This window comes from Vineibacter terrae, from assembly GCF_008039615.1.
In the GTDB taxonomy this organism is placed as follows: Bacteria; Pseudomonadota; Alphaproteobacteria; order Reyranellales; family Reyranellaceae; genus Vineibacter; species Vineibacter terrae.
Genome location: NZ_VDUZ01000004.1, coordinates 1 through 224,296, shown reverse-complemented (window position 1 = coordinate 224,296; position 224,296 = coordinate 1). Strand labels below are relative to the sequence as shown.

The window sequence follows — 224,296 nt, the reverse complement described above, 5'->3', positions numbered from 1 at the left end:
AGGTGTTCACCGTGATCACCAGGTCGAGGTTGGCGAGGAAGCCGGCCGTCTCCTCGTAGTCGGCGATCATGTCGCCCCAGTGGTGGACCGGGACGCCCAGCGCGGCGCCGACCTGGGCCGTCTCGTCAGGCGCCTGCGGATGGTACTGCAGCGAGTACCAGTCGATGCCGGGCAGCTGCAGAATCGCCGACCAGGCCTTCAACTCCATGCTGCGCTGATCGAAGCGCGTCTTCTTCAGGCCACCGGCCCACGAGATGCCGACGCGCAGGTTGCGCCGCGGCCCCAGAATGGCGCGCCACTTCGCGATCTTGGCCGGGTCGGCCGACAGGTACGGCGTGCGCGGGAAGGCCGCGAGGTCCGGCCGGTAGTAGCGCCCGAGGCTGCCCATCGGCACCCAGGCGTCCACCCGGTGGTCCTTGAGCCAGTCGAACGGCGCATCCCAGGCCGAGGTGGGATAGACCGCCTCGGCCTGCGGGAAGCTGCGGCGGAACATGGCCTCGAGCCGGTGGTCGCAGTCGATGATGACGCGGCAATCGCGCATCAGGTCGGGCAGCATCGAGGCGAACATGATCTCGTCGCCCACGCCCTGCTCGCCGTAGCAGATCACGGTTTTGCCAGGTGCTCCGTCCCAGCGTGGCAGGCCGCCATAGGTCTTCACCTTGCGCTCGGGCGGCTTGACCCCGCCGGTCATGAACCCGGCCTCGTCGTAGAGCCGGAAGCCCTCGGCGAACCGGCCGCTCTCCAGCAGGCCCAGCGCCTTGTTCCAGAGCGCGAAGCGGTCGTGCGGGTTCACCGCCAGGGCCTTGTCGGCCCAGGCGATGACCTCGGCGGGCTGGCCCGCGTTCACGTACAGCGAGGCCATGCCGTGCAGCGCATTGCACCGGTTGGCGATCAGCAGCGCCGGATCGACCGGCGCCGCCTTGCCCTGGCGCCGCGCCTTGTCGTTGCGCCGCTGCAGGCGCTCGCAGATCTGCAGCGCTTGCGCGTAGCACTCGGCCGCGCTGGCGTCCTTGTGCTCGTTCTTGTAGGCGCCGGCCATGTTCAGCCAGGGCTCGGGGCCGTGCGAGCCGCGGTCGATCGATTGGCGCAGCAGCGCGATCGCCGCTCCGCTGCGGTCGGTCTGGGCGTAGATCGTGCCCAGCCCGAAGAGCAGCGCCGGATGCTCCGGATGCAGGCTCAGCAGGCGGTGGTAGTCGAGCTCAAGCGCCTGCATCTGCTGCGGCGTGCTGGCGACGCTGACGCCGATCGCCTCGTGACGCTGCTGCAGCGTGCCGATGGCCTGCGCGAGTTCCATGTGGCCCCTGTCGAATGGAGGGACCGGCGGCAGGATCTCGTTCCCGTCCTGCCGCCGGCTACGCTACGCCACGCTCAGCGGGTCTTGTTCATCGTCCAGGTGACGCGCACGCCCAGCGACATGCTGGCCGTGCCCGAGGTCGCCGCGCCGTCCTGCGTCAGCGTCGGATAGACGTAGCGCACGGCCGCGTCGTCCGAGACCGACACGACGTAGGGCAGAGCCAGCGTCTGGTCCTTCACCGCCGGCGTGGCCGAGACCGTGGCCGAGCCGAACAGCGCCGCCGACGTGATGCCGCCGGCGATGCCGACCTGGAAGATGGAGCTGCCATCGGCCGTGTCGCCGTGCAGCCGCACCGCCAGGATGGTGGCGCCGTGCGGCACCTTGAGGTTGGTGAAGTGGATGACGTCGCCGGCGCTCAGCGTCGCCGACGTCACGTAGGTCTGGAAGGCGTCGACGGTCTCGACGCCGTTGGGGATGCGCGGCTGATTGGCCGCGGCGAAGGAAGCAGAGATGATGGCCATGGTGTGCTCCTCCTTACGGCGCCACGGCCCAGGTGCTGATCACGATCGTGCCGAAGTCGACACCGTTGAAGACCAGCTTCTTCATGCCCGCGATCGTCTGGACCGATTGGCCGAACTGGCGGCCATAGTCGAAGGACTGCTCCTCGTAGAGCGGCTCCTCGGAGTAGCCCTTGCCGAAGCACATGGCCGCGGACTGGGCGCCGCAGAACGCGGCCCGCCGGGTGCTGGCGTTGGTCGGCGCCGCCGGCAGGCGCGTCCACTCGTGCAGCACGACGCCGTTGTAGACGCCCAGCGCACCGGTGAAGATCGGGTTGTCCTCGACCTCGCCGCCGGCCATGGCCGCCTTCTGGATGTCGAGCCACTGCCCGGCATTGGTGTTCTGCCGCATGCTGCGGACCTGGTAGGGATGCAGGAACGCCACGTAGTATTCCTGGCTCCCCACCTTCACCGGCCGGATCAGCGGCGTCGCGGTCTTGGCGATCGTGACGGCCGCGTCCAGGTAGGTGAGGTTGAAGGTCTGCGAGGCCGACAGCGAGGCCTCGCTGGTCGAGGCGCCATCGGCATAGATGATGCGCGTGTTGCCGGCCGTCGTGGTCGGCGCGCTGGTGGCCTGGTTGCCGGTGTAGAGCACGTCGGCCAGCCCGGTGTTGCCCGCCAGCACGTTGGCGGCCCAGGTGTCGATGCGCTCGGCGAACCAGTCGCGCAGCCCCGCCGCGCTCTCCTCGCGCATGCTCCAGGGCACGCGCTGCTGGTCGATGCGGGTCTTGTTGCGGACGGCGTGCGCCAGGTCGTTGATCAGCACGTCGTCGTAGAAGGTGAGCAGCGATTCCTCGTTGCCCTCCAGCGCCTCGGTCTCGCCGACGCCACGGCCGGCGAGCTGCATGCGAAGCGGCACCCGGATGCGGTCGCCGGCGCCCTTGCTGGTCTCGTCGAGGATCTGGATGAGGCTGTTGGTCGACGTGCCCATGAACTTCATGGCCATCGTTTCCTTCAGCGCCTCACGCCAGATCCTCTTCTGCCACAGCTTGACGACGAGCGGATGGCCGACGGGAAAGTCGGTAGCAGCCATGTCGATAGATCCTGAAAACGGAGAAATCCGGCGTCGCTTGACGGCAGCGACCAGCGAAAGCGCCCGTACTGTGACCCCGGCGGCGGGGTGCCTCTTGCGACGAGGCCCACGAAAGCGCCCGTTGTCCCCGGCGGCAGGCACGCATCGACTACGCTGATGTGGCGTATATACGTGATCGCTGCCTGAGGCGCAATCGGTACAAAACCAGACGAAGCAGTTTATTTCGATGAGCGGCGCCGCAACCGGCTTTTCTTAGGTTTTACTTAGACGATCCTGCGGATCGCCTTGCGCCGCCACACCAGGTGATAGTAGGCGGCCTGCATCAGCAGCATCGCCGTGAACGCGGCGGGATAAGCCATCCAGACTCCGGTGACGCCGATCCAGGCGCTGAGCCCGAGCGCCACCGGCACCTCGACCGCGACGATGGCCAGGATCGACAGCGCGGTGGGCGCGACCACGGTGCCGCTGGCACGCATCATGCCGGAGAACACCCCTGCCATGCCGAAGGCGATGCCGCTCCACAGCACGATGTGCAGCAGCTGCTGCGCCAGCTCGACCACCACGGCGCTGGTGATGAAGAGCCCGATGATCGTGCGCGACAGCGCATAGGCGATCAGCACCAGGCCACCGGTGAGCACGACGTTCAGGATCAGGCCCATGCGGGTGATGGCGCCGAGCCGCTCCAGCTGCCCTGCCCCGATCGCCTGCGCCCCCAGCACCGACACCGCGATGGCGATCGACATGGCCGGAAACTGGACATAGGCCATCACCTGGTTGACCGCGCCGTAGGCGGCCGTCGCGCCGGAGCCGAACTGGTTCACCAGGCCCAGCAGCACCATCTCGGCCAGCGCCATGATCACCATCTGCACGCCGCTGGGCAGTCCGATGCGCATCACCAGGCGCAGGATCGCGCCGTCGATGCGCAGGCTGCGCAGCAGCACGGCATCCGGCGCCAGCGGATGGCGCTTGCGCCGCAGGTGGACGGCCAGCATGGTCAACGCCACCATGAACGCCACCACCATGGCATAGGCGGCGCTCGGCGCGCCCAGCGGCGGCAGGCCGAGCCAGCCGCGGATCAGCGCCGGCGTGACGGCCAGCCCCACCAGGGTCGACAGGCTGAGCGCCCATAGCGGCGTGACCGTGTCGCCGACGCCGCGCAGCAGCGCGGTCGAGACGAAGAACACGAACAGGATCGGCATCGAGACCAGCATCACGCGGGCATAGGCCGTCGCCTCGGCCAGCACATTGGCCGGCGTGCCCAGCAAGGACATGATCTGGTGGGCGAAGATGCCGCCCAGCAGCGCGATGACGATGCCGGCGCCGGCCGTCGCCGCCAGGGTGGTGCCGACGACAGCCTTGGCGCGCCCGCCATCGCCCGCGCCCCAGGCCTGCCCGACCAGCACCACAGCCCCGCTGCTCATCCCCATGATGAAGGAGATGAAGAAGAACGAGACCGGAAAGACGGCGGATGCGGCGGCCAGCGCGTCGACGCCGGCCATCTGGCCGAGATAGATGTTGTTGAGCGTGCCGGACAGCGCCTGCAGAATGTTGCTGGCCATCATCGGCAGGAGAAAGACCACGAACGTCTTCCACAGCGGCGGCTTCGCGGTCATCGGCGCCTTTCCTGGACCAAGGGGATATCGGCGCGGGCACGGCATCCGCACGTCAGCGACGCCGGATGCGCGCGGCCTCGGCCGAGGCGTGGCTATATGTTGTCGGGCGATGCGTCGCGGAAGGCGGGCGCAGCCAGCTGCCGCGCATGATCGCGGATGTCGGGCGGCCAGGGCTGCGTCAGGGCGTCAAACCGGCGCCGCTCGCCGGCGAACAGCGCGCGCGTCGCCTCCTCGTAGCCGGGCATATCGCCGGCCATCGCCGACATGAAGCGATACGCCGCCTCCTGGGCCTGGCGCTTCTGGTCCCGCGCACCGGATGTGCGGCGCGCCTCGTCCACCAGCCGACGCAAGGCGACCGAGGCGCCGCCGGGCTGGCTGCCCAGCCAATCCCAGTGCCGCGGCAGCAGCGTGACCTCACGCGCGACGACGCCCAATCGCGGGCGCCCCGGTCCTCGCCGCTCCGGCGATGCCGGCGACAGACGCTCCAGGACCGCTTCCGTCGATCCACGAAAATCGACGTCAATCGGCTTGCTTGTCACATCGTCAAATATGAGAATCTGTTGTTTTTCAACATCTTTTAGCAAATTCTTAACTTCAAGTATCACCTGAAGAAGATTGCCGGAAGCGATGCGCTGATGGCCCCGGAAAGCCGTGCAGCGTTGATCGGGTGTGGTCGACATACGGATCTTTTATCCGGGTATAAATAGGTTGTCAATATTATCCGGGTATAAAAATAGCGCATGGCGCGTTTCCTGTGGTGGCGCCTGACCGAAAACGCGATTACACTGGAATGAAATAAACCATGCGTTGTCACCTTCACGATGGAGAAAACCGTGAAGCGAGCAGCACTCGCCATCGCTCTTCTCGTGGGCGTGCTCGTCACCCTGCCTGCCCGCGCCGAATCGATTGCCGGCAGCACCTTCGCTTCCGGCAACTGGCGCGGCGCCGCTTTTGAAGCCAACGGGCGCTTCACGCATTGCGGGATGAGTGCCCGTTACCGCAGCGGCATATCGATGTTCTTCTCCGTGTCGGGTGACTGGACCTGGCGCATTGCCTGGCAGCACGACGATTGGCGGTTGACGGTCGGCCAGGCCGTGCCCGTGACCTTCTGGATCGACTCGTTCCAGCCCCGGCAGGTGAACGCCAAGGCCACGCAGGCGAGCTTCGCCATCGCGGAGCTGCCCGCCGAGGCGAACATGTTCGACCTCTTCCGCCGCGGCTACATGCTCTACGTGACGGCCGAGGGGCGCCGCTTTCAGTTCAGCCTCGATGGCACCTACGCGGCGTTGACCTCGCTGGGCATGTGCGTGAAGCAGCAGCGGCAGATCGCCGGCCTCGATCCCGCGCCGACACCGCCTCAGCTCCGGGGCCCGGCGCCGCACGAGCCGCAGCCGACCCCACGACCGCAAGCCGACTTGCCGCAACCGACGATGGAGCAGCGGCTGCAGGCGATGACGGTTGTCGCCAACATGCTGGCCCAGAGCGACATGGGCGGCTTCCGAATCCTCAGCGACAGCGAGCTCCGGACGCTCGACAACAGCTTCCTCAACATCGGCCACATCGTCTGGCAGGGGCCGCGCGTCCTGGGCATGCTGCGGATCATCCCCAGAGGCGCCGCCGCCAGTGTCGACGAGGTCGCCGCGAACATCCTGGCCGGCGACAGCCGCAGCTGCAAAGGCACGTTCGCCTCGGGCTTCACGTCCGACGAGCTGGGCGCGGCCAAACGCATGTTCTCCGCCTGCGACAGCGCCGTGCTGCGCGTGCTGCTGCGCTACACGGTCGTCGCGGCTGACGACGGCGTGTTCTACATCTTCCTCACCACCGGCCGGCACGGCGACCTGGCGAACCGCGATACCATCGACCAGGCCGAGGCCACGCTGCGCAAGGCGGTGTACGAGGTGATGCGCCGATAGGCTGCCGCGAGCCGGCGGCACCGGCGCCGTCAATGCGCTTCGGCCGCCAGCACCGCCTCGGCCCTGATCTCCTCGGTGAGGCGCGCCTTCAGGGCCGAGAATTCCGGCGTCGTCTTCAAGGTGTAGTGCCGCGGATGCGGCAGGTCGATGGCGATGTCGGCCTTGATGCGCCCCGGCCGTGCGGTCATCACCACGACGCGCGAGGCGATGAAGATCGCCTCCTCGATGTCGTGGGTCACGAACAGCACCGTCTTGCGCTCACGCTCCCAGATACCCAGCAGCAGCTCCTGCATCAAGGCGCGCGTCTGGGTGTCGAGCGCGCCGAACGGCTCGTCCAGCAGCATGATCTGCGGGTCGTTGGCCAGCGCGCGGGCGATGGCGGTGCGCTGCTGCATGCCGCCGGAGAGCTGCTTGGGCCAATGCCGCTCGAAGCCGCGCAGCCCCACCCGCTCGACGTAGTCGGCGACGATCCTGTCCTGCTCGGCCGGCGGCAGGCGCCGCTCGCGCAGGCCGAAGGCGATGTTCTGCGCCACCGACAGCCACGGGAAGAGCGTGTAGGACTGGAACACCATGCCGCGATCGGCGCCCGGCCCCCTCACCTCGCGCGCATCGAGCAGCACGCGGCCGCTGGTCGGCCGGTCGAGGCCGGCCACGATGCGCAGCAATGTCGACTTGCCGCAGCCCGAGGGCCCCAGGATGGCGATGAAATCGTTGGCCTCGACGGCCAGCGTCGTCGGCTCCAGCGCGCGCGTCGGCGCGCCGCCATGCACGCCGGGAAAGACCCGCGCGACGCCGTCGATCAGCAGCTTGCTCACGCCAGCCTCCAGGGGAAGAGCGCGCGATTGGCCGCCTTGAACAGGAAATCGGAGATCAGCCCGATCAGGCCGATCACGATGATGCCGAAGATCATCTGGCCGGTGGCCAGCAGCGCCTGGCTGTCGATGATCATGTGGCCGATGCCGGACGACGAGCCGATCAGCTCGGCGACGATGACATAGGTCCAGGCCCAGCCCAGCACCAGCCGCAGGATCTCGGCGATGTCCGGCGCATTGGCCGGGATCAGCACGCGGCGGACCACCGAGCGGTCGCCGCAGCCCAGCGTGTAGGCCGCCTCGACCAGGTCGCGCCGAGTCTGACCGACGGCGACGGCTACCATCAGGATGATCTGGAACACCGAGCCGATGAAGATCACGAGCAGCTTCTGGGTCTCGCCGATGCCGGCCCACAGGATCAGCAGCGGCACGAAGGCCGACGCCGGCAGGTAGCGCGCGAACGACACGAACGGCTCGAGGAAGGCCTCGACCGGCTTGTAGGCGCCCATCAGGATGCCCAGCGGCACGGCGACCAGGGATGCCAGGATGAAGCCGCCGACCACGCGCCAGACCGTGACCGCGATGTCGGCGGCGAAGCCGAACCGGGTCAGCAGCGTCCAGCCGTCCATCACCATGGTGATCGGATCGGCCAGGAAGGTCCGGGAGACGAAGCCGCCCAGGGTCGCCGCCGCCCAGACGGCGACGAACACCACGAAGAACGCGATCCCCAGCCCGATGCGGCTGGCCCGGCCGACGGGCTCGAGTGGACGCGGCATGGTCAGGCGTGGCGCAATCGCGCGCAACGCACCTCCGTCATCCCGAGCGCAGCGAGGGATCTCGTGCGGCCGGATGCACGGTGCGTCATTCGCGGGAGATCCTCGCTGCGCTCGGGATGACAGCTGGCACGAACGCCGTCATTGCAGGAAGCGCGTGTCGACGATGGCGGCGATGTCCGGGGCCTGCTTGATGATGCCGATCTCCTGCAGCAGCGCCGCCGCCTCGCGCGAGAAGGCCTGGAACTCGCCGGTGAAGAACTTCTGGTTGGCCGCGCGGTCCTGCCAGCGCAGATACTTGGCCGAGCCGGCGAACTGCTCGCCGGTCTGCCTCACGTCGGCCCCCATCACCTCGTAGGCCTTGGCGGGCTCCTTGGCGATCATCGCCACGGCCTCGAAATAGCTGTCGGCCAGCGCCTTGGCGGCCTTGGGGTTGTCGTCGAGGAACTTGGGCGTGCAGCCGAACGTGTCCATGATCATCGGATAGTCCAGGGTCGTGGCGATGATCTTGCCGGCCTGCGGCGCGGCGCGGACCGACGACAGGTAGGGCTCGTAGGTCATCGCCGCGTCGTTCTGTCCGGCGATGAAGGCCTGCGCCGCGGGCCCCGGCTCCATGTTCACGACAGTGACGTCCTTCACGCTCAGCCCGTTCTTCTTGAGGAACCATGCCAGCGTGAAGTAGGGCGCCGTGCCGGGCGCCGACGCGGCCACCTTCTTGCCTTTCAGGTCGGCGATCTTCTGCACGTCGTTGCGCACCACCATGCCGTCGGCGCCATAGGACTTGTCGAGTTGGAAGATCTGCTTGGTGGCGATCCCGTTGGCGTTCCACACCACCCAGGTCTCGACCGTCGTCGCCGCGCACTGGATGTCGCCGGAGCCGATCGCCAGGTGCCGGCTTGCCTGCGGGACCTTCTTGATCGTCACGTCGAGGCCGTTCTTCTTGAAGATGCCGGTCTCCTTGGCAAGGGTCAGCGGCGCGAACCCGGTCCAGCCGCTGATGCCGATGGCAACCTTCGTCTCCTGCGCCATCGCGACCGGCGCCGCCGCCAGGGCCGCGACGGCCATCGCTCCCACGACCCAACCTGCCTTCATGATCCTCTCCCCCGCTCGAGCCCAGCCCTGGCGCTCGAAGCAAGGATCGCACCACGTCGTTCGTGGACTGTCAATCAGCCGGCCCGGCGATCCCCCGAGCCGACCCCGCTCGGAGCGCGGGCAGCGCTCTAACCTGGAATCGCTGGTCACTGATCCACCTGTCATCCCGAGCGCAGCGAGGGATCTCCTGCGGCAAGGCGCATGGTGCGCCATTCGCGGGAGATCCCTCGCTGCGCTCGGGATGACAGTCATGACTCACCTTCTGCCGATAGCCGGTGCTAGTCGCTGCGGAACAGGCTCGAGCGCTTGCCCTGCGCCCGTGTGTAGCGTTCGAAGGCGGTATCGAACGCCGGCCCGCTGAGCCGGCCGATCTCCTCCAGCGACAGGTCGCCACGCGGCGGCATCCCGCCTTCGCTGATCGAGGCGGCGGCGCGGGCCTTGAGCGCCGCCAGAGTCGGATCCCCCGCCGACGGCGTGCGCGCCGTGCCCTTCACATAGCCGCGTGCCCTGGCAAGCTCATACGCCTGCTGCGCCGGGCTGCGGCCGGCGCGCAGCGCGCCAAACGCGATGGTGAGCTCCTCGCGCTGGACCTGGGCGCGGATGGCATCGTCATGCCAGCCCTGGGCGCGCAGCTCCGCGACCCGGCCGGCGAGAAGATGGTTGTAGGCCTGCGGGAAGTCGGGCGTCTGGGCCGCGAAGCGCTGGGCGTCAGCCACGTAGTCGCTGGCCACGCGCTGCTCCAGGGCCTGCGCCTGCAGGTAGTGCTGCATGTGCTCGCGCTGCTGGCGCTCGTAGCGCAAGGCGCCGATCGGGTCCTGCTGCGGATCGGGCGGCATGTCCTGGGGCTGCATCTGCGCCTGCTCGTGCTGGCGCTGCTGCATCATCGCGTCGACCTGCTCGCTGAACGCCGCCAGCCGGGTTTCCAGGGCGCGCCGCTTGCCGCGTTCCTCCTTCAGGACCTGATACGGCACGTAGCGCGAGTCCTCGCCGGACCGGCCGTCGCCATCGCCGTCACCGTGGTCGTCGGCCGGCGGCAACGATGGATCGGCGAGGTCCGCTGCCGTGGATGCCTCGTGCAGCTGCGAATCCGGTGCCGGCTGCTGTCCGGCGTCGCTCTGCAGGCTCGCCAGCTCGGCTTCGGCGCTGGGCTCGCTGCCTGGCTTCTGATCAAAGATGCTCATGGTCCTCCTATGCTGCCAGCAACAGCAGCTCTTCATCGTCCTCCTCGCGCGCCCGCGCGATGGCGGCATCGACGTCGGCGCGGATGGCGGCCAGGGCCGCCTCGATGCGCGCCAGCGCCTCGAGGCTGGCGGCATCGTCGATCTGCGCGATCAAGGGCTGGAGCGCCGGCTCGACCAGCGCCGGCGCCGACGCCGACGCCGTCCCGGTGATCCCGGTGGCGAGCCGGCGCAGGCGCCGCTTGCCACGCCGCAGCTGGCGTCGCAGCCGCGCGAAGCCTTCCACCGTCCAGGCGCCGCCGCCCAGCGTGCCGGGTGCCGGCAGCAGCACAGGCACCGCGGCCGCCACCAGGCCCTGGGCCGACAACATCACCGCCGCCAGCGGCAGCGACGCCGTGCCATGGCGCGCGAACGTGCCGGCAGCGGCGAGGCCGGTGTTGCCTAGCGTGGCCGCCGCCACGCCGCGCAGCGCCAGCGCACCGGCGGCGACGGCTGTTGTCGGCGCCAGCCCGGTCGATGACGCGGCCCGCAGCGCGACCGCGCCGGCGGCAGCAACCGTGACGGCGCCGAGCGACACGCCAGCCACGCCACTGATGGCGGCGCCGGCCTGGTCCTCGAGCAGCAGGCCATCGCCCGTCTCGAGCAGGAGCCGGTCGCCTGTCTCGAGGTCCAGATAATTGGCCATCAGCGTGCCGACGCGAGATGCTTCATGTAGGACACGAAGTCGACGACGAGGCCACGCTCGTTCGTGCCGCTGGTCTTCCTGAAGCCTACGTTGAGAGTGGCGTCCTGGTCATACATGTTCGTGTTGACCGTGACGGGCGAGCTGCCGTTGACGATGCAGCTGGCGGAGGACGCATCGGCGGCGATATCGATCTGGATGCGATACCACGTGTCCACCTGCACCGTGACACCCGTGTCGGCGGTGCTTTCGACGCCGCCGCTGCGGGTGACCAGCTGCCATCTGCCGCCGTTCACGTTGTCCGAGTATTTGACGTAGATGCCGTCCTGATTGAGCTGGCTGTCGCCCTCGGCCGGCAATCCCATCTGCACGATGTACCGGTCGCCCGATATCGAGAGATTGCCTTCGGTCTTCACGATGAAGAGCGTCCGGACCGCGCCGCCCTGCATGCTGACGCCGCGATACGTGCCCCAGAAGCCGCCGTTGTCGTCGGTGTTGGCGCCGAAGATGCGGGCCACGCCCTGGTGGTTCTGGTCGACCTGGTTGGAGCTGCCGGCATTGCCGTAGGTCGGCATGTCCATGGTGATCAGGTCGGTCTTGAACCAGGCCATCTTGCGCGCCGAGCCGATGAGAATATCCCACGGCGTCGTCTTGCGCTGCTTGTCGGCGTCCGTCGCGCCGGCCGCCACGACGTAGTACAGCAGGTCATTGAAAGGGTCGCCGACATTGGCCTCGCGGGCGGTCAGCGCGGAGAGCTTCTGGTCGGCCATCAGGCGTTCCCCGCCGTCAGCGTGAAGCCCGTGATCGTGAAGGCCTGTCCGGCCGCGAACGACGTGTTGTCCACGGTCATGTCGCCGCCGCCGCCGGTGGCCGTCACGCTGCCCTGCAGATGGCACGTCGTGCCGTCGCTGGCATAGAGCCGGAAATGACCGGCGGTGCCGCTGCTGTCGGCGCTGGCGTCCTCCCAGGTGCCGTTCTTGGCCTTGCTGCCGCCGGATGCCGCCAGCATCCAATCGCTGGGCAGGGCGCAGGTCGCCAGCACGGTGCCGCTGTCGGCGGTGGCGCAGCTGGCGGGCTGCGCGCCGGTCCGGATCTTCAGCACCGCCGAGACGCCTGTCGCGGTCTCGATGGCGTCGAGCTGGGCATTGCGTGCGGCGGTGGAAAGCTGGACGGTCATGGCGCTGAACCTCTCGAGCATCGGATATCGGAAGCGGACGCAGACCCGGCCTATACGCCGTCAGGCTTTCTGACCTTCCGGGTCCCGACCGCACGTCCGGTGCGGGGATCCCGCACCAGCTCGTTGTCGGCCATCAGGGCATTGGCGAGCTCGGCCAGGCCGGCGGCCAGGGCCGCCGCGCTGCGCTGGCTGCTCTCCGTCAGCGCGGCCAGCGTCCGCTCCTGGCGTTCCGACAGGCCGTCGAACAGGCGTGAGATCGGCCCCCTGCCGTCGGCCGCGCCTCCCGCCAGCTCGACCTTCAGGCCATGCGCCTCGATGTCGAGCGCCGCGCGGGACTGGGCGCGCTCGCGGTCGATATCGGTCTCGGCCTGCGCCTTGAAGCGCTGGATCTCCATGTCGTGCTTGGCGCGCGCCATCTCCATCTGCATGCGGGCCTCGGCCTTCTGGCGCTCCAGGTCGGCGTTCAAGGCCGCTTCCTGCTGCCGCATCTGCAGCTCCGCCTTGCGGGCCTCGAGCTGGGCCTGCATCCTGATCATGTCCGGATTGGGCGGCGGCCCCTGCGCTTCGAGCTGCTGCTGCACCTCCTTGAGCTTGGCGACGAAGGATTCGGGCAAGGGCGAGTATTCCATCGCCAGCATCATCATCTTCGGCGGCAGCACGTTGCGCAGCATCGGAAACAGCTGGGTCAGCACGGCCCAGGTCTGCTCCTTCTGGTTCGGCGCCGTCGGCGCCTGGTCGACGATGACGTCGTACTGGGCCGTCTCCGGCAGCTTCCATTGCGGATGCTGCAGCCCGGCCGGGCCGCCGAAGGGCACGTTCTGGCTGCCCTGGTCCGACGTGATGCGGATGATGCGGCCGTCGCTGACGTAGCGCTGCATCATGTACAGCCAGCAGCGGCCCTGCATCTTGCGGAAGCGGCGCAGCGAGTCGAACAGCGGCGCCAGCAGGGTCACCGCGCTCTGCTTGCGCTGCCATTCCAGCACGCCGGCCTGCTGGCGGTCGGCCAGGCCCAGCAGCTCCTGGTTCACGCCCGAGACGTCGGTGAAGCTGGCGTTGGCATACTGCAGCAGCCGCTCGACGCCGGCTGGCCAGGTCGGCGGCGGCTTGGGCTGCACGGCGTTGCTCTTCAGCGCGCCGTCGGAGAACCAGGTCACGGCCGCAGGATCGGCCCATGACGCCTCGAACTCATGGCGGTCGGCGACGGCGCCCTCCTCGGCCATCAGCCCGCCTTTGGCGTTGCTGTTGAGGATGTGCATGATCTGCGCCAGCCATTTGTTGGACCAGCGCTGCGGATCGCGCAGCATGCGCACGATGCCGAACCAGTGGTGATGCTCCCGATCACGGAAGCCGGTGATGCAGTGGTAGGTGAAATCGTGCGGGCACACGACGTCAGGGCCCTGCACGATGCTCTGGCCGATCACGAAGCAGCGCCGCGTCATGCTGCGGCGCTTCATGACGAAGGGAACGCCGCGCTCCTTCAGCTTGTCGCGCAGCTCGTCGGTCAACTCGCCGGCCGGCACCTCGATGGTCTCGGCGACGCCGGGATGGCTGATGACATAATAGACCTCGCGCTCCTTGTATTGGTACTCCAGCACCAGGATGTCCTGGCCGACATCCCGGTCATCGCCGCCGGCGCCGCCGCGATAGGCTGTTCTTGGACTGCGATCGACGGGATCACCGGTGTTGTCCGCGTCGTCGTCGAAGGCGCTGGTGAACGGCCCCGTGAAATCGGGCCAGATCGCCTTGATCTCCTTCTCGGTGTAGCGCTTGCGCCGGAAGACATAGCGGGCATCGGCGAGGTTGGGCTTCTGGCTGGAGGGATCCCACAGCATCTCCAGCGGGTCGACGCGCTCCTCGATCAGGTCGTACTCCGGATTATGCGCATCGCTGAGGCGGTCGTTGGTCCAGCCCATGCCCGTGATGATCATGTCGCGGAAGGCGTCGCTCTCCTCGAACTCGGCATCGCAGGCGTCGCGGAAATAGCGGCTGGCGGCGGTCAGCAGCTCGTTCACCCGCGCATCGCCCAGCGTGCGCGGGATGTAGCGCACCTCGGAACGGTTGTTGGCCTCGTGGCCGATGACGGCGTTCACCAGCCGCATGACGCGGTTGAAGGTGACGATCGGACGCTGCTGCTCCGCCATCTTGTCGATGTCGGCATCATCCCATTGCTCACCGGCATAGAAGCGGAACGCCTCGCGCGCCTCCTCGCGCCAGCGCGACGCATGATCGCGCGCCGCCTCGTAGCGCGCCTGGATCTCGGTCAGCAGCGATGCGTCGTCAGCCAAGGGGATGTCTCCGTTATAGCCTTCTTCCTGCGAAGGCGGGGAGAAGGTGCCCGAAGGACGGATGTTGCTGCAGGCCTCCGCTGCAGCTGATGACGGGGTCGGACCGCGTCGCTCCAGCGACGCACCGGCGCGGAGCGCCGGCTTGCAGCCATGAGCGCCGCTGGAGCGGCGCGGTCCCAGCCGTCGCCAGCGACGCACTTCCTTGGCCGAGCCACCGCAAGATCCTTCCCGGCTACGCGCTCATCCAGGAGCCGGAGTCGCGACGGCGCGGCGCGTAGCGCTGCGGCCTGGACAGCGGCGCGCGCCGATGCTCGCCGGCGGCCAGCGTCAGCAGGAAGGCGTCGGCGAGGTCGGGGCTGCGCAGGCCGCGCCGCCGCATCTCCTCCTTGGACTCGACCTTGATCTTGCCGGTTGGTGTCATGCCGTAGGTGACCGACACCAGCTCGGCCTTCAGCGCATTGTCGCGCGGCATGATCGCCGCGCCGTCCTGCAGCCAGGCGCGGCCGCGGAACCACAGCTCGTCGCGTAGCCGCATGTAGCGGTCGCTGGCCGCGGCGCCCTCCCCGACATTGATCTGCCGCGCCGGCAGGCCCAGCTCGCGCAGCTTCAGGTAGGTCGCGGCGCCCATGCCGATGGCGTCGACCATGATGGCGGCGGGCCGCATCTGGGCCTCGGTCGCCTGCCACTGGTCGAAGATGCGCAGCGCCGTCTGGTGCGGGTCGTTGCCCGACCACCAGCGCACCGGCTCCAGCAGCTCGTTGCCGCAGCGCTTGGCGAGCGCGCTGCGGTCGCTGCCCATCCAGGCGACATCGACGCCCCAGACCGGCGCCAGGCCCTCGACGCGCGCCACCGTGCCGGCGCGCCGCATCGCGGCGTCGATCAGGTGCAGCGGCATGACCGAATCGTCGCCCTCGAGCGGGAACTCGCCCAGCACGCGCACGCGGTACTGGTTGCTGTCCCTGCCGTAGTGCCGGATGACGTCGTCGACATGGCCCTGGGCGTTGGGCACATCCAGCGACGACACGACCAGCGTCTTCCAGCGGTCGGCCTGCTCGTGATGGGTGCGGTGGAAGTAGCCCGCGTTGCGCGTCGGATTGCTGAAGATCGCCTGGATGGCGCCCTCGGTCGACAGCGCGCCGATATTGGCCTCGTACATGCGCTCGTCGATGCCGCTGGCCTCGTCGATCAGGATCAGCACGTTGCCGGCGTGCAGGCCCTGCAGCGCCTCAGGCTGATCGGGCCGGGCCGTGCGGGCGCGCACCAGGTTCTCGTTCACGAACGCGATCTCCAGGTCATTGATCTGCATCCGTCCCGCCAGCCAGGCCCCGACCGGGGTCCTGTCGCGCAGGCGCGGCGCCCATTTGCGGATCTCCGGCCAGAGATTGACCTCGATCTGCGGGCCGGCCGGCGCCGTGATGCCGACCTTGGCATCGGCCCGCGTCAGCGGGAACCACAGCGCCAGCCAGGCTTCGAGCGCCGTCTTGCCGACACCGTGGCCGGAGCGCACCGAGATCCGCTTCTCGCCGGCCCCCAGCCATTGCAGCACCTCGCGCTGCCAGGGATAGGGCTCGGCGCCCAGCGCCTCACTGACGAAGAGAAGCGGCTGGGTCGCCCAATCCGCCATCAGCCGGCGCAGCGCATCCGGCGGCATGTCCGGCGGCGGCGCCGGACCGGGCGGCGCGGATGGCGGCGGCGGCGGTGAGGACGTCGGCAAAGTCATCCGGCATGCTCGCGGTTGCGACCGATCCCGGCCGGCCACAGGCGCGATTGAGGATCGACTCGGCGGCCGAGATGCGGGCCCCGGCCGGCGAGTCGGGATTGGCCATCACGTCGACCAGCGCCGCGATGGCGGCTTCGACATGGCGCAAGGCCAGCGCCCGCACGTCACCGCCGGCATCGGGGCTGCGGCAAGCGGCGCGGCCGGTGCGGGGCGCCCCGCCTGGCTTCGATCTCATTTGCCGGTGCCGGCCGATGTGGCGGTCTTGTCGCCGGTGCGCCGCAGGCCCGACTTGCCCCCGGTGCTGGCGCGGGGATGCGGTCCGCAGCCCTTGGTGACACGGGGTGGCTTGGCGCCGGCCGAGAAGCCCGGCCCCGTGCGCGGTGCGTGCAGAGGACCTTTCATGTCCGCTCCTTCGCAAGGCTGATCGTGTGGGGATGGGCGTAGTTTTGTTCTATTCTCTTGAATTAGTCAAGTAAAAAATGAACATATCAGGAACATAGAACAAACAGAGTCGGCCGACGATTGATCACTCCGGTACGAATACAGGACAAGCGGCCGCCAGCCTCGTCACTGCCTGGGCATCGCGTGCGATGGCATCGGTATGGCGGCTCGTCCGGCCGCTGGAACGAACCCTGCCATAGTCCGCGTCCTTCGCTGCGGGCTTCGGCCTCTTCCACCGCGTAATCCGGTGTCGGCAGCGCCACGGCCCAGCCGGCGCGCACCAGCTCGCGGCCGATATCAGTCTCGCCGGCTTGGCAGGTGACGAGCGGGCGCCGGTACTGGTCGCGGCGCTCGCCGCTGCAGCGCAAGGCGCGGCCGGCGATGATCACGGCCAGGGCACGGCGCGCCTAGGCCCCGCAGGCATAGGCGGCGCCGTCCGCATCACGGCAGATCTGCGCATTGTCGGGCGCATCCAGCCCCGCCAGCCGCAGCCGATGCCCGGCGATCGCGACCGTGCCGCCATCCATGACTCCCTCTGGCCGCCATCACGACGATAGCGATCGCCGGGGAGACTACCTCAGGCCGAGGCGGCAACGAACGGGCATGGCAGCCCCACCTGCGCCGCTCGGGACAGTGGATCTGCTTGCCCTGGGAGGACGGCCGATCACTGCCAAGGCGAGCTCATCAGCCGATAATCGGCCGCGCGCTGGCGGGCTTCCTGGACCTGCGCCGGCGTCAGACGGGCAGCGATGGCGTTGCGCTCCCGGATCGCGGCATCGCGCCAGGCAGTGTCGTCCGTGCCGAAGCCCGTCGCCGCAAGGTCGAACCACACCCAGGCCTGCACATCATCGCGTGTCACACCCCGGCCGTTGCCATGCAGCACGCCCAGGCCATATTGCGCCGTGGCGTTGCCCTGATCGGCGGCGCGGCGATACCACTTGGCCGCTTCCTCATAGCTCAGCGCCAAGCCATGGCTGTGGCCGTACATCGTCGCAAGCTCGAGCTGGGCGTCAGCGTCGCCCTGCTCCGCGGCCTTGCGGAACCAGGTGGCGGCTTGCGCCGGATCCTTCACCACGCCGACGCCCGCGGCGTAGGCGCGGGCAAGCGCCAGCTGCGCCTCGGCGCGGCCCTGCGCCGCCGCCAAGCGATAGAGCCGCACCGCAGCCGCCTCGTCCTTCGGCACGCCCTTGCCGAGGAAAACCAGCTGCGCCAGGACGAACTGGCCCTGGGCGTCCTCCTGGTCAGCCGCTTTGCGGAACCAGGATGCCGCCTCGGCGAAGTCTTGAGGCAGGCCACCAGCGCCGTCACGATAGAATGCACCAAGATCGACCTGTGCCCTGGCGTAGCCTTGCTCCGCTGCCTTGCGGCACCATTGGACGGCCTCGACATCGTCACGCGACCCGCCGACCCCGAGAGCAAGGGCGCGGCAGAGCCTGTGCTGACCGTAGGCATCGCCCAAGGCAGCCGCGCGGCGATAGTACCTCGCCGCCTCGGCCTCGTCCTTCGCGATGCCACGCCCCTCTTCGTACATCATGCCGATAGCGGTGATCGCCTGCCCGTGATCCTGCTCGGCGGCATGGCGAAACCACCGCAAGGCTTCGCGGTCATCCCGCGGCAAGCCTTCGCCCTGCGCGTAAGCCCGGCCGAGTGCGTACTGCGCGTCGGCATCGCCCTGCTCAGCAGCCTTGCGGAACCACGAGGCCGCTTCGGCATCGTCCTGCGCCAAGCCACCTCGGCCGTCGCGGTAGAAGACGCCAAGGTTGACCTGCGCGTAGACGTGGCCCTGCTCTGCCGCCTTGCGGCACCATTGGACGGCCTCGACCTCGTCGCGCGGCACCCCGGCCTCGACCATGAGGGCGCCGCAGAGCGCATGCTGCGCATCGGCCAGCCCTTGGTCGGCAGCGAGCCGGAAAAGCCTTGCCGCCTCGGCCTTGTCTCGCGTGACACCGTGGCCATAGGCATGCATGCGGCCAAGGTTGTAGCGGGCCAAGGCGTAGCCTTGCTCCGCTGCCTTGCGATACCACGACGCCGCCTCCGGCGCGCTCTCCTCGACGCCAAGGCCCCGCTCGTACATCATGCCAAGCTCATCTTGAGCCTCGGCATCGCCCTGGTCGGCGGCGAGACGAAAGAGCCGCACGGCCTCGGCGGCGTTCTTTTCGACATCGCCGCCGTCTCGGTGCAGTCGTCCGAGCACAAGGCAGGCTTGCGGATGCCGTTGCACCACTGCCTTGCGCAGCCAGAGGACGGCTTCGACGCGATTCGGCGTGACGCCGATGCCGTCCATGTAGACATGACTGAGCTGATACTGCGCTTCGGCATTGCCTTGCTCGGCGGCCTTGCGCAACCACGTCACAGCCTCTGCTCGATTCTCTGCCGTTCCGTGCCCCATCAGATACAGGGCTGCGAGGCTGTACTGGGCTTCCGGAAATCCCTGCTCGGCGGCCTTGCGTTCCCATTCCAATGCAACCGCGGCATCCTTGGGCACGCCCTGGCCGAAAAAGTAGCTTCGCGCCAGGTCGTGCTGGGCACCGGCATGCCCTTGCTCGGCGGCAGCGCGAAACAGGCGCGCGGCTTCGGCATGATCCGCCGTCACGCCCTCTCCGTTGCGGTACAGCCAGCCAAGCCTGTACTGTGCATCGGCGTTGCCCTGCTCGGCGGCCAGGCGATACCACTTGGCCGCCTCGGCCATGTCCCGGGCGACGCCAAGACCTTCGCGGTAGGCATCGCCGATGGCCACCTCAGCCTCGGCCTCCCCCTGCGCCGCCGCCCGGTGGTGCCATTTCAGAGCTTCGGCGTGATCGCGTGGAACGCCAAGCCCGACTCGGTATAGATGGCCGAGCGTGATCTGAGCCCCGGGATCGCCAGCTTCGGCCAGCGGCCGCAGCAGGCGCACGGCCGTGGCGTAGTCCTCGCGCATGACGGCAGCCATCGCGTCGTCGATCGGCGCCGTTGCCGCCGGCCCGACGATGCCTGTCGCCAGGCCGGCGGCAACCACTGTCACCAGCAACCGGTGACGCATCTTCCCCCGGCGCCGCGGCGCCGGGCCTTGGTCGGTCATCGTTTCCCCCAGGGGCAGCTTCTGGATCGGCCGCCTCGGATATGATTTGCTGGACAGCACACCACGCATCGAGGACCGCTCACGGCGCCTCACCTCGGGCAGCGTGACAATGAGATTATAGATAGAAAAACTGTGCGCGTCCACAACTTATTGCATACAGATGCAGTCTTGACGGTCAGCCACAGACGCACCGGCCCGACGCCGGACGCCAGCGCAATGTGGCGGCGATGACCGGACCGCAGGAGCGGCAGCGGGCGACCGCGCTGGGGGCGATCTCGATCCTGATGTGGTCGGCTCTGGCGTTGCTCACGGTGCTGACCGGCAAGATCCCGCCCTTCCAGCTCGCGGCGATGACCTTCGCCATCGGCGCCATCGTGGGCGGCGCCTGGATCATCGCCCAGGGCCGCGCGCTGCGCGCCGCCATGGCCTGGCCGCCGCGCGTCTGGCTGCTGGGCGTCGGCGGCCTGTTCGGCTACCACCTGCTCTACTTCGTGGCGCTGCGCCAGGCGCCGCCGGCCGAGGCGAACCTGATCAACTACCTCTGGCCGCTGCTGATCGTGCTGCTGTCGGCCCCGATCGGCGGCGAGCGGCTGCGGGCCTGGCACCTGGGCGGCGCCGTGCTGGGCCTGGCCGGCATCGTGGTGCTGACCCTGGGCCGCGGCGAGGTCGGCTTCGCCGGCGCCCATTGGCCGGGCTATCTCGCGGCCCTGGGCTGCGCCGTGGTGTGGGCGGTCTACTCCGTCACCAGCCGGCGCTTCGGCGAGGTGCCGACGGACGCCGTCGCCGCCTTCTGCGCCGCCGCCGCCGTGCTGGCTGCGCTCTGCCATCTGGCGGTGGAGACGACGGTATGGCCGGCCACCACGGGCGCCTGGGCGGCGGTCGCGGCGCTCGGCGTGGCCCCGGTCGGCGCCGCGTTCTATCTCTGGGACATCGGCATGAAGCGCGGCGACATCCGCGCCCTGGGCGCGCTCAGCTACGCCACGCCGATCCTCTCGACCGCCCTGCTGGTCGCCGCCGGCCGCGCCGCCGCGACGCCGACGCTGCTGCTGGCGGCCGCCCTGGTGGTCGGCGGCGCCGTGCTGGCGTCGCGCGACCTGTGGCGGCGCGCAGCCTGAGATCTCGCCTCGCGGCATATCCGATCGAATGGTATGCTTGCGTCAGTACCGTGGTCTCGCTGCCCGAGCCGACACGGGGATCGCATGAAGTGGCTCCCCTGCCTCGCTTGGCTGTCCCTGCTGCTGCTGGCTGCCGCGCCGGGCTTCGCGCAGACCGGCGATCGGATCTACCGCCTCGGCATCCTTTCGCCGGTGGAACCAGAGACCGCGCGCCGCGTGATGTTTCCCGAGCTGGCGCGGCTCGGCTACGCGGAGGGACGCAACCTGGAGGTCCATGTGCGTGTGGCCCCGCCGGATGGACTGCGGGACGCCGTCCGCGATATCATTGCCCGCCGCCCCGACGTCATCCTTGCCATCTCCGAAGCCGTGGTGCGGGCCGCTCACAACGAGACGAAGACCATCCCGATCGTCATGGTTGGCGATGACCCCGTGCGCCTCGGCCTCGCACGCAGCCACGCGCGTCCTGGCGGCAACGTCACTGGTGTCTCACTTCTCCCCGGCGAACTGGACGCCAAGCGGCTGCACCTGCTGGTCGAGGACACCGAAGACAACCGCCAGATCGTGCGCGACCTGCTGACCAGCGTCGGCTACGAGATGATAGAGGCGGCCGACGGCGCCGAGGGCGTCGCGGCGGCGGCGCGCGAGAAGCCCGACCTGATCCTGATGGACATCCAGCTGCCGGTGCTCGACGGCTACGAGGCGACGCGCCGCATCAAGGCCAACGAGGCGACGCGGCATATCCCGGTGATCGCCGTCACGTCCTACGCCCTGAGCGGCGACGAGGGCAAGGCGCGCGCCGCCGGCTGCGACGACTATCTCGCCAAGCCCTTCAGCCCGCGCCAGCTGCTGGCGATGGTGCGGGCCAGGCTGGGGTAGCGCGCCCCATGACCGGCGCGCGCATCCTGGTGGTCGACGACGTCCCGGAGAATCGCGAGATCCTGCAGCTGCGGCTGCAGAGCCAGGGCTACGCGGTGACGACCGCGGTCGACGGCCAGGACGGCCTCGCCAAGATCGCGTCGATGGCACCTGATGTCGTGCTGCTCGACGTCATGATGCCCAAGCTCGACGGCTTCGAGGTCTGCCGCCGGCTGCGCGCCGATCCAGCGATCCCGTTCGTGCCCATCATCCTGCTGACGGCGCGCGCCGAGACCCGGGATCTCGTCGCCGGGCTGGGTGCCGGTGCCGACGACTACCTCTTCAAGCCCATTGACCACGCCACGCTGGTGGCGCGCGTGCGCGCCATGCTGCGCATCAAGCGTTTGCACGACCAGGTGCAGCAGCAGGCGCGCGAGCTTGCCGACTGGAACACCAGGCTCGAGGCGCGCGTGGCGACGCAGCTCGAGGAGATCGTGCGCGTCGGCAAGCTCAAGCGCTTCCTGGCGCCGCAGCTCGCCGAGGTGATCCTGGCCCAGGGCGACGACAGCATCCTGCGCAACCACCGCCGCGACATCGCCGTGCTGTTCTGCGACCTGCGTGGCTTCACCGCGTTCGCCGAGCATGCCGAGCCCGAGGAAGTGATGGCGCTGCTGGCCGACTTCCACGCCGCGGTCGGGCCGCCGATCCACGCCTACGAAGGCACGCTCGACCGTTTCATGGGCGACGGCCTGATGGTCTTCTTCAACGATCCCCTGCCCTGCCCCGATCCGGCCCACCGCGCCGTGCGGCTGGCGGTGGCCATGCGCGAGGCCGTGCACGCCATCAGCACCAAGTGGCAGCGCCGCGGCCAGCCGATCGGCTTCGGCGTCGGCATCGCCCAGGGCTACGCCACCCTGGGCCAGATCGGCCTCGAGGGCCGCAACGACTACAGCGCCATCGGCTCCACGCCCAACCTCGCGGCGCGCCTGTGCGGCGAGGCCGCCGACGGCGAGATCCTGATCAGCTCACGCGTCGCGGACGCCGTCGGCGACATCGCCGAGCTGCAGGCCACCGACGCCAGGATCCTGAAGGGCTTCACCCGAGCGGTGCCGGCCTGGAATGTGATTGGCATGCGGTAGGTCACGTCCCCGCCGCGCTGGTGCCCCCCGCGCTGGTGAACGTCAGCCGATTGCCGAACGGATCGGTGATCGACATGTCGCGGCCCCACGGCATGTCCTCGATCCCCGGCCGCGTGTTCTTGTGCTTCTGCGCCAGCAGCTGGGTATGGAAGGCGTCGAGCTCGTCGGTCTCGATCCGGATGGCGGCGCCGGGACAGGCATCGCCGTGATGCTCCGAGAGGTGGATGATGCAGCCGTCCTTGGAGACCTGCATGTAGAGCGGCAGGTCCGGCTCGAAGCGGTGCTCCCAGTCGACCTTGAAGCCCAGGAACGAAACATAGAACTCCTTCGCCTTGGTCTCGTCGAAGATCCGCAGGATCGGTGTCGTCTTGCCGAAGCTCATGTCAGGCCGCTCCCTTCCAGCGTCGCGTGGTGGCCTCGAGCGGACGGCCGGGCGCATCATGCAACTATATGATTGCAGGTCAAAGTCGATACGCAGTCAGCGCCCGGCCAGATCGTAGCTGGTGTTCTTGCTGCCGCCAGGATTGCGCCGCAGGATGCCGCGCTCGAGCAGATCGTTGATGTCGCGCTGCGCCGTGGGCACCGAGCATTTGCCGATCGCCGCCCATTTCTTGGCGGTCAGCTTGCCTTCGAATCCGTCCAGATACCGGTTCAGCACCACCTTCTGCCGTGCCGTGAACAGCTCACGCGCATAGCGCTGCCAGAAGTCGGCCTTGCTCAGCACATTGTCACGAGCCGATTCGGCGCCGTCGAGCGCGCGGGAGAAGCAGTCGAGGAACCAGACCAGCCACTGCGTGACGTCAAGACCGCCCTTCTGCGTGCGTTCCAGCATGGCGTAGTAGCCGGTACGCTCCTTCTGGATCTGGTTCGACATGCTGTAGAAGCGCTGCCCTGAGCCTTCCGACTGCGCCAGCGCCTGGTTAGCGATCGCACGCGCCACGCGTCCATTGCCGTCGTCGAACGGATGGATGGTCACGAACCAGAGATGCGCGAGGCCGGCGCGCAGCAGCCCCTCCGGTCCGCTTTTGCGATTGAACCATTCCAGGAAGCGCCGCATCTCGGTGTCGAGCCTCGCAGCCGGAGGCGCCTGGTAGTGAACGCGCTGGCGTCCGATCGGGCCAGAGACGACCTGCATCGGCCCCTGCGCATCGTCACGCCAGCGACCCGTCTTTACTCGATGCAGGCCTGAATAGCCGGTCGGGAACAGCGCGGCCTGCCAGCCGCACAGCCGCCGTGCCGTCAAAGGCTTATCGTGATTTTCCGTGGCATCGAGAAGCATGTCGACGACACCTTCTGTCCGACGATCGACAGCAGCGGCAGCCGCATCCGGCAGGCCAAGACGTCGCGCGAGTGAGGAACGCACGCTGTTGCGATCGAGCATATCACCCTCGATCGCGGAGCTCTTGAGGACATCTTCGGTCAGCGCATTGAACTGCGCCTCACGCCGGAGGTCAAAGCCCAGACGCGCCATGCCGCCCAGCAGCTGCCCCTGCTTTAGCCGCGCGGCTGCGAGCGGCTCGAGCAGCCGTGCATCCTGCCACCGAAAATCCGGCCATGATGGCCTTTCCCAGATGTACATATTCTCCTCAAAACGTGATGAGAATGTAGGGCCTTTCGCCTCAAGATTCAACTTATTCTCATCATAAAATGAGGAGAATGAGACGCTTTCTCCTCACGGAAACGCATCACCCCGCCGGGCGGCCCTCTGCCCTTCATTCGCTTCGGGGCGAGCGTCAGCTCTGTCTGCGCTATCGGCGGCGGCACGCGACGTGCCGTGAGCGACTGCTAAGTTGCCGCTCACTTGGCCTGTTCCCGAGGCAGCCAGTTCCCGCGGGGGCCGCCTTGCGCCCGCCACGCGTTCCGTGTCACGATTCTTGCACGAGCGATAGCAGTCAACGTCGAACAATCTCGCTGGCCCGTCGAGCGCCAGGCCACAATAAAGACGTTTGGGAGAATGCCATGCCGATTGCTCCCGCGCACAAGCGTGTCCGGCCCGACACCTCCAGGAAAGACGGGCGAGCCGTGGCGTGGCGGCGTGCTCTTCTCGCACTCCGGCTTCATGTCGGTGATCGAGGAGACCCAGCTGAACGGCACCCTGCTGGCGATCGAGGAGATCAACGGCAGCGGCGGCGTCAACGGCCGCGAGCTCGTCCCTGTCGTCTACGATCCGGCCTCCGAGTCGGCCGCTTTCGGCCACTACGCCAAGCGCCTGATGATCGAGGACCGCATCACGACCATCCCATCTTCGGGTGCTACACGTCGTCGAGCCGCAAGGCGGTGCTGCCCGTCGTCGAGCGCCTGAACGGCCTGCTGTGGTACCCGACCCTCTACGGCACGACTGGACCACCTGCTGGCCATGGTCGATATCGATGGCCTCGAGGCCTGGATGGTGAGCGGCCTGCGCGCGACCGCCGACGATCGTGGCCGGCGGCGCGCCTATTTCGCGCTCGATGACCCGCTGGCGCAGCGCCTCCTGGCGCGCGGTGGCGCCGCATCCGACTTCCGTCGTGCCGAATCGCGGCTTGCGGCGCAACTCACGGCGTTATGGGGCCTGCGTCCGCCGCTGCGCCCTGCCCTGGCGCCGGCCGACGCTCCCGCCCCGCGCCGTACATCCTTCACGGGAACCCTGCTGCGCTTCCCGGAGCGTTTCCCGGGCCTCTCGGGCGATGCGGCGATGGCGCTCTACCGCGCCGCCGCGGCGCATCTGGGCGCCCATCTCACCTACACGCCCCAGCGCTTGGCGATCGGCACGTTGAAGCCGCTGCAGGTCACGTTGGTTTCGCTGATCGAGGATGCCCGCGTCGAGGCGCTGGCGCTGCGGGCCATGCCCGGCCTGCGTCATTTCTGGTCGCCGTTCCACGTGGCGCTGCCACACGGCGGCACGGCGCCGGCATTGCTGGCCCGCCTGGCGCGTGCCCTGCTCGACCCCGCCTATCGCGACGACGATGCCTGGGTCGCCAAGGGCCGCACCCTGTTCGCGCAGGCGACGCTCACGGATCCGCGGATCAGCCGCCCCTTGGGCGGCTTGCTGGGCAACGACCTGGGCCAGATGCGTGTGCAGTTCAATCCCCACACCTATGTCGTCGAGCCGGCCTATCGTGACGACAACGCCGGCCTCTGGGATTTCCCCGACGCGCCGGACGCCGTCATGGACGATATCGCGCTCACGATCGACACGGCCCGCATCGAGCGTTGTGACGAGCCGCAGGCGCCGGCATCCGACGACGCACCGCCGCGTGATGACGTCGGGCGTGCGCGCCCGGCGGCGCCGGCCGCCGCGGAAGGCGATCGCGACCTACCCCGAGTGGGATCACGTGCTGGCACGCGAGCGCTCCGACTGGACGACGATCGTGGAGACGGCGCCTTCGCCAGCACCGGCGGCGTGGTCCCTGTCGACGCCCTTGGCAAGCGACGATGTCACCCGCCGCGTCCAGGCCCTGGCGAAGACGGCGACGATCGGCCGGCGCCTGCGGCAGAAGCGGCGCAGCGAGGGCGAGACCCTCGATATCGATGCCTGCATCGCCGCCCATGTCGCCCTGCGGACGTGCCAGCCGCCGGATCACAGGGTCTATGTGCGCCATGTCCCCGGCCCGCGCGACCTGGCCCTGCTGCTGCTGGACCTGTCGGAATCGACCAATGACGCCGACGGCGATGGCCGCACCGTGCTGGCGGCCGAAAGAGCCGCCGCCGCGGCCATCGACGGCGCCGGCGACGCGCTTGCGGTCCACGGCTTCTGCTCGGACGGCCGCCACAAGGTATTCTACACCCAGCTCAAGGATTTCGACGAGCCGTTCGACCTGCCTGTGCGCGGCCGGCTGGCCGGACTGCGCGCCGGCTTCTCCACCCGGCTGGGGACGGCGATGCGCCATGCCGGCGCAGGCCTCGAGGCGCGCCGCGCCTTCCGGCGCGTGCTGCTGCTGCTCACCGACGGCGAGCCGGCCGACATCGACGTCTTCGATCCGCTCTATCTCGTGGCGGATGCCCGTCACGTGGCGCAGCGCTTGCGCCAGCGGGGCGTCGACGTGTTCGCGCTCGGGATCGGCGCCGGTGTGCATCTGGCGCGGATCGTCGGGCCGCATGCGGTCCTGCAGATGCCCGATATCGCCGCCTTGCCGGCCAGGCTCCTGCAGCTTTACACCCGGCTCAAGCGCTGACCGCCACAATCCCATCCGTTGCCGGCGGGGGTCTATCGAGGCTGCCTTGCCCGAAGTGATCGGTCCATTCCGGAGCGACCGTCAATCGCCTTGTTGACTGCGAAACCGATCTCCATTGAATATATCGATCAGCTGTTTTTGCTCCTGCATAGAATCAACAAACATATTTCCCCGCCTCTGTCCCAGCGGGAATCTCTTCAGCAAGGCTTACTATGAGGCTGTCCGGACTGCCCTCGGGGCTGTGGCACGCATTTGGCCGTTTGTGCCGCCGCCATGACCAAGGTGGCGCGCTCGTGATAACGGCGTTGGCGATGCCCGCAATCATCGGCGGGTTGGCGCTGGCGATCGACACCGGCTATCTCTACATGATGCAGCGGCGCGTTCAGCAGCAGGCTGACGCCGCGGCTCTCGGTGCAGCGCTGGCGAAAAGCAAGGGCGGCGACAGCGCGCTCGAGACGCTGACCGCCGTGGCCACCCGCGACGCCCAGCGCAATGGCTATGCCGCGGTCGCCCCCAACACGATCACGATAAACGTGCCGCCGCGCGCCGGATCACATACCGGCGACACGACGGCCGTCGAGGTCATTGTCCAGGTCAAGGCCAACACCTTCTTCAGCGCCTTGTTCGGCCTGGGCTCGACAAGCCTTTCCGGCCGCTCCGTGGCGGGCTTCGGCGGCGAGGGCAGCCACGGCGGCGGGGGCTGCGTGCTGGCGCTGTCTGCAACCTCATCCCAAGCACTGCGCTTTCAGGGATCGGGCACCATCCAGGCCCCGAATTGCACGGTGCTGTCCAATTCCAACGCAGCCGATGCCGTCTATGTCGGCGGCAGCGAGACCCTCAAGGCGCTGAGCGTCTACACCGCCGGCCAGATGCAGCTGGGGCCCTCCGCCCGGGTCGAGCTGACCAATGGTGCCGACGTCAGCCAGCCGCCTGCCACGGACCCCTACCGCGACCTGACTGTGCCGGCGACGAGCGGATGCACGTACAGCAACTACTCGGTCAGCACAAACAAGAACGACAGCGCGCCGCCCGCGGCTTACCCCGGCACCTACTGCAATGGCCTGTCGGTCGGCGGGTCGGGAACGCTGAAGCTGAACAAGGGCACCTATGTCATCAAGGGCGGTGATTTCAAGGTCAGCGGCTCGGCCCAGATCCGCTGCGGCAACTGCACAGCCACGACGGACGGCATCACCATCATTCTGACCGCTGGTGCGGATGGCAGTATCGGCAGCGTATCGATCGGGGGCAGCACCGACGTGCAGTTCCCCGCCCCGTCCGGTGCCGAGGCCGGCATCTGGCGCGGCGTCGCGATCTACCAGGACCGCGATGCGGTGCTGGGCAATGCGGCCTCCCTGGCCGGCTCCGCCGCGTTGAAGATCAGCGGCGCGATCTATCTGCCGTCGGCCCTGATCAACTACGCCGGAACCACCGACCTGCCCGCCGGCAAGTCGTGCGTGCAGATCATCGGCCATGTCGTCGAGGTCCAGGGCAATTCGCGCCTCTCGCTGCTCGATTGTCCAACGATGGGCGTGCGGGCGATCGAAGCGACCGGCGGCACCCTGGTGATGCTGGAGTAGGACCGGCCGTCGGCCGGTCGACGGCGCCGCTCGTATCGAGGTCCGCGATCGTGTAAGGACCACCGGCATGCGGTCGCGCCTTGCCATCCCCCTCGTCGCCTGCGCCGGACTGGCGCTGGCGCGCGCCCCGGTGCCGGCCACGGCACAAGACTCGAGCCCCTCATCCTGGGCCGTGACCGGCGTCAGCGCCGGCCGGACGCTGAACCTGCGCGCGCAGCCCTCGCCGTCGAGCGAGTCGGTGGGCGCCGTGCCGCGCGATGCCCGCGGGCTGGCCAACCTCGGCTGCCGCGAGCTGCCCGATCAGCCGGCGGCGCTGAAGCGCTGGTGCCGCGTGCGCTACAAGAACGCCGAGGGCTGGGTGGCACGCCGGTTTCTGAAGGAGGATGTCGACCCGTCGACCACGGCCGCACCGAAATCCGCCGCGCCTGAAGCCGCCACGCCGCCCGCTCCGGCCCCTGACGCCGGCGCCATGGCCTTCACCTGCGCCGCCGCCGGCGCCGTCGCCGTGATGGTCGACAAGGACGGCACCGTCACGCACCAGGCCTATCCGGCCCGCGCGGCGATGCAGCTGACGATCAGCGTCAAGCCGGCGGCGGCGCAATCTGCCGGCCCGGTCGCCCCGGCCACGATCTGGCAGATGCTCGACCAGCAGGGCGAGCGCTTCGAGGGCACCATCGCCTGGGGCAAGACGGTGGATGCCCGCGAAGGCCACTGGCGGCTGGACCTCCAGAGCAAGACCTTGCGCATGGTCCAGCCGCAGGACGGGGTCGCCGCCCGCTTCTTCCGCTTCGACTGCGAGTGACCCAGATCCGAAGGACCTCATGGTCGGGCCGCGGCGCACCAGCGCCGCATCCGGCGCGCGGCGCCGGACTCATGAGCGGCGCTGGAGCGCCGCGGCCCGACCACGTGTCAGCCCGGCCAGCATCTCGCGAAAGCCGGTGCGGCAGGTGAAGCCCAGCCGCCGCGCCGCGTGCGACGGATCATAGACCCGGTCGATGCTGTCGAACATCGTCCAGCCCAGCCGGGCGTAGATCGCCGGGTAGTCGGGGAAATAGCGCGCGACCACGCGCGGCGCGTCGTTGATCAGCGCCTCGCAGTCATCCGGCACGAAGGGCGGCGGCGCGGAGATGATGAAGACGTCGAAGCCGATCGCCGGCGCGCGGTCCAGCGCCATGACATGCGCCCGGGCGGCGTCATCGACCGTGAGCCGCCGGTAGAGCAGCTCGTTGGCCTTGGTGTTGGCGTCCGACTGGCGGATGACATGCGCCATGTCATCGGCCTCCGGGAAGAACCGCCCGGTGCGCAGCACCACCATCGGCAGGCCGTGCTGCTCGTGGTACAGCCGGCAGAGATGCTCGGCCGAGAGCTTGCTGACACCGTAGATGTTGCGCGGCGCCGGCTGCATGGCCTCGGTGAGCCATTCGGCCCGGCGCGCGCCGCCCTCGCGGCCGGCCCGGATGCGGCGCGAGATCATCAGCGACGTCGTCGATGTGAAGACGAAGCGCTCGACACCCTGCGCCACCGCCTCCGCCAGCAGGTTCAGCGTGCCGCTGACATTGACGGCGATGAAGTCGTCGGGCGCATGGCGCTCGACATGCGGCTTGTGCAGGGCGCCGCCATGGATGATGGCCTGGACGCGGCCATCGGCGATCACGGCGCGCACGAGAGCCCGATCGGCGACCGAGCCGACAATCGTCGTATGCGCCGACGGCACCGGATCGAAGCCGATCACCTCATGCCCCTGCGCCTGCAGAAGCGGCGCCAGCGCCCGGCCCAGCCACCCCGAAGACCCTGTCAACAACACACGCATGCCGCACACCCGCTCGCCGGTGGGCCGGCATTGTGGCCAACCGGTTCCACGATGCGAACGTATAAATTATACGCGCCGGGAGCGCGCCGCCGGTATCAGGTCCGGATCTGATGCTTCATCAGCTCCCGGCCGAGCTGGCCGGTGAGGAACATGAAGCACATCTTGTAGTCGCTGATCAGCGACCAGAACGGATAGGTGAAGGTCGCCGGCCGGTTCTTCTCGATGAAGAAGTGCCCGATCCAGGCCGCGCCATAGCCGGCCAGCGGCACCGCGACCAGCCACCACCAGCTCTGGGTGGCGATGGCCCACACAAGCACGACCATCGACAGGATCGTGCCGACATAATGCACCGCCCGCGTCGCCGGCTTGGCATGCTCACGCAGATAGAACGGCCAGAATTCGGTATAGGTCGTGCAGGTCTTTGCCATCTCAGCGGCCTCCAGCGGCCGCACGATAGCACAAGGTGGGCGTCGGGGCCGATGTGGCTCAGTGCGGCGTGGTCCCCAGGGTCTGCAGCGCGGCAGTCACGCAGAACATGGCCATCACCGAAAGCGAGATCTGCCAGAAGCGCCAGCGCCGCGGCGACTGCTGGACGGCCATGCCCATGATCAGCGCCGGCACGAAGCCGGCCACGGTGAACTGCGCCAGCGCCCGCGCCGTGGCGTAGCCGAGCTCGTAGGACGTCGCATCCACCGGCAGCGCACGCAGGGCCAGCAGCAGCATGACCGACGTCGCGACGATATAGACCAGGCCGCCCGAGGCGAACGCCTTGGCGAAGGGATGGGCGGTGGCCACGGCGCTGGACGGGTACGACGCTTGCTGAGGTTGGGATACGACGCTCATGGCAGGTTCCGAAATGAGTATGTGCTCTTTTTATATGAGCGAATACTCACTGTCAACAGCCAATCCACTCTTGAATCAGGCCCGGCGGGCGCTATGTTGCGGCAGCGAGGTTGACGCATCCGGTCCGCGGGAAGGGCAGCGCCCACAACCAGCAGCGACGATTACGTCTTAATCCCTTTTGGTCTGTCATGCGGACACAGGCACCAGCAAAGGGGATCGCCATGACCGACGCAGCTTTGCGCGGCGACGACCAGCGTTTCAATCTCCAGCAGCAGAAGACCCGCGCCAAGGAGCTGCGGCAGGCAATAGCGCGGTGCGCGCCCGAGGCCGTCGAGCGTGTCAGGCGGCACCACCCCGCCGCGCGCGACGTCATGCCGGCCGACATGCCGCACGCAGCACCTGGGCAGGCTCAGCGACGCGCAGCTGGTCATCGCCCGCGAGCTGGGGCTGGCGAGCTGGCCGCAGCTCAAGGTCCATGTCGAGCGCCTGGAGCGTGCCCGACGCGACATTGCCGGCCGGGCGCCCGCCCCTGACGCCGGACAGCCGACGATGCATCTGCGCTGCGGCTCGGATATCGGCGAAGGCCTGGCGCAGGCCGGCTTCACCGGCCGCTTCGTCGAGTTCAGCGATCCCTATTGCCAGGGGCCCGTGCCCCGCGACGGTGACCTGGCCGCCATCCGCAGCCGCTTCATCGCGGCGGCCTACGACACGACGCCGGAGGCGGCCGCGGCCAGGCTGGCGGCCCAGGACGCGGCGCTGTCACGGCTGGCCGCGGGCACGCAGCGCATCGTGCTGTGGTTCGAGCACGACAGCTACGACCAGCTCGTGCTGGCCCGCGTGCTGGCCGCGCTCCAGGCGGCGACGCGCCCGCCGCCGCTGGACCTGATCTGCGCCGACCGCTTCCCGATGACGCATCGCTATGTCGGGCTGGGGCAGCTGTCACCGGCGGCCTTGCGCTCGCTGTGGGAGACCCGCCGCCCGGTGACCGCGGCGCAGCTGCGGCTGGGCCATGCCGTCTGGACGGCCCTGCGCGAGCCCGCCCCCATGGCGCTGCATGCCGTCGCCGCCTCGGGCACGCCCGAGCTGCCGGCCATGGCCGGGGCGCTGACGCGGCACCTGCAGGAGCTGCCCTGGACGCAGGACGGGTTGAGCCTGACGCAGCGCCTGATCCTGGCCCAGCTCCAGGATGGTCCGGGCACGGTGTCGGCGCTGTTCCACGCCACCCAGGCGCGCGAGCCCCTGCCCTTCCTCGGCGATCTGATGTTCCGCGCCATCCTGCGCGACATGGCCGAAGCCGGCGCGCCGCCTGTGGCGCTCGATGACGCCACGGCCCGGCAACCCTGGCCGCAGCAGGCCTACCGGCTGACGGAGATCGGCGCCGCCCTGCTGGCGGGCCGATCCGACGGCACGCAGCTGCGCCTGCCCGGGCGCTGGGTCGGCGGCGTGCGCATCGCCGCCGATGCGCCGGGATGGCGCTGGTCGGCCGGACAGGGCCGGCCGGTGCGCTCAGAACGCCGCCAGGCGCGCGACGGCGGCGCCGAAGAAGGCCTGGGGGTGTGAGGGTGGATCGCCGCTGCGGCGCTCGATCCCGGACACGCACTGGCTGACCCTGGCGGCGATCGCCTGCCAGGGCGCGCCCTGCTGCAGCACATCGAGAAAGCAGCGATCATAGTAGGTGTAGCGTTCGCTGGCGCTGCAGCCGAAGGACGGCAGGTCGGCGCGCGCGGCGGCGAGCACGATGCGGTTGGGCCGGCGCAGGGTGGCATCGTCGGTGTAGACGCCGGAGAAGCAGCCCGAGGCGATGGCCACGGTCGGCAGCGCGCCGCAGGCGCGCTCGAGCAGGCGGTCGAGGTCGCCGGGCCGGATCACGATGCGCGAGCGCGCCAGCACCAGCCCGCCCCGCGGATAGCCATGGGCGGTGATGAAGACGAAGCAGCCGGTGGCCGCCGTCCCGGCCAGGCGGTGCACCTGCCGCTCGACATTGGCGCGGTTGGCCACGCCCTCTCCCGGCGGCGCGTCGCTCTTGAGCACGGCGATGTCCTGCGCCGCCACGCCGAACGCCGCCAGGCGCTGCTGCAGGGTGTCGACGGCGTTGCTGAACACCGGCTGCGCATCGTCGCCGCCGATCAGCAGCGCCTTCCAGGAGAGGACCGGCGCCGCCGCCGGGGACGCCGATGGCGCCTGCTGCTGCACGCAGGCCGAGGTGAGCACCAGCAGCGCCCCGGCAAGGCAGCGTGCGACGAGCGATGGCATCATGATCCGGCCCTTGCGGCAATCCTTGCCGCCGACTTTAGAGCGCGGTGCGATGAAATACGATCACGTTGGCCGCGCCGCGATCGCGGGCGCTCGCGCCAGCGCGCCGCCGCCGGCCGAGACGGCCAGCCGCACCAGGTTGGCCTGGGTGGTGGTTTCGGTCTTGGCCATGGCGCGCGCCAGCAGCGTGCGCACGGTGTTATAGCTGACGTTCATGGCCGGACCGATATCGGGCGCGCGCACGCCCGAGGCCAGCAAGGTGACGACGCGCGCCTCGGCGCCCGTCAGCTCGAGAAGCTTCGCGACGGTTTCGGCCTTGATCGTCCGCTCGCCATCCGAAGCCATGATGAGCACGATCGCCATCGTGCCGGCGGCGTCGGGCATCATCGACGATGGCCGCAGGCCGGCGACGAGAAGGCCATAGGGCCGCTTCGCGGAGCGGCGGCGCACCGCCAGGACGTCACCGGCGCCCGATGGCATGGCATCGCCGACAAGGATCGACTGCAGGGCGGCCTGCACGAGGCGGTCGTCGGTGCCGGAAGCGGCGCGCAGATGGCCGTCGCGGTCCTGGCTCAACCCGTCGCCTTCGCGCAGGATCCGCTGCGCCTGGGCGTTGGCGAGACGGATCCGCCGGTCGCTTCCCACCAGCACCACGCCCGTATCCAGACGATCGAAGCAGGCTTGCGCCGCCTGCCACTGCATGTCGGCACCGGCAAGCTGGCGATTGACCTGCAGCGCCCGCTGCAGATGTGGCGCAAGACGCTGCAGGAAGGCCACGGAAGCCTTGTGCTCGGCTTCATCGCGCTCGGGAACCAGCACGCCGGCGGTGATGTAGCGTGTGCGGTCCTGCAACAGGGTCACGCCGATGGCGCTGCCAAGCCCCTGCGGCCGCAGGAAATCGTTGTACCACTCGGTCTTGCGGAGGTCGGCGCGGGCCAGGAAGAACTCGGCCGGCTCGGCCCGGCCTGCCGGCCGCCGCGCCACCCGCGCCAGCCAGGGGTTTCGGCTGGCGTAGTGCCGATCGTAGGCCGCGACCCAACGCGGGTCCCAGTTGGCATGCCAGGAGCAGGTCCCGACACCCTGGACCGGGTCGTGCACCACCATGAAGCTCTGGCCGCCGATCGACGCTGCCAGCCGGCTCAGCGCCCGGCTCCACTGCGACGGATCGGCTGCCGCCTCATAGATGCTCTCGACGATCAAGAAGTGGGATGTATCGGACATAGGTGATGCTACCGCGCAAGGGCGAGAGCGTGACGCGCTCCGTTCCGGTCGCGTATCCGGTCACGGCTGTCCTCCCGCAGGCGACGGCCACCTTAGGGGGGCAAAACCAGCTCGAATGTGACGAGTATCACATTGCGTAGTTTTCTTATGGCGTGCCGGAATTTCTTTGCGGTTATAATAATGGTCGGGGATGGGCATCCGCGCAAAATATGATCTGAGTCGCCGAAGCGTGCCGCCGATGTCCCACTCGACACGGACTCGGAGAGATTCAATGCCATCAGATTCCAAATGGAGTGAGGAAAAGATCATCGATGCCCAACGCATGGTTGAGAATGCTCGCGACATCGGAGATTTGCTTCCGCCAAGTCTCGCTCATGCTGCCGACGCGTTTCGGGGGAGCGCACCCGCCCTCGACGCTGCCGGACCTCTCAACCTGCCTGACCTCGATCAACAGCGGGATGTCGTCCGGTCGGCCGATGTGATCCGGGTCACCGGCAAGGAACGGGTGATGGAGGTCTTCGAGGATGCGGCTCAACACTATTCCGTCAGCGGCTATGCTGAGCGCATGGAAGACAGCCTGGGCCTGATCTATCTCGGCCTTGACGGAAGCGACAAGCGGTATGGCGAGCAGGCGTGGAAATCCAATGCGGCCATCTCGGCCGTCGCGGCCGAGGAGGCGTTCCGCCTTGCATTCGACAAGACAAGAAATGCGATAGATCAGCAGGGCATCGCGCCAGGCGACGCGGAGAAATTGTCTGTGAGGGTGCTGGCAGCGCTTTGCACACACTGGTTCGGCCTGCCGGATGGCGTGCACATGATGGAAGGTGGGTTCGGCCTCGACACCGCACATCCGCCGAAATGTCCGGGAGATTTCGCCTTCCTGTCGCACTCCATAACGGAGCTTTCGCCGGATGCGAAGCGAGCCTGGTCAGGCATGGTGAAGGGCCATCTTCTGCGGCTGTCCGTGCGGCAGTTCGTGACCGGGCATCACCGAGACGGGACGACGCCGGACGGCACCTTGACACGAGCCCTCTTCAAGGCCTTCCCGGGCCAGGCCGACCTGCTCGCCCGCACCATCGTTGGCGTGATGATGGGCATGCTGCCCACGGTGCAGCTCAATCTACTTGCCGTCTTGGAGATTTGGAAACGGACCAACAGGTACGACGCCCTTGCCGCCGCGTTCGCGGCGCATCCGTCGGAAGATCTGTACAAGAAAGCGTGTGCCGTTCTTGAGGAGCCGCTGATGCAGGCGATGCAGATGCGGCCTACGCCCGGAAGCGTCTGGCGCACGGCCGCGGCGGATCACCTGCTCAACGGGGAGAAGGTGTCCAAGGGCGACAGGATCCATGTCAGCATCGAGTCGGCCACCCAGGAAGATCTGCGCAAAGGTGTCACCGACGTCACGCCGATCTTTGGCGGCAGCCGCGGAAGAGAGCCTCATCCGACGCACGCATGTCCCGGCTACCGGATGGGCATGGGCATTCTGCTCGGGATCATCGCTGGCGCAATGACTTCCCCAGCGCCGGTGACGTCCGCGGCCCCGGTCGCCCCCGGCACAGCCTGAGCCTGACAGAGGCGGTGCAGCCGGGCCGTCTCGGCCAGATGCCAGGCCATGCCCATCCCCCGGAACGCGTGTCCCGCCTGCTCGAGCAGCACGATGGCCGCGGTGAGGTCACCCTGGCCGAGCTTGATCTCGGCATCGCAGAGCTGAGTGGCAGCCATCTCGTGGGAGGAGTCCCGCGCCGATGCCGCCCTCCTTGCGAGCTCGATATAGTACGCCGGTGGCCGACGGGCCTGACCGGCTGCCGAGGCGCGTGCCATGGCGCGATATGCCATGGCTTCGCCCAATCTATCGTGCCCACGGCTGCGCATCAGCGTCCGGGCCACATATGCTCGCCCTTCCGCCCATCGTCCGCTCGCGGCCATGCCGTCGGCCAGCCAGCCATAGTTGAGCGAGATGAACAGGCTGCGGCCACGCGCCCGGTGCCAGGACGTCGCGTCCACGATGGTCTGCAGCGCCGCTGCCGAGCGCTGCATCATCCATGATGCATATCCACCCAGCGACAGGCTTTGCGCATACAGGTAGCGACTCCTGACACGCTCGGCGACCCGCAGCGCATCCACGGCGGTTCGCCAGGCCTCGTCCCAGCAGCCCTGCCAAAGGTATACACCGCTGCGCCAGCACAGCACCGAGCCCTCGACTTCATGACCGGTGCCGCGCACCGCTGCAAGCGCGTCGTCGAAGCAGACTTGCGCCTGCTCGAACTCGCCGCGGTCGCCATGAACCGCCGCCTTGCAGGCCAATGCATAGGCGAAGCCCACTGCTGGCCGGCTCCCTTTCTGGCGCTGGCTCTTCGCCCTGATCGAGCTGTCAAGCAGCGCAAGCGACTTGCCGTAGTCACAGGTGGCCGCGCACGCTTCTCCCAGCGTGGCCTCGACCTGCGCCACCAGCCGCGCGTCGTTGGCCCGCCGCGCATAGGCGAGCGCTGACGCCAGATAGCGCGTCGCGACACGGCCTTCACCGAGAGCATAAGTCAGATATCCGAGCCAGTATTCGGTGCGAGCGATCGCCGGCGCATCGCCACGGCTCGTGGCCAGCGTAACCGCACGCCGCAGGATTTCAACCTGCTCCCGCGACGGGTCGAACACGGCGGCGAAAGCCAGGCGCTGCACGATCCCGATCCAGCGCTCATATGTCTCATGCGAAGACTCGAGCAGGTCAAGCGCGGCCAGCGCCGCCTGATACTGGACCTGAGCGCGGTCCAGGGCGGACGTGGCCACTGCCTTGTCGCCCGCCAGCTCCGCGTACCTGGCTGCTTCACGCGCCTGACGTGCCGCGCCGTAGTGGCAGGCAAGCGCCTCGTAGAACTCCTCCTCGCCACCCGATGCGCCCTGTTCCCGCAGCACCTCGGCGATCTGCCGATGCAGCGCCATGCGCTGGCTGAGCCCGACGGCGTCATAGATCACGTCGCGCGCGATGCCGTGCTTGAAGCGCAGTGTTCCGGCGCTCTCCCCCATGAAGAGCAGATCCTGCTTCATCAGCGCCAGGACGAGCGGATGATGCACGTTGCAGCCACTGAGCCTCTCCAGCAGCCAAACCGGGATCACGTTGCCGATGACGGCCGCCATGCGAACCAGCTGGGCCTGGTCCGCTGGCAGCCGTTCGACACGCGCCTCAATGAGCTTGTCGAGCCAGGCGGCGCCAGCCTGGGCATGGCCGATGCGGCGCGCCGTGCTCTGGTGCGCCACCGAGTGGCATAGCTCCTCCAGGAACAGCGGGTTGCCGCCCGAGTAGTCGCGGATATCCTGGACCACGAAGGGATCCATGCCCGGCAGGAGCTGGCTGATGGTTTGTTCCGCCTCCGTCTCCGTGAGCGGCCTTAGTCCCAGGACATCCAGATCGCTCATCGCCAGATCGCCGGGCGCGAAGTCGCGGCTTGCGATCAGGACCAGGATCGGCCCGCGCCCGATGTTCCGGATTCGCCCGAGCGTCTGGCGTGTCGCATCGTCGGCCCATTGCCAGTCATCGATGAAGATCACCAGCGGCTTCACGGCAGCCAGGGCGCCGAAGATGGCGCACGTGGCTTCGATGACGGTTTCCGGCGCGGTCTGCCTGGCCGCCCCGTCGAGCGGCACGGCCGAGCCCAGCGACAGGGCCCGGAGCAGAACCGGGCGATACGCGAGCAGATCAGGATCGATGTCCGACAGCGTGCGATCGAGCCGCTCGGCGGCCGTCGCGGCGCTGATGCCATGGTGCATCTGGCAGAGCGACCACAGCATCTGGATGAAGGGCTGCAGCGGTTCGGCGCTCAGGTAGCTCTCGCAATAGCCTCGCAGGATCTGGCATCTGGCGTCGGCGGCGCGGTGCAGGAACTCCTCTGCCAGGCGGGTCTTCCCTAAGCCAGCCGCTCCAGCGATTGCGATGTAGCCGGACCTGCCTGCAATCGCATCCGCCAGGCCGCGCTCGAGCGAGCGTAGTTCCGTCTCACGCCCGACGAACGACGTGAGACCCCGCTTGGCCCGGGCTTCGAAGCGCGTGCTGACGGAAGCGCGCGCGAGCACCGGGTAGACCGCCACCGGCTCAGCAACGCCCCGCAGCGTCAGGATGCGGCGGACGCCAGCCTCGAAGAAATGGGCATCCGCGCTCAGGGTTTCCTCGCCGACAATGATCTCGTCATGCGTCGCGACGGCGGACAGCCGTGCGGCAACGTTGATGGCGCTGCCGGTCAGGTCCAGACGGCCGCGAACGGTGTCGCCCTCCTCGACGAGCACGAGGCCCGCGTGCACGCCCGTATGCAGGCCGAGGGACGTCGACGGCACCGATGATTGGAAGCGCCGAACCGTGTCATGCAGATCGAGCGCCGCTTCCGTGGCGCGCCGGCCGTCATCCTCGTGGGCATCCGGATAGCCGAAGATCGCCAGCACGCCATCGCCCTGCACGCGGGCAATGACGCCGCCGTGCTTCGAGATGACATCCTGATAGGCCCACCTGAGCCTGCCGAGGAGATCGGAATACTCCTCCGCCTCCATGGCAGCGGCGAGCCTGGTGGAGTCCGAAAGGTCGGCGAAGAGCATTGCAATGTAGCGTCGCAACGGCTTGCCACGCTGCACCGTTCCATGTGGGGACAGGCGGTTCATCGCCTCTTCCGTCGCCCGCCTAGAGCTTCTTGAGATACTCGAGCAGCTGCCGCTTCTTGTGGTCCGGCAGGTCGGTTCCGTAGTCGTGGCCGCACCGGCTGTTCCCGGAGCTCGGCTCACGGCAATCGGTCGTCGTCAATACTGCATCGGATTGCCTCTGCTCCCGGGCAAGTCCGATCCGCTCGATATCGTAGGCCGGGCCGACCTTGAACGATGCGGGCCGATCCTCCGGCCTTTTCAGGAGGTCGTCCAAGGTCGGCACTGACCCGTTGTGCAGGTAGGGTGCCGCCGCCCAGATACCCTCGAGGACTCGCGCCTCGTAGCCTGGCTTCGCATTCCGGGGCACATGCCCTTCCGCCCGGGCCGCATCGCCACCGGAAGGTGGGCCGGACGGCGCCCCCTGCGCTTGGCGCTGAAACGCGGTCAGCGTACCTGCCATGGAGACCGAGAGAATCCCTAGCGCCAGGTCCTCGTGCTTCAAAGGCCCCTTGAAGACCTGGAGCGTTGGCACCGTCGCACCCTCGAGCACGCCGGCAAATGCCGTTCGCTGGAGGGTGTGAAGCTGCCGGGCGTCTGTCCTGATCTCCGCCGCCGGGATGATGCGCGTCTTCCAGGTGTCGAGGCCGCCGCGCGGCGTGCCCGTCTCCTTGCCGTGGCAGCTCTGACAATGGTCGGCGAACACCCGCTTGCCCTGCTCTGCGAGCGCCTCATCGAGGCTCCACGGCCAGCGCGGCGCGCCGATCGATCGCGTGAGCTCCTCGAGCCTGAGAAGCCCCTTGAAGTTCGCCGAGTTCTTCCTGAGGTAGTCGAACCCGAGCAGATCGTCGGCAGGGTCCTTCTCCGGATGGAAGCGCGCGAAGACTCCAAAGACCTGCCCAAGATTGCGCGCCAATGCCGTCATCGGATCGCCGTTGTCGGCGAATCCGGCCCATTGCGTGAAATCCTGCCTGGCGGCATTCCACAGGAACGGTGAACGCACGGGCGCATCGGCCCTCCGTATGTTCCTGGCGATCACATGGTGCGGCGGCGGCCCCAGACCGAGCCCGGTGAGGCGATTGAAGATCATTGCGACCGCATCCAGGCGACCCGGCCCCCAGGGCGCATCGCTCGGCACCCCGCTCATCCAGAGCGCGTAGCGATGATGCCAGGCCTCCAGCGCCTGGCGCAGCGCCGCTTCTTCGTCCGCCTTGGGGGCGCCCCCCAGCACGCTCGCCGCGAAGTCGGCGAACACCGTGGCGTCAACCAGGACAGCGTTCACCGCGAACTGAAGATCCACCAGCAAGCTCTGGAAATCGGCGAGGGCCGGCCCCCCGTCGATGCGGTACGACCTGCCGCCGACCTCGATCTGGCGCGTGTGGCAGGCGGCGCACGTCATGCCGAAGGTTTCCGCGCCAGGCTTGCCGGCCACCGTAAAGCCTATCGGCAATCCGGCCTTGCTCGCGGGATTGGGCAGGTAGCCGTGGCGCGCCAGGCCGTCGGACAGGAATGGCTCGCCGTTCAGCCGCTTCAGCGCCCTGATCCAGGCCAGCGGCATGATCTCCGATCCCTGATCCAGGCTGTAGAACTCGTCGCGGTTGGCGGCGGTCCACGAATCTTCCTGAAAGACGGCGATCGGCTGCTGCTGTGCGTTTGCTCCCCCGGTCGCCGGCGCGACCAATCCCACTGACGCTGCGAGCGCAATGCCAATGCGCATCACCCCCAGGCTACCCATCCTTGAAAGCTCCCCCAAGCTCTCAGTGAGATGGAAGACGTATCATACAACCTACGGACGATCCATGCATTCTTTGTGAAATTTTAGCCTCGATTGCAGCTGATAATTGTGTGATCTAGGCTTTGATCCAACACGCTTGGGGACCAGCCGTCACATGGAGACGCATGCTCGCCTGCTTCGGGTCATTGCGCTGTTCGAAGACCTGTCCAAAGAGGAGCTCGCGCATCTCGCCAGGCTGTGCTCCATCAGTCGTTACGACAAGCATGTCCAGATCATCGGCCAGGAAGACCGCACGGATGATGTGTTCTTCGTTCTGGAGGGTTCCGTCAGGATCAGCAGCTATTCGCCGTCGGGCCGGGAGATCACCTACAACGACGTCGGCCTTGGCGGCCTCTTCGGAGAGTTCGCCGCGGTCGATGGGCTGCCGCGCTCTTCTTCCGTCGTGACGCTGTCGACCTGCGTGGTGGCGCGGATGACGGCGCCGGAGTTCACAGCGCTGCTCCAGAGCAATGGCCGCGTGGCTTTCCGCCTCCTGGAGGTCCTGGTGGCCAAGCTGCGGGCCATGTCCGAACGGGTGTTCGACGTCAGCGCGCTGGGCTTGCGCGAGCGGGTGCGAAAGGAGCTCCTGCAGCTGGCCACCGGCGGTGCGTCGACGCGCGGCGGCCTCCTGATCAAGCCGGCGCCGACGCACTATGAGATCGCCTCCCGCATCGGCTCGCACCGGGAAGCAGTCAGCCGCGAGTTCAGCAGGCTGGAGAGTGAAGGCATCGTCGAGGTCCGGCGGCGGGAGATCCGGATCCTCGACCTGGTGCGGCTCGAGCGCCTCGGCGACTGACAAAAAGGCGGGCCCCGAAGGGCCCGCGAGCGACGCCGAGAGAGAGAACATGAAAGAAAATCAGCGTCGATCCGGCGAAGCGGCGGCACCGTTACCGGAGCATACTGATGGACCGCCGCTTTCGGATTGCGTCAGAACGTGAGCGCGGTCCCGAAGACAATGCCCCATGTATCGGCCTTCTCGCTCTTCGACTGGCCCGAGCCCATGTAATAGAAGGCGCCGCCGGTGAGCTTGATACCCTGGGAGAGCGCGTAGTTGGCCCCGACCTCCAAATAGTCCAGCTTGTCCTTGCCGCTCACGTTCTGGCTGCTGGGCGTGAGCGTGCGGTCATCGTTTCGGCCGCCCCACCACCCGGCCGAAAGCTGCCACGGCCCGGTCTCGTACATCAGCGAGGCGGTGTACCAGCGCACCGCGTTGGCGCCCTTCATGCCCATGTTGTCGCGGCCCAGGCCGCCGCCGAGCGTGAAGCCGGCGAAGCCGAGCTGGGCGCCCGCTGCCCAGGTCTTGTAGCGGCCGAAGATGGACGGCGCCGGGGCGTTGCCAGCGCCGGCAGGCCCCCGGTCGAAGCCGGCCGTGGCGTAGCCGCCATAAAGCGCCACGGAGACATCGCCGAACTTGTTGAGGTAGTTGGCGCCGATATCGATTCCGTTGTGCCATAGATTGTTGTTTCGTGGGCAATTGTTGAAATTCCCGCCGCCGAACCGGAACTGGCATGTCGCTGTCGATCCGGTCGCCGAAAAGGCCGGTGTATAGGAGACGCCGACCTGGAGACCGGCCATCCTCGGCGTGAAATACGTGAGCTTGTTCGCGTCGGCACTGAAGCCGACGTTCTGGGACGCCCCGGTGCCGAGGATCGTGAAGCCGCGTCCGGCGCCGTTGCTGGCCTGGAAGTTGTTGCCCCAGAGCCAGAAGTTGTGATCGTTGAATCCCCACCCGATCAGAGCGGATGGGGACGAGTACACCATCTTGAATGAGGCTGCGTCCGTGCTGCCGAATTCGACGCGTCCCCAGTCGCCGAACGCAAAGAGGTAGCCCTCGTCGATCTGTTGCGACGTGCCGGTGGGGTTTGTCGCCGAGACGCCAGTGCTTTGCGACCAGGCTTCCAGCTCGACACGAATCCCCATCGACGTGCCGTTGTCGAGCTTCGTCGTGCCGGTGAACCAGATCTCGCCTTCGTACTTGAAGTTCTCGGGGCGGTAGCTCTGGCCCACGCCCGTGGGAGAGACATCGCGACCGACCTGGCCAATGATGATCATCGCCTGGAAATAGCCGCGTACCTCGAGCTTGATCGGATCTGCGGCCTGGACGGGTGCCGTCAACAGGCCGCACGCCGCGAGCGCGGTTGTTCCCAGCAGTGCACGTTTCATGCTTCTCCCCCGACTCTTGTGTCGACGCGGGGAGCCTAGCGACACGGCGTGTCCCAAGTGTTTCCCGGTCGTAACGAAACATTTCGTTACAAACGCGACACGCGGCGGTTACCGCCGATGTCCATCTCCGGAAGCGTTCGATGAGTACGAAGGAGATGACAATGAGAACCCGTGTCGCGATCGTCGTCGCTGCCGTGATGGGCGCGCTGCTGACGGCCCCGGCCCAGGCGCAAACCCAGGCGCGGACCTCCCCCGGGCCTGCCGCTTCGTTGCCGGCATGCCAGCACCACGAGACAAAGTCGACGGACTGCCACATCCACGACCGCAAGACTTACCTCGACATGTCGGCGGACCGGCCGGATCCGCGCACCCAGCCGCATGCCGCCGAGGAGTTCCGCGAGCACGATCGCCGCGAGTTCCTCGAGCAGACTCAGTGAGGCAGCACGAGCTCGGCTCGTAGCCCGCCCTCGGGGCGATTGCGCAGGAGCACGTCCCCGCCATGGGCGCGCGCCGCCGTGCGGGCCACCGTCAGGCCGAGCCCGACCCCGCTCCCCTCCTGGGCCGGCGCATTGCCGAGCCGCCTGAACGGCTCGAACACGTCGTCCAGGTGGGCGGGCGGGATGCCGGGGCCGTCATCGTCGATGATGACGGCCACCTGCCCGCCGCGGTCCTCGATGGACACGCGCACGCGCCCGCCGTGCTTCACGCCGTTGGCCACCAGGTTGCCGATGGCCCGTTTCAGCATCAGGCGCCGCACCGACACGACCATCGGATCGGCGCGCGCCAGGCTCACGTCGTGGCCGCGATCCGCCAGGTCATCGCAGATCGTGGCGCACAAGCTGGTGAGGTCGGTCGACCGCAGCCCCTCGGTCTCGGCCTCGCCGCGCAGGAAGGCGAGCACCGCATCGACCATCGCGTCCATTTCCGTGAGGTCGGCGGTGATGCTGGCCCGCGCGTCCTGGTCATCGAGCATTTCGGCGCGGAAGCGCAGACGCGTGAGCGGTGTGCGCAGGTCGTGCGACACCGCCGCCAGGGTCCGCGCCCGGTCCTCCACCAGGCGCGTGATGCGCCGGCGCATGTCGTTGAATGCCACGGCCGCATCGCGCACCTCCCTGGGCCCACGCTCGAGAATGGGAGGGCCGGCGGGATCGGTGCCCAGCCGCCGGGCTGCTTGCGCCACCACGCGCAGCGGCGCCGTCACGCTGCGGACGACGATCACCGACCCGACGAGAACCGCAAACGCCATGACGGTCGTTGACAGCAGGATCCCGTACCACGCTGCCGATGGGCCGTCCGGATCGGCCACGGAGAAGTTTATCCAGGACGCGTCCGCCAGCCGGACCGACACGCCGATCGCGTGCTTGGTAGGACCAATATCGCGCTCGTGCGAGATCGAGATCCGCAGGCCGTCGGCCGCGATCTCCGGAACAAGCTCGATCAGATGCGCCTTGAGCGCGATCGATGCCGGATCCCGCGGGTGCGTGTCGGCGATCAGGCTCATGGGTCCCCAATGCGTCTCGATGGCGCCGCCCGAGAGGCTGTGCGCCAGCCGGTCCCGCGCCGCGACCGGCTCGGCATGGATGGCGCGCTTGATCGCGATCAGCCGCTCCGCCAGCTGGCGCTCGTTGGTGTAGCCGATCTCGGCGCGCGACCCGGCGTCGTAGAGCCACAGGCTGAAGGCATGGAAGGCCCCGAGCGCGATCAGCAGGACCGCGATCGTCCGGCCAGCCAGGGTATCGGGCACCAGCGTCATAGCTTGTGCACCGCCGAGACGAACATGTAGCCAACGCCGCGCACCGTCTTGATCATGGGCTGGCCGCCCTCGCCCTCGATCTTGCGCCGCAGGCGGCTGACCTGAACGTCGACGCTGCGGTCGAAGCCAGCCGCCACCCGGTTGCGCGCCAGGTCCAGCAGCCGGTCGCGCGACAGCACCCGCTGCGGATGCTCGACGAACGCAACCAGCAGGTCGTGCTCGCCGCTCGTGAGGTCGACCACCGCGCCCGACGGTGACAGGAGCTCGCGCCGTGTCAGATCCAACGTCCAGCCACTGAAGCCCAGGCGCGACGTGAAGATGCCGGCCTGCGGCCGGGTGCCGTCACGCCGGCGCAGGACTGCCTTGGTCCGCGCCAGCAGCTCGCGCGGGCTGAACGGCTTGGACAGGTAGTCGTCGGCGCCGATCTCGAGGCCGACGATCCGATCGGTCTCGTCGCCCTTGGCCGTGAGCATGATGATCGGAATCGTGGATCGCTGGCGGATCTCGCGGCACAGATCGAGCCCCGAGACGCCCGGCAGCATGATGTCGAGCACGATCAGGTCGAACTCGGTTTCGGCCAGCGCCTCGCGCATCTCCCGCGCATCGCGCGCGCCACGCGACTGGATCCCGTTGCCGGTCAGGTAGCGCACGACCAGCTGCCGCGTCGGCGGGTCGTCGTCGACGACCAGCACGCGTGGCGCGGCGGGTTCCAGCCCGTCCGCGGCTGTAGTCGGCTTGTCCAGCATCTCGTCGTCACCAACCACGCGCTCTGGCTACCACCGGTCTGCCTTGCGACGGGCAGGGCCTTGCCCGCTGGCGGAGCGGCGAGCAGCGGTCCGTTGGATCGCGCCCGCCGCCGGCGTGGACGAGCTACTTCTTCTCGATCTTGGTGACCGTGATCGCGCCGTTGACGCGGTCGGCCTCGAACGTGACGTTGTCGCCGGCCTTCACGGCCTTGAGCATGGCCGGGTCCTTGACCCGGAACACCATGGTCATGGCGTCCATGTCGAGGTTCTTGATCGGCCCGTGCTTGATCGTGATCTTGCCGGCGCCCTCGTCGATCTTGACGACGTGGCCGTTGACCGGCGCTGCCTGGGCAAGAGCCGCCGCCATGCCGCCGAAGGTGATGGCCGCAGCCGCGATGAGCGTGGTGGTGAGCTTGCGCATGTGAGTCTCCTTTTGAGGTCAGCCCGTCATCCCGAGCGCCCCTTCGACAGGCTCAGGAGAGGGATCTCGCGAAAATGGCGCACCGTGCGTCTTCCGCAGGAGATCCCTCGCTGCGCTCGGGATGACATTCATTTCACGATCACCGTGCCGAACATGCCGGACTCGCGGTGACCGGGGATCAGGCACGAGAAGTCGAACGTGCCTGCCTTGGTGAACTTCCAGACGATCTCGCCCGTCTTCTTCGCCGCCAGGCGCTTCGAATTCGGATCGTCGTGCTCCATGTCCGGGTTCTTCTTCATCTCCTCGCCGTGCTTGAGGTTCTCCTCCAGCGTGCCGAGAACGAACTCGTGGTCCTGGCCGCCGGCATTGCGCAGCATGAAGCGGATCTGCTCGCCGCGGCGCACCTCGATCTTGTCCGGGATGAACAGCATCTTGCCGTCGGACTCGTTCATCGCGATCTGGACGATGCGGGCCGGCTTCTTGGGATCGCCCGGCTCGCCGTAGGCGGTGTCGGCATGGCTGTGGCCATGGCCGCCCGGCCCGGCGAGCGCCACACCCGGCATCGCCAGCGCGGCGATGACGGACAAGACAAGAGATGATGAACGCATTGCCATCCTCCGTGTCGATCAGTGATGGTTGTGGCCGCCGCCGGACGGCTTGACGGCGCGTGGCAGCGGCCCCGTGACCTTGGGCACCGGCTGCGGCGCCTGCGGCGCCCTGGGCGCCGGGTCGGCCGGCCCCTGCCATTCGTAGGCGACCGTGCCCCTGGGGTGCGTGTACCAGCCGGGGTCGCTGTAGTCGTTGGGCGCCAGGCCTTCGCGGATCTTCATCACCGTGAACATGCCGCCCATCTCGATCGGGCCGAACGGACCGAAGCCCGTCATCATCGGCAGCGTGTTGGCCGGCAGCGGCATCTCCATCTCGCCCATGTCGGCCATGCCGGCGCTGCCCATCGGCATGTAGTCGGGCACCAAGCGGCGGATCTTCTGCGTCACGGCACGCTTGTCGACGCCCACGAAGTTGCGCAGGTCATGGCCCATCGCGTTCATCGCATGGTGGCTCTTGTGGCAGTGGAACGCCCAGTCGCCCGGATTGTCGGCCAGCATGTCGAAGGCGCGGATGGCGCCCACCGGCACGTCGATCGTGGTCTCCGGCCATTGCGCGCTCTCGGGAACCCAGCCGCCGTCGGTGCAGCTCACGCGCACGTCGTGGCCGTGGACGTGGATGGGATGGTTGGTCATGGTGAGGTTGGCGATGCGCACCCGGATGCGGTCGTTGAGCCGGATGGGCAGCACGTCGATGCCCGGGAACACGCGGCTGTTCCAGGTCCACATGTTGAAGTCGGTCATCTCGGCGACCTTCGGCATGTAGCTGCCGGGCTCGATGTCGTAGGCACTCATGATGAAGACGAAATCGCGATCGACGCGCCGGAACTTTGGATCGCGCGGGTGCACGATGAGCATGCCCATCATGCCCATGGCCATCTGCACCATCTCGTCGGCGTGCGGGTGGTACATGAACGTGCCGCTCTTCTTGAGCTCGAACTCGTAGACGAAGGTCTTGCCCGGCCTGATGTGCGGCTGCGTCAACCCGCCGACGCCGTCCATGCCAGACGGCAGGATGATGCCGTGCCAGTGGATCGTGGTGTGCTCGGGCAGCCTGTTGGTGACGAAGATGCGCACCTTGTCGCCCTCGACCGCCTCGATCGTGGGGCCCGGCGCCTGGCCGTTGTAGCCCCACAGATGCGCCACCATGCCGGGCGCGAACTCGCGCACGACCGGCTCGGCCACGAGGTGGAACTCCTTCCAGCCGTTGTTCATGCGCCACGGCAGGGTCCAGCCGTTCAGCGTGACCACCGGCTGGTAGTCGACGCCGCTGGTGGGCACCAGCGGCGGCTGCGTCGCGGGCTTGTCCATGACCGGCGCCTCGGGGATCGATTGCGCCTGCACGCGGCCGCTGACCGCGGCCGCGCCCAGCAGCGCCAGGCCCGAGGCTTCCATCAGATTGCGTCGTGAGATGCTCATGGGATGGTCTCCGTCACTCAGTGGGCGGCGGCGGACACGGCAGCCGGCGCGGCGCTCTCGCCGCTGCCGCCACCGCTGCCGGCGCCGCCGCCGATGATCGCTGCCTGGAAGTCGACGTCGGCCAGCAGGAAGTCGCGCCGCGCCTCGATCGCGGCCATGCTGCTGGCGATGCTCTCGCGCACCGTGGTCAGGAGCTCGAAGACGTCGATGAGCATGCCGTTGTAGCGCAGCAGCGCCTCGTCCGAGACGATCTTGCGCAGCGGCAGCACGCTGGTCTGGTAGCGGCGCGCGATCTCGTAGGAGGCGCGGTACGCCTGCTGGGCGGCCCGGGCCTGCGAGCGCACGTTGACGGCCTTCTCCGCCAGCCGGTTCAACGACCGCAGATAGGCCTCGCGCGCCCGGCGCACGCCGGTCTCGCCGAAGTCGAAGATCGGGATCTCGAGCCCCAGCTCCGGCCCCAGCTTGTGCGACCGTTCGGTGCCTTCGGCGCCCTTGCTGCGCTCGAAGGTGCCGCCGCCGCCCAGCTCGAGCAGCGAGATGTAGCGCGTGGCCTGCGTCAGGCCCAGCGCCTTGGCCGTCGCATCGAGCTCGCGGCGGGCCATCAGCACGTCGACGCGCCGCTGGATCGCCTCGACCTCGACGTTGGTGGCCGGATCGAGATTGCGCGGCAGCGGCGGCAGGCTCGCCGGCAGCTTGAAGTCGATGTCCTTGCCCCAGGCGCCCAGCGCCCTGATCAGCGCCTCGCGGTCGGTGCGCGCCCGCAGGCGCGCCTGCGCCAGCTGCACCGCGATCTCGGCGTTGAAGGCGCCGGCGCGCGCCTGGTCGAGCTTGCTGGCGGCGCCCGTCTCGCCCAGCCTGGTCATGAGGTCGGCCGCGGCTTCGGCCGACAGGCGTGCCTGCACCAGGTAGTTGACCAGCTCCTGCGCGGCGACGGCGCGGATCCACGCCCGCCGCGTCTCGGCGGCGAGCCGGAAGGTGGTCTCCACCGTGCGATACTGCGCCTGGCTGAACTCGCGCGCGGCGATCTCGCTGCGGGCCGGCAGGGTGAACAGCGCCAGGATGTTCAGCACGATGCTGGCCTCGATCTCGACGCTGCCCTTGCCGGCCGTGCGCGCGATCGACACCACCGGGTTGGGCGGCAGGCTGGCGGCGACATAGTCGGCCTCGGAGACGCCCAGGTCGTTGTACGCGGCCTGCAGGCCGCGGTTGTTGAGCAGCGCCACCTGCACGGCGCTGTCGCTGGTCAGCGGCGCGGCCAGCAGCGCATCGACGCGCTCGCGCGCCCGGCGCGCGTCGTCCTCGCTGGTGATCTTGACCACGTCCTTGGCGATGGCGCCGCGCGCGGCGTCCTGCACGGCGGACATGCCGCCGTCGGGCGTGAACTGGGCGCAGCCCGAGAGCACGGCGGCGCTGGCGACGGCAATGGCGAATCGGCGCGCGATCACGGCGTCCTCCGGGGCGCGACGCGATCGTTCATGTCACGCCACGACCTGGGCTCGACCGGCCGGTAGTCGGTGGCGCCCGAGGTCACCGGCACGTAGCGCGGCGTGGCGACAGGCACGGCGCTGTCGGCCGGATCGGGGCCGATCGGATCGGCCGGCAGGGCGGCGGCGCACCCGCCCAAAGCCAGGGCAGCGGCGGCCAATACGGAGATCTTCATGCAGTCCTCGTGTCCCGGCGTTCCGCGGCAGGCGCGGTGCTGGACGTCAGCTGGAGTCAGGATGACGGTGCCGGCACGGCGCAGTGCACGCGCATGCGAGGCTCAGCGCTCGGCTGCGAGGACGCCCGACCGCCCCTTTCCCTGGGGAAAGGCGTGTCGGTTCTCCTGATGACGACGGGAAGAGAAGAAGACGTCAGGCGTCGTCAGCCGATGGGCGCGATGCCCGGCTTCGGTGGCCGGTCCAGGCGCGTGACGAAGGCCACGAAGATCCCGTCAGCAACACTGCTGTCGCTGGTGACATGCACCCGGGGCGACCAGGCGCTGATCAGCGGCGACGACGGCAAGGCCGGAGCGCACATCGCCACGCAGCACATCGCGGATGGGCCCGGCGTGGCGCCATGCGTATCATCGGTATCGACGGGCGCCACCTCGGGTGTCGCCGGCGCGTGTCCCGACACGGCGCGATCGCCCGCCTCGTCGTGACAGCTCGGCGCCTGGGTGTGCGCATGCGTGCTGGCGGCGCCGTGCGCCGCCACGGGCGCCACGTACGCGACGATCGCCAGCCACGCCAACAGGACGCGGAAGAGCCGCAGACAACCGAACATGACGCGCAACCTAATGAGCGATGATGGCGTTCGCAAGACGCTCCGTTCACCCTCCCACGTGGGAAGCTTCATTCTTTGCGGGATGGAGCCATCGCGCGTGGCGTGTGATCGTGCCGCCGCGCTCTCTGTCATCCCGAGCGTTCGTGATTTTAATCTTCCCCCGGAGGGCAGGGCGATCGCATATGAGCGGGAATGTCGGTTTCGACTACCTTCCCCCGCTTGCGGGGGAAGGTAGCGCGAAGCGCCGGATGGGGGACGCTTCAACGCAAATGGTGCATTCCATCGAGCATCCGCGCTGTTGCACCACCCCCCATCCGTCTCCGGCGTTTCGACGCTTCGCGTCGAAACGCCTCTATCGGGCACCTTCCCCCGCAAGCGGGGGAAGGTAGTCGAAACTAAAATCACAAACGCTCGGGATGACGGGAAGGCCCTTCCCTCGCCGAGGGAAAAATTGGCTACCGGATATACCGGGAATCGAATCCACCTTTGCTTGCAGGCGGTTGGCGGGTCGCCTCCCACTACCGGAAACTACCGCAAACCCTGCCTCACGCATCGCGCGCCTCGCAGAGCCTGGGATGGACCACCCAGCGGACCGGTGGCCTGCCCGGCGGCCTGTGCACGTTCTCGACCGGCCGCAGCCAGCCCTCCGCCACCAGCCGCGCGGCGATGACGTCGGTCTCGCCGGCGTCGCAGGTCCGGCACAGCGCACGGGCACGCAGGTCCTCGCGCGAGACCTGCGTCTTGGCATGCTGCCTGATCCACCGCAGCACCTTGATGTCAGGCTCCCGATCGATGCCGCCGGAACGGAGCACCGCCCGCGCGTGCGGCCACAGATAGCGTTGCCACAGGCCGGCACCGGCCTCCAGCGTGCCGAGCTCCAGCATCGGCGGTTCGGCCGTTCCCTCCGGCTGCGACGCCCAGGCGAGGAATGCCATCACACCGGCCAGGCGCAGCACGCTGGCCGGCCCCTTGCTCCACCACGCCGCCTCGGCGCCATCGAGCCGGCTGGCCGCGACCGCGTGCGCCTGCCGGAAATCCTCGAAGCGGAGGCGCGCCCCGGCAGACAGCGGCACCACGCGCGGCGGCTCCGGCAGGTCGCGCAACCGGGCCAGCGCCGCCAGCGCCGCGGGGCCCAGCGGCGCGGCGCGGTCGGACAGCGCCTGCGGCGGCCTGGGTTCCGGGCACGCAAACAGCAGCCGCGCCGCCAGCCCGTCGTCGCCGGCGACGGCCGCCGCGGTGCTGCCAGGCTCCATCGTGCCCAGAACGGACACGGCGGCCTCCGGCGGGATCGCCGACCACCATCTCAGCCAGGCGGATCGATTGCGATGGCGCCTGACGCGCCGCGCCGTGCTGTCGAGCCAGCCCGCGAGCGCGCCGGGCGCCATCAGGATGCCGCGCCGATGGCCGCGCAGCATGTCGGCCAGCGTCTCGACCGCGGGCTCGCCGGTGATCAGCTGACGCAGCGGCGGCGGCGCCACCGCGTCCGGCGGCAGCTCCGGCGGCTCGGCCCCGGCCATGGCCGTGTTGTGCACCTGCTGGCGCCACCAGCGCGCGACCTGGCGCGCCGACTCCAGCGCCGCGAGATGGCGGTGGCGCGCGGCGTCGCTGGTCGTGCCCAGGCTGTCCTCCAGCACGCGCAGCAGCCGCAGCACCGCCTCCTGGCCGCGCGTCTTGCCCGACGACCGGCCGCCCACCAGCGCTGCCCACAGCACGCAGGGCTCCGTCCACGCCGGCACCGGACTGATGCGCCGCGCCGTGCCGATCAGGCTGGCGCCAACGGCCAGCAGCGCCAGCGCGAGATAGTCGACCGGAGCGCCCGCATCCTGCGCTGCACGCCCGCACCCGTCGCGCCAGAACGCCGGCAGGACCCCGACCGGGAACGCCGGGAGGTGGCCGCGATGGCCGTCCAGCAACGACAGGTCAGGCTCGGGCCACGCGCTGTCGGGCGACGGCGCAGGACTGGATGAAACGGCGACGGGGCCGGCAGGGTCTTCGTCGCATGCTTGCTCGTCATTGCCGGGAGCGCGCCACTGCGGGCGGGCAAGCCCACCCTGAAGTGGCGCGCCGGCGCGCAGCGCCGGATCAGAAGCAGTGTCAGGCCATGAGCCGGCCCTTCGGGCCGGTGCGCCACTGGAGTGGCGCGCGCCGGGCGCATCGGGCGATGCCGCGCGATTCGTTTCGCCCCCTTCTTGACGTGGCTGAGCGCGAATGCCGCCGCCCGCGTCGCGCAGCATGGCCCGCAGCGTATCGGGCGTGGTGCCGGCCGGCGGGCTTTTGGCGACATCCCAGCCGTTGGGCCATGATCGCGGCACATCGACCTTGGCCACGGTGCGCGCGACACTCTGCAGCCGGGTCTGCAGGCGCGCCATCGCCGTCAGGCCCGCGCCGTCGTTGTCCGGCCAGAGAATGACGTCGCGCCCCTGCAGCGGCCCGAGATCGGCCTTGTTGACGGCGTTGCTGCCGCCCGGCCAGCTCGTGCACACATGGTCGGGGAACAACACGCCGGCGGCCTCGGCCGCCGTCTCGCTCTCGACCACCAGCACCGGCGCATCGGGCCGCGCCGCGAGCGCCGCCGCGCGATAGAGCGGCAACGGCGGCAGTGGCTCGTGCCAGTAGCAGCGCTCGCCGTTGCGCACCGCCGGCATGATGATGATCCGGCCGGTGCGGTCGACGAAGTTGGCGACGGCGAAGCCATCGGTGTAGCGCCACCACCGCAGCGGCGTGCCGTGGTCGGCATGGGTCAGGTCCGCGAAATCGCGTGCGCTCATGGGGCGCCACTCAATCATGGTGGAAGGGATGCCGGCCGTTGCGACGGCGGCGGCGGACATGCTGCTTGACGGCAGCAGCCGACGGAAACGCCCGTGCTACGGCCCGGCGGCGGCGTGCTCCGTGGCGTGGAGCGGACGAAGCGCCCGATATCGACCCGGCGGCGGCCTTGCCCCTTGCGACGGGGCCCACGAAAACGCCCGTTGGCCCCGGCGACGGGAACGCGAACTCAGATCGGACTCATATACCATTCTCGATGGGAGAACAAGGACTTTGTTCCAGGCGGGGTCAGGTCCGCCTTACCCGTTTCAGCCTGGCTTGACCCAAAGCTGACATTGACCACGATTGCCTGTGATGGGTCCGATCCCTAGAGTGCAAGGCATAGGGTGTGATTTGGGGGACCCGGGTGCCCCGCGAGCAGCGACGACTGGCGGCGATCGTGTCGGCCGATGTGTCGGGCTACTCCCGCCTCGTGGGCCGTGACGAAAGCGGCACGCTCGCGGCACTCAAGACGCTACGGCGTGAGCTGATTGACCCGAAGATCAGCGAGCATGGCGGCGGATCGTGAAGACGATCGGCGACGGCCTGCTGCTGGAGTTTGCCAGCGTGGTCGACGCGGTGCGCTGCGTCGTAGACATGCAGACGGCCCTCGCCGCGCACAATGCGGATGTGCCGGCGGAACGCCGCATCGAATTCCGCATTGGCGTGAACATCGGCGACACCATCATCGATGGCGACGACATCTTCGGCGACGGGGTGAACGTGGCGGCGCGGCTGCAGGAGCTGGCGGCGCCGGGCGGCATCTGCGTCTCGGGCCGGGTCCAGGAGGACGTGCGCGGCAAGCTCGACATCGCCTTCGAGGAATGCCGGCGAGCGGCCGCTCAAGAATATCGCCTGGCCTGTACGGGTCTACAGGCTGAAGGCGAGCGGTATGGCGCCGGCGGCACCGACGCCGCAGTTGTTTCTGGCGCTCCCCGACAACTACCGCGCGAGCGGTTTAGTCCCCTGACCCTAAGCTGCCGTCCTGAGCCCATTGCCGTGATTGCACTCGATTTCGGCTGCGTGAAATAGGTCATAGTCGTTGCTGAGTTGCCCATTTCTCGCGCAGACTTGGCACTGCCGTGAAAAATCTGTTCCGGTCTCACATCCTACCTTGCAGCATCTCCAACACGTCGGTGCATGCGACGCTCGCGCGAAGAAGTCGGTCGCGATCAACTTCGCGGACGTGAGCAATCTCATTGCGGACCGGCGCGATCTTGCCGATCGCAGCGAGGAGGCGTTGCTTCGGATCCTCCGCCCTGCTGAAGCGAGCACGGGCCTCCTGCTGGACGTCCTTCGAAAACAGGAGAAGCGGTAGCTGAGCGAGGTAGAGGTAGTCGACGATACTCAGCGGCGCCGATCCTGCGGGGCGCGCCCGGAGCGCACGCGCGAGGGCCTCGCGTTCGCGCTCAGGTATGCCCTCCTCAATCTTCCGAGCGGCCGCCTCTCCGAAACGTGCAGAGTAAACCTCACGAACAACGCCACGCAGTGCGCGCTCGGTCTCCACAATGCGTTGCCACACGGCTTCGGCGCCTGGCAGAAACCACGGCGGCGTGAGCGGCGGAGCGTCTGGCGCGGCCCCGAGTTGACGGAACGCGACACGAATGATGTCCGCCATCCTTCGCCGCCGCTCGCGGAGAAACTCCGCGTACTCCATCGACTCCCATCCCAGTGGAAGGGCGTGCTCGGCGCACATGCGGCCCCACTGATTGTCGTCCATGGCGAGCCTCTCGCGTAGACGTGGAACGTAATCCGCGGGACCCCGACTGCCGATTACACTGTTCTCGTGCCAGCCGATGTCCGCCAGATTGGCGACCTGGTTAACAAGGCGACGCTCCTGGATCCCACGCGAGTGGAGCCATGTTGTCGGAAACAGATGGTGAGCTTCGCTGGCGGTCCGGCCACCACCTGCGGGCGGGTCGAATAGGTTTCGAAGGAGCTGGTCCGAGAAAAGCGCCCGCGTTCCGAGAACGACCTGGGCGGCTCGGAAGGCAAGTGCCGCTGGTGCCCGCGCCTTCTGCGTTTCCAGCGCAGAGACGAGAGTGTGTGTCCAGTAGTCGCCTGTGAGGGTCTCGCCCATCGTGTCGTCGAGTGCGCGCACGAAGCCGTCAGCGTCATCAGCTCTTAGCCTGGTAACCCGAGCCAAGTCCTGCTCAAAGATGGTCTCCGACGAACCCGAATAGCGCGCCGTAAGCAACGACCCGAAAAGCCACCGCGCGATCATCTCGTCGAGCTTGCTCTTCGGGACACCAGCTTTTCGGCCACGGATGTAGAAGGCATAGGCGTTCACGATGGCGTTCTTGGAGGCAACGAGCGCCTGGCTGACGAACCCCGCATGCTTGACGCGAAGCAAGTAGTCGCGCCACGGCGTGGGTTCCATGCACTCCTTCGCTGCATCGTCGAGTTGGCCCAAGCGTTTCAAGCGTCCGGCGGCGTCTGCTTCGCCGGTCGCCGGATCGACGCCGCGAAGATAGCGATAGACGGCCGACATTCGTGCGCGACCAAAGGCGACGCCGCACACGGCCCGCAGAAGCTGTTGTGTATCGATCCCAACGACCGTTCCCAGGGACATCGCGCGCGAGCGCTCCTCGATTCGCTCGCGCAATTCGCCATGATAAACGGAAAGTAGCGTTAGGACAAAGTCAGCTTGGCCGAGGCGCGTTCCCTGATTGTTGATACGGACGAAGATCTCGGCGACGTCTTCCTCCGTAATGCTCTCGTCCGGCGTTGTCGCCGTCTTCCGCAGGTCCACCGTGGGGAACCGGTAATCGCTGATCGCATGCGCACGACCGAGATTGCGGTCCACGGCATCCTCGTATTTGTCGTCGACCGCACGACCCTTGTCCCGAAGCCCGCTGATGAGATCGCGCCGGAGCTGTGATGGAAGGCGTTTCCCGTCCCAGAGCTCGGTCACGTTCGGCAGGAATTCAGGGTCATTGCGGATCGCTGCGTCGGCAACCTCGAATCGTCCGTCGCGCGGCCGGAATGCGATCATGATCTTTCGCATTGCACCGTCTTTGCCGACGACTTCGACCCCCCGCATCACGGCGTAGAGGGACGTGAGACGCTGCTGACCATCAATGACCAAAGTCGTGGCTCGGAGGCCTGGTCTTTCCGCTCCGAGGGCACGAGCGTCCCTATCGCTGGATGCATGCCAGAAGACGAGCGTCCCCACAGGAAAGCCCAGGAGAAGCGAGTCAAGCAGATCACGCACCTTAGTGTCTTCCCAGACGAAGGGTCGCTGCAGGTCAGGCAGAGCGATCACCTCACGCTCGATGTCGCTCATCAGCGACGCAATGGAGCGCTGACCATGCTCAAAGATCGGCGCACGCCCGCGCACCCGAGGCTCGCGCGAAGCGCCAATATCGTCCTCGTCCGTGGCATCGTCGAGTTGTTCGGACTCCTGGGCCCCGGCTACCGGCTCTGGCTGCGGCAACTCGCGGCCGACGACACTGCCGATGTATGTTACCGCTTCAGGGGCATGATCTTCGAGACTCACCGAACGCCGCACGCGCGCCATCGCCAAGTCAACGAAGCTATCGAGCCCATCCTTGAGCGAGGCGAGAGCTTTCGGCGCGTGCTCCACGGGCAACGTCAGGATCAGGCCTCCAGGAACTTGCTTGAACTCCGAGTCTTCCTCGGTCTCGGCTCCGAGAGCGCCGCGAACATCGTCACCAACAGGTCCGATGACGCTGACGCGCATTTTCGACCGCCCGACTTCGCATGCTAGCAAACGGCCCGTCATGAGCCGAAGGCCGTGCTCGGTCTCGCGTATGTACCATGCGTTGCTGCGCTCCTCATCGGCGCTCTCGATCGCTGACGCGAGAAAGTTCAAGGCCGCACGGCGCATCGGCTCATTCGGAATTGATCGTTCTATCGTCTCGCGGACCCTCTCCTCGACGCTTGCGCGCTGATTCCATGTGCCATCGGCGGTGTTGAATGTCGCGGGCGGATCCTCGCCCGCGACTTCGCCCCCGGAACGGCCCTTTCGGAAGTCCAACATCTCGGGGAACCGAGTCTCCAGGAAAGCAACATCAATGACCGTAGGTTCGCTAGCGAGTACGTCACGCCCACGATCCGTCAGTTGGAAGCGTCCCGGCCCAACGGCCTGGAGCAGGCCAGCCTTCTTGAGGTAGGTCAATGTCCAGCCGACTCGATTGTACAGCCGCGTCCCTCCGCTCTTGAGAAGTTGCGCTCGGTCATCGTCGGAAAGCTGAAACTCTTGGGCCAGCCGCTCGACTGCTTCGGCCATGGTATGCTGCTCACCGTCGCGTGCCAGCTTCAACAACGGAAGCATCAAGGTCTGGAAGTCGGGAACAGCCATGTTGTACCTCTATTCGCAAGAACTACGCGATTGTGTAGTGCCTGACAGTAGGCATGGCCGCTGATCCATTGCCCCCGAGCAAGCGGCACATTCCGCGGCCAGCTGGCAACGAAACCTATCTTGATTTCTGGTTCTTCCGGAAGAGGCCGCAGTTTTCCGACAATGTTAAAGGGTTCTCGGACGCCCGCCGCGTGAGGGACGATGCCGCAGACTCGAGCGGCAGGCGTCCGAGAAGCCTCAAAGGAGGAAGCCGCGGGGCGAGTTCGCCCGGTGCTGCCGCGCGCTATGGGCATAGTGAGGTTGGCAATTGTGCGCGGTCGGCTGGACCGAGCGAGTTGGGGCGAGATGAGGTTGTCGCCGGTGGGGACGAAGTGGCAAGGCGAGCCACTTGAGAGAGCACCGATATCGGACTGATATGCAAGAGGGTGGGCCGAGGCGACGCTGAGGCGAGCCTGCGCGTCGCCGGTCGATGACCGCCGGTGAGAGCGGGCTGCCATGGGGGTCGTACTCCAATGAGCGGCGTCATGATGTGTCGATCCTGATCGGGCTGGGCGGACGGGTTCTGGGTGCGGAGCCGTGTTCGAACGTCTCGATGATGATCATGCGGCCACCGCAGCACGAGCATGGAGGGCGTGCGCCGGTAGCTCGTCGGCGTTGGTGTCGGCGTTGCGGAGCTCATGCTGCGGTGTCGGAACAGCCAGCAGATAGCGGACGCCGGCGAGGTTCTCGGCGCGCTCCCCATTGGCGAACAGACCGTAGTGGCGGATGCGGTGGAAGCCGCTGCACCGTGCGGGCGATCTTCGTGACACCATGTGCTGATGACGTATGAGGCCAAGCGGAACCTCGAGGACATCCATCGGGCTTGCACGTCCATGCGCAAGCTCGCCTGATGCTGTCACGCTGCCGTCTTGTTCTGCCAGCCTCTGTTGTCGGCCTCGAAGACGGCGCGACAGGCATCACCGTGGTCGCGCTCGTCAGCTTCCTGCAGTTCCTTGATCACGCTCAACACGAAGCTCGCGCCGTCGATCCTGGATGCATATGTCGTCCGAACGGCGATGTCCTGCATGACATTGAGCGTCTTGTCGCGCGCCTTCTCCCATCGGATGACAGTCGCGCGGTCGATTCCCAGGAGTTTCGCCATGTGCTCCTGTGACAGGTGAAGCATCACACGCAGGAACCGGACCTCCTGGCCGCGTAGCGGTCGGTTGTCATTCACGATGGAACGTGCGATCGCCCGGTGCAGGTCGTCGGCGCGGTCGATCTTGAAGCCTGGACCGTATTCGGTTTCCTCGGCCTCATAGCCGTTCCGCAGCCATACGTTATCGAGGCCGCACTGCGTGTAATGGAACAGGTCATCCCGCTTCATGACCCAAAATCCTTCCACATGACCGTCCGGACGATCAGCCTTCTGTCGTCCCGAATTATGACTGTTACCGCGCAAGCATGGCGACCGCCGGGCATCCGAGAGGCCATGACGGCTTGCCAGTGGCCTTTCTCGTTTCTTACGGGATCGCCGAACACCTGCCCTGTCTGCAAAATCCGATAGATGGTTGGCGTATCGATGATCTCGATTTCCGACCGCTCATCGAGCCTCTCAAATGCATGGTTCGTGATGACGACTCAGCCGGTGTCTGCTGCCCATTCCCGGATGATGCGTTCCGCCTCGTCGGACCGCAGGTTGTCCCATCTGGGTGGGCGGCGGATCGGTATCGGGTCCGTCACGATGTTGCATCATGTCACATCACGATTGATGTTGCAATATGCAACATCAATCAGCCTATGAAAAGCGCGTCAGGCCAACGCGGACATCCTGAAGAAGATCAAGCCGGCTCTGGAGACGGCCTGCCCCATGACGAAGGCCGTTCGACCGCGCCGACCAGGACCGGGTCGTGCGCACGGCCCTGCAGGCATTCGGCACGATGGCTGAGTCGGGCGCGGTCGTCAGGCTCGCGGCGCGCTGGGACGACAACGGCTGGCGCGCCGCCGCGGCGTCGACGCGCGGCGCCGACACGCGCATGCCGCGCGCTGCCACGCCGCCCATCCAGGCCGCTCCAGTCCTATTCAATTGTCGCGCCGATCCAAGACCGCCCGGGCCGAGGAAGCTAAGACGGTCGCGAAATTGGTTGAGTACACACTTTCTTTCTTGCCATTTTCTTGGACGCGGACCGGCGCGAGCGTCGCCCGCGGAGGAGGTTTACATGTCGCTCGCAGTCTGGGCCAACGCAGAAGATGTTCCAACGAAAGTATGCACCAATGCGCGCCTCGGCGGCGCGCCGTTGCCGCACCCGACCGATCCCGACGCCAAGACCCACGGACAGGGCGGCTGGGATGTCGGCCTTCGTTTTGCAAACATCGACCATCTCGCGGGTCAACTCGACAAGCTTCGGATCAGCCTTCCGCCGCACATGTGCCCCACGCCGCCATCGGCCGGTCTCTGGTCCCTGCCCGGCTGCACGTCCGCGCCATGCAGGCCCGGTGAGTTTGTGACGCGATTGGCCATCGTTGCTCATGGGCTGCCCGGCAGGATCTATCTCGGTGGCCAGCCCATCTCGGAGGAAAGGGAACTCATGGCGTTGTCGGTAAAGAACCTCGGCAACCTCTCCTCCAGCCTGATGCGCATCTACTGGGGGACAGAGCAGCGTGCGACAATCCTGTTCATGGGCTGCCTGGCCGGCCAGGGAAAAAAAGGCGACGACCTGCTGATGGCGCTGTCGGGGCTTTGGCCAAACCGAACGATCGTTGCCTTCACGACCGTAGGATACATGCTGGGGCATAAGATGCTTCGCCCCAACGAGACCTGCATGGAACCCGGCATGCGGGATACGGAGTATCTTTACAGCGGGTCGCTGGAGGGTCAGCAGGACGAGCCGAAAAGCCGCTGGAGAGATTTGGAATGGATGCCTTGGGCCTCTGAAAGCTCGCCGGACGCCAAGGTCATTTTGAATGGGCAGTTTCTGCGGAGGCCGATACGCGACAATCCGTAGGACGCGCGAACCAGGTCGCAGCGAGCATGCCCGCTCGATCACGACGACTGTCTGCCAGTTCCGCACCCGCCCTGCTTCCTCAAGCGAGGCTTGAGGGCTACAACCGCGCGAACGCGAGAAGCGGTCCGATATCGTGGTTGTCTGCCGCGCGCAGCGCCTCCACATAGCGCCTGCGCAGCTCGCCGGTATCGGCAAGGCTGCCGCCTCCCCAACTGAACGGCGTTCCGCCAAGCCGCTCGATGAGAAGATCGGCCATCAACCGCGAGTGCCGCCCGTTGCCATTGGGAAAGGGTGGATCGCCACCAGCCGGTGATGAAAGCGCATGGCGAATCAGGCTACAGCTTGATTTATGACGTATAGATTCAGGTTGAAACCTGGTTTTTTGGAGCGAGAGAATCGCCAAGCTGGAATTTCCTCCAAGGCCCTTCAAGCGATCGCGCTTGCGTTGGCCCGCTGCAGATCGAAGGGATCTTCAGGCAGCAGGCGGTGGACGTCGCGCTCCTCGTGCCCATCTGACCCGTCTGCCACCAGACCGTGAGTCTGGCCGCCCGACACCTCGAAGCGCTGGGCATCCCGATGCTCTGCCTCGGCAGCGCGCTCGACATCCTCGAGGCGGGCGCACCGCCGCGCGCGGTCTTCGTCGACTATCCGCTGGGCCACAGCGCGGGCAGGCCGTTCGACCGCGCCGACCAGGACCGGGTCGTGCGTGCGGCGCTGCTGGCATTCAGCACGATGGCTGAGCCGGGCGCGATCGTCAGGCTCGCGGCGCACTGGGACGACGACGGCTGGCGCGCCGCCGCGGCATCGACGCGCGGCGCCGACACCCGCATGCCGCGCGCTACCACGCCGCAATATCAGACCGAGGATGACCGACGGCTGGCCGAGGCACCGGCGCGACGGTGATGGTGACAATCGAACCGCAGCAGCAGAAGGGCGTCCGGCCTCTCCTGGCCACCGCAGGCGGTGGCCAACTCATAGGTGCCCACGCTTCCTGTCACGTCCGGGGATTGACGCTCTGCACCGTGCGGGCGATCCTCATGACCTTGCGCGGCTCAGCCGCAATGACATGGGGCAGCAGACGCGCGGCGCCGGTGGGTTCGCGTTGCCCCTGCTCCCACTTCACCAAGGTGTTGAAGGGGATGCCGGACACGTTGGCGAACTCGTGCTGATTGAGCCCGGTGGCCGAGCGCATGGCCTTGACGTCGACCGGCTTGATGCGGATCACCCGACCGGCCCGGCTCTCGTCGCCCTCGGCATAAGCGATCGCATCCTGAATGCCCGCCATGGTGCTGTTGAATGCTTTCCTGGTCATCGTGCGACCCGCCATGGTCCAGGCAGGGCGATCGCATATGGTTGGGGGGTGGTGCAACAGCGCGGGTGCTCGATGGCATGCACCATTTGCGTTGAAGCGTCCCCCATCCGGCGCTTCGCGCCACCTTCCCCCGCAAGCGGGGGAAGGTAGTCGAAAGCAGACACGCCCGCCACGCCGCGGCGCGTCTTCGATATCGGATGCTGCCGGCCCTCAGGCGGCGCGGCGGCGCTGGCCGAGGCCCAGCCGCGGCCGCACCCAGGCCGCCAGCTTGGCGATGGCGTCGTCCGCCTCGGGCGCGACGCCGGCCAGGAAGTGGAACACGTGCTGCATGTCGGGGAAGACGTCGAGCGTGACCTCGACGCCTGCCTGGCGGGCGTTCTCGGCCAGCCGGCGGCTGTCATCCAGCAGCGTCTCGTCGGCGCCGACCTGGATGTAGATCGGCGGCAGGCCCTTCAGGTCGGCATGGACGGGGCTGGCCAGCGGATCGCGCGGATCGCCGGCAGCGCCGAGGAACGTGCCGGCCATGGCCTTGATGATGCCGCGCGACACCAGCACGTCCTTGTCGGCATTGGTCTCGAAGGTCCTGCCAGTTGCTTCCATATCGGCCCACGGCGACAGCGGCATGGTGGCCGCAGGCATCGGCAGGCCTTGCTCGCGCGCCCGCAGCAGCGTGGTGATGGCCAGCCCGCCGCCCGCCGAGTCGCCGGTGAGCGCGATGTGCCGCGGCGCGATGCCCTCCTTCTCCAGCAGCCAGCGATAGCAGGCCACGGCGTCGTCCACCGGGCCGGGATGCACCGATTCAGGTGCCCGGCGGTAGTGCACGATGAGGGCGCGGCAGCCCACCGCCTTGGCGATGTGGCCGAACACCTTGCGGTGCGTGTACATCGAGCCTGTGACATAGCCGCCGCCATGCGTGCACAGCAGCACGCGGTCGGCGGCGCAGCCCTTGGGCACCGCCCACAGCGCCGGCACCCCGCCGGCATCGACCTCGATCGCATCGACGCCGCCGGGCTCGGCCGTGATGTCGCCCCAGTGATCGAACATGCGGCGCAGCTCGTCCAGCGGCATGGCCGGGTCGGCGGCCATCGCGGCCACCCACCCCTTGTACAGCGTCTTGATGTCCTGTGATCCCTTGCTGGGCATGGCACGTCTCCCCTACTCGGCCGCGGCGCGCTGCCGCGGCGCACCGACGAAGTCGCGGCCGACGCTCGGCAGCTCGACCTTGCCGCCGCATTCGCGCACGATCACGGGCATCACCTCCTCGGCGAAGAGCTGCATCTGGTCCTCGATCTCGCGGCCCTCGAAGCCGCCCAGCTCGAACCAGGCCAGGAAGGAGAAGTCCTCGTAGCCGCATTCGGTCTTCATCTTCATGATCTTGTCGATCACGAACTGCCTGGAGCCCTGGATCGCGATCTCGCGCTCACGCAGCATCTCCGCCGTCACCTTGCGGTTGAGATCGAACATCGGCTCGTCCAGCCGCGCCAGCACGGCCCCGAAGCCGAACGGGCCGTAGTAGTCGAACTGCAGCTCCATCGCCCGACCGGCACGCTCCAGCGCCTGCTTCTCCTTGCCCGGCGTGGTGACATGGATGTAGCGGCTGGTCATGATGCCGCGCCGCTTGGCCGCGTCCCAGCCATACTTGAAGCGGCCGCGGTTGTGCATGTCGGGCCAGCCGTTCTTCTCGGCCTCCTCGTAATAGATGTCGATGTTGCGCCGCAGCCGGTCGTTGGGCTCGACGATGAAGACGCCGTTGACGCCCTTCTGCGCCGCCCACTTGATCGAGCGCGAGCTGGTGAGCGGTTCCCACAGCTGCGGATGCGGCTTCTGCAGCGGCTGCGGAAACACCTGCAGCTCCTTCAGGGTCGTGGTCGTGGCCAGCACCGGGCTGCCGACCGAGTACATGTCGGGCTCGCCTACGGCCAGCACGTCCTCGATCGAACGCTCGACCTTCTCCATGTCGAAGTAGGCCAGCGTCTGCTTGTGGTTCCACTTGGTGTAGGTGGGCGGGATCGAGAAGTTCTCGCCGCGATGCGAGAAGGACGGCTCCGTCCAGCACTTCTTGACCAGCGCGATCACCTCCTCGAACGCCTTGCGGTTGCGCTCCTGGTCCTGGATGGTCGAGCCATAGGGCCGGCCCAGCACCTCGTTCTCGCGCGGCTGGTAGCCGCGGCCCACGCCGCATTCGACGCGCCCGCCGCTGATCACGTCGAGCAGCGCCACCTGCTCGGCGAAGCGCACGGGGTGGTGCCACACCACGATGTTGGCGCACTGCCCCAGACGTATGCGGCGCGTCTGCGCGGCGATCGCCATCTGGGTGAGCAGCGGATTGGGACTCATCTCCGCGCCCTCGGGCTGGAAGTGGTGCTCGGTGAGCCAGAACGACTGGAAGCCCAGACGCTCCGCCAGGATGCCCTGGCGCACTTGGTTCACCAGCGTTTCCTGCGCGGCGGCGTGCACCTGCTTGAGCGTGCCGTCATTGACGGTGGTGCCGTCCTTGGTGGTGATCACCGGCAAGCTCGATGCGCCGTTGTTGAAGACGCCGATTTCCAACATGTCCCGATTTCCTCCTGCGACTTGCTTGCGGCGGCATGGGATGCCGACCAGGGACTCAAGCGCAACGGGCATGCCAAGAGGCAGAGTCGTTGTCCCACAATGGCTTGGCGCCGCGACGCGCGATCAGGATCGTTGCGCGACGGGACACGTGACGCTCCAGGTGTAGCAAAACGCTACACCCACATCGGTTTACAGGCCGCCGTGCCCACACCTATCCTCGCGCCCAACAAATCAAGGCACCGGGGGCATTCGCATATGACCTCGCTGTCATCCCGAGCGCCAGCGAGGGATCTCCTGCGGCAAGGCGCACGGCGCGCCATTCGCGGGAGATCCCTCGCTACGCTCGGGATGACGGTAGGGGCATATGCGAATGCCCTGGGGTCCTCGGGAGGAGCGTGGCGATGAAGACGATGTCGTTGGCGCAGATCTGTTCGAGGGATTACGAGCGCACCGTCGGGCGCGTGTGGGAGCGGTTCGTCAACGACTGCCCGGTCGACGGCGAGGCGGTGCGCGACGTCGTCATGGAGTCGTGGCGACGCTGCCGGCAGCAAGGCGTCGATCCCGGGACGCGGTCGGCACCCATGCACGTCGCCGGCGCCGGCGTCGAACGGCTGCAGCTGGAAAACGCGGATCTGCGCGACGCGGTGCGTGCCTGCATACCGCCGATCGTGCCTTACCTCGTGGACTCGCGCACCATCCTGATCACCAGCGATCCCAACGGCACGCTTCTGTCAGTCGATGGCGACCCGCAGCTCACCGACCGCATGGCGGCGGACCACATCCTGCCCGGCGCGGCCTGGCATGAATACAGCGGCGGCACCAATGCGGTCGGAACGGCGCTGGCGCTGGGCAGGCCGCTGCACATCCATGCGCAGGAGCATTTCTGCGAGGTCGCCAAGCGCTGGAGCTGCGCGGCGGCGCTGATCCGTGACGCCGACGACGGGCGCATCCTGGGTGCCGTCGACGTGACCGGCCCACCCGACACGGTGAACGCGCAGACCTGGCCGTTCGTGATGTCGCTGGTGGGCCAGCTTCAATCGCACCTGCTGGACCGGCGGCTTGCCGAGCGCGCACGCCAGGTGGCGCTGTTCGAGAGCACCGTGCCTGACCACGAAGCCGCGGTGCTGCTCGACCTGCGCGGCCATGTCGTCGCGCAGACGCCGGCCGCGCGCCCGGTCCTGCGCGCCCATGGCATCGATGCCGCCAGGCTCGCGCGCGTGCTGGCCGCCGACCGGCTGGCGCGCGACGATCTCGTCCGCCTCGCCGCCCGCGTGCCCGGCGTGCGGCCGGAATGGCTTTCGCCGCTGCGCCACCAGGCAGGCAGCATCGGCATCGTGCTGCGGCTGCCGCCGCGCATGCGCGCCGCTGCCACGCAACAGGCCGCGCCGATGGTGGCGCCGGCGTTCCAGACGCTCGCCCTCTCCTCGCCAGCGCTCGTTGAGCTGCTGCGCCAGGCCGAGCGCTTCGTGCAAACCAGGACGCCGATCCTGCTGCAGGGTGAGACCGGCACCGGCAAGGATGTGCTGGCCCGCGCGCTGCATGCGGCGGGGCCAGGCCGCAACGGCCCCTTCGTGCCCATCAACTGCGCCGCGCTGCCCAAGGAGATCCTGGCCAGCGAGCTGTTCGGACATGGCGAGGGTGCGTTCACGGGCGCACGCCGTGGCGGCGCCCGCGGCCGCTTCGAGCAGGCGCAGGGCGGCGTGCTGTTCCTCGACGAGATCGGCGACATGCCACTGGATCTGCAGCCCTACCTGCTGCGGGTGCTCGAGGAGGGCATGGTCTGGCGGCTGGGCGACGGCACGCCGCGCCGCATCACCGCACGGGTCATCGCCGCCACCAACCGGCCGCTGGACCAGGATGTCGCGGCCGGTCGTTTCCGTGCCGATCTCTACCATCGCCTCAACGTCGCAGCGCTGACCGTGCCGCCGCTGCGCGAGCGCGCCCACGACATCCCGGGCCTGGCGGCGCATCTGCTGCGCGAGGTCGCCGCAGGCGCCCCCATGCTGCGCATCGCGCCCGAGGTCATGGACACGTTCCGCCGGTACCGCTGGCCGGGCAATGTGCGCGAGCTTCGCAATGCGCTGGAGCGCATGGCGCTGCTGTCGAGCGACGGCGTGCTGCGCGCCGAGCACCTGCCGGCGGCGCTGCGCGACGGTGCCGGCAGCAGCCCCGGCGCCACGGCGACGATCCGCGATGCGGAATGGCAGGTGATCGAGGTGACCCTGAAGCGCGAGGGCGGCAACATCAGCCGCGCGGCACGCGCGCTGGGCGTCGCCCGCACCACGCTCTACCGGCGCTTGCGCGACCAGGCGACGACGGGGCACCGGGTACGATACGGGTGATCAGGCCGCCGCAAGCCGGCCGAGGATGCATCCCGACCGTCGCGCCGCTCAGGCACGCGGACGTCAGAGCATGTTCCGATTGAATGGCATCACCCCCGTCATCCCGAGCGCCCCTTCGACAGGCTCAGGAGAGGGATCTCCTGCGAGTGGCGCACCGTGCGTCTCACGCGGGAGATCCCTCGCGCTCGGGATGACGGATGTATATCGACCTACGATTCCCACCTCCAGGCTCGAACCGCCGCCGCTCATCGCCCTGGCTGCCGCGACGGGCTTCCCTTTCGGTGCCGACAGTGTATTGATGGACATCATGGAGCCACAGCCCGTCCGCTATATCGAAGCCATCACGCAGCGCTACGCCAGCCTCGGCTACGCGCCCTATCGCTGGTACGTCGCGGACGAGAAGCCGCCGGTCGCGCCGCTCCGCAAGCCGCTGGCCGAGTCGCGGCTGGGGCTGCTGACCACCTCGGGCTGCTACGTCGCCGGGCAGGTCGCGTTCCACTACAAGGATGACGCCTCGGTCCGGCGCATCCCGATGGACACGCCGCCGGAGCAGCTGCGCTTCGCGCATATCACGGAGAACTACCTCGAAAGCGCGCGCCGCGACCCGCAATGCCTGGTGCCGCTGGCGGCGCTGCGCCGTCTGCGCGACGAGGGCATGGTGGGATCGCTGGCCGACGACGCCGTCTCCTGCATGGGCGGCATCTATTCGCAGCGCCGCGTGCGCGAGGAGCTGATTCCGCAGATCGAGGGCATCCTCAAGCAGCAGGCGGTCGATGTCGCGCTCCTCGTCCCGATGTGACCCGTCTGCCACCAGACCGTGAGTCTGGCAGCACGACATCTCGAGACGCTCGGCATCCCGACCCTCTGCCTGGGCAGCGCGCTGGACATCCTCGAAGCAGGCGCGCCGCCACGCGCGGTCTTCGTCGACTACCCGCTGGGCCACAGCGCCGGCCGGCCGTTCGATCCGGCCGACCAGGACCGGATCGTGCGAGCGGCGCTGCAGGCGTTCGGCACGATGTCCACGCCCGGCGCCATCGTCCGCCTCGAAGCGCGCTGGGACGATGACGGCTGGCGCGCCGCGGCGGCATCGACGCGCGGCGCCGACACCCGCATGCCCCGCGATACGACACCGCAGTACCAGACCGAGGACGACCGACGGCTGGCCGAGGCCCGGGCGCGGTCGTGAGAACCGCGCCGGGTCAGCGCAGGTTCTCCTGCAGGCGATAACAGTTTCACAGCGCAGCCCTTGGCCGCAACCAAGGACAGGAGCCCGCCACACGCGCGCTGTCATCCTGAGCGCAGCGAAGGATCTTTTAGACCGTCGCTTCGCACGGGCACGCCCCGTCGAGATGCCGTACGCCGTCATCATTCCCGTGCGATAGCACTGCTCAAAAGATCCTTCGCTGCGCTCAGGATGACAGCGAGCAAACCCAAATCGCCGCGGCCCGCGAAGATTCTTGAGGTTGGTAGCTCGGGCGCCCGCGCCTGGCAGGTGACGCATCGCCCCGCGATCAGGCTGCACCCGCGTATTGGGCAACATTGTTCTCGTACTGAAGGCGAACGACCTTCCTTGAAACACCGTAGTGCTCAGCTACGGAGTCCAAGGAGACATTCTCCTCGTCGATCATATGCATGACGCCCCTCGCCGGGGCCATGAACTCCGCGGCGAAGGCACGCCCCACGGCCTGGCGGTTCGAGTAGATATCCGCGACTGGTGCTTCAGGACTACCATACACCAAGTAATCGCCGACGGCGCGTGAAGCCAGGAACGCTGTGCTTCTCGGACCTTCATCCCTGACCACCACGACCGGATCATCGCCCCGGTGCCCCAGGTATCCCCTTATCAGCTCGTCACCTGCAGCGCTCACTGCAAATCGGTCGTCACCGCCCAAAAGTCGAATGAGGCCAGAAAGGCCGTTCACCGACAGATCCTGCGCAAGTCCGATGCCCTTCCGTACGTCCCGAGCACGCTCGGTGCCAATACGCCAAGGCTCCACATCACCCAAATCACCGTTCGCCGTGCCGCGCCCAAGCTCAGCCAGCCGCGGCAACCGATTGATCTTCGCCTTTGCCATCACCTCGCCGGCAGCCCACCGGAGCGATCGCCTCAGCTGGCCAGGACCAACGGCGGATGCGAACTCCAACCGCGCATCTTCTTCTGACATGGCGTCTATGAGCGCGCCTACATCGTCGGCGCCTTCATTATTCATCGTTTGATACGACAATCCGAGCGCACCGGCACACCTCCAGAAAGCGAGATCCGCGGCGTTCCCCAGTATCTCATCAAGACGACGCAGATTCGATTCGACAGGACGGTCAAACCGTTTTCTGGCACGCAATCGTTCCACCAGCGGATAAACAAGCTCGCTGAGCGCAAGCTTGGTGAATTCTTCGGCGGTCAGCGAGAGGCGGGGAAACTCCCAGTTCTTTCGATCATCGTCCAGTGGACGGACGAACAATTCGATCCGGCCGGCAGATTCAATCAAAAGCGTCGCGCGGGACAAACGTCCGTCAACTTCCCTGCTGAGCGGAAATAATTTGTATGGGCTTCCACGGCGGCACAAGACACGCCACCAGTTCGCCGTCAGGCTCGCACAAACCTCATCGAGGTTCAGCAAGGCATGCGCATCGGCCGGCGGGTGATCTCCGCTGGTTGAAAATCGTACGACCACATTGGCCTGAACCTCGTCTGTATCGGGAATGCCATTGTCTGCTTCTGCAATTTCCGCAGAAAGCAGAGGCGCATCAATGGGACTCGAAGACGTCGATTCCGACGCTCCCGCAGGCGGGTCGGCAAGGTGAAGATCCTCCGCTTTTCGTCGCCCCTCGGGTGTCAGCGTTGGAATGGAAGCGCGACCATCCTGGATGACGGTGAGAAGTCCGGCCCGAGCAAGCGTGCTCAGCGAACGACTGACGTTGGGCTGCAGCCGTCCCGCGAGCACCGACAGCTCACCAATGCTTTGCGGCCGCCTCGTTGCAATGATTCCCAAAAGCTCCCTGTTGCCGGGGGACGAGAGCGCCTCGATGCGCGTCTCCTCCGTCGGCGCAAAGTCGCCCTTGCTCCCGAGGCGAGACAGCAACCTGTCGCGGAGCTCATGACCTGAGATTTTGTGCTTCATGGCACGTCCTCGACGAAACTGAATTCGACGCCCTGGCGTTCGCAGTACGCGCTGCATCGATCGAAGAAATCGGCTATCAGCTGACTGGCAGACGTGAACCTGTACGAGAATGTCCGGCCAATCGCGTTCGCACGATGCTCGTGGTCGAAAGGCTCACCGTCCGCGCGCCATCAGCAGCATGAGAGTTGTCGAAGCCAAGCAGCCGCTGCTCCTGCTCATCCTGAAGGATCAACGCGTAGGAGAGCCCTTGCGGACGACCCGGGCTCATATCGACCCATTCAGCCCGGATCACGACTTGCCAGCCGTTGGCCATGCGATAAATGCCGGCTTGCTCGACAAGTCCGCGAAGATCCGCATGGCCGTACATATATCATCCTATGATATATATTCAAGCGGGATATGCGACAAATTTAAACGCGCCTAAGGCCCTGAATTACGGGCCCTATCGATCATTGCACGGAAGTGACAGAAATCGATAATCGTGTACGGCTTGACAAGCGTCAACGCATATTCTCTTTTTGTTCCCCGTGTCGGGGACTTCTTCAAAAGCCGCCGGTGAGCACCCGGATGGAAACGACAGCCACCATCCTCCATGCGGATCTTGACGCCTTCTATGCCTCGGTCGAGCAGAAGCTGGAGCCGTCGTTGCGCGGCAAGCCGATCGCGGTGGGCGGCGGCGTGGTGCTGGCGGCATCGTACGAGGCCAAGGCCTTCGGGGTGCATGGCGGCATGCCCGGACGCACGGCGCGCGCGCTCTGCCCGCAGCTGATCTTCGTCGGCGGCCACTTCGAGGAATACCGGCGGCTGGGCGACGCCGCCATCGCCGTGCTGGGCGACTTCACGCCGCTGGTCGAGCGCCTCTCGATCGACGAGGCGTTCGCCGATGTCGCCGGCTGCACCCATCTCTTCGGCCCGCCCGAGGCGATCGCGCGCGCCATCCGCAGCCGTGTCAGCGCCGAGCTGGGACTGGCGATCTCCATCGGCGTGGCGCGCACCAAGCATCTGGCGAAGATCGCCTCGCAGGTCGCCAAGCCCGACGGGCTGGTGGTCGTCGATCCCGACCGGGAGCTCGCCTTCCTGCACGACCTGCCGGTCGAGCTGATGTGGGGCATAGGCCCGGCCACGGCGGCGCGGCTGGCCGGCATCGGCGTGACGACGATCGGCCAGCTGGCGCGCACGGGGCGCGGCGCGCTCGACCGGCTGCTCGGCAACGCCGCCGGACAGAAGCTCTCGGCGCTGGCGTGGAACCGCGACCCGCGCGCCATCCGCACGCATCACCGCGTGCAGTCGGCCGGCGCCCAGTCGGCGCTCGGACGGCAGCCGGCCGATCCCGACGTGCTGCGCCCTACCCTGCTGCATCTGGCCGACCGGGTGGCGACGCGGCTGCGCGCCAAGTCCCGGCCGGGACGCACGGTGAGCGTGCGCGTGCGCTTCGCCGATCTGCGCGCCGTCACGCGGGCCGTGACCCTGGACGCGCCGGTCGCGGCCACCGCGATGCTGGCCGAGATCGCCGAGGCATTGATGCAAACGGTCCTTGACGATCATCCCTACGAGAAGACCGTCTCGCTGCTGGCGATCTCGGTATCGCATCTGGACGCACCGGCGACACTGCAGCTCGATCTGCCGCTGGGCCTCGATGACGAAGGCCGGCGCCCGGGCAGCGCACGCGGCCTGGCGCGCCTGCAGGCCGACCGCGCCGTCGATGCGATCCGCGACCGCTTCGGCTGGGAGGCGATCGGCTATGGCCGCGTCGCCCTGGGCGTCGCGCGCTCCGTCCCCGATGCCTTCCGCGAGCTGGCGGAGAAGGAGCTGTGAGACGCCCCGCGCCGGCGCTGACCGGCAGGTGCTGGTACCGGATCACTGGTTGGTGGCACACCTGTCATCCCAGGGCATTCGCATATGCCCCTACCGTCATCCCGAGCGTAGCGAGGGATCTCCCGCGAATGGCGCACGGTGCGCCTTGCCGCAGGAGATCCCTCTCCTGAGCCCGTCGAAGGGGGCGCTCGGGATGACCGCGAGGGCATATGCGAATGCCCTGGGATGACGGGTGTGTCAGAGACCACCGATTCCAGGTGCGAGCCCGGCCAGGAGCCGGCGCCATGCCGCGCGCTCGCGTGCCGGGTTGAACAGAGGCGCAAGGCGCCGCAACGCCTGGGTCAATTGCCGCACGAAGCCCGGATCATCCTCGATCCGCCGCAGCAGGCCGGCCAGCGCCGTGGTGTCGCCGACCGGGAAGTAGCCGGGATAGTCGGCGCCCAGCAGCCCGACATTGCCGTCCATGCGCGAGGCCAGGATCGGCACGCCCGCGACCGCCGCTTCCGAGACCACGTTGGCGCCGCCTTCGCTGAGCGACGAGATCACCATGGCATGGCTGCGCGCCAGCAGCCGCCGGACGGCAGCCGGCGGCACGTCGCCGCGCCAGGCGTAGCGCGGGTTGGCCGCCATCTCCTGGCGTGCCAGCGCGGCCCATTGCGGCGTGTAGGCGCTGCCCACCTGCTCGACGATCACGCGGCTGTCGGCCGGCAGCAGCCGCGCCGCCGCCGCGGCGCGCAGCGGGTCCTTGACGTCGCGCAGATGGCCGATCACCGAGATCACGACCGCGCGGCGGCTGGGCCGTCGCGGCGGACGCGGCGCGGCCGCCGACTGGTGGATGACCGTGAGGCGCGCCCGCAGGCGCCTGGGCACGACGCGCCACGCAAGGTCATTGAGCGCCACCAGCCGGTCGGCCTGCGCCATCGCCCGCAAGGTGGGGCCGGGATCGGACGTGATATAGTCGTAGATGTCGGTGCCGCTGAGCTGCAGCACCACCGGCCGATCCGGGCACGCCGCCTTGAAATCGGCGATGGCGGCGGCGCTGCGCCAGGCATGCACGGCCACCATGAGGTCGGCCGGGCGCCCGTCATAGGCGGACGCGGCGCGCACCTGGTGCCCGAGCTGCCGTAGGATGCGGGCCCAGCGCGTGGCGGCAACCTGGTTGCCGGTGCGTGAAGTCGGACCCCGAGGCGTGATAAGGATGATCTTCATGGACAATCGCCAAGCCCATCGGCCGACCAGCGAGGCATCCGCAACCGAGCTCGTATCGCAGCTGCGCGAGGCCCGTCACCGCACGCGGTGCCTGACGGAAGATCTGTCATCGGGCGAGTTGATGGGCCCGCGCCTGGACATCGTCAACCCCGCGCTGTGGGAGATCGGCCATGTCGGCTGGTTCCATGAGTACTGGACGCTGCGCCACGCGGCAGGCCAGGCACCGCTGATCGCGCGCGGCGACAGCCTGTGGGATTCGAGCGCGGTGCCGCATGCCACGCGCTGGCAGCTCGACCTGCCCGATCGCGCCGGCACCTTCGCCTATCTCGCCGAGGTGCTGGCGCGCCAGGAGGCGCTGCTCGGCCGCGGCGTCGATGATGATGCGCGCTATTTCTACGAGCTGGCGCTGCGCCACGAGGACATGCATGTCGAGGCGCTGACCTACACGCGCCAGACGCTGGCCTTCGATCCGCCCGACGGCCTCGGCACGGGCGGGCAGCCGCCGGCCGGCGCCGGCGGCCTGGACGGCGACGCCGCGATTCCTGGCGGCGCCTGGCGGCTGGGCTCGACGAGCGGCGACGGCTTCATCTTCGACAACGAGAAATGGGCGCACGAGACGGTTCTGGCGCCGTTCCGGATCGCGCGCGCCCCGGTGACCAACGCCCAGTTCGCGGCCTTCATCGCCGAGGACGGCTATCGCGCCCGCGAGTTCTGGAGCGATGCCGGCTGGGCGTGGCGCGAGCGCCGCCGCGCTGAGCGGCCGGTCTACTGGGATCCGCCGCGCGACGGCACGCTGACGGCGCGCCGCTACCGCGCGTCCGCGCCGCTGGCGCCGGATGCGCCGGTGATCTTCGTGAGCTGGTTCGAGGCCGAGGCGTGGTGCCGCTGGGCCGGCAGGCGCCTGCCCACCGAAGCCGAATGGGAGGCCGCCGCCGTCGGCGTGCCCGACGCGAGCGGCGCGCGGCTGGCCGACTCACGCCGCCGCTGGCCATGGGGCGATGCGCCGCCGGCGCCATCGCGCGCCAATCTTGATTTCGCCTCCGACGGGCCCGTCGATGTCGCGGCGCTGGCCGCGGGCGACAGCGCCTTCGGCTGCCGCCAGATGATCGGCAATGTCTGGGAGTGGACGGCGTCGGACTTCCTGCCGTTCGCCGGCTTCGAGGCCGATCCCTACAAGGACTACTCGCAGCCCTGGTTCGGCACCCGCAAGGTGCTGCGCGGCGGCGCCTGGGCGACCAGCGCCCGCATCGCCCGCCCCGCCTACCGCAACTTCTTCACGCCCGACCGCAACGACGTCCTCGCCGGCTTCCGCACCTGCGCGCTGTGAGGAAGCCCCCTCGCCCGGCGACAGCGGAGCGAGGCGATCAGCCTCTCTCTATGCCGCCTTCGCCATCAACTTCATCCCCAACGCTTGAACGACCTTGATCGTCGTGGCCAGTTCGGGGTTTCCATCCTGACGCAGAGCCTTGTACAGGCTTTCTCGCGATAGCCCGGATTTCTCCGCGATCTCTCGCATTCCCCTGGCTCTTGCAACAACACCAAGAGCCGCAGCGATGACCGCGGTATCGCCCGTTTCCAGCGCTTCCGACAGGAAAACCGCCATCTCTCCTGGTGTCTTGAGATGCTCCGCCGGATCGAACGGGGTCGTCTTGATCTTTCCCTTCATGACTTCGCCTCTTCAATCCAATCGAGCAACCATGTCCCGTGCCCGCTTGATATCCGCGGCCTGCGTGCGCTTGTCGCCGCCACATAGCAGGACCACGATCTTCATGCCCCGCCGTGTGAAATATACGCGGTATCCAGGACCGTGATCGACCCGCACTTCTGATACCCGCCCGCCAACGCTCTTGACGTCGCCCGGATTGCCCAATGAGAGACGCAACAGGCGAGCATCGATCTTGGCGCGGGCGTCGCCATCACGAAGACCATCGAGCCATTGCGCGAACTCGTCGGTCTTGCGGACTTCGATCATGGTGGATCGTATCCTATGGGCTACTTTCAGTCAACCGCGACCGAGCGAATTGTGCCCCATGGGTGCGGCGCGACCAGCCAACGATTGCGCCGTTCCGGCGAACAGAGTCCGGTCCTCCTTATCCCTCATCGAATGTCTTCGGCATCGGCCCCTCCCTCTCATCGTCCTTGCGTGGAGAGGCGGAAGTTGCGCAGGCGCAGGGCATTGGCGATGACGCTCACGGATGACAGCGCCATCGCCGCGGCGGCGATGATCGGCGACAGCAGGAGGCCGAAGACCGGGTAGAGCACGCCGGCCGCGATGGGCACGCCGGCGGCGTTGTAGACGAAGGCCAGGAACAGGTTCTGGCGGATGTTGCCCATGGCGGCCTGCGACAGGCGCCTTGCCTGCACGAGGCCCTGCAGGTCGCCGCGCAGCAGCGTGACGCCAGCGCTCTCGATGGCGACGTCGGTGCCGGTGCCCATCGCGACGCCGACATCGGCGGCCGCCAGCCCCGGCGCATCGTTCACGCCGTCCCCGGCCATCGCCACGACACGGCCGGCGCTGCGCAGCTGCGCCACGATGGCGCCCTTCTGCTCGGGCAGCACCTCGGCCCGCACCTCGTCGATGCCCAGCCTGCGCGCCACGGCCTCGGCCGTGGTGCGGTTGTCGCCGGTCAGCATGATGACGCGGATGCCTTGCGCGTGGAGCGCCTCGATCGCGGCCGGCGTCGTGGCCTTGATCGGGTCGGTGATCGCGATCACGCCGGCGGCCTTGCCGTCGATGGCCGCGAAGATCACGGTGGCGCCCTCGCTGCGCTGCCGGTCGGCCTGGGCCTGCACGCCGGCAATCTCCGCGCCCAGCTCCGCAAGGAACCGGGCGCTGCCCAGCGCGACCCTATGGCCGGCTACCGTGCCCATCACGCCCTTGCCCGTGACTGACTCGAAGTCGCTCGCCGGCGCCAACGCGATCGCGCGGGCCTTGGCCGCGTCGACCACCGCGGCCGCCAGGGGATGCTCGCTGGCGGCCTCGAGGCTGGCCGACAGCCGCAGCATCTCGGCCTCGTCGAACCCCGGCTCGACACGGATGGACGTCACCTTCGGCTTGCCCTCGGTCAGGGTGCCGGTCTTGTCGACGACGACCGTGTCGACCTTCTCCAGCCGCTCCAGCGCTTCGGCGTTCTTGATCAGCACGCCGGCCTTGGCGCCGCGCCCGACGCCGACCATGATCGACATCGGCGTCGCCAGCCCCAGCGCGCAGGGGCAGGCGATGATCAGCACGCTCACCGCGGCGACCAGCGCGTAGCCCAGCGGCGGCTGCGGCCCCCATACCGCCCAGGCGACGAAAGCCAGGACGGCGACGGCGATCACGGCCGGCACGAACCATGCCGACACGGTGTCGGCCAGGCGCTGGATGGGCGCGCGCGAGCGCTGCGCCTGCGCCACCATCTGCACGATCTGCGCCAGCATCGTGTCGCGGCCTACCTTCTGCGCCTGCATCACGAAGGCACCCTGCCCGTTCAGCGTGCCGCCGATCACCTTGGCGCCAGCCGCCTTCTGCACCGCCAGCGGCTCGCCCGTGACCATCGACTCGTCGACATTGGAGCGGCCGTCGATGACAATGCCATCCAGCGGCACCTTGTCGCCGGGGCGCACGCGCAAGCGGTCGCCGACCTTGACCTGGTCGAGCGACACCTCCTCCTCGCTATCGCCGTCGCCCAGGCGCCGCGCCGTGGCCGGCGCCAGCCGCAGCAGCGCCTTGATCGCGCCCGAGGTCTGCTCGCGCGCCTTCAGCTCCAGCACCTGGCCGACCAGCACCAGGACGGTGATCACGGCGGCGGCCTCGAAATACACCGCGACCGCGCCGTCATGGCCGCGGAAGGCGGCCGGGAAGATGCCCGGCGCCAGGGTCGCGACGATGCTGTAGAGCCAGGCGACCCCAGTGCCCATCGCGATCAGCGTGAACATGTTCAGCGAGCGCGCGACGACCGACTGCCAGCCGCGCACGAAGAACGGCCAGCCCGCCCACAGCACCACCGGCGTGGCCAGCACGAGCTGGATCCAGCTCGAGGTCGCCTGGCCGACCATGTGCGCCAGCCCGGTGAGGTGTCCCCCCATCTCCAGGATGAACACCGGCAGCGTCAGCACGGCGCCGATCCACAGCCGGCGGCGCATGTCGAGGAGCTCGGCGCTCGGCCCCTCGTCAAGCGAGGCCAGCACCGGCTCCAGCGCCATGCCGCAGATCGGGCAGCTGCCGGGGCCGACCTGCCGGATCTCGGGATGCATCGGGCAGGTGTAGATGGTGCCTGCCGGCACCTCCGCGGTCGACGCCGGGGGCGCACCCTGGTCGTGGTGGCCGTGCGCGGCATGATGATGGTGGTGATGCGCATGATCGTGCGCGCGATGATCGCTCGGCATGATTGCGCTCCTAACGGGTGCCGCTCGCCCCGGCCTTGAGCGGCGTCAAGGCCGCCCAGGCCGGCGCGAGCCAAGATCAGGTGCCGAGGCGCTGGCTCTCGTAGCCGGCATCACGGATGGCCGCCGCCAGCCGCGCATCGTCGGCCGTGCTCTGGATGGTGACCTCCTTGGCGGCAAGGTTGATCTTGACCGTGGCCTGCGGATCGACGCCCTTCACGGCCCTCTCGATCGTCCCGGCGCAATGGCCGCAGGTCATGGAGGGAACGGCGTAGCGATGCATGATCTTACTCCCAGGAACATCAGTGACGTCGCCCATGTGGGGCTTCCCACCGTGGGAAGGTCAAGGGCAGGCTTCGCCGCAATCTGTCATCGCGCCCTTCTGTCGTCGCGCCCTTCTGTCATCCCGAGCGCAGCGAGGGATCTCCCGCGAACGGCGCACCGTGCGTCCTTCCCAGGAGATCCCTCGCTGCGCTCGGGATGACAGTGAGGCGGCGGCGCCGCCTCACGCCGGCTGGGCGAGCTTCAGCGCCCGGATGGCGTTCTGCTTGAGGATCAGGTCGTGGACCTCGGGCTTGAAGCCCGCGTCCTTGAAATCGCGCATCCAGCGGTCCGGCGTGATCAGCGGATAGTCCGAGCCGAACAGCACCTTGTTCCTGAGCTGGCCGTTGGCGTACTGCACGAGCTGCGCCGGGAAGTACTTCGGCGACCAGCCGGAGAGATCGATGTAGACATTGGGCTTGTGCAGGCACACCGACAGCGCCTCGTCCTGCCACGGCCACGACGGGTGGGCGATGATGATGGTCATGTCGGGGAAGTCGACCGCCACGTCGTCGAGATGGATGGGGTTGGAGTATTTCAGCCGCAGCCCGCCGCCGCCGGGCATGCCGGTGCCGATGCCGGAATGGCCGCTATGGAAGATCGCGGCCAGCTTGTGCTCGGCGATCACCTCGTAGAGCGGATAGGCGATGCGGTCGTCGGGGAAGAAGCCCTGCACGGTGGGATGGAACTTGAACCCCTTGACCAGGCCTGACTTGATCAGCTCGCGCGCCTCGCGCACGCCCATGCGGCCCTTGTGCGGATCGATGCTGGCGAAGGCGATCATGATGTCGCGATTGTTGGCGGCGGCCTCGGCCACCTCCTCGTTCGATATCCGCCGGGCCCCGATCTGGAATTCCGAATCGACCGTGAACATCACCAGCCCGATCCTGCGCTCGCGGTAGTAGGCGATGGTGTCCTCGATCGTCGGCCGCTTGCCGGCCTTGAAATAGACATTGGCGGCCTCCTCGAAGGGCTGCCACAGCACGTCGGCCGGCTGTCGGGAAGACACCTCGGCGTGGGTGTGCACGTCGATCGCGATCAGGTCGTTGACGTTCATGGGAAGGCTCCTCGCGCCGGCAACACGATGAGGCATCGCCCGGCCCGGCCGCAGCGGATGCCGCGAAAGGCAGGATAGCATGCCCGCGGCCGCGGATCGCGGCTGGGCATCGTTCCTTCTGCGCAATCTTCAAGAAGAGAAAGGATCAGGCCGGCAGACGCGCCCGCAAGTCGTGCGGAAAATGGATAGTGCCGGCCCCGCGCCGCATGCAATCATGGGATGAGTTGCGGTTGTCGAGCTGACGCCGCGGGGGAGTTCGTCTTGCCACGAATGCGGTGTGAGAGCGGGTCGGTGGATGGATCCGCGACGCCCTTCGCCGATCACGGCCGGCGGCCGCGCCGCTGCGTGGGCACAAGAGGAGATGCTGCCATGGGAACGCGACGCGCCGCCTGGCTCGCGGCAATCGTGGGCCTTCTTTGTATGCCGGCCATGGCGTGGGCCCAAGCCACCGCAGGCACCCCTCCTCCCCCTCACGTGCCGCTGCAGAAATCGATCGGACAGACAAGCGGGCCGCACGTCTACCAGACGTTGATTGTCATGAACGCCCGCGGCGCAACCCTGCAGGGCGACAAATTGGTGCTCTCCGGGGTTGCGCCGAATTCCATTCTGTTCGCCGACCGGCCGGTGCGTGCCGCGGGGCACGCGCTCACCGCGCACGTGCTGGAAGAGTGGTCGCCGGCCAACGAGGACAAGGACAGCTTCGCCAAGGATCCGCCCAACGCAACCGTATCGGCCTTCAGCCGGGACGGATCCGTCATCCGCGACTCCGTGGTCGTGCTCAAGAACCCGAAGCTCGACGGCGACAGACTGACCTTCGATGTGCAGGTCCTCGAGGGCGATCTTGCCGGCGCCGACGGGCCGGCTTCGATCTTCATCGACATCATCGGCCGGCCCTGGACACCGCTGTCGTTCGCCGGCGCTGCCCGCCGCACCGCCTTGCGCGGCGCCTGGTACAGAGGCGCAGCGGCCGCGGCCGCGTATCACCCCTACGGGTACCCGCCATACGATCCGTACCATCGGCCGCCGTGCGGCTACTACCCCTATCCGCCCTGCTACTAGACCGTCACCACCCGATACGATCCACGCCTGAAGGAAACCGCCACAATGCATATCAAGCGACGCGACGCGATCTGGGGCTGCGCCAGCCTGCTGGCCGGCACCGCGCTTGCCACCCCGAGCCGGGCCGAGCTCGGTTCCTTCCTCGGCCTTGCCGAAGGGCTGGAGGATTTCTGGCTGGCCACCGACGCCTACATCTACGGCTACCCGCTGGTGACGATGGAAATGACCCGCAGGGTCATGACGAACGTGGCGGCCGTCGAGGGAACGCGCGGGCCGATGGGCCATATCATCAAGCTGCGCCAGTATCCCGATGCCTCGTTCCGCGACGTGACGGCGCCCAATGCCGACACGCTCTACACGACGTCGTTCTTCGATGTCGGCAACGAGCCGTGGGTGCTGAGCATCCCGGACATGAAGGATCGCTACTTCCTGGCGCCGATGCTCGACGGCTGGACCACCGTGTTCCAGGTGCCCGGCAAGCGCACGACCGGGACCGGTCCGCAGACATACGCGATCACCGGGCCAGGCTGGAGCGGCACGCTGCCCAGCGGCGTCAAGCAGCTGAAATCGCCCACCAGCATGGTATGGCTGCTGGGCCGGATCTACTGCACCGGCACAAAGGAAGACTACGCTGCCGTGCACGCGCTGCAGGACCAGTTCAAGCTCGTGCCGCTGAGCGCCTACGGCAAGCCCTATACCCCGCCTCCGGGCAAGGTCGATCCCGCGATCGACATGAAGACGGCGGTGCGCGAGCAGGTCAATCGCATGGACGCGGTGGCGTATTTCAGCCTCCTCGCCCAGCTCATGAAGACCAATCCGCCGTCCGCGGCCGATGCGCCAGCGCTGGCCAAGTTCGCCCGGATCGGGCTCGTGCCCGGCAAGGACTTCGACAGCAGCAAGCTGCGCGCCGACTTCATCAAGCGCATTCCGGAAATCGCTGTCGACCGCATCATGATCCAGTTCAAGATCAACAAGGACATCAAGGATATCAACGGCTGGGCCTACACGACCAAGACCGGCATCTACGGCACCGACTATCTCATGCGGGCGCTGATCACGGCGATCGGGCTTGGCGCCAACCGGCCGCAGGACGCCGTCTACCCGACGTCGCAGAAGGACAATGAAGGCCGGGCGTACGACGGCGCCCACAAGTACGTCATGCGATTTGCCAAGGGCCAGCTGCCTCCCGCCGAAGGCTTCTGGTCTCTCACGATGTACGACGGCAACTACTTCTTCGTGCCGAACCCGCTCAACCGCTACTCGATCAGCGCCCGGCAGGACCTCAAGGCAAATCCCGACGGCTCGGTCGACCTCTACATCCAGAAGGACTCGCCCGGGGCCGACAAGGAGGCCAACTGGCTTCCAGCCCCTGCCGGCAAGTTCATCCTCATGCTGCGCATGTACCAGCCGAGCGAGGCCGACCCATCGATCATCGACGGCACCTGGACCATCCCGCCGGTGCAGAAGGCGTGATCGACGGCGCCGGTCGAATGAGCTGGCGACCGGCAGGATGTCTCTCGTTGCTTTCAGCGGACCCGGAGTTGTCGCCCGGCGGCGGCAACTCCGTATCCGCGCGGCGCCGCACGGATTATGATCGCAGCCCGAACCTGGCTTCAACATGCTCCGCAACAGAGCGAACCGGGAGGCAACGATCATGCTCACAGCCATACGCGCTATCGCGCTCGCGGCGCTGCTGGCGGCGACGCCGGCGCTCGCCCATGGCCCCAACCAACCGCCGCATCAGCTCTACAAGATCGGGGACCTGAAGCTCGAATCCGGCGACGTGATCAAGGACTTCGCGATCTCCTATGTCACGCACGGCAAGCTCAACGAGAAGAAATCGAACGCCATCCTGATGGTTACCGCCATCAGCGGCAACCATCACCGGCTCGATTTCCTCATCGGCCCCGGCAAGGCGCTCGACACGGACAAGTACTTCATCATCTGCACCGACGCGATCGGCAATGGGCTGACGACCTCGCCCTCGAACTCGACGGCGCAGCCGCGCATGGCGTTCCCGAAGTTCCTGATCCGCGACATGGTGAGCTCGCAGCACAAGCTGCTGACGGATCAGCTCGGCATCGATCACGTCGTGGCGGTGGTCGGCCCGTCGATGGGCGGCATGCAGGTGCTGCAATGGGGCGTGAGCCAGCCGGATTTCATGGACTCGCTCGTCGCCCTGGTGCCGCTGGCGAAGACGCCGGCCTGGTCCGTCGTGGTGATGGAAGCCAGCCGCAAGGCGATCATGCTCGACCCGGCCTGGAAGAACGGCGACTACAGCGCGCCGCCCGAGCAGGGTATCCGCCTGTGGCGCGACATCCTGGGGTTCCTGTCGGCACGCAGCCCCGAGATGTATCGCGACCAATTCCAGAACCCGCTGGACGTGCTGCCCTGGCTGCAGCAGCAGGAGACGGCGCAGATCAAGCTGTTCGACGCCAACGACTGGATCTACCAGACCTGGGCCTACGAGCGGCACGATCTCGGCACGACGCCCGGCTTCAACGGCGACATCATCAAGGCGCTGCGCGCGATCAAGGCCAAGACCCTGATCATGACCGGGACCAAGGACCTGCTGAATCCCGAGTACGAGCCGCAGGACGCGGCGCGCCACATCCGCGACGTGCGTGCGATCACCATCAGCCCCGGCACCGTGACCGGCCATGCCGCCGCCGGCGGGCTGCTGCCGGCCGATATCGATTTCCTCAACCGCGAGGTCTCGCAATTCCTCGATGTCGTGACGCAGAACGGCAGGACGCTGCAGTAGACGCCCTCTCAGGACTGTCATCCCGAGCGCAGCGAGGGATCTCCTGCGGGAAGACGCACCGTGCGCTATTCGCAGGAGATCCCTCGCTGCGCTCGGGATGACGGTGAAATTCGCTCGGGATGACGGTGCACTCGCGCAGCGGCGTTGACCCGGGCGCGGCTACAGCCGGAACTCCAGCTCCAGCTTCCAGCGCAGCGCGCCGCCGTGGGCGGCGTGCGTCAACGGCAGCAGGTAGCCCAGCTCGTATTTCAGCTTGGTCGCGCCCGCGATGCGCCAGGCGCCCACCACCACCGGGCCCAGGCGGTGCTCCTGGTCCCGCAGCCGGCCGGCATCGCCGATGTCGGCGATCTCGCCGTAATACTCGAAGCCCGGCGTGAACAGCGGATGCAGGCGATAGACGGCCTGGACGGCGGGCACGAACGCCGTGGCCGCGGTTGGGCCTGGCCCGCTGACGGCGCGCTCGAAGAAGGCATTGACCGTGAAGAGCGCCTGGCCCAGCTCCTTCTGCACGACAGGCCCGAGCTTGACCGTGTCCTGGTCCTCGCGCCGGGCGGCCTTGGAGTATTCGATGAAGAAGCCGACGTCGAGGAAGTACTTGCCCTGAGGCGTGAGCTGGAAGACGTTCTCCAGCGTCGTCGCCTCATAGCGCAGCTTGTCGCCGCGCTCGTGGCCGAGCTCGGTCTCGATCTCGAACTTCCACCACGACGTCGGACTGTAGGCGAGCTCATTGGTGTAGCTCTGCTCGCGCCAGCGCGTCGCCTTGTTGCGGCTGAAGATCACGGCGCCATTGTGCTCGATCTCGATCTCGCCTTCCGTGACGATCGGCGAGCGAACCTGGAACTCGGCCCGGGCCGGCACCGGCGTCGCGGCCGCGACGAGCAGGCCGGCCGCCAGCACGCCCGCCGCCGCGCGCGTCGACGCCGGGATCATCAAGGCCGCTTCGATGACCTCGCGAATGACGACAACCAGGCGGGCCAGCATCGTCCGTCCTCCCACTGCTTATTTGACGACGATGAAGCCGCGCGCTGTCTTTGGATTGAAGTCGCCGAACATGTCGTAGCGGCCGGGCGACAGCGGGCCGATATAGATGACGCCCTCGGCGCCACCCGGAATCACCCTCTCGCGCCGCAAGCTGACGCTTTCGAATTCCTCCGGCGTCGGATCCTGATTGCGGATGACCAGCTTCACCTTGGTGTTGGCCGGTATCTCCAGCTCGCCCGGCTGGAACTGATGGTTCTTGATCACCAGCACGAAGCTCGGCGGGTCCGCGGCACGCGCCGCACCCGCTGCGCCAAGCGCGGCCGTGAGGCCGGCGGCAGGCATCAGACGCAGCAGACCGCGGCGCGACTCGATCGACATGGATTGTCCTCCCCATCCCCATCTTGCGAATGCAAGTGACTAGCGGTTGCGGCTGACAGGCCGCTGACCAATGAGCGCGGCGGGAGCCGCGCGGTCCGGTTGCGGCGTCCTGCGCCGACCTGCGGCCAAAGCGCGCTTGCATTGCGGCAGCGATGGCCCTACATGTCGCGCGGTCATTGGGGAGTAGCCGCCCTTCCTGAGAGGGGTCCGCGTCAACAGACTTGGAGGCCGCAAGGCCGCCATGGCGCGGACGGCACGCCGATATCGGCAGCTTGGCGAGACCTTTGGCGCTGGACTCCGACACCCGGGCCGGGCGGCGGAGGCTGGTGCCATCGGATCTTGCGCTGCTCGGCCCCCGGACTCTTTCATGTACGCGTTCCTCACCTCGACCGGCGTGGTCGCCATCTCCGAGATCGGCGACAAGACGCAGCTGCTGGCGCTGCTGCTGGCGGTGCGCTTCCGCAAGCCGGTGCCGATCATCCTCGGCATCTTCGTCGCCACGGTGGCCAACCATGCCCTGGCCGCCCTGGCCGGCGAGTGGGTCGCGACCGCGATCGACCCCGACGTCCTGCGCTGGGTGCTGGGCGGCCTGTTCCTGGCGATCGCGGCCTGGGCGCTGTTCCCCGACAAGATCGACGAGTCGGAAAGCAAGACCGCCTATGCCGGCAGCGCCTTCATCGCCACCACCATCGCCTTCTTCCTGGCCGAGATCGGCGACAAGACGCAGGTCGCCACGGCGGCGATGGCGGCGCAGTTCGGCAATCTGGTGCCGGTCGTGATCGGCACGACGCTGGGCATGATGATCGCCGACGTGCCGGCCGTCCTGATCGGCGACCGCGCCGCCCACCGCATCAACCTGAAATACGTGCGCTGGGCCGCGGCCGCGATCTTCGCCGTGCTGGGCGTGCTGGCTCTGTCGGGTGTGAAGCTGCTCTGAGCGGTGGCACCTTCATCGGCCCCGGCGTCCGTGGCTTGACTCTGGAGCGGGGGCCATCCCGTACCCTGCCGCCATCGACGCAATGGCCGGCAGGAGGGACCCATGGCCGCGAAACGAACGATCGAGATCTTCAGCACCGGTTGCGACGTCTGTGCCGAGCTCGTCGCACAGGTCAGGCAGGCCGCATGCGACTCGTGCGAGGTGAGTGTCCATGCCATGCAGGACGCGGATGTCGCGGCCCGGGCGAAGGCCCTGAGCATCCGCGCGCTGCCGGCTGTCGTGATCGACGGCACCCTCGCCGACTGCTGCACCGGGCGCGGCGTCGACCTGGCGGTGCTGCGCAATCTGGGCCTGGGCCGGGCGTAGGTGCTGTCGTGCCATCGTGAGGCCTGCCTGCTTGACCCTGGAGCCCGCTCCAGGGTGCACGGTGGCCACCCTGGAGGAAGGCCATGCTGACCATCGGCAAGCTTGCGGCGCGCGCCCACGTCACGCCCGATACGCTGCGCTACTACGAGCGGGAGGGTCTGATCGAGCCGCCGGAGAAATCGGCCGCCGGCTACCGCCTCTACGGCGACGACGATGTCGTTCGCCTGCACTTCATCAGGCAGGCCCAGGACTGCGGCTTCACCCTGGCGGAGATCCGCACGCTGCTGTCGCTGCGCTCGCGCGAAGCGGCCTGTTGCGGCGAGGTGCGGGCGCTTGCCGTGGCCAAGAACCGCCAGCTCGCGGCCCGGATCAAGGCCATGCGGGCGATGACCCGCACGCTCGACCGGCTGATCGCCGCCTGCGACGACACCGGCCGGCCGATCGACCGATGCCCCATCCTGTCCGCCTTCAACGGCACGCCGCGGTGATGTGACATGAGCAGCGATCTTCCTGCGACCGACGCCGCAACGGATGCGCCGGCATCGCGTATCGGTCTCGATGCGGCCGGGACCGCGCTGGCGGCCGGCCGCCTTCTGGCCGCCTTCGGCGTCGCCTCGTGCTGCGCCCTGCCCGTGGCGCTGTCGTTCCTGGGCATCAGCGCCGCCTCGCTCGTCGGCCTCGGATACCTGGCGGCCCCGCATCAGCACACGCTGCTCTACGTTGCCGTGGCCTCTCTCGGCGCGGCCGCCATCATGATGTGGCGGCGACGACCGGCGATCGCCTGCGCCTCGGGCACGGCGTGCGCGCGTCCGGTCCTGGACTGGGGTGGCAGGATCGCCTTCGTGCTCGCCATCCTGCTGCTGGCGCTCACCTTCTGGATCGAGCCGCCGGTATGAGCGTCATCCTGCAATCGACACTCACGTGCCCCGTCTGCGGCGTGGCCAAGGTCGAGACCATGCCGACCGATGCCTGCCGGTACTTCTACGAATGCGCCGGCTGCGGCACGCTGCTGAAGCCGAAGGCGGGCGATTGCTGCGTCTTCTGCTCCTGGGGCTCGACACCGTGCCCGCCGATCCAGCAGGGCCGAGCCGGGGATTGCTGCCGCGCGTGACCATTTCGCGTGCCGTGCTCTCGAGCGCAGCAAGGGATTTTGGGGCCGACACGCCGTGCGTTTTCCCGGAAAGATCCCTCGCTGCGCTGGGCTGACAGTCAGATGGCTAAACGATCGCTGCAGTGTAAACTCGCGCTTGTGCCGACGCAGGAGAACAGGATGGCCGAGTACATGGCGAGGGAGCCGCAGCGCGCGCCGACGCATCCTGGCGAATTGATGCGGGAGATCCTGGAGGATCACGTCAAGCTGCCCATCGCTGAAGCGGCGCGGCGCATGCAGATCAGCCGGCCGGCGCTGTACGCTGTGCTGAACGGCAAGAGCGCGGTCACCGCGGACATGGCGCTTCGTTTCGGCAAGCTGGTGGGGGGCGACCCCGAACTGTATGTCAGGATGCAGGTCGGCTACAGCCTCTGGCATGCCAGGAAGGCAAACGAAAGAGTGCTGAAGGCCATCAAGACTGTTCCCCTGGCCGCGTAGAAGCGACGGATCCCGCCCCGCTCACCACCGCAGCAGTCGGGGCCCGAGGGCGGCGCCGGCCACGGTGCAGAAGGCGATCGTTCCGCCGTACCACAGGGCGACGAACGGCACCGAGTCGTCGACGCAGTGCAATGCATAGGCTGTCGCGCTGATGCTGCCGGCGACCAGCCCGGCCAGCGCGCCGGCACGCGTCAGATGCGTCGGCGCCGCGCGGCGCACGGCCCACATCACCAGAGCGAACGGCACGATGGCGATGACCGGTATGGACAACAGGCATTCCAGCCACTGGTCGCCGACGAGCATCGCCTGCCAATGCGCCCGCGGCGCCGCCAGCAGGCTCAGCAAGCCCAGCGCGACGACCGCGACGAACGGCAGCGCGATCAGGCCGAACGGCGCCCGCCGCTCCCCGCCGGGGCGGGCGTAGCGGCCGAGGAAGATCAACGCGAACACCACCAGAGCCAGGGTAAAGACCAGCTTGCCGGCCAGGAAGGAGATCGCGTGCGCATCCGCCAGGCCGGCGCGACCGCCCAGCGCAGCGAGGACGGCGACGATCGCGACCACGGCGCCGAGGGCGCCGGCCGTGGCGATCGTGCGCGGCACCTGCCGCCGGTCGACGGTCTCGACATTGGCGCTGAGCATGTCGATCAGACTGCTGGTCTTCATGACGCCTTCTCCCGCCCGATCACGGCCGACAGGGCCTTGAGCCCGCGATGCACGCTCACCTTCACGGCCGACTCAGACATGCCGCTGCGGCGCGCCGCTTCGGCCACGCTCAGCCCATCCAGCTTCACGTGCTGGATAGCGTTGCGCATCTTCGCCGGCAGCCGCGCCATCAGCCTCGCGAGATCGATCGCGCTTTCGGTGTCGACATGGTCCTCGTGCGCCGTGATCTCGCCGGCCGCCTCGAGCGGGACGTCGGCCCGCGCTGCCTTCGTGCGCCGCAGATGGTCGATCAGCTTGTAGCGGGCGATGGCATAGGCCCAGGGCGTGAACGGCTCGGCCGGATCGTAGGTATGCCGGCGGGTGTGGATCGCGATCAACGCCTCCTGCACCAGATCCTCCGCCTCCGACGCGCTGCGGCCGATGCGCGACAGCCGGCTCTTGTAGTAGGCCCGCAAATGCCGGCTGAGCCGCTCCAAGAGGCTGCGATGCGCCGCCGCGTCACCGTCGAGGCCGGCCTTCATCAGGTCCCTGAGTTCGTCCTCGTCGGTCGGCATGATGTGCTCGCCCGTACATTCGGATGAAAAAGGGTCTCGGTTACAAGGCCGGCTGATATTTTTTTGACCGGGCGGCGCATATCGGTCTCACGTGGGCGTAATGTAACGCATCTGCTGCCTGTCGCCGAACAGGATAGCGTGCCCGTGCCCATCCCGTCATGGCAGCCCAGGACCTGGTCGATGAGCTTTTATGAGAGCTGGATCCTTCCGCGCGTGCTCGACCTGGTCATGCGCCAGAAGCAGATGACGCCGTTCCGTGAACGGGTCGGCGCGGCGGCGGAGGGGCGCGTGCTGGACATGGGCATCGGCTCCGGCCTGAATCTGCCCTTCTACGGGCCACGGACGCACCAGGTCATCGGCGTGGATCCTTCCGAGGCGCTCCTGCGTTTCGCCGAAGGGCGGGCCCGCAAGATGCCGGCTGCCATCGAGCTGCTGAAGGGCTCGGGCGAAGCCCTGCCCCTCGACGACAGGAGCGTCGATACGGTGGTGATGACCTTCACGCTGTGCACGATCCCCGACGCCGCGAAGGCCGTCGCCGAGATCCGCCGCGTGCTCAAGCCCGGTGGCAGCCTTCTGTTTGCGGAACATGGCCGCGCACCCGATCCCGGCGTGGCGCGCTGGCAGGACAGGATCACCCCGCTCTGGAAGCGCATCTCGGGCGGATGCCACCTGAACCGGCAGCCCGACGTGCTGATCCGCGCGACCGGCCTGCGCATCGAGGCGCTGGAGGCCGGCTACATCAAGGGCCCGCGGGCGATGACCTACGTCTACGAGGGCCGTGCCCGCGTCATCTAGGACGGCGCGCAGGGCACTGCCGCTTGCGGGCCGCGGCAGCGGATGACGGATCATGCGAACATACATCAACCCGATCGCCATCGGCTCGCTTCACGTACACGTGACGATCGTAACCATCCAGCGCCTTCATCCGAACTCACGAGCAGAAGCAGAGACACAAGGAGGGGCAGGATGCTTCGGGCTCGTATCATGGCCGGCGGTATTGCCGCCGCCCTGATGGCCGCGCTGTCCGGTGCTGCCGTTGCGGCGCCGCAGGACTACCGCTTCGAGATCGTGCAGGTGCGGCCAGCCGGGCCAGGCGCCCCGGATGTGTCGGTCCGGCTTGTCAATGTCCGTGACGGCAGTCCGATGACGGGCGCGATCATCTCCGAAAGCACGGTCGACATGGCGCCGTCCGGCATGAAGGGCACGAAGGGCAGCGTGACCCTCGCCGACACGGACGGCTCCGGCATTTATCATTTCCGCGCCCGCACGAGCACGTCGGGCCCCTGGGCGCTCCATCTTGCAGCCGAGGTCCCCGGCGAAGCCAGGATCGAGCGGACCTACATCCCGACCGCCAAGGTCACATACACCCGCACGGTGCGGGGCCAGCCCGAGGTCGTGCGTGGCACCGTCACGTTCGGCGCCAAGTGACCCGCAGGTCCTCTGCGGCGTCACATTCCCGCGGGGACGTCCTTGGGAAGACCAGCATGTCCCCGCGAAACCGAAGCTCAATCGAAACCTATCTGGAGAGCAGCATGATTCGCAGACAAACCGCCCTCTTCGCCACGGCCACCCTTCTCGGCGGCCTCGCGGCCGTCACGGCGGCTTTGGCGCAGGCGCCGGCCCCGGCGTCTCCCCCGCCGCAGGGCCAGGAGATGATGAAAGGCCACGACGGCATGATGGGCCGGATGGATCCCGACCACATGAAGCAGATGGCCCGGATGATGGAGAACTGCAACCGGATGATGGAGCGCATGAACGAGGACAAGCCCGGCTCTCCCGACGGGTCGCCCCCCGCCCGGCGCAGCTGAGGACCGGACCAGGCGCGTGGGGCGGGAGCGGATGGCTGCGCTCATCGCCTGCGTGTGACTTGAGCCGTTGCCTGGGGGAGACTATGGTCTTTCGCATGCAGCGGTTTCGCAAATGGCTGACGGCCACCCTGGTGGTCGCGATGGCCTGGACGGCGGCGTTCCAGCCGGCTGCGGCCTATGCACCGTTGCCGCTCGCCTCTGCCGTCACAGCGCCATGCGATGATGCCTGCGAGGACTGCAAGAAAGAGAACCAGAGCAGCAATGACTGTGGCGCGCCGGCTGCATGCGCAGCCGCCTGCGTCCGACTGCCAGCCCAGCCGCCGGCAAATCTGGAAGCGCCGCTGGCGCACCTCGTCGTGCCGGTCGACGTCGCTGATCCGCCGGCCTACACCGCCGGCTTCGCCTCCCGCGTCATAAGACCGCTTCTGCCACCGCCCCGAGGCTGATCAGGGAGCGGCCCTTGCGGCCGCGTCGTCATCCCTGACCTGCTTGTGGGCGGATGTCCGCGGGCAGGGCCTGTTCTCCGGCGCGAGCTTGCCGATGTCATGCGTCATGTGTTCACGCGCGGCCGTCAGGTCGATCGCAATCCTTGGTGTTGCCTGGTCCCCGAACGCCGGCGCGGCGCAGGCCCAGAGCAGCCCGCCGGCGGCCACGCCGGGCAGCCGGGAGCGCGCCACCAACAAGAAACCACGGCTGAAACGACGCACGCTGATGTGGGCAGACGCTGGGGGCGCGCGACTCCGTCGCGCGTCTTCGTCCGGGCCGGCACATGACGCGCCACGGAGTGGCGCGCTCCCGGCAAGGCGGCGTTCGCCATGAGAGCGCGCACCCTCCTCTTCGCCGCGACGATCGCCCTTGCCGGGATCGGCGCGGGCGCTGCCGGCGCTTACTTCGCCATGAACCGGCAGGTGCCGGCCAGCGACGCAGCCACGCCGCCGCCCGAAGCGGGCGGCCGGAAGATCCTCTACTACCGCAATCCCATGGGCGCGCCCGACACCTCGCCGGTGCCGAAGCAGGACTCCATGGGCATGGACTACCTCCCCGTCTACGAAGGCGAGGAGCCGCCCGACGACAGCGGCACCGTGACGCTGAGCCCGCAGCGGATCCAGCGCCTGGGCGTGCGCAGCGAGATGGTCGAGCGGCGGATGCTGACCCGGCCGGTGCGGGCCACCGGCACCGTGCAATTCGACGAGCGTCGCCAGACCATCGTGGCGCTGCTGTTCGAGGGCTGGATCGAGAGGCTCGTGGCCAGCGCCACGGGCGACAAGGTGCGGCGCGGCGAGGCGCTGGCCACGATCTACAGCCCGGCCCTGCTGCTGGCCGAGCAAGAGTATGTGCTGACACGCAAGTCGACCAGCACGGTGGCGGGGCTGGAGGCGGTCGCCCTGCAGCGGCTGCGCGTGCTGCGCGTGCCCGAGCCGGAGGTCGAGCGCCTGCGCCGCGGCGGCGAGCCGCGCAGCATGGTGGACATCCCGGCGCCGGCCGACGGCGTGGTGCTGGAGAAGCCGGCGATCCTGGGGATGCGCGTCACGCCCGGCGACATGCTGTTCAAGCTGGTCGACCTCGCCTCGGTATGGGTGATCGCCGACGTGCCCGAGACCGGGCTCGCCGACATCCGCGTCGGCCAGGCGGCGTCGATCGCCACCGCCGCCTATCCCGACGCCAGCTTCACCGGCACGGTCGGCTACATCTACCCCGCCGTGGCGCGCGAGACGCGCACCGTGCGGGTGCGCATCGAGCTTCCCAATCCCGAGGAACGGCTGAAGGCCGACATGCTGGCCCGCGTCGAGATCATGACCGGCGAGAGTGCCGCGGCCGTGCCCGCAGTGCCTGAATCAGCGGTCATCGACAGCGGCACGCGCCGCGTGGTGCTGGTCGACAAGGGCGAGGGCCGCTTCGAGCCGCGCGCGGTGAAGCTTGGCCGCCGGGCGGGCGCCTACTACCCCGTCGTCGAGGGCGTCGCCGAGGGCGAGCGCGTCGTGGTCTCGGCGACCTTCCTGATCGACTCCGAAAGCAACCTGAGGGCGGCGCTGAAGTCCTTCACGCCGCCGAAGAGCGAATGATGAACGACGACATCTTCCCTTCCCCGCTTGCGGGCTACGATGTGGGTACATCTCCAGATCCTGCCGTCGTCCTGAGAGAAGCGAAGGACCTTGCGGTGGTTCGGCCAGTGAAGAGCGGTGCTGGCGACGGCTGGGACCGCGCCGCTCCAGCGGCGCTCATGACTACGAGCCGGCGCTACGCGCCAGTGCGTCGCTGGAGCGACGCGGTCCGACCCGTCACCAGCCGCAGCGGAGGCCTGCATCAATATCGCAAGGTCCTTCGCTGCGCTCAGGACGACGGCGAAAGATGTGTCCACGCCGTAGCGCTTGCGGGGAAGGAGAGCCGACGTGGTCTCAGCTGCATAGACCTCGTCGGCTCCCCTCCGCCCACCGACGTTTCGACGCGAAGCGTCGAAACGTCGTATCGGGGCACCTCCCCAACTTCGTTGGGGAGGATTACATGATCGCTTCCATCATCGCGTGGTCGGCGCGCAATCCGCTGCTGGTGGGCATCTTCACCGTGTTCGCTGTTGTCGCCGGCGTGCTCGCGCTGGCGCGGGTGCCGCTGGATGCCATCCCCGACCTCTCCGACACGCAGGTCATCGTCTACACCGAGCATCCCGGGCAGGCGCCGCAGGTCGTCGAGGATCAGGTCACCTATCCGCTCACCACCGCGCTGCTCTCGGTGCCGCATGCCAAGGCTGTGCGCGGCTTCTCCTTCTTCGGCGTGTCGTTCGTCTATGTCATCTTCCAGGACGGCACCGACCTCTACTGGGCCCGCAGCCGGGTGCTGGAGTACCTCAATTTCGCGGCGCGCCGCCTGCCCGCCGGCGTCACGCCCAGCCTGGGGCCGGATGCCACCGGCGTCGGCTGGGTCTACCAGTACGCCGTTCTGAGCGACCAGCGGAACCTCGCCGAGCTGCGTTCCGTGCAGGACTGGACCATCCGCTACGCGCTCGCCAAGGCCGAGGGTGTCGCCGAGGTGGCGAGCGTCGGCGGCTTCGTGCGCCAGTACAACATCGTGGTCGACCCGCTGCGCCTGAAATCCTACGGCATCCCGCTGGCGAAGGTGGCGCAGGCCGTGCGCGCCAGCAACATGGATGTCGGCGGCCGCACGGTCGAGATGTCGGAAACCGAGTTCGTGGTGCGCGGCCGCGGCTACCTGCGCGGCGTGGCGGACCTCGAGCAGATCGTGCTCAAGGCCGACCGTGGCACGCCGGTGCTGCTGCGCGACGTGGCCCGCGTCGTGCTGGGGCCCGACGAACGGCGCGGCATCACCGAGCTGAACGGCGAGGGCGAAGCCGTCAGCGGCATCGCCGTGCAGCGCTCCGGCCAGAACGCGCTCGACGTGATCGCCGCCACCAAGGCGAGGCTGGCCGAGATCGCCAGCGGCCTGCCCGGCGACACAAGGGTCGTGCCGGTCTACGACCGCTCCGAGCTGATCCACCGCGCGATCGCGACCCTCAAGAGCACGCTGATCGAGGAAAGCCTGGTGGTGGCGCTGGTCTGCGTCGTGTTCCTGATGCATGTGCGCAGCGCGCTGGTCGCCATCATCACCCTGCCCGTCGGCGTGCTGATGGCCTATGCCGCCATGTGGTGGCTGGGCATCAGCTCCAACATCATGAGCCTGGGCGGCATCGCGATCGCCATCGGCGCCATGGTGGATGCCGCCATCGTGATGATCGAGAACGCGCACAAGCACCTCGAGCGCGCGCCGCCCGGCGCGCCGCGGGCCCAGGTCCTGATCGACGCCGCGGTCGAGGTCGGGCCGGCGCTGTTCTTCAGCCTGCTGATCGTCACCGTGTCCTTCATCCCGATCTTCGCGCTGGAGGACCAGGAAGGGCGCCTGTTCAAGCCGCTGGCCTGGACCAAGACCTTCGCCATGGCCGCGGCGGCGATGCTGTCCGTCACGCTCGTGCCGGCGCTGATGCTGCTGCTCGTGCGCGGCCGCATCCTGCCGGAGCGCCGCAACCCGCTGAACCGGGCGCTGCTATGGCTCTATCGCCCGATCATTTCAGCGGTGCTGAGGGCCAGGACGCTCGTGGTGGCGCTGGCGCTGGGCGTCCTGGCGCTGTCCTGGTATCCCGCCAGCCGGCTGGGCGGCGAGTTCATGCCCAGCCTCGACGAAGGCACGCTGTTCTACATGCCGATCGCGCTGCCCGGCCTTTCGGTCACCAAGGCGGCCGAGCTGCTGCAGACCCAGGACCGCATCATCAAGTCGTTCCCCGAGGTCGAGTCGGTGTTCGGCAAGGCCGGCCGCGCGCTCACCGCCACCGACCCGGCGCCGATCGAGATGTTCGAGACCATCATCAACCTCAAGCCCAGGGACCAGTGGCGGCCGGGCATGACCACCGACCGGCTGGTCGCCGAGATGGACAGGTCGCTGCAGTTCCCCGGCGTGGCGAACTCCTGGACCATGCCGATCAAGGCGCGCATCGACATGCTGTCGACCGGCATCCGCACCCCGATCGGCGTCAAGGTGATGGGTGACGACCTCGGCGCGCTGGAAGCGACCGCCAGGCAGATCGAAGGCGTGCTGCGCAACGTGCCGGGCACGTCGAGCGCCTTCGCCGAGCGCGTGCTGGGCGGCTACTACCTCGACATCGAGCCCGACCGCATGATGCTGGCGCGCTACGGCCTGTCGATCGGCGAGGTGCTGGACACCATCGCCATGGCGCTGGGCGGCCAGGCGCTGACCACCACCGTCGAGGGCCGCGAACGCTACACGGTGAACATCCGCTATCCGCGCGACCTGCGCAGCGATCCGGCGGCCATCGCCGCCAACACGCTGATCGCGCTGCCCGACGGCGCGACCGTGACCCTTGGCCAGGTGGCGCGGATCGAGCGGGCGCGCGGCCCCTCCTCGATCCGCACCGAGAACGCCAAGCTCGCGGTCTACATCTTCGTCGACGTGCGCGACCGGGACGTGGCGGGCTACGTCGCCGATGCGCAGAAGGCGGTGCGCGAGGCCGTGACCTTCCCGGCCGGCAGCTATGCCGTGTGGAGCGGCCAGTTCGAGTACCTGCAGCGGGCCGAGGCGCGCCTGCGGATCGTGGTGCCGGCCACGCTGCTGGTGATCTTCCTGCTGCTCTACCTGAACTTCAGGCGCATGACGGAGACCCTGATCGTCATGCTGTCGCTGCCCTTCGCGCTGACCGGCGGCCTGTGGCTGCTGTACGCGCTGGGCTTCAACATGAGCGTCGCCGTGGCCGTGGGCTTCATCGCGCTGGCCGGCGTCGCGGCCGAGACAGGCGTGGTGATGCTGGTCTATCTCGACCACGCGCTCGAGGACGTCCGGCGCACGCGCGCCGCCGAAGGGCGGCCGCTGACCGGCGCCGATCTGCATGCCGCGATCATGGTCGGCGCCGTCGAGCGCGTGCGGCCCAAGATGATGACGGTGGTCGCGATCCTGGCCAGCCTGCTGCCGATCCTGTGGAGCAGCGGCACCGGCTCGGAGGTGATGCAGCGCATCGCCGTGCCGATGATCGGCGGCATGGCGTCCTCGACGCTGCTGACCCTGATCGTGATTCCCGCCGTCTACGCGCTTGCCAAGGGCTGGCGGCTCTACAACCGGAAGGACATGACGGCGGAGACGGAGCACGCCGGCGCCCGATGACCCCTGCCGGCGCGCCCATCGCCCGTGACAGCTTCATCACCGAAGCCGGCGTCGACATCGACGTCGCTTCCTACGCCAGGCTCGGCATCTCCTACAGCGGGCAGTTCGCCTCCAAGGCCTACGAGCACGCCGTCAAGGGCTCTGTCTCGATACGGTTCTGAGAGCCTGACCGCGAATGTGGAAAGTGCTTCATGGTGAGCTTGTCGAACCATGAAGCGTCGCACTATTGCCCGTGCGAGGCCTTCATGGTTCGACAAGCTCACCATGAAGGCAACAAGGACACAGGGCACTTCAGTCAGGTTCTGAGGCGCGCCACGGTCCATCCACAGCCTTTTGTTGTAGCGGCCGTGCCGCCTCAACCAATCTTCTGGCTTTGCCCCAAAATGGGTACTCTGGGGATTGGGATGATTCTCCGTGCCTGCTACTTGATGCGCACAGACAGGGCGCGGAAACAAAGCCCTGCGGGAGTTGGGAAATGTCACAAGACGTATATTGACACGGCAGATTGAGATCGGCCGCGAGCTGGCGAGACATCCAAAACGGGTATGCCGACCGAATAGAACCACCTGATGATCACATGGGCCCCGGCATCGCGCCGAGTCCCCACATGGGCAGCCATAAGCCCGAACCGACGCAGTCGCAGGAACGACTACGCCGCCGCGCACATCCTCCTGTGCCTTGACCACTCCTCTCCCTCGATCCGCGCTTCGGGGCGCGCTTCGGGGAGATGCCAGACCTTCCATCGCTGTCGCGGCAGCGCATCGCGATCACACGCGGGCGCTAGCGCCAGGTCGAAGCTTTGCGCTTCGCCGGAAGGCCACCAGACCGACAGATTTGACCAAGTTGATTCGCTTAGAGGATTAGAGCATGTCCACACGTACGCTGCGCAGCTTGTTGCGTTCGTCCACCATCCTGGCATCGGGCTTCATCATCCTGGCGGTCACGTCGACGCCCGCCGCGTCCGAGCCGGGCGTGAGCTGGACCGGGAGCATCTCGACCAACTGGTTCGACGCCAGCAACTGGGCCTCCAGCACAGTGCCGACCTCCAGTGATCCGGTCTTCATCGAGATCCTCGGCAACCCGGCCGTCATAGGCGCCGGGACCGCCAGCGCCGGCTCCGTGTCGATCGGCGGCATCGGCCCCGGCAGCGGCGTGCTGACGATCACCGAAGGGGGAATCCTCAATACCGGCACCGTCAGCATCGGCAGCTCGCTGATGCCCACAGGCACCCTGAACATCGGCGCTGCCCTGGGCGATCCCCTCACGGCCGCGGGCACGCTGAATGCCTCGAGCGTCACATTCGGCTTGCTTGGCGGCACGATCAATTTCTACCACACCGACACAGACTACCAGTTCGGCACGCAGATCAGCGGCAACGGCAACATCAACGCCGTGGCTGGCACCACGGTGCTGACCGGCAATAACACGCTCTACACTGGCAACATTGGCATCAACGGCGGCACGTTGGTTGCCGGCAGCAACACGGCGTTCGGAACCGGTACTGTCTACATGTTCGGCGGCACGCTCGGCTATGCCGATGGCGTCACGGTCACCAACGTTGTCGACATCGGGCTCGTGGCAGGCAGCGCGACATTCGACGTCGCAACCGGCACGGCGACGCAGGCCGGGCAGATCACCGGGATGCCTGGCGTGCTGATCAACAAGACCGGCGCCGGCACACTGGTGCTGACCGCCGACAACCTGAACCTCGGCGGCCTCAACATCATGGCCGGCCGCCTGCAGCTCGGCAACGGCGGCACGTCGGGATCGATCGGCACTATCGGCCCCGTCATCACCAATGGCGTGCTGGCCTTCAACCGGTCGGACGAGGTCACGTTCGCCAACCTGATCTTTGGCGTGGGGACAGTCGAGCACAACGGCACCGGCACCACGATCCTCTCCGGCGCCAACAACTATGGCGGCGGCACGATCCTGAATGCCGGCACGCTGCAGATCTCGTCCGACACCAACCTCGGCCTGACCGTCGGCGGCCTCACCTTCAACGGCGGCACGCTGCGCAACACCGATACCATCTCCATGCTGCGCAGCGTGACGCTGAACGCCGCCGGCGGCACGTTCGACACCGTCGCCGACCTGACATTGGCGGGCGGCATCAGCGGTGACGGCGGCCTCACCAAGACAGGCGCCGGCACGCTGACCCTGAGCGGCCTCAACACCTACACCGGCGCCACGACGATCGCCGCCGGCGTGCTGGCGGCAACCGCGCCCGGCTCTCTCGGCAGCAACTCCGCCGTCACCGTCCAGCAAGGCGCGACGCTGCGAGTCGGCGGCGGCCCGCTGTTCTCCTGGATCGACGCCGGGTCCCTGGCCGGCAGCGGCACGCTCGACCTGCAGGCCGGCTCGATCTTCAACACGGGCAGCAACAACGCCAGCACCGTCTTCGCCGGCACCGTCACGGGCACCGGCTCGCTGCTCAAGTGGGGCACCGGCACGATGACCCTCACCGGCAGCAGCACCAACGACGTCAACCTGCTGGTCCAGCAAGGCGGCGTCGACATCGATGGCGGTTCGTTCAGCACCACGGCCGCGACCGACGTCTTCGGCGAGGGCACGCAGATGCGCGTCCGCAATGGCGGCATCCTGCAGACCGGCGATCTGTTCGTCAGCGGCACGATGCTCATCGACGGCCCCGGCTCGAGCGTCACCGCGACCAACTCGACGCAGATCGGCGGCGCGCTGACGATCAGCAATGGCGCGACGCTCACCAGCAACAGCAGCGCCGGTGTCGGCGGCTATGACACGCCACCGGTCGTGACCGTGACCGGGCAAGGCTCGACCTGGACCGTCACGGGCGGACTCAACATCGGCACCAGCTTCATGCCGGTCGGATTCGCGCCCGGCCCCATGATCACGCCCGGTGTCGTCACGGTGCTCGACGGCGGCAGCGTCAGCGTCACCGGCGGCACGACGGTGTTCGCCGGCAGCACCCTCAACGTCGGCAACGGCGGCACGCTGCAGACCGGTGAGTTGTCCGTGAATGGCACGATGGCCATCGACGGACCCGGCTCAAGCGTGACGGCAACCGGCTCGACCAGCGTCGCCGGCGGGCTCACCATCACCAACCGTGCGACGCTCGCCAGCAACGGTGGCGCTTCCGTCGGCGGCTTTGACGGGCTGCCGGTCGCGACAGTGACCGGGCAAGGCTCGACCTGGGCCATCACGGGCGAGCTCGCCATCGGCGCCGGCCTCATGCCGATGATACTCGAGCCCGGCCCACTGATCACACCCGGTGTCGTCACGGTGGCCGATGGCGGCAGCGTCAGCGCCACCGGCGGCACGACGATCTTCGCCGGCAGCACGCTCAACCTCGGCAGCGGCGGACTGGGCGGCACGATCGTCACGCCGCAGATCACCAACGACGGCCAGATCGTCGCCAACTTCACCGACACCCTGACCCTGGCGGCCCCGATCAGCGGCATCGGCTCGCTCACCAAGTCCGGCGCCGGCACCCTGGTCCTCACCGGCAGCAGCACCTATGGCGGCCCGACCACGGTCGACGGCGGACGCCTGGCCGTGAACGGGTCGATCGCCAGCACCGTCACCGTGAATGCCGGCGGCACGCTGGGCGGCACCGGCACCATCGGTGGATTCATCGCCGCGTCGGGCGGCATCGTTGCGCCCGGCAACTCCATCGGCACCCTCAACGTCGCCGGCAATGCCACCTTCGCCGCCGGCTCGACCTACCTCGTCGAGATCGATCCCGCCAACAACGCCGACCGCATCATCGCCACAGGCACCGCTGCCCTGGACGGCACGGTGCGTGTCGAGAAGGCCGGCGGCGTCTACACCGCCGGCAGCCGCTACACCATCCTCACCGCCAACACCGGCATCACCGGCACCTTCGCCGACATGACCCAGAGCACACCGCTGCTCAACCTGGCGCTCGCCTACGACAACAACAACGTCTATCTCGACATCACACGCAACGCCGTCTCCTTCTGCGACGTCGCCGCTACCCGCAACCAGTGCGCCGCCGGCCGCGCCGCCGAAAGCCTCGGTGCCGGCAACCCGGTCCACGACGCCATCGCCAGCCTGCCCGACCAGCAAAGCGTGCGCCAGGCCTTCGACCTCGTCTCCGGCGAGATCCATGCCAGCGCCGCCTCAACACTCGTCGAGGAGTCCCACCACCTGCGTGATGCCGTCACCGGCCGCCTGCGCCAGGGATACGGCAGCGCCGTCGCGCTCGCCTCCCTCACCGCCGCCGCGCCGAGCGCCAACCTCACCGGCCAGTCCCAGGCCACCGACACCGTGGTGGCCGCCTGGACCCAGGCCATCGGCGCCTGGGGCAAGCAGCGCGCCGACGGCAACGCCGCCGCCGTCAGCCGCTCCCTGGGCGGCTTCCTCATCGGCGTCGATGCCACCTTCGACCAGACCTGGCGCGTCGGCCTCGCCGCCGGCTACACCCGCTCCTCCTTCGACAGCAACGCGCGCTCCTCCAACGGCACCAGCGACAATTACCACCTCGCGCTCTACGGCGGCGGCCAGCTCGGCGCCATCGGCCTGCGCGCCGGCGCCAGCATGACCTGGCACAGCATCGACACCAGCCGCCGCGTCGCCTTCCCCGGCGTCGCCGACACCCTCAAGGCCGACTACAGCGCCCGCACCGCCCAGCTCTTCGCCGAGGCCGGATACGCCCTTGCCTTCGACCGCGCCGCCGTCGAGCCCTTCGCCGGCCTCGCCTGGCTCAACCACCACACCGGACGCATCAGCGAATCCGGCACCGTCGCCGCCCTCACCGGCGGTCGCCAGTCCTTCGACATGGGCTTCTCGACCCTCGGCCTGCGCGCCGCCACGACCTTCAACGCCGGCGACAAGACACCGGTCACCCTGCGCGCCACCCTGGGCTGGCGCCATGCCTTCGGCGACGTCACGCCCGAGACCAGGCTCGCCTTCCGCACCGGCGGCAACCCCTTCACCACCGCCGGCGCGCCCATCGCCCGTGACAGCTTCATCACCGAAGCCGGCGTCGACATCGACGTCGCTTCCTACGCCAGGCTCGGCATCTCCTACAGCGGGCAGTTCGCCTCGAAGGCCTACGAGCACGCCGTCAAGGGATCCGTCTCGCTACGGTTCTGAGCACGCCGCGGGCGCCCTCCGGGCGCCCGCACGCCATCCCTGGCACCTGGAATCGCTGGTCGCTGACACACACCCGTCATCCCGAGCGCAGCGAGGGATCTCCTGCGAGCGACGCACGGTGCGTCATTCGCGGGAGATCCCTCGCTACGCTCGGGATGACAGTCGCGACTCATCTTCACCGATAGCCGTTCCCTACGACCCCGTCCGGAACACCAGGACCGCCGCGTTCGTCCCCAGCAACGCGGCACGGGCGCCGACGAACAGGCGGTCGAGCTCGGGCACGAACAGCGAGGTGCGTGCGTCCGCCCGCGTCGTGAGCTGCGCCAGCCGGGGATAGCCATTGCCCATCGCGAACACGTCGAGCCTGCCATCGCCGCAGCTGACATAGGCGAGCTGGCGCTTGGCGTCGAAGGACACATCGTCGGAATCGCGGCATGTCTGCTGGCTGACCAGGCTGGCGCCGGTCTTGGCGTCGAGCACGACGAAGCGCGCCGGCCGCCGCGACGTGATGATCAACCGCGATCCGGCCGGATCGATCGCCATCGCAAAATTGGCCTGCGCCTTGACCGGCCATGACCCGACCTGCCTGCCTGCCGCCAGGTCGACGATGGCGATCTCGCGCCTGTCGGGCAGATTGGCGAACAGGCGCCCCGTCCCCGGATCGATCTGAAAGCCTTCCGGATGGGCCGGCAGCTTGATCGTGGACACGAGCGTTCCCTTGGACGGGTCGATCACCGCCAGCCCGCCGCGGCCGTAGCCCACGATCAGGCGGCCACTGCCGGGATCGACCCGGATCGCGTCGGCATTGTTCTCCAGCGCCACCGTGGCCATTGATGTCAGGTCGGCACCATGGAACAGCCGCACCGAGCCGTCGCCGCCGTTGGTGATCGCCAGCACGTCGGCGCGCGGCGCGTAGGCGATGCCCTGCGGCGCCCGCATGCCGTCGATGCGATGGGTGACACGGCCCCGCTCGAGATCGACCACAGCAACGGTGTCGTTGCCGAGTTCGGCGACGAACAGCCGCTTGCGCGCGACGTCGACGGCGATATGCCCGATCCGGCCGCCGATGTCCCGCAGGCGGATCGTGCGTTCCAGCACCAGCGGGCGATCCGGCTCGGCGGCCGCCACCTTCCACGATGCCGCCCCCACGAGAAGCATCCCTGCCAGCACGGCCGCCATCGGCAATCGCAACATCATACTCGCTCCACGTCGCGGCGGTTCACGACTGCCCTTGTAGCGTCCTGCGCCGTCATGGCTCCAGCGCCTGTTGGCGGGCGGACCATCGGGTCGCTGTCTGCGGCTTGACGAACAAGGCCGTGACCTCCGGCAGCTCGGCCTTCAGACGCGCCTCGATGCGCTCGACGCAGGCCTCGATCTGCGGCGTCGTCATCCGATCCTCGAACTCGGCGCTGAGAGCGGCGACGATCTGGTCCGGGGCCAGATGCACGGTGATCACCCCGTTGGCACGGTGCACGGCCGGGTCCTCGTCCACGATCTTCAGGATGACGGCCTGCAGCCCCGGCGCGGCCTGCTCGCCCAGCAGCAGCCCCTTGCACTCGCGGGCGAGGAAGACCGCCGTCATCGCCAGCACCAGGCCGATGCCGATCGAGGCGACGCCGTCGAACGCCGGATTTTCCGTATATTGCGACGCCGCGATGCCGACGAGCGCGATGAGAAGGCCCAGCAGGGCGGCGCTGTCCTCGAACAGAACGGTGAATGTCGTGGGGTCCTTGCTCTGGCGCACGGCGTCGAGATAGCCCAGGCGCCCCTTGCGGGCCCCGAACTCGCGCAGCGCCACCCACCACGACCCGCCCTCGAACACGACCGACAGGCCGAGCACGACATAGGTGACCATGACGTTGCGGATCGGCTCCGGCGCCAGGATGTGCGTGACGCCCTCGTAGAACGACACGCCGGCGCCCAGCGCGAACACCAGCAGCGCCACGATGAAGCTCCAGAAATAGAGCTCGCGGCCGTGGCCTAGCGGATGAGCCCGGTCGGGCGGCAGCCGCGAGCGGCGGATGCCGTGGAGCAGCAGCACCTCGTTGCCGGTATCGACCAGGGAATGCACGGCCTCGCTCAGCATCGCCGAGCTGCCGGTGACCCAGGCGGCCGCGAACTTGGTCACCGCGATCAGCAGGTTGCCGACCAGAGCCGCGTAGATCGCCTTCTTGGAGACAGCAGGGGTCGCCATGGCGCCAGATTAACCCATGGCGTGCGAAGCGCGTGCAGAACAACGACGCCCGGAGAGACTATGACACTGCTGATTTCGCGGCACCGGCACCAGACGCAGCGATCCATGGCAGGACCGACCCTGCAGACTACTTGCCGCCGCCAGAGCCCCCTCCACCGCCGCCAGATCCGCCGCCACCCCCACCTCCGCCGCCGCCGGACCCGCCACCACCGCCTCCACCCCCGCCGGAGCCACCGCCTCCGCCGCCGTTGCCGCCGCCATTCCCGCCGCCGTTGCCACCGCCACTCCCGCCACCGTTGCCACCGCCACTCCCGCCACCGTTGCCGCCACCACTCCCGCCACCGTTGCCACCGCCACTCCCGCCACCGTTGCCGCCACCGCTCCCGCCACCGTTGCCACCGCCACTCCCGCCGCCGTTGCCACCGCCGCTGCCGCCGCCTGTACCCGAACCGCCGCCGGCCGCCGCCACACCGGATGCAGCACTACCGCCGACGCTGGAGGCGCTGCTGCCGGAACCGAGACCCGCTGCACCTCCCGCGCCCGCACCGACGCCGCTCGCGGAGACGCCACCGGTGCTGGTGGACACGGTGGCGCCGCCGGAACCGCCGATGCCCTCGACGCTGCTGACCGGGCCACTGCCGTAGATGCCGTAGCTCGCGAACGGATCGACACCGCGTGCCGGGCGGGCGGGCGCTGGACGTGGTGGCGGCGGCACGGCCGGTCGCGCCGCACGCGGTCGCGGCGGCGCCGGAGCAGCGCCTCGCGCTGCCGGTGCGGCCGGTGGCGCCGTCCCGGGCTTCGCGGCGGCCGGCGCCGGCAGCACGTCGACCGGTATCGTCGTGCGGTTCGAGATGCCCGGCCCTGACGCCGGACCTGGCGGCGCGGTCAGCGCTGTCGCTGCCAGCGCCGACTGGAACATGTCGGGTGCCGCCACGCCGGCCACCGCCGCCGATGGCATGTCCACAGGCACGAAGCTCTGCAAGAATGGCCCCGCCTGCGGGGAGCGCGGCCGGCGCGGCGCGGCTGCCGCCACAGGCAGCGACGGCTGCGGCTCTGGCCGCAGCGGCATGCCGAGCGCGAAGGTCCGAGGCAGGTCCACCGGCAGGATCGGAATGCTGGCGATGCCCCGCTCAAAGGTCATCAGGGCTGGCGGCACAGGGCGCAGATCCGCGAGGATGCCATCCAGCACATGCGAATCCGGCATGCCGAGGAACAGCGTTGGCGGCAGCTCGACCGGCAGGATTGCGCGGTCGGAAATCCCGCGCTGCGATTCGCGCGCGCCCGGCGGCGCAGCGGCGGTCACGGTCATCGCTTCTTGCGACGCCGGCCGTCCCGGCGAGCGCGGGCCTGCGAAGGACCGCAGATCGACCGGCAACGGCGCCGACCCACCATCGGCGGCGTAGCCCGTGGCCATAGGCGTCGCGCTCTGGCGCGGCCCCAGCCGTCCGGCGATCACCATGCCGACAACGATGACGTGCAGCAGCAGCGAGCCGGCAACGGCGAGCAATAAGCGCGACCGGAGATCTCCCGACCACATGCCTTGCAGCCTCCCACCGCAATGCCCGCTGTCGTCGCTGGGCACACCAGCCGGTGTTAATGACGGCGCAGCAGTTGGAAGGTTCCGGTCCTGGCCCTACGCTTTCTTCAATCGGTCAGATTGGCGTGGTCGCCACTGGCGCCGCTTCTTGCCGGACGATCGTCCTGTCGTCATGCAAGCTGCCGGATGGCGCTCATGACCTCCCGCAGCCCGCGGTTGACGACCTTGTCCCGGCGCAGCACCAGCGCCAGCTTGCGCTGCAGCCGGGGCGCCAGGGGGCGCGCGACGATGGGCAGACGCTCGCCGTTGCGGCGGATCGATGTTCCCGGCAGGACGGCGCAACCCAGGCCGGCGGCGACCAGCTCCTTGATCGCCTCGACGCTGCCCAGCTCCATCACCGGCGTCATCCGGATGCCGGCGCGCATGAACCAGTCGTCGACCACGCGCCGCGTGTTGCCCGCGGTCTCGTAGAGGACCAGGGGCAGCTTCGCGAGCGCCGCCGGGGTCGCCTGACGCGGCAGCCGGGTATCGTCCGCCGCCGCGATCGCCACGAAGGCATCGTCGAGCACGGGGATCACCTCGAACATGCGGCCCGACGCCGGCAGCGTCACCAGCCCGACATCGAGCTGGCTGATCTCCAGCGCCTTCAGGACATCGCTCGTGTTGCCCGTTGTGACCGTGAGCTCCAGGGTCGGGAACCGCCGCCGCAGGTCGCGCAGCACCGGCGGCAGCAGGTAGATGCAGGCCGTGGCGCCGGTGCCGATGCGCACCCGCCCCAGCGCGCCGCTGGCATGCGTGGCGATGTCGTCCATCGCCGCCGACACCACGCCCTCGATCCGCCGCGCATGCTCGACCAGCACGGCGCCGGCCGCTGTCGGTGTCGCCCGCTTGCCGATGCGCTCGATCAGGCGAACGCCCAGCCGGCGCTCGAGCTGGCGCACCTGAAGGCTGACGGCCGGCTGGCTGAGCTGCAGCCGCTCGGCCGCGGCCGAGAAGCTGCCCAGCTCGATAACCCGGGCAAAGGCATGCAGCTGGTCCAGCTTGAGATCGCGCATGCCAAAGCTCCGCTTATGCATCGCATTCTGGGCAACAGCTTCTCTTATGCCACGCCGGGCCGCGGAGTCGCCACGCGTTCGACAGCATATGCCCGAGTCAGAGGCTGTCGCTGATGCCGGCGGCGGCTTGATCGTGCCATGAGGCCGTCCGGTCGATGCGGTCGACCGAGCGGTGTGGCGGGCTGTCGCGCCACTGGTAGCCCTCGACCGCCAGCGTCGCGATCGCGTCGAAGCCGGGATCGAGCGCGTGGAACTTGCGGCGGATCCGGCGGATCGCCGACCGCACATTGGTGCGATACCCCTCCTCGCCCGTGCCGCCGATGAAGCCGGCATAGTGCATGCAGTCATAGATGTCGCGCGGCGAGACGTATTCTTCCATCCGTGATGTCAACAACCGCACGACCTTGAACTCGTTCATGGTCAGATTGAGGTCCACGCCCCGCCAACAGGCCCGGCAGACCTGCGGCTTGATCTGCAGCAGCCCGAACCGCAGCACCATCTCCTGGGGTGCGGCCGGCACGAGGTCGACCAGGCGCGCGATGCGATGCACCCGTTGCGCCAGGATATCGAGGCCACGCGACTTGGCGACGAAGTCGATGGCGCCGCGGCCCAACGCCTGGCTTTCGCGCCGGGCCGATGCGTCGATCGTCAGGAAGATGACCGGCACGCGCACGCCGCGATGACGCAGCCGCGCCAGCATGTCCATGCCGGAGACGTCGGGCAGCATCCATTCCAGGCCGATGATGTCGGCGCCGGCATCGCCCGCGAAATGCCGCAGCAGCGCCTGCCCGTCCGGCAGGCCCACGACATCGACACCATGGTGCCCGAGCTTGACGGCGACGACGGCGCGGTAGGCGCCGTCGCTGTCGGCCAGGACGAGCCTGACGCGGTCCATATCGCTGCGGCTACGATGCGCAGTTTCCATCGATGTCACCATCACGTCCCCCACGTACGGATCGGTCATCGAGAACGCATGTCCCGACGGCACCGGGACATTCACGCTGGACGCGCGCTGACAGACGCACATTGCGTGCCAGAAGCTGGCAACCGGATATTCCCGCCTCGCGTCGACATCGACCTTACAAGGCCATCATTGCGGGAAGATAACGCGTGCATCGCTGCATGATTGAAACGAGAAACCAGCGCAGACGTTGCAAGCAATATGGAAATACACGGGCCGGCAAGGATGCAGCGAACAGCTGCCGACCGCTCAACTATTCTTGAGGTGCCTGTTGGCATGCCGTCATTTTATTTTCCGCCGTTGTTGAAGCTCCACATCAGGATCATCAATGATTGTCATGCGTTTTCATCTCACTGACCGCCTCAAATAAGCGGTCGGTGCAAGTGTGCGAGAGCCATCGATGCGGCCACCGCCGCCAACGGACACCGTAAAATCACGGACGGCGTAAAACGCCCCGGCGATAATGCTGCGGTGCGTGGGTGTGCTGCCGGGAGATGTCATGGCCAGCGACAGGCGATCCGCGGCAGCGTCGGCGCGGCAGCGTGCGCGCAAGCCACCGCAGACACTGCCGCCCGGCACGCGCGTCGGTGCGTATCTCATCGGCAAGGTCTTTCGGCTGGAGCATATCGGCGTCACCTACCGTGCCCGCGACACGGCGCGCGGCAGCGATGTCGTGGTCCGGGAATACCTGCCGGCCCATCTGGCGGCTCGTCATCACGACCTGATGGTGCTGCCGCGATCGCCGCAGCAGGCTGACGACTTTCTGTGGGGCCGCGACCGCTTCCTGGCCGAAGCCGCAGCGCTCGCAACGCTCGCCCGCACCCCGGGCATCGTCGTGGTCAGCGACCATCTGCATGCGAATGGCACCGCCTACATGGTCATGGCACCGGTGCCGGACAACACGCTGGCCGCGCGGCTGGCGCGCGCGGAGCGCCTGCCGCCTGCGGCAATCGATCGCCTGCTGCCACGCCTGCTCGATGCGCTCGAGCAGGCCCACCACCGAGATGTCCTGCACCTGGACATCAGACCTACCAATATCGCGCTCGATGCGCAGGATCAGCCGATCCTGTTCGACTTCGGCGCCGCCCGCGCGGCGATCACCGAGCGCATGGGATCGGGCGGGCGCATCCAGACGCCGGGCTACGCCGCGATCGAGCAGCTCACCCACGGTCCCGTCGGTCCGGCCACCGACATCCATGGGCTCGCGGCAGTTCTCCACCACTGTGTCACGGGTGCTCCGCCCCAGGCGGCGGACAGGCGCGATGCCGAGCATCTGCCGCCGCTGCATGAGACCATCAAAGGATATCGAGGCAGCCTGCTGGCCGGCATCCAGGCGGGGCTGGCGCGCAGCGCCGCGAGCCGGCCTCAATCCATCGCGGCATGGCGGTCGGTGCTGCTGCCCGACACGGCGATCGCGCCGGCCCCACCGGCCGTCACGGCGACCACCGCCGCGCCGCCCGCCGCTGCGGCATCCACGCATGTCGATCGGCGCGCGCGGCTGCGCGTCGTCGCTGCCAGGCAGCGTGCCGGCTGGCGGAGCCGCTGGAAGGTGGCGCTCGCCGCCACCTTGGCCGTGGCGACGATCCCGGCCGGCGTTGCCGGCTACTATGCGAGCCTTCCCCAGGGGCCGCAGCGCCCCCCGGCCGGCGCTGCCCCGTCAGCCGGGAGCGCCGCCGCCGAGGCGAAGGCCCGGCGCCAGGCCGAGGAAGCATCCCGCCTGGCGGCCGAGACGGCAGCTGCCGCGGCGGCCTATCGCGAGATGGCGCTGGAGGATGCACGTGCCGAAGCACTGGCCCGAGCGCGGGTGGACGCAGCCCACCGGGCCCGGGAACAGCAAGCACAGGCCGAGGCCAGACGCCGCACCGAGGACCAGGCTGCCAAGGCGGCGGCCGAGAAAACCCAGGCAGAGGCAGAGGCACGCAAGAACGCGCCCGCCGTCGAGGCGGCGCTCAAGCTGTCGGATCGCGACAAGCGGCGCGTACAGGTGGCCTTGACGGCGCTGGGCCACGACACCTACGGCAGCGATGGCCTGTTCGGCAGCCGCACGCGCGCCATGATCAGCGCCTGGCAGAAGGCGCGCGGTCAGGTCGACACCGGCTACCTGACCGCGTCGGACGCAGCGCTGCTCTGGCTGCAGGCAGCTCCGGCGCTGGCGCAATACGAGCGGCAGGTCGCGCTCGAGGTGAAGCGCCGCCAGGAGGCGCAGAAGCGCCTGGCCGACACGCCCAACCAATGAAGCCACCTCCCTGCTCCCCGCCTTCGCGGCCTACGGCATTCACACATCTCCACTGTCATCCCGAGCGCCAGCGAGGGATCTCCTGCGAATGGCGCACCGTGCGTCTTTCGCGGGAGATCCCTCGCTGGCGCTCGGGATGACAGTCCTATTTTTCGGATCCCGCAGCCTTCGCGGCAAGCCGATCGCATATGGCGGCTCAGACGTTCGGCCGCAGGCGCAGGAAGGCTTCGCGGTCGGCGGGGCGCTGGATATGCGCCGCAAGCCGCTGCCACAGATCATCGAGGCTTGCCGAGCCGTTCAGCTCGCGGCGCACCAGAAGGTGCGCGATCGGCCCGATATAGCGCGTGAGATGGGCCTGCACGAGGTCGAGGTCGGGCTGGGCGATGGCGGCGCGCGACATCGTGGCCGCGGGCAACCCGGCCGCCGCGCGCAGCCGGCCGTTGGCGCTGGTGCGCAGCAGGTCGCTCACGTCGCGCAGGAAGGCGTCGCGCCGTTCCGCCCTGTCGATGCTGCCGCTCAACGTCTGGCAGAGTTCCTCCAGCGACTGCGTCTTGTCGCTGGCGCGCCGCACCAGGTGCCGGGCGATCGGCCCGATATGAACCGCCAGCCGACGCTCGATCTCGGCGACGAAGAACGCATCGCCGCCGCCGGGCGCGGCGCCGGCAGCCGGCGGGACGGTGGCCTGCTGCGCCGGCGGCGCCACCGGACGGCGCGGCTCGATGCCGCGCATGGCATCGGCCAGCGCCATCGCCATCGCTGCCGCCGAGTCGAAGCGCAGCCAGGCCTCACGAGCCAGCGCCATATCCATGAATGCCGACAAGGCCGGCGACGCGCCGGGCAGGCGCTGCGCCAGCGGCGTCGGGGTGCCGTACAGCAGCTGCTGCGTGGCCTCGTGGTAATTGCGGCCGGAGAACGGCAGCTCGCCCGTCAGCATCTCGTAGAAGACGGCAGCGGTCGAGAACAGGTCGCTGCGCGCATCCACGACGTCGCCGCGGCGCTGCTCGGGCGACATGTAGTTGGGCGTGCCGATCAGCGCCCCGGTCTGGGTCAGCGACGAGCCGCCGATGCGCGAGATGCCGAAATCCGTCACCTTGACGCGCCCGTCGAGGCCGAGCAGGACGTTGGCCGGCTTGATGTCGCGGTGCACGACACCGTGGCCATGGGCGCAGGCCAGCGCATCGAGCATGCGATGGATGATCCCGGCAGCGGCGTCGACCGGCAGGCGCGGGCTGGCCCGCATCGCCTGCGCCAGGTTCTGGCCGTCGACGAACTCCATCGCGATGTAAGGGTTGTCCTCGTGCTGGGCGTAATCGAAGATCCCGACGATATTGGCATGCGCGCAGCGGCCCGCGGCCTTGGCCTCGAGCTGGAAGCGGTCGATGAAATCCTTGCGCTCGCTGCCCTCCAGCAGGTCGACGCGCACCAGCTTCAGCGCCACGCGCCGGTCGATCACCGGGTCATGCGCCCGGTAGATCACGCCCATCGCGCCGCGCCCCAGCGTCGCTTCGATCACGTACCGGCCGATCTTCGCCGGCAAGGAAGGCTGCGCCATCGATCTACGTGCTGCCGAGCAGCCCCATGGCGCTTGCCAGGCTGCGCCGCATGCGGTTGAACGATTCGGTCAGCGAGGCGATCTCGTCGCTGCCTCTGGCTTCGACCTCGGGCGCGTTCATGTTGCCCATGCTGATGTCGTTGGCCGCCGCCGAGATCTGCCGGACCGGCTTCACGATGATGTAGTGCAGCATCACGTTGAGCAGGATGGCGATCACCGCGAACACCGCGACCAGGCCGCCGATATACAGCTTCAGCAGCTCGTCAGCCTGACGGGTCGTCACCGCCAGCGGCACCGACGCGATCTGGGCCCCGACCGTCTCGTTGAGCTTCCAGCCGAAGCCGTTGGCCGGGCCGTACAGGTCGACCATGGTCTGCGGCGCCTCGGCCGCCGTCGTGTGGCAGCTCAGGCAGGCCTGGTTGGCGATGCGCAGCGGCCGCGACAGGGAGAGCACGGCACCGGTCGGCGTGTCGCGCACCGACGCGAACTGGGCCAGCTTCGGGTCGCGGCGGAACTGCTCGATGATGTCGGCCTCCCAGTCGGTGGCGCGGTCGGAGGGATTGGTCGGGTTCAGCGCCGCTTCCTTGTAGCTGTAGTCGGAGAACTGCGACTGCATGCCCCGCCATACGGTCTGGGCCGACCACGACGGCACCGAATGCGGCAGGAAGCGCGTCTTGAGCTGCTCGCGCAGCAGCGGCGCGACCTCGGTGGCGGTATAGCCGCGCACCGCCGCCGCCTGCGCCAGGATCATGCCGGCATCGCGCAGGGCCGCCTGCCGTGCGCCGTCGCGCAGGACCTGGTTGAACATGAAGGCGGCCAGCCCCAGGCCGACCAGAAAGGCGACGCCCATTCCCAGGTTGAACTTCGTCTTCAGCCCCATGACACGAAATCTCCCTTACCGTCGGGACACCAGGAGCGTGGCCTGCTCGGCGGTCAAGCGTCCGGTGGGCTCCGCCATGAGCTGCATCTGATACTTGCGAATGGCCGCCCTGGTTTCAGGACCGAACACGCCATCGACAGGTAACGAATAGTAACCAAGGTTACGCAAGGCCTCCTGGACCCGGCGGCGGTCATCGAGCGTCATCAGGTGCTCTTCCGGCAGGCCCGGGGATGTCGGCGTCGTCGTTGTCGTCGTCGGGGGTGGCGGCGGTGGCGGCGGCTCGACCGTCGTGACCGGTGGTGGTGGTGGTGGCGGCGGTGGCGGTGGTGGCGGCGTCGGGGCCTTGCCGACGACGAGCCCGGACGCCTTCGGCTGGCGCATCGCGATGGTCGCGCTGCCGGAGCCCGCGCCAAGCTGCTCCTGGGCGGCTGCCAGCAACGCGCCGCTGGTCAGGGTGGGCCGCCCCAGCGCCGACACCAGTGCTTCCGACAGGCGCGTGAAGACGGTGGTGGGCGCAGGCTCGATCACCGTGACCGCGGCCAGGCCTTCCAGGGTTATGCCTTCGGCGATGGTGTCGAAGCCGGTCGGGCGCGGGCCGGTCGCCGGCGGCACCAGGTCGAGGGCAACCACCGCCGTGCCGGCGCGGCCGCGCTGCACCGTATCGTAAAGCGACTTGGCCAGGACGCCCTGGGTGAAAAGGTCCGTCGGCCGTTCCAGCGTCGCCGAGACCGGGACGACGAAGGCCCGGTCGTTGAGGCTGGCGCCGCGCGAGCAGACATAGATGAACGCCGTCGCGCCGGGCGACTGGGTCAGGCGGGTGGAGAAGTCGGCCACCGCGCCATCGAAGCCGCCGGTCGTGACATCGTTGCGCTCGATGACGTCGTAGGAAGCGGCCCGCAGCTTCTCGGCGACCGAGCGCGCCGCCGTCGTGCACACCGGCACGGCCGGCAAGGTGGTGTAGGTGGCGTTCGCGATCACCAGCGCCAGCCGCGCCGGCTGGGCCATGGCCGGGGTGGCGCATGCCCATGCCCCCAGGACGGCGGCGGCACCCCACGCCAGGGCCCGTGCCTGGAGCACGTTGCGGATAGGACACGACATCGTCTAAGGAGCTCCCGGCACACCGTCCGTGTGGGAGCAATGTATCCGTTTGTTCGTCCGGCTGCTACTTGCCTCGTGCTCGAGATGAGCCAAAACCTAAGTTTCATAAGGATTGCATTGCACTGCGGCGTGATCCGGTTGCCGCAACTGTCATGGGAACACGGCGCTGTGTGCCTTGCGGCCGGCGCCACCCATGCGCGGGCGGCGCCGGCTCCATCGGTCACTCGGTGCGGTCGTAGGAGAACTGGATGCCGGCGGTGCCGCCGGTCTCGATGAACAGGTTCATGAAGGCCGGCACCGTCTCCTTACGCGACCAGTCGCGCTGCAGCTCGCAGAACAGCTGCGGCACGCTGATCATCCTGCCGCCCGCCTGCTCGATGCGGCGCAGCGCCGCCTCGTGCGCGGCGACCGATGTGCCGCCGACGGCATCGGCCACGACATAGACCTCGTAGCCCTCCGCCAGCGCATCGATCGCCGGGAAGGTCAGGCAGGCCTCGGTCCACAGCGCCGTCATGATCAGCTTCTTGCGGCCGGTCTTCTCGACGGCCTGACGGAACTCGACATCCTCCCAGGAATTGATCGTGGTGCGGTCGTAAGTCGGGATCTTGGCCAGCGCCTTGGCGACCTGCGGGATCGGCGGCTTGTTCAGGCCGGTCTTGACGTTGACCGTCGAGTGCACGATCGGCAGGCCGTAGGCGACGGCCGCCTTGCAGGCGCCGACAATGTTGTTGACCAGGAGCTGGCGGTCCATCGAGGCGATCGAGTTCACCTGGACCGGCTGGTAGTCGATGATGATGAAGGCCGAATTCTGCGGTGTCAGAAGACGATCCTTGACGGGGTCGCGCATGGGCTCGCTGGCCATGGCTGCCTCCTTAGCTCAGTGGTGTGATGGCGACGGGATACGCCTGCAGCGCCGGATCGCGATCGATCGCGTCTGCCGGATCAACCTACGCCAAACCTCGCGACCGACGAGTGCTTTCTATCGAACCATGCGTTTCGGCCCACCGAACGATCGGCGCCGACGTATCCTGCCAAGATCGCATCTCGCTGGGGCGCAGTCGTCATTCCGGCAGGCCGGCCAGGCGCGCGCCCTCCATCAGGTACGCGTGATCAGCCTCGGGATAGAGCCGACGGGGGTCCCGCCGCCACCTCGCAATGGCCGTCGCGTCCAGTTCCAGGAGGCGCCGGATCGCCGCCCGGGCTTCCTCGATCTGTCCGGCACGCGCCAGCGCACTCGCGAGGCAAAGGAATGTCGTGATGTTGCGTGGGTTTTCCCGCGTCGACTTGCGCAGCCATGCCACCGCTTCCGGCACCTGCCCCTGGAACAAATGGCTGACTCCTCGCGCCAGGCTGAATGCGAAGGAAAACGGATCGAACGGGCTCAGGCGCATGGCCCGATCGGCATGAACAATGGCCGTGGCGTAGTCGCCCGCAAAAGTCCGCACGAGCGCGCCCCAGCCGTATGCGAGCGCCCAGTTGGGATTGAGCGCGATCGCCCGGTCGAGCCACGCAATGGCCGTCGCCAGATCGCGATCGAGATGGGCCAGGCCAAGGGCCGCCAGGGTCAGCGCGATCGAATCGTTGGGCGCCAGCTGCACCGCCTGATGCGCGAAGCGCGCACCCTCGGCCGTCTCCCCGGCATCATCCTCCATCCAGCCGTTGATCTTCCGGAAACCGGCCCAGCCCGCAAGGCAGGCATAGGCCTGCGCGTAGCGCGGATCCAGTTCCACGGCCCGGCGCGCCATCCGCATGGCGCGATCGATGGCTTCGCGCGAATAGAGCTGCTGCTCGCCAAGCGCGCGCATCAGCAAGTCGTAGGCTTGCAGGTTTTCGGTGGGCTTGCGATCCGCGCGCCTGATCTCGGCTTGAGTCACCGAAGGCTCGATCGCGCCGGCGACTGCCATGGTCACCCGATCCTGCAGATCGAACACGTCCTCCAGGACGCTGTCGAACCTGTCCACCCAGAGATGGGAGCCCGTCTCGGCCTCGACGAGCTGGCCGCTGATGCGCAGCCGCCGGCCAGCCTTGCGCACGCTGCCCTCAAGCACGTAGCGCACGCCCAGCTCGCGGCCGATCTGGCGGATGTCGATAGCCTTGCCCTTGTAGGCGAAGCTGGAGTTGCGGGCGATCACGAACAGCGAGGAGATGCGCGACAACGCCGCGATGATGTCCTCGGTGATGCCGTCGGCGAAGTATTCCTGCTCGGCATCGCCGCTCATGTTCTGGAACGGCAGCACCGCGATCGACGGCTTGTCCGGCTGCGCCAGTGATGGCTGCGGCGTCGCCGGCGTCGCGCCGCCTGATCTGGTTCTGTAGATCCGCACCGGCCAGGCAATGTTCTTGAGCTGCTGCTCGCCGGCATCCTCGAAGGCGACGTCCAGCTTGCCGCGCACGTCTTCCTGCACATGGCCCGAGACGCAGATGCCACCCGGTGTCGCCAGCGCCTGCAGCCGCGCCGCCACGTTGACGCCGTCGCCGAAGATATCGTCGCCATCGATGATGATGTCGCCGACATTCACGCCGACGCGCAGCTCAATGCGTCGCTCCGCCGGCAGGTCCGCGTTGTGCGTCGCCATGGCCGTCTGCACGTCGACGACGCAGCGCACGGCCTCGACCACGCTGGCGAACTCCAGCAGCAGGCCGTCGCCGGTTGTCTTCACAATCCGGCCACCATGCTCGGCGATCCTGGGGTCGATCAGGTCGTGCCGCAGCGCCTTGAGCGCGGCCAGCGTGCCGCTCTCATCGCGGCCCATGAGGCGGGAGTACCCTGCCACATCGGCTGATACGATCGCCGCCAGTCGTCGCAGCTCGCGGGGCACGTCAGTCCCCCAAATCGCATCCGGTGCTTTTGCACTGTAGGGACGAGACGCATCAGAGGCAATGGTGGTCAATGTCAGCTGCGGGTCAGAAGGCGAGCCGGAAGCCCAGACGGTCGACCAGACGCCGGAACCCGGGCTCGCCGTGCAGGCCGTTGAAGACCGGGTCGATGACCAGGTTCGACCATCCGGGCGCCGAGGGGGAGGCCGCCGATGATCCTGCGCCAGATCGAAGCGTTCCAGGCCGTGATCGAGCAGGGAACCTTCAGCGCGGCGGCCGCCTGCATCAGGGTTTCCCAGCCCACCATCAGCAAGCTGATCCAGAGCCTGGAACGGGCCCTGGGCTACAAGCTGTTCCAGCGCAGCGGCGGCCAGGCCGTGCCGACGCCGCGGGCCCTGGTGCTCTATCACGAGGTGCATCGCGCCTGGCGCGGGATCGACCGGCTGACGTCGGCGGCGCAATCGCCGCTGGCGCCCGCCGCCGGACGGCTGCTGGTCGGCGCCGACCCGGTGCTGTCGCTGGGCTTCGTGCCCAAGCTGCTGGCGCTGCTGACCGCCCAGCGGCCGGGCATCGAGCTCACGCTCGAGGCCGAGAACCACCGCATCCTGGCTGAGGCGCTGTCGGCCGGCGCGGTCGACATCAGCTTCGCGGCCCGCTCGCTGCACGACCTGCACCCGCCGCCGGCCGGCGCCGGCGCGACCATCGCCAGCGGCGAGACCGTCTGCGTCCTGCCCGTCGGCCACCGTTTGTGCAACGCCGAGGTGCTGCGCCCGCAAGACCTCGCCGACGAGGCCTTTATCGGCCTGCTGTCCGGCGCCGACACACGCCGCGGCGTCGACCTGCTGTTCGACCGCGAGCCGCGCCGGCCACGCCTGGTCGCCGAGGCCACCACGGGTCTGGGCGCCTGCATGCTGGCGGCGTCGCGCATCGGCGTCAGCCTGGTGCCGGATCTCGCGGCCGCCGCCGCCCTGCAGGCCGGCGCCGCCATCGTCGCCCGGCCCTTCCGGCCGATCGTGCCCTACACGATCGGCTATGCGCTCTCCAAGGCGGCGCACGAGCAGGCCCTGCCGTCGCTCCTGGCGCACCTGGCGCTGGAGCGCGGCGCTGCCGTCCATGACGCCATCGTGCGCCGCTGGCTGGGCGGCATCGCCTTCACCAGCCCCGACCTGGGCCAGCGCCATGCATCTGCGGCAGATTGAGGCGTTCCAGGCCGTGATCGAGGCCGGCACGTTCAGCCGCGCCGCCGCGCGCCTGCGCGTGTCGCAGCCGACGATCAGCAAGCTGATCGGCGCGCTGGAGCGCACGCTGGGCTATGCGCTGTTCGAGCGCGCGGCCGGGCGCATCGTGCCGACCGCCGCCGCCCTCGTGCTGCATCGCGAGGTCCAGCGCGCCTGGGTCGGCATCGAGCGGCTCACCTCGGTGGCGCAGGCGCTGCGCACCGCCGCGCCGGCACGCCTGGTGATCGGCTGCAGCCCAATGCTGGCGATGGGCTTCGTGCCGCAGCTGCTGGCGCTGTTCCGGGCCGCGCACCTGACGTCGTCGTCATGCTCGACGCCGACAACCTGCGGCCGCTGATCGAGAACTTCCGCAGCGGCGCCATCGACGTGCTGATCCTCACCCAGTCGCCCAGCGCGGCGCGCCCGATCGTCGTCAGCACGCCCTTCGCCACCGGCGAGCTGGCCTGCGTGCTGCCGGCCGGCCACCGCCTGTGCGCCGCCCGCTCCATCCATGCCGACGATCTCGCCGACGAGCCCTTCATCGGCCTCGCCGCCGTGCCCTCGGCGCGCCGCTCGATCGACCGTGCCTTCGAGCGCCGCAGCGGCCGGCCACGGGTCGTGGCCGAGGCCACCTCGGCGCTCAGCGCCTGCATGCTGGCGGCCGAAGGCGTCGGCATCACCATCGTCGGCGACATGACGGCCATGACCGCGATCCAGGCCGGCGCCGGCATCGCCGTGCGCCGCTTCCGGCCGGTGGTGCCCTACACCATCGACCATGCGCTGGCGCGACCGGCCGACGAGGCGCCGCTGGGCGACGCCTTCTGCCGGCTGGCGCGCAAGCATGGCCCGGCCATCCATGCCGGCCTGTTGCGGCACCCGGCAAGCGCGCGCGATGCTGCGGCCGCCAGCGCAGGGCGGGATCCTTCCAGCAAGGCACGCCGTGCGCCCCTGCTGAAAAATCCCGCGCTGCGTTCAGGATGACGGCCGCAAGCGCAATCGACGGAGCCTGCCATGTCCCTCACGCTGCATTGCCACCCGCTGGCGGCCTTCGCCCAGAAGGTGCTGATCGCCCTCTACGAGAACGGCACGCCGTTCAGGCCGCACATCGTCGACCTCGGCGATCCGGCGGCCAACGCGGCCTTCAAGCGGCTATGGCCGATCGGCAAGATGCCGGTGCTGCGCGACGATGCGCGCGACCGCACCGTCCCCGAGTCGAGCATCATCATCGAGTACCTGGCGCAGCACTATCCGGGCGCCACGGCGCTGCTGCCGGCCGATCCGGACCTCGCCCTCGCGACGCGCCTGCGCGATCGCTTCTATGACCACTATGTCGCGTATCCGATGCAGCGCATCGTCGCCAACCGGCTGCGTCCATCCGACGGCCGCGACCCGATCGGCGTCGCCGAGGCCCAGGCCCAGCTGCGCACCGCTTACGACGTGATCGACCAGCAGACGGCCGACACCACCTGGGCGATGGGCGACATGTTCACCATGGCCGACTGTGCCGCCCTGCCGGCCCTGTACTATGCCAACGAGGTGCTGCCGTTCCGCAGCAGCCACCGGCACGCCGCTTCCTATCTCGACCGCCTGACGCAGCGCCCGGCGGTGGCGCGGGTCCTCGCCGAGGCCGAGCCCTACCGGCACCTGTTCCCGCGATAGCGCTGGACGACGGCCGGCGCCGCCCTCACCGCTCGCCAAGCCGCAGCCGGGCCGGATCGAACGGAGGCAGCCGGGCGGGATCGAAGGGCCTCAGGTCCACGGCGACCGCGGCGCCTGTTGTGATCAGATCGGCCATCGCCTCGCCGGTGGCCGGGGCGTTGAGGATGCCCCAGATGCTGTGCCCGGTCGCGACATAGGCATTGGCGATGCCCGGCACGCGGCCGATCAGCGGCAGCCCGTCGCGCGTCACCGGACGGTAGCACGCCTGGCGGGCCCGGATCGGCGCCTGCCCCAGCACCGGCGACAGCCGTCCGCAAATCGCTTCCAGGCGCTCGATCGCGCCGGCATCGGGCGCGACGTCGGCGGGGTCGAGCGGCAGCGGCGCCTCGCTGGAGATGGCGCAGACATAGGTGGTGCCGTCGGCGCGCGGGAACAGCTCGGGCGTGAGCGCCGTGCCGTCGGCCTCCTGCAGATCGAGGAACAGCGCCTGCGCCGGCACCTGCGCGCCGGTTTCGAACACCAGGCTATGGCCCTTCAGCCCGAAGACGGCGGGCAGCGTCAGCCATTGCGTGGCCAGGATCGACCACGGCCCCAGGGCGATCACGACCGCGTCGCCCGAAACCGGGGTGTCGTCAACCATCACGCCATCCAGGCGCGCGGCCTGCGCGCCGCGCAGCAGGCCGGTGACCTGCCCCCGGCGCAGCGTGGCGCCATGCGCTTCGGCCGCGCGCATCAGGGCGGCCGTGAACGCGCCGGGATCGACCTGGGCCGTGGTCTGCGCCGAGCCCAGGCGATGCGTCACCTGCACATCCGCCGACAGCCATCCCATCACGCCGTCCCGGCGCGCGGCGGGCGCACCGCCAGCCGCTTCGGCGAGGCCGCCATAGGTGGCCAGCCGCCGGTATCCCACGCGTCGTCGACCGTCCGCGCCAACTCGGCATGCAGCGCGAAGCTGCGCCGCGCCAAGGGGGCCAGCGGCGTGCCGTCACACCAGTCGAGCGCCAGAAAGCCGCCGGACTTGCCCGACGCCGCGCACGCCAGGCCGGTCCGCTCGATCACGATCGCCTCGACGCCGCGACGGCTCAGAAAGTAGGCGGTTGCGGCGCCGACGACGCCGCCACCACAGATCAGAACGCGCATGACTTCCATTTCTACTTCAAGATCAGCTGACCCAGGATGATAGCAACGGCCGTGAAATCCACGGAACAACGCCTGGAAATACGGCCAGCGCGATCGTCATCACAACATGGCGATCCTGTCACGGTCACAAGAAATGATGCCGCCGGGACTCGTCACAATATCCCAACCGAGGTATTCTACTGGCCATATGGGCTCGACGGTTTGGCGGGTTGGTCGTGGGGACGATCCGCTCCGGGATGGCCGGCCTGGGCCTGCGACGTGCGTGACGATTCAGCTTGCGTGGTTTCACGCCGGAGGGGTGGCGTGCCTGATGATGCTTCGCTTGCGGCAGCGGCTGGCCATGCCACCGTTGAGCCGCGGCCCGATGCGTTGAAGTCGGGCACGCGCATCTGGATCTACAGGATCGGCAAGGTCCTCGGGCAGGATGCGTTCAGCATCACCTATGCCGCGCGCGATACCGTGGCCGAGCGCGATGTCACCGTCACGGAATACCTGCCGATCGAAGCCGCGATGCGCACGTCCGACCTGACGGTGGTGGCGCGCTCGACGCGATGGATGGACGATTTCCGCTGGGGCCGGGATTTCTTCCTCGCCGAGGCCCGGTCCCTGGCCGGGCTTGCCGGCACTGCCGGCATCGCCCATGTCCATGATTGCCTGGAAGCCAACGGCACGGCCTATCGCGTGATCGCCCGACTGCGCGGCGAGAGCCTCGCGACACGGCTGGCGCGACAGGGCACGCTGCCGCCGAAGGCGATCGACCGCCTGCTCCCGCCGCTGCTGGGCGCCATCGAGAAGATGCACGAGCGCGGCCTGCTGCATCTCGATATCCAGCCTTCGAACATCATGCTCGACGTCGAGGGACGGCCGACCTTGACCGGCTTCGGGGCGACGCAGGCTGCGCTGGCGGCACGCCGGGGCGCGCCCACCATGCTTCAAGGCACTCGCTACGCTGCCGTCGAGCAGTTCTCGGATGGGCAGACCGGCGCATTCACCGATATTTATGGCCTGGCGGCGACGCTCTATCACTGCGTCACCGGCAAGGCGCCGGTGCCCGCCATCAAGCGGCTGGCGGAGCAGCTGGCGCCGGCGACGCAGCGGGCCGCCGGCCGCTATGCGCATGGCCTGCTGAACGGCATCGATACCGGCCTGGCGTTCCGGTCGACGGACCGGCCGGCCTCGATCGCGGCATGGCGCCCTGCCTTCGATGCGCGCCAGCCGGCCGGCGATGCGGACATGGCGGCGTCCGGGCTGCTCGCGGCGGTGAGGCCGGCACCGCAGCCCGCCCCTTCGGCAGCGGCGCCAGCCGAGGCCGCGGCCGAGCCCGCCGCAGCGCCGAGCCCGGCACGTCATCGGCGCTCCCGCTCCCACGTGTCGCGCCTGGTCGCGCGCACGCGGCGTGACCCGGCCCCGGCGGCCTTCGCCGGCATGATGCTGCTGGCCATGGCGATCGGCCTTGCCGGCGGCTACGTGCTGCGGCCGATGCAGGATCGCGCCGAAGCGGCTCGCAAGAGCCAGATCGACCGTGTCCGGGCCGAGACGCAGGCGCGGCGCCAGCAGCAGGACATGGCGGTCGTGCGCCGCGCGGCCGAGAGCGAGGCGCGCGCTGACGCGGAAATCTCGCTTCTGGTCCGCGCCGCAACGGTGGAAGCGCAAGAGGCGGCAGCCAGGCGCGCCGCCGAAGAGGCTCGCCTGGTCGATGACGCGAAAGCACGCGTCGACGCGGAGCAGGCACAGTCGGCGGCCTCCGACCGGCGCCAGGCCGAGCTGGCCGAAAGCAGCCTCGGCCTGACGGCCCGCGACCGCGGCCGCACGCAGGTGGCGCTGACGGCGCTCGGCTTCGACACCCAGGGCATCGACGAGGCGTTCGGCCCGCGCACCCGGCAGATGATCGCGTTGTGGCAGAAGCGGCAGGGCGCGCCCGATACCGGCTTCCTGACGGCCGCGCAGTACGCCCTGCTGCAGCGCCAGGCGACGGCGGCGCTGGCCGCGTATGATGCCGAGGAGGCCGCCACGCGCAAGCCGCGCCGGGCCGAGCTCGCCGACACGCCCAACTCGGCCCGGCCCGCAGACGTCAGGCCGCAGCAGCAGTGACCCGCGGCCGTCAGGCGTCCGGCACATCCTGCGGCGAGGCCCCGGGCGGCCGCGCGATGGGCAGCCGCCAGCCGTGCCGGATCGCCATGAGGCGCAGGCCGAAGCACAGGCCGGCGCCCAGCCCCAGGGTCAGGGGCAGCGGCACCTGCAGCAGGCTGCCGGCCACGACCACCGCCGCGCCCGCCAGCGCTGCCAGCGCGTAGAGCTCGGCACGCAGCACCAGCGGCACTTCGGCCAGCAGCAGGTCGCGCGCGATGCCGCCGCCGATCCCCGTCAGCATGCCCAGAACTGCCGCCATCACCGGCTCGAGGCCGAAAGCCAGCGCCTTGTGGGCACCGGCGACGGCGAACAGCGCCAGGCCGGCGGCATCGAACACCCGCACCGGATTGCGCAGCCGCTCGATCAGCGCCGCCCGGTAGAAGGTGATCAGCCCGGCGGCCGTCGCCGCCGCCAGATAGCGCCAGTCGCTGACCGCAGCGGGCGGCACGGCGCCGATCAGCAGGTCACGCACGACGCCACCCGAATTGGCCGCCGCGAAGGACAGCACCAGCACACCGAACAGGTCGAGCCGGCGCCGCACGCCCGCCGTCGCGCCGCTGAGCGCGAACACGAAGGTGCCGATCAGGTCCAGCACCAGCAGCAACACCTCCATGACGAACTCCCACGCCCGCGAGCCACGGCGGCCACTCTACCGGCACCGGCCCACAGGCGCGACGGCGCGCCTGCCGGTCCACCGTCATCCCGAAAGTGTGTGACTTAATCCTTCCCCCGGAGGGGGAAGGTGCCCCGAAGGGGCGGAAGGGGGATGCTCGAGCGAATTCGATGGTCCTGAGCGACATCGAATCCGTTCAAACATCCCCCTTCCGGCGCTTCGCGCCACCTTCCCCCTCCGGGGGAAGATCAAGATCACAAACGCTCGGGATGACGGGCGTGACTGACGCTATTTCAGCGGCGCCCGCGCTCCGAGCGCGTGGCTCACCGCGGACCGGTGTCCACCCCTGCCCGCGCGAACGCATCACGCAACGCGCTGCGATAGCGCGCGCGCCACTGCACGTCGGCCAGGATCTCGCTCAGCGTCGGGCGCCATTTGTGCGCCGCGCGCCGGTTCTGCAGGGCGCGCAGCACGCAATCAGCAGGATAGCGGATCAGCGCCTCGACGATCGTGTCGATCGCCAGCTCGTCGTCGATGCCGTGGCCGGGGCGACCAGCAGTGACCGCAACGGTGCGGGCCCATTCCTCGATGATCCGGCGCTCCGCGTCGCGATCGCTGCTGGCCGGCCGGCATAACGGCTCGACCTCGCGCCAAGCCTGCGCCAGCGTCAGAGCATCGCCGGCCGGCAGCACGATGCGCGCGATGTCGCCGTCGTACTGGCCGTCGGCGAAAGCGCTATGCAAGACCACGGCGGGCGATGACCCGAGCCGCCGCGCCAGCAATGCCTGCAGCGCCTGGCGTGCCTCCCGCTCGGTGCGCGCCTGCCGTGCCGCTGCCGCCAGCGAGCACGCGGCAGCGATTGCGGAAGGTCGCGGGCCAGTCGAGCTTGCGGCCGCGGGCCCCGAGCACGGCGTGCCAGTAGTCGCGGAACTCGGCGGCGATGCGGTCGGCGTCAAGTCCGAGCCGGGCCGCGAAGGCCTGCTCTGCGGCGGCGGGTCGCCAGTCGGGCGCGAGCCGCGTGCCGCGGCTGGCGCTGGCGCTGGCGCTGGTGTTGATGCTGGTCTGGGCATCGTCCGGCTCCGGCAGCTTCGTGGCATCGGTGGCAGCGGCATCGTGTGGCGACCGCATCGTTGCGGGCGCTGTCGAGTCTTCTTCCCGGTCTCGTCTCGTCCCGTCCCGTAACGGCGCGTCCCGCGGGACAGGCGCGGCCGTCCCACGGGACTCCGCTGCGTGTCCCACGGGACCGTCATGCGCCGGCGCCACCTTCGCGAGAGACGCGCGCTGGCGCTGCTTGCGTTCGCGCCAGCGCAGGCGCCGGTCGACCGCGACGGGGATCACCTGGGCGCACAGATAGCTGTGATACCAGTGTCCGTCGGCGCAGCGCACAAAGCCGTGCATGGCCGCGTCCTTCACCTCGGGCCAGCGCTCGAGCGGGCATTTCGCGAGGTCGGCCAGGGCATCGTCGTCATCCGGCAGCGAGCCCGCCGGCTTGCCCCAGAACGCCGCCATCCAGAGGTTGACGAGGTAGAAGCCCAGCTCCGGCCGCCGCCGCGCCTGCCGCCAGGCATTGGAGCGCAGCAGGTCGGCGATCATCAGCGGCATGTAGCCCAGCGCCGAGAGATCGACCGTGCCAGCCACCGGCGGCGCCGGCAGATCAGCGGTCATGGGCCGACCGCATACGAAGCCGATGCCGTATCCTCGCCGCGGCCGGGCGATGGCCGGCACGCGTCGTGGCGCCGGGCCGCGCCGGGCGCCTCGCGGACATGGCGTGCCACCAGCGACTGGCGCCCCAGCCGCCGCAGCAGGTCCCATGCCGTGCGCGGCACGGCCAGCGGCCGCTGCTCCGCCGTGATGATGCCGAGCGCCAGCGCGCGCACGAGCGTTTCGGCCCGCTCGCGGCGCCCCTCATGCGTGTTCTCGAGCGCGCCACGAATGACGCGGCACAGCGCCGCCGGTGCGATCGTCTCGATGGGCTCGCCGAACCGCGTCACCGTGGCGCCGTACAGGTGCACGTAGCTGGCGATGTTCTGGCGCGCGGCGCGCATCGGCAGCAGCGTCGGCACGGGACCGAAGATGGCCCGGGCCGTCCGCTGATCCGATTCCTGGACTGCAATCTGTGAACTGCCCGCCGCGTCGTCGTTCATGCCGCCGTCAGCTGCTTGTCTCGATCTGATGACATACATTCGCGGGCTCCCTCGCCGTCCAGCTCGTTGCCGCAGCGCGGGCAGGCCGCCAGGAGCAGGCGCGCCGGAGGCTCGCCGCCGCGGCGCATCAGCTCGCGCACGATCGCGTCGATGCTCACCGCGCGCAGCCAGCCGGCCGCCACGTCGTCGGGCAGGCGCAGGATCTCGATGCAGCGCGAGCGCCGCCGGAAACGGCGCCGTAGATACCCGCGCTCCTCGAGCAGGCCGACCATGGCGTGCACATTGCCGCGTGCCCGGGTGCCGATCGCCGCCATCATCTCGCTGTTGGTCGGGCAGACCCCGGTGTCCCGCAGGTGATCGGCAATGAACACGAGCAGACGGTGCTGTTGGGGGGTGAGGCTCATGGATTCGCCTTATCCCGTAAAAGAGAACAAAAGTAAAACAAATTATTCTCAATTTTAGAAGTGACATTTCTCCTTTTGTGGATAATTATAGAGCATGGCAAAAGAGATCCAACGACGGGGCAGGAAGCGCGACCCCGGCCGCCCGGTCAGCGAGCTGGCCCGGCTGCGATTGGCGCGCGGCATGACGCTCGATCAGGTCGGGATCGCCGTTGGCACCGCACGATCGAATGTCCACAAATACGAGAACCGTCCGGAGCTGCTGCGCTGGCGCTGGGCGGAACGCTTCGCGGCGGTCTTCGATGTCGACCCGATGACCCTGATGGTCGGCGGCGGCCAGTCGATACCGGTGGTGGGCTATGTCGGCGCCGGCGCCGAAGTGGAGCTGGTGGACTCTTACGCAAAAGGTGGCGGCCTCTCGGAGGCGCCATGCCCGCCGGGCACCCATCCGAAAAAGACGGTTGCCGTCATCGTGCGCGGCGACAGCCAGGCGCCGATGATCACCGACGGCTGGATCATCTTCTACAGCCGCGACCCCGAGCCCGACCTCGCCGCCATCGTGGGCAAGCTCTGTGTCGTGAAGATCGCCGACGGCCCGGTGATGCTGAAGCAGGTCAAGCGCGGCTACTCGCCGGGCAAGTTCAATCTGCTGTCCTCCAACGCGCCGATGATCGAGGACGTCGCCCTGGAATGGGCCGCCCCGACGCTGGCGATGCTGCCGGGGGAATAGGCGCGATTAAGCATGGAATGCGGGCCCCCGCTCATCCAATGCCGAGTCTGTGCATCAGCTCCAGGACAACTCCTCAGGCAGCTGGAATTTTTCCGCATCTGAGATGCGCGATAATTCCATGCGACGCCGCCTAAGACACCGAATCTGCTAGCATAATCATGGTGACGATGGCTCCGGGACGAGCCGTGTCGCGATCGCCATGCTGCGCTTGAGCGTCCCGGTCACCGGTGTCTTCTCGCAGATGTCGGCAAGGCGGCCCAGCTGCTGCTCGTCCAGCGTCGATTGGACCCGCACCTCGCGTTCGATCCGCTCGGTGCCGTCGGCCTCGCGCACGAAGCGGGCGTCGATCTCGATCCGCCCCAGCGCCCATGCCTTGCGGGCCACGTAGAGCCGCAGGGTGAGCGCCGTGCAGGCCGCCAGGCTGGCCAGCAGCAGCTCGTAGGGCGCCGCCCGCTGTCGGTGCCGCCGGCATCGGTCGGCTCGTCGGCCGTGAGCCTGTGGGTGCGCGCCCGGATGCGCTGCTCGAAGCCGCTGGCATTCTCGAGGTGGACTGTCGCCATCGTGCTGTCCTTAGAAGAAGACCATCACCGTGCCGCGCGACTGTGCGGCGGCGGCAGGCGCGATGCAACGCTGCGGTATTGCTTGCTCAGCTGGCTGCGAAGCGCTGGCTGATCCAAGCCTGCCACGCCTTCTCCGCCGATGCCGCCGCCTGGGGCGCCTGCTCGCCATAGAGAAAGCAGCGGATCGTCAGGTAGACCTTGCCGCCCATCGCAAACGACGCCAGATGCGCCAGGCCGGGCGCCGGCGCGTCCAGCCGCAGCAGCAGATCTTCGGGCCAGGCCGGCTCGCCGGCGCGCTCGACGACGCCCCGCAGCGGCGGCGCGCCGGGCACGGTGCGCCCCTGCTCGCCGACGGCGACACCAGCGAGCCCGAGCGGCCGCACGAGCGCATCCCATGCCGCCGCCTTCGGCTCCGGCGCCACCCCCATGACCTGGAACGAGGCGCAGCGCTGGCCGCTGAAATGCATCCGGTACAGCCGCAGGATGCGGAAGAAGGCCGCCCAGCCATGGGTGTGCCCTTCGAACTGGTCATCCCAGTCGTCGGTGCTGGCGAACCAGCTATGGACCACGCGCACGACGCAGGTGCCGCCGCCGCGCGCTTCCACGATCCATTCCGTCGCGACAGCCCCCGGCCCTTCTGTCGTCTGGGCGGAAAAGCGATGTGGCGGCTCCCAGGCCGTGATCGTGGCGACCGAGTCCATGCTGGAACCCGGCCCGAAATGGGAAACAGCCTTGCCGCCGACTTGGGTCTCGACCTCCGTCGGCACGAACCAGGACGAGATCCCCGGCCCGGTCGCGATGGCCCGCCAGACCGCCTCGGGTGTGCCGGGCACCTCGACTTCGGCCTGGACCGACCGGCGGCCCGAAGGCTCCTTCTTCACGGGCATGATGGCGCCTTTTCCGGGGCGGCTTTGGGTGTCGGGTGCGCCATCACCACCAGGCGATGCGGGCGCCCGCCCGGCGCCGACGCATCGTGGTAGCGCGCCACCAGGTCGGCGACGGCGCGGGTGAGATCGTATGTGAAGGCGGCGCGGTCGGCGGCGGACCGGAACCGGATCTCAGTATCGATCGCCAGGGTGGCGAGGCGCTTCTCGGCCTGCCGCGCCCGGCGCCACAGGTCGCCGACCTCGCGCACGACCCGCGCCCCCAGCGCGACGAGATAGCCCGCCGACAAGCGGTCCGTGCTGTGCCGGGGATCGACGGCCGCCGGCCCCATCGCCTCGGGCGACACGACATAGGCGGCGGCCGTGGCCACCAGCAGGCGCTCGGTGAGGCCGCCCCATTGCCGCTCCTCGGCGACATGCACCAGCTTGTGCGCCTCCAGCGCGCGCAGGTGATAGTTCACCTTCTGCCGCGCGATGCCGATGCGCGCCGCCAGCGCGGCGGCCGATGCCGGCACTGTCAGCTCCGCCAGCAGCCGGCTGCGGACCGGATCGAGGGCGGCCGCGGCGGCCGCGGGATCGGCGATGACGTCGACGTCGAGCATGCCGCCAGCCTACATTGACAATATTTCTTGTCAAGAGAGGCACCCCTCGCCCCGCGGAAGCGGGGAGAGGGAGAGGCCCGTCGCGAAGCGATGGGAGGGTGAGGGGTACGAGCGACCAGTCTCAATTTTCTTGCCACATGGCCTGATCGTTCCTACCCCTCACCTTCCCATGCCTTCGGCATGGGCCCCTTCCTCTCCCCGCTCGCGGGGAGAGGAGCCACGGCTGGGGCGCTTCAGTGCTGTCGCAGGCAGGTCTCGCGCCGGCGCCGGGCTTCGGTCAGCGGCAGGCCGGGGTCGGTCTCCTCCTGGCCTTCGTTCGCCGTGGCGATCAGCTCCCGGATATCGCGCACTGCCACGGCCAGCGTGCGCCCGGTCGTGCTGCCGGCCTGCAGCATCTCCTCCTCCGGCGCGGCGAGAATTTCCGCGCTCAGCGCATCGAGCAGACGCCGCAGCTCGTCATCCGGCCGCCAGTTCTTCACCGTAGGCTCCATGACAGTCCGCCGCGCAGCAGGGCGCGGCGCATGCGCTTGCGTGCCGAATCGTAGTCGCGCTCCGTCATGCCGTAGAGCCCGCAGATCTCGCGCGCGGTCATGCCCTCGCCCAGGCCGGTGATGATCTTCAGGGCCGCCGGATCGTCGGCGAACATCCGGTTGATCGCGGCCAGCGCCTGCGCGGCGGCCAACACCCGCTCGGGATCGGGCGCCGTCGCCGCGTCGCCCCAGGCGCCGGCGCCCGCCACGGGATCCTGGTGGACCATCCGCACCGACTCGCGCCGCGCCCGGCGCCAGTGCTCGTCGCACAGGCTGCGCATGACGCCCGACAGGAATGCCAGCAACGGCACGCCCTCTGGCCAGCGCCGTGATCCGTTCAAGGCGCGCATGACGGCCTCGTTCAGCACATCCGCCCAACCCACGCCGCCGGGCAGCCCGCGGCTCCACAGCCGGGCCAGCGCCTTCAGCCGCGCCAGGTCGGCATTCGACAGCGCACGCAAGGCACGGCCGACATCGCGCGGCGGTGCTTCCCTGACACCGGCGCCCCGGCGGTTGCGTTCCGTCGACCGTTCCATGCTGTTCCAGTATGCGCTCCGCATGGCCGGCCGCGGACAGGGCGGCAGAATTTTTTTCGCCGCGTCCGCGCCCTGCCCTGCCGGCCGCATCCTCAACGACAATCGGGCACGAGAGGCACGCCATGCATGACGACACGACAGCCCTGCGGCAATGGTATGCAGAAGGGCTGCTGCTCGCGACGCCGATACGGCACAACCTTGCGATCGTCGACGCCTTCGCGGCGGTGCCGCGCGAGCGCTTCCTGGGGCCGGGGCCATGGCAGATCATGTCGGACAAGCGCCCGGACGATCCGTTCACGACGCCGGACGACCAGCCGCATTGGCTTTATCACGACGTGCTCGTGGCCATCGACCCGGCCCGCCGGCTGAACAACGGCATGCCCAGCTTCTGGGCCCACAATTTCGACCATCTCGACCTGCGCCGCGGCGAGCGCGTGCTGCAGGTCGGCGCCGGCACCGGCTACTACAGCGCCGTGCTGGCCCAGATCGTCGGCCGCGAGGGCCATGTCGCGGCTGTCGAGCATGACCCCGGGCTGGCGGCACGCGCCGCGGACAACCTGGCGCCCTGGGACAACGTCGACGTCGTGGCCGGCGATGGCCGCGCCCACGACCCGGGCGACGTCGATGTGGTCGTGGTCTTTGCCGGCTCGACGCATCCGGCGCCGCTATGGCTCGACCGCCTCGCCGATGGCGGCCGCCTGCTGATGCCGCTGACCGGCGACGACGGCATCGGCTTCATGCTGCGCGCAACCCGTCGCGACACGGCGTTCGACGCCGCAGCGATCAGCGGCGTCGGCATCTTCCACTGCGTCGCCGGCCGCGATACCGCGGCAGCGTCACGCCTGCAGCGGGCGCTGACGCCGCGGCGGGCGCCGGCCGTGCCCTGGCAACGCCAGCCGATCCCGATCCAGGCCCTGCATCGCGGCGATCCCGCCCCCCAGGACACCGACCGGGTCTGGTACCACGCCCCCGGCTTCTGGCTCGAACGCCAACCGGCCCAGGGTATATCCTGACGGGCGCGCGACGTCGGGAGGCAGCCATGGCATGGCATGAGCAGGTAGCCGTCGTGACCGGCGGTGGACGCGGGATCGGCCGGGCCACGGCGCTGATGCTGGCCCGGCGTGGCGCTGCCGTCTGCGTGAACTACGCCGCCCGTGCCGATGCCGCCCAGGCGGTCGTCGATGACATCACCGCCGCCGGCGGCCGCGCGATGGCCGTGGGCGCGGATGTCGCCGACAGCGCCGCCGTCGGCGACATGATCGACCGCGTCATGGCGCAATGGGGGCCGGTGACGATCCTGGTCAACAATGCCGGCGTCAGCCGCCAGGCGACTCTGGACACCTACGATCCGGCGCTGCTCGAACGCATGCGGCGGGTGAACGCCGATGGCGTCATCCACACCACGCGCGCCGTGATGGCCGCCATGCGCGAGCGGCGCTACGGCCGGATCGTCAACCTCTCGTCCATCGCCGCGATCGGCACGTCGCTGCCGGGCAACGCCTTCTACGCCGCGAGCAAGGCCGAGGTCGTTGCCCTGACGCGGCGTTTCGCGCTCGAGCTGGGGCCGCACGGCATCACGGTGAATGCCGTGTCGCCCGGGTTCGTGCGCACCGACATGACCCAGGCCAATCGCGGCCAGGCGGACTGGGCGCGCGTGGAGAGCCAGCTGGCCGAGCGGGCGATGATGGGCCGGATCGGCGAGCCGGAGGATATCGCCCACGCCGTGACGTTCCTGTCGGCGCCGGAGTCGGGCTGGATCACGGCCCAGGTGCTGGTCGTCGACGGCGGGCGCATGGACTATATCGGGCACGGTTAGCACCCGCTGTCACTGGCAGCGCACTACCGTCATCCCGAGCGCAGCGAGGGATCTCCTGCGAATGGCGCACGGTGCGTCTTCCCGCGGGAGATCCCTCGCTGCGCTCGGGATGACGGAAAGCGTGTGACTCACCTATCAGAGCTGTGGGCACCACGCGATCTACGGCGCGGCCTCAGCCTCCGCCAGGACCTGGCGGGCGGCGGCAAGCGCGCGGCGGGCGCGCTCCAGCGGATCCATCCGGCGCGCCACCGGGATCTCCAGGCTCACCGGGATATCCGGCGGCAAGGCGCGCAGCAGGCCCCGCAGATCAAGCCCGCCGTCGCCCGGGAACAGCCGGTCGCCGCGCGCCTGGCGGATCAGCTCGGCGCGGTCGGTCGGACACGCCGCCGGCGCATCGCATAGCTGCATGTAGCGCAGCCATCGCCGCGGCAGGTCCGCCACCTCCTCGAGGCTGTTGTCGGCGCGGAAGAAGTGGATCGCATCGATGAGCACGCCGCCGCCCGTCGCGGCGCCCACGATGCGCTGCGCCGCCGCCACGGTGGCGACATCGGTCCATGGCATCGGCTCCAGGCAGGCATTCAGGCCGAAGGCGCGCGCCGCCGCATCGAGCTGCACGAAGCTGTCGGCAAGCCGCGCCGGATCCGGGTCGTTGCCGGCCACCAGCATATGCTGTGCCCCCAGCCGGGCCGCGGTCGCCATGGCCGGCTCGAAATCGGCAATGCGCACGTCAGGCGTCAATCGGAAGATCTCGACGTCCAGCACCTTGACGCCGGTGTCCGACAGGCGCTGCGCGAGCTCGCGCACCATCGGCGTGTCGCCGACCACCGGATGGCGCACCTCCTGCGGCGTGGCCGGGATCAGGCGCAAGCCGACATGGCTGTAGCCGGCAGCGGCCGCGGCCTCGACCTGCGCCGGTGGCGCCAGGTCCAGCACGGTGAGCGCCGCAAGTCCGATCGGCCTGTCCATCATCAGCGATCCGCCTCAATTGTCGCGCGCCACACGGAAGCCGACCGTGAAATTGCGCACACCGATCGTATAGGCGCCACGGGTCGCGGCGCGCGTGACCCAGGCATTGCTGAACCACGATCCGCCGCGGGTGACGCGCCGCGAGCAGTCACCGCCCTCCTCCCATGACTCGCCACCCGCCGGCGCACGCTCGTAGCCCGTGTGCCAGCAGTCGGATACCCACTGCCGCACATTGCCCAGCATGTCGTTGAAGCCCCAGGGATTGGACGGGAACGCATCGACCGGCGACGAATAGACGTGCCCATCGGCACAGGGAAAGACGTGGTGGCTCTTCGGCATATCCAGGGCGCTGACGATCGTCAGGTCATGGACGTTGGCGTAGCCGCAGGCCTCGCCGCGGCCATCCCCCCAGAAGCGCGCCGTCGTGGTGCCGGCGCGGGCTGCGTACTCCCATTCTGCCTCGGTGGGCAGCCGGTAGGACTTGCCGGTCATGCGCCTGAGCCACGCCACGTAGGCCCGCGCATCCTCTGACGAGACACAGACAACCGGATGGCGGTCGGTCTGCGTGTAGCCGGGATTGCGCCAGCTCCGGCCCGCCGTGTCCTGCCACCTGTCGCCGCCGACATTGACCGAGCACGATGTTCCGGTCTGATGGCCGGTCGCGGCCACGAAGGCAGCAAACTCGCCGCGCGTCACGGGGTATTTGCCGAGCGCGAACGGCGCGCCGATCGTGACCTGGTGGTGGGGCATGGCGACCTCACGCGCGTTCGGCGGCGTGCCCTCGCGCGCCTCCTCCGCCGCCGTTGTGCCCATCATGAACGTGCCGGCCGGCACCATGACGACTTCCGGACAACGCTCGCAGTCGCGGAACGCCTCGCCGCGCGGTCGGGCCGCGTCGCGGGCCTTCTCCGCCGCCACCTTGCGCGCCACCTCATCCTCGGCGGCCTTGCGCGCCCTGGCCTCCTGGTCGGCCTGCTCGCGCGCCGCCGCCTCGGCCTTCGCCTTTTCGCGCGCCGCGGCTTCCGCCCGGGCCTTGTCGGCTGCCGCCTTGCGGGCGGCCGCGGCCGCGGCTTCCTTCGCCTTGGCATCGGCCTCGGCCTTCGCCTTGGCGGCCGCTTCGTCCTTCTCGCGCTGCAGGGTGCGGGCGCGCTCCTCGACCACCACCCAGGCGCCGGCGCCGCCGGCGACGCACAGCACCACCGCGGCCACCGCCGGCCACAGCCAGCGCCGCCGTCGCGGCAGCGGCGTGGCCATGAGGCGCGTCTCGGCGCCCTCGCGCTGGGCGCGCGAGGATGTCGCGATGCCGGCGAAGAACGGGCGCCACTGGGGGATCGATTGCGGGCGGTCGCCGCCTTTCAACGCCAGGCCGGCATCGATCGCGGCCAGCAGGCTGGGCGCATAGTGTCCACGGCCGATCTCGGCGGCGGGCACCAGCTTATCGTCCATCAGGCGATCGAGCGCGCTGGGCGGCGGCGTGCCGGCGATGCAGTGATAGAGCGTGCCGGCCAGGGCGTAGATGTCGGTCCATGGTCCCTGCGGGGCCGCGGTCATCTGCTCGACGGCGGCATAGCCGGGTGTGAAGACCGCGGTCATCGCGTGGGTGCGCCCCTGCAGCGCCTCCCGCGCGGCGCCGAAATCGATCAGCGACGGCCCGCCATCGGCATCGACCAGGATGTTGGCCGGCTTGATGTCGCGATGCAGGAAGCCGGCGTGATGCACCTTCTCCAGCCCGTCGAGCAGCGGATACAGCAGGCGCTCGATTGCCGGCTGCGTCAGCCGATGCTCGCGTTGCAGCACCGTCTCCAGAGTCTGGCCCGGCACCAGCGCCATCACCATGTAGGCCGTGCCGTTGGCTTCGAGAAAGTCGTGCACGTTGACGATGCCGGGCGCATGCTCCAGCCGCGCCAGCGTCCTGGCCTCGGCCAGGAAGCGGTCACGGCCCCAGCGGAAATCCTCGGCCCGATGCGTCGAGTGCGGCTGCACCGTCATGTCGGGCAGGCGCGCCGCCATGCTGGTGGGCAGGTATTCCTTGATCGCGACCTCGCGGTCGAGCTGGGTGTCGACGGCGCGATAGGTGATCCCGAACCCGCCGACGCCGAGCACGGACAAGGTCCGGTACTTGCCGACCCGGCTGCCGGCGGGCAGCGCGATCGTGTTGCCATCGGCCGCCGTGTCATCGACTGCTTTGCTGTCGTCGACCAAGACGCTCCCCCCCTGGCCCCGCCGCGGCATGCACGGCGCCCTGCCTGCCGGCGCCCCCACGCCGGCATTCGGCGCCACGCCCGCAACGACGGACGCCACGCTCGACCGTTCCAGCCGCCCAATCCGGCAGGTCCTGAGTCTCCGCCCGCCGTCCGACGAAAGCAAGCGCAAGTCAGGACTGTCATCCCGAGCGGAGCGAGGGATGACAGTCCTGACTTGCGCTCAGGCTTGGCGCGGCTTGTCCAGGCCGATGGCGCGGGTCAGGTCGCTGACCGCGCGCAGGAAGCTGTCGGCCGGCGTCGTGTCCGGATCGATGAGACGGTGCAGGCGAAAGCCGTCCTCCAACGCCAAGAGCATGGCGCCGGCCCGGGCGGGATCGACGTCATGCCCGGCGGCGCGCATGGTGGTCGCGACGATCTCGGCGACCAGCGCCCGGCGGGCGCGCAGGCGCTTGGCCAGCTCCGGACGGCGCTGCTCGGCGCGGGCGGCGAACAGGACCAGCTCCATATGCAGCAGCGGCGCCCGCCCCAGCGGATCCTGGCGGCTGCGCTCCGACGCCCGCAGCGCCGCGACATAGGCCACCGGATCGCGGTGCCGCGCCAGCAGGTCGCGGTGATGCTCCAGGGACCGCTCCACATGGTCCTCGAGCATGGCGATGATGAGCGCGTCCTTGCTCTCGAAGTTCGAATAGAACGCGCCGCGCGTGAAGCCGGCGGCGGCGGCGATGGCATCGATGCTGGCGGCCCCGATGCCGCGTGCCGCGAAGACTTCGGCGGCCGCCTCGAAAAGCCGCTGTCGCGTCTCGTCACGGGTGGGGCGGATTCGAACTCTGGACATGACGCGCCGGGCATAGCACGAACCGGTGCCGCGCCGCAGCGGGTTGAACGGCCGGTCTGGCGGATAAGGGACGTCGGATCTTATTCGGATAAATGTATATTTTCACATCATACTCTATGACGTATATTGACGATTTATCCGCTGTTGCGTATATCCTGTCGAACCTGCTCAAGGCATGCATGACCCAGATCGCGCGAACACCCAAGCAGATCGGCGACGTGCTGCGCCGCCAGCGCCGTCGCCTCGGCATCAGCCAGACGCAGCTCGGCGAGAAGACCGGGCTGCGGCAAGCCACGGTCTCGACGCTCGAAGCAGGCCAGCCTGGAACGGCGTTGCGCACCTTGTGCGACGTGATGGCCGCGCTCGACCTCGAGCTCGTCGTGCGTCCTCGCTCCAAGGCTGCTCCTGACCGGATCGAAGACATCTTCTGATGCCCCGTCAACGGCAGCATGTGCCGCTCAACATCTTCCTCAACAGCCGCCATGTCGGCCGGCTGGAGCGAGGCGCCAGCGGTAGCATCGCTTTCCGCTACGACCAGTCGTGGCTCGATTGGGAACACGCGCTTCCCGTATCCCTCTCCCTGCCCCTTCGGGAAGAGCGCTATTCGGGGGCGCCGGTGTTTGCGGTTTTCGACAACCTGCTGCCGGACAGCGACGCGATCCGCCGCCGCATCGCCGAACGCGTCGGTGCCGGTGGCGTCGACACCTATCATCTGCTGGCGGCCGTTGGCCGGGACTGCGTCGGCGCGCTGCAATTCCTGCCCGATGGCAGCGAGCCGGGCCCGGCCGGCGCGCTGCGCGCCAAGCGCCTCGGCGACGGCGACATCGCCCGTCTGATCGCCAATCTCCAGCCGGCGCCGCTCGGACTGGAGAGGGATGACGAGTTCCGCATCTCAATCGCCGGCGTCCAGGAGAAGACGGCACTGCTGTTCTGGAAAGATCACTGGCACAAGCCGCTGGGGACGACCGCGACGACCCACATCCTGAAGCCGTCGATCGGGCGGCTGCCCAACGGGATCGATATGTCCCACAGCGTCGAGAACGAGTTCCTCTGCCTCAAGCTGGCCGCGGCGATGGGCCTGTCCAGCGCCGGCGTCGAGATGCGGGAGTTCGACGGCAGGCGTGTGCTGGTTGTCGAGCGCTTCGACCGCCTGTGGACGCGCGACAAGCGCCTGCTGCGCCTGCCTCAGGAGGATTGCTGCCAGGCGCTCGCCGTTGCGCCATCGCTCAAGTACGAGTCCGAAGGCGGACCGGGGATCCGTGCCCTGCTCGACCTGCTGAAGGGCAGCGACGAGCCGGCAGAGGATCGCGGCACGTTCCTGCGCGCGGTCATCATCTTCTGGCTGCTGGGCGCCACCGATGGTCATGCCAAGAACTTCAGCCTTCGTCTTTCGCCCGGCGGCGGCTTTCGCCTGACGCCGCTCTATGACGTGATCTCGGCGCAGCCCAGCGTCGATGCAGGCCACGTGCGACGCAACAGAATGAAGCTTGCCATGGCGATCGGCGACCGGCGCCATTACACGGTCGACACCATCGTGCCGCGGCACTTCCTGCAGACCGCCATCCGCTCGGGCGTCGGCGCTTCCGTCGTGCAGCCGATACTCGATGATCTTCGGGAGAAGGCGCCCGCCGCCATCGCAGCCGTGATCGCCGCGCTGCCAGGCAGCTTTCCCGAGCAGGTGGCGGCATCCATCGTCGCCGGCTTCGAAAAACGCCTGAACCTGATCGACAGAAGATGAACGTTCGCTGGGGTGGACCTCTCCCAATGTCCGCCTCATACTGGGTCCGGACGATCAGGGCTTGCGCATGAGTGCTTCGCCGCCTCGCCTCCTCTCGGGTCCCGACCTGCGCGCGCTTTCCGGGCGCTCCGACGCGCGTGGCGCGGCGCGGATCAGCCTGCATGTCGCGCTGATGGCAAGCGCCGGCTGGCTGGTGGCTGTAGCGCCGGGCTGGACGATCCTGCCAGCGATGCTGCTGCTGGGCGTCGTGCAGGTATCGCTGTTCGCGCCCCTGCACGAGACAATGCATCTGACGGCTTTCGCCAGCCGTCGCACCAACAGCGTGGTAGGTTGGCTGGTCGGCTGCCCGTCGCTGCTCAACTGGCATTTCTACGGCGCCTTCCATCTGGCGCATCATCGCTTCACGCAGGACCCGGTGCGCGATCCCGAGCTGACGCCGCCCCCGCCAGCCGGGCTGGCCAGCTACCTGGCGCGCATCGCGGCGCTGAACTACTGGCGGGCGCGCCTGAAGCTGATCGCCGACGCCTGGCGCGGCGATCTTTCAGCCTATCCCTTCATCGCGCCGCATGCCCGCGCACGCATTGCCTCGAGCACGCGCTGGATGACCGTCTTCGTCGCCGCGCTGGCGTCGGGCTCGGCCGTGCTGCTCGGCTGGTGGGTGCCGCTTGCCTTCTGGATCGGCCCGCAGCTGCTGGCCCAGCCGCTGTTGCGCCTCTACCTGCTGACCGAGCACACCGGGTGCAGCGAGGATGCCGACGGCCTCGCCAACACGCGCACCACGCTCACCAATCCGCTGGTGCGGCTGCTGATGTGGAACATGGGCTTCCACGCCGAGCACCATCTCTATCCGTCCATCCCGTTCCACCGCCTGGCCGATGCGCACGCGGTCCTGCGCGATCGGCTGGGCGTGATCGAGCACGGCTATGCGCGCTGGCATTGGCGCTATCTGCGGAGCCTGCTGCGCCCGGCGTGAGGCAAGCCCTCGGCGGCTCGGGTCATGCTGCCAAGACGCCGCCGCGGATCACGTATTTGCGCGGCGGCCGGCGAGCGATGGCATCGCCCATGGCATCGGCCTCGACGACGATGAGATCGGCGCAATCGCCGATGTCCAGGCCGCGGGACGGCAGGCCCAGGGCCTGTGCCCCGCGGCGCGCGCACAGATCGTAGGCCAGGGCCAGGTCGGCATCGCTGCGATATCCCTGGCGCCAGGCCACCAGCATGGCGCGGTCGAGCATGTCGCCGCTGCCCAGCGGCGACCACGAATCGCGGATGTTGTCCGATCCTGCGAAGACGCTCACACCAGCCTCCAGGAGCGGCTTGACCGGCGGCATCGGCGCCGCCCCGGGCGCGCTCGTCAGGATGCTCACGCCGGCGCGCGCTAGCGCCCCGGCGGTGCGCTCGAAGTCGCTTCGGTCGGGCGTGCCGAGGCTGAAGGCGTGGCTGACGGTCACCCTGCCCGCAAGCCCCCCGGCGTGCGTGCGCGCCGCGATGTCGCGCAGCTGCGCGTTGCCGGCGGCATCGGCGTCGTGCAGGTGGATGTCGATGCCAGCGCCGCGGCGCTGGGCGATCGCGAACACGGCATCGAGCTGGCCTGCGGCATCGCCGTCGATGGATTGCGGGTCCAGGCCGCCGACCAGATCGGCGCCGGCCGCCACGGCGTCGTCCAGCAGCGCCGCCACGCCGGGCCGGCGCATCACCCCGCTTTGCGGAAACGCCACGATCTGCATGGTGACGGCGCCGGCATAGGCGTCGCGCAGGCGCAGCAGCATCTCGACATGCGCCAGGCCGATCTTCTCGTCGACATCGGCATGCGTGCGCAGCGCCGTCGTGCCGGCCGCCAGCAGGCGGCGCAGCAGGGCTTCCGCCCGCTCGGCGACCGCCGGACGTGCGTCACGCCGCAGGCGCCGCTCGCAGTCGATCCGTTCGCGCACCGATGCGCCGGCCTGATGCGGCACCCACGGCCCGCCATGGAATGTCTTGTCGAGATGCACATGGCCGTCGACCGGCGCCGGCAGCACCAGGGCGCCGGCAAGGTCGAGGCGCGTCCCATCGCCGACGGCGGCGGCAGCACCGGTCGCAGGCGAGCGCGCGGCGATGACGCCGTCCCGCACTGTCAGCGTCCAGCGTCCGCCATCGGCAAGCCGTGCGTTGAGAAGATGCAGCGTGCTCGTGCCTGCAGCCATGACGGACCTTTCGCGCCAACCGGGGCCGCCATGTTAGTACCGACTGCCGCCGAAAGGTGAGTCGCGGCTGTCGTCTCAGGACGGAAGCCACGACCGCGAGCACTCTCGTCATCCCGAGCGCAGCCGTCATCCCGGGCGCAGCGAGGGATCTCCTGCGGCAGGGCGCACAGTGCGCTATTCGCGGGAGATCCCTCGCTGCGCTCGGGATGACGGTGCTTCTCGGGATGACAGGTAGGGTTCAGGATGATGGCCGGGATTCAGGATGACGGTCGTGGCTCGGGACGCGTCCCCGGTCCCTGCGACCGCGCCGGCATGGCGACCGCCGATACCGCCAGCGTCAGCCGCACCAGGTCGACCTGCGAGGTCGTTTGCGTCTTGGTCATGGCACGCGCCAGCAGCGTGCGCACGGTGTTGTAGCTGGTGCCCGTCGCGGCGCCGATCTGCGGCAGCGGCACGCCGGAGGCCAGCATCGCGACCACCCGCGCCTCCGCCGGCGTGAGGTCGAGGAGCGCCTGGACCAGGCCGGCCTCCGGTCCCGGTACGCCGTCGGGGTCGTTGATGAACACGACCGCGACCGCGTGACCGGCGCGCAGGGCCTTGCGGTCGCCGCCCAGCGGGCAGACCATGACTTGGTACGGGCGCTGCCCCGAGCTGCGGTCGATGCGCAGATGACCCGCAACCTCGCCACCTGCCCGCAGGCACGTGGTCCTGCCTGCATGCTCGATGGCACGCCGCAGCTGGCTGTGCTGATCGGCGCGGGCGGCGTGGAGGCGCTGGTCGCGCTGGCCCAGGCCGTCGCCGTGCGCAATCAGGCGCTCGGCGACGGCGTTGGCATGCGTGATCAGTCCGTCCGCTGCCACCATCACCGCGCCGCATGGCAGCAGGTCGAGGGTGCCCTGCAGCGGGCGTGCGTGGGCCTCCGCCAGGTGCAGCGTCTGGCGCATTTCCAGTGCCCGGCGCAGATGCGGCAGCAACCGGTCGAGCCGGCGGACATCGGCATGCACGAAAGGCCTGGCCTCTTCCGGGCGGTGCGTGCCGAAGACCACGAGCTCGCCATGCGGCAGCGGCAGCTCCCCGCCCAGCAGGTGGAAGGCCTTCAGGTCGGGGCGCAGGAACTCGCTGTAGATGGCGCTGCGGCGCAGTGTGTCGTCGTCGACCAGGTCGGATCCGAGAACGGCGCGGTTGAAGATCTGTCGGCGCATCGCCTCGGCGGCGACGGGATCCTGCGCGAAGAAATGTTCCTGGTAGGCCCGGCGCTGCGCCGGGGTGAACCCTCGGCTGGCGACGAAGTCCGGCACGCTGCTGGTCGGCCTGTAGATCGCCAGCGTCAGGGTCACCGAATCGAACGACTGCGTGATCAGGTCCGCGACGTCCTGCCAGTCGACGCGGCCCAGCGCCGCGTCGTAGAGCCGGGTGATCAGCTCCATGTCCGTTGCGGGCTTCATGACGACAGCCCACCCATGCGCGCGCCCGGGACATTGGCGATCGAGCTCAGGACGCGGCGGGACAGCTCCAGCTGCGAGCTCGTCTGCGTGCGCGCCATGGCGCGGGCCAGCAGCGTGCGGACGGTGTTGTACGACAGCCCCGCCTGGCTCGCGAACGCGGGCAGCGTCACGCCATTGGCCAGGGCCAGCACCAGCCGGGCTTCGGCCGGGGTGAGGTCGAACAGCGCCATCAGCGCCGCGGGATCGGTGTCGGGCCGCGCCTGGGGGTCGGCGATGAACACCAGCACGGCTGGCTGGCCAGCCACGGCGATGTCGCTGTCCGTGCCCATCGGCGCGACCATGACGGCATAGGCCGGGTATCCCGACGGACGGCTGATCCGCAGATGGCCGCCGCTGGGCGGTGTCGTGCTGTCGGGGCCCAGGCCGGCTGCGCCCGCGATCAGCGCCTGCAGGCGCCGGTCGTCGTCAGCCTTGCCGGCGCGCAGACTGCCCCGCGCATGCGTGAGGCCGTCATCGGCGCGCAGGACCGCATCCGCCGCGGCGTTGGCATGGACCAGGGCGCCGGTCGGCGCCAGCAGGACGACGCCCAGCTTCAGCCGGTCGAGAACCGCAAGGGTGGCGCGCCCGGCTTGCGTCTCCCGCTTGAGCCGCTGGCGAACCTCCAGCGCCCGTCGCAGATGCGGCAGGATGCGACCCAGGCGCCGCACGTCGTCGGGCGTGTAGTCGGCCGCGTCGCGCGGCCGGTGGATGCCGAGAACGACCGAATGGCCGCTGTCCAGCGTCAGCAGCGCGCCCAGCAGATAGTGCATGTCCAGCTTGGGGCGCAGGTACTCGTTGTAGATCAGGCTGCGCTCCAGGACGCGGTAATCCACCGCCTCGGCACCGGTGACCGGCCGCTCGAACAGGCGTTTCTCGACGGCGCCCAGAGCCCACAGGTCGTGCCGGGCATAGTGCTCGCCGTACTGGCGCAGATCCTCGGCTGTCATGCCCAGGGTCGACACCAGGTCGACCGCCTGTCCCAGGGGATTGTGCACCGAGAGCATCAAAGTGTGGCCGTCCAGGAAGCGCACGAGCTGCGGGCCAGCCTCGCCCCATGCCCGGTGCCCCAGGGCGGCATCGTAGAGATCGGCGACAAGCTTGCGCTCGCCCACGGAGGGCATGGCCATCCTCCCCGACAGCCAAACCAGCGGCAGTGCCGCGGACGGCCTGACGCCAAGCCATCCTACTCCAGGCTACCTGCCACAAAGTGCGTTTTCGTCATCCAGTTGTATGACGACGTCCGGGCACGGCTGGCCGATACTATCGACGGCTTGGGGGGTAATCAGGCGACCGAGACGGCCGGAAAGCGAACCGGCCCGGCGGAGCCGCCGGGGAAACCATCCGGTCGCCGCCCCAGCAGCGCCACTTGAAGCCGGCCTCCGACAACGCCGCCTGTTGGGGAAGAACGATGCTGCCTGTCGTCGTGAGCAATGCCCCTCGCCGCTCGCCCATTCCCGCCTGTCGCACCGCCCGAGCATGGCTCGCCGCCGCACGCCGATGAGCGGGTCGCCCATGGTCGACCATCGCGACACCGACGCCATGCGGCAGCTGGTCGAGGCCGTCCGGCGCCTCATTCCACCCAGGACACCGTACAAGCCGGCCGGCGGGCGGGCGCCGGATACGCCCCCACCGGGCGAGCAGGACGCGCGGCAGGGAGACGATCCTGGGGCACCATCGGCACCTCCCCGGCGCGATGCGTGAGGACCGCGGCTCGGCCCACGACACCGAACGTGGACAGCACAATTAGACGGTACAGGCCGAGACTGTTTTGGCGCTTGCGCATGCAACGGTCCACGCCGACAGTCCTGGACATGTCGCAGCATCCACATCCCGCATCGCCCACGGGGCGGTCATGACCTGGCCCCAGCAGACCGGCCGCTTCGACCTGGGCGACATGACAATGCTGTCGGGCGCCACCCTGCCCGGCGCCTTCCTCAGCTACAAGACGCACGGCACGCTGGCGCCCCGCCGCGACAATGTCGTGCTCTACCCCACCAGCTATGGCGCGCAGCATCCCGACCTGGAATGGCTGATCGGGCCCGACGGCGTGCTGGACCCCGCACGCTGGTTCATCGTCCAGCCCGACATGTTCGGCAACGGCCTCTCCGCCAGCCCGTCCAACACGCCGGCCTATCCCGACCGCGTCACCACCTGGGACAACGTGCAGGCGCAGCGGCGCCTGCTGCGCGACCAGCTCGGCATCGAGCGGCTGGCCTGCGTCTACGGCTGGTCGATGGGCGCGCAGCAGGCCTATCACTGGGCGGCGATCTTCCCCGAAGCCGTCGAGCGCATCGTGGTGAACTGCGGCTCGGCGCGCACGGCCGTGCACAACCAGGTCTTCCTCGCCAGCCTGATGGCGACACTCGAGGCAGCGCCCGAGCATCTCGGCAATGGCCGCTTCGCGGCGCAGCCGGTGGCGGCGATGCGCGCCTTCGGCCGCATCTATGCCGGCTGGGCGCTGAGCCAGGATTTCTACCGCGCCGGCCTGCATCTCACGGCCCTGGGCGCGCCCGACCTCGACACCTTCCTGCGCACCGACTGGGAGGAGCGCTTCGCCCGCCGCCCGGCCGAGAACCACCATGCCCAGCTGCGCTGCTGGTCCGCCGGCGACATCAGCGCCAATCCGCTCTATGGCGGCGACCTCGCGGCGGCGCTACGCGCGATCCGTGCCCGTGTGCTGCTGATGCCGGGTTCCACCGACCTCTATTTCCGCGTCGCCGACAACGAAGCCGAGCTGCCGCACCTGCGGCAGGCCGAGCTCTGCCCCATCCCCAGCATCTGGGGTCATCGTGCCGGCAATCCCATCCAGAACCCGGAAGATGCGGCCTTCCTCAAGACACAGGTCCGGCGCTGGCTGGATTGAGCCCCCTACGCTTCGCAGGGGATTCGCATATGGGAGCACCGGCGCCATCTCCTCGCCCCGCTGCCGCCAGGGCATTCGCATATGTCCTACCGTCATCCCGAGCGTAGCGAGGGATCTCCTGCGGCAAGGCGCACGGTGCGCCATTCGCGGGAGATCCCTCGCTACGCTCGGGATGACAGCGAGGTCACACGCGAATGCCCTGCCGCTGCCGCGGGGAGAGGGGGGAACGGCAGCATATGCGATTGCCCTGCTACGCTTCGGCCAGGCACCTGACCGCCGCCGTCTGCGCCCCCAGCCCTTCGAGCTCGTCGACGGCATCGGCGCCGAGATAGATCTGCATGCGCTGCAGAACCAGGCGGGGCCGGATGCGCCGCGCCTCGGCCAGCGCGGCGCGGGCGTCGTCGAGGCGCCCGAGGCGGCGCAGCGCCAGCGCCTCGATCAATGCCGCGACGTAGAGGCTGCGGTCACGCCGCTGCGCCAGCCGCGCCTCCTCCAGCGCTTCGTCGAGACGGCCGGCATGCAGCAGGCAGCCGGCCAGCGCCGCGCCCCACATGCCCAGCCGCCGGTCGACGGGGCTGAGCCGCATGCCGTGCCGCAAGGCAACGATGCCGTCCGTCGTGCGTCCGGTGTAGTAGGTCAGGCACAGGCCGCGCACCATCCAGGCCTGGGCGTTGCTCGGGTCGATCTCCAGCGCCCGCTCGATCATATCGAATGCGGCGCGGTAGTCGCCGAGATCCGCCAGCGCGCAGCCTGCATATCCCAGGACCTCGGGATTGTCGGGGTCGAGGTCCAGCGCCAGCATCGTCGCGCGCCTGATATCGTCGCGCACGGCCTCGCTGTCGGGCAGCAGGCCGAACACCTGGGCCAGCGCCGCAACCAGGCCAGCATAGGCATGCGCCAGCCCGAAGCCGGGATCCAGCTCGATCGCCCGCTGCAGGTGGCTGCGCGTCTGCGCGATCGTCTCCTCGTTCCAGCCGCCGAGCGTGAGCGCGCCCACCGCCTGACGGAAGCAGGCCCAGGCATCGACGCTGTCGGAGCCCCGACGATGGATGTCAGCGAGCTCGGCGCGGGTCAGCTCCGGCTCCAGCGCCCGCACGACGGCACCCGCGACGTCGCCCTGCAAGCCGACCAGCGTCGTGCGCGCCACGTCGAACGGCGTGCTCCAGCGCTGCATGCCGCTGGCCGCGTCGGTCAGCTGCACCGCGATGCGCGCCCGGTCATCGACCGCGCGCAGGCTGCCGGTGACGATGTACCTGACGCCGAGCTCGCGGCCGACGGCGCGCAGGTCGACCAGGCGGCCGCGATAGACGCCGGCCGAGCGTGACGACACGACGAAGAACCCCGCGACCCGCGCCAGCCGCGCCGTCACATCCTCGACCAGCACGTCGGACAGCAGCCCCAGATGCGGATCGTCCGACAGGTTGTCGAACGGCAGCACCGCGATCGACGGCAGCGCCGGCATCATCGGCAGCGGCTCCTCCGACAGTGTCTCCGCGATCACCGCGGTCACGAAGCGGAAACCGCGGCGCGGCAGGGTGCGGATCATCGCCTGCGCCGCCCCGCTGTCGCCGATCGCGCGGCGAGCGGCGCTGACGCGGCTGTCGACGGTGGCGTCCGAGACGGACCGGCCATCCCAGATGACGGCGATCAGCTCGTCACGGCTGACGACGCGATCGCGGCTCTCGATCAGCAGCACCAGCAGGTCGAACACCTGTGGCTCGATCGCCAGCGCCTGCCCGGCGCGCTGCAGCACCCGCTGCCGGCGATCGAGCACGCAGTCACCGAATCGATAGATCATCACGCATCCTTCCCGCGTCCGGCGCGCTGCTCGCGGATTCGTGTCCGCCTCAAGGAAAAGACCAGCCACGCTGCAGCTCCCCTCCAAGCAAGACACCGCCTGCCCGGCATAGGGTCGCGCCCGTGCATGCCCCCTGAACACCTGCACGACTGGAGATCGTCCATGCTGGATGAAGCCAAGCTCAATCAATTCGTCGGCCAGATGCTGGGCGACCTCGGTGGCGCCTCGAGCGTGGCCCTGGTGCGCATCGGCGACGCGCTCGGGCTCTACCGGACGCTGCACGCGAAGGGCGCGATGACCTGCGCCGCTCTCGCGGCGCAAACCGGCGCGCACCCGCGTTACCTGCGCGAGTGGCTGTCGCACCAGGCGGCGTCGAACTACCTCGCTTACGATCCGGCCACCGAGACGTTCGCCCTGCCGCCCGAGCAGGCGATGGTGTTCGCCGTCGAGGACAGCCCGGTCTACCTGATGGGCGCCTTCGACCTGATGGCCGCCAGCCTGGACAACCAGGCGAAGGTGCAGGCCGCCTTCAAGACCGGCGGCGGCGTTGCCTGGGGCGACCAGGCCGGCTGCCTGTTCTGCGCCGTCGCCCGCTTCTTCCGGCCGGGCTACCACAATCATCTGGTGAGCCAGTGGCTGCCGGCGCTGGACGGCATGTCGGCCCGGCTGGAGCGCGGCGCCAAGGTGGCGGACGTGGGATGCGGCCATGGCTGGTCGACGGTGCTGATGGCCAAGGCGTTCCCGGCCACCGAGTTCGTCGGCTACGATTTCCACCCCGGGTCGATCGAGGACGCGCGTGCCCACGCCCGCGCCCATGGCGTGGCCAATGCCCGGTTCGAGGTCGCCACCGCGCAGGATTTCCCGGAAGCGGATTTCGATATGGTGACCTGCTTCGACTGCCTGCACGACATGGGCGACCCGGCCGGCGCCGCCGCCCATATCCGCCGGTCATTGAAGGATGACGGGACCTGGCTGGTGATCGAGCCGATGGCCGGCGACCGCCTGGAGCACAACCTCAACCCGGTCGGACGGCTCTACTACGCCGCCTCAACCATGATCTGCGTGCCCACGTCGCTGTCGCAGGAGGTCGGCGCAGCATTGGGTGCCCAGGCCGGCGAGGCGAAGCTGCGCGAGATCATCGGCAGCGGCGGCTTCAGCCGCATCCGTCGCGCCGCCGAGACGCCGTTCAGCATGGTCCTGGAAGCGCGGCCTTGAGGCGGCGCGGCGTCGCAAGCCGCGCCGCGATTCTCCTCCACCCGTCTCCGCCGCCTACGGCCGAATGCCGTAGCCGGCGTAGCGCGCATCGATACCCGGCTCGATGGCGCGGGCGGCGGCGAGGTCGGCGCTGCCGCCGGCCCGGTCGCCCTTGCGCAGCTTGGCGATGCCGCGCCCGAACAGCGACGTGGCGCTGCGCGGGTTGACGCCCAGCGCGGCGTCGTAGTCGGCCACGGCGCGGTTGTAGTCGCCCAGCTTGAGCTGCGCGAAGCCGCGGCTGTCCAGCGCGGCGTACTCGCCCGGCCGCAGCCGCAGCGCCTCGTCGCAATCGGTCACCGCCTGCAGCAGATGCCCGGCGATGGCCCGCGCCCAGCAGCGGTTGTTGTAGGAAGATGCGTTGCCCGGCTCCAGGCGGATGGCCTGGTCGAGATCGGCGATGGCGCGATCGTACTGCGCCGTCTTCAGGAATGCGCTGGCGCGGCCACGGTATGCCATGGCCTGGCTCGGGTTGGTGCGCAGCGCCTGGTCGTAGTCGGCAAGGGCACTTTCATACTGCCCCTTCATCCGATAGGCATCGCCGCGACCGACCAGGGCATCCTCGAGGCTGGGGCGCACGCGCAGGGCGGCATCGAAATCGACGATCGCCCTATCCGGCTGGCTCTTGCCCACATAGGCGACACCGCGGCCGGCAAGGCCTTCGGGCGAGTTCGGATTGAACCGCAGCACCTGCTCGAAATCGGCCAGCGCGAGATCGTAGTCGCCCTTCATCGCGTAGGTATTGCCGCGGATGAGATAGCCGGCCATCTGGTTCGGGTCGAGGCGGATGGCTTGGTTGCAGTCGGCCAACGCCCGTGCGTGGTCGGCCATGGCCATGTAGGCGCTGCAGCGCCCGAGGTACGGATTGGCATAGTTGGGATTGAGGCGGATCGCCTCGTTGCAGTCGGGCAGCGCCCGTGCCGGCTGGCCCCTCAGCACGTGGATGACGCAACGGTTGACATAGGCCCGCACCTGCTTCGGATCGAGGCGGATGGCCTGATCGAAATCCGCCAGCGCGCGGTCGTACTGGTTCGTGTCCATGAAGGAGACGCCGCGGCTGACATAGGCCTCCATCATCTTCGGATTGAGCTTCAGCGCCTGGTCGTAGTCCGCCAGCGCGCGATCATACTGGCGCTTGTGAGCATAGGCGTTGCCGCGGTTGCTGAACGCCATGGCATTCTTGGGATCCAGGCGGATCGCCTGGTCGCAGTCGGCGATGGCACGGTCGTAGTCGCCCTTGTGCCAATAGGCGCCGCAGCGGTTGAGGAAGGTGTTGCTCGACGCGGGCTTCAGCCGGATCGCCTCGCTGTAGTCGGCGATGGCGCGGTCGTAGTCGGCCTTGTGGTCATAGGCCAGGGCACGGGCAAAGAAGGCCTCGCCGCGCTGCTCCGGCGTCAGGCCGGCCGATTGCAGGACCGCCGTGCAGCCCTGGATCGCCTGATCGTCGGTGCCGCCCTTGAAGCACCAGTCGCGCTGCTGCGGCGTCTGCGCCGAGAGCGGCGCCGCGGCCACCGTCATCAGCACCATTGCCACCATGCCGATGCAAGCGCGCCGCATAGCCATCTCCCACCATTGCGCTGCAGTCTAGCCCAGCGCCCCACGGGCGAGAAGCGACCGTGCCGCCGCGGATCGAGGCGACGCGGCGTGTCAGCAGCGGTGCCGGTGCGGACACCAGCGCGAGTTTCCTGGTTGACCATATGTGAACTATAGTTCACAATCATGATGATGCCGACGATCATCCAGACCAACGAGTTCTTCAATTGGATGAAGAGCCTGAAGGATCGTCAAGCGGCGGCACGGATCGCGTTGCGCACCGAGCGTCTCGCGCTCGGCAATCCCGGCGACGTGAAGCCGGTCGGGGGCGGCGTGTCGGCACTGCGGATCGACTACGGTCCCGGTTACCGAGTGTACTTCTGCCGGCGAGGGGCCGACATCCTGCTGTTGCTGTGCGGCGGCGACAAGCGGACGCAAGACAAGGACATCGCACGCGCCAAGAAATTGGCGGGAACTTAGATCACACACGCCATAGGCCAAGGAGGGCATGGAGCGTGGCCGAAACCAGACCATTCGACGCGGCCGAGTACCTCGATACCGACGAGGCGATCGAGGCTTACCTGGACGAGGCGTTCCAGGATGGTGATCCCGCCCTGATCCGTCACGCGCTGCGCACAGCAGCCCGAGCCAAGGGCATGACCGCGCTGGCCCGTGACGTCGGCATGACACGTGAAGGGCTGTACAAGGCTTTGGGCGATGCCGGCAACCCCAGCTTCGACGCCGTGGCCAAGTTGGTGCAGGCCATGGGGATGCGGCTGCAGGTGAAGGTCGCAAAATCATCACCGAAGCGCGCTCGCAAGAAGGTAGCGTGATCATGAGCTGAGCATCCCGGCGGCGTCCAGATCGATGGCAACGCCACCGGTCAGCGGCATTGCGCGACGGCATCGCGGCTGTTACCTACGTTGCCGGTCGCGCGATCAGCCTGGTGAGCCGATGGTCGTCGTCAACCTGCTCGCCGGGCGCCGCCCATGAGCGCCGGCACCCTGTCGCCCACGATGCGGCAATTCGTCGATTTCCTCGGCGAGCTGGGGCCGCGCTGGGGCCTGCAGGCAGACCCCTGCCGCGTGCATGCATATCTCTACCTGGTGGGACGTCCGGCGCGTCAGGCCGACATCGCCGCCGCGCTGGGCCTCGACGTCGATGCCGTCGCGGCAGCATTGGCCTATCTCACGCGTTGGCGGATGGCGTCGCCGGCTGATCCGGATCAGTGGCAGGTCGGCGGCGATCCCTGGGAGATGCTGATGTCGGGCCTCGACGAGCGCCGCCGCGACGAGATCGCACCGGCGCTGGCGACACTGCGCGCCTGCCATGCCGGGGCCCTGCGCGATCATGCCGGCAGCCCGTCGATCGCCCGCCGGATCGGCGCCGTGCTGGACCTGGCCGAGGATCTCGCCGCGATCGATGCGCAGGCACGACGCCTCTCGCCCCAGGTCCTGCGCCGCATGGTCGGCCTCTCCGGCCGCGCCGCCCGCTTCATGGATCGCGCCTTTGGTCCACGCCGGGGAGACAGATCATGACCGACACGTCGAGCCGACAGCTCGCCTACGAGCGCGCCTACCAGGTCAAGTCGTTGACCGGCCTGGATACCGCCGACCCGATCGAAGGCCGCGTCGTCTGGGATCCCCTGCGCTCGCTCTGGAACGCCGGCATGCTGCTGGCGGCGCTGGCGCAGGCGCCGCTCTACATCACCTGGGGTGCCGTCGCCGTCTTCCTGGCGCTGTCGGCGATCACGATGTGCGCCGGCCACTCCGTCGGCTTCCACCGCCGGCTGATCCACCGCAGCTTCGAATGTCCGAAATGGCTGGAGCGGTTGCTGGTCTGGCTCGGCATCGCCGTCGGCATGGGAGGGCCGATCTGGACCATCCGGCTGCACGACAGCCGCGACTGGGCGCAGCGGCAGCCCGCCTGCCATGCCATCCTGGCCCACAAGAAGGCGATGTGGCTCGACGGGTTGCTCTACCTGCACGGAAGATTGAAGCTGCGGCACCCGCCGCATTTCGAGCCCGGCCCCGGCATCAGCGACGATCCCTTCTATCGCTTCCTCGACCGCACCTGGATGCTGCACCAGATCCCCATCGGCCTGGCGCTGTACGCCGTGGGCGGGTGGCCCTGGGTCGTCTGGGGCGTCTTCGTACGCGTGTCGCTGTGCACCACGATGCACTGGCTGATCTCCTACCTGGCGCACACGCGCGGACCGCAGGACTGGACGGTCGACGGCGCCGTGATCCAGGCGCACAACGTGCCGCTGCTGGCCATCCCCACCATGGGCGAGAGCTGGCACAACAACCACCACGCCTTCCCCGGCTCGGCCCGGCATGGCCTCTACCCCGGCCAGATCGACCTCGGCTGGTGGTTCATCAAGCTGCTCGCCTTCCTCGGGCTGGCCTGGGACATCCGGGTGCCGGCCAACCTGCCGCCCCGGCCGGGGATCACGCCGGTCAGCGCCCGGGCGCTGTCGGTGGCAGCCCCCGGCCAGGCCGAGCTCTCGCTGAAGCCGGCCGCCGGGTGATCGGCGCCCCTCCCCGGCGCACTACGGCAGGCGGATGCGCAGCCCGGCGTAGAAGGCGCGCGGCATGCCGGGGCTGAGGCTGCGCGGGTTGGTGGCGTCGGGCGCTTCCGTCATCGGCACCGAGGATGTCGGCGAGAACGTGCCGAAGGTCGCGTACTTGGCGTTGAACAGGTTGGTGATCAGGCCGAACACCTGGATGTTGGGCGTGATGTCGTAGCTGGTGTTGAGGCCGACGACGACATACGAGCCGGTCCTGCGGTTCAGGTTGGCCTCGTCGCCCACCAGGTAGCGGCCGCTGGCGAACTGCCCGGTCATGCCGACCCGCCAGGCCTCGGTGACGCCGACGGCGCCGCCGAATTTCAGGGTATGCGCCGGCACGCCCGGCAGCCGGTCGCCACGGCGCACCTGGATCGTGCCGTCATCGTCGGCCGCCGGATTCTCCGGGCTGTTCATCGTCAGCGCCTTGCGGAAGGTGGCATCGGTGAAGGCGTAGTCGACGAAGGCGGCCCAGCGCTTGCCGCGGATCTCGGCGCCCGCCTCCAGTCCCTGCCGCCTCGTGGCGCCGACATTCTGGAAGAAGGCGCGGCCCACGATCGGGCTGGAGACGAACATGATGTCGTCGTCGGTGTTGGTGCGGAACAGGCCCAGGTTCCAGGTGACCCGCGCCGTGTCGAGCACCTTGAACTGCCCGCGCACGCCGGCCTCCATCGTGCGCGCCACCACCTGCTTCAGCGGCGGGTCGCCGACGAAGAAGTTGGTCAGGCTGCACGGCGCCGCGGGATCGGCGCAGGACAGCTCGGCCGGAGTCGGCGCGCGGCTGGCCTCGGCGTAGCCGGCATAGACCGAGATGTCCGGCGTGACCTTGTAGGTGACGCCCGCCGCCGGATTGAACCGCGTGAAGGTATGATTGCCGTTGAGGCTGGTGCCGATCTGGTCGCGCAACTGGATCTTGGCGACGTTGAAGCGGCCGCCCAGCGTCAGCGACAGCGCATCGGTGATGTCCAGCACGTCCGACACGTAGATGCCGAAATAGTCGTTGCTGGCCCGCACCGACACCGGCGTGATCGAGCCGTCGGGCTGGCTGATGATCAGCCCCGATCCGGCGACGCCGCGGTCCAGCGTCAGGGCGCCCAGCTCCGAGCTGGCCTTGAAGCGCGTGCGGCCGCCGTCATAGCTGGCGCCGACGATGAACCGGTTGGACCGCCCGAACAGCTGCCCCTGGTGCGTGAGCTGCAGGGCGGCGCCGAACCCTTCGGTGTTGGTGTTGGTGCGGTTGAGCTGGGCATAGGGGCCGCCCTCGTCGAAGCGGTCGGCAAAGGCTGGGATGCTCAGGAACGGGCTGACGAGGTCGTTGGGGATCACGTTGCCGGAACGGTCCCGCAGCCGGGGACCGTCCTCCTCCAGGCACAGCTGGCTCTGATCGTCCTCGCAGGCTTCCGCCTCGGAGGCGTCGCCGTTCTTGGTGCGGTGCGAGAAGCGGCTGTAATACGCGTTGGCGTCCAGGGAGATCTCGTCGTTGATCTCGTACCGGCCGGCCAGGCTGACGCGCAGATACTTGTTCTTGGTCTTGTCGGGATGCGTGAACACCGAATTGCGGTCGGCGGCCAGCAGCTCGACCGGCGCGGTGCCGTTGCCGACCAGGCTGTTGTTGGCCGCCAGCACGCTCAGGTTGACCTGCCCCTTGCTGCCGCGCCAGCCCAGGTCGCCGTAGAACTGGCGCAGCGTCGAAGGCGAGAAGTCGCGCCACCCCGACTCGTGCAGGCCGCTGCCGGCGACGTAGACGGCGAAGCCGTCAAATTGCTTGCCCATCTGGAACGAGCCGGTGACGCGGCCGAACGAGCCGCCCATCACCTCGTACTCGGCGCCCTGGTAGGTGAAGCCGTTCTTGAGCTGCACCGCTACGGCGCCGCCCAGCGCGTTCAGGCCGTACACCGGGTTGGAGCCCTGGATCTCGACGCGGTCGATCGCCATCGAGGGGATGAGATCCCAGTTCACGGTGTCGCCGAACGGCTGGTTGAAGCGCACGCCGTTGACGTACACCGCCAGCCCCTGCGCGTTGCCGGCCAGCGGCGAGGCCTCGAAGCCGCGGAACAGCAGGTTGGGCTGGAACGGGTTGTTCTGCGCCTGGTTCAGGGAGATGCCGCCGACACGTGCATCGAGCGCATCGAGCAGGTTGGGCACGCCGCCCGTGATCCTCATGTCCTCGCGCTTCAGCACATAGCTGGCGCCGGGGACCTTGTCGCGCGCGATGCCCGAGCCGAGCATCGGCGTCGCGCCGATCACAACGATCTCGGGCAGTGTGGGCGCCGGCGTTGCCGGTGCCGGCGGACTTCCCGCTGGCGGCGTGTCGGGCGCAGGCGTCTGCGCCAGCACCGTGGCCGGCAGCCACGCAAGAAGTGCCGCGCCCGCGAATGATCTGCCCATGGCTTCCCCCCGATATTTTGAGTCATGCTAACCAAGGCATGGGCCCGCTCGTACGCAGACAAGTTCCAAAATTCATTGCACAATGTTCCCGGGTCCCGGCGACACGGCGTTCTTGCATGGATATGCATTTGCGGCCGCGTCGATCGGCAACGATTGCGGGGGAAGCGTCTGCTGTGAGCACCGCACTGAGGGACGAGGACGGCGACTCGCCGGATGCCGCAGCGCCGCCAGCAGCGCGTCATCGCCGGACCATCACCGGCATCTTGTCGCGCTGGCTATGGTACGACCGCTCCGTCCGCACCCAGCTTCTCGGCACCTTCGTCGTGATCAACCTCGTCGCGGGCTTCGCCGCCGCCGTCATCGTCATCTACAACGGGCAGCGCGCCATCGAGGCCGAGCTCGCGGCGTCGGTCGACGTGGCCGAGCGCTTCGTGCGCGGCACCGTCTCGTGGCTGGCGCGCGACACGTCCCGCACGCTGGGCCTCGACGACCTCGCCGTTCGCCTGCGCCACCCGCGCCATGTCCGGATCCTGGTGATCGACGCCGATGGCCGCACGGTATCGCCACCGCCAGGAGACGACGCCGACGGTGCTGCCGGGCCGGCCCAGGACGCCGCGGCGCCGGCCTGGTTCCAGGCGCTCGTGCAGGTCGACAATCTGCGCCGCGACGTGCCTGTCGTGGTCGGCGGCCAACATGTCGGCACCATTGTCGTGGTCGGCCAGGCGGCCGACGAGATCACCGAGATCTGGCAGGATGCGTCCGGCCTGGCGCTGCTGGCCCTGATCCTCAACGCGACCGTTTTCGCCGTGCTCTATGTCGCGCTCGGCCGGGTGCTGCATCCGCTCACAAGCCTTGCTGGCGGCCTGCGCGCGCTCGAGCAAGGACAGCTGCGCCACCGCTTGCGGCGGCCGGCGGTGCGCGAGCTGGCCGACATCGCCGGAAGGTTCAACGCGCTGGCCGACAGCATCGCCGCGGCCAGGACCGACAATGCACGGCTGAACCGGCATCTCGTCACCGTCCAGGACGATGAGCGCCGGCAGATCGCGATGGAGCTGCACGACGAGCTGGGACCCTGCCTGTTCGGCCTGAAGGCGAACGTCGCCTCGATCGACCGGCTGGCGCGCGAGCTGCCCATGGACGCGGCGCAGCGCATCCATGAGCGCGTCGCCTCGATCGGGACGATCACCGACCGCATGCGCGTGCTGAACCGCGATCTTCTCGGGCGGCTGCGGCCCATGGCGCTCGGTCACGTGCCGCTGGCCGACGCCATCGCCAGCCTGGTCGCCGATTTCGAGGGCAAGGTCCCGGATCGGTGTATCACCTTCGAGATTGGCCGCGTCACGCACAGCTACGGCAACGGTGTTGATCTGACGGTCTTCCGCTGCGTGCAGGAGGGCATCACCAACGCCGCCCGGCACGCCGGCGCGGCGACGATCGCCGTGACGCTGGCGGAGCAGGCGGCCGAGCCGCGGCACGCCGATGATGCCATGCCTGCCCTCCTGCTTCTGTCGGTGCGCGACGACGGCCACGGCATCGCGCCCGACGCCCGGCCCGGCCTGGGGTGGCGTGGCATGGAGGAGCGGGTGCGGGCGCTGGGCGGCCGCCTGACGCTCGTCAGCGAGCCCAACGGCGGCACGCGGCTGGACGTCGCCATACCGATCGAGGCGGCGGATACGATGGAGAGCATGGAGAAGGATCATGCCACCGCCGGCGACGGCATCGGCAGCAGCGAGCACGGCCGGCCATGATGACACGGGTGCTGGTCGTCGACGACCATCCGATCGTCCTGCAGGGCTGCCGGCGCGTGCTGGAGGATGCCGGCGCCCAGGAGATCCTGGAGGCCAGCAATCCCGAGTCCGCCTGTTCACTGTACCAGCGGCATCACCCCGATCTCGTCGTCGTCGACCTCGCGATGCAGGGCAAGGGCTTCGGCGGCCTGGACCTGATCCGCTGGCTGCGCCAGCGCGACGAGCGCGTCCCGATCCTGGTGTTCAGCATGCACGGCGATCCGGTGATCGTGAGCCGCGCGCTCGAGGCTGGCGCCACCGGCTACCTGCTGAAGGACACCGCGCCCGAGGACCTTCTCGAGGCGCTCGACAAGGTCGGCCGCGGCCTGCCCTACCTCAGCCACCAGCTCGCCACCCAGGTCGCGGTGCTGCGCATGCGCAGCCCCTCCCAGGCCTTCGGCGCCGTGACGCCGCGCGAGCTGCAGGCGCTCGCCCTGCTCGCCGAAGGACATTCCTACGGCCAGATCGCCGACGAGCTGGGCGTCAGCTACAAGACCGTCGTGAACATGTGCTCGCAGCTGAAGGTGAAGCTGGGCGCGCGCAACTTCCCCGACCTGATCCGCACCGCGATCGAGTATCTCGCCTCCTCGCCCGGCAAATCCTGACGCCATCCACAGGCGCAACCGGGCCGTGCGCAAAGACTGTTCCATTCGGGGAAGTGAGCGTTTGCCTCTAGCGCACAACCCTATATGAGGAGTGGTTTCTAAGCTCTTGCAATTGCGATGAAATGTCCCACCCTTTCGCTGGGATCGTTAAATTTATGTGAAAATAAAATCAAGCAATTTCAATGCATTAGAAATTTCTTTGACGGTCCTGCACCAATTTTTTACGAATTTGTTCATTACGAACCGATTGCCGAAGCGCCACCGAGAATTTCCGTCAGGCTGATTTTCGGCGGGCGTGCCTACATAAGGGATCGAGAAAAGAAGAGTTTCAGTTGTACCGGCTCGGGCGGCGATCCGCCCACCGTGCTTGCTGGAGATCCATTCCCACGGATGCGACGGGGCATCGCGCCGGGGAACGTCTCCATCGGCCGTTGGGCGGCGCTCGGGTCAAAACCGGGGAAATGTCATGGCTCGACCGAACTTGGCTTCACAGGCCGGTCGCGCGATCGTTCGCATGCCGCGCGGCATGATGATCCTGATCGCGTTCACCGTGCCCGCCCTTCTGGGCAGCGCCGCGCTCGCTATCGGCACCGGCCTGCCGTCGTGGGTCCAGACCTCCCCATCGCCACCATCGCTTGCCGCGCCTTCATCGGCGGTCCTGTCGGTCGATCTGATCGATTGCGAGCCGCTGGACGCGGACGACACGACGCCCGCGGCCGCGACGCGCTAGCGGACGACACGACACCTCCCTGAACCAACCGATTGCTGAAGAAAGAGGTAGACCATGCTCCGCACCAACTTGGCCTGGACCGACCGGCAGCCCGCGACACCGGCCACCCGGCTGCTCACCATCGGCGAGGCCGCTGCCGAGCTCGGCCTCGAGGCCCATGTGCTGCGTTTCTGGGAGCGCAAGTTCAACCAGATCGCGCCGGTCAAGCGCGGCGGCGGCCGTCGCTACTACGGGCCCGAGGATATCGAGCTGCTGCGCCGCATCCAGTCGCTGCTCTACAACGACGGCTTCACGATCAAGGGCGTGCAGCGTCTGCTGGACGACGAGAGCAGCCGGGCCGTGACCCGGCTGGACCTGCGCCGCCAGCCCGAGACGCACCTGCAGGTCGAGACGCGCGACGCCGATGCGGCACGGCGCCAGGATATCGAGGACACGCTGGGCGACCTGCGGCAGGCCTTGGCCTTGCTGCGCGAGGCGCTGCAGTGACGTGACGGAACCGAGCTGTCACGGAGACAAGCAACAATGAAGATCCTCCTGGTTGATGATGAAGCGGAGCTTGTCGCGGAGCTGTCCGGATTTCTGCACCGTCGCGGTCACGGCGTCACCGCCGCCGACGGTGCCCCCGCCGCGATCCGCGCGCTGAGCGACGACGGTCCTTTCGATGTCGTCATCACCGACATGCGCATGCCGGACGGCAGCGGCTTTGACGTCGTGCACGCCTGCATGGGCCGCCCCGAGCCGCGGCCGGCGATGCTGGTGATGTCCGGACACGCCGCGCCGGACGAAATCTCGCGGATCTGCGCCGAAGGGGCTCAGCACTTCTTTCCCAAGCCCTTGGCGTTGCGCGAGCTGGCATCTGTCCTTGCCGGCATCGCGACGCATCGCGGCGATACGGCAGGAGCGCGCGCGCGCCACCTGTCGGCCGTGTAGCACCAGCGATCGGGGCGTGACGCGCTCCATCACCCGCACCGCAGCGAGGACGCAGGGATCATGCGTCCCTCCTCGCCCGGGGCTGCCGTTGCCGCACCTGTTGTGAGTTGACACTCAGATATTATGAGCATACACTCATAGAATGGAGGCTACCATGGTCCGCACAAGGCCGCTGAACGCGTCGCCTGACGATATCCCGTGCGCCATCGGCCGGACATCGGCACGCCGCCCCGGAACTCCGTGACACAACGAGCAGGCCGACGAAGGAGGCCGCGATGTCATTGCGTGGATGCGTCGGACGGTACACGCGCGAAGATGGCCGGCACTGCCAGAACTGGCCCGACGATCAATTGACGGTGATCGATCTTCTGAACAGCGTCGCGCCCTATGACGGCGGCGCCGGCGGCAGCCTCGACGGCAACATCAACGGCCGCCTCGTCGCCGGCATATCGAGCGATGCGCTCTATCGCGCCATCTCCCAGTTCGAGGACACGCAGTTCCCCGGACAGTGCACCGGCGTCGTCGCGCCCGACAGCCTGCTGCTGAGGCGGCTGGAGGAGCTGTCGGCGTGCGCACCGATCGGCGCGGCGCCTCAGGTCGAGGATATGCCGGAGCTGCGCAGCGCCGACTGATTGCGTTCGGGCAGCGCGCATCGATGCACGCCGCTCAATGTCATCCCGGCCGGTCATCGCGGAACGGCGCATGCTCGTGTGACTGGTCCGAGAGCGCCTCGATGATGCGGCATTCCGTCGCCTGCCCGCCATGGCATTCCGCGACCATGCGTTCCAGCTCCTGCTTCAGGGCGTCGAGCCGCGCGATGCGCTGCAGCACCTCGGACAGATGCTCGCGCGCGATGTGGTCGATCTCGGCGCATGAACGGTCGTTGCGGTCGACGAGCGACAGCATGGTGCGAATGCTCTTGAGCGGAAAGCCCAGCTCGCGGGCGTGGCGGATGAAGCCGAGGCGCCGCTCGTGCTCGGCGACATAGATGCGCTGATTGCCCTCCGTGCGCATCGACGGAGGCAGAAGGCCCTCGGCCTCGTAGTAGCGCACCGTCTGCACGGTGCAGCCGGTGCGGCGGGCGAGCTCTCCGATCAACATGTTATGTAATCCTGTAACGACACTCGCGCTTGCAGCTCTAGTCGCTGGAGGTCTTACGGAGGGCTCGCAATGTCAAGTCGGGCCACCGTGCTCGATCCCCCGTCATGGCGAGATGCCCATCGATGTCACGACCTGCGCCCCAGCCGCTTGCGCTCGCCCCCTGCTCCTGCAGCGCGCCGACGCGCAAGCACAACCATGACCATGACCACGATCATGACGATGACCATGCGGCCCATGATTCGCACGACCATGGCATCGACGGCGCCTGGTGGCAGAGCGAGCAGTTCCGGTTTGTCCTGGCGACGGTGATCGGCCTGGCCATTGCCTATGGCATCGGCCTGGCGCGGCCGGCCTGGAGTCCATGGCTTTTTGGTGTATCGGCGCTGGTCGGCGCCTGGCCCGTCGGCAGGCGCGCCGCCGCCGCCATGGGCAGAGGCAAGCTCTTCACCATCGAGAGCCTGATGGTGGTCGCGGTCGCCGGCGCGCTGGTGATCGGCGAGGCCGAGGAAGCGGCCGTCGTCGTGATCCTCTTCCTGGTCGGCGAGATGCTCGAAAGCATCTCGGCGGCGCGCGCCCGCGCCGGCATCCGCGCGCTGGCCGATCTGATGCCGCGTACCGCCGCACGCGAGCGCGGCGACGGCACCGAGGATGTGCCCATCGCAGCGCTGCGAGTCGGCGACATCCTGCGCGTGCGGCCCGGCGATCGCATCCCGGCCGACGGTGTCATCGTCTCGGGACAGTCAACGCTGGACGAATCGCCGGTCACCGGCGAATCCATCCCGGTCTTCCGCGCCGAAGGCACATCCGTGCTCGCCGGCACGGTGAACCTCACCGCCACCCTGCGGCTGCGCGTCGAGAAGGATGCCGAGGACAACACGATCGCGCGCATCATCAAGCGCGTCGAGGAGGCGCAGGAAAGCAAGGCGCCGACCGCGCGCTTCATCGACCGCTTCAGCCGCTGGTACACGCCGGCGGCGATGCTGGCGGCAGCGATCACGATCCTGCTGCCGCCGCTCGTCTTCGGTGGCGACTGGCATGTCTGGGCCTATCGCGGCCTGTCGCTGCTGCTGATCGCCTGCCCCTGCGCCCTGGTGCTGTCCACCCCGGCCGCGATCGCCTCGGGCCTGGCCGCCGGCGCGCGGCGCGGCCTGCTGATGAAGGGCGGCGCGGCGCTGGAGGCCATGGGCACGGTGCGCGGCATCGCCTTCGACAAGACGGGCACCCTCACCGCCGGTCGGCCGAAGGTGACCGACCTGCTCGCGCTCGACGGCAGCGAGGACGCCGCCCTGCGCCTGGCCGCCGCCGTCGAGCAGGGCTCGACGCATCCCATCGCGCACGCCATCATCGAAGAAGCCCGGCAGCGCGACCTCGCCTACCCCACGGCCGATGACGTCACCGCCATCGCCGGCAAGGCCGTGCACGGCAGGGTCGACGGGCGGCGCATCTGTGTCGCCTCGCCCCGCTACGCAGCCAGCGAAGCCACGGCGATGCCGGCGGCGGCGCGCGATGCCATCCAGCGCTGGGAGGGCGGCGGCAAGACAGCCGTGGTGGTGCTGTCGGATCGCGATGTCGTGGCGGTCATCGCGGTGCGCGACGAGCCACGCGAGGATGCGCGCCAGGGCCTGGCGGAGCTGCGCGCGCTCGGCGTCGCCACGGTGCTGCTGTCGGGCGACAACCGCCGCACCGCCGGCACCATCGGACAATCCCTGGGCATCGACGTGAAGGCCGAGCTGCTGCCCGACGAGAAGCTGGGCGAGATCGCCACCCTGAAATCGGCCGGCCCCGTCGCGATGGTCGGCGACGGCATCAACGATGCGCCGGCGCTGGCCGCTGCGACTGTCGGCATCGCGATGGGCGGCGGCACACAAGTGGCGCTCGAGACCGCTGACGCGGCCCTGCTGCGTGACCGCGTGCGCGGTGTCGCCGAGCTGGTCCGGCTGTCGCGCACCACGCTGGCCAACATCCACCAGAACATCGCCATCTCGCTGGGCCTTAAGGCCGTGTTCCTGGCGACGACGCTGATGGGCACGACGACGATGTGGATGGCCATCCTGGCCGACACGGGCGCCACCGTGATCGTCACCCTCAACGCCTTGCGCCTGCTGCGCTTCGGCCTGCGGAGTGATGCATGACGGTCCATTCGGACAACGATCCGATGATACGAAACGTCGGATATAACGTTGCTGTATCCGACGTTTCATATCAACACGCAGCTAGTGCTGGGAATCGCGGGTCGCTAATGCATCCGTCATCCCGAGCGCAGCGAGGGATCTCCCGCGTGGGACGCACAGTGCGCCATTCGCAGCAGATCCCTCGCTACGCTCGGGATGGCAGTCCCGACTCACCTTCCACCGATAGCCGGTACCAGGCAGCATGCGTCGCCGAATCGACTTGACTCGGATGCCCTCGCTGTCGTTGGTGCAGGCATGATCGGCCGACAGGAATCGACTCGCGGGGACGAGCGCCTCCTGGGGCGCTTGCGGCGCTTTGTGTCGATCCTGTGCACGCTGGCCCTCGTGATGGCCGGTGTCGCGCATGTCAGCCACGCCGCGTTCGCGGCCAGCCCCGCGACACCTGCCATCGTGATGGACGCGACTGACGACGGCCAGGACCCGGCCGCCAAGGAACGCCTCCTCACCGAGCTGTGCCATTGCTGCGCCATGGCCGCGCTGCCCGCTTCCATCACTGGATCCGATCGCAGCAGCGACCGCACGCTGCCGCTATGGATCGCGCGGCCTCTGCTGTCGCACCGGCACGTCGCCGAATCCCCGCCTCCCAGGACCTGACCGACAACTTCGCCCGGTCGTTCGGCGCATCAGCGCATCGGACGGCCCTCGTCGCGTCGTTTTCAGGTCAGGATCATGCTTCTCCGTTGCATCTCAGTGGGCACGCTGGTGCTCGCGCTTGCTCTTCCCGGCGCCGCATCGGCGCAAGCACCCGGGCCGCTGACGCTGGCGCAGGCCTTGCAGCGGGCGCTCAGCGCCAACGCACGCCTCTTCGTCGCCGACCGCGAGATCGGCATGGCCGAAGGCCGGCGCACGCAGGCCGGGGCCATCCCCAACCCCGAGGCCTCCTTCGAGCTCGATAACGCCCTGGGCTCCCGCGACTATCGCGGACTGCGCTCGGCCGAGACGACGCTGCAGCTGAGCCAGCTCATCGAGCTGGGCGGCAAGCGCGGCGCCCGCGTCGCTGCCGCTTCGGCCGACCATGACAGCGCCCGCTGGCAGCGCGCCGCCGCCCGCCTGGAAATCCTGTCCGAGACCGCCACGGCCTTCGTGGCCGTGCTCGGAGCGCAGCAGCGCGTCGCGCTGCTCGACCGCCAGCTCGCCGCGCTGGACCGCATGACGCCGCAGATGCAGCAGCGTGTCGATGCCGGCGCCTCCTCGCCGGCCGATGTGGCGCGCACCAAGGTGGCCACCGAGCTGACGCGCATCGACCGTGACCGCGCCCGCAAGGCGCTGGAGGGCGCCCGCCGCGACCTGGCGCTGCTGATGGGCAGGACGGCGCCGGATTTCACCTACACCACCGGCAATCTCGCGCGGATCGCGCCGCCGCCCTCCTTCCAGACCCTGCTCCAGGCCATCGAGAGCAATCCGCAGCTGATGCGCTGGACGGCGGTGCGGGCGCAGAAGGAGGCCGAGCTGCTGACCGCCCGGCTCAAGGTGGTGCCCGACGTGCAGGCCAGCGTCGGCTGGCGCCACTACCGCGACACGCGCGACAACGCGGTGCGCTTCGGCGTGTCCATCCCGATCCCGGTGTGGGACCGCAACCGCGGCGCGATCTACGAGGCGCAGGAGGCGATCGGCAGGACCGAGGCCGAGCGCGCCGCCAACAAGCAGGCGCTGACCTCCACCGTCGGCCGCGCCTACGACGCCGCCACCGGCGCGCTGCAGGAGATCGGCGTGCTGCGCCGTGCCGTGCTGCCCAATGCCCGCGCCGCGTTCGACGCCATCAACAGCGGCTATGCGCAGGGACGTTTCACCGTGCTGGAGCTTCTCGAAGCCTACAAGGCGCTCGCCGAAGCCGAGCTGCGCGAGCAGGAGACGCTGGTGAGCTTCCACACTGCCGTCGCGACCATCGAAGGCCTGACCGGGAGTCCGCTGACCCTGGGTGGCGGGAGGACCCCATGACACGTGCTGTGCGAACGAGCCTGATCGTCCTGGCCTGCGCCGCCCTGGTCGCCGGCGCTGGCTTCTACTTACTGCCGGCCTCGGGTGTCGGCGGCAGCAAGCCGCAAGCGGCAGCCGAGAAGCACGGCGACCACGACAAGGACGAGCACGGCGCCAACAGCGTCGAGCTCAGCGATGCCAAGGTGGCCGCGGCGGGGATCGAGCTGGTCAAGGCCGGCCCCGCCGTCCTGCGCGACAGCCTGCGGCTGAACGGCATCATCCAGCCCAACCAGGAAGCGCTGGCGCAGGTGACGCCGCGCTTCCCCGGAATCGTGCGCGACGTGCGCAAGCGGCTGGGCGACAAGGTCAGCAAGGGCGACGTGCTGGCCACGATCGAGAGCAACCAGAGCCTCACGACCTACGACCTGCGGGCCGCCATCGGCGGCACCATCATCGACCGCCAGGCATCGCTGGGCGAGTACGTCTCGGAGCAGAAGCCTGTATTCGTCATCGCCGACCTCTCGAGCGTGTGGATCGACTTCTCGGTCTATCGCCGCGACTTCAGCCGTGTGCAGGTCGGCGACACCGTCGTGGTCGACCTCGACGATGGCGGCGCGCCGATCGAGACGCGCATCTCCTATGTCTCGCCGCTGGGCGCCAGCGACACGCAGAGCGCGCTGGCGCGGGCCGTGACCGCCGGCAGCGACCGGCTGCGGCCGGGCCTGTTCGCGACCGGCCGCCTGCTGCTGGCCGCCAGGCCGGTCGAGATGGCCGTCAGGCTCGATGCGCTGCAGACGCACCAGGGCCGCACGGTGGTCTTCGTGCGCAACGGCGATGCCTTCGAGGCCCGCGACGTCGAGCTGGGCAACCGCGACAGCGAGCATGCCGAGGTACTGTTCGGCCTGATGCCGGGCGACGTCTACGCCGCCAGGAACAGCTTCGTGATCAAGGCCGAGCTAGCCAAGGGGAGCGCCACCCATGCCCACTGAGCGCCGGTCCTTCATCGACGGCATCCTCGCCGCCTCGATCCGCCAGCGCTGGCTGGTGATGCTGGTGGCGCTGGGCATCGCCGCGCTGGGCGTGTGGAACTTCATGCGCCTGCCGATCGACGCCGTGCCCGACATCACCAACGTGCAGGTCCAGATCAACACCCAGGCTCCCGGCTACTCGCCGCTGGAGGTCGAGCAGCGCATCACCTTCCCCATCGAGACCGGGATGGGCGGCCTGCCCGACCTGCAATACACCCGCTCGCTGTCGCGCTACGGGCTGAGCCAGGTCACGGTCGTCTTCAAGGACGGCACCGACATCTATTTCGCGCGCCAGCTCGTGAACGAGCGTGTCCAGCAGGTCAAGGACCAGCTTCCCGCGGGCGTCGAGACGTCCATGGGGCCGGTCTCGACCGGCCTGGGCGAGATCTTCATGTTCGCCGTCGAGGCCAGGCCCGATGCGCGCAAGCCCTCCGGCGAGGCCTACACGCCCACCGACCTGCGCACGGCGCTGGACTGGATCATCAAGCCGCAGCTGCGCACCGTGCCCGGCGTCGTCGAGGTCAACTCGATCGGCGGCTACGAGAAGCAGTTCCATGTCCTGCCGGACCCGGCGCGGCTGATGGCCTACAAGCTGACGTTCCGTGCCGTGATGGAGGCGCTGGGCGCCAACAACGCCAATGTCGGCGCCGGCTACATCGAGCGCAACGGCGAGCAGTACCTGGTGCGCGTGCCGGGCCAGGTGGGAACCATCGCGGAGATCAAGGACATCGTCATCGGTGCCCATGGCGGCGTGCCGGTGCGCGTGAGCGACGTCGCCGACGTGCGCGAGGGTCGCGACCTGCGCACCGGCGCCGCCACGCTGGACGGCACCGAGACCGTGCTGGGCACGGTCATGCTGCTGATCGGCGAGAACAGCCGCACGGTGGCGCAGCGCGCCGCTTCCCGGCTGCAGGAGATCGCCAGGACGCTGCCCGAAGGCATCGTCGTGCGCCCTCTCTACGACCGCACGACCCTGGTCGAGGCCACCATCGCCACCGTCGAGAAGAACCTGCTCGAGGGTGCGCTGCTGGTGATCGTGATCCTGTTCCTGTTCCTGGGCAATGTGCGCGCGGCGATCGCCACGGCGATGATCATCCCGCTGGCCATGCTGCTGACCATGACCGGCATGGTCGAGCACAAGGTCAGCGCCAACCTGATGAGCCTGGGCGCCATCGATTTCGGCATCATCATCGACGGCGCCGTCATCATCGTCGAGAACTGCCTGCGCCTGCTGGCCGAGGAGCAGCGTCGCCGCGGCCGGCTGCTGAGCCTGCCCGAGCGCATGGGCGCGATCCTGGCCGGCGCCTCCGAGGTGGTGCGGCCCAGCCTGTTCGGCATGCTGATCATCGGCATCGTCTACCTGCCGATCCTCACCCTGACCGGCGTCGAGGGCAAGATGTTCACCCCCATGGCGGTGACGGTGCTGATCGCGCTGGGCGCCGCGGCGCTGTTCTCGGTGACGTTCCTGCCGGCGGCGGTGGCGCTGCTGGTGACCGGCCGGGTGTCCGAGCACGAGAACGCCTTCATGCGCCTGGCGCGGCGCGCCTACGTGCCGCTGCTGGATGTCTCGATCCGCCTGCGCGGCCTGATGGCGGCGCTGGCGGTGGTCCTGGTGGCTGTGAGCGGCGTGGCGGCATCACGCATGGGCGGCGAGTTCATCCCCAGCCTCGACGAGGGCGACGCCGCCGTGCAGGCGCTGCGCGTCCCGGGCACCAGCCTGACGCAGTCGCTGGAGATGCAGGTCGCGCTTGAGAAGCGGCTGCTGCAGATCCCCGAGGTGAAGACCGTGTTCGCGCGCGTCGGCACCGCGGAGGTGGCGACCGACCCGATGCCGCCCTCGATCGCCGACGGCTATGTCATCCTCAAGCCGCGCAAGGAATGGCCCGACCCGGCCAAGCCCAAGGCCAGGCTGGTCGAGGAGATCGAACGCGCCGCCGACGAAATCCCCGGCAGCGCCTACGAGCTGTCGCAGCCGATCCAGCTGCGCTTCAACGAGCTGATCTCCGGCGTGCGCAGCGATGTCGGCGTCAAGATCTTCGGCGACGACCTCGACGTGCTGCTGCAGGTGGCCGGCGAGGTGCAGTCGGTGCTGCAGTCGGTGCCCGGCGCCGCCGACGTCAAGACCGAGCAGGTCTCGGGCCTGCCGATGCTGACGGTGAAGCTCAACCGCGCCGCGCTGTCGCGCTACGGCATCAGCGTTGCCGACGTGCAGGAGATCGTCGAGATCGCGGTCGGCGGCAAGAGCGCCGGGCTGGTGTTCGAGGGCGACCGCCGCTTCGACCTGGTCGTGCGCCTGCCCGAGCATCTGCGCATGGACGTCGACGTGATCGGCGCCCTGCCGATCCCCCTGCCCGCCGCCGATGCCCCGGCAACGCCGGTCACGGCCACCGGCGGCGGCAATCCGCTGGCGCAGCTGCGCTACGTGCCGCTGTCGGCGCTGGCCCGCATCGAGGTGGCGCCCGGCCCCAACCAGGTCAGCCGCGAGGACGGCAAGCGGCGCATCGTGGTCAGCGCCAACGTGCGCGAGCGCGACCTCGGCGGCTTCGTCGCCGACGCCCAGCGCCAGATCGCCGAGAAGGTGAAGCTGCCGGCCGGCTACTGGATCGGCTGGGGCGGCCAGTTCGAGCAGCTGGCCTCGGCCTCGCAGCGTCTCACCATCGTGGTGCCGATCGCCCTGCTGCTGATCTTCCTGCTGCTGATGATGAGCCTCGGATCTGTCGCTGACGCCGCGCTGGTGTTCAGCGGCGTGCCGCTGGCGCTGACCGGGGGCATCGGCGCCCTGATCCTGCGCGACATCCCGCTTTCGATCAGCGCCGGTGTCGGGTTCATCACGCTCTCGGGCGTGGCCGTGCTCAACGGCCTGGTGATCATCGCCTGCATCCAGGGCCTGCGCGCCGCCGGTGTCCCCGTCATCGAGGCGGTCAGGCAGGGCGCGCTGACGCGGCTGCGGCCGGTGCTGATGACCTCCCTGGTGGCGCCGCTGGGCTTCATCCCGATGGCGATCGCGACCGGCCCCGGCGCCGAGGTGCAGCGGCCGCTGGCCACCGTGGTCATCGGCGGCATCATCTCGTCCGCCATCCTCACCCTGTTCGTCCTGCCGGCGCTCTACGCGATGTTCCGGCGCGACGCCAGGGACGCCGGCGCCGCCGATGTCCCGCAACCCGTGTCCAACCCTGGAGGTCAATGATGAAGCTCGCTCTCCTGCTCGCCGCCGCGCTGCTGTGGTCGGGATCGGCGCTCGCCCAGCACAAGCATGGCGATGCCAAGGGCCCCAACGGCGGCCCCATGCAGGACATCGCCGGCGTGCACGCCGAGCTGGTCGCGACCGGCACCAGCGTCACGGTCAACATCTTCGACGAGGCCACCAAGCCGATCAGCACCAAGGGCTTCTCCGGCTCGGCGCTGATCGTTGCAGGGGCGGACCGCGAGACGGTGATGCTGGCCCCGTCGGGCGAGAACACGCTCAAGGGTGAAGCCAGGAAGGCCATCGCCGCTGGCGCCGCCGTCACGGTGGTGGTCAAGACGGCCGCCGGCAAGTCCGGGCAGGCGCGGTTCTGAGGCAGCCCGGAGCGCGGACGTCTCGCCCGCATTCGCCCGCAGCGGAAGCGGCGGGCGACATCATGACGGTCGGCGCTTCGCGCCGATGCGGGCGAGGACGCCCGCGCTCCGGGATCCGTCGTCATCCCTCGCCCGCGGACCTCTCCGCGGGCAGGTACAGCTTGAAGGTCGTGCCGCGTCCCGGCGCCGTGTCCAGGGTCAGGAAGCCGCCCGACTGGTGCACGAAGCCGTGCACCATGGGCAGCCCCAGCCCGGTCCCCTTGCCTTCCGACTTTGTCGTGAAGAACGGCTCGAACACCTTGGAGCGCACGTCGGATGCCATGCCGGCGCCGGTGTCGCTGATGGCGATCTCGATCCAGTCGCCCGCCTTCAGCATCGGCCGGGCGCGCGCATCCTCGTCGCTGACGCGCACGACCCGGGCAGCCAGGCGCAGCTGGCCGCCGTCGGGCATGGCGTCGCGGGCGTTGACCGCCAGGTTCAGGATCGCCGTCTCCAGGCCGCTGCGATCGATCCGGCACAGGCCGAGCGCATCGCTCTTTTCCAGGCTGAGGAACACATGCGGCGAGACGGCCGTGCGCACCAGCTCGCCGATCTCGTCGAGCAGCGGCCCGACCTCCATCTCCCGCGGCTCCAGGGGACGGCGGCGCGCGAATGTCAGCAGGCGCGTGACCAGATCGGCGCCGCGCTCGCATGCCGCCACCGCCGCCGCCAGCGGCCGGTGCTGCGGCGCGTCCGCCGGCAGGTCGTCGGCAGCGAGCTCGATGTTGCCGACCACGACGGCCAGGATGTTGTTGAAGTCGTGCGCGATGCCGCCCGTGAGCTGGCCCAGGGCCTCCAGCTTCTGCTTCTGGTGCAGCGTCGCTTCGGCCTCGGCCAGGCGCGCCTCGGCACGCAGCTGCTGGGTGAGGTCGCGAATCTGCACGAGATGGCAGGCCCGCCCGTTGAAGCGCGTCGGCTCGGTGTTGGCGACAACCTCCATCACCGCGCCGTCCCTCCTCTGATGACGCCAGCGCCGCGCCGCGCGGCGCTTTGTCCAGTCGACCGTCGCCAGGTGCTGGCGCAGCAGCTCCTTGTCCGCCTCGGGCCGCAGGTCGAACAGGGTCAGCGCCTCGAATTCCGCCAGGCTGTAGCCATAAAGCTGGCATGCCGCCTCGTTGACGGCCACGATGCGCAGCCTATCCTGCTCGAACAGGTACATCGGGTTGGGGTTCTTCTCGAACAGGAAGCGGAAGCTGGTCTCGCTGTCCTTGAGGCGCTGCTCGGCCAGCCGTTGCGCGGTGATGTCCGTGCCAACGCCCCGGTAGCCCAGGAAGGCACCCTTCGCATCGAAGCGCGGCCGGCCGCTGACGCGGAACACGTGATGGTCGCCGGCCGGCAGCATCACCTCGTACTCGAAGCCGCGGAACTCCTGCCGTGCCTCGATCATCGCCCGGTAGTCGGCCCATGTCGCCTGCAAGGGCCGCGAGTAGCGATACTCCCAACGCCGCATGCCCAGGCTGGTCGGCACCAGGTTGGACAGCTTCGGGCCGTCGAAGAACAGCTCCGTCATCCGGTGCTCGGCATCGGTTTCCCACATCCAGTCCGACGACATCTGCGCCAGGTCGCGGAAACGGGCGGCGCTCTTCTCCAGCTCGGTCGTGAGCAGCCGCCGCTCGAGCTCCGACTCGACCAGCCGTGCCAGCGCCTGCAGGCCGGCGACGCGGTCTTCCATCAGGTCGGGCCGCGGCCCATGGTCGATCACCGCGATCGCGCCGATGCAGGTGCCGTCGCTGGCGTGCAGCGGCGCCACGGCATAGAAGTGCATCCGCGCCACCCTGGCGTAGGGATGTCCGGCAAATCGCGGGTCGTTCGCCAGGTCGCGGATGACGAGCACCCGGCCCTGCAATGCCGCCTCGTCGTACAGGTTCCATGCGCGCGGCACGGCGGTGACGGACACCCCGTAGCGGGCCTTGAACCAGATGCGGGCGCCGTCCAGGAACGAGATCGTGGCCCGCGGCGCGTCGAACATGCGCGCAGCCAGCTCGACGATGCGGTCGAATTGCGGCTCGGGGGCGCTATCGAGGATATCGTATCGACCTAGTGCGGCCAGCCGCTCGGCCTCTGACATGACCTTTCCCTAGCCCCACCCCGGCAATTCAGCCGGCCACCGCTCCTGCTTCTGGATGTCAGAAATCGAGGTTGAGAGTGAATCAAAACCGGTCCGATTCGGACAGCAGAGATGGCCTATTCCGTCTATCCGGAGCAGCCATCCCGGCCCATAAGGAGTTTAGTTCTCTGAATGTGAATTTACCATTGACAGTAATTTCTTTTTTTGAGAAGATCAACCATCCCTAATTTTCCCCGCCAGCGATGCCGACCTGCCCCAGCACCTTGCCGCTCGACTGGCCTGCGCTGTGCGCCCATGTCCGCCGCCGCCAGCTGCCCGACCATCGCGGCGAGCTGCCGCCCCGCCGTGCCGACATGCTGCCGCTCGACGCGCCGCTGGCCGTTGCCGTCTGCGCCCAGTTCGGCCAGCGCCATCGGTTCGCGACCGAGCACGAGGCCGAGATCTGGCGCTGGATCGGGCCGCGCGCCTTGGGCGTCTGCAACCGCTGGCAAGGGCTGCGCCATGACCGCGAGGATGTGCGCGTCGCCGTCGGCACCGTGCGCCACTGGCGATCCAGCGGCGATGCCCGCCAGGCCGACCTGGCGCGGCGCGAGCTGATCGGGCGCTGGGCCCGCTACCGGCGCGGCATGCGCACCTTCGCGACGCAGCTCGACGGCGTGCGCCGATCGCTGGCGCCGCCTGTCGTGCCCGCGCCGGTGGCCGTGCCGCTGCTGCAGGCGGCGGAATGACGGCCCGGCCCGCGCTAGCCGGATCTCGGCAGGAAGGGAACCAGCATGGGCACGCGGCGGCAGTAGGCATCGTAGAGCGCCGCTCCGAGCTCGTGGCGCAAGAAGCGTTCCTCGAGCGCGGCCTTGCCCCACAATCCGAGCGTGATCAGCGCGGCGCCGATCACGGCCTGCGGCGTCTCCTCGGCGACGGCGGTCACCAGCGCCGCGGCGATCAGGCCGCTATAGATCGGATGCCGGACCAGGGCATACGGGCCGCTGTCGATCAGCCGATGCGCCGGCTTGCGGGTGATGGCGCCCGACCATAGCCGGCCGAGATGGATGCGCGCCCACCATGCGAACAGGAACGAAGCGACGGTCAGCGCCGCCAGCAGCCAGACGCCCTGGCTGCCGACATGCCACAGGTGGCGGACATCCAGCCACGACACGCCACCGAGCAGCAGCACGACGCCGGCGAGGATCACCAGACGCACGAGCGTCGTGGCGCCGCTCACCACGCGCTTCAGCGTCGGCGCCGACCACGGCGTCGCCAGCAGCCATGACAGCAGCCACAGGCCCCAGGCCAGGCGGAACAGAGACACCGTGGTCATCGCCCCTCCCTTTCTCAACGTTCCCTCGCCCCGCGGGAGCGGCAGGGCATTCGCATATGACCTCGCTGTCATCCCGAGCGCCCCCTTCGACAGGCTCAGGAGAGGGATCTCCTGCGGCAAGGCGCACGGTGCGCAATTCGCGGGGGATCCCTCGCTACGCTCGGGATGACGGTAGGGCATATGCGAATGCCCTGCCGCTCGCGGGGAGAGGAGACAGCCGTGGCTCAGTCCGTCCGCCAGCTGGGCTTGCGCTTCTCGGCGAAGGCCGCGAGCCCTTCCTGGCCGTCGCGCGTGGCGAACACGGCGGTGATCAGGTCGACGGCGGTGCTGGCGCCCTGCCGGTAGCCGTTGTCCGTGGCGCGGGTGAAGGCGCGCTTGCCCATGCGCATCAGGGTCGGCGACTTCGCCGCCAGCACGCGGGCGAGCGCGCGCGCCTCGTCCTGCACCTGCGCTTCGGGCGCCAGGCGGCTGACCAGGCCCAGCGCCATCGCCTCGCGGGCATCGAAGGTGCGGCCGGTGAACAGCAGGTCGAACGCACGGTAGCGGCCGACGATGCGCGGCAGGTGGGTGTAGTGGATCGCCGGCAGCAGCCCCACCTCCATCTCCGGATACCCGAACGTGGCGTCCTCGGCGGCCACGATCATGTCGCAGGTGATGGCGATGGAGATGCCGCCGCCGCGCACCGCGCCTGTTATGGCCGCGATCGTCGGCTTGCCGAGATTGGCCTGCAACTCGTGCAGCTCGACATAGAGCTTGCTGATGGCGGCGTGCACCTGCTCCGGCGTGTTGCGCAGGAATTCCGGGATATCGAGCCCGCCGCAGAAGCGCCGCGCGATGGCGCTGCCGATGATCACCGCCCGGACCTCGGGATCGGCGTCGGCGCGCCGCAGCGCATCCATGAGCCGTTCCATGAAATCGCCGGTGATGCCGTTGATCGGCGGGTTGTTGAGCCTGATCTCGGCCACGCTGTCCTTGACGTCATACTCGATCATTGCCGTCCGATATCCTTCTGATGACTGCACCAGGCGATCCTACCTCATCTTGGGCGGCGGCGGCGGCCGGAAGATCGTGTAGGCGTTTGAGCGCATGCCGCGCTCCAGCTCGGCCCAGGTGATCGGCGCGGCGACCGGAAAGCCCGGCCGCGCGCGCGGCGAGTAGGCGCCGACGGCCGTCCTGCCGCGTCCGTTGGGCTGCCAATCGAGGTACAGCTTGCCGTGGCGCCTGTCCCGCGCCGCGACGGTCACGTAGCGCTGCAGCGCCGTCGCCGCCAGCCGCTCGGCGAGAGACTGGCCGTAGCGGCGCAGCTCGTCCCAGTCGAGGTCGGGCTCGATCGGCGCCATGATGTGCACGCCCTTGCCGCCGGTCAGCTTGGGCCAGCTGTCCAGCTCCTCGTCGCGCAGCAGCGCCCGCATCCTGAGCGCGGTCTCGATCACGAACGTCCACTCGACGCCGTCGCCGGGATCGAGGCCCAGCACGAGCATGTCGGGCCGCTCGATATGGTCGATCGTGGCGCCCCAGGGATGGATCTCGATGACGTTCATCTCGACGAGGCCGAGCAGGCCCTCGACGCTGTCGATCCACAGGCGGACGCCTTCGGCGCCGTCGCGCCTGGTGATCGGCAGCTGGTGCACGCCAGGCGGAATGGGCGGCAGCGTCCGGCCTTGATGGTAGAACGTCTCGCCGTTCTCATGCCGCACCAGCACGAGCGGCCGGCGACCGAGATGCGCCAGCGCCGCGCCCGCCACCGACGTCCAGTAGGCGGCAAGGTCGTCCTTCGACGGCACGGCGGGGTCGGCATGCGTGCCGGCAGACGGCAGATGCTGCTGCAGCGACAGGAAGCCGTCCCAGGGATCGCGCTCGAGATACGCCAGCCGCTTGGGCAGGTTGGCGACCGTGAAGTGATTGGAGCGGATGCCGGGGCCGATCTCGTCCCAGGACAGCGGCGTCGACACCGCGGCGCCGGCGCGGGCGCGCGTCGAGTACGCGCCCACGGCCGTCGCGCCCATGCCGTTGCGCACGTAGTCGATATAGATGCGGCCCTGCCGCACCCGCTTGGCCATGTTGGCCACGTAGCGGTCCGGCCGCTCGGCAGCCATGCTCTCGGCGGTCATCTGGGCAAAGCGCTTCACCGCGTCCCAATCGGGACCGGGCTGCAGCGGCATGACCACATGCAGGCCCTTGCCGCCGGTCGTCTTCACGAAGCTCTGCAGGTCATGCTTCTGCAGCCGGAGGCGCACGTCGAAGGCGGCTTCGACCACGCGTTGCCATGGCACGCCGTCGCCGGGATCGAGGTCGAAGGTGATGCGGTCGGGCAGCAGCGGCCGTTCGGCCGTCGAGCCCCAGGGATGGATCTCCAGCACGCTGGCCTGCACGAGTTGCAGCAGGCCGGCAAGGTCGTCGACGGCCAGCATCGGCTCGTCGTCGTCCGGGACCTTCACCTGGCGCACCGCGCCCTCCAGCCCGGCCCAGGGATGCTTCTGGAAGAAGCATTGCTCGGCGATGCCGCCGGGGCAGCGCAGCAGGCTGAGCGGACGGCCGGCGACATGCGGCAGGATCCAGTCGGCGATCTCGGTGTAGAAATCCGCCAGCCCCTGCTTGGTGATGCCCTGTTCCGGCCACAGCAGCCGGCCGGGATTGGTCAGCCGCACCAGCGGCACCATCTCACGCCGTCGCTTCGCGGCCACCGGCGCGGCAGCGGCATCGCGCGCCACATCGGCTGCGTTCTTGTTGTCGACACGCTCACGGAACACCGCATGCCGGATGAGGCCGCTGGCGGTGCGACTGCGATACTCGATCTCGACCACGACGCGCGGCTCGACCCACTTCACGCCCTTGGCCGTCGCGGTCTCGTCCTTGAGCGGCGCCGTCTTGGTGCGCAACGGATCGAGCGCCTGCCACAGCGCGTGCGCGTTGCTTGCGCTGAAGCCGCTGCCGACATGTCCGGACGGCACCAGCTTGCCGCCGACATGCTCGCCCAGCACGAGCGCGCCGACCGACCGGCTGTCGACCGAGGACGGTATGAAGCCCGCGACCACGAACGGCCCGCTCTGCGTCGTCTTCACCTTGAGCCACGTCTTGACGCGCCCGGACCGGTAGGGCGCCGACGCCATCTTGGAGACGATGCCCTCCAGGCCCAGGCGGCTGGCGTGCGTGAAGATCGTGCCGCCGTCGCCCGCGATGTGCTCGCTGAAGCGCACGCGGCCATTGTCGGCGCCGGCGGCGATGATCTTTGTCAGCGCCGCCTTGCGCGCCACCAGAGTCGCCTCGCGCAAATCGTAGCCGTCGAGGTGCAGCAGGTCGAAGCCGTAGAAGACGAAATTGCCTGAACCGCTCTTGAGCGCCTCGACCAGCGCCGTGAAGCTCGCGACGCCGGCCTCCGTCTGCACCACGATCTCGCCGTCGATCAATGCGGTCTTGACAGGCAGGGCGGCCAGCGCCGGGCCGATGCCCGGGAACCGCTCGGTCCAGTCGAGGCCCTGGCGCGTCAGCAGCGCCGCCTTGCCGTTCTCGATGCGGGCCTGCACGCGATAGCCGTCATGCTTGATCTCGTGCACCCAGCCGGCGGCCGATGGCGCCTTCTCGGCCGGCGACGGCAGGCAGGGCTCGACCCAGTCGGGCAAGGCAGCCTTCTTCGCCTTGGCGATGGCGGCGGGCTTCACGACCGGCTTGCGCGGTTGCGCGTGCTGTGCCGGCGCGGCGATCTCGCCCTGGCCGGATGTCCACACCCTGTCCCGGGCGCGCGCGATGGCGTCGATATCACGGCCCGTCAGCGCCGAGCTCGGCATCTGCGCCAGGATGTCGGGTTCATCGGCCGTGCGCGCGGCCTCGTCCTTGGACTTGATCAGCAGCCAGGCGTCCTGCTTCTCGCGCGGCTTGCGCGCCATGCGCACGAGATGCCACACGCCCTTCAGCTTCTGGCCATCGAGCCGGAACTTCAGATGCCCCTTGCGGTAGCCGAAATCGGCATCGAACTCGGGCGTCCAGGTGCCGCGGTCCCACACCATCACCGTGCCGGCGCCATACGCGCCTTGCGGGATCACGCCCTCGAAGCCGCCATACTCGAGCGGGTGGTCCTCGACATGGACGGCCAGGCGCTTGACGTCGGGAACGAGGCTCGGCCCTTCAGGTACCGCCCAGCTCTTCAGCACGCCGTCGAGCTCGAGGCGGAAATCGTAGTGCAACCGGCGCGCCGCATGCTTCTGGATGACATAGGCATTGCCGGCCGGCGCCGCGCGGCCCTGGCCGTCGGGTTCCGGCGTCTTGGAGAAATCACGCTTCGCCCTGTAGGCGTCCAGGGGTTTGTTCACCGGCAAGAGCCTAGGCGAAACGACGCGCGGTTTCCACTGCGCAAGCGATCGCGAGCTGCGTCATGCACGCCATCGCGATCTTCCCCGTCGTCCTGAGCGCAGCGAGGGATCTCCTGCGAACAGCGCACCGTGCGCCCCGCCGCAGGAGATCCCTCGCTGCGCTCGGGACGACAGAAGGACCACGCGCTCGGCGCCACGAACCCGGCGGGAAAAAAGATCGTCCCCGTTGTCGGATCGGCAGCGCCCGCAGCGTCCTTGGGCCGTGACGTTCGACAATCCGCATGAGGTTCACCTGTGTTCAAGGCAACGAAGAGCATCCGCACGCTGGTCCTGGGCATGGCCTTGACCCAGACGCTGATCGGCGCCGCCGGCGCGCAGACGACCGCACCACCGCCGCTGCCCGACGGTGTCTTCGCCGCCGAGCGCGACATCAGGCTGGCGACCGCCGGCAGCTACGCGCTGGATCCGATGCATACCGGGGTGGTCGTACGCGTCTCGCATCTCGGCTACTCCTACAGCATCTTCCGCTTCGACAAGGCGCAAGGCACGCTGACCTGGGATCCTGCCGCGGTCGCGCAGTCGAAGCTGTCGGTGTCGGTGCCGACGGCCTCGATCACCACCAATGTCGACGGCTTCGCCAAGGAGCTGGCCGGTGACGGTTACCTGAAGTCGGCGAGCTTTCCGGACGCGACCTTCGTCTCGAGCGCCTTCCGCCAGACCGACGCCATGCACGGCAAGGTGGACGGACAGTTCACGCTGCTGGGCAAGACCCGGCCGCTGACATTCGACGTCACGCTGGTCGGCGCCGGCAAGGGCTTCATGGGCCGGCCGCGGATCGGCGTGAACGCGCGTGCCGCCATCAATCCGCAGGACCACGGCCTGCCGCCGTTCTTCACCGACCCGATCGAGATCGTCATCGACACCGAGTTTGAAAGAGCACCGTGAGTGCGTTGCGTTGGCATTGAAGCACAGCAGAGGAGCTGCAGATGCAAGTCCAGTCCTACCTGATCTTCGAGGGTCGCTGCGAGGAAGCGATCGCGTTCTACCGCAAGGCCCTGGGCGCCGAGGTGGTCATGCTCATGCGCTTCAAGGAAAACCCCGATCCGCCGCCGCCCGGCATGGTCCCACCGGGCAGCGAGGACAAGGTGATGCATGCCGAGCTGCGCATCGGCGACACCACGGTGATGCTGAGCGACGGCATGTGCACGGGAGCGACCAGGTTCGGCGGCTTCATGCTGTCGCTGTCGGTCGCCGACGAGGCCGAGGCCGACCGCAGGTTCGCCGCGCTGGGTGATGGCGGCCACGTCGAGATGGCGCTGGGCAAGACCTTCTTCTCGCCGAGCTTCGGCATGGTCACCGACCGCTTCGGCGTGTCGTGGGCCGTCATCGCGCAGCCGGAAGGCGGGCACTGACACCTGGAGGGATCCATGCTCAAGGCAATCGCGATCATCGGCGGCGTCATCGTGGTCGCGGTCGCCGGCGTGCTCGTCTACGCGGCGACCAGGCCCGATGCGTTCGAGGTCCAACGTTCGGCCAGCATCAAGGCGCCGCCCGAGAAGATCTTTCCCTACCTCAACGACTTCCACCGCTTCGCCGAGTGGTCGCCGTACGAGAATCTGGATCCCGGGATGAAGCGGACCCACACCGGCGCGCCCAGCGGCAAGGGCGCGGCCTATGCCTGGGTGAGCGACGCCAAGGCCGGCATCGGGCGCATGGAGATCATCGAGTCGACGCCGTCGTCGCAGGTGATGATCAACCTCGACTTCGTGAAGCCGATCGAAGCCCACAACGTCGTCGCCTTCACGCTGCAGCCTGCGGGCGACGCCACCACCGTGACATGGTCGATGCGCGGCCGCAGCCCCTACATGTTCAAGGTGATGAGCGTCTTCATGGACACCGACACCCTGGTCGGCAAGGATTTCGAGACCGGCCTCGCCGCCCTGAAGACGCTGGCCGAGAAGTAGCGCGGTCGTCCCGGCGAAGCCATGCGCGATCGCCCTGCTCCTGCGGGAAGGATAGGATCACGAGCGCCGGGATACCCCTCTGCCGCCAAGGAGCCCATCATGTGCCGAAACATCAGGAACCTGTTCAATTTCGAACCGCCGGCCACGGCCGAGGAGATCCACGCCTCGTCGCTGCAGTTCGTGCGCAAGCTGAGCGGCTTCAACCAACCGTCCAAGGCGAACGAGGCGGCCTTCAACCGGGCCGTCGCCCAGGTGACGCAGGCAGCGCATGAGCTGCTCGATGCGCTCGTCACCACCGCGCCGCCGCGCGACCGCGAGATCGAAGCGGCCAAGGCACGGGCGAAATCAGCCGAGCGGTTCGGCTAGGCGGCCGCAAGAGAAACGCAGTGGCGCAGCTTCGGGCTCGCCAAGCTGCGGGCAGCATCCGGCGCCTGTATCTTGCGAGCCGGTGCTGGTATCTTTTTCCGTGCTCTGATATGCTTGGCAAATTACGTAGCCATAAGGACAGCATACCGTCATTTCGTGTGGCGCGGTGCTCGACGGCTTGACCGGGGGCAAGTCAAGCCCTGACCAGATTCCGTGTCTGCCAGAGACGTTCGAACGAACGCGAGAGAAGGATGGAACACCTTTCCACCGTCACGCGGCGTCTGGCTGCTGTTGCATTCGCGGATGTCGTGGACTGGTCCCGGCTCGTCGAGCACGATGATTTGGGGACGTTGCGTGCGTGGCGGGCGCTGCGCGCTGATCTGATCGAGCCGAAGTTCCGCGAGCATGGAGGCCGCCTGCAGGAAACCTCCGGCGATGCCGTGCTGGTCGAGTTCCCCAGCGCCGTCGAAGCCGTCACCTGGGCGCTCGAGACGCAGCGCGGGCTGTCCCAGAACCAGGCCGCAGACGGTTCTCCCCGCCTCCGGTTGCGAATCGCGATCAACATCGAGGATGTCATCGTCGATGAGGAGACGATCATTGGCGACGGCATCAATATCGCCGCACGCATCCTGCCGCTCGCCGAGCCGGGGGGAATCGTCGTCACCAGCACCGTTCGCGATTACGTCTGGAACAAGATGCCGGTGTCGTTCGACGACATGGGCGAACGCGAGCTGAAGAACATCAGCCGGCCGATCCGGGTCTACCGGGTCGACGCGCCGCAGACCGCGACCCGGATCCCCGTCCCCCGGCAGCCGCACCTGTCCTGGGCCAAGCGGCCGGCCATCGCCGTGCTGCCGTTCCGCAATCTGGGCGGTGATCCCGACGAGACGTATTTCAGCGAGGGTATCACCGAGGACATTATCGGCGGGCTGTCGCGCAGCCGCGCGGTGTACGTCATCGCCTGGAATTCCACGCTGCGCTACCGCGACCAGCAGAAGCACCCTCAGGACATCGCGTCGGAGCTTGGCGTCCGCTACATCCTGAACGGAAGCGTCCGGCGCAGGGCGTCCCGCTTGCGCATATCGTCAGAGCTGATCGATGCGACCAACAGCCGGGCGCTATGGGCCGAGAAGTTCGACGGCGCCGACAGCGAGATCTTCGAGTTCCAGGATCGCATCGCCACCAGCATCGTGGGAACGATCGAGCCCAGGCTCTATCAGGCCGAGTCCGCGCGCATCCTGACGAAGCCGACCGAGAGCCTGGATGCATATGACAACGTGCTGCGCGCGCTGTCGCTGCTCTACACCCTGGACGACCGGCAGTTCGCCGAGGCCGGGGAATGCTTGCAGCGTGCCGTGGCGCTCGATCCGTCCTATGCCCAGGCCCACGCTTACCTGGGGTGGTGGCTCAACCTGAAACGCGGCGAGGGTCGCTCGATTGATCGGGCCGGGGATGCCGAGAAGGCAATCGCCGCCGCCATGCGCGCCATGGAGCTGGATGCGCACGACGCCTTCTGCCTTGCCGTCGCCGGTCATATCCAGGGCTTCCTCAACAAGAGCCTGGATGTCGCGGTGGAGCTGTTTGATCAGGCCTTGCATCTGAACGAGAACAGCGCTTTTGCATGGGGCATCAGCGCGTCGACCTACTGCTTTCTCGGCCAACCGGACGAAGCGCTCGAGCGCCTGCGCAACGCCTGGCGATTGAGTCCCTACGATCCACTGAACTTCTGGTTCTGCACGGTCGCGGGCCTCGCCGAATTCGTGGCCGGCAGATACGACCAGGCCATCGGCTGGCTCCGCAAGGCGCAACGGCTCAATCACCGGTTCTCGGCCTGCAACCGGACGCTTGCGGCGTCGCTGGCGCTCGCCGGAGAAATCCAGGCTGCCCAGACTGCGGCCCAGCAAGTCTTGTCGGTCGAGCCGACCTTTCGAATCTCGATCTTCACGTCCTGGTATCCGCTCCGGAGGCAAGAGGACCTCAAGCGGCTGGCCGAAGGCCTCCGACTCGCACAGCTTCCGGACTAGCAGCGGACGCGCGGGCGACAGCGAGCAATCGTCACGTGCGCAGACGTGGCGATAATGCAGGGGGAGGATTGAGCATGGGCATGGGCACGGGCACAGGTACGGGTACCGGCACGGGAACAGGCACTGGTACCGGCACTGGCACGGGAACCGGTACCGGCACCGCGATAGGGACAGGAACGGGTACGGGAACAGGTACTGGTACTGGCACAGGTACCGGCGCGGGCACAGGTACCGGGACAGGCACCGGCACTGGAACCGGAACGGGCATTGGTGGCACGGGGCCAATTCCGTGGAGCTACTACGCCACACCAGTCGAGCTGGGCTTCCGTCCCTGGGCCCTCGACTTCGCTCCGGACAACTACGGCGCCAGCGCCTTCCCCGTCGACTCGGTATTCATCTTCGATCCGACGCCGAGGGCAGGCAATCTGCACTGGCAGACCGAGGACTGGGATCCGTCGCTCCGCTTCTGGACGTTGCCGTTTGATCCCAATCTCGGCGTCTGGCTGCGGGACCAGGACACGTCCCTCTCCTCCATCCTCGCGGCGCGCGAGTTTGCCGGGCAATACCGCAAGTGGCAATTGAGCCAGCCCACCCTGCTCGGCAGGGGCTGGTTGACCGAGCGGGATCATTTGAGGTGGCAGACCGAGTTCGATCCCTTCATCAAGCGCGAGATATGCGAGCTGCTCGACCTGATGGAAGACGACCGCGACCGCTACCTGGCCGAGATCAACACGCAGGCGGATGGGCTGGCCGCCTATTTCATCAGCTTCCTGGGGATCGACAGCGAGCGCCGGCCCTGGACCATCGAGCTGATCCGCAGCGGGCTGGCCATCGGCAACCTTGTGTACATGTACTACAAGCAAGTGTTCCGTCGCGTCCGCCCTTCGGTGATCTGCCCCGGGCTGGTGACGCCTTTCGGCCCGCCGCGCCACCCGTCGTTTCCCAGCGGACACTCGTTCCTCGGCCACTTCATCGCCCTGCTGCTTCTGGAGATACCACAGCTCGAGGCGCGGTTCGGCGAGCCCACCTTCATCCGGCCCACACCGCCCTTGCCACCGCTGCCGCTCATTCCGGTGAAGCCTCTGGTGAAGCCGACCATCAGCCAAGTGATGTCGACTTCCTACCATTTCAGCGGACCGCTGCTGTGGCTCGGGACACGGCTGGCCAGGAACCGGGAACGCGCAGGCGTGCACTACCCGTCGGACTCGTTGGCCAGCCGGTGGATCGCCGGCGCGCTCTGGAAGCTGCTGACCACGGACAGGGGCAGCGCTGGCGCGGCCACGCCACCCGGGGCGGCCGCGGTGACGGACGACGATCTCATCGACTGCCCAAGCCTGCGGCGCATCCTGAACCTGGCCCGCGCCGAGTGGCTTTAGCGCCGCATCTTGGCGTGGCCGATCGATGCGATCGGCCACTCGCAGCCCAGGACGCGGAATCGCTGGTCGCTGACACACCCGTCATCCCTCGCTTCGCTCGGGATGACAGTCGCGACTCACCTTGTAGTGATAGTCACGGGATGGAGGCACAGCCCGAGGTTGTTGTCGCCCGCGACCAGGTCGATGATCGGTGTTTCCAAAGTGGCGCAAGGCAGGCCCGTCGAGCGGTCGATGTTCGCGGGGTCGGCCTCGCAGCTTGCCATTGCAAGAATGAGGCGCTGCGCGCTGCCGGACGGTGGCGGCAAGGTAAACGGACCGAACGTCACCGGTGGTGTCGTCGGCCATGCCGGGACCGTCCGTGGCGGATTTTCACCGGCTGGCGACAATCGCGTCCACCGTCCTGCCTCGTTCCATTTCGGCGGGGCTGATGGCGTCCAGTCGGCGCACCAGACCGCCACGGTCACATAGGTGGCCGGCAAGCTGCCGCGGTTGCATACCTGCACCCGTACCTCGTCGCCGCTGACCTGGATGGCGTCGCGGCTTGCGTGCCAGCGTGGCGGCCCCGGCACGGCATGCCAATCGAGCGAAACCGGCATGTAGCCGCCACGCGGATAGTCGCCCGCAGAGTCCGGGCGGCGGTCGTCGATGAAGATGTCGACCAGCGGCGGCCTTCCGGGCGCATCGATGATGTCCAGGGGATCTGCCGTCGCGTACAAGCCTTGCGCCTCGAACGCCCAGCGCACGACCTTGTGCGCCCAGCCGCCCACCCGGTCGTGAAGCGGCCCTGGTCCGCTCGGCAAGGTGCCGATATCGGCGTCGATCAGCGTCGTCACGAGCTGATCGGCCGTTTCGCACTGGTGGAGGAAGGCCGGCGAGAGCAAGCCGATCGCCCTCAGGATCAGGTACACCGTGTAATCCGCAGCGTATTGTCGCGCGGGTCGGTTCGGCGCGCCGCCGTCGTCCACGGTGTCGCCACCCAGCGCCTGGTAGAGGCGGAACAGCGACGTCGACAGGATCTGCTCCGACTGATAGCCCTTGCGTAGACAGTTGCTCCGCCGCGGCGGGAACTGGGCCGGCCTGTGATACCGCCCGCACCAGCTCCAGCCGTCGTGGACGGAGCGATCGTGCCGCCGATGGAGATACACCCAGGGGAACGTGCAGCCGCGCAGCCAAGGCTGGCAGGGATCCACGAGCTTCGACCACGGATCACCGGTGATGGCCGCAAGCGCATCGCCCATGCTGTGGGCGAACCGCAGCTCCAAGGCCCCGGTCCGACCGGCGAGGAGGACATGACAATATTCGTGCCAGCTCCAGCGCGGGTCCGCTGCAAGGCCCAGCGGCTCGCCGCCCGGCTCGCGGTCCGAGGTCGAGCGCTTGAGGTCAGCCAGTGCAAAACGGACCTGCAGCGGCTTGCGTGCCGCAGGACTCCATGCATCTCGACCGACAAGATCGCAATCCGGCGGATAGAAGTCGACCTGGGCGTTCACCGTCTTGCCGTCCTTGCCCGGCCCCGGTCGTATGGGAGCACGATAGCGGATCAGCAGTGGTGGTACGGTGAAGACCCGGTAATGATATAGCGGCAACCCGAACGCGATCAGCGTCTCGAACAGCGGCCGGGCGTCGTGCTCGTCGAACCTTGCCCTGGCGCGTTCGTAGCCGCTGAGCGCCGAGAACGCATTGGTCCGCGCATGCCGCACGCCGGCGGGTTGCACGATCTCGGTCTGCGTTTCATCGCTCCCACGCTGGACAAGACGCGACTTGGTGACCTTGACCAGATCCAAGTTGTCGTGAAGCTCGGTATTGCCCCCATAGCCGGGCGTGAGGCCTTCCAAGGTCACCTCATCGCGGAAGTCGTCGAGGCGGTCCGGCGATCTATTGGGACGGGCGCTGACCAGGCCGCCGATCCCCGCCTTCGAGGCCGGATCACGCGTGAGCAGCCGCGTGCGCACCGGCAGGGCGTGCGCCACGAGCGGGCATGTTTCCACGGTGGCCTGCAGTGACTTGCTCTTCGGATCGTAGATCAGCGTCGCCGTCACGGCGTAGGCGAGACCATTGGGGTCATTGTCGGGCCGCGGCAGCGTGCCGTAGAGCTCGGCAAGCGCGGCCTTGTCGGACGCCTCCAGCAGTCGCACACCGTCGATCCCGACTGGTGCCGTGGCCGCGATTCGCACGGCATCGCGGATGAGCGTCCTGAACGTGTTGAATGTGCCTGGCGCAAAGACGAAGTCGAAGAAGGATCGGGCCGTCAGGTCATGCAGGCCCGCTGGCGGGCGAAGCTCGATCGAGCGCGCGGCGCTGGTGATCCGGACGTGAAAGCTCGGCGCCGGCTGGAGGCTTGTCAGATGCGCGACGATCCTTATCCCCAGACGGCTGCCCAGCACCATCCTCGGCTCTTTCTCGCCGCTTGCTTCAACAGCCAGGAACACGACCGTTCGGTCGGTGTCCCGGCTGAGCGCGAATGATGCGCGAGGGTCGGCGCCGTCGCTCGCTCCCAGGTCGAAAGGAAGCCAGGTCAGCCCGGCCGTAAAGTCCACGCCGGTGAGCAGGTTTGGCAAGCCGAGGATCGGCGCAACCTTGCCGAGGTACTGCGCCATGATCCCCTTCAGCGTGTCGGGATCTCCGTCCGTCCAGTCCGCTTCGCCGGGATAGGTCGCATGACGCAGGGCAATCGTCTCGTTGCCAAGCTGCTCCCGCCACACGGCGGTGCTGCCGGCTGTCCAGAGGCTCAAGTCAGGCATGTCGCTCCCCCGATCGCAGGTGCTTGCAACGCCCCCACTACCGACACGCTCTCAACGCCGCCTGTGCTGTGTGCGTCACTATCGCATTGCCGGCGCCGATGATCCAGGGCGACCACAGCCGTCCCGCCCCGCGGCCTGCCGCGCTGACACGCGCCGGGCACAACGCGCTTTGACCTGCAGCCAGAGACGCGTTTCGATTGCGTCCCGAGAGGTCAGAGCAGGATTTCAAGCATGGCTGCAGCTGCAGATGCCCGGAGCGTGACGCTGTCCGTTGATGACGCCCTTCGCGTCTCTGCCTTGTTGCTTCTGCCGCCGCGGGCGCGCGCCTGCTACGTGCTGGCGCATGGCGCGGGCGCCGGCATGACGCACCCCTCCCTTGAAGCCACCGCAACGGAGCTGGGCGTGCGCGGCATCGCCACCTTGCGCTTCCAGTTCCCGTACATGGAGCAAGGCGCGAAGCGGCCCGACCCGCCGGCCGTGGCGCATGCCGCGGTCCGTGCCGCCGTCGCCGAGGCGGCCCGCCTCGTCCCGTCGCTGCCCTTGATCGCCGGCGGCCGCTCCTTCGGCGGCCGCATGACCTCGCAGGCGCAGGCGGCAGCGCCGCTGCCCGGCGTGCGCGGCCTGGCCTTCCTCGGCTTTCCGTTGCACCCCGCGAAACGCCCGTCGGACGAGCGCGCCCGGCACCTGTTCGACGTGCAGGTCCCGATGCTCTTCCTGCAAGGCACGCGCGACGCGCTGGCCGAGCTCGACAGGCTCCAGCCGCTGATCGAGCGGCTGGGCATGCGCGCCACCCTGCATCTACTCCAGGATGCCGACCACGCCTTCCACGTGCCGGCACGCTCCGGCCGCAGGGATCCCGACGTCAGGCGCGAGATGCTGGACGCGCTGGCGGCGTGGGTCGATGCGCTCGTGTGATCGTCATCCCGGGCGCAGCGAGGGATCTCCCGCGAATGGCGCACCGTGCGTCTTGCCGCGGGAGATCCCTCGCTGCGCCCGGGATGACGGTGAACTTATGACGGTGCGAGCGCGCCTACGCGCCGAGCGCCATGGCGGTCATGCCCAGGCGCTGCAGCAGCGTCGCATCGCGGTCGCGCTGCGGGTTGCGGGTCGTCAGCAGCACGTTGCCGATGAAGATCGAGTTGGCGCCCGCCAGCAGGCACAGCGCCTGCAGCTCGTCGCTCATGTACTGGCGCCCGGCCGCCAGGCGCACGATGCTGCCGGGCATCAGGATGCGCGCCAGCGCCACCAGGCGCGCGAACCCGATCGGATCGGGACGCTCGGCGCGCGCCTGCACCGGCGTGCCGGCGACCTCGTTCCAGATGTTGAGCGGCACGCTCTCGGGATGCGGCTGCATGCGCGCCAGCAGCAACAGCATGCCGATGCGGTCCTCGACCCGCTCGCCCATGCCCACGATGCCGCCGCAGCAGACCTTGATGCCGGCCGCGCGCACATGGTCGAGCGTATCCAGGCGGTCCTGCAGCGTGCGCGTGGTGATGATCTCGCCGTAATATTCCGGCGAGGTGTCGACGTTGTGGCTGTAGAAGTCGAGGCCGGCGTCGTGAAGCTGCCGCGCCTGCGCCGGCGTCAGCATGCCGAGCGTGGCGCAGGTCTGCATCCCCAGGCCCTTCACCGCCGTGACCATGGCGCAGATGCGATCGAGATGACGCGACTTGGGATTGCGCCAGGCGGCGCCCATGCAGAAGCGCGTGGCGCCGGCCGCCTTGGCCTGGCGGGCCGTGTCCACCACCGCCGCCTGGTCCATCAGCGGCGTCGGCTCGACGCCGGTCTTGAAATGCGCGGTCTGGGAGCAGTAGCCGCAATCCTCCGGACAGCCGCCGGTCTTGATGCTGAGCAGGCTCGCGGTCTCGACCCGCGTCGGGTCGAAGAAGCGCCGATGCAGGCTCTGCGCCTGGAACAGCAGCTCGGGGAACGGCAGGGCGTGCAGCGCCTCGACCTCGGCCCGGGTCCAATCGTGCCGCAGGTCGGTCACCAGCCGGCCCTCCGCAGGCGCTGCACGGCGAGCACGAGGCAGGCGGCCAGCAGCGCCTTGACAATATCGCCGGCCACGAACGGCAGCACGCCCGACGTGACGGCGCCGGGAAAGCCGGTGAACTGCGCCAGCCACAGCACGCCCAGGCCGTAGATGATCGCGAGCCCCGCCAGCATCTTCAACACGACGGGCAGCGGCGACAGCACCCCGCTTCGCACCCAGCCGCCGACGACGAGCGCCGCGACCAGGAAGCCCATGAGGTAGCCACCGGTCGGGCCGGCCATGTAGGCCAGGCCGGCGCCACGGACGGGCGCATTGGCCAGTACCGGCAGCCCCAGCGCACCCTCGAGGAGGTAGAGGCCGACCATGCCGGCGGCGAGCCTGCCGCCGAAGATGCCGGCCAGGCCGAGGCAGGCCAGCACCTGCAAGGTCATCGGCACCGGCCAGAACGGAAGCTGGATCCTGGCGCTGGCCGCCAGCACCAGGCTGCCGCCAACCACGAGCCCGATGGTGCGTGCTGCCCGGGCCAGGGAAGGGCGCGGCTGATCGGTCGGCGCGGCGAGAAGCTCGGTCAAAGTACACTCCTACAACTCAAATCATAGATTATCTATGATTTACCGCTCAAAGTAACCGTAACACCGCCACTCACCGCGTTGCATCCACAAATATCCTAGATTATCTATGAGATATGACCATTCCGGCTGCCGAGAGCGACACCCTCGCCGAGCGCATCGCGCGCAGCCTGGGCGAGCGCATCATCAAGGGCGAGATCGCGCCGGGCACCCGCCTGCGCCAGGACCGGGTGGCGCTGGAGTTCGGCTCGAGCCATGTCCCGGTGCGGGAGGCGTTCCAGCGCCTGGAAGCGCGCGGCCTGCTGGCAAGCACGCCGCGGCGCGGCGTGCGCGTCACATCGCTGGACCCCGCCTCGGTGCGCGAGATCGCCGCCATGCGCGCCGCGCTGGAAGTGCTGGCGCTACGCCATGCCGCGCCGAAGCTGACGCCGCGCCATGTCGCGCAGATCGAGGCGATGCTGCAGGCAGGCGACGACGACGACGACATCTTCGCCTGGGAAACGGCAAACCGGGCTTTCCATCGCGCGCTGGTGGCGCCTTGCGGCATGCCACGCCTGCTGGCCAGCATCGATGAGCTGCAGCTTGCCAGCTCGCGCTACCTGTTCGTCACCGCCTACCCCGCCGGCTGGCGCCCCCGCTCCAACCAGGACCACCGGATCATCCTCGACGCGCTGAAGCGCCGCGACCTGGAGCAGGCTTCGTCCCTGCTGCGGCGCCACATCCTCTCGATGGAGCGCCTGATCGCGGTGCCGGCGGACGAGCGATAAATTTTCGGACCGCGCGCGTCCACGCGCGCATCGGCGCGTCAGCGCCGACAAACTTCGCTCTTCGCTTCGCTATGCGCGCGTGGACGCGCGCGGTCCAAAACTCATCCCGTCTGCGCCTGCTGCTGCTTGATGCGCATGCGGCAGAGGGTGGCGGCGCGGCGGGCTGTGCCGGCTTGCGCGGCCGGCGGCTCGAGCTGCAGGAACCGCTCCCACGTCGCCAGCGCTTCCTCGCAGCGGTCGAGCTTGGTCAGGAGCAGCGCCAGGTTGAAATACGCATCGGCGTAATCGGGCTGCGCCTGCACGGCGCGGCGGTATTCGGCGATGGCGAGATCGGCATGGTCCTCGTCCTCCGCCGCCGTGGCGAGATTGTACCAGGCCTCGGCGAAGGCCGGGTCGCGCGCCACCGCGATCTGCCAGGCGATCTTGGCCTCGGCCGCGCGGCCCTGCGCGTCGAACACGTTGCCGAGGTTGAACGGCAGCACCGGATCGCTGGCGTCGGCGCGCATGGCCGTCGTGTACAGGCTCTCGGCGGAAGCGAGGTCGTTGTCGTCCTCGGCCGCCTCGGCCGCCGCCACCAGCTCGTCGACGCCGCGGACATCCTGCTCCAGCCGCATGGTGAGCTGGCCGCTGAGCTCCGCCAGCTGTCCGCCCAGCTCGCGCACCAGCTCGCCCGATGGTCCTTCGGTGAGCCGGGCCTCCGCCAGATGGCTGCCGCGCCGGCCCAGCGCCACCGAGGCGGCCAGCACCTGGCGCAGCTCGATGCCGCGGGCCAGCAGCCGGCCGGCCTCGCGCGCCGCCACGACGTCGCGATAGGCATAGCGCGCCTCGACCGGCTCGAGCACATCGAACAGAGCCAGGCACGACAGCACCGTCGGCGTCAGGCCGGACAGCCGCTGCAGGTCCGCCAGGCCGAGGCTGCGGTCGACCTCATCCGGCGGCCGCAGCAGGCCCAGCCGGCGGCGCAGCTCGCGCTCGCTGATCATGGCCGCCGCCGGCGGCAGCCCGGTCGGCAGCCGCACACGCCCGTCGGCATCGACGTTCGACGTCGCCGAATGCCCGACGGCGATGACGCTGACGCGCGCCGCGGGCTTGCCCGCCAGCTTGCCGCCGCGCAGGCGCACCAGCTGGTCGAGCCGCTGGCGCGTCAGGCCCTGCACGCGCCCGACCAGGAACAGGGTCTGTCCGGCCAGGGGCTTGCCGGCCTCGCTCGAGTCGTCGCTGGGTGCCATGCGCCCTGCTCCCTGCCGCGCCACCTATGGCGGCGCGACCATCTCAGCGCGCCTTGCGGGCCTTGGGCTTGCGCGGCGCCTCGGCGGCTTCGGCCGGCTTCTTCTCGGCCGCCGCCGGCTTCTTGCTCGGCGCGCGCGGGCGGCGCGTGGCCGTCGCCTCGGCGCCTTCGGCCTCCAGGCTGCGTTTCAGCGCGTCCATGATGTTGACGACATTGCTGGGCGCCGGCGTCTCGGGCACCGCAAAGGCCTGGCCCGCCTGCTTGGCCCGCAGCAGGCCCACGACCGCCTCCTCGTAGCGGTCGGCGAACTTGTCCGGCTCGAAATGGCCCGACTTGCGGTCGATGATCACCTCGGCGATCTCGAGCATCTCGGCCGGCAGCTTCACGTCGGTGATGCCGGCGAAATATTCGCTGTCCTGCCGCACCTCGTAGGGATAGCGCAGGGTCGTGGCCAGGATGCCCTGGCCGCGCGGCTGCAGCATCAGCATGCGCTCGCGCCGGTTCAGCACGACGCGCCCGACGCCGACGACCTTCTTGCGCGCCATGGCATCGCGGATGACGGCGAACGCCTCCTCCGCCACCTTGTCGTCCGGCGCCAGGTAGTAGGCGCCGTCGAGGTAGATCTGGTCGACCTCGGCCTGCGGCACGAAGGTCTCGATCTCGATCAGCCTGGTGCTCTCGATCTTGAGCGCTTCCAGGTCGGCGTCCTCGACCAGCACGTACTGGCCCTTGCTGACCTGGTAGCCCTTCACGCGGTCGCTGGTGTCGACCGGTTCCTCCGTCACAGAATCGATCATCAACTGCTTGAGGCGATTGCCTGTTTTCCGGCTCAGCGTGTTGAACGACACACGCTCTGCGGTCGACGTCGCGTTGTAGAGCGCAACGGCGCAGGACACGAGCGACAGCCTGAGATAGCCCTTCCAGGACGAGCGCGGCATCGGAAGCTCCGGTCACTGAACCAGGCCCGCCCGGCGGGCAGCCTGTCCCTCCGACAAGCTAGCGAATCAATTCCCAAAAGTCCACTATTCACAAGCATTTTCAATAACATCTGAGCCGATGTTCACAATCTTGACCACTCCCGCGGGCGGGAGAGGTCGACGGGCGCGAAGGCGGCCGGCGGGTGAGGGCCCCCACGCACAGCACCTCGTCCTTGGTCCCTCACCTTCCCATCGTGCTACGCCCGATGGGCCCCTTCCTCTCCCGCGCGCGGGAGAGGAGATTCTGAATCCCTTGACCTCGACCGCGCTTGAGATTGTAGGTTCGGGCCCCCTCGCCAAACCCAGCCGCCCGTACGGGCCGGAGATCGCCTCTGACCATGTCCAGCAACGCGCCGCCGGCGGCCGCGACGGCCCCTGCCGTCATTTCCGTGCGCAGCCTGCGCAAGACCTACGCTTCGGGCTTCGAGGCGCTGAAAGGCATCGACCTCGACATCCGGCGCGGCGAGATCTTCGCCCTGCTGGGTCCCAACGGGGCCGGCAAGACGACGCTGATCAGCATCATCTGCGGCATCGTGCGCGCCACCTCGGGCACCGTGACGGTGGATAGCCATGACATCGTCGGCGGCTGGCGGGCGGCACGGTCGCAGATCGGCCTGGTGCCGCAGGAGCTGACGATCGACACGTTCGACACCGTGCGCGCCACCGCCGGCTTCAGCCGCGGCCTGTTCGGCAAGCGCGCCAGCCCGGCCCATATCGAGAAGGTGCTCAGGGACCTGTCGCTGTGGGACAAGCGCGACAGCAAGGTCATGACGCTGTCCGGCGGCATGAAGCGCCGCGTGCTGATCGCCAAGGCGCTGGCGCACGAGCCGCGGATCCTGTTCCTCGACGAGCCCACCGCCGGCGTCGACGTCGAGCTGCGCCGCGACATGTGGGACCTGGTGCGGGCGCTGCGCGCCTCGGGCGTCACCATCATCCTCACCACCCACTACATCGCCGAGGCCGAGGAGATGGCCGACCGCATCGGCGTCGTGAACCGTGGCGAGCTGGTGGTGGTCGAGGACAAGGCCGAGCTGATGCGCAAGCTCGGCCGCAAGCAGCTGATCCTGCAGCTTCCGGCCCGGCTCGAGCACATTCCCGACGCGCTCGCGGCCTACCGGCTGGAGCTGTCGGCCGACGGCAGCGAGCTGACCTATACCTACGACACCCAGAGCGAGCGCACCGGCATCACGTCGCTGCTCGACGCTCTCGCCGAGGCCGGCATCGGCTTCCGCGACCTGCGCACGCAGGAAAGCTCGCTCGAGGACATCTTCGTCAACCTGGTGAGGGACCAGCCATGAACCTGCATGCCGTTCGCGCCATCTATGTGAGCGAGATGGCGCGCACGTTCCGCACCCTGTTGCAGAGCATCGCCTCGCCCGTGATCTCCACGTCGCTCTATTTCGTGGTCTTCGGCGGCGCCATCGGCTCGCGCATGCCGGAGATCGACGGCGTCGCCTACGGCGCCTTCATCGTGCCCGGCCTGGTGATGCTGCTGCTGCTGACGGAGAGCATCTCCAACGCCTCCTTCGGCATCTATTTCCCCAAGTTCGTGGGCACCATCTACGAGCTGCTGTCGGCGCCGGTCTCCGCGCTCGAGATCGTGCTCGGCTTCGTCGGCGCGGCCGCCACCAAGTCGATCATCCTGGGCCTGATCGTCCTGCTGACCGCCAACCTGTTCGTGCCGCTGCACATCGCCCATCCGCTGGTGATGGTGCTGTTCCTTGTGCTGACCTCGGTGACGTTCAGCCTGTTCGGCTTCATCATCGGCATCTGGGCTGACGGCTTCGAGAAGCTGATGGTGGTGCCGATGCTGATCGTGATGCCGCTCACGTTCCTGGGTGGCAGCTTCTACTCCATCCAGGTCCTGCCGCCGTTCTGGCAGACGGTGACGCTGTTCAACCCGGTCGTCTACCTGGTGAACGGCTTCCGCTGGAGCTTCTTCGGCATCGCCGACGTCCATGTCGGCCACAGCCTCGCCATGACCTTCGCGTTCCTGGGCATCTGCCTCGCCATCGTGACCTGGATCTTCAAGACCGGCTACCGGCTCAAGGCTTGAAGTCCGGATCACCTCTCCCCGCGCGAGCGGGGAGAGGAAGGGGCCCATGCCGAAGGCATGGGAAGGTGAGGGGTACGAACGTCCAATCTCGCTGTCTCGGGGCGTGGCAGCGGCGAAGCATATCCGCCCATGCGCCTGCTTTGATCGTTCCTACCCCTCACCCTCCCATCGCGCCGCGCGCGATGGGCCCCTCCCTCTCCCCGCTCCCGCGGGGAGAGGTGAATTGGCCGAATTCACCGCCAGAAAACGGAGTGTTGCCGCCAGGCGCGCGCATCATCGTGCGCCGGATTCGAGCGCGGAGGAAGCGTTGAGCGTCGTTGCATCCGGGGCGTCGCCTGCCGTCGAGTCCCGGCACGCCTGGCTGGTGGTGATGGCCGCCTTCATCGGCGGCTTTGTCGTCTTCGGGGTCATGTACAGCTTCGGCGCCTTCTTCACGGCGATGGCATCGGAGTTCGACGTCGGCCGCACTGCCGCGGCGGCGTTCTTCTCGGCGACCGGCTGCGCCTTCTATTTCCTCGGCGCGGTCGCCGGCCGCCTCGCCGACCGGCACGGCCCGCGCCGGGTCGTCGCCACGGGCGCGGTCGTGATGGGAGGCAGCCTGATCGCGACGGCCTGGGTCGAGCAGCTATGGCTGGCCTACCTGACCTACGGGCTGGGCATGGGCCTGGGCGCCGCCTGCGCCTACGTGCCGACGCTGGCGGTCGTGGGCGGCTGGTTCGAGCGCCGCCGCGCCACGGCGCTGGGCATCGCGGCGGCCGGCACCGGCTGCGGCATGCTGGTCGTGCCACCGCTCAGCGCCGCCCTGATCGAGGCCCATGGCTGGCGCCTGGCCGACATCATCCTGGGCATCGGCTGCACCCTGCTGCTGGCGCTGTGCGCGCTGACCGTGAAGCCGCCGCCGCTGGCACCGCAGGCCGTCGCTCCGCGCCATCGCGTGCGCTCGCGGCAATTCGCGCTGCTCTACCTGTCATGGGTGCTGGCCACGACCGCCTTGTTCGTGCCGTTCGTCTTCCTGCCGGCCTTCGCGCAGGCGCAGGGTGCCGATCCGGTCGCGGCATCGGCGCTGCTGTCGCTGCTCGGCGGCGCCAGCGTCGTGGGCCGTGCCGGCATCGGCACTCTGGTCGACCGGATCGGCACCGTGCGGCTGTTCAAGGTCGCGACCGCGGCCATGGCGGTCAGCTATGCGCTCTGGCTGGTATCCACCGACCTTGCGGCGCTGGCGCTGTTCACGATCATCCTGGGGCTGGGCTACGGCGTGCGCATCGCGGTGCTGCCGGGTGTGCTGATCGCGTTCTTCGGCCTGCGTCAGCAGGGCGCGATCCTCGGCCTGTTCTTCACGGGATCCGGCATCTCCACGCTGCTGGGCGCCGTTGTCACCGGCGCGATCCTCGACCAGAGCGAGGGCTACCGCTGGGGCATCGCTTTTGCCCTCGCCATGGGGCTGGCCGGGCTCGCCGCGATCATGCCGCTGCACGCCGACACCGCCCCGGCTCCGCACGACGACGACTGACGTTCAGACCTTGAACCCATTGGCGCGCAGCGTGCGCTCCAATGTGCGGATGCCGTCGGCGGTGTTGCCGCGGCGGCATTGCTCGATCGCCGTCTTGACCTCCAGGCTGGGGCCCGGCTGCCCCTCGCTCTTCTTGCCAAGATGGCGCTCGTAGGTCGCATAGAGCTTCTCGCAACGTTCCAGATCGGCGGCCGGCGTCTGGGCGCGCGCGCCGCCGGCACCCAGCACGGCGATGGCTGCGAGCAAGGTCGTGGCCTGCAACCGCATCGGTCCCTCCCTGGTCCCCGGCTGCTGCGGCTGCAGTCCTGCGCCGGCCATCGGCCCACGCCAAGTCACAACTCGGAGATCGGCGGTCAGAGGGATGTCAGCAACATCCCGTCCGGTACAGGGTCATTGAAGCGGCGCGCCGCGGGGCGCACCATCGCGCCAATGGACGGGGAGCAAGCCCATGGCCCAGCCTGCACTTCTGCCGGATCACCTCGATGCGCCGCATGAGCCCGGCCTGGTCGCATCCGTGGCCTATGCCGGCGGCGCGCGCGTGTGCGACATCCCGATCGACCAGGCGCGCGATTGGGCCAAGCGCCCGGGGCACTTCGTGTGGATCGGCCTGCACGAGCCGAACCCGGCGCTGCTGGCCCGCGTGCAGCGCCAGTTCGATCTGCATGCGATGGCGATCGAGGATGCCGAGCAGGCGCACCAGCGGCCCAAGCTCGAGCAATACGGCGCCGCCGTCTTCGTTGTCGCGCGCACCGCGCAGCTGGCCGATGGCCATGTCGCCTTCGGCGAGACCCACCTGTTCATCGGCCGCGGCTATGTCATCTCGGTGCGGCACGGCGCGTCGGCCTCCTATACCACCGTGCGCCAGCGGCTGGAGGCCTGCCCCACGGTGCTGGCGCATGGCGAGCACTACGTGCTCTACGGCATCCTCGACTTCATCGTCGACAACTACATGCTCGTGGCCGAGGCGATCCACGAGCGGGTCGATGCGATCGAGGACAGCGTGCTGGCCACCAATGTGCGGCGCGAGGACATCGAGGAGGTCTATTCGCTGCGCCGCGACCTGTTGCGCCTGCGCAACGCCGCCGCGCCCCTGGTCGATGTCTGCCGCCGACTGGAGCACGCCGAGGTTCTGGCGATCGAGCCCAGCATGCAGCCGCTGTTCCGCGACGTCACCGACCATGTACGCCGCGTCGAGGAGGAGATCGACACGCTGCGCGAGGTGCTCGCCTTCACCTTCGAGGCCAGCATCATGTGGAGCCAGGCCGAGCAGAACACGACCATGCGCCGGCTGGCGGCCTGGGCCGCGATCCTGGCCGTGCCCACGGCCATCGCCGGCATCTACGGCATGAACTTCGAGCAGATGCCCGAGCTGAAATGGGAATATGGCTACTTCATCGTGCTCGGCACCATCGCCCTGCTCTGCGGCGGGCTCTTCACCCTGTTCCGGCGCTACGACTGGCTGTAGCCGCGTGGGCGCGCGGCCCCGTTCCTACTGTCATCCCGAGCGCAGCGAGGGATCTTCCGCGAATGGCGCACCGTGCGCCCCGCCGCAGGAGATCCCTCGCTGCGCTCGGGATGACAGTGGGGCCAAACGAGTATCCTTCGGGGCAGCTACGCTCCGGTCGCCGGCGATGCCATCTTGCGGGCGACGAAGTGGAACCACCACGTGCCGCTCAGATCCTCGCCCTCGGTGAGGCGCCGGCCGTCGTCGTTGCTGAAGACGGCCTCGCAGTGGAACCCGGTCTCGGCCAGTTCGCGCTTCTGCTCCTGCATGGTGGCGTAGACGATGACGATGCCGAAATGATGCGCCGCGGCCGTGCGCACGCTGTAGCCCGGGCCGTCGTAGTGCAGACGGCGGTTGTGCAGGTAGTGAACGACATCCGGCAGCGACCGCACCGCGTTCAGCACCCGCCATCCCATGCGCAGCGGGTTGGGCGTGAAGCGGAACCATGACAGCGGCCGCTCGCCGAATCCGGGCCCGGTGCGATTATGGGTCGAGACGATGAACAGCCCGCCCGGCCGCAGCACGCGGTTGACCTCGCGCAGCACCGTCATGCGATCGTCATAGCCCACCGCGTCGATGCCGTTGTAGCTGAACACCACCAGCCCGAACGCCGCGTCGGCAAACGCCGACAGGTCGCGCGCGTCCATATGCAGGACACGCCGCGTCGGATGACGCTGGCGACATAGGGCGACGAGCGCCGGCGTGTAGTCGACGGCGGTGTAATCCTGGCTGATCGCCGTCAGCAGCGGCACGGTGCGGCCGGCGCCGATACCGATGTCGAGAATCGGCGCACCACGCGCTTCAGGCGCCACCAGCGACACGGCTGCCGCTTCACCCGGATCCGTCCACCCTTCCTGTCGAAAGCGATGCACCGCATCGGTTGTCTGCCAAGCAAGACGATTGGCAAGGTCCATGCCTTGCGGGACAGACGCGCTATTCATGGACGATCCCCGGTCAGGGCTGCATGGCACCACGCGGGACTGATACCTACATGACGGTGCATTTGGACTCAGACAGCCATTGCGACCGCCGCCCTGCGCCTCCGGCCGCTCCCGTCCTGAGTTTGCGCGCACGCGGCGCGTATGTGCTACGGCAGCGTAGAGACCCGGTCCTCCAGATGCGTTCAATGACTGCTCGCGACGCCAATCAGAACTTCTCGAAGATCCTCAGCGAGGTCGAGAAGGGCGAAACCGTGCTGATCACGAAGAACGGCCGCACGGTTGCCGAATTGCGTCCCAGGTCCGACGACCCTCGCGAAGATCCCGAATGGCGAGCCGCATATGAGCGGATGGTGACGCTCATGCGCGAAACGCCTGCCACGGGCTTTCGTGTCGGCAAGGTCACCGAGGATGACAAATACGGTGATCCACCGGCATGACCCGCGTGGCGCTCGACAGCAACATCCTCGTCCATGCCGAGCTCGAACCGGAAAGCGCCAAAGGCGCGCGTGCCCAACAGGTGATAAGAAGCGCTGCGCCGCGCGGCATTCTGACGGTGCAGACGTTGCTTGAATTCGTCGCGATCGTTCGGCGGAAGCGCCCGGCAAGCCTGCCCAGCGCGCTCACGAAGGTAAGCGTCTGGTCAGCCGTATTCGAGACCGTTCCAACCACCCGTCTCGTCGCCGAGCGCGCGCAAGCGCTCGTTCGGGATCACAATTTCCAGGTCTGGGACGCCGTCATCTGGTGCGCCGCCCGGAGCGCGGGCGCGGATATCCTCTGCTCCGAGGATCTGCAGAACGGATTGCGCCTCGACGGCATGCGTGCTGTCAATCCTTTCGCTGCCACACCCTCGGAGATCGACACGATCTTCCGCGAACCCTAGCCGCTACGGCGCAGCGCCACGATCGTCGCCGGTCCCCCCCGCGCCAGGATCCCGAACGAGACATCGAGCGCGAAGCCGGGCAGCGTCGTGCCGATCGGCAGCGCGCCGGGCAGCAGCGGTGAGGGCTGCGTGCTCGATACACCGAGCAGCTTCAGCCTTCTGTCACCTGATATCCGACGCATGGAACATGGGCGTGCCGTGTCCGTTTCTCGAGCGGTGTGCGCAGCATCTTCACGGCGCCAGGCGACGAAGGGAACGGCCGATGATCCGCAAGCTCAAATCAGGCGGATACCGCCTCTATGCGCGCAGCAAGGACCCGAAGACTGGCAGGCGGCGCAACCTCGGCACCTTTTCGACCCGCGCCGCCGCCGAGAAGCATGAGCGCGCGGTGCAGTTCTTCAAGCGCCGCGGCTGAGCCTCGGCAGCAACAATGCCGCGCGCAAGACGTTCACTGCGCGCGGATCTGGGCTGCGTCGACGATGCTGCGCCACTTCGGGACCTCGGCCGCGATCATGGCGGCGAACGCGTCCGGCGTGCTGGCGGTGGCGACGCAGCCATAGCCGACGAAGCGCTTCTGTATCTCGGGCAGCGCCACCACCTCGCGGATCGCCGCGTTCAGCCGCGCCACGATTGCCGGCGGCGTCCCCGCCGGCGCCAGGATGCCGAACCAGACATCGACGGCGAAGCCGGGCAGCGTCATGCCGATCGGCGGCACGCCGGGCGCCAGCGGCGAGGGCTGCGCGCTGGACACGCCCAGCAGCTTCAGCTTTCCCGACGTCACGGCCGCCGCCATCGTGTCCGACGACGTCGTCAGCAGCATCTTCACCTCGCCGCCGATCACCGCCATGGTCGACGGCGCCTGGCCCTTGTAAGGCACGTGCACCAGCTTGATGCCGGCCGTCTTGGCGAACAGCTCCGTCGCGAGATGGCCCAGGGACCCTGCCCCGGCCGTCGCGTATTCGACGCTGCCGGCCTGGGACTTGGCGAAATCGATCAGGCCCTTGACGTCGGTGGCAGGCACGCTGGCATGCGTCACCAGCACCAGCGGCGCCAGCGAGACCAGCGACACGGGCACGAAATCCTTGATCGGGTCATAGCCGACGTCGGCCTGGATCAGCGGCACGATGGCGCTGGGCCCGTTGTTGCCGAAGACGAGCGTGTAGCCGTCGGGCGCGGCGCGTGCGACCTGGGCGGTGCCGATCGCGCCGGCAGCGCCGGCCTTGTTGTCGATCACGACCGGCTGGCCCAGCACCCGGGACAACGGCTCCTGCAGCGTGCGGGCCATGATGTCGGTGGTGCCACCCGGCGCGTACGGCACCACCAGCCGGATCGGCTTGTCCGGATACTGCGCCATCGCCGCCAGCGGCAGCACGCCCAGCACGCCCGCCAGGACCCTCCGGCCCAGCCATCGTCTCAGCATCTCCATCCCCTTCGTTCGTTCTTCCCGTCATCCCGAGCGAAGCGAGGGATCTCCCGCGGCAAGGCGCACGTGCGCTGTTCGCGGGAGATCCCTCGCTACGCTCGGGACGACCCGCGCCGGTCGCGCATGCGCTCGCGGTAGCGGACCTGCAGGCTCTCCAGGTGCTCGGTCATCTCGGCCACCGCGGCGGCGGCATCGCGCTGGCGCAGCGCCGCCAGGAACCGTCGCCGCGCCCTGATCGTGAGGTCGGTGCGCTCGCCGCCCACCGCATGGGCGAAGTCGCGCATCACATCCATCAGCGCCGCCATCAGCATCACCATGACAACATTGTGCGTCGCCTTGGCCAGCAGGTTGTGGAACTCGACCTGGATGTCGATCTTGTCCTCGTAGCGCTCGGCCAGCAGCAGGCGCTCGGCTTCGTCGACATTGGCGGCGAGCGCCGCCAGGTCCGCCTCGGTGGCCCGCTCGCAGGCAATCCGGACCACCGTCGACTCGAGCCAGATCCGCGCCTCGGTCAGGTCGTCCAGCGAGACGCCGCCGAGCTGGTAGAGGTTGCGGAAGCTGTCGCCGATCAGGCTGGGATCGCCCTGCCCGATGAAGGCGCCGCCGCGGGCGCCGGCCTGCAGCGCCACCACGCCGGTGCGCTCCAGGTTGCGCAGCGCCTCGCGCACCGCGCCGCGGCTGACGCCGAAGCGCTCGGCCAGCTCGCGTTCCGGCGGCAGCTTGTCGCCGGCGCGCAGCTCGCCGGCCGCGATGCGGTCCTGGATCTGCGCCGACACCGCATCCGAGAGCCGGCGCCGCTTGATGGGGGCGAAGTCGCGCGGCATGGCAGCTCAGGGCGCGGCCACGCCGGCCGACAGCGCCGCCAGCGTGCACGCGCCGATCCGTTCGTGATAGGCGCCCTCCGCCCCGGCCTCCAGCACATAGTCCTTGAGATACGCGCCGAAGGCCGCCGCGTCGCGGCTGGCCGCGACATAGGCTTTCAGATGCGCCTCGTCCTGGCCGTAGAGGCCGGGGCTGGCGCCGGGATGCGCGCCGAACGGCGCCACGACGACGGCATCGACCAGCGCCGCCGGAATCTTGGTCAGCCGGGCATCCTGGCGCACCGTGCTGGCCGGCACGATGCGATCGACGCTGCAGATCACGTGTCTCGCCGCCTGCGCCAGCAGGATGTCGAAGAAGGACGGGCCGAAATACTGCACATTGCCCTCTTCATCGGCCTGCTGGCCGTGCAGCAGCACGACATCGGGCTTGATGGCCGGCACTTCCAGCAGCTTCCGGCCCCCCTCCTGGATGCGCGCCTTGCGGTAGCCGGCGGGATTGACCTTGGGCAGGTCGGTGCCGAGGTCGGGGATCAGCATGTACGGCAGGTCGCAGGCGCCGGCGCGCAGGCCGCCGGCGATGCCGGGACCGTCCATCTCCAGCACCTCGACCGCGCCCGACTGCGCGGCGCGCCGGAAGTTGGGCGCCAGCCCCAGGTGCTCGAAGCTGATGAAGACGCAGGCCGTCTTCGCCGCGCAGCCGGCGCCGATCAGCATGTCGGGCGCCACGCTGCCGGGCGCCGGCACCAGATGCAGGTCGCGCACGCCCTTGCGGATCAGGCCGCGCACCAGCGCCATCGGCTGGCCGCTGAAGATCCAGCCGCCGATGCCCACCGTCATGCCGTCCTTGACCACGCTCAATGCCGCGTCCAGCGACATCACCTTGTCGGCTGCCTTGGTCCCGCTCATGTCATCACCCCCGCAGCATGTGGCGCGCGATCACCAGGCGCTGGATCTGGTTGGTGCCTTCGAAGATCTGGTTGATCTTGGCGTCGCGCATGAAGCGCTCGACCGGGAAGTCGCGCATGTAGCCGGCGCCGCCGAAGATCTGCACGGCATCGGTGGCCACCTTCATCGCCGTGTCGCTGGCGAAGCACTTCACCATCGAGGCCTTGGCCGAGAAGCCGCCCCATTCCTGGCGGTCGGCCATGCGCGTGCAATCGTACAGCATGCAGCGCGCCGCTTCCGTCTGCATCTGCATGTCGGCCAGCATGAACTGGATGCCCTGGAACTCCGCGATCGGCCGCCCGAACTGGATGCGCTCGCGGGCATAGGCGGTGGCCAGGTCGATCGCGCCCTGCGCCAGGCCCACGGCGGTGGCGCCCACGGTCGGCCGGTTGAGGTCGAGGATGCGCATGCAGGTCTTGAAGGCCTGTCCCTCAGGCCCGATCATGTTCTCGGCCGGCACCCGCACGTTGTCGAGATAGATCGGCACGTTGGGCACGCCGCGGATGCCCATCTTGCGGTCCTCGGGGCCGTGCGAGAAGCCCTTGGTCTTGGTGTCGACCAGGAACGCCGAGATGCCGTTGGCGCCCTTGCCTTCGCTGGTGCGCGCGAAGACCAGGATGAAGTGCGCCACCGAGCCGAACGTGATGTAGATCTTTGCGCCGTTGATCACCCAGCTCTCGCCGTCGCGGTGCGCGCGCGTCTTCATCGAGGAGACGTCCGAGCCGGTGCCGGCCTCGGTGATCGCCACCGCGGTCAAGGTGCGCCCCTTGGCCGACAGGCCGAGGTAGTGGCGCTTCTGCGCCTCGCTGCCGAAATTGAGGATCGGCAGGATCAGGCCGAAGGAGTTGTTGGCCGCCAGCAGGGCGGCCGATTCGGACACCTTGGCGATCTCCTCCTTCACCAGGCAGACCGAGGTGAGATCGCCGCCCGGGCCGCCATACTCCTCCGGCACCCAGAGCTGCAGCAGGCCCATGTCGCCGAAGACCTCGACCAGCTCCTGCGGGAAGCGGTTGTTCTCGTCGATCTCCGAGGCGATGGGCGCGACATGCCGCTCGACCATGCGCCGCACCTGGTCGCGCAGCAGCTTGTGATGGTCCTCGAAATGATAGTCGTTCATGAGCGGCTCCCTCAGGCGGCCCTGGGCCACGGAAACTTGCGGGCCAGCACGCCGGTGGTGTCGACGGTGCGGCGCAGCAGGAAGAGCTCCTCGGCTTGCGGCGGCGCGGTGCGCGCCACCTGGTCGGGCACCAGCAGGTCGAAGCCGGTGTTGTCGCGCGCCTCCTCCAGGCTGACGCCTTCGTGCAGGGAGCGGATGCGCATGGCCTTGCTGTTGGGCGCGAAGTCGAAGACGCCCAGCGGCGTCACCACGAGCCTGGGGCCGCCCTCGGGCAGGCCCCTGTCGGTGCGCGAGGTGCCGCCGTCGAGATGGCCTGCGCCGCAGATGAAGTCGACCCTGGGCACGAAGGCGCCGCGATCGTGCCGGGTCATCATGATGTAGAAGCGCCGCGACAGCCCGGTGAGCGCGCTGATGCCGACGGTGCCCGGCCCGCGCAGCCGGGGCCGCGCATGATCGCCGATGCAGACCGTGTTGATGTTGCCGAAGCGGTCGGTCTGCAGCGCGCCCAGGATCGCGAAATCGAAGAAGTGGATGCGCCAGTCGATGAAGTCGATCATCAGCGGCAGGTCCATGACGGCCTGCGCCACGGCGATGTTCTCGGCGTCGGCCGCCGGCCGCACGATCCCCTCGGTCGGGTTGGTCATCCCGCCGGGCCCCGACACCCACCACAGGCGGGGCGCCTGGCGCTGGCGCGCGAGGTTGCAGGCCGCGACCTGGATGTCGGAGTTGGTGCCGACGATCGCCTTCTCGCCGTCGCCGAGATCGCGGGCGAGCAGCACCGCCAGCATCTCGCCCAAAGCATAGTCGTTGGATGTGGCCGGCACGGATCCCTTCCCTTTCGTCCGTCTGGTTCATTGTTTTATTGGTCCGACCAATAATAAAGATTGCGGGTGCTGTCAACCGCGGCGACGGCACCATCCCTCGCCTGCTGCCAACCCTGTCATTTCAGGGAGTTCGAAGGCATTCCAAATCCAGAATATGAGATGAAGAACCGACCCTAGAGCGCTGCGATGTATTAATATTTTTTAAATATGCTGGACGCCGGCGACGGGTAACATAAACTGCAGTGTCAGGCGCAGCGGGTTGCAATTGGCATGCTGATTGCCCGGAAAAGCCTAAGAAAAGCAGGAGACTGTCCCCATGAAGACGTTCCGCGTCGAGCCCGGCCATGACGCTCTTCATCGCGGCGTGTGGCACGGCCCCGGGGTGCGCGTGATCCTCGAGGAAGGCGAGCGGCTGGACGTCTACAGCACGACCGACCAGGGCGCGCGCAACGGCTGCATCGGCAGCTATCACTACGCCCAGCTCAACCCGGCCGCGCCGCCGCCGGGGCTGCGTCCCGGCGACGGCTGAGGTCGGCTGCCGGATCAGAAATCACTGTTGTCGCTGTCGAAGCCGCCGCCGTCACCGCCCCAATCGGCGTTGTCGTCGCTGCCGTTCCAGTCGCTGGCCTGGTCGTTGGACTCCCACTGGTCGTCAGCCTGGGGATCGGGGGCCTGGGGATCGGGCAGCGAGGCGGTCTGCGTGTCGGGCAGGCTGGCGGCGCTGCTGGCGCCGGCATCACCCGGCGTCGCCGGGCTGCTGCTGCTGCCACCCAGCAGGTTCTCGCCGCCCAGGCCGGCGGCATTGGCCGGCGCGGTGCCGCCGTGGCCACCGAACATCGACGAGATGCCCTGGTACAGAAGCGCGCCGCCGGCCACGCCGACCGCTGCCGCCGCCGCCGTGCGCAGGAAGCCGCCGGCGCCGCCGCCCATCGGGCCGCCGCCCATGGGCTGACCGAAACCCTGCTGATAGCCCGGCATCGCCGATGCCAGCGGCCGCTGCCCCCAGGGTCCGCCCGGCGCCGGTGGCGTGGCCTGCGGCGGTGGCACGGGTTGCGGTGGCGCGGCGGGCTGCTGCTGCGGTGGCGCATCGCGCCCCAGCAGGCCGCCCAGGAAGCTGGTCGGCTTGGCCGCCGCGGCCTGGCGGGCCTCGGCCAGCTGCCGTTCCAGCTCGACCAGCCGGGCCTGGGCGTTGTCGAGCGCCATGTTCTGGATCAGCACGGTCTGGATCAGCAGGTAGGGCGCATCGGGTTGCGCCGCCATGCCTGACCTGATCAGGGCCGCGGCCTCCTCGTCCTTGGGCTGGGCCGGAGCCTGCTTCAGGCGGTCGAGCAGCTGGGTGATGAGTTCCTTCTCCTGCGGGGTCATTGGCAGCCTCTCCTGTTCGCTGTGACCGCGTGAACTCGGACCCTATGTAGGGAGCGGCCAGGGCTTTTTTGAGGCCCTGCCCGGCTTGACCCACCCGGCAATTGATGTGATGCGAAGCCATCGTGTCGACACAAGGAGGTGGGCGTGGCGTTGAGGCGCATGGTGCTCGAGATCGGCATGGGCACCGACATCCGCGGCGGCGATCCGACCAAGGCCGCCATCCGTGCCCTGCGCGATGCGCTCTGGCACAATGCGCTCACCGTGGCGGGCGCGCTGGGCAAGCCGGCCGACGCCATGCATGTCGACGTCACCATCGGCGTGCCCATGCCCGAGCGTGTCGACAAGCAGGCTGTGCTCGCCGAGCTGCCGCATGGCGGCGGCACGATCACCGTGGTCGAGGGCGGGCTGTCGCTGCCCAACGAGTCGGGCACCGATGTCACCTTGATCGCCAACGCCGCCGCCGTGGTGCGGCTGGATGTGCCGTGAACCGCACCATGACGACGACGACCAAGCCAATAACGCGCCGGCGCGTGATCCTCGAGCTGGGCACGGGCAACGACCTGCATGGCGGCGACTACACCAAGGCGGCGCTGCGCGCGGTGCAGGACGCGCTGCATCACAGCTCGCTCACCCTGCTGCGCACGCTTAAGGTCGACCCCAGGACGGCGATGCATGTCGACGTCACCATCGGCGTGCAGAAGCCGGAGCGTGTCGATGCCGACGCGGTCAAGGCCTCCCTGCCCCACGGCATCGTCACGGTGCGTGTGGTCAAGGGCGGGCTCGACGTGCCCGACGAGGAGATCGGCGACGTGGCCGTGATCGCCAGCGCCGGCATCGCCGTCAGCCTCGACCTGCCTTGAGCTGTCATCCCCGACATCTCCTACCGTCATCCGCAGCATCCCCTATCGTCATCCCGAGCGCAGCGAGGGATCTCCCGCGAATGACGCACGGTGCGTCTTGCCGCAGGAGATCCCTCGCTGCGCTCGGGATGACGGAGAGGTTCGGGACGACGCAACGCCGGCGATGACGAAGGCCTATGACCGCGATGGTGCCTACAGCGGCAGGCTCATCCGCACCACCGTCGGGTCCTCGGTGGGCGCGGCGGTGAAGCCGAGGTCGCGGCACAGCTTCAGCATGGGATGGTTCTCGCGCAGCACGTCGCCGAAGATCTCGCCGATGCCGCGCTCGCGCGCGTAGTCGATCATCCGGCGCATCAGCGCGTAGCCCAGGCCCCTGCCCTTCATGTCCGTGCGCACCAGTATCGCGTACTCCGCCCGCTCGTTGTCGGGATCGGCGGCGATGCGCACCGCCCCCAGCGCCTCGGCGTCGTGCGCCGTCGATTCGGTGGCCACCAGCGCCATCTCGCGGTCATAGTCGATCTGCGACAGCCGCGCTGCCAGCGGCGCCGGCAGGGTCTTCATCGGCGTGAAGAAGCGCAGCCGGATGTCCTCCGGCGCCATCTTGCCGAACAGTCGGTGCATGCCCGGGCCGTCCTCGGGACGGACCGGCCGGATCGGCACGCGCGTGCCGTCGCGCAGCTGGAGCTCCTGCTCCAGCGCACGCGGATAGGGCCGGATCGCCAGCCGCGAGGCGCCGTCGCCGGCCGCCGGCGCCACCTTGATGCGCGCGTCGAGCGCGACCACGCCATGCTCGTCGGCCAGCAGCGGGTTGATGTCGAGCTCCTCGATCTCGGGGCAGTCGGCCACGAGCTGGGCGAGCTTGATCAGGCACAGCGCGACGTCGTCGAGCGCCACCGCCGGCTTGCCACGGAAGCCCTGCATCAGCTTGAAGATGCGGGTCTGGGCCATCATCTCGCGCGCCAGCTTCATGTTGAGCGGCGGCAGGGCCAGGGCCTTGTCGTTGATCACCTCGACGCCGGTGCCGCCATGGCCGAACAGCACGACCGGGCCGAACTGCACGTCGTTCACCATGCCGACGATCAGCTCATAGGCCTCGGCGCGGTTCACCATGGGCTGCACGGTGAAGCCCTCGAGCCTGGCCTCGGGGCGCACCGTGCCGATGTGACGATGCATGGAGTCGGCCGCCGCGCGCACCGCGTCGGCTCCCTCGAGGTTGAGCACGACGCCGCCGATGTCCGACTTGTGGGTGATGTCGCGCGACAGGATCTTGAGCGCCACCGGCACCTTGAACGCGGCCGCCGCTTGCGCTGCCGCCTCGGGCGTCGCCACGATGCGGGTCTCCACGATCGGGATGCCGTAGGCGGCGATCACGCTCTTGGCCTCGGCTTCCGACAGCCACGGCCGGCCTTCGGCGACGACGCGTCTGATCACCGCATTGGCGGCCTCGGTGTCGGGCGTGAACGCCTCGGGCACCGAGGGCGGCACCTCCATCAGCAGCTCCTGCGCGCGCCGGTGCCGCACCATGTACATGAAGCCGCCGATCGCCTGCTCGGGCGTGAAGAAGGTCGGGATGCGGTGCGCGCCGAACATCGCCCGCGACTCGGCGGCAGCCGAATCGCCCAGCCAGCTCGTGAACACGGGCCGCCGGCTGCCCTTGACGGTGTCGATGACGGCGGCCGCCGCCTCGCTGCTCGAGGCGATCGCGGTCGGGCAGTTCAGCACCAGGATCGCGTCCATGCCCTTGTCCTGCAGCATCGCCTGCAGGGCGTCGGCGAAGCGGCTGCCGGGTGCATCGCCGATGATGTCCACGGGATTGCTGCGCGACCAGGTCGGCGGCAGCACCTTGTCGAGCTGGGCGCGTGTCTGCGGGCTGAGCTCGGCGAGCCTGCCGCCTGAATCGATCAGCGCATCGGTGGCCAGCACGCCCGGGCCGCCGCCGTTGGTGAGGATCGCCAGCCGGTCGCCCGCCACCGGACGCGACAGCGCCAGCGTCTCCACGGCGTTGAACAGCTCGTGCATCTGGTAGACGCGCAGGGCGCCGGCGCGCCGGAAGGCCGCGTCATAGACCGCGTCGGCGCCGGCCAGGGCGCCGGTATGCGAGGCCGCGGCGCGCGCGCCCTCGGTGTGGCGGCCGGCCTTGATCACCACCACGGGCTTCAGCCGCGCGCAGGCACGCGCAGCCGACATGAACTTGCGGGCGTTGGTGATGGCCTCGATGTAGAGCAGCACCGCGTGCGTGTCGGGATCGGCCGCCAGGTAGTCGAGCATGTCGCCGAAATCGACGTCGGCCATGTCGCCCAGCGACACGAAATGGGAGAAGCCGATGCCACGCGTCGTGGCCCAGTCCAGCACCGCCGTCACCATGGCGCCCGACTGCGTCAGGAAGGCGATGTCGCCCTTGCGTGGCGCGATATGGGCGAAGCTGCCGTTCAGCCCGATGCCCGGCACCATGATGCCGATGCAGTTGGGCCCCACGATGCGCATCAGGTGCGGCCGCGCCGCGTCGAGCATCTGCTGGCGCAGGCTCTTGCCGCCGTCCGGCGCGGCCGCGCCCAGGCCGGCGGTGATCACCACGGCGCCGCGGGTGCCGCGCGCGCCCAGCTCGGCGATCACGCCTGGCACCGTGGCCGGCGGCGTCGCGATCACGGCCAGGTCGGGCGCCTGCGGCAGGCTGGCGATATCGGGATGGACCTCGACGCCCTCGACGGTCTGGGGACGCCGGTTGACCGGCATCACCGGCCCGGCGAAGCCCGACCGGAACAGGTTGCGGGCGATCACGGCGCCGACCGAGCCGGGCCGGGCTCCGGCGCCGATCAACGCCACGGAGGACGGCGCGAAGAGAGCATCGAGGTTGCGGATGGACATTGCGAAATCTCCACGCGGCCGGAGGGGAGCCGACCCTTCGTATCAAGGCATGTTCGCCCGTTTTGTGACAGCGCTGCATTGGCGCGACGGTGCAAACACCCACCGGCTACGTCCCTTCCGAGCGCAGCACCTTGAGGCAGCTCAAACGCGGCACGGCAAAATCGAGGAACGCGCGGACCCGCGGCGCCATGAGCCGGGCCGTCGGAAAAACGATGTGAACAGGAATCGGTGGCCGCTCGAACGGCCGCAGCAGGCGCACCAGCCGGCCGCGCGCCATATCGTCGGCCACCTGGTACGACAGCACATGGGCGATGCCCCTGCCGTCGCGCGCGGCATCGATGGCGGCTTCGGCCCGGTTGACCTGGAACCGCGCGCTCACGCGCACCTCGCGCTCGGAGCCGTCGAGGGCCTGGAAGCGCCAGTCCGGGCCGTTCGCCTGGTTGACGAACAGCACGATGTCGTGCGCCGCGAGCTCGTCAGGAGCCGCCGGCCGGCCGCGCTGCTTCAGATAGCGCGGACTGGCCACGACGATGCGGCGCACCGCGCCCACGCGGCGCGCCACCAGCGTGCCGCTGTCGAGATGGGCGATGCGCAGGGCGACATCGATCCCCTCCTCGATCAGATCGACCGGACGATCATCGAGCGACAGCTCGGCCGTGACGTGAGGATTGCTCTCCAGGAACGCCGTGACGATCGGCATCACGTGGAGGCGGCCGAAGGTCAGCGGCGCTGAGATGCGCAAGCGCCCCCGTGGCGCGGCGCCTTCGCCCGCGACCTCGTGCATCGCGCCGTCGAAATCGGCCGTCAGGCGGCGCGCATGCTCGGCCAGCCGCATGCCGGCATCCGTCAGCGCCAGGCGCCGCGTCGTGCGCTCCGCCAGGCGCACGCCCAGCTCGGCCTCGAGCTCGCCCAGGACGCGCGTCACCACGGGCGGCGAGCGGCCGGTGCGCCGCGCCGCCGCCACCAGGCTGCCGGCGTCGGCGATGGCGAGGAACAGCGTCAGGCGGTCGAGCCGGTCCATCCCATTCTTCCAGGAATCAGCATGATCTGTTGCTGATTTCCCCAATTCTACACGGGTCTGGCAAGGGATATGGGTTCCGTCATGACCCTTGACGCCCATGCCATCGATGCCGCCGGCCCGAGGCGCCGGCACCTCCTCCAGCTCACGGGCAGCGGCCTCGCTGCCGGCCTTTTCGCATCCAGCGCCCGCGCGCAAGCCGATGGCGGATCTGTGAAGGCCGTCGCCTTCGATGCCTTCGTCACCTTCGATCCACGGCCGGTCTTTGCCCGCGCCGAGCAGCTCTTCCCCGGCAAGGGCGCCGAGCTGAGCAATCTCTGGCGCATCCGGCAGTTCGAATACACCTGGCTGCGCGTCGTGTCGCAGCGCTACGCCGACTTCTGGACGGTGACCGAGGATGCGCTGCGCTTCGCCGCTGCCGCGGCCAAGGTGGATCTGACCGCCGACAAGCGCGACGAGCTCATGGGTGGCTTCCTCGCGCTGAAGGCGCATCCGGACGTGCTGCCCGGCCTGCAGGCGCTGCGCGGCGCCGGCATCCGGCTCGCCTTCCTGTCGAACATGACGGAGCGCATGCTGCAGGCTGCCATCCACAGCGCCGGCCTGGAGGGCCTGTTCGAGCACGTGCTGTCCACAGACACGCTGCGCACCTACAAGCCCGACCCACGCGCCTACCAGATGGCGATCGATGCGTTCGGCCTGCGGCGTGAAGAGATCGTCTTTGCGGCCTTTGGCGGCTGGGATGCGGCCGGCGCCAGGTCCTTCGGCTACCGGACCTTCTGGGCCAACCGGCTGAAGCTGCCCGCTGAAGGGCTCGATGCGAAGCCGGATGCGATTGGTGACACCTTGGCCGACCTCGTGACATTCGTCGGCCGCACGTGATCCTTCGCGTCCCCGTCATGCCGCCCAGCAGGCGGCGAAGTGGCCGGGCGTCTTTTCCTCGAACGGCGGGGCCTCGGCACGGCATTTCGCGGTCGCGTGTGCGCAGCGCGTGTGGAACCGGCAGCCGCTCGGTGGCGCGGCCGGGCTTGGGATCTCGCCCGTGAGCACGATGCGGCGGCGCTGCTGCTGGATCTGCGGATCGGGGATCAGGATCGCCGACAAGAGCGCGCGGGTATAGGGATGCAGCGGCTGGCGGAAGATCGCGTCGCGGTCGGCCAGCTCGACGAGCTTGCCCGCGTACATGATGGCGATGCGGTGCGAGATGTGGCGCACCACCGACAGGTCGTGCGCGATGAAGAGGTAGGCAAGATTGAGCCTGGCCTGCAGGTCGCCCAGCAGATTGACGATCTGGGCGCGGATCGAGACGTCGAGCGCCGAGACCGCCTCGTCGGCGACGATGAAATCCGGCTCCAGCGCCAGCGCCCGCGCGATGCCGATGCGCTGGCGCTGGCCGCCGCTGAACTCGTGCGGGTAGCGCTCCATCGCGCTCTCGGGCAGGCCGACCAGCGCCAGCAGCGATGCGACGCGCGGCTCTGCCGCCTCGCCCCGCGCCAGGCCATGAACGACGAGCGGCTCGGCCACCAGCTCGAGCACCGTCATGCGCGGGTTGAGGCTGGCATAGGGGTCCTGGAAGATCATCTGCACATGCCGGCGCAGCCGCCGCAGCGCCTCGCCCCGGACCTGCGTGATATCGCGGCCGCGGAACAGGATGCGGCCGGTGATGCTGTCGATGCGGCGCAGGATGGCACGGCCGGTGGTCGACTTGCCGGACCCCGATTCGCCCACGAGCCCCAGCGTCTCGCCGGGGAAGATGGCGAACGACACGTCCTCGACGGCAGTGATCGGGCGGATGCGGCGCCCGAGCCAGCCGCCGCCCCGGGCCGCGTAATGGACGGAGAGGTTCTGCACCTCGACCAGGGGCGCGGTGGTCGTGGTCATCATCGTCATCCCCGGGCACGACGGTTGGCGGCCTCGCCGGGCCAGGCGGGCGTGAAGGCCCGCCAGCAGGCCACGGTGCGGCCGCCGGCTTGCGGAACCAGGCTCGGCGCCTCGGCCATGCAGGCATCGGTCGCGATCGGGCAGCGCGTGTGGAAGGCGCATCCCGCGGGCGGATGCGACAGATCGGGCGGCGTGCCGTCGATCGCGACCAGCCGCGGCCGCACCACGTCGATCCGTGGCGTCGAGCGCAGCAGGCCCATCGTGTAGGGGTGGGCCGGGCGTGCGAACAGGTCGGCGGCGCGCCCGGTCTCGACGATGCGGCCGGCATAGATCACGGCAACCCGGTGGCACAGCGCCGCCACGACGCCGAGGTCGTGGGTGATGAGCAGGATCGAGAGCCCCAGCCGCTGCTGCAGGCTGCCGAGCAGCTCCAGGATCTGGGCCTGGATGGTGACATCCAGCGCCGTGGTCGGCTCGTCGGCGACCAGCAGCTCCGGCTCGCACGACAGCGCCATCGCGATCAGCGCGCGCTGGCGCATGCCGCCCGAGAGCTCATGCGGGTACTGCGCCAGCCGCTGCCGCGGCGCGGAGATGCCGACCAGGTCCAGCAGCTCGGCGGCGCGGTCGCTTGCGGCGCGCCGGCCGAGCTTGAGGTGATGGCGCAGCACCTCGGTGATCTGCAGGCCGATGGTGAACACCGGATTGAGCGACGTCATCGGGTCCTGGAAGACGAGCGCGATCTCCTTGCCGCGCACCCGCCGGGCATAGGCCGCGCCGTCGGCCGCCAGCAGCGAGCGTCCCTTCCACACGATGTCGCCGGCCACGATGCGGCCCGGCTCGCGGATCAGGCCCAGGATGGCCTGCGACGTCACGCTCTTGCCCGAGCCCGATTCGCCCACCAGCCCCAGAGTCTCGCCGCGGTCCAGATGCAGCGTCACGCCCCGCGAGGCCTCGATGGTGCCGCGCTCGGTGAAATACCGCACCTGCAGGCCCTTGACCTGCAGCAGCGGCCCCTCGGCAGCGGCGGCGCTCATGCGCCCATCTCCGACACGGCCGCGCCGCGCGCGAAGCGCTTCTGCCGCTCGCGCGGATCGGTGGCGATCCGGATCCAGCTCGCGACCAGGTTGATGCTGAGCACGGTGAGCGCGATCGCGGTGCCAGGCACGGTGACCAGCCACCAAGCGTCGAAGATGTAGTTCTTGCCGGCGGCAACATCGAGGCCCCACGACGTCGCCGGCGGCTGCACGCCCAGCCCGAGGAACGACAGCGCCGCCTCGGCGAGCACGATGCGCGCGAACTCCAGGGTCGCGAGCGTCACCAGCGGCGACGTGAGGTTGGGCAGGACGTGGCGGAAGATCACGCGCAGCGGCCGGCAGCCCACGATCTCGGCCGCCTCGACGTAGAGCGACTGGCGGCTGGACAGCACGACGCCGCGCACCAGGCGCGCATAGACCATCCAGCCATTGGCCGCGAGCACGATCACGAGCGTGCCGGGCGTCGGCTTCACCACGGTCAGGATGATGAGGGCCAGCAGCAGCGCCGGGAACGCGACCTGGATGTCGACGGCGCGCATGATGATGGTGTCGGCCCGCCCGCCGAAATAGCCGGCGACCAGCCCCAGCACGGTCCCGAACGTGCCGGCCAGCGCCACCACGGCGACGCCCACCAGCAGCGACACGCGCGCGCCGTGGATCGTGCGCGAGAGCACATCGCGGCCCAGATGATCGGTGCCCAGCCAATGCGCCGGGCTGCCGCCGGCAAGCCAGGCCGGCGGCAGCAGGCGGTCGGCCAGCGACTGCGCGGCGGGATCGTAGGGCGCCAGCGCCGGCGCGGCGATCGCCACGATGACCAGCACCAGCAGGATCATCGTGCCGAAGGCGCCCAGCTTGTCGGCGCGCAGCTCGCGCGCGATGCCGCGCAGCGCGTTGAACAGCTCATGCGGCCGGCCGTGCAGCGGTGCGGCGTGGGCGAGCGTGCCGGCGGTCGACTTGGTCATTGCCATGGCTCACTCGAGTTGGATGCGCGGATCGATCGCCTTGTAGACGAGGTCCATGGCGAGGTTGATCGCGACCACCATGATCGCGACCACGAACACCACGGTCTGCAGCAGCACGAGATCCTGGCGCTGGATGGCCTGGATCGCGACATAGCCCAGCCCCGGCCAGGCGAAGACCGTCTCGACCACGACGGCATAGCCCGCGAGCGAGCGGATGAGCTCCCAGCCGGCCAGCGTCAGCACCGGGTTCGCGGCGTTGCGCAGCGCATGCAGGCCGACGACGCGCCGCAACGGCAGGCCCTTGGCGATCGCGGTCTGCACATAGGGCTGGTTGAGCTCGTCGATCATCGAGGAGCGCGCGATCATGGCCAGCCGGCCGGTGGCCGGCAGCGCCAGGGTCAGCGCCGGCAGGATCAGGTGCCCCGGCGTGCCGCGCCCCGACGTCGGCAGCAGCCCCCACTCCACGGCGAACAGGATGATGAGCAGCAGCCCGAGCCAGAACTGGGGCAGCGACAGGCCCAGCAGGCTCAGGCTCACCGTGGCGCGATCCCAGCCCCGCCCCGGCCGCAGCGCCGCGATGACGCCGAGCGGGATGGCCAGCAGCAGGGCCAGGGCCATGCCCACCAGCACCAGCTCGAGCGTCGCCGGCAGGCGCTCCAGCACGATGTCGATGGCCGGCCGGCGCTGCCACAGCGACTCGCCGAAGTCGAAGCGTGCCAGCTTCGCGAAGAAGTCGGCGAACTGCGCCGGCAGCGGCCGGTCGAGGCCGAGATGGTGCGCGAACGCCTGGCGCTGCTCGTCGCTGGCGTCGATGGGCAGCATGACGCGCACGGGATCGCCCACCATGCGCGTCACGATGAAGACCACGATCGTCACGCCGAGCACGACGACGATGCCATGGCCGAGGCGGCGAAGCAGGAAGCCGGCGCTCATGACGCTTTGCTCCCGACGTTTGAGGTCAGCGGGTGACCTTCATGTCCTTGGCCAGGAACTTGCCGTCGACGCCCGGTGTCCAGTCCATGCGCTGGCTCAGCCCGTAGAGCACGTCGATGCCGACCAGGGTCACGAAATAGGCCTGCTCGTGAGCGCGTTTCATGACCATGTGATAGATCTCGGCCTGCTTCGCCGGATCGGTCTCGGAACGGGCGCGCTCGATGAGCGCCGCCAGCTCGGCGTCCTTGTTGGACGAGCCGCGGCCCTTCTCATGGTAGTAGTCCGACAGCGTGCGGTCGGCGTGCAGCAGCGGGTTGGCGTGGCTGACATAGATCGCCTGCGGCCGCGACTGGCGGTCGAACAGGCGCTTGAGGTAGCCGTCGAACTCCAGGATCTTCACGTCGACCTTCAGTCCCACCGCCTGCCAGTATGCGGCGATCGCCTCGACGGTCTCGCGGTCCTTGAGCCAGCGGCCGGCGGTGCCCACCAGCTCGATCGCGGCGCCCCCGGCGCCGGCCTCCTTCAGCAGCGCCCGCGCCTTGGCGGGGTCGTAGGGATAGGCGTTGATCGTCGGGTCATGGCCGAACCAGGTCGCGCTGATGAACTGGCCGTCGGACACCGAGGCGAAGCCGCCGAACAGCTTCTCCGCGATCGCCTTCTTGTCGACCGCGAGGTTGAGCGCCAGGCGCACGCGCGCATCGGCCGTCACGCCGCTGATGGCGTTGGGGATGACGACGGGCACCTCCAGCGCCGGCACGCGCCCGATCTTCGGTGCCCGCTTCACATACTCGGGCTGCAGGTTCGAGATGATGTCGAACTCACGCGCCAGCAGGCCCGACAGACGGGTGCCGATCTCCGACACGAAGCGGTACGTCACCCGCTGCACGCCGGGCTTGGCGCCCCAGTAGTCCGGGTTGGCGGCCAGCACCACGCGCTCGCCGCGCACCCACTCGACAAGGCGATAGGGGCCGGTGCCGACCGGCTGGGTCGCGAAGCCCGGGCTCCTGGCGTGCTGCGGCGGGATGATCTTCAGCCAGTACATGCGCGAGAGGAACACCGAGTCCGGCGCCTTGGTCACGACGTTGACCGTCAGGTCGTCGACCTTCTCGGCGCGCACCAGCGTGCTGAAGTAGGACAGGTTCTCCGAGCGCACCGCCGGGTCGAGCATGCGTGCGATGCTGGCCACGACCGCATCGGCGGTGAACGGCTCGCCGTTGTGGAACTTGACGCCGGCGCGCAGCCTGAACTGCCACGTCGTGGGGTCCAGCAGCCTGGGCATCTCGGCCGCCAGACCCGGCACCAGCTCGCCCTTGGGCGTGCGGAAGATGAGCGCCTCGTAGATGTTGTCGTTGACCGCCCGCTCGCCGCCGTCCTGGCGGATCTGCGGGTCGAGCGTCGTCGGTTCCGAGCCGAGCGCGATGACGATCTCCTGGGCGCGGGTGGCGCCCGCCGCCAGCGCCCACATCGACGCCCCTGCACATGCGAGGACCACGGCCCGACGGGCCATGCGCAAGCCAACCTTCATCGTCGTCCTCCCCGATAAGCTTGATCTGTGTCTTGCGCCCCACTACCTTTCCTGATCGTAGCCTGTATCCTGTATACAGGAATGAGGAGTGTCAAGACCGTCAAATGCCCCGCGATCCCAAGCCTGCCATGCCGCCCGACACCGCTTCCGCGCCCGCGCCCGATGCCGCCCGCCTGGGCGACACCTATTCGCCCTTGCGCGATCTCGTCACGCAGTCGCTCCGCCAGGCCATCGTGCGCGGCCGCTACCGGCCCGGCGAGCGGCTGATCGAGGAGCGGATCGCGGCCGAGCTCGGCGTGTCGCGCAATCCCGTGCGCGAGGCGATCCGGGCGCTGGCATCGGAGGGCTTCATCGAGGTCACGCCGCGGCGCAGCGCCGTGGTCGCATCGCTCTCCAACGCCGACGCCTGGGAGATGGTCGAGGTGCGCGCCAACCTCGAAGGGCTCAATGCCCGCCTTGCCGCCCGCCGGCACCAGCCGGGCGTGATAGATCGGATAAAATCGGTGCTTTCCGAGGGCCGCGCCAAGGCGGCGACCGGCACGCCCGAGGAGTTCGTCGAGTTCAACAACCGCTTCCATGACCTCCTGGCGGAGGCCGGCAACAACCGCGTGCTGGGCGACATCATGCGTACCCTGCGCGAGCGCACCGCCCATCTCTTCGCGCCGCGCAGCCTCAAGCAGGCGGTGACCAACTGGGAGGAGCACGCCGACATCCTCGAGGCGATCGTCGCCGGCGACGAGGAGATGGCCGCGCTGCTCGCCTCGCGCCACGTGCTCCACGCCGGGCGCACGTTCCTGGCCGAGCGCGAGCCGGCGCCGGAGCAGGCGAGCGCCGCCCTGTCGGCCGTGAAGGCTTCCTCTTGACTCGCAGCCATTCTGTATACAGTATCCTGGATGAGACCAGGAGGAATGCCATGGCCAAGAGCGAGTTCCGCACGCAGATCGAAGAGGTGATCCAGCAGCGCCACTCCAAGACCCACCCCTGGAGCGACGCCTGGGTGAGCGGCCGGCTCAATCGCCGCCTGCTGGGCGAATGGACCAAGCAGCACTTCCACTATGTCAGCCTGTTCCCGCAATGGTGCGCCACGGTCTATGGCGACTGCCCGGCCGAGGATGTGCGCGCCTTCATCGCCGAGAACATCATGGAAGAGGAAGGCATGGTCGGCCAGGAAGGCTTCCCGGCGATCAAGCACACCGAGCTGCTGCTCGATTTCGGCGAGCATTGCGGCATGGGCCGCGACGAGATCAGGAACGCCCAGCTCAACGGCGAGCTGCTGCCCGAGACGCTGGGCCTGCAGAGCTGGTGCTATCGCCAGTCGCAGCGCCACTATGTCGAGGCCATGGCCGCCCTGCTGGTCGGGCTCGAGTCGCAGGTGCCGCAGATCTACAGCCGCACCACGCCGCCGCTGCTGGAGAAGTACGGCTTCACCCAGGACGAGGTCGTGTTCTTCACCCTGCACATCGTCGCCGACGCCGAGCATGGCGAACGCGGCTTCGAGATCCTGGAGAGGCACGCCACGACGCCGGAGCTCAGGAGCGCCTGCCTGCGCCTGGTGCGCGAGGCGACGCTGATGCGCCGGCTCTATCTCGACGGGCTCTACGCCAAGTTCCTGGCCCAGCCGCAGGCCCAGGCCGCCGCATAGGGCGCGCCGGAGATACGTCGCGTGATCACCTACCAGACCTTCTCGCTGGCCGAGGCCAACCTGATGCTCGACGCGGCGCAGAGGAAGGCCGAGGAGCTCGGCATCCCCGAGGTGCTGTGCGTCGCCGATGCGGCCGGCTACCCGATCGCGCTGCGCCGGCTCGACGGCGGCAAGGTGACCAGCGTGCAGATCGCCATGAACAAGGCGTTCACCGCCGCCGGCCACCGCAAGCCGACGCACAACTACAGGAACGCCCTGCCCGGCGAGGAGGCCTTCGGCATCTTCACCCAGCACGAGGGCCGCTTCACCGTCTTTGTCGGCGGCTTCCCCGTCGAGGTCGACGGCAAGGTGGTGGGCAGCATCGCCGCCTCGGGCGGCAACGGCGAGCAGGACACCGCCGTCTGCCAGGCCGGCATCGACGCCTTCCGGCGCCATCTCGGCCGCTAGGGGCCCATGGCGAGCGGCCTCCTCCCGGCGCGGCTCTATCTCGAGCCGGACGCCTTCACGCACGAGCGCCAGGCGCTGTTCGCGCATGCCTGGCAGATGCTCGGGCGCGCGGATGCGCTGGCCGCCACCGGCGACTACGTGTGCCAGATCCTCGGCGGCTGGCCGGTCTTCGCCGCGCGCAGCGACGCCGGCATCGCAGCGTTCCACAACCAGTGCCGGCACCAGGGGCTGCCGGTGGTCGATGCCGGCGCCGGACGCCGCACGGAGCTGCGCTGCCGTTACCATGGCTGGACCTACGACCTTGCCGGCCGCTTCGTGCAGGCGCCGCCCAAGGTCGCGCCGTCGCAACCACATGGCCCGGAATGCAACCTGCCGACGGTGCGCATCGAGCGCCGCCACGGCCTGCTGTTCATCCACGTCGAGGCCGATGCGGCCCCGTTCGACGACGCCCCTGCGCTGGCCGGCGTCGAGGCGCTGCGCCCGCGCGGCGACGCGACGGTCGACATCGATGCCAACTGGAAGGCCGTGGTCGAGCACCTGCTGGATGAAGCACCACAGGCCGGGCGGCACTGGCTGTGGCCGACCCTGGTGATCGACCATGCCGCCGATGCACGCATCATCCACCAGGTGATCCCGCGCACGCATCTGCGCACCCGCCTCGTCCTGCACCTGCTGTGCGCGGACGACACCCCTGCGCGGCTGGAGGACGGGATCGCGACAACCCGATCAGGCGCCGAGGCGCGCCAGCAGGCGCTCGCCGCCGGCAGCCCGATGCCGCCGACAACCCCTCTCGGCCGGCAGTTCCAGTCGCGCGTGGCAGCGATCCACGGCTGAGTGGCGGCGCCTGATCCTTCGCCCGGAGGCGCAGGATCACGCTCGGGATGACAGTCGTGCCTACAGCGGCTTGATGGCGACGTGCCTGAACTGCACGGCGGAGCCTTCGTGGTGGCATTGCAGCGCCACATGCCCTGAACGGGCGCGGTCCCCATGCTCCAGCCGTGCGGCCGGCGCGCCGTTGAGCACGACGCTGATGGTCTGCGCGCAGGCCGTGATCACGAACCGGTTCCATTCGCCGACCGGATGCGAAAGCCCCGCCGCTGCCGGCGCCAGCCTGTAGACCGCGCCCGTCAGATGCAGGGCGCTGCCGGTGCATCGGGTCTTCGGATCGAAGCCGCGGTCGTCGATCTGCACCTCGTAGCCCTGCGCGATGGCCAGCGCCGGCGTGTCCTGCAGCGGCGGACAGCGCAGGAAGACGCCTGAATTGTCGTCCGGATGCAGCGTCCGCCAGGACACGTCGAGGATGAAGTCGTCGAAGGTCTCGTTGGCGTACCAGAACAGGCCGGGGCCGCCGAAGCTCTCGAGCACGCCGGGCGGCATCCAGCGGAAGCCGCCCTTGCCGGCCACGCGCCAGCCGATCAGCTCCGGCGTCAGCAGGTCGCGAAACCCGGCCGGCGGCGGCGCCGCGGCCGGTGACGGGGGCGGTGCTACGGTCATATGGCCTGGCCTCCTCGGCTCGCCGTTCCACTGCTCTGCAGCCAACGCGCCGATGCGGCAAGCGTTGCAGCCGGGCCGGCAACCCCGATAACCTGCCGTTTTGCGCGTGCGGAGAAGGTAGAGGGTCATGGCGGCGTTGGCATTCGACATACCGGACGAGATCGAGGCCGTCTGCGACGGCATTGCGCGCTTCATCCGCGCCGAGGTCGTGCCGCGGCACGACAGGCACCACGACCTGCTGACCGATCCGCACCAGCTCTACGCCAGGGACGGCCGCTACGTGCCGCAGGTCGTGCAGCTGATGCGCGAGGTGCGCATGGCCGCGTCGCAGGCCGGCTACTACCAGATGTGCGTGCCCGAGGCGCTGGGCGGCGGCGGCATGGGGCTGCTGGCCTATTTCACGGCCTGGGAGCGCATCTACCGCCAGTGCGGCATGCACCACTGGCTGGGCGCCTACACGCTCAGCCACTGGGCGTTCGGTCCCAGCGTCGTGCTGCGCGAGGTCACCGACACGGCACGCCAGACCATCCTGGCCGACATGATGGCCGGCCGCACCTCGATGTGCTTCGGCCTGTCGGAGCCCGGCGCCGGCTCCGACGCGGCCATGATCAGGACCCGGGCCGAGCCCGACGGCAACGGCTGGCGCATCCACGGCCGCAAGATCTGGACCACCAACGCGCCGCAGGCCGACTGGGTGATCGTGTTCGCGGTCACCGATCCGGAGCGGGCGAAGCGCAAGGCCGGCGGCATCAGCGCCTTCCTGGTGCCGACCGACGCGCCGGGCTTCCAGGTCGAGAGCGTGATCCGTCTCTTCGGCCATGCCGGCGGCAACGAGGGCCAGCTCGTCTTCGACGGCGTGCGGGTCGAGCCCGACCAGCTCGTGGGCACCCTGCATGACGGCTTCAAGATCGGCCTGCTGGGCGTGTCGCTGGGCCGCATCTACAACACCGCGCGCGCCGTCGGCCTGGGCCGCTGGGCGCTGGAGAAGGCGCTGGACTACGCCAAGCAGCGCGAGGCCTTCGGCCAGAAGATCGCCGAGTACCAGGGCGTGAGCTTCCCGCTCGCCGAATCGGCCATGGAGCTGCACGCCGCCCACCTGATGGGGCTGAACGTCGCCACCCTGCTCGACCGCGGCGAGCGCGCGATCAAGGAGCTGTCGATGGCCAAGGCCTATGCCGTGGAGGCCGGCTTCCGCGCCGTCGACCGCGCCATGCAGACCCACGGCGCCATGGGCTTCACCAACGAGCTGCACCTGACCCACGCTTGGCACGACCTGCGCGTGATCAACGTCGCCGACGGCACCAACGAGATCCTGCGCCGCACCATCGCCCAGCGCCTGCTGGCCGGCGACACGGAGCTTTGATTTCTGTCGCCCTGAGCGGAGCGAAGGACCTTGCGGTGGTGGATACCGGTCAAGGGCGGCTCTGATGACGGCTGGGACCGCGCCGCTCCAGCGGCGCATCATGAGCGTCGCTGGAGCGACGCGGTCCGGCCCGTCGCCAGCAACGTCCGTGCAGCACATACCACCGCAAGGTCCTTCGCTTCGCTCAGGACGACAATGTGCGTAAGGTGGGACGGATAGAGGGCAAGGCAAATGCGGGTCATCGTATGCGGGGCGGGCCAGGTCGGCACCGCGATCGCGCGGCAGCTGGCGGGCGAAGGCATCGACGTGACGGTCGTGGACATATCGCCCGAGCAGGCCCGCCTCGTCGACGAGACCTATGACGTGCGCGGCATGCAGGGCCACGCCTCGCATCCCGAGGTGCTGCAGCGCGCCGGGGCGCAGGACGCCGACATGCTGATCGCGGTCACGCAGTCGGACGAGGTCAACATGGTGGCCTGCCAGGTCGCCTACTCGCTCTTCAAGGTGCGCCGCCGCATCGCCCGTGTCCGCCATGCCGGCTACCTCGGGCCCGACTGGCGCGGCCTCTATGCCGCCGACCAGCTGCCGATCGACGTCATCATCTCGCCCGAGGTCGAGGTCGCCGGCGGCATCGCCCGCCGCCTGCGCACGCCCGGGGCGTTCGACACCGTGCCCCTGGCCGACGGCCGCGTGCAGCTGCTGGGCGTCCAGTGCAGCTCCGATGCCTGCGCCCTGATCGGCCGGCGGCTGGGCGAGCTGCCGCAGTTGTGGCCCGATTCCGGGCTGATGGTGATGGCCGTCATCCGCCAGGGCAAGGCCTTCGTGCCCGACGCAAGCACCGTGATCGAGCTCAACGACCAAGTCTACCTGATCACGCAGCCGCAGCGGGTCGACGGCGTCATCGCCTTCTTCGGCCATCAGGACCGGCAGGCCAGCCGCATCGTCATCGTCGGCGGCGGCAATGTCGGCTTCAGCCTGGCCAGGCAGCTCACGCAGGCCGCGCCCGCGGTCTCGATCATGATGGTCGAGCGCAACCGCGAGCGCGCCGAATTCGTCTCGGGCGAGCTGAAGGACGCCGTCGTGGTGCTGCACGGCGACGCGCTCGACCGCGACGTGCTGCGCGAGGCCAATGCCGGCGCCGCCCAGACCATCGTCGCCGTCACCGACGACGACGAGACCAACATCTTCGCCTCGGTGCTGGCCAAGCGCGAGGGCTGCAGCCGGGCCATCGCCCTGGTCAACAAGAGCACCTACGAGCCGATCATGCCGGTGCTGGGGGTCGACGTCGTGGTGAACCCCAACGCCATCACCATCTCGACCATCCTGCGCTACGTGCGGCCGCGCGCGGTGTCGGCGCTCTATGCCCTGCGCGAGGATTTCGGCGAGGTGATCGAGACCCAGGCCCTGCCCGGCTCCCGCCTGGTGCGCAGCAGCCTCGACAAGCTGCGCCTGCCCAAGGGCATGATGATCGGCGCCGTGGTGCGCGGCGAGCAGGTCTTCATTCCCACGGGCGCCTTCCAGGTCGAGCCCGGCGACCGCGTGATCGCCACCGTCACCTACGACGCCCTGCGCAAGGCGGAAGACATCCTGGAGGGGGCGTAGGGCATGGACATGGCGTTGGCACCGGTGTCCTAGACGATGCGCGTGCAGCCTCCCGTGCGCACCTGGTCGCCGGCCTATCTGCGGCCGGTCTTCTACCTGATCGGCGGCATGCTGGCGGTGCTGGCCGTCGCCATGCTGGTGCCGGCGGCCGTCGATGCCAGCGCCGGCCACCCCGACTGGCAGGGCTTCGCGCTGTCGGCTTCGGTCACCCTGGTCTGCGGCTTGCTGCTGCTCGGCGTGGCGCGCTGCGATCTCTCCGACGGCCTCACCCTGCGCCAGGCCTTCATGCTGACGCCGATGGCCTGGCTCGTGATCGCGCTGTTCAGCGCCCTGCCGCTCTACCTTTCCGACCACGCCGCGCTGCGCGGCAGCGTCACCGACGCCGTCTTCGAGGCGATGTCGGGCCTGACGACCACGGGCGCCACCGTGATCACCGGCCTCGACCAGGCGCCGCCCGGGGTCCTGCTGTGGCGGTCGCTGCTGCAATGGATGGGCGGCATCGGCATCATCGCGGTCGCGATCGCGATCCTGCCGACCCTGGGCGTCGGCGGCATGCAGCTGTTCCGCACCGAATCCTCGGACCGCTCGGAGAAGGTGCTGCCGCGGGTGCGCGAGATCGCGGCCGCGATCGGCGCCATCTATCTCGGGCTGACCGTGGCCTGCGCGCTGGCCTACTGGCTGGCCGGCATGGCGCCGTTCGATGCCGTGGCCCATGCGCTCAGCACCGTCGCCACCGGCGGCTACTCGACGTCCGACGCCTCGCTGGGCCACTGGCGGAGCGCCGCGGTCGAGTGGATCGCGGTCGTGTTCATGATCCTGGGCGCGCTGCCGTTCGTGGCCTATGTCGGCCTGGCGCGCGGCAACCGCCGCATGCTGCGCAACAGCCAGGCCGTCACCTTCCTGCTCTTCATTGCCGCGATGAGCGTGCTGCTGGCGGCGTGGCTGGCGCTGTCGGGCCGCTACGGCATCGCCGACGCCATCCGCCACGCGATGTTCAACGTCGTCTCCATCGTCACCACGGCCGGCTTCGTCACCGTCGACTACACGCTGTGGGGCAACATGGCGGTCGGCATCTTCTTCGGCCTGCTGTTCGTAGGCGGCTGCACCGGCTCGACCACGGGCGGCATCAAGATCTTCCGCTTCGAGGTGATGGCGCGCGTGCTGCGCAGCTACTTCCTGCAGCTGCTCTACCCGCGCGGCGTCTTCCCCCGCACCTATGGCGGCAAGCAGCTCCCGGACGAGGTCGTGGCCTCGGTGGTCGCGTTCTTCACGGTCTACTTCCTGTGCTACGGCGGGCTCACCATCGCACTGATGGCGTTCGACCTCGACTTCCTCACCAGCGCCAGCGCCGCCGTGGCCAGCCTCTCCAATGTCGGGCCGGGCCTGGGCCCGGCGATCGGCCCGCACGGCAACTTCGCCTCCCTGCCCGACGCGGCGAAGTGGCTGCTGTGCTTCGCCATGCTGCTGGGCCGCCTGGAGCTGTTCGCCGTGCTGGTCCTGTTCATGCCCAGCTTCTGGCGGGGGTGACTCCTGCCTCCCCCACGCGCAGCGTGGGGGAGGTGGCCGAAGGCCGGAGGGGGAGCCGACGTGGTCTTCGTAACCAAGACCACGTCGGCTCCCCTCCGCCCCTTCGGGGCACCTCCCCAGCAAAGCTGGGGAGGAAGAATTCACGTCAATGCTCAAGGTAGCTCCTTCGCAGGCCGGGGTCCCGAGCCAGGCCGTCGCCATTGAGGCGCCCTATCCCGGGATGCACAGGGCAATCCGCCTGCGCGAAGATCGGGAAGATCGCGAAAGGAAATTCTCCAGTCCTGCCAAGGGCTCCCGCGGCGTCGGAAATCGGCATCGCCGACGGCGCGATCAGCGCGAAGCCCCGTCGCGCAATGTCCAGGTGGCGGCATGGCAAAGCGACCGTGGTCATGACGGCCCTCGATCACGGGAGAGAAGGACGTTGCCTGACGGCGGCAACCGGCGATCCTGCCTTCGCAGGCGCCCGTTTCGAAGCCCGGCGGCGGCTCTGCCCGTGTCGTGGGACCTACGAAGCGCCCGTTACCCCGGCGGCGGGTTTACGCATGCTCCAACAATGTCAAATCTACACCATTCTCGTTCTACGAACAAGAAATTTCACCGCCACTTCAGGGCCGGGCGGCGGGGTTGATTCCTGCCTCCCCCACGCGCAGCGTGGGGGAGGTGGCCGATTCGGTATTTCGACGCGTTGCGTCGAAATACCTGTGCCGGAGGGGGAGCCGACGTGGTCCCGGTTATATAGCCCCCGTCGGCTCCCCTCCGCCCACCGACGTTTCGACGCTTCGCGTCGAAACGTCGTATCGGGGCACCTCCCCAGCAAAGCTGGGGAGGAAGAATTCAGGTCAATGCCCAAGGTAGCTCTTGCGCAGGCCGGGGTCCTGGGCAAGGTCGGCGGCCTTGCCGCTGAGCGCGATGCGGCCGTTCTCCAGCACGTAGGCGCGGTGCGCGACGGCGAGCGACTGGACCACGTTCTGCTCGACCAGCAGTATCGCGAGGCCGTCGGCGTTGAGGCGGCCGATCAGGGCGAACATCTCCTCGACCAGCAGCGGCGAGAGGCCCAGTGACGGCTCGTCCAGGATCAAGAGGCGCGGCTCGCCCATCAGGCCGCGGCCGATCGCCAGCATCTGCTGCTCGCCGCCCGAGAGCGTGCCCGCGAGCTGGCGCCAGCGCTCCTTCAGCCGCGGGAAGATCGCGGCCACGCGCTCCAGGTTGCGGGCTCGCGCCGCGCCGCCGCGCCGGTAGCTGCCGAGCGCCAGGTTGTCGCGCACCGTGAGGTTGGGGAACACCCGCCGGCCCTCGGGCACCTGCACCAGGCCGCGCGCGACGATGCGCATGCTGGGCCAGCCGGCGATGGCGGCGCCGTCGAAGGCGATGCTGCCCGCGACAGGGCGCAGCAGGCCGCTCACGGTGTTGTTCAGCGTCGACTTGCCGGCGCCGTTGCTGCCCAGCAGCGCCACGACCTCGCCCGCCGCCACCGCGAGGTCGACGCCGTGCAGGATCTCGATCGGGCCGTAGCCGGCGCGCAGGCCTGCAATTTCAAGCATGCGCCCCGCCCAGGCGCGCGGCGGCGCCATGCCCGAGATAGGCCTCGACCACGCCGGCATCGGCCGCGACCTGGGCCGGCGTGCCCTCGGCGATCACGCGGCCCTGGTTGAGCACGTAGACGCGCTCGGCGAGGCTGGTGACGGCCTGCATCACGTGCTCGATCAGCAGGATGGTGACGCCGCCGGTGCGGATCGCGCGGATCACCTCGACGATCTCGCCGATCTCCGTCGGGTTGAGGCCGGCCATCACCTCGTCCAGCAGCAAGAGCCGCGGACCGGTGGCCAGCGCGCGGGCCAGCTCCAGGCGCTTGCGCCCGGCCACCGTGAGGTCGGCGCCGCGCCGGTCGAGTTGCGCGCCCATGCCGACCTGGCGCGCGATCGCCTCGGCCCGCGCCGCCGCCGCATCGCGGTCGGACGTGCGGGCATAGGCGCCGACCATGATGTTCTCGCGCACGCTGATGGTGGCGAAGGGCTGCGTGATCTGGAACGTGCGCACCATGCCGGCGGCGCAGATGCGATGCGGCGCGCGTCCGGTGATGTCGGCGCCGTCGAGGCGCACGACGCCCGAATCGGGCTTGTGGAAGCCCGCGATGCAGGCGAACAGCGTCGTCTTGCCGGCGCCGTTGGGGCCGATCAGCGCCACGATCTCGCCGGCCCGCACGTCGAGCGCGGCATCGTCGACCGCCTTCAGGCCGCTGAACGCCTTGCACAGGCGGCGCACCTCAAGCACGTCCCGCCTCCCCAGGATCATGCGGCCGATCTCCTGCCGCACCTTCTGTCATCCCGAGCGCAGCGAGGGATCTCCCGCGGCCGGACGCACGGTGCGTCGTTCGCGGGAGATCCCTCGCTGCGCTCGGGATGACGGGGTGGTCGTGCCTTCGGCCGAACAGGCTGGCCAGGCCGTGCGGCAGGCGCGCCACGATCAGGATCAGCATGGCGCCGTAGACGATCAGGCTCAGCGGCTGCACGTTCTTCAGGGCCGGCACGACGCTGGCCAGCATGCGCGTGACCTCGTTGATCGCCGTCAGGGCCGCCGCACCGATCAGCGGCCCGGCGATGGTGCCGGCGCCGCCCACCATGCTGACCAGCAGCATCTCCACCGACTTGTCGACGCCGAAGGCGATCCAGGGATCGACATAGAGATACTTCTGCACATAGAAGGCACCGCCGGCGCCGGCCATCGCACCCGACAGCACCAGCACCTTGACCTTCTCGGCATAGACGTCGATGCCCAGCGCGCGGGCGGCGTCCTCGTTCTCGCGGATCGCCACCAGGCGCGCGCCGAAGCGCGTGCGCGTGAGCCGCCAGGCGATCAGCAGCGCCAGCACGCACAGGCCCAGCGCCAGGTAGTAGAACCAGATCGGGTCGCGGAACTGCAGGTTCGCGGGCCGCGGATCGGCCTTCACCAGCAGGCCCAGCCCGCCGCGCGTGAACGGCACCGAGTTGGCCAGGATACGGAAGACCTCCGCAAATGCCAACGTGATGAGCGCGAAATACGAGCCCTTGAGGCCGGCGCGGAAGGCCAGCGCCCCGATCAGCCACCCGACGCCGGCGCCGGCCACCGCCGCCACCGGCCAGGCCAGCCACGGGTTCCAGCCGTGCGAGACCTGCAGGATGGCCATGGCGTAGGCGCCGGTGCCGAAGAACACGACATGGCCGAAGGACGTGAGGCCGGCGAAGCCGCCGGCGACGTTCCACGACTGGCCGAGGAACGCCGTGAAGCAGATCAGCATGCCCGTGTTGATCAGGTAGTTGGGCGAGAGCGGCAGCCCGGCCGCGCCGGCGGCACGCACCAGCAGCGGATAGAGCAGCGCCAGTACCAGCCCGGCAGCCAGCAGCGCCTGCCCGCGCCGGCTCATCGCGCGCTCCCGAACAGGCCGGTGGGCCGCAGCAGCAGAATGAGGATGAAGGTCAGCGAGATGCCGATCTGGCCCAGCTGCTCGCCCAGCAGCAGCCCGCCCAGCGACTCGGTGACGCCGATGATCAGGCCGCCCACGGCCGCGCCCACGAAGCTGCCCATGCCGCCCAGGACGACGATGGTGAAGGCGATCAGCACGAAGGCATGGCCCGAGGTCGGCGAGACGTAGAAGGTCGGCATCAGCAGGCAGGCCGCCGCGCCCAGGCAGGCGATGCCGATGCCGTAGGCGATCGCGAACACCTGCTCGACGTCGATGCCCACCAGCCGCGCGCCCTGCCGCTCGCGCGCCACGGCGCGGATCGCCCTGCCCAGGTCGGAGCCGGTCATCAGCAGGCCCAAGGCGGCGCAGATCACGATCGCGGCCAGGAACGAGAGCAGCTTGGGCAGCGGCAGGAACGCGGCCCCGACCTGCACGATGCTGCCGGCCCAGGCGACGTCGACGGTCTGCGTGTCGCCGCCGAACAGCAGCAGCGCGACGTTGTCGAAGACGATCGCCAGGCCCAGGGTGATCAGCAGGATGTTCTCGTCGCGGCCATGGCTGAAGCGGCCGATCAGGCCGCGGTAGAGCACGTAGCCGAAGGCGAAGCTGCCGGCGATCACGATGGGCAGCGCCATGTAGGGATCGATGCCCAGCAGGCGCCAGAGGAAGAACACCGCGTACATGGCCAGCATCAGGAGGCTGCCATGGGCGAAGTTGATGATGTGCAGCACGCCGTAGATCAGCGTCAGCCCGACCGCGACCAGTACGTAGATGCCACCGGCCAGCAATCCGTTCAGCACGCCGGCGAGGATGATCGCGGGATCGGGCACGTCATATCCTGGGGGCGAAGAGAAGAAGAGAAGAATTCACCGCAGAGACACAGAGACACAGAGCAACTTTGGGCCGCAATGGAAATGGAGGGAAGCGCTTCATGGTGAGCTTGTCGAACCATGAAGCGCCGCACCACAGCCCGTGCGGCGCCTTCATGGTTCGACTCGGTGAATGCGAAGCATTCACCTGTGCTCACCATGAAGGCTACCAAGAGCTTGCGCGCCTTCGGCGCGCGAAAAATCATTCTCTGTGTGCCTCTGTGTCTCTGTGCCTGAAAGGAAACAGAACTCACGCGGTCGTAGCCATGGGTGTGATTTCGACATGATATCCGAGGCTTGCGAGCTGTTTGACGAGGCGGTTGGTGCGACTCTGCTTGGAGCGGCGAGTGAAGTGGTC

214 protein-coding genes, 4 pseudogenes and 1 riboswitch (1 of these 219 cut by a window edge) are annotated in these 224,296 nt (G+C 68.8%); of the genes and pseudogenes, 99 read left to right on the top strand and 119 right to left on the bottom strand.

Translation table 11 applies throughout. The annotated features are described in order from the left end of the window. The 5 genes from FHP25_RS05405 to FHP25_RS05385 all read right to left on the bottom strand — a co-directional run. Window positions 1-1,294, bottom strand: partial view of a tetratricopeptide repeat-containing glycosyltransferase family protein gene (locus FHP25_RS05405; protein WP_147845875.1) — the 5' portion only. The gene continues 209 nt to the left of window position 1, outside the view; 1,294 of the gene's 1,503 nt are visible here — the first part of the coding sequence; the start codon lies at window positions 1,292-1,294; its stop codon lies off the left edge, out of view. 74 nt (window positions 1,295-1,368) lie between these two features. Further along, on the bottom strand, window positions 1,369-1,815 hold the full coding sequence (locus FHP25_RS05400) for a hypothetical protein (protein WP_147845874.1): 447 nt from the start codon (window positions 1,813-1,815) through the stop codon (window positions 1,369-1,371). A gap of 13 nt (window positions 1,816-1,828) precedes the next feature. Further along, window positions 1,829-2,884 (bottom strand): N4-gp56 family major capsid protein, encoded by a 1,056-nt coding sequence (locus FHP25_RS05395; RefSeq protein WP_147845873.1) that lies wholly within the window; start codon window positions 2,882-2,884, stop codon window positions 1,829-1,831. A gap of 263 nt (window positions 2,885-3,147) precedes the next feature. Beyond that, a complete protein-coding gene (locus FHP25_RS05390) occupies window positions 3,148-4,497 on the bottom strand; it encodes an MATE family efflux transporter (RefSeq protein ID WP_147845872.1) in 1,350 nt (449 codons plus the stop codon). A 92-nt stretch (window positions 4,498-4,589) separates the two neighbouring features. Continuing rightward, the gene (locus FHP25_RS05385) at window positions 4,590-5,177 is read right to left on the bottom strand and encodes a DUF2239 family protein (RefSeq protein WP_147845871.1); all 588 of its coding nucleotides are present in this window, start codon (window positions 5,175-5,177) and stop codon (window positions 4,590-4,592) included. A gap of 153 nt (window positions 5,178-5,330) precedes the next feature. Between FHP25_RS05385 and FHP25_RS05380 the strand changes: the two genes are divergently transcribed. After that, window positions 5,331-6,410: a hypothetical protein gene (locus tag FHP25_RS05380; RefSeq protein WP_147845870.1), complete on the top strand. Its 1,080-nt coding sequence runs from the start codon at window positions 5,331-5,333 to the stop codon at window positions 6,408-6,410. 29 nt (window positions 6,411-6,439) lie between these two features. Here FHP25_RS05380 and FHP25_RS05375 read toward each other — a convergent pair whose 3' ends face one another. From FHP25_RS05375 to FHP25_RS05320, 13 genes are all read right to left on the bottom strand, one after another. Next, the gene (locus tag FHP25_RS05375) at window positions 6,440-7,225 is read right to left on the bottom strand and encodes an ABC transporter ATP-binding protein (protein WP_147845869.1); all 786 of its coding nucleotides are present in this window, start codon (window positions 7,223-7,225) and stop codon (window positions 6,440-6,442) included. After that, window positions 7,222-7,998, bottom strand: coding sequence for an ABC transporter permease (locus FHP25_RS05370; RefSeq protein WP_147845868.1), 777 nt, complete (start codon window positions 7,996-7,998; stop codon window positions 7,222-7,224). The genes FHP25_RS05375 and FHP25_RS05370 overlap by 4 nt, the downstream gene beginning before the upstream one ends. Before the next feature lie 138 nt (window positions 7,999-8,136). Further along, the gene (locus tag FHP25_RS05365) at window positions 8,137-9,087 is read right to left on the bottom strand and encodes an ABC transporter substrate-binding protein (RefSeq protein WP_178133320.1); all 951 of its coding nucleotides are present in this window, start codon (window positions 9,085-9,087) and stop codon (window positions 8,137-8,139) included. A gap of 278 nt (window positions 9,088-9,365) precedes the next feature. Beyond that, a complete protein-coding gene (locus FHP25_RS05360; RefSeq protein ID WP_147845867.1) occupies window positions 9,366-10,268 on the bottom strand; it encodes a hypothetical protein in 903 nt (300 codons plus the stop codon). A gap of 7 nt (window positions 10,269-10,275) precedes the next feature. Further along, entirely contained in the window at window positions 10,276-10,950 is a 675-nt protein-coding gene (locus FHP25_RS05355) for a hypothetical protein (RefSeq protein ID WP_147845866.1), read from the bottom strand. Then, entirely contained in the window at window positions 10,950-11,717 is a 768-nt protein-coding gene (locus FHP25_RS05350; RefSeq protein ID WP_147845865.1) for a hypothetical protein, read from the bottom strand. Before FHP25_RS05350 ends, FHP25_RS05355 begins: the two co-directional genes overlap by 1 nt. Further along, entirely contained in the window at window positions 11,717-12,124 is a 408-nt protein-coding gene (locus tag FHP25_RS05345; RefSeq protein WP_147845864.1) for a hypothetical protein, read from the bottom strand. The genes FHP25_RS05350 and FHP25_RS05345 overlap by 1 nt, the downstream gene beginning before the upstream one ends. Window positions 12,125-12,174: 50 nt before the next feature. Next, entirely contained in the window at window positions 12,175-14,409 is a 2,235-nt protein-coding gene (locus FHP25_RS05340; protein ID WP_147845863.1) for a portal protein, read from the bottom strand. A 232-nt stretch (window positions 14,410-14,641) separates the two neighbouring features. Beyond that, window positions 14,642-16,033, bottom strand: a complete 1,392-nt coding sequence (locus FHP25_RS05335; protein WP_178133319.1) for a DEAD/DEAH box helicase family protein — start codon at window positions 16,031-16,033, stop codon at window positions 14,642-14,644. Then, entirely contained in the window at window positions 15,993-16,364 is a 372-nt protein-coding gene (locus FHP25_RS05330) for a hypothetical protein (RefSeq protein ID WP_147845861.1), read from the bottom strand. Before FHP25_RS05330 ends, FHP25_RS05335 begins: the two co-directional genes overlap by 41 nt. Next, window positions 16,361-16,531 (bottom strand): hypothetical protein, encoded by a 171-nt coding sequence (locus FHP25_RS40695; RefSeq protein WP_178133318.1) that lies wholly within the window; start codon window positions 16,529-16,531, stop codon window positions 16,361-16,363. Before FHP25_RS40695 ends, FHP25_RS05330 begins: the two co-directional genes overlap by 4 nt. A gap of 86 nt (window positions 16,532-16,617) precedes the next feature. Beyond that, the gene (locus tag FHP25_RS05325; protein WP_178133317.1) at window positions 16,618-16,959 is read right to left on the bottom strand and encodes a thermonuclease family protein; all 342 of its coding nucleotides are present in this window, start codon (window positions 16,957-16,959) and stop codon (window positions 16,618-16,620) included. 275 nt (window positions 16,960-17,234) lie between these two features. Next, the gene (locus FHP25_RS05320; RefSeq protein WP_178133316.1) at window positions 17,235-19,628 is read right to left on the bottom strand and encodes a tetratricopeptide repeat protein; all 2,394 of its coding nucleotides are present in this window, start codon (window positions 19,626-19,628) and stop codon (window positions 17,235-17,237) included. A gap of 227 nt (window positions 19,629-19,855) precedes the next feature. On the opposite strand from FHP25_RS05320, the gene yddG reads away from it, so the two are divergent. From yddG to FHP25_RS05305, 3 genes are all read left to right on the top strand, one after another. Beyond that, window positions 19,856-20,743 (top strand): aromatic amino acid exporter YddG, encoded by an 888-nt coding sequence (gene yddG, locus FHP25_RS05315; protein ID WP_147845858.1) that lies wholly within the window; start codon window positions 19,856-19,858, stop codon window positions 20,741-20,743. An 84-nt stretch (window positions 20,744-20,827) separates the two neighbouring features. Then, window positions 20,828-21,619, top strand: coding sequence for an ABC transporter substrate binding protein (locus tag FHP25_RS42400; protein WP_331461667.1), 792 nt, complete (start codon window positions 20,828-20,830; stop codon window positions 21,617-21,619). 8 nt (window positions 21,620-21,627) lie between these two features. Further along, window positions 21,628-22,737 carry an adenylate/guanylate cyclase domain-containing protein gene (locus tag FHP25_RS05305; RefSeq protein WP_147845857.1) on the top strand — a complete coding sequence of 370 codons (1,110 nt, stop codon included), beginning with the start codon at window positions 21,628-21,630 and terminating at the stop codon, window positions 22,735-22,737. A gap of 1 nt (window position 22,738) precedes the next feature. Here FHP25_RS05305 and FHP25_RS05300 read toward each other — a convergent pair whose 3' ends face one another. Both FHP25_RS05300 and FHP25_RS05295 read right to left on the bottom strand, forming a co-directional pair. After that, window positions 22,739-23,119, bottom strand: coding sequence for a glyoxalase superfamily protein (locus FHP25_RS05300; protein WP_147845856.1), 381 nt, complete (start codon window positions 23,117-23,119; stop codon window positions 22,739-22,741). A 96-nt stretch (window positions 23,120-23,215) separates the two neighbouring features. Then, window positions 23,216-24,316: a Fic family protein gene (locus FHP25_RS05295; protein WP_147845855.1), complete on the bottom strand. Its 1,101-nt coding sequence runs from the start codon at window positions 24,314-24,316 to the stop codon at window positions 23,216-23,218. Window positions 24,317-24,772: 456 nt separating this feature from the next. Here FHP25_RS05295 and FHP25_RS05290 point away from each other — a divergent pair, with 456 nt between their 5' ends. The 6 genes from FHP25_RS05290 (at window position 24,773) to FHP25_RS05275 (ending at window position 29,270) form a co-directional block, all read left to right on the top strand. Beyond that, window positions 24,773-25,039, top strand: coding sequence for a transporter substrate-binding protein (locus tag FHP25_RS05290; RefSeq protein ID WP_218578194.1), 267 nt, complete (start codon window positions 24,773-24,775; stop codon window positions 25,037-25,039). Beyond that, complete coding sequence (locus FHP25_RS41280) at window positions 24,979-25,191, top strand: transporter substrate-binding protein (protein ID WP_231712212.1); 213 nt, start codon at window positions 24,979-24,981, stop codon at window positions 25,189-25,191. Before FHP25_RS05290 ends, FHP25_RS41280 begins: the two co-directional genes overlap by 61 nt. Further along, window positions 25,094-26,377 (top strand): hypothetical protein, encoded by a 1,284-nt coding sequence (locus FHP25_RS41740; protein WP_178133315.1) that lies wholly within the window; start codon window positions 25,094-25,096, stop codon window positions 26,375-26,377. The genes FHP25_RS41280 and FHP25_RS41740 overlap by 98 nt, the downstream gene beginning before the upstream one ends. After that, window positions 26,310-26,891: a VWA domain-containing protein gene (locus FHP25_RS40680; RefSeq protein WP_178133314.1), complete on the top strand. Its 582-nt coding sequence runs from the start codon at window positions 26,310-26,312 to the stop codon at window positions 26,889-26,891. Before FHP25_RS41740 ends, FHP25_RS40680 begins: the two co-directional genes overlap by 68 nt. A gap of 212 nt (window positions 26,892-27,103) precedes the next feature. Next, window positions 27,104-28,468 (top strand): pilus assembly protein TadG-related protein, encoded by a 1,365-nt coding sequence (locus FHP25_RS05280; RefSeq protein ID WP_147845853.1) that lies wholly within the window; start codon window positions 27,104-27,106, stop codon window positions 28,466-28,468. A 67-nt stretch (window positions 28,469-28,535) separates the two neighbouring features. Continuing rightward, complete coding sequence (locus FHP25_RS05275) at window positions 28,536-29,270, top strand: SH3 domain-containing protein (RefSeq protein ID WP_147845852.1); 735 nt, start codon at window positions 28,536-28,538, stop codon at window positions 29,268-29,270. Between the two features lie 69 nt (window positions 29,271-29,339). Here the strand turns inward: FHP25_RS05275 and FHP25_RS05270 are convergent, their stop codons facing one another. The 3 genes from FHP25_RS05270 to FHP25_RS05260 form a co-directional block, all read right to left on the bottom strand. Continuing rightward, window positions 29,340-30,278 carry an NAD-dependent epimerase/dehydratase family protein gene (locus FHP25_RS05270; RefSeq protein ID WP_147845851.1) on the bottom strand — a complete coding sequence of 313 codons (939 nt, stop codon included), beginning with the start codon at window positions 30,276-30,278 and terminating at the stop codon, window positions 29,340-29,342. A 95-nt stretch (window positions 30,279-30,373) separates the two neighbouring features. Then, entirely contained in the window at window positions 30,374-30,706 is a 333-nt protein-coding gene (locus FHP25_RS05265; protein WP_147845850.1) for a DUF962 domain-containing protein, read from the bottom strand. Between the two features lie 58 nt (window positions 30,707-30,764). After that, window positions 30,765-31,121 carry a hypothetical protein gene (locus FHP25_RS05260; protein WP_147845849.1) on the bottom strand — a complete coding sequence of 119 codons (357 nt, stop codon included), beginning with the start codon at window positions 31,119-31,121 and terminating at the stop codon, window positions 30,765-30,767. A 336-nt stretch (window positions 31,122-31,457) separates the two neighbouring features. Here FHP25_RS05260 and FHP25_RS05255 point away from each other — a divergent pair, with 336 nt between their 5' ends. Continuing rightward, complete coding sequence (locus FHP25_RS05255) at window positions 31,458-32,681, top strand: DUF1835 domain-containing protein (protein ID WP_147845848.1); 1,224 nt, start codon at window positions 31,458-31,460, stop codon at window positions 32,679-32,681. Here the strand turns inward: FHP25_RS05255 and FHP25_RS05250 are convergent. Beyond that, window positions 32,628-33,377, bottom strand: coding sequence for a C13 family peptidase (locus FHP25_RS05250; protein WP_147845847.1), 750 nt, complete (start codon window positions 33,375-33,377; stop codon window positions 32,628-32,630). The genes FHP25_RS05255 and FHP25_RS05250 overlap by 54 nt on opposite strands. Before the next feature lie 60 nt (window positions 33,378-33,437). Beyond that, window positions 33,438-34,595 (bottom strand): helix-turn-helix transcriptional regulator, encoded by a 1,158-nt coding sequence (locus FHP25_RS05245; protein ID WP_147845846.1) that lies wholly within the window; start codon window positions 34,593-34,595, stop codon window positions 33,438-33,440. A 271-nt stretch (window positions 34,596-34,866) separates the two neighbouring features. Here FHP25_RS05245 and FHP25_RS05240 point away from each other — a divergent pair, with 271 nt between their 5' ends. Next, entirely contained in the window at window positions 34,867-36,159 is a 1,293-nt protein-coding gene (locus FHP25_RS05240) for a hypothetical protein (protein ID WP_147845845.1), read from the top strand. Here FHP25_RS05240 and FHP25_RS05235 read toward each other — a convergent pair. Together FHP25_RS05235 and FHP25_RS05230 are read right to left on the bottom strand one after the other, a co-directional pair. Further along, window positions 36,057-39,233 carry an ATP-binding protein gene (locus FHP25_RS05235; RefSeq protein WP_147845844.1) on the bottom strand — a complete coding sequence of 1,059 codons (3,177 nt, stop codon included), beginning with the start codon at window positions 39,231-39,233 and terminating at the stop codon, window positions 36,057-36,059. The genes FHP25_RS05240 and FHP25_RS05235 overlap by 103 nt on opposite strands. A gap of 19 nt (window positions 39,234-39,252) precedes the next feature. After that, entirely contained in the window at window positions 39,253-40,944 is a 1,692-nt protein-coding gene (locus FHP25_RS05230; RefSeq protein ID WP_218578192.1) for a c-type cytochrome, read from the bottom strand. Between the two features lie 154 nt (window positions 40,945-41,098). Between FHP25_RS05230 and FHP25_RS05225 the strand changes: the two genes are divergently transcribed. Next, window positions 41,099-41,779: a Crp/Fnr family transcriptional regulator gene (locus tag FHP25_RS05225; RefSeq protein ID WP_147845843.1), complete on the top strand. Its 681-nt coding sequence runs from the start codon at window positions 41,099-41,101 to the stop codon at window positions 41,777-41,779. 131 nt (window positions 41,780-41,910) lie between these two features. On the opposite strand, the gene FHP25_RS05220 is transcribed toward FHP25_RS05225, so the two are convergent. After that, entirely contained in the window at window positions 41,911-43,146 is a 1,236-nt protein-coding gene (locus FHP25_RS05220) for a porin (protein WP_147845842.1), read from the bottom strand. Window positions 43,147-43,307: 161 nt separating this feature from the next. Here FHP25_RS05220 and FHP25_RS05215 point away from each other — a divergent pair, with 161 nt between their 5' ends. After that, entirely contained in the window at window positions 43,308-43,583 is a 276-nt protein-coding gene (locus FHP25_RS05215) for a hypothetical protein (protein ID WP_147845841.1), read from the top strand. Here FHP25_RS05215 and FHP25_RS05210 read toward each other — a convergent pair. The 9 genes from FHP25_RS05210 to FHP25_RS05170 form a co-directional block, all read right to left on the bottom strand. Further along, window positions 43,577-44,899 (bottom strand): ATP-binding protein, encoded by a 1,323-nt coding sequence (locus tag FHP25_RS05210; RefSeq protein ID WP_147845840.1) that lies wholly within the window; start codon window positions 44,897-44,899, stop codon window positions 43,577-43,579. The two genes, FHP25_RS05215 and FHP25_RS05210, sit on opposite strands and share 7 nt — an antisense overlap. Continuing rightward, the gene (locus FHP25_RS05205) at window positions 44,896-45,645 is read right to left on the bottom strand and encodes a response regulator (protein WP_147845839.1); all 750 of its coding nucleotides are present in this window, start codon (window positions 45,643-45,645) and stop codon (window positions 44,896-44,898) included. The genes FHP25_RS05210 and FHP25_RS05205 overlap by 4 nt, the downstream gene beginning before the upstream one ends. A 124-nt stretch (window positions 45,646-45,769) precedes the next feature. Next, window positions 45,770-46,066 carry a copper-binding protein gene (locus FHP25_RS05200; RefSeq protein WP_147845838.1) on the bottom strand — a complete coding sequence of 99 codons (297 nt, stop codon included), beginning with the start codon at window positions 46,064-46,066 and terminating at the stop codon, window positions 45,770-45,772. A 128-nt stretch (window positions 46,067-46,194) separates the two neighbouring features. Then, on the bottom strand, window positions 46,195-46,674 hold the full coding sequence (locus FHP25_RS05195; protein ID WP_147845837.1) for a cupredoxin domain-containing protein: 480 nt from the start codon (window positions 46,672-46,674) through the stop codon (window positions 46,195-46,197). A gap of 18 nt (window positions 46,675-46,692) precedes the next feature. Beyond that, the gene (locus tag FHP25_RS05190) at window positions 46,693-48,090 is read right to left on the bottom strand and encodes a multicopper oxidase family protein (RefSeq protein WP_147845836.1); all 1,398 of its coding nucleotides are present in this window, start codon (window positions 48,088-48,090) and stop codon (window positions 46,693-46,695) included. A 17-nt stretch (window positions 48,091-48,107) separates the two neighbouring features. Next, window positions 48,108-49,535, bottom strand: a complete 1,428-nt coding sequence (locus FHP25_RS05185) for a TolC family protein (RefSeq protein ID WP_218578191.1) — start codon at window positions 49,533-49,535, stop codon at window positions 48,108-48,110. Then, window positions 49,532-49,750 (bottom strand): hypothetical protein, encoded by a 219-nt coding sequence (locus FHP25_RS05180; protein WP_147845835.1) that lies wholly within the window; start codon window positions 49,748-49,750, stop codon window positions 49,532-49,534. Before FHP25_RS05180 ends, FHP25_RS05185 begins: the two co-directional genes overlap by 4 nt. A 203-nt stretch (window positions 49,751-49,953) precedes the next feature. Further along, a complete protein-coding gene (locus tag FHP25_RS05175; RefSeq protein WP_147845834.1) occupies window positions 49,954-50,355 on the bottom strand; it encodes a hypothetical protein in 402 nt (133 codons plus the stop codon). A gap of 545 nt (window positions 50,356-50,900) precedes the next feature. Next, window positions 50,901-53,123: a DUF3987 domain-containing protein gene (locus FHP25_RS05170; protein WP_147845833.1), complete on the bottom strand. Its 2,223-nt coding sequence runs from the start codon at window positions 53,121-53,123 to the stop codon at window positions 50,901-50,903. Window positions 53,124-53,527: 404 nt separating this feature from the next. On the opposite strand from FHP25_RS05170, the gene FHP25_RS42395 reads away from it, so the two are divergent. Together FHP25_RS42395 and FHP25_RS42390 are read left to right on the top strand one after the other, a co-directional pair. Then, window positions 53,528-53,689 (top strand): hypothetical protein, encoded by a 162-nt coding sequence (locus FHP25_RS42395; RefSeq protein WP_218578190.1) that lies wholly within the window; start codon window positions 53,528-53,530, stop codon window positions 53,687-53,689. Then, window positions 53,686-54,192, top strand: a complete 507-nt coding sequence (locus FHP25_RS42390) for an adenylate/guanylate cyclase domain-containing protein (protein ID WP_218578189.1) — start codon at window positions 53,686-53,688, stop codon at window positions 54,190-54,192. Before FHP25_RS42395 ends, FHP25_RS42390 begins: the two co-directional genes overlap by 4 nt. A gap of 70 nt (window positions 54,193-54,262) precedes the next feature. On the opposite strand, the gene FHP25_RS05160 is transcribed toward FHP25_RS42390, so the two are convergent. The 4 genes and pseudogenes from FHP25_RS05160 to FHP25_RS40675 all read right to left on the bottom strand — a co-directional run bounded on the left by FHP25_RS05160 (window position 54,263) and on the right by FHP25_RS40675 (window position 59,525). Continuing rightward, window positions 54,263-57,484, bottom strand: coding sequence for a GmrSD restriction endonuclease domain-containing protein (locus tag FHP25_RS05160; RefSeq protein ID WP_147845832.1), 3,222 nt, complete (start codon window positions 57,482-57,484; stop codon window positions 54,263-54,265). 522 nt (window positions 57,485-58,006) lie between these two features. After that, window positions 58,007-58,263: pseudogene (locus FHP25_RS05155) on the bottom strand (IS91 family transposase); the annotation flags it as partial. Window positions 58,264-58,379: 116 nt separating this feature from the next. Further along, a complete protein-coding gene (locus FHP25_RS05150) occupies window positions 58,380-58,850 on the bottom strand; it encodes a helix-turn-helix domain-containing protein (protein ID WP_147845830.1) in 471 nt (156 codons plus the stop codon). Window positions 58,851-59,261: 411 nt separating this feature from the next. Beyond that, a complete protein-coding gene (locus tag FHP25_RS40675; RefSeq protein ID WP_178133312.1) occupies window positions 59,262-59,525 on the bottom strand; it encodes a hypothetical protein in 264 nt (87 codons plus the stop codon). Between the two features lie 157 nt (window positions 59,526-59,682). Here FHP25_RS40675 and FHP25_RS05145 point away from each other — a divergent pair, with 157 nt between their 5' ends. Next, window positions 59,683-60,468 (top strand): DUF4347 domain-containing protein, encoded by a 786-nt coding sequence (locus tag FHP25_RS05145; RefSeq protein WP_178133311.1) that lies wholly within the window; start codon window positions 59,683-59,685, stop codon window positions 60,466-60,468. Window positions 60,469-60,565: 97 nt separating this feature from the next. On the opposite strand, the pseudogene FHP25_RS05140 reads toward FHP25_RS05145, so the two are convergent. Then, a pseudogene (locus FHP25_RS05140) lies at window positions 60,566-60,795 on the bottom strand (mobile mystery protein B); the annotation flags it as partial. 207 nt (window positions 60,796-61,002) lie between these two features. Between FHP25_RS05140 and FHP25_RS05135 the strand changes: the two are divergent. Continuing rightward, entirely contained in the window at window positions 61,003-61,371 is a 369-nt protein-coding gene (locus FHP25_RS05135; RefSeq protein ID WP_147845828.1) for a hypothetical protein, read from the top strand. A 91-nt stretch (window positions 61,372-61,462) separates the two neighbouring features. Here FHP25_RS05135 and FHP25_RS05130 read toward each other — a convergent pair whose 3' ends face one another. From FHP25_RS05130 to FHP25_RS05120, 3 genes are all read right to left on the bottom strand, one after another. After that, the gene (locus tag FHP25_RS05130; RefSeq protein ID WP_218578186.1) at window positions 61,463-61,780 is read right to left on the bottom strand and encodes a helix-turn-helix domain-containing protein; all 318 of its coding nucleotides are present in this window, start codon (window positions 61,778-61,780) and stop codon (window positions 61,463-61,465) included. Between the two features lie 210 nt (window positions 61,781-61,990). After that, complete coding sequence (locus tag FHP25_RS05125; RefSeq protein ID WP_147845826.1) at window positions 61,991-62,923, bottom strand: alpha/beta hydrolase; 933 nt, start codon at window positions 62,921-62,923, stop codon at window positions 61,991-61,993. A gap of 12 nt (window positions 62,924-62,935) precedes the next feature. Then, window positions 62,936-64,333 (bottom strand): LLM class flavin-dependent oxidoreductase, encoded by a 1,398-nt coding sequence (locus FHP25_RS05120; RefSeq protein WP_178133310.1) that lies wholly within the window; start codon window positions 64,331-64,333, stop codon window positions 62,936-62,938. Window positions 64,334-64,734: 401 nt separating this feature from the next. On the opposite strand from FHP25_RS05120, the gene FHP25_RS05115 reads away from it, so the two are divergent. From FHP25_RS05115 to FHP25_RS05105, 3 genes are all read left to right on the top strand, one after another. Next, on the top strand, window positions 64,735-66,675 hold the full coding sequence (locus tag FHP25_RS05115; RefSeq protein ID WP_147845824.1) for a sigma-54-dependent Fis family transcriptional regulator: 1,941 nt from the start codon (window positions 64,735-64,737) through the stop codon (window positions 66,673-66,675). A 307-nt stretch (window positions 66,676-66,982) separates the two neighbouring features. Beyond that, the gene (locus FHP25_RS05110; RefSeq protein ID WP_147845823.1) at window positions 66,983-67,474 is read left to right on the top strand and encodes a hypothetical protein; all 492 of its coding nucleotides are present in this window, start codon (window positions 66,983-66,985) and stop codon (window positions 67,472-67,474) included. A gap of 18 nt (window positions 67,475-67,492) precedes the next feature. Beyond that, window positions 67,493-67,861, top strand: coding sequence for a hypothetical protein (locus tag FHP25_RS05105; RefSeq protein WP_147845822.1), 369 nt, complete (start codon window positions 67,493-67,495; stop codon window positions 67,859-67,861). A 325-nt stretch (window positions 67,862-68,186) separates the two neighbouring features. Here FHP25_RS05105 and FHP25_RS05100 read toward each other — a convergent pair whose 3' ends face one another. Together FHP25_RS05100 and FHP25_RS05095 are read right to left on the bottom strand one after the other, a co-directional pair. Beyond that, the gene (locus FHP25_RS05100) at window positions 68,187-69,794 is read right to left on the bottom strand and encodes an HVO_A0114 family putative DNA-binding protein (RefSeq protein WP_147845821.1); all 1,608 of its coding nucleotides are present in this window, start codon (window positions 69,792-69,794) and stop codon (window positions 68,187-68,189) included. A gap of 76 nt (window positions 69,795-69,870) precedes the next feature. Further along, complete coding sequence (locus FHP25_RS05095; protein WP_147845820.1) at window positions 69,871-70,161, bottom strand: hypothetical protein; 291 nt, start codon at window positions 70,159-70,161, stop codon at window positions 69,871-69,873. Window positions 70,162-70,361: 200 nt separating this feature from the next. Here FHP25_RS05095 and dinB point away from each other — a divergent pair, with 200 nt between their 5' ends. Then, window positions 70,362-71,609 carry a DNA polymerase IV gene (gene dinB, locus FHP25_RS05090; protein WP_147845819.1) on the top strand — a complete coding sequence of 416 codons (1,248 nt, stop codon included), beginning with the start codon at window positions 70,362-70,364 and terminating at the stop codon, window positions 71,607-71,609. Window positions 71,610-71,846: 237 nt separating this feature from the next. On the opposite strand, the gene senB is transcribed toward dinB, so the two are convergent. Further along, window positions 71,847-72,818, bottom strand: a complete 972-nt coding sequence (gene senB / locus FHP25_RS05085; RefSeq protein ID WP_147845818.1) for a selenoneine biosynthesis selenosugar synthase SenB — start codon at window positions 72,816-72,818, stop codon at window positions 71,847-71,849. On the opposite strand from senB, the gene senA reads away from it, so the two are divergent. Continuing rightward, entirely contained in the window at window positions 72,817-74,145 is a 1,329-nt protein-coding gene (gene senA, locus FHP25_RS05080) for a selenoneine synthase SenA (protein ID WP_147845817.1), read from the top strand. The genes senB and senA overlap by 2 nt on opposite strands. A 48-nt stretch (window positions 74,146-74,193) precedes the next feature. Here the strand turns inward: senA and FHP25_RS05075 are convergent, their stop codons facing one another. The 5 genes from FHP25_RS05075 to FHP25_RS05055 form a co-directional block, all read right to left on the bottom strand. Then, the gene (locus FHP25_RS05075; protein WP_147845816.1) at window positions 74,194-74,484 is read right to left on the bottom strand and encodes an addiction module antidote protein; all 291 of its coding nucleotides are present in this window, start codon (window positions 74,482-74,484) and stop codon (window positions 74,194-74,196) included. Between the two features lie 12 nt (window positions 74,485-74,496). Beyond that, window positions 74,497-74,790 (bottom strand): type II toxin-antitoxin system RelE/ParE family toxin, encoded by a 294-nt coding sequence (locus FHP25_RS05070; RefSeq protein WP_147845815.1) that lies wholly within the window; start codon window positions 74,788-74,790, stop codon window positions 74,497-74,499. Between the two features lie 158 nt (window positions 74,791-74,948). Next, entirely contained in the window at window positions 74,949-77,186 is a 2,238-nt protein-coding gene (locus FHP25_RS05065) for a copper-transporting P-type ATPase (RefSeq protein ID WP_147845814.1), read from the bottom strand. Window positions 77,187-77,262: 76 nt separating this feature from the next. After that, the gene (locus FHP25_RS05060) at window positions 77,263-77,466 is read right to left on the bottom strand and encodes a heavy-metal-associated domain-containing protein (protein ID WP_147845813.1); all 204 of its coding nucleotides are present in this window, start codon (window positions 77,464-77,466) and stop codon (window positions 77,263-77,265) included. Window positions 77,467-77,688: 222 nt separating this feature from the next. Continuing rightward, window positions 77,689-78,561 carry an amidohydrolase family protein gene (locus FHP25_RS05055; RefSeq protein WP_147845812.1) on the bottom strand — a complete coding sequence of 291 codons (873 nt, stop codon included), beginning with the start codon at window positions 78,559-78,561 and terminating at the stop codon, window positions 77,689-77,691. Between the two features lie 369 nt (window positions 78,562-78,930). On the opposite strand from FHP25_RS05055, the gene FHP25_RS05050 reads away from it, so the two are divergent. From FHP25_RS05050 to FHP25_RS05040, 3 genes are all read left to right on the top strand, one after another. After that, a complete protein-coding gene (locus tag FHP25_RS05050) occupies window positions 78,931-79,620 on the top strand; it encodes a hypothetical protein (RefSeq protein ID WP_218578185.1) in 690 nt (229 codons plus the stop codon). 45 nt (window positions 79,621-79,665) lie between these two features. Then, the gene (locus FHP25_RS05045) at window positions 79,666-81,093 is read left to right on the top strand and encodes a DUF1254 domain-containing protein (protein ID WP_147845811.1); all 1,428 of its coding nucleotides are present in this window, start codon (window positions 79,666-79,668) and stop codon (window positions 81,091-81,093) included. Window positions 81,094-81,274: 181 nt separating this feature from the next. Continuing rightward, the gene (locus tag FHP25_RS05040; RefSeq protein ID WP_147845810.1) at window positions 81,275-82,384 is read left to right on the top strand and encodes an alpha/beta fold hydrolase; all 1,110 of its coding nucleotides are present in this window, start codon (window positions 81,275-81,277) and stop codon (window positions 82,382-82,384) included. 159 nt (window positions 82,385-82,543) lie between these two features. Here FHP25_RS05040 and FHP25_RS05035 read toward each other — a convergent pair whose 3' ends face one another. Continuing rightward, complete coding sequence (locus FHP25_RS05035) at window positions 82,544-83,365, bottom strand: hypothetical protein (RefSeq protein WP_147845809.1); 822 nt, start codon at window positions 83,363-83,365, stop codon at window positions 82,544-82,546. 18 nt (window positions 83,366-83,383) lie between these two features. Beyond that, entirely contained in the window at window positions 83,384-83,743 is a 360-nt protein-coding gene (locus tag FHP25_RS05030; RefSeq protein WP_231712209.1) for a cupredoxin domain-containing protein, read from the bottom strand. Between the two features lie 157 nt (window positions 83,744-83,900). Further along, window positions 83,901-84,093, top strand: a riboswitch (yybP-ykoY riboswitch). 17 nt (window positions 84,094-84,110) lie between these two features. Here FHP25_RS05030 and FHP25_RS05025 point away from each other — a divergent pair. The 6 genes from FHP25_RS05025 (at window position 84,111) to FHP25_RS05000 (ending at window position 86,634) form a co-directional block, all read left to right on the top strand. Beyond that, complete coding sequence (locus tag FHP25_RS05025) at window positions 84,111-84,680, top strand: TMEM165/GDT1 family protein (RefSeq protein WP_147845808.1); 570 nt, start codon at window positions 84,111-84,113, stop codon at window positions 84,678-84,680. Between the two features lie 102 nt (window positions 84,681-84,782). Next, window positions 84,783-85,046, top strand: a complete 264-nt coding sequence (locus FHP25_RS05020) for a thioredoxin family protein (RefSeq protein WP_147845807.1) — start codon at window positions 84,783-84,785, stop codon at window positions 85,044-85,046. Window positions 85,047-85,129: 83 nt separating this feature from the next. Continuing rightward, window positions 85,130-85,534, top strand: a complete 405-nt coding sequence (locus FHP25_RS05015; protein WP_147845806.1) for a heavy metal-responsive transcriptional regulator — start codon at window positions 85,130-85,132, stop codon at window positions 85,532-85,534. Window positions 85,535-85,540: 6 nt separating this feature from the next. Beyond that, on the top strand, window positions 85,541-85,942 hold the full coding sequence (locus FHP25_RS05010; RefSeq protein WP_147845805.1) for a mercuric reductase: 402 nt from the start codon (window positions 85,541-85,543) through the stop codon (window positions 85,940-85,942). Beyond that, on the top strand, window positions 85,939-86,157 hold the full coding sequence (locus tag FHP25_RS05005; RefSeq protein ID WP_147845804.1) for a GDCCVxC domain-containing (seleno)protein: 219 nt from the start codon (window positions 85,939-85,941) through the stop codon (window positions 86,155-86,157). The genes FHP25_RS05010 and FHP25_RS05005 overlap by 4 nt, the downstream gene beginning before the upstream one ends. 159 nt (window positions 86,158-86,316) lie before the next feature. Continuing rightward, window positions 86,317-86,634, top strand: coding sequence for a HigA family addiction module antitoxin (locus tag FHP25_RS05000; RefSeq protein WP_178133309.1), 318 nt, complete (start codon window positions 86,317-86,319; stop codon window positions 86,632-86,634). Window positions 86,635-86,655: 21 nt separating this feature from the next. Here FHP25_RS05000 and FHP25_RS04995 read toward each other — a convergent pair whose 3' ends face one another. Next, a complete protein-coding gene (locus FHP25_RS04995) occupies window positions 86,656-87,297 on the bottom strand; it encodes an NrsF family protein (RefSeq protein ID WP_147845802.1) in 642 nt (213 codons plus the stop codon). Continuing rightward, the gene (locus FHP25_RS04990) at window positions 87,294-87,851 is read right to left on the bottom strand and encodes a sigma-70 family RNA polymerase sigma factor (RefSeq protein ID WP_147845801.1); all 558 of its coding nucleotides are present in this window, start codon (window positions 87,849-87,851) and stop codon (window positions 87,294-87,296) included. The genes FHP25_RS04995 and FHP25_RS04990 overlap by 4 nt, the downstream gene beginning before the upstream one ends. A gap of 180 nt (window positions 87,852-88,031) precedes the next feature. Here FHP25_RS04990 and FHP25_RS04985 point away from each other — a divergent pair, with 180 nt between their 5' ends. The 8 genes from FHP25_RS04985 to FHP25_RS04950 all read left to right on the top strand — a co-directional run bounded on the left by FHP25_RS04985 (window position 88,032) and on the right by FHP25_RS04950 (window position 100,414). Next, entirely contained in the window at window positions 88,032-88,646 is a 615-nt protein-coding gene (locus FHP25_RS04985) for a class I SAM-dependent methyltransferase (RefSeq protein WP_147845926.1), read from the top strand. A gap of 171 nt (window positions 88,647-88,817) precedes the next feature. Beyond that, a complete protein-coding gene (locus tag FHP25_RS04980; RefSeq protein ID WP_178133308.1) occupies window positions 88,818-89,279 on the top strand; it encodes a FixH family protein in 462 nt (153 codons plus the stop codon). A 56-nt stretch (window positions 89,280-89,335) separates the two neighbouring features. After that, the gene (locus FHP25_RS04975; protein ID WP_178133307.1) at window positions 89,336-89,659 is read left to right on the top strand and encodes a hypothetical protein; all 324 of its coding nucleotides are present in this window, start codon (window positions 89,336-89,338) and stop codon (window positions 89,657-89,659) included. Window positions 89,660-89,742: 83 nt separating this feature from the next. Beyond that, on the top strand, window positions 89,743-90,105 hold the full coding sequence (locus tag FHP25_RS04970; RefSeq protein ID WP_147845798.1) for a hypothetical protein: 363 nt from the start codon (window positions 89,743-89,745) through the stop codon (window positions 90,103-90,105). 369 nt (window positions 90,106-90,474) lie between these two features. Next, window positions 90,475-91,722: an efflux RND transporter periplasmic adaptor subunit gene (locus FHP25_RS04960; protein ID WP_147845796.1), complete on the top strand. Its 1,248-nt coding sequence runs from the start codon at window positions 90,475-90,477 to the stop codon at window positions 91,720-91,722. A 439-nt stretch (window positions 91,723-92,161) separates the two neighbouring features. Beyond that, window positions 92,162-95,317 (top strand): efflux RND transporter permease subunit, encoded by a 3,156-nt coding sequence (locus tag FHP25_RS04955; RefSeq protein WP_147845795.1) that lies wholly within the window; start codon window positions 92,162-92,164, stop codon window positions 95,315-95,317. Beyond that, window positions 95,314-95,478, top strand: a complete 165-nt coding sequence (locus tag FHP25_RS40670; RefSeq protein ID WP_178133306.1) for a hypothetical protein — start codon at window positions 95,314-95,316, stop codon at window positions 95,476-95,478. The genes FHP25_RS04955 and FHP25_RS40670 overlap by 4 nt, the downstream gene beginning before the upstream one ends. Before the next feature lie 706 nt (window positions 95,479-96,184). Then, the gene (locus FHP25_RS04950) at window positions 96,185-100,414 is read left to right on the top strand and encodes an autotransporter outer membrane beta-barrel domain-containing protein (protein WP_147845794.1); all 4,230 of its coding nucleotides are present in this window, start codon (window positions 96,185-96,187) and stop codon (window positions 100,412-100,414) included. A 192-nt stretch (window positions 100,415-100,606) separates the two neighbouring features. Here FHP25_RS04950 and FHP25_RS04945 read toward each other — a convergent pair whose 3' ends face one another. The 5 genes from FHP25_RS04945 to FHP25_RS04925 all read right to left on the bottom strand — a co-directional run bounded on the left by FHP25_RS04945 (window position 100,607) and on the right by FHP25_RS04925 (window position 106,164). Continuing rightward, window positions 100,607-101,611: a YncE family protein gene (locus FHP25_RS04945; protein ID WP_147845793.1), complete on the bottom strand. Its 1,005-nt coding sequence runs from the start codon at window positions 101,609-101,611 to the stop codon at window positions 100,607-100,609. Between the two features lie 52 nt (window positions 101,612-101,663). Next, window positions 101,664-102,608 carry a cation diffusion facilitator family transporter gene (locus FHP25_RS04940; RefSeq protein WP_147845792.1) on the bottom strand — a complete coding sequence of 315 codons (945 nt, stop codon included), beginning with the start codon at window positions 102,606-102,608 and terminating at the stop codon, window positions 101,664-101,666. Between the two features lie 127 nt (window positions 102,609-102,735). Beyond that, a complete protein-coding gene (locus tag FHP25_RS42230; protein WP_178133290.1) occupies window positions 102,736-104,145 on the bottom strand; it encodes a hypothetical protein in 1,410 nt (469 codons plus the stop codon). A gap of 170 nt (window positions 104,146-104,315) precedes the next feature. Then, entirely contained in the window at window positions 104,316-105,200 is an 885-nt protein-coding gene (locus tag FHP25_RS04930) for a LysR family transcriptional regulator (protein ID WP_147845790.1), read from the bottom strand. Between the two features lie 97 nt (window positions 105,201-105,297). Continuing rightward, window positions 105,298-106,164, bottom strand: coding sequence for a response regulator transcription factor (locus FHP25_RS04925; protein WP_178133305.1), 867 nt, complete (start codon window positions 106,162-106,164; stop codon window positions 105,298-105,300). 496 nt (window positions 106,165-106,660) lie between these two features. Between FHP25_RS04925 and FHP25_RS04920 the strand changes: the two genes are divergently transcribed. Next, the gene (locus FHP25_RS04920) at window positions 106,661-108,397 is read left to right on the top strand and encodes a protein kinase domain-containing protein (RefSeq protein WP_178133304.1); all 1,737 of its coding nucleotides are present in this window, start codon (window positions 106,661-106,663) and stop codon (window positions 108,395-108,397) included. 196 nt (window positions 108,398-108,593) lie between these two features. Here the strand turns inward: FHP25_RS04920 and FHP25_RS04915 are convergent, their stop codons facing one another. The 5 genes from FHP25_RS04915 to FHP25_RS04895 form a co-directional block, all read right to left on the bottom strand. Next, complete coding sequence (locus FHP25_RS04915) at window positions 108,594-109,949, bottom strand: serine/threonine-protein kinase (protein WP_147845787.1); 1,356 nt, start codon at window positions 109,947-109,949, stop codon at window positions 108,594-108,596. A gap of 4 nt (window positions 109,950-109,953) precedes the next feature. After that, window positions 109,954-110,829, bottom strand: a complete 876-nt coding sequence (locus tag FHP25_RS04910) for a Tll0287-like domain-containing protein (protein WP_147845786.1) — start codon at window positions 110,827-110,829, stop codon at window positions 109,954-109,956. A 15-nt stretch (window positions 110,830-110,844) separates the two neighbouring features. Beyond that, the gene (locus FHP25_RS04905; protein WP_147845785.1) at window positions 110,845-111,927 is read right to left on the bottom strand and encodes a peptidoglycan-binding protein; all 1,083 of its coding nucleotides are present in this window, start codon (window positions 111,925-111,927) and stop codon (window positions 110,845-110,847) included. Window positions 111,928-112,147: 220 nt separating this feature from the next. Continuing rightward, the gene (locus FHP25_RS04900; protein ID WP_147845784.1) at window positions 112,148-112,789 is read right to left on the bottom strand and encodes a hydrolase; all 642 of its coding nucleotides are present in this window, start codon (window positions 112,787-112,789) and stop codon (window positions 112,148-112,150) included. 199 nt (window positions 112,790-112,988) lie between these two features. Further along, complete coding sequence (locus FHP25_RS04895) at window positions 112,989-114,746, bottom strand: adenylate/guanylate cyclase domain-containing protein (protein WP_178133303.1); 1,758 nt, start codon at window positions 114,744-114,746, stop codon at window positions 112,989-112,991. A 210-nt stretch (window positions 114,747-114,956) separates the two neighbouring features. On the opposite strand from FHP25_RS04895, the pseudogene FHP25_RS42565 reads away from it, so the two are divergent. From FHP25_RS42565 to FHP25_RS04875, 5 genes and pseudogenes are all read left to right on the top strand, one after another. Continuing rightward, window positions 114,957-115,079, top strand: a pseudogene (locus FHP25_RS42565) (LysR family transcriptional regulator); the annotation flags it as partial. Between the two features lie 42 nt (window positions 115,080-115,121). Further along, entirely contained in the window at window positions 115,122-115,943 is an 822-nt protein-coding gene (locus FHP25_RS04890; protein WP_231712206.1) for a LysR substrate-binding domain-containing protein, read from the top strand. Next, window positions 115,924-116,319, top strand: coding sequence for a LysR family transcriptional regulator (locus FHP25_RS04885; RefSeq protein WP_178133302.1), 396 nt, complete (start codon window positions 115,924-115,926; stop codon window positions 116,317-116,319). Before FHP25_RS04890 ends, FHP25_RS04885 begins: the two co-directional genes overlap by 20 nt. Beyond that, complete coding sequence (locus FHP25_RS04880) at window positions 116,289-116,942, top strand: LysR substrate-binding domain-containing protein (protein ID WP_147845780.1); 654 nt, start codon at window positions 116,289-116,291, stop codon at window positions 116,940-116,942. Before FHP25_RS04885 ends, FHP25_RS04880 begins: the two co-directional genes overlap by 31 nt. 30 nt (window positions 116,943-116,972) lie before the next feature. Further along, window positions 116,973-117,620 (top strand): glutathione S-transferase family protein, encoded by a 648-nt coding sequence (locus FHP25_RS04875; protein ID WP_147845779.1) that lies wholly within the window; start codon window positions 116,973-116,975, stop codon window positions 117,618-117,620. Window positions 117,621-117,645: 25 nt separating this feature from the next. Here the strand turns inward: FHP25_RS04875 and FHP25_RS04870 are convergent. Then, window positions 117,646-118,760 (bottom strand): annotated as a pseudogene (locus FHP25_RS04870) (NAD(P)/FAD-dependent oxidoreductase). A gap of 303 nt (window positions 118,761-119,063) precedes the next feature. On the opposite strand from FHP25_RS04870, the gene FHP25_RS04865 reads away from it, so the two are divergent. Next, complete coding sequence (locus FHP25_RS04865; protein ID WP_178133301.1) at window positions 119,064-120,851, top strand: serine/threonine-protein kinase; 1,788 nt, start codon at window positions 119,064-119,066, stop codon at window positions 120,849-120,851. A 10-nt stretch (window positions 120,852-120,861) separates the two neighbouring features. Here FHP25_RS04865 and FHP25_RS04860 read toward each other — a convergent pair whose 3' ends face one another. From FHP25_RS04860 to FHP25_RS04845, 5 genes are all read right to left on the bottom strand, one after another. Next, window positions 120,862-121,503 (bottom strand): trimeric intracellular cation channel family protein, encoded by a 642-nt coding sequence (locus FHP25_RS04860; RefSeq protein ID WP_147845777.1) that lies wholly within the window; start codon window positions 121,501-121,503, stop codon window positions 120,862-120,864. A gap of 323 nt (window positions 121,504-121,826) precedes the next feature. Beyond that, the gene (locus tag FHP25_RS04855) at window positions 121,827-122,252 is read right to left on the bottom strand and encodes a hypothetical protein (RefSeq protein WP_147845776.1); all 426 of its coding nucleotides are present in this window, start codon (window positions 122,250-122,252) and stop codon (window positions 121,827-121,829) included. Further along, the gene (locus tag FHP25_RS04850) at window positions 122,239-123,168 is read right to left on the bottom strand and encodes a DUF1376 domain-containing protein (RefSeq protein ID WP_178133300.1); all 930 of its coding nucleotides are present in this window, start codon (window positions 123,166-123,168) and stop codon (window positions 122,239-122,241) included. Before FHP25_RS04850 ends, FHP25_RS04855 begins: the two co-directional genes overlap by 14 nt. After that, entirely contained in the window at window positions 123,165-123,647 is a 483-nt protein-coding gene (locus FHP25_RS40660; RefSeq protein WP_178133299.1) for a hypothetical protein, read from the bottom strand. Before FHP25_RS40660 ends, FHP25_RS04850 begins: the two co-directional genes overlap by 4 nt. Then, window positions 123,644-124,051, bottom strand: a complete 408-nt coding sequence (locus FHP25_RS04845) for a LexA family protein (RefSeq protein ID WP_147845774.1) — start codon at window positions 124,049-124,051, stop codon at window positions 123,644-123,646. Before FHP25_RS04845 ends, FHP25_RS40660 begins: the two co-directional genes overlap by 4 nt. Window positions 124,052-124,145: 94 nt before the next feature. Here FHP25_RS04845 and FHP25_RS04840 point away from each other — a divergent pair, with 94 nt between their 5' ends. Further along, complete coding sequence (locus FHP25_RS04840) at window positions 124,146-124,778, top strand: helix-turn-helix domain-containing protein (protein WP_147845773.1); 633 nt, start codon at window positions 124,146-124,148, stop codon at window positions 124,776-124,778. Between the two features lie 156 nt (window positions 124,779-124,934). Here FHP25_RS04840 and FHP25_RS04835 read toward each other — a convergent pair whose 3' ends face one another. The 5 genes from FHP25_RS04835 to FHP25_RS04815 all read right to left on the bottom strand — a co-directional run bounded on the left by FHP25_RS04835 (window position 124,935) and on the right by FHP25_RS04815 (window position 127,890). Further along, window positions 124,935-125,174 (bottom strand): hypothetical protein, encoded by a 240-nt coding sequence (locus FHP25_RS04835; protein ID WP_231712210.1) that lies wholly within the window; start codon window positions 125,172-125,174, stop codon window positions 124,935-124,937. Between the two features lie 250 nt (window positions 125,175-125,424). Further along, window positions 125,425-126,225 (bottom strand): SRPBCC family protein, encoded by an 801-nt coding sequence (locus tag FHP25_RS04830; RefSeq protein ID WP_147845772.1) that lies wholly within the window; start codon window positions 126,223-126,225, stop codon window positions 125,425-125,427. Continuing rightward, the gene (locus FHP25_RS04825; RefSeq protein WP_147845771.1) at window positions 126,216-126,824 is read right to left on the bottom strand and encodes a helix-turn-helix domain-containing protein; all 609 of its coding nucleotides are present in this window, start codon (window positions 126,822-126,824) and stop codon (window positions 126,216-126,218) included. Before FHP25_RS04825 ends, FHP25_RS04830 begins: the two co-directional genes overlap by 10 nt. 233 nt (window positions 126,825-127,057) lie before the next feature. After that, window positions 127,058-127,303, bottom strand: coding sequence for a hypothetical protein (locus tag FHP25_RS04820; protein ID WP_147845770.1), 246 nt, complete (start codon window positions 127,301-127,303; stop codon window positions 127,058-127,060). Further along, a complete protein-coding gene (locus FHP25_RS04815; RefSeq protein WP_218578181.1) occupies window positions 127,300-127,890 on the bottom strand; it encodes an RNA polymerase sigma factor in 591 nt (196 codons plus the stop codon). Before FHP25_RS04815 ends, FHP25_RS04820 begins: the two co-directional genes overlap by 4 nt. Before the next feature lie 122 nt (window positions 127,891-128,012). Between FHP25_RS04815 and FHP25_RS04810 the strand changes: the two genes are divergently transcribed. Both FHP25_RS04810 and FHP25_RS04805 read left to right on the top strand, forming a co-directional pair. Then, the gene (locus tag FHP25_RS04810) at window positions 128,013-128,903 is read left to right on the top strand and encodes a protein-L-isoaspartate O-methyltransferase family protein (protein WP_147845769.1); all 891 of its coding nucleotides are present in this window, start codon (window positions 128,013-128,015) and stop codon (window positions 128,901-128,903) included. A gap of 26 nt (window positions 128,904-128,929) precedes the next feature. Then, a complete protein-coding gene (locus FHP25_RS04805) occupies window positions 128,930-129,706 on the top strand; it encodes an SDR family NAD(P)-dependent oxidoreductase (RefSeq protein ID WP_147845768.1) in 777 nt (258 codons plus the stop codon). A gap of 159 nt (window positions 129,707-129,865) precedes the next feature. Here the strand turns inward: FHP25_RS04805 and FHP25_RS04800 are convergent, their stop codons facing one another. From FHP25_RS04800 to FHP25_RS04790, 3 genes are all read right to left on the bottom strand, one after another. Further along, entirely contained in the window at window positions 129,866-130,675 is an 810-nt protein-coding gene (locus FHP25_RS04800) for a sugar phosphate isomerase/epimerase family protein (RefSeq protein WP_147845767.1), read from the bottom strand. A 12-nt stretch (window positions 130,676-130,687) separates the two neighbouring features. Continuing rightward, a complete protein-coding gene (locus tag FHP25_RS04795) occupies window positions 130,688-132,874 on the bottom strand; it encodes a bifunctional serine/threonine-protein kinase/formylglycine-generating enzyme family protein (RefSeq protein ID WP_178133298.1) in 2,187 nt (728 codons plus the stop codon). A gap of 222 nt (window positions 132,875-133,096) precedes the next feature. Then, window positions 133,097-133,711, bottom strand: coding sequence for a TetR family transcriptional regulator (locus tag FHP25_RS04790; RefSeq protein ID WP_147845765.1), 615 nt, complete (start codon window positions 133,709-133,711; stop codon window positions 133,097-133,099). 179 nt (window positions 133,712-133,890) lie between these two features. On the opposite strand from FHP25_RS04790, the gene FHP25_RS04785 reads away from it, so the two are divergent. The 3 genes from FHP25_RS04785 to FHP25_RS04775 all read left to right on the top strand — a co-directional run bounded on the left by FHP25_RS04785 (window position 133,891) and on the right by FHP25_RS04775 (window position 136,422). Then, window positions 133,891-134,142, top strand: coding sequence for a helix-turn-helix domain-containing protein (locus FHP25_RS04785; RefSeq protein ID WP_147845924.1), 252 nt, complete (start codon window positions 133,891-133,893; stop codon window positions 134,140-134,142). Next, window positions 134,142-135,449 (top strand): type II toxin-antitoxin system HipA family toxin, encoded by a 1,308-nt coding sequence (locus tag FHP25_RS04780; RefSeq protein WP_147845764.1) that lies wholly within the window; start codon window positions 134,142-134,144, stop codon window positions 135,447-135,449. Before FHP25_RS04785 ends, FHP25_RS04780 begins: the two co-directional genes overlap by 1 nt. Window positions 135,450-135,516: 67 nt before the next feature. Then, window positions 135,517-136,422, top strand: coding sequence for a fatty acid desaturase (locus FHP25_RS04775; RefSeq protein WP_147845763.1), 906 nt, complete (start codon window positions 135,517-135,519; stop codon window positions 136,420-136,422). A 22-nt stretch (window positions 136,423-136,444) separates the two neighbouring features. Here the strand turns inward: FHP25_RS04775 and FHP25_RS04770 are convergent, their stop codons facing one another. From FHP25_RS04770 to FHP25_RS04760, 3 genes are all read right to left on the bottom strand, one after another. Further along, window positions 136,445-137,632, bottom strand: a complete 1,188-nt coding sequence (locus tag FHP25_RS04770) for an amidohydrolase (RefSeq protein ID WP_147845762.1) — start codon at window positions 137,630-137,632, stop codon at window positions 136,445-136,447. Between the two features lie 257 nt (window positions 137,633-137,889). Then, window positions 137,890-139,077 carry a helix-turn-helix transcriptional regulator gene (locus tag FHP25_RS04765; RefSeq protein ID WP_147845761.1) on the bottom strand — a complete coding sequence of 396 codons (1,188 nt, stop codon included), beginning with the start codon at window positions 139,075-139,077 and terminating at the stop codon, window positions 137,890-137,892. Next, window positions 139,074-140,237 (bottom strand): helix-turn-helix transcriptional regulator, encoded by a 1,164-nt coding sequence (locus FHP25_RS04760; RefSeq protein WP_147845760.1) that lies wholly within the window; start codon window positions 140,235-140,237, stop codon window positions 139,074-139,076. Before FHP25_RS04760 ends, FHP25_RS04765 begins: the two co-directional genes overlap by 4 nt. Before the next feature lie 391 nt (window positions 140,238-140,628). Here FHP25_RS04760 and FHP25_RS04755 point away from each other — a divergent pair, with 391 nt between their 5' ends. Together FHP25_RS04755 and FHP25_RS04750 are read left to right on the top strand one after the other, a co-directional pair. Continuing rightward, on the top strand, window positions 140,629-140,817 hold the full coding sequence (locus FHP25_RS04755; protein ID WP_147845759.1) for a hypothetical protein: 189 nt from the start codon (window positions 140,629-140,631) through the stop codon (window positions 140,815-140,817). A gap of 151 nt (window positions 140,818-140,968) precedes the next feature. Further along, a complete protein-coding gene (locus FHP25_RS04750; RefSeq protein ID WP_147845758.1) occupies window positions 140,969-141,979 on the top strand; it encodes an alpha/beta fold hydrolase in 1,011 nt (336 codons plus the stop codon). Window positions 141,980-142,229: 250 nt separating this feature from the next. Here FHP25_RS04750 and FHP25_RS04745 read toward each other — a convergent pair whose 3' ends face one another. Beyond that, window positions 142,230-143,777, bottom strand: a complete 1,548-nt coding sequence (locus FHP25_RS04745) for a winged helix-turn-helix domain-containing tetratricopeptide repeat protein (protein WP_147845757.1) — start codon at window positions 143,775-143,777, stop codon at window positions 142,230-142,232. Window positions 143,778-143,939: 162 nt separating this feature from the next. On the opposite strand from FHP25_RS04745, the gene FHP25_RS04740 reads away from it, so the two are divergent. Then, window positions 143,940-144,992, top strand: a complete 1,053-nt coding sequence (locus tag FHP25_RS04740; RefSeq protein WP_331461665.1) for a class I SAM-dependent methyltransferase — start codon at window positions 143,940-143,942, stop codon at window positions 144,990-144,992. A 54-nt stretch (window positions 144,993-145,046) separates the two neighbouring features. On the opposite strand, the gene FHP25_RS04735 is transcribed toward FHP25_RS04740, so the two are convergent. After that, entirely contained in the window at window positions 145,047-146,585 is a 1,539-nt protein-coding gene (locus FHP25_RS04735; protein WP_178133297.1) for a tetratricopeptide repeat protein, read from the bottom strand. A 168-nt stretch (window positions 146,586-146,753) separates the two neighbouring features. On the opposite strand from FHP25_RS04735, the gene FHP25_RS04730 reads away from it, so the two are divergent. From FHP25_RS04730 to FHP25_RS04715, 4 genes are all read left to right on the top strand, one after another. Beyond that, entirely contained in the window at window positions 146,754-147,041 is a 288-nt protein-coding gene (locus FHP25_RS04730) for a type II toxin-antitoxin system RelE/ParE family toxin (RefSeq protein ID WP_147845923.1), read from the top strand. A gap of 35 nt (window positions 147,042-147,076) precedes the next feature. Then, on the top strand, window positions 147,077-147,394 hold the full coding sequence (locus tag FHP25_RS04725; protein WP_147845754.1) for an addiction module antidote protein: 318 nt from the start codon (window positions 147,077-147,079) through the stop codon (window positions 147,392-147,394). Between the two features lie 156 nt (window positions 147,395-147,550). Then, a complete protein-coding gene (locus FHP25_RS04720) occupies window positions 147,551-148,099 on the top strand; it encodes a hypothetical protein (protein ID WP_147845753.1) in 549 nt (182 codons plus the stop codon). Continuing rightward, a complete protein-coding gene (locus FHP25_RS04715; protein ID WP_147845752.1) occupies window positions 148,096-149,091 on the top strand; it encodes an acyl-CoA desaturase in 996 nt (331 codons plus the stop codon). Before FHP25_RS04720 ends, FHP25_RS04715 begins: the two co-directional genes overlap by 4 nt. 21 nt (window positions 149,092-149,112) lie before the next feature. Here the strand turns inward: FHP25_RS04715 and FHP25_RS04710 are convergent, their stop codons facing one another. Beyond that, window positions 149,113-151,515 carry a TonB-dependent receptor gene (locus tag FHP25_RS04710; protein ID WP_147845751.1) on the bottom strand — a complete coding sequence of 801 codons (2,403 nt, stop codon included), beginning with the start codon at window positions 151,513-151,515 and terminating at the stop codon, window positions 149,113-149,115. Window positions 151,516-151,688: 173 nt separating this feature from the next. Between FHP25_RS04710 and FHP25_RS04705 the strand changes: the two genes are divergently transcribed. The 6 genes from FHP25_RS04705 (at window position 151,689) to FHP25_RS04680 (ending at window position 156,199) form a co-directional block, all read left to right on the top strand. Then, window positions 151,689-153,263 (top strand): ATP-binding protein, encoded by a 1,575-nt coding sequence (locus FHP25_RS04705; RefSeq protein ID WP_178133296.1) that lies wholly within the window; start codon window positions 151,689-151,691, stop codon window positions 153,261-153,263. Continuing rightward, complete coding sequence (locus FHP25_RS04700) at window positions 153,260-153,907, top strand: response regulator transcription factor (RefSeq protein WP_331461664.1); 648 nt, start codon at window positions 153,260-153,262, stop codon at window positions 153,905-153,907. The genes FHP25_RS04705 and FHP25_RS04700 overlap by 4 nt, the downstream gene beginning before the upstream one ends. Window positions 153,908-154,421: 514 nt before the next feature. Then, window positions 154,422-154,637: a hypothetical protein gene (locus FHP25_RS04695; protein ID WP_178133295.1), complete on the top strand. Its 216-nt coding sequence runs from the start codon at window positions 154,422-154,424 to the stop codon at window positions 154,635-154,637. Window positions 154,638-154,691: 54 nt separating this feature from the next. Further along, window positions 154,692-155,123, top strand: coding sequence for a MerR family transcriptional regulator (locus tag FHP25_RS42560; protein ID WP_147845748.1), 432 nt, complete (start codon window positions 154,692-154,694; stop codon window positions 155,121-155,123). Window positions 155,124-155,159: 36 nt separating this feature from the next. Further along, complete coding sequence (locus tag FHP25_RS04685; RefSeq protein ID WP_147845747.1) at window positions 155,160-155,567, top strand: response regulator; 408 nt, start codon at window positions 155,160-155,162, stop codon at window positions 155,565-155,567. A gap of 275 nt (window positions 155,568-155,842) precedes the next feature. Beyond that, window positions 155,843-156,199 carry a hypothetical protein gene (locus tag FHP25_RS04680; RefSeq protein WP_147845746.1) on the top strand — a complete coding sequence of 119 codons (357 nt, stop codon included), beginning with the start codon at window positions 155,843-155,845 and terminating at the stop codon, window positions 156,197-156,199. 40 nt (window positions 156,200-156,239) lie between these two features. Here the strand turns inward: FHP25_RS04680 and FHP25_RS04675 are convergent, their stop codons facing one another. Beyond that, entirely contained in the window at window positions 156,240-156,668 is a 429-nt protein-coding gene (locus FHP25_RS04675; RefSeq protein WP_147845745.1) for a MerR family transcriptional regulator, read from the bottom strand. A 122-nt stretch (window positions 156,669-156,790) separates the two neighbouring features. Here FHP25_RS04675 and FHP25_RS04670 point away from each other — a divergent pair, with 122 nt between their 5' ends. From FHP25_RS04670 to FHP25_RS04645, 6 genes are all read left to right on the top strand, one after another. Beyond that, window positions 156,791-158,800, top strand: a complete 2,010-nt coding sequence (locus FHP25_RS04670) for a heavy metal translocating P-type ATPase (RefSeq protein ID WP_231712205.1) — start codon at window positions 156,791-156,793, stop codon at window positions 158,798-158,800. A gap of 294 nt (window positions 158,801-159,094) precedes the next feature. Next, window positions 159,095-159,454, top strand: a complete 360-nt coding sequence (locus FHP25_RS04665) for a hypothetical protein (RefSeq protein WP_147845743.1) — start codon at window positions 159,095-159,097, stop codon at window positions 159,452-159,454. A 75-nt stretch (window positions 159,455-159,529) separates the two neighbouring features. Continuing rightward, on the top strand, window positions 159,530-160,798 hold the full coding sequence (locus FHP25_RS04660) for a TolC family protein (RefSeq protein WP_147845742.1): 1,269 nt from the start codon (window positions 159,530-159,532) through the stop codon (window positions 160,796-160,798). Then, entirely contained in the window at window positions 160,795-161,766 is a 972-nt protein-coding gene (ihpB, locus tag FHP25_RS04655; RefSeq protein WP_147845741.1) for a divalent metal ion exporter adaptor subunit IhpB, read from the top strand. The genes FHP25_RS04660 and ihpB overlap by 4 nt, the downstream gene beginning before the upstream one ends. Next, window positions 161,756-164,992 carry an efflux RND transporter permease subunit gene (locus FHP25_RS04650; protein ID WP_147845740.1) on the top strand — a complete coding sequence of 1,079 codons (3,237 nt, stop codon included), beginning with the start codon at window positions 161,756-161,758 and terminating at the stop codon, window positions 164,990-164,992. The genes ihpB and FHP25_RS04650 overlap by 11 nt, the downstream gene beginning before the upstream one ends. Further along, the gene (locus FHP25_RS04645) at window positions 164,992-165,363 is read left to right on the top strand and encodes a hypothetical protein (RefSeq protein ID WP_147845739.1); all 372 of its coding nucleotides are present in this window, start codon (window positions 164,992-164,994) and stop codon (window positions 165,361-165,363) included. Before FHP25_RS04650 ends, FHP25_RS04645 begins: the two co-directional genes overlap by 1 nt. 121 nt (window positions 165,364-165,484) lie before the next feature. Here the strand turns inward: FHP25_RS04645 and FHP25_RS04640 are convergent, their stop codons facing one another. After that, entirely contained in the window at window positions 165,485-167,470 is a 1,986-nt protein-coding gene (locus FHP25_RS04640) for an ATP-binding protein (RefSeq protein ID WP_147845738.1), read from the bottom strand. Between the two features lie 242 nt (window positions 167,471-167,712). Here FHP25_RS04640 and FHP25_RS04635 point away from each other — a divergent pair, with 242 nt between their 5' ends. Further along, window positions 167,713-168,198 (top strand): hypothetical protein, encoded by a 486-nt coding sequence (locus FHP25_RS04635; protein ID WP_147845737.1) that lies wholly within the window; start codon window positions 167,713-167,715, stop codon window positions 168,196-168,198. Window positions 168,199-168,212: 14 nt separating this feature from the next. Here FHP25_RS04635 and FHP25_RS04630 read toward each other — a convergent pair whose 3' ends face one another. The 3 genes from FHP25_RS04630 to ligD all read right to left on the bottom strand — a co-directional run bounded on the left by FHP25_RS04630 (window position 168,213) and on the right by ligD (window position 173,092). Next, entirely contained in the window at window positions 168,213-168,785 is a 573-nt protein-coding gene (locus FHP25_RS04630) for a methyltransferase family protein (RefSeq protein WP_147845736.1), read from the bottom strand. A 224-nt stretch (window positions 168,786-169,009) separates the two neighbouring features. Then, window positions 169,010-169,777 carry an enoyl-CoA hydratase/isomerase family protein gene (locus tag FHP25_RS04625; RefSeq protein ID WP_147845735.1) on the bottom strand — a complete coding sequence of 256 codons (768 nt, stop codon included), beginning with the start codon at window positions 169,775-169,777 and terminating at the stop codon, window positions 169,010-169,012. Between the two features lie 39 nt (window positions 169,778-169,816). Further along, window positions 169,817-173,092, bottom strand: a complete 3,276-nt coding sequence (ligD, locus tag FHP25_RS04620; protein ID WP_147845734.1) for a DNA ligase D — start codon at window positions 173,090-173,092, stop codon at window positions 169,817-169,819. A gap of 294 nt (window positions 173,093-173,386) precedes the next feature. Here ligD and FHP25_RS04615 point away from each other — a divergent pair, with 294 nt between their 5' ends. The 6 genes from FHP25_RS04615 to FHP25_RS04590 all read left to right on the top strand — a co-directional run bounded on the left by FHP25_RS04615 (window position 173,387) and on the right by FHP25_RS04590 (window position 178,822). Then, window positions 173,387-174,037, top strand: a complete 651-nt coding sequence (locus FHP25_RS04615; RefSeq protein ID WP_147845733.1) for a YceI family protein — start codon at window positions 173,387-173,389, stop codon at window positions 174,035-174,037. A 41-nt stretch (window positions 174,038-174,078) separates the two neighbouring features. Continuing rightward, on the top strand, window positions 174,079-174,504 hold the full coding sequence (locus FHP25_RS04610) for a VOC family protein (protein WP_147845732.1): 426 nt from the start codon (window positions 174,079-174,081) through the stop codon (window positions 174,502-174,504). 15 nt (window positions 174,505-174,519) lie between these two features. Beyond that, the gene (locus FHP25_RS04605; RefSeq protein ID WP_147845731.1) at window positions 174,520-175,056 is read left to right on the top strand and encodes an SRPBCC family protein; all 537 of its coding nucleotides are present in this window, start codon (window positions 174,520-174,522) and stop codon (window positions 175,054-175,056) included. Window positions 175,057-175,155: 99 nt separating this feature from the next. Continuing rightward, complete coding sequence (locus FHP25_RS04600; protein ID WP_147845730.1) at window positions 175,156-175,422, top strand: DUF2277 domain-containing protein; 267 nt, start codon at window positions 175,156-175,158, stop codon at window positions 175,420-175,422. A gap of 251 nt (window positions 175,423-175,673) precedes the next feature. Next, window positions 175,674-177,446 (top strand): adenylate/guanylate cyclase domain-containing protein, encoded by a 1,773-nt coding sequence (locus FHP25_RS04595; RefSeq protein ID WP_147845729.1) that lies wholly within the window; start codon window positions 175,674-175,676, stop codon window positions 177,444-177,446. Window positions 177,447-177,520: 74 nt separating this feature from the next. Then, complete coding sequence (locus tag FHP25_RS04590) at window positions 177,521-178,822, top strand: phosphatase PAP2 family protein (protein WP_147845728.1); 1,302 nt, start codon at window positions 177,521-177,523, stop codon at window positions 178,820-178,822. A 116-nt stretch (window positions 178,823-178,938) separates the two neighbouring features. On the opposite strand, the gene FHP25_RS04585 is transcribed toward FHP25_RS04590, so the two are convergent. Further along, window positions 178,939-181,560 carry a hypothetical protein gene (locus tag FHP25_RS04585; protein WP_147845727.1) on the bottom strand — a complete coding sequence of 874 codons (2,622 nt, stop codon included), beginning with the start codon at window positions 181,558-181,560 and terminating at the stop codon, window positions 178,939-178,941. 231 nt (window positions 181,561-181,791) lie between these two features. Between FHP25_RS04585 and FHP25_RS04580 the strand changes: the two genes are divergently transcribed. Beyond that, window positions 181,792-182,475, top strand: a complete 684-nt coding sequence (locus tag FHP25_RS04580; RefSeq protein WP_147845726.1) for an alpha/beta hydrolase family protein — start codon at window positions 181,792-181,794, stop codon at window positions 182,473-182,475. Window positions 182,476-182,590: 115 nt separating this feature from the next. Here FHP25_RS04580 and bioB read toward each other — a convergent pair whose 3' ends face one another. Further along, on the bottom strand, window positions 182,591-183,550 hold the full coding sequence (bioB, locus tag FHP25_RS04575; protein WP_331461663.1) for a biotin synthase BioB: 960 nt from the start codon (window positions 183,548-183,550) through the stop codon (window positions 182,591-182,593). Next, window positions 183,547-184,125, bottom strand: coding sequence for a biotin transporter BioY (locus FHP25_RS04570; protein ID WP_147845725.1), 579 nt, complete (start codon window positions 184,123-184,125; stop codon window positions 183,547-183,549). Before FHP25_RS04570 ends, bioB begins: the two co-directional genes overlap by 4 nt. Window positions 184,126-184,238: 113 nt before the next feature. Here FHP25_RS04570 and FHP25_RS04565 point away from each other — a divergent pair, with 113 nt between their 5' ends. Beyond that, window positions 184,239-184,889, top strand: a complete 651-nt coding sequence (locus tag FHP25_RS04565) for a GntR family transcriptional regulator (protein WP_147845724.1) — start codon at window positions 184,239-184,241, stop codon at window positions 184,887-184,889. A gap of 101 nt (window positions 184,890-184,990) precedes the next feature. On the opposite strand, the gene FHP25_RS04560 is transcribed toward FHP25_RS04565, so the two are convergent. Both FHP25_RS04560 and ku read right to left on the bottom strand, forming a co-directional pair. Beyond that, on the bottom strand, window positions 184,991-186,118 hold the full coding sequence (locus tag FHP25_RS04560; RefSeq protein WP_147845723.1) for a tetratricopeptide repeat protein: 1,128 nt from the start codon (window positions 186,116-186,118) through the stop codon (window positions 184,991-184,993). A gap of 43 nt (window positions 186,119-186,161) precedes the next feature. Continuing rightward, window positions 186,162-187,055 carry a non-homologous end joining protein Ku gene (ku, locus tag FHP25_RS04555; RefSeq protein ID WP_147845722.1) on the bottom strand — a complete coding sequence of 298 codons (894 nt, stop codon included), beginning with the start codon at window positions 187,053-187,055 and terminating at the stop codon, window positions 186,162-186,164. 377 nt (window positions 187,056-187,432) lie between these two features. On the opposite strand from ku, the gene FHP25_RS04550 reads away from it, so the two are divergent. From FHP25_RS04550 to FHP25_RS04540, 3 genes are all read left to right on the top strand, one after another. Then, window positions 187,433-188,392 (top strand): ABC transporter ATP-binding protein, encoded by a 960-nt coding sequence (locus tag FHP25_RS04550; RefSeq protein WP_147845721.1) that lies wholly within the window; start codon window positions 187,433-187,435, stop codon window positions 188,390-188,392. Then, window positions 188,389-189,150, top strand: a complete 762-nt coding sequence (locus FHP25_RS04545) for an ABC transporter permease (protein ID WP_147845720.1) — start codon at window positions 188,389-188,391, stop codon at window positions 189,148-189,150. The genes FHP25_RS04550 and FHP25_RS04545 overlap by 4 nt, the downstream gene beginning before the upstream one ends. A 307-nt stretch (window positions 189,151-189,457) precedes the next feature. Then, window positions 189,458-190,660 (top strand): MFS transporter, encoded by a 1,203-nt coding sequence (locus FHP25_RS04540; RefSeq protein ID WP_178133294.1) that lies wholly within the window; start codon window positions 189,458-189,460, stop codon window positions 190,658-190,660. Window positions 190,661-190,663: 3 nt separating this feature from the next. Here the strand turns inward: FHP25_RS04540 and FHP25_RS04535 are convergent, their stop codons facing one another. Beyond that, complete coding sequence (locus FHP25_RS04535; RefSeq protein ID WP_147845718.1) at window positions 190,664-190,927, bottom strand: hypothetical protein; 264 nt, start codon at window positions 190,925-190,927, stop codon at window positions 190,664-190,666. A gap of 181 nt (window positions 190,928-191,108) precedes the next feature. Between FHP25_RS04535 and FHP25_RS04530 the strand changes: the two genes are divergently transcribed. Then, a complete protein-coding gene (locus FHP25_RS04530; protein WP_147845717.1) occupies window positions 191,109-192,125 on the top strand; it encodes a magnesium and cobalt transport protein CorA in 1,017 nt (338 codons plus the stop codon). Window positions 192,126-192,271: 146 nt separating this feature from the next. On the opposite strand, the gene FHP25_RS04525 is transcribed toward FHP25_RS04530, so the two are convergent. Continuing rightward, window positions 192,272-193,105, bottom strand: coding sequence for a class I SAM-dependent methyltransferase (locus FHP25_RS04525; RefSeq protein ID WP_147845716.1), 834 nt, complete (start codon window positions 193,103-193,105; stop codon window positions 192,272-192,274). A 185-nt stretch (window positions 193,106-193,290) separates the two neighbouring features. On the opposite strand from FHP25_RS04525, the gene FHP25_RS40655 reads away from it, so the two are divergent. Together FHP25_RS40655 and FHP25_RS04515 are read left to right on the top strand one after the other, a co-directional pair. Beyond that, window positions 193,291-193,542 (top strand): type II toxin-antitoxin system Phd/YefM family antitoxin, encoded by a 252-nt coding sequence (locus FHP25_RS40655; protein ID WP_178133293.1) that lies wholly within the window; start codon window positions 193,291-193,293, stop codon window positions 193,540-193,542. After that, complete coding sequence (locus FHP25_RS04515) at window positions 193,539-193,985, top strand: PIN domain-containing protein (RefSeq protein ID WP_147845714.1); 447 nt, start codon at window positions 193,539-193,541, stop codon at window positions 193,983-193,985. Before FHP25_RS40655 ends, FHP25_RS04515 begins: the two co-directional genes overlap by 4 nt. Here the strand turns inward: FHP25_RS04515 and FHP25_RS04510 are convergent. After that, window positions 193,982-194,167, bottom strand: coding sequence for a hypothetical protein (locus FHP25_RS04510; protein ID WP_147845713.1), 186 nt, complete (start codon window positions 194,165-194,167; stop codon window positions 193,982-193,984). The genes FHP25_RS04515 and FHP25_RS04510 overlap by 4 nt on opposite strands. Window positions 194,168-194,247: 80 nt before the next feature. Here FHP25_RS04510 and FHP25_RS04505 point away from each other — a divergent pair, with 80 nt between their 5' ends. Then, the gene (locus tag FHP25_RS04505; RefSeq protein ID WP_147845712.1) at window positions 194,248-194,400 is read left to right on the top strand and encodes a hypothetical protein; all 153 of its coding nucleotides are present in this window, start codon (window positions 194,248-194,250) and stop codon (window positions 194,398-194,400) included. A 33-nt stretch (window positions 194,401-194,433) separates the two neighbouring features. Here the strand turns inward: FHP25_RS04505 and FHP25_RS04500 are convergent, their stop codons facing one another. The 5 genes from FHP25_RS04500 to FHP25_RS04480 form a co-directional block, all read right to left on the bottom strand. Continuing rightward, the gene (locus FHP25_RS04500) at window positions 194,434-195,405 is read right to left on the bottom strand and encodes a Bug family tripartite tricarboxylate transporter substrate binding protein (protein WP_178133292.1); all 972 of its coding nucleotides are present in this window, start codon (window positions 195,403-195,405) and stop codon (window positions 194,434-194,436) included. A gap of 95 nt (window positions 195,406-195,500) precedes the next feature. Then, window positions 195,501-196,232: a FadR/GntR family transcriptional regulator gene (locus FHP25_RS04495; protein ID WP_147845710.1), complete on the bottom strand. Its 732-nt coding sequence runs from the start codon at window positions 196,230-196,232 to the stop codon at window positions 195,501-195,503. A gap of 6 nt (window positions 196,233-196,238) precedes the next feature. Next, window positions 196,239-197,135, bottom strand: a complete 897-nt coding sequence (locus tag FHP25_RS04490) for a CoA transferase subunit A (protein ID WP_147845709.1) — start codon at window positions 197,133-197,135, stop codon at window positions 196,239-196,241. A 4-nt stretch (window positions 197,136-197,139) separates the two neighbouring features. Continuing rightward, a complete protein-coding gene (locus tag FHP25_RS04485) occupies window positions 197,140-198,291 on the bottom strand; it encodes an acyl-CoA dehydrogenase family protein (protein WP_147845708.1) in 1,152 nt (383 codons plus the stop codon). Window positions 198,292-198,302: 11 nt separating this feature from the next. After that, window positions 198,303-199,115 (bottom strand): CoA-transferase subunit beta, encoded by an 813-nt coding sequence (locus FHP25_RS04480; protein WP_218578179.1) that lies wholly within the window; start codon window positions 199,113-199,115, stop codon window positions 198,303-198,305. A 316-nt stretch (window positions 199,116-199,431) separates the two neighbouring features. On the opposite strand from FHP25_RS04480, the gene FHP25_RS04475 reads away from it, so the two are divergent. Beyond that, entirely contained in the window at window positions 199,432-199,644 is a 213-nt protein-coding gene (locus tag FHP25_RS04475; protein WP_147845707.1) for a hypothetical protein, read from the top strand. A 14-nt stretch (window positions 199,645-199,658) separates the two neighbouring features. Here the strand turns inward: FHP25_RS04475 and FHP25_RS04470 are convergent, their stop codons facing one another. Further along, a complete protein-coding gene (locus FHP25_RS04470; RefSeq protein WP_147845706.1) occupies window positions 199,659-200,480 on the bottom strand; it encodes a DUF2076 domain-containing protein in 822 nt (273 codons plus the stop codon). A gap of 144 nt (window positions 200,481-200,624) precedes the next feature. On the opposite strand from FHP25_RS04470, the gene FHP25_RS04465 reads away from it, so the two are divergent. Together FHP25_RS04465 and FHP25_RS04460 are read left to right on the top strand one after the other, a co-directional pair. Then, window positions 200,625-200,966, top strand: coding sequence for a Lin0512 family protein (locus FHP25_RS04465; RefSeq protein WP_147845705.1), 342 nt, complete (start codon window positions 200,625-200,627; stop codon window positions 200,964-200,966). Between the two features lie 8 nt (window positions 200,967-200,974). Next, window positions 200,975-201,340: a Lin0512 family protein gene (locus FHP25_RS04460; RefSeq protein ID WP_218578178.1), complete on the top strand. Its 366-nt coding sequence runs from the start codon at window positions 200,975-200,977 to the stop codon at window positions 201,338-201,340. A 192-nt stretch (window positions 201,341-201,532) separates the two neighbouring features. On the opposite strand, the gene FHP25_RS04455 is transcribed toward FHP25_RS04460, so the two are convergent. Then, window positions 201,533-204,205, bottom strand: a complete 2,673-nt coding sequence (locus FHP25_RS04455; RefSeq protein WP_147845704.1) for a bifunctional acetate--CoA ligase family protein/GNAT family N-acetyltransferase — start codon at window positions 204,203-204,205, stop codon at window positions 201,533-201,535. 106 nt (window positions 204,206-204,311) lie between these two features. Continuing rightward, window positions 204,312-205,226 (bottom strand): LysR family transcriptional regulator, encoded by a 915-nt coding sequence (locus FHP25_RS04450; protein WP_147845703.1) that lies wholly within the window; start codon window positions 205,224-205,226, stop codon window positions 204,312-204,314. Between the two features lie 81 nt (window positions 205,227-205,307). Between FHP25_RS04450 and FHP25_RS04445 the strand changes: the two genes are divergently transcribed. Beyond that, a complete protein-coding gene (locus FHP25_RS04445) occupies window positions 205,308-206,102 on the top strand; it encodes a haloacid dehalogenase type II (protein ID WP_147845702.1) in 795 nt (264 codons plus the stop codon). A 15-nt stretch (window positions 206,103-206,117) separates the two neighbouring features. Here the strand turns inward: FHP25_RS04445 and FHP25_RS04440 are convergent, their stop codons facing one another. Genes FHP25_RS04440 through FHP25_RS04420 form a run of 5 tightly spaced genes read right to left on the bottom strand, consistent with a single transcriptional unit; the run spans window position 206,118 to window position 211,555 of the window. Beyond that, window positions 206,118-207,101: an ABC transporter ATP-binding protein gene (locus FHP25_RS04440; protein ID WP_231712204.1), complete on the bottom strand. Its 984-nt coding sequence runs from the start codon at window positions 207,099-207,101 to the stop codon at window positions 206,118-206,120. Between the two features lie 5 nt (window positions 207,102-207,106). Next, the gene (locus tag FHP25_RS04435) at window positions 207,107-208,135 is read right to left on the bottom strand and encodes an ABC transporter ATP-binding protein (RefSeq protein WP_147845700.1); all 1,029 of its coding nucleotides are present in this window, start codon (window positions 208,133-208,135) and stop codon (window positions 207,107-207,109) included. After that, the gene (locus FHP25_RS04430; RefSeq protein ID WP_218578176.1) at window positions 208,132-209,097 is read right to left on the bottom strand and encodes an ABC transporter permease; all 966 of its coding nucleotides are present in this window, start codon (window positions 209,095-209,097) and stop codon (window positions 208,132-208,134) included. Before FHP25_RS04430 ends, FHP25_RS04435 begins: the two co-directional genes overlap by 4 nt. 9 nt (window positions 209,098-209,106) lie before the next feature. Continuing rightward, the gene (locus FHP25_RS04425) at window positions 209,107-210,030 is read right to left on the bottom strand and encodes an ABC transporter permease (RefSeq protein ID WP_147845698.1); all 924 of its coding nucleotides are present in this window, start codon (window positions 210,028-210,030) and stop codon (window positions 209,107-209,109) included. Window positions 210,031-210,055: 25 nt separating this feature from the next. Then, window positions 210,056-211,555 (bottom strand): ABC transporter substrate-binding protein, encoded by a 1,500-nt coding sequence (locus FHP25_RS04420; protein WP_218578175.1) that lies wholly within the window; start codon window positions 211,553-211,555, stop codon window positions 210,056-210,058. 104 nt (window positions 211,556-211,659) lie between these two features. Here FHP25_RS04420 and FHP25_RS04415 point away from each other — a divergent pair, with 104 nt between their 5' ends. The 4 genes from FHP25_RS04415 to FHP25_RS04400 are packed head-to-tail and all read left to right on the top strand — an operon-like array spanning window position 211,660 to window position 214,478. After that, entirely contained in the window at window positions 211,660-212,418 is a 759-nt protein-coding gene (locus FHP25_RS04415) for a GntR family transcriptional regulator (protein WP_231712203.1), read from the top strand. A gap of 50 nt (window positions 212,419-212,468) precedes the next feature. Further along, the gene (locus FHP25_RS04410) at window positions 212,469-213,197 is read left to right on the top strand and encodes a TenA family transcriptional regulator (protein WP_147845697.1); all 729 of its coding nucleotides are present in this window, start codon (window positions 212,469-212,471) and stop codon (window positions 213,195-213,197) included. A 21-nt stretch (window positions 213,198-213,218) separates the two neighbouring features. After that, on the top strand, window positions 213,219-213,644 hold the full coding sequence (locus tag FHP25_RS04405; protein WP_218578174.1) for a GlcG/HbpS family heme-binding protein: 426 nt from the start codon (window positions 213,219-213,221) through the stop codon (window positions 213,642-213,644). A 6-nt stretch (window positions 213,645-213,650) separates the two neighbouring features. Next, entirely contained in the window at window positions 213,651-214,478 is an 828-nt protein-coding gene (locus FHP25_RS04400; protein ID WP_147845696.1) for an aromatic ring-hydroxylating oxygenase subunit alpha, read from the top strand. 60 nt (window positions 214,479-214,538) lie between these two features. Here FHP25_RS04400 and FHP25_RS04395 read toward each other — a convergent pair whose 3' ends face one another. Continuing rightward, the gene (locus FHP25_RS04395; RefSeq protein WP_178133291.1) at window positions 214,539-215,138 is read right to left on the bottom strand and encodes a 3-keto-disaccharide hydrolase; all 600 of its coding nucleotides are present in this window, start codon (window positions 215,136-215,138) and stop codon (window positions 214,539-214,541) included. Window positions 215,139-215,265: 127 nt separating this feature from the next. Here FHP25_RS04395 and FHP25_RS04390 point away from each other — a divergent pair, with 127 nt between their 5' ends. The 3 genes from FHP25_RS04390 to FHP25_RS04380 all read left to right on the top strand — a co-directional run bounded on the left by FHP25_RS04390 (window position 215,266) and on the right by FHP25_RS04380 (window position 219,630). Beyond that, entirely contained in the window at window positions 215,266-216,501 is a 1,236-nt protein-coding gene (locus FHP25_RS04390) for an acyl-CoA dehydrogenase family protein (protein ID WP_147845694.1), read from the top strand. A gap of 231 nt (window positions 216,502-216,732) precedes the next feature. Continuing rightward, entirely contained in the window at window positions 216,733-218,103 is a 1,371-nt protein-coding gene (gene trkA, locus FHP25_RS04385; RefSeq protein ID WP_147845693.1) for a Trk system potassium transporter TrkA, read from the top strand. Between the two features lie 36 nt (window positions 218,104-218,139). Beyond that, complete coding sequence (locus FHP25_RS04380) at window positions 218,140-219,630, top strand: TrkH family potassium uptake protein (protein ID WP_147845692.1); 1,491 nt, start codon at window positions 218,140-218,142, stop codon at window positions 219,628-219,630. A gap of 145 nt (window positions 219,631-219,775) precedes the next feature. On the opposite strand, the gene FHP25_RS04375 is transcribed toward FHP25_RS04380, so the two are convergent. The 5 genes from FHP25_RS04375 to FHP25_RS04355 all read right to left on the bottom strand — a co-directional run bounded on the left by FHP25_RS04375 (window position 219,776) and on the right by FHP25_RS04355 (window position 223,899). Then, complete coding sequence (locus FHP25_RS04375) at window positions 219,776-220,021, bottom strand: hypothetical protein (protein ID WP_147845691.1); 246 nt, start codon at window positions 220,019-220,021, stop codon at window positions 219,776-219,778. A gap of 448 nt (window positions 220,022-220,469) precedes the next feature. After that, window positions 220,470-221,171 (bottom strand): ABC transporter ATP-binding protein, encoded by a 702-nt coding sequence (locus tag FHP25_RS04370; protein WP_147845690.1) that lies wholly within the window; start codon window positions 221,169-221,171, stop codon window positions 220,470-220,472. Next, window positions 221,164-221,901, bottom strand: coding sequence for an ABC transporter ATP-binding protein (locus FHP25_RS04365; RefSeq protein ID WP_231712202.1), 738 nt, complete (start codon window positions 221,899-221,901; stop codon window positions 221,164-221,166). Before FHP25_RS04365 ends, FHP25_RS04370 begins: the two co-directional genes overlap by 8 nt. Next, window positions 221,894-223,030, bottom strand: coding sequence for a branched-chain amino acid ABC transporter permease (locus tag FHP25_RS04360; RefSeq protein WP_147845688.1), 1,137 nt, complete (start codon window positions 223,028-223,030; stop codon window positions 221,894-221,896). The genes FHP25_RS04365 and FHP25_RS04360 overlap by 8 nt, the downstream gene beginning before the upstream one ends. Beyond that, on the bottom strand, window positions 223,027-223,899 hold the full coding sequence (locus tag FHP25_RS04355; protein WP_147845687.1) for a branched-chain amino acid ABC transporter permease: 873 nt from the start codon (window positions 223,897-223,899) through the stop codon (window positions 223,027-223,029). The genes FHP25_RS04360 and FHP25_RS04355 overlap by 4 nt, the downstream gene beginning before the upstream one ends. Between the last annotated feature and the right edge of the window lie 397 nt (window positions 223,900-224,296).

Coding starts and splice junctions, on each gene's coding strand:
- FHP25_RS05400 (WP_147845874.1), bottom strand. CDS start 1,815: ATGGCCATCATCTCTGCTTCCTTCGCCGCGGCCAATCAGCCGCGCATC.
- FHP25_RS05395 (WP_147845873.1), bottom strand. CDS start 2,884: ATGGCTGCTACCGACTTTCCCGTCGGCCATCCGCTCGTCGTCAAGCTG.
- FHP25_RS05390 (WP_147845872.1), bottom strand. CDS start 4,497: ATGACCGCGAAGCCGCCGCTGTGGAAGACGTTCGTGGTCTTTCTCCTG.
- FHP25_RS05385 (WP_147845871.1), bottom strand. CDS start 5,177: ATGTCGACCACACCCGATCAACGCTGCACGGCTTTCCGGGGCCATCAG.
- FHP25_RS05370 (WP_147845868.1), bottom strand. CDS start 7,998: ATGCCGCGTCCACTCGAGCCCGTCGGCCGGGCCAGCCGCATCGGGCTG.
- FHP25_RS05365 (WP_178133320.1), bottom strand. CDS start 9,087: ATGAAGGCAGGTTGGGTCGTGGGAGCGATGGCCGTCGCGGCCCTGGCG.
- FHP25_RS05360 (WP_147845867.1), bottom strand. CDS start 10,268: ATGAGCATCTTTGATCAGAAGCCAGGCAGCGAGCCCAGCGCCGAAGCC.
- FHP25_RS05355 (WP_147845866.1), bottom strand. CDS start 10,950: ATGGCCAATTATCTGGACCTCGAGACAGGCGACCGGCTCCTGCTCGAG.
- FHP25_RS05350 (WP_147845865.1), bottom strand. CDS start 11,717: ATGGCCGACCAGAAGCTCTCCGCGCTGACCGCCCGCGAGGCCAATGTC.
- FHP25_RS05345 (WP_147845864.1), bottom strand. CDS start 12,124: ATGACCGTCCAGCTTTCCACCGCCGCACGCAATGCCCAGCTCGACGCC.
- FHP25_RS05335 (WP_178133319.1), bottom strand. CDS start 16,033: ATGGCGGATTGGGCGACCCAGCCGCTTCTCTTCGTCAGTGAGGCGCTG.
- FHP25_RS05330 (WP_147845861.1), bottom strand. CDS start 16,364: ATGAGATCGAAGCCAGGCGGGGCGCCCCGCACCGGCCGCGCCGCTTGC.
- FHP25_RS40695 (WP_178133318.1), bottom strand. CDS start 16,531: ATGAAAGGTCCTCTGCACGCACCGCGCACGGGGCCGGGCTTCTCGGCC.
- FHP25_RS05320 (WP_178133316.1), bottom strand. CDS start 19,628: ATGACCGACCAAGGCCCGGCGCCGCGGCGCCGGGGGAAGATGCGTCAC.
- yddG (WP_147845858.1), top strand. CDS start 19,856: ATGACCGGACCGCAGGAGCGGCAGCGGGCGACCGCGCTGGGGGCGATC.
- FHP25_RS42400 (WP_331461667.1), top strand. CDS start 20,828: ATGAAGTGGCTCCCCTGCCTCGCTTGGCTGTCCCTGCTGCTGCTGGCT.
- FHP25_RS05305 (WP_147845857.1), top strand. CDS start 21,628: ATGACCGGCGCGCGCATCCTGGTGGTCGACGACGTCCCGGAGAATCGC.
- FHP25_RS05300 (WP_147845856.1), bottom strand. CDS start 23,119: ATGAGCTTCGGCAAGACGACACCGATCCTGCGGATCTTCGACGAGACC.
- FHP25_RS05295 (WP_147845855.1), bottom strand. CDS start 24,316: ATGTACATCTGGGAAAGGCCATCATGGCCGGATTTTCGGTGGCAGGAT.
- FHP25_RS41740 (WP_178133315.1), top strand. CDS start 25,094: ATGGTCGATATCGATGGCCTCGAGGCCTGGATGGTGAGCGGCCTGCGC.
- FHP25_RS05280 (WP_147845853.1), top strand. CDS start 27,104: ATGAGGCTGTCCGGACTGCCCTCGGGGCTGTGGCACGCATTTGGCCGT.
- FHP25_RS05275 (WP_147845852.1), top strand. CDS start 28,536: ATGCGGTCGCGCCTTGCCATCCCCCTCGTCGCCTGCGCCGGACTGGCG.
- FHP25_RS05270 (WP_147845851.1), bottom strand. CDS start 30,278: ATGCGTGTGTTGTTGACAGGGTCTTCGGGGTGGCTGGGCCGGGCGCTG.
- FHP25_RS05265 (WP_147845850.1), bottom strand. CDS start 30,706: ATGGCAAAGACCTGCACGACCTATACCGAATTCTGGCCGTTCTATCTG.
- FHP25_RS05260 (WP_147845849.1), bottom strand. CDS start 31,121: ATGAGCGTCGTATCCCAACCTCAGCAAGCGTCGTACCCGTCCAGCGCC.
- FHP25_RS05250 (WP_147845847.1), bottom strand. CDS start 33,377: ATGATGCCATCGCTCGTCGCACGCTGCCTTGCCGGGGCGCTGCTGGTG.
- FHP25_RS05245 (WP_147845846.1), bottom strand. CDS start 34,595: ATGTCCGATACATCCCACTTCTTGATCGTCGAGAGCATCTATGAGGCG.
- FHP25_RS05240 (WP_147845845.1), top strand. CDS start 34,867: ATGCCATCAGATTCCAAATGGAGTGAGGAAAAGATCATCGATGCCCAA.
- FHP25_RS05235 (WP_147845844.1), bottom strand. CDS start 39,233: ATGAACCGCCTGTCCCCACATGGAACGGTGCAGCGTGGCAAGCCGTTG.
- FHP25_RS05230 (WP_218578192.1), bottom strand. CDS start 40,944: ATGGGTAGCCTGGGGGTGATGCGCATTGGCATTGCGCTCGCAGCGTCA.
- FHP25_RS05225 (WP_147845843.1), top strand. CDS start 41,099: ATGGAGACGCATGCTCGCCTGCTTCGGGTCATTGCGCTGTTCGAAGAC.
- FHP25_RS05220 (WP_147845842.1), bottom strand. CDS start 43,146: ATGAAACGTGCACTGCTGGGAACAACCGCGCTCGCGGCGTGCGGCCTG.
- FHP25_RS05215 (WP_147845841.1), top strand. CDS start 43,308: ATGAGAACCCGTGTCGCGATCGTCGTCGCTGCCGTGATGGGCGCGCTG.
- FHP25_RS05210 (WP_147845840.1), bottom strand. CDS start 44,899: ATGACGCTGGTGCCCGATACCCTGGCTGGCCGGACGATCGCGGTCCTG.
- FHP25_RS05205 (WP_147845839.1), bottom strand. CDS start 45,645: ATGCTGGACAAGCCGACTACAGCCGCGGACGGGCTGGAACCCGCCGCG.
- FHP25_RS05200 (WP_147845838.1), bottom strand. CDS start 46,066: ATGCGCAAGCTCACCACCACGCTCATCGCGGCTGCGGCCATCACCTTC.
- FHP25_RS05195 (WP_147845837.1), bottom strand. CDS start 46,674: ATGCGTTCATCATCTCTTGTCTTGTCCGTCATCGCCGCGCTGGCGATG.
- FHP25_RS05190 (WP_147845836.1), bottom strand. CDS start 48,090: ATGAGCATCTCACGACGCAATCTGATGGAAGCCTCGGGCCTGGCGCTG.
- FHP25_RS05180 (WP_147845835.1), bottom strand. CDS start 49,750: ATGAAGATCTCCGTATTGGCCGCCGCTGCCCTGGCTTTGGGCGGGTGC.
- FHP25_RS05175 (WP_147845834.1), bottom strand. CDS start 50,355: ATGTTCGGTTGTCTGCGGCTCTTCCGCGTCCTGTTGGCGTGGCTGGCG.
- FHP25_RS05170 (WP_147845833.1), bottom strand. CDS start 53,123: ATGAGCGCACGCGATTTCGCGGACCTGACCCATGCCGACCACGGCACG.
- FHP25_RS05160 (WP_147845832.1), bottom strand. CDS start 57,484: ATGGCTGTTCCCGACTTCCAGACCTTGATGCTTCCGTTGTTGAAGCTG.
- FHP25_RS05150 (WP_147845830.1), bottom strand. CDS start 58,850: ATGAAGCGGGATGACCTGTTCCATTACACGCAGTGCGGCCTCGATAAC.
- FHP25_RS40675 (WP_178133312.1), bottom strand. CDS start 59,525: ATGGGCGGCGTGGCAGCGCGCGGCATGCGCGTGTCGGCGCCGCGCGTC.
- FHP25_RS05145 (WP_178133311.1), top strand. CDS start 59,683: ATGTCGCTCGCAGTCTGGGCCAACGCAGAAGATGTTCCAACGAAAGTA.
- FHP25_RS05130 (WP_218578186.1), bottom strand. CDS start 61,780: ATGACCAGGAAAGCATTCAACAGCACCATGGCGGGCATTCAGGATGCG.
- FHP25_RS05125 (WP_147845826.1), bottom strand. CDS start 62,923: ATGCCCAGCAAGGGATCACAGGACATCAAGACGCTGTACAAGGGGTGG.
- FHP25_RS05120 (WP_178133310.1), bottom strand. CDS start 64,333: ATGTTGGAAATCGGCGTCTTCAACAACGGCGCATCGAGCTTGCCGGTG.
- FHP25_RS05115 (WP_147845824.1), top strand. CDS start 64,735: ATGAAGACGATGTCGTTGGCGCAGATCTGTTCGAGGGATTACGAGCGC.
- FHP25_RS05110 (WP_147845823.1), top strand. CDS start 66,983: ATGGAGCCACAGCCCGTCCGCTATATCGAAGCCATCACGCAGCGCTAC.
- FHP25_RS05100 (WP_147845821.1), bottom strand. CDS start 69,794: ATGAAGCACAAAATCTCAGGTCATGAGCTCCGCGACAGGTTGCTGTCT.
- FHP25_RS05095 (WP_147845820.1), bottom strand. CDS start 70,161: ATGTACGGCCATGCGGATCTTCGCGGACTTGTCGAGCAAGCCGGCATT.
- dinB (WP_147845819.1), top strand. CDS start 70,362: ATGGAAACGACAGCCACCATCCTCCATGCGGATCTTGACGCCTTCTAT.
- senA (WP_147845817.1), top strand. CDS start 72,817: ATGGACAATCGCCAAGCCCATCGGCCGACCAGCGAGGCATCCGCAACC.
- senB (WP_147845818.1), bottom strand. CDS start 72,818: ATGAAGATCATCCTTATCACGCCTCGGGGTCCGACTTCACGCACCGGC.
- FHP25_RS05075 (WP_147845816.1), bottom strand. CDS start 74,484: ATGAAGGGAAAGATCAAGACGACCCCGTTCGATCCGGCGGAGCATCTC.
- FHP25_RS05070 (WP_147845815.1), bottom strand. CDS start 74,790: ATGATCGAAGTCCGCAAGACCGACGAGTTCGCGCAATGGCTCGATGGT.
- FHP25_RS05065 (WP_147845814.1), bottom strand. CDS start 77,186: ATGCCGAGCGATCATCGCGCGCACGATCATGCGCATCACCACCATCAT.
- FHP25_RS05060 (WP_147845813.1), bottom strand. CDS start 77,466: ATGCATCGCTACGCCGTTCCCTCCATGACCTGCGGCCATTGCGCCGGG.
- FHP25_RS05055 (WP_147845812.1), bottom strand. CDS start 78,561: ATGAACGTCAACGACCTGATCGCGATCGACGTGCACACCCACGCCGAG.
- FHP25_RS05050 (WP_218578185.1), top strand. CDS start 78,931: ATGGGAACGCGACGCGCCGCCTGGCTCGCGGCAATCGTGGGCCTTCTT.
- FHP25_RS05045 (WP_147845811.1), top strand. CDS start 79,666: ATGCATATCAAGCGACGCGACGCGATCTGGGGCTGCGCCAGCCTGCTG.
- FHP25_RS05040 (WP_147845810.1), top strand. CDS start 81,275: ATGCTCACAGCCATACGCGCTATCGCGCTCGCGGCGCTGCTGGCGGCG.
- FHP25_RS05035 (WP_147845809.1), bottom strand. CDS start 83,365: ATGCTGGCCCGCCTGGTTGTCGTCATTCGCGAGGTCATCGAAGCGGCC.
- FHP25_RS05030 (WP_231712209.1), bottom strand. CDS start 83,743: ATGTCGATCGAGTCGCGCCGCGGTCTGCTGCGTCTGATGCCTGCCGCC.
- FHP25_RS05025 (WP_147845808.1), top strand. CDS start 84,111: ATGTACGCGTTCCTCACCTCGACCGGCGTGGTCGCCATCTCCGAGATC.
- FHP25_RS05020 (WP_147845807.1), top strand. CDS start 84,783: ATGGCCGCGAAACGAACGATCGAGATCTTCAGCACCGGTTGCGACGTC.
- FHP25_RS05015 (WP_147845806.1), top strand. CDS start 85,130: ATGCTGACCATCGGCAAGCTTGCGGCGCGCGCCCACGTCACGCCCGAT.
- FHP25_RS05010 (WP_147845805.1), top strand. CDS start 85,541: ATGAGCAGCGATCTTCCTGCGACCGACGCCGCAACGGATGCGCCGGCA.
- FHP25_RS05005 (WP_147845804.1), top strand. CDS start 85,939: ATGAGCGTCATCCTGCAATCGACACTCACGTGCCCCGTCTGCGGCGTG.
- FHP25_RS05000 (WP_178133309.1), top strand. CDS start 86,317: ATGGCCGAGTACATGGCGAGGGAGCCGCAGCGCGCGCCGACGCATCCT.
- FHP25_RS04995 (WP_147845802.1), bottom strand. CDS start 87,297: ATGAAGACCAGCAGTCTGATCGACATGCTCAGCGCCAATGTCGAGACC.
- FHP25_RS04990 (WP_147845801.1), bottom strand. CDS start 87,851: ATGCCGACCGACGAGGACGAACTCAGGGACCTGATGAAGGCCGGCCTC.
- FHP25_RS04985 (WP_147845926.1), top strand. CDS start 88,032: ATGAGCTTTTATGAGAGCTGGATCCTTCCGCGCGTGCTCGACCTGGTC.
- FHP25_RS04980 (WP_178133308.1), top strand. CDS start 88,818: ATGCTTCGGGCTCGTATCATGGCCGGCGGTATTGCCGCCGCCCTGATG.
- FHP25_RS04975 (WP_178133307.1), top strand. CDS start 89,336: ATGTCCCCGCGAAACCGAAGCTCAATCGAAACCTATCTGGAGAGCAGC.
- FHP25_RS04970 (WP_147845798.1), top strand. CDS start 89,743: ATGGTCTTTCGCATGCAGCGGTTTCGCAAATGGCTGACGGCCACCCTG.
- FHP25_RS04960 (WP_147845796.1), top strand. CDS start 90,475: ATGAGAGCGCGCACCCTCCTCTTCGCCGCGACGATCGCCCTTGCCGGG.
- FHP25_RS04955 (WP_147845795.1), top strand. CDS start 92,162: ATGATCGCTTCCATCATCGCGTGGTCGGCGCGCAATCCGCTGCTGGTG.
- FHP25_RS40670 (WP_178133306.1), top strand. CDS start 95,314: ATGACCCCTGCCGGCGCGCCCATCGCCCGTGACAGCTTCATCACCGAA.
- FHP25_RS04950 (WP_147845794.1), top strand. CDS start 96,185: ATGTCCACACGTACGCTGCGCAGCTTGTTGCGTTCGTCCACCATCCTG.
- FHP25_RS04945 (WP_147845793.1), bottom strand. CDS start 101,611: ATGATGTTGCGATTGCCGATGGCGGCCGTGCTGGCAGGGATGCTTCTC.
- FHP25_RS04940 (WP_147845792.1), bottom strand. CDS start 102,608: ATGGCGACCCCTGCTGTCTCCAAGAAGGCGATCTACGCGGCTCTGGTC.
- FHP25_RS42230 (WP_178133290.1), bottom strand. CDS start 104,145: ATGTGGTCGGGAGATCTCCGGTCGCGCTTATTGCTCGCCGTTGCCGGC.
- FHP25_RS04930 (WP_147845790.1), bottom strand. CDS start 105,200: ATGCGCGATCTCAAGCTGGACCAGCTGCATGCCTTTGCCCGGGTTATC.
- FHP25_RS04925 (WP_178133305.1), bottom strand. CDS start 106,164: ATGACCGATCCGTACGTGGGGGACGTGATGGTGACATCGATGGAAACT.
- FHP25_RS04920 (WP_178133304.1), top strand. CDS start 106,661: ATGGCCAGCGACAGGCGATCCGCGGCAGCGTCGGCGCGGCAGCGTGCG.
- FHP25_RS04915 (WP_147845787.1), bottom strand. CDS start 109,949: ATGGCGCAGCCTTCCTTGCCGGCGAAGATCGGCCGGTACGTGATCGAA.
- FHP25_RS04910 (WP_147845786.1), bottom strand. CDS start 110,829: ATGGGGCTGAAGACGAAGTTCAACCTGGGAATGGGCGTCGCCTTTCTG.
- FHP25_RS04905 (WP_147845785.1), bottom strand. CDS start 111,927: ATGTCGTGTCCTATCCGCAACGTGCTCCAGGCACGGGCCCTGGCGTGG.
- FHP25_RS04900 (WP_147845784.1), bottom strand. CDS start 112,789: ATGGCCAGCGAGCCCATGCGCGACCCCGTCAAGGATCGTCTTCTGACA.
- FHP25_RS04885 (WP_178133302.1), top strand. CDS start 115,924: ATGCATCTGCGGCAGATTGAGGCGTTCCAGGCCGTGATCGAGGCCGGC.
- FHP25_RS04880 (WP_147845780.1), top strand. CDS start 116,289: ATGCTCGACGCCGACAACCTGCGGCCGCTGATCGAGAACTTCCGCAGC.
- FHP25_RS04875 (WP_147845779.1), top strand. CDS start 116,973: ATGTCCCTCACGCTGCATTGCCACCCGCTGGCGGCCTTCGCCCAGAAG.
- FHP25_RS04860 (WP_147845777.1), bottom strand. CDS start 121,503: ATGGAGGTGTTGCTGCTGGTGCTGGACCTGATCGGCACCTTCGTGTTC.
- FHP25_RS04850 (WP_178133300.1), bottom strand. CDS start 123,168: ATGACCGCTGATCTGCCGGCGCCGCCGGTGGCTGGCACGGTCGATCTC.
- FHP25_RS40660 (WP_178133299.1), bottom strand. CDS start 123,647: ATGAACGACGACGCGGCGGGCAGTTCACAGATTGCAGTCCAGGAATCG.
- FHP25_RS04845 (WP_147845774.1), bottom strand. CDS start 124,051: ATGAGCCTCACCCCCCAACAGCACCGTCTGCTCGTGTTCATTGCCGAT.
- FHP25_RS04840 (WP_147845773.1), top strand. CDS start 124,146: ATGGCAAAAGAGATCCAACGACGGGGCAGGAAGCGCGACCCCGGCCGC.
- FHP25_RS04830 (WP_147845772.1), bottom strand. CDS start 126,225: ATGCCCGTGAAGAAGGAGCCTTCGGGCCGCCGGTCGGTCCAGGCCGAA.
- FHP25_RS04825 (WP_147845771.1), bottom strand. CDS start 126,824: ATGCTCGACGTCGACGTCATCGCCGATCCCGCGGCCGCCGCGGCCGCC.
- FHP25_RS04815 (WP_218578181.1), bottom strand. CDS start 127,890: ATGGAACGGTCGACGGAACGCAACCGCCGGGGCGCCGGTGTCAGGGAA.
- FHP25_RS04810 (WP_147845769.1), top strand. CDS start 128,013: ATGCATGACGACACGACAGCCCTGCGGCAATGGTATGCAGAAGGGCTG.
- FHP25_RS04805 (WP_147845768.1), top strand. CDS start 128,930: ATGGCATGGCATGAGCAGGTAGCCGTCGTGACCGGCGGTGGACGCGGG.
- FHP25_RS04800 (WP_147845767.1), bottom strand. CDS start 130,675: ATGATGGACAGGCCGATCGGACTTGCGGCGCTCACCGTGCTGGACCTG.
- FHP25_RS04790 (WP_147845765.1), bottom strand. CDS start 133,711: ATGTCCAGAGTTCGAATCCGCCCCACCCGTGACGAGACGCGACAGCGG.
- FHP25_RS04785 (WP_147845924.1), top strand. CDS start 133,891: ATGACCCAGATCGCGCGAACACCCAAGCAGATCGGCGACGTGCTGCGC.
- FHP25_RS04780 (WP_147845764.1), top strand. CDS start 134,142: ATGCCCCGTCAACGGCAGCATGTGCCGCTCAACATCTTCCTCAACAGC.
- FHP25_RS04775 (WP_147845763.1), top strand. CDS start 135,517: ATGAGTGCTTCGCCGCCTCGCCTCCTCTCGGGTCCCGACCTGCGCGCG.
- FHP25_RS04770 (WP_147845762.1), bottom strand. CDS start 137,632: ATGGCTGCAGGCACGAGCACGCTGCATCTTCTCAACGCACGGCTTGCC.
- FHP25_RS04765 (WP_147845761.1), bottom strand. CDS start 139,077: ATGAAGCCCGCAACGGACATGGAGCTGATCACCCGGCTCTACGACGCG.
- FHP25_RS04760 (WP_147845760.1), bottom strand. CDS start 140,237: ATGCCCTCCGTGGGCGAGCGCAAGCTTGTCGCCGATCTCTACGATGCC.
- FHP25_RS04755 (WP_147845759.1), top strand. CDS start 140,629: ATGGTCGACCATCGCGACACCGACGCCATGCGGCAGCTGGTCGAGGCC.
- FHP25_RS04750 (WP_147845758.1), top strand. CDS start 140,969: ATGACCTGGCCCCAGCAGACCGGCCGCTTCGACCTGGGCGACATGACA.
- FHP25_RS04745 (WP_147845757.1), bottom strand. CDS start 143,777: ATGATCTATCGATTCGGTGACTGCGTGCTCGATCGCCGGCAGCGGGTG.
- FHP25_RS04740 (WP_331461665.1), top strand. CDS start 143,940: ATGCTGGATGAAGCCAAGCTCAATCAATTCGTCGGCCAGATGCTGGGC.
- FHP25_RS04735 (WP_178133297.1), bottom strand. CDS start 146,585: ATGCGGCGCGCTTGCATCGGCATGGTGGCAATGGTGCTGATGACGGTG.
- FHP25_RS04730 (WP_147845923.1), top strand. CDS start 146,754: ATGCCGACGATCATCCAGACCAACGAGTTCTTCAATTGGATGAAGAGC.
- FHP25_RS04720 (WP_147845753.1), top strand. CDS start 147,551: ATGAGCGCCGGCACCCTGTCGCCCACGATGCGGCAATTCGTCGATTTC.
- FHP25_RS04715 (WP_147845752.1), top strand. CDS start 148,096: ATGACCGACACGTCGAGCCGACAGCTCGCCTACGAGCGCGCCTACCAG.
- FHP25_RS04710 (WP_147845751.1), bottom strand. CDS start 151,515: ATGGGCAGATCATTCGCGGGCGCGGCACTTCTTGCGTGGCTGCCGGCC.
- FHP25_RS04700 (WP_331461664.1), top strand. CDS start 153,260: ATGATGACACGGGTGCTGGTCGTCGACGACCATCCGATCGTCCTGCAG.
- FHP25_RS04695 (WP_178133295.1), top strand. CDS start 154,422: ATGCCGCGCGGCATGATGATCCTGATCGCGTTCACCGTGCCCGCCCTT.
- FHP25_RS42560 (WP_147845748.1), top strand. CDS start 154,692: ATGCTCCGCACCAACTTGGCCTGGACCGACCGGCAGCCCGCGACACCG.
- FHP25_RS04685 (WP_147845747.1), top strand. CDS start 155,160: ATGAAGATCCTCCTGGTTGATGATGAAGCGGAGCTTGTCGCGGAGCTG.
- FHP25_RS04680 (WP_147845746.1), top strand. CDS start 155,843: ATGTCATTGCGTGGATGCGTCGGACGGTACACGCGCGAAGATGGCCGG.
- FHP25_RS04675 (WP_147845745.1), bottom strand. CDS start 156,668: ATGTTGATCGGAGAGCTCGCCCGCCGCACCGGCTGCACCGTGCAGACG.
- FHP25_RS04670 (WP_231712205.1), top strand. CDS start 156,791: ATGTCACGACCTGCGCCCCAGCCGCTTGCGCTCGCCCCCTGCTCCTGC.
- FHP25_RS04665 (WP_147845743.1), top strand. CDS start 159,095: ATGATCGGCCGACAGGAATCGACTCGCGGGGACGAGCGCCTCCTGGGG.
- FHP25_RS04660 (WP_147845742.1), top strand. CDS start 159,530: ATGCTTCTCCGTTGCATCTCAGTGGGCACGCTGGTGCTCGCGCTTGCT.
- ihpB (WP_147845741.1), top strand. CDS start 160,795: ATGACACGTGCTGTGCGAACGAGCCTGATCGTCCTGGCCTGCGCCGCC.
- FHP25_RS04650 (WP_147845740.1), top strand. CDS start 161,756: ATGCCCACTGAGCGCCGGTCCTTCATCGACGGCATCCTCGCCGCCTCG.
- FHP25_RS04645 (WP_147845739.1), top strand. CDS start 164,992: ATGAAGCTCGCTCTCCTGCTCGCCGCCGCGCTGCTGTGGTCGGGATCG.
- FHP25_RS04640 (WP_147845738.1), bottom strand. CDS start 167,470: ATGTCAGAGGCCGAGCGGCTGGCCGCACTAGGTCGATACGATATCCTC.
- FHP25_RS04635 (WP_147845737.1), top strand. CDS start 167,713: ATGCCGACCTGCCCCAGCACCTTGCCGCTCGACTGGCCTGCGCTGTGC.
- FHP25_RS04630 (WP_147845736.1), bottom strand. CDS start 168,785: ATGACCACGGTGTCTCTGTTCCGCCTGGCCTGGGGCCTGTGGCTGCTG.
- FHP25_RS04625 (WP_147845735.1), bottom strand. CDS start 169,777: ATGATCGAGTATGACGTCAAGGACAGCGTGGCCGAGATCAGGCTCAAC.
- FHP25_RS04610 (WP_147845732.1), top strand. CDS start 174,079: ATGCAAGTCCAGTCCTACCTGATCTTCGAGGGTCGCTGCGAGGAAGCG.
- FHP25_RS04605 (WP_147845731.1), top strand. CDS start 174,520: ATGCTCAAGGCAATCGCGATCATCGGCGGCGTCATCGTGGTCGCGGTC.
- FHP25_RS04600 (WP_147845730.1), top strand. CDS start 175,156: ATGTGCCGAAACATCAGGAACCTGTTCAATTTCGAACCGCCGGCCACG.
- FHP25_RS04595 (WP_147845729.1), top strand. CDS start 175,674: ATGGAACACCTTTCCACCGTCACGCGGCGTCTGGCTGCTGTTGCATTC.
- FHP25_RS04590 (WP_147845728.1), top strand. CDS start 177,521: ATGGGCATGGGCACGGGCACAGGTACGGGTACCGGCACGGGAACAGGC.
- FHP25_RS04585 (WP_147845727.1), bottom strand. CDS start 181,560: ATGCCTGACTTGAGCCTCTGGACAGCCGGCAGCACCGCCGTGTGGCGG.
- FHP25_RS04580 (WP_147845726.1), top strand. CDS start 181,792: ATGGCTGCAGCTGCAGATGCCCGGAGCGTGACGCTGTCCGTTGATGAC.
- FHP25_RS04565 (WP_147845724.1), top strand. CDS start 184,239: ATGACCATTCCGGCTGCCGAGAGCGACACCCTCGCCGAGCGCATCGCG.
- FHP25_RS04560 (WP_147845723.1), bottom strand. CDS start 186,118: ATGGCACCCAGCGACGACTCGAGCGAGGCCGGCAAGCCCCTGGCCGGA.
- ku (WP_147845722.1), bottom strand. CDS start 187,055: ATGCCGCGCTCGTCCTGGAAGGGCTATCTCAGGCTGTCGCTCGTGTCC.
- FHP25_RS04550 (WP_147845721.1), top strand. CDS start 187,433: ATGTCCAGCAACGCGCCGCCGGCGGCCGCGACGGCCCCTGCCGTCATT.
- FHP25_RS04545 (WP_147845720.1), top strand. CDS start 188,389: ATGAACCTGCATGCCGTTCGCGCCATCTATGTGAGCGAGATGGCGCGC.
- FHP25_RS04535 (WP_147845718.1), bottom strand. CDS start 190,927: ATGCGGTTGCAGGCCACGACCTTGCTCGCAGCCATCGCCGTGCTGGGT.
- FHP25_RS04530 (WP_147845717.1), top strand. CDS start 191,109: ATGGCCCAGCCTGCACTTCTGCCGGATCACCTCGATGCGCCGCATGAG.
- FHP25_RS04525 (WP_147845716.1), bottom strand. CDS start 193,105: ATGAATAGCGCGTCTGTCCCGCAAGGCATGGACCTTGCCAATCGTCTT.
- FHP25_RS40655 (WP_178133293.1), top strand. CDS start 193,291: ATGACTGCTCGCGACGCCAATCAGAACTTCTCGAAGATCCTCAGCGAG.
- FHP25_RS04515 (WP_147845714.1), top strand. CDS start 193,539: ATGACCCGCGTGGCGCTCGACAGCAACATCCTCGTCCATGCCGAGCTC.
- FHP25_RS04510 (WP_147845713.1), bottom strand. CDS start 194,167: ATGCGTCGGATATCAGGTGACAGAAGGCTGAAGCTGCTCGGTGTATCG.
- FHP25_RS04505 (WP_147845712.1), top strand. CDS start 194,248: ATGATCCGCAAGCTCAAATCAGGCGGATACCGCCTCTATGCGCGCAGC.
- FHP25_RS04500 (WP_178133292.1), bottom strand. CDS start 195,405: ATGCTGAGACGATGGCTGGGCCGGAGGGTCCTGGCGGGCGTGCTGGGC.
- FHP25_RS04495 (WP_147845710.1), bottom strand. CDS start 196,232: ATGCCGCGCGACTTCGCCCCCATCAAGCGGCGCCGGCTCTCGGATGCG.
- FHP25_RS04490 (WP_147845709.1), bottom strand. CDS start 197,135: ATGAGCGGGACCAAGGCAGCCGACAAGGTGATGTCGCTGGACGCGGCA.
- FHP25_RS04485 (WP_147845708.1), bottom strand. CDS start 198,291: ATGAACGACTATCATTTCGAGGACCATCACAAGCTGCTGCGCGACCAG.
- FHP25_RS04475 (WP_147845707.1), top strand. CDS start 199,432: ATGAAGACGTTCCGCGTCGAGCCCGGCCATGACGCTCTTCATCGCGGC.
- FHP25_RS04470 (WP_147845706.1), bottom strand. CDS start 200,480: ATGACCCCGCAGGAGAAGGAACTCATCACCCAGCTGCTCGACCGCCTG.
- FHP25_RS04460 (WP_218578178.1), top strand. CDS start 200,975: ATGACGACGACGACCAAGCCAATAACGCGCCGGCGCGTGATCCTCGAG.
- FHP25_RS04455 (WP_147845704.1), bottom strand. CDS start 204,205: ATGTCCATCCGCAACCTCGATGCTCTCTTCGCGCCGTCCTCCGTGGCG.
- FHP25_RS04450 (WP_147845703.1), bottom strand. CDS start 205,226: ATGGACCGGCTCGACCGCCTGACGCTGTTCCTCGCCATCGCCGACGCC.
- FHP25_RS04445 (WP_147845702.1), top strand. CDS start 205,308: ATGACCCTTGACGCCCATGCCATCGATGCCGCCGGCCCGAGGCGCCGG.
- FHP25_RS04440 (WP_231712204.1), bottom strand. CDS start 207,101: ATGACCACGACCACCGCGCCCCTGGTCGAGGTGCAGAACCTCTCCGTC.
- FHP25_RS04435 (WP_147845700.1), bottom strand. CDS start 208,135: ATGAGCGCCGCCGCTGCCGAGGGGCCGCTGCTGCAGGTCAAGGGCCTG.
- FHP25_RS04430 (WP_218578176.1), bottom strand. CDS start 209,097: ATGACCAAGTCGACCGCCGGCACGCTCGCCCACGCCGCACCGCTGCAC.
- FHP25_RS04425 (WP_147845698.1), bottom strand. CDS start 210,030: ATGAGCGCCGGCTTCCTGCTTCGCCGCCTCGGCCATGGCATCGTCGTC.
- FHP25_RS04420 (WP_218578175.1), bottom strand. CDS start 211,555: ATGAAGGTTGGCTTGCGCATGGCCCGTCGGGCCGTGGTCCTCGCATGT.
- FHP25_RS04415 (WP_231712203.1), top strand. CDS start 211,660: ATGCCCCGCGATCCCAAGCCTGCCATGCCGCCCGACACCGCTTCCGCG.
- FHP25_RS04410 (WP_147845697.1), top strand. CDS start 212,469: ATGGCCAAGAGCGAGTTCCGCACGCAGATCGAAGAGGTGATCCAGCAG.
- FHP25_RS04400 (WP_147845696.1), top strand. CDS start 213,651: ATGGCGAGCGGCCTCCTCCCGGCGCGGCTCTATCTCGAGCCGGACGCC.
- FHP25_RS04395 (WP_178133291.1), bottom strand. CDS start 215,138: ATGACCGTAGCACCGCCCCCGTCACCGGCCGCGGCGCCGCCGCCGGCC.
- FHP25_RS04390 (WP_147845694.1), top strand. CDS start 215,266: ATGGCGGCGTTGGCATTCGACATACCGGACGAGATCGAGGCCGTCTGC.
- trkA (WP_147845693.1), top strand. CDS start 216,733: ATGCGGGTCATCGTATGCGGGGCGGGCCAGGTCGGCACCGCGATCGCG.
- FHP25_RS04380 (WP_147845692.1), top strand. CDS start 218,140: ATGCGCGTGCAGCCTCCCGTGCGCACCTGGTCGCCGGCCTATCTGCGG.
- FHP25_RS04375 (WP_147845691.1), bottom strand. CDS start 220,021: ATGACCACGGTCGCTTTGCCATGCCGCCACCTGGACATTGCGCGACGG.
- FHP25_RS04370 (WP_147845690.1), bottom strand. CDS start 221,171: ATGCTTGAAATTGCAGGCCTGCGCGCCGGCTACGGCCCGATCGAGATC.
- FHP25_RS04360 (WP_147845688.1), bottom strand. CDS start 223,030: ATGAGCCGGCGCGGGCAGGCGCTGCTGGCTGCCGGGCTGGTACTGGCG.